At 65.8% G+C, this 218,023-nt stretch carries 239 protein-coding genes, 1 tRNA gene, 4 pseudogenes and 1 riboswitch (2 of these 245 only partly in view); of the genes and pseudogenes, 127 read left to right on the forward strand and 117 right to left on the reverse strand.

Features of this window, described 5'->3' with window-relative positions:
- Positions 1-335, forward strand: the end of a protein-coding gene (locus tag IED13_RS00500; protein ID WP_191123009.1) for a homocysteine S-methyltransferase family protein. It extends 577 nt beyond the left edge of the window; only the last 335 of its 912 coding nucleotides appear in the window; its start codon lies beyond the left edge, outside the window; the stop codon is at positions 333-335.
- 99 nt (positions 336-434) lie between these two features.
- Here IED13_RS00500 and IED13_RS00505 read toward each other — a convergent pair whose 3' ends face one another.
- The 4 genes and pseudogenes from IED13_RS00505 to IED13_RS29300 all read right to left on the reverse strand — a co-directional run.
- On the reverse strand, positions 435-974 hold the full coding sequence (locus tag IED13_RS00505) for a GNAT family N-acetyltransferase (protein ID WP_038361939.1): 540 nt from the start codon (positions 972-974) through the stop codon (positions 435-437).
- A 15-nt stretch (positions 975-989) separates the two neighbouring features.
- Positions 990-3,359 carry an Orn/Lys/Arg family decarboxylase gene (locus tag IED13_RS00510; protein ID WP_191123010.1) on the reverse strand — a complete coding sequence of 790 codons (2,370 nt, stop codon included), beginning with the start codon at positions 3,357-3,359 and terminating at the stop codon, positions 990-992.
- A 173-nt stretch (positions 3,360-3,532) separates the two neighbouring features.
- Positions 3,533-4,009 (reverse strand): MurR/RpiR family transcriptional regulator, encoded by a 477-nt coding sequence (locus IED13_RS28500; protein ID WP_210323445.1) that lies wholly within the window; start codon positions 4,007-4,009, stop codon positions 3,533-3,535.
- Positions 4,010-4,208: 199 nt separating this feature from the next.
- Positions 4,209-4,304 (reverse strand): annotated as a pseudogene (locus IED13_RS29300) (hypothetical protein); the annotation flags it as partial.
- A 234-nt stretch (positions 4,305-4,538) separates the two neighbouring features.
- On the opposite strand from IED13_RS29300, the gene IED13_RS00520 reads away from it, so the two are divergent.
- The 5 genes from IED13_RS00520 to IED13_RS00540 all read left to right on the forward strand — a co-directional run bounded on the left by IED13_RS00520 (position 4,539) and on the right by IED13_RS00540 (position 9,773).
- Positions 4,539-5,582 (forward strand): ABC transporter substrate-binding protein, encoded by a 1,044-nt coding sequence (locus tag IED13_RS00520; RefSeq protein WP_191123011.1) that lies wholly within the window; start codon positions 4,539-4,541, stop codon positions 5,580-5,582.
- 26 nt (positions 5,583-5,608) lie between these two features.
- Positions 5,609-6,466 (forward strand): ABC transporter permease, encoded by an 858-nt coding sequence (locus IED13_RS00525; protein WP_112764217.1) that lies wholly within the window; start codon positions 5,609-5,611, stop codon positions 6,464-6,466.
- Entirely contained in the window at positions 6,463-7,209 is a 747-nt protein-coding gene (locus tag IED13_RS00530) for an ABC transporter ATP-binding protein (protein WP_191123012.1), read from the forward strand. The genes IED13_RS00525 and IED13_RS00530 overlap by 4 nt, the downstream gene beginning before the upstream one ends.
- A 29-nt stretch (positions 7,210-7,238) precedes the next feature.
- Positions 7,239-8,588, forward strand: coding sequence for an LLM class flavin-dependent oxidoreductase (locus IED13_RS00535; RefSeq protein WP_191123013.1), 1,350 nt, complete (start codon positions 7,239-7,241; stop codon positions 8,586-8,588).
- Positions 8,589-8,744: 156 nt separating this feature from the next.
- A complete protein-coding gene (locus tag IED13_RS00540; protein ID WP_191123014.1) occupies positions 8,745-9,773 on the forward strand; it encodes an ABC transporter substrate-binding protein in 1,029 nt (342 codons plus the stop codon).
- Positions 9,774-9,796: 23 nt separating this feature from the next.
- On the opposite strand, the gene IED13_RS00545 is transcribed toward IED13_RS00540, so the two are convergent.
- The gene (locus IED13_RS00545; protein WP_191123015.1) at positions 9,797-10,921 is read right to left on the reverse strand and encodes a mandelate racemase/muconate lactonizing enzyme family protein; all 1,125 of its coding nucleotides are present in this window, start codon (positions 10,919-10,921) and stop codon (positions 9,797-9,799) included.
- 90 nt (positions 10,922-11,011) lie between these two features.
- Between IED13_RS00545 and IED13_RS00550 the strand changes: the two genes are divergently transcribed.
- The 7 genes from IED13_RS00550 to IED13_RS00580 all read left to right on the forward strand — a co-directional run bounded on the left by IED13_RS00550 (position 11,012) and on the right by IED13_RS00580 (position 17,543).
- A complete protein-coding gene (locus IED13_RS00550; protein WP_038362567.1) occupies positions 11,012-11,656 on the forward strand; it encodes a GntR family transcriptional regulator in 645 nt (214 codons plus the stop codon).
- Positions 11,653-12,582: an alpha/beta hydrolase gene (locus tag IED13_RS00555; protein WP_191123016.1), complete on the forward strand. Its 930-nt coding sequence runs from the start codon at positions 11,653-11,655 to the stop codon at positions 12,580-12,582. Before IED13_RS00550 ends, IED13_RS00555 begins: the two co-directional genes overlap by 4 nt.
- 22 nt (positions 12,583-12,604) lie before the next feature.
- Complete coding sequence (locus IED13_RS00560; protein ID WP_191123017.1) at positions 12,605-13,825, forward strand: ABC transporter substrate-binding protein; 1,221 nt, start codon at positions 12,605-12,607, stop codon at positions 13,823-13,825.
- A 67-nt stretch (positions 13,826-13,892) separates the two neighbouring features.
- Positions 13,893-14,792, forward strand: a complete 900-nt coding sequence (locus tag IED13_RS00565) for a carbohydrate ABC transporter permease (RefSeq protein WP_038361916.1) — start codon at positions 13,893-13,895, stop codon at positions 14,790-14,792.
- Positions 14,789-15,625: a carbohydrate ABC transporter permease gene (locus IED13_RS00570; RefSeq protein ID WP_038361913.1), complete on the forward strand. Its 837-nt coding sequence runs from the start codon at positions 14,789-14,791 to the stop codon at positions 15,623-15,625. The genes IED13_RS00565 and IED13_RS00570 overlap by 4 nt, the downstream gene beginning before the upstream one ends.
- Positions 15,622-16,524, forward strand: a complete 903-nt coding sequence (locus IED13_RS00575; RefSeq protein WP_191123018.1) for a sugar phosphate isomerase/epimerase family protein — start codon at positions 15,622-15,624, stop codon at positions 16,522-16,524. Before IED13_RS00570 ends, IED13_RS00575 begins: the two co-directional genes overlap by 4 nt.
- Positions 16,524-17,543 carry a Gfo/Idh/MocA family protein gene (locus tag IED13_RS00580; RefSeq protein WP_191123019.1) on the forward strand — a complete coding sequence of 340 codons (1,020 nt, stop codon included), beginning with the start codon at positions 16,524-16,526 and terminating at the stop codon, positions 17,541-17,543. Before IED13_RS00575 ends, IED13_RS00580 begins: the two co-directional genes overlap by 1 nt.
- A gap of 183 nt (positions 17,544-17,726) precedes the next feature.
- Here the strand turns inward: IED13_RS00580 and IED13_RS00585 are convergent, their stop codons facing one another.
- Together IED13_RS00585 and IED13_RS00590 are read right to left on the reverse strand one after the other, a co-directional pair.
- A complete protein-coding gene (locus IED13_RS00585) occupies positions 17,727-18,845 on the reverse strand; it encodes a ribonucleotide-diphosphate reductase subunit beta (RefSeq protein ID WP_191123020.1) in 1,119 nt (372 codons plus the stop codon).
- Between the two features lie 154 nt (positions 18,846-18,999).
- Positions 19,000-21,915 carry a ribonucleoside-diphosphate reductase subunit alpha gene (locus tag IED13_RS00590; RefSeq protein ID WP_191123021.1) on the reverse strand — a complete coding sequence of 972 codons (2,916 nt, stop codon included), beginning with the start codon at positions 21,913-21,915 and terminating at the stop codon, positions 19,000-19,002.
- 112 nt (positions 21,916-22,027) lie between these two features.
- Positions 22,028-22,228, reverse strand: a riboswitch (cobalamin riboswitch).
- 538 nt (positions 22,229-22,766) lie between these two features.
- Here IED13_RS00590 and IED13_RS00595 point away from each other — a divergent pair.
- The 3 genes from IED13_RS00595 to IED13_RS00605 all read left to right on the forward strand — a co-directional run bounded on the left by IED13_RS00595 (position 22,767) and on the right by IED13_RS00605 (position 23,846).
- Complete coding sequence (locus IED13_RS00595) at positions 22,767-22,976, forward strand: cold-shock protein (RefSeq protein ID WP_038361902.1); 210 nt, start codon at positions 22,767-22,769, stop codon at positions 22,974-22,976.
- Positions 22,977-23,115: 139 nt separating this feature from the next.
- Entirely contained in the window at positions 23,116-23,382 is a 267-nt protein-coding gene (gene rpsU / locus IED13_RS00600) for a 30S ribosomal protein S21 (protein WP_038361899.1), read from the forward strand.
- 194 nt (positions 23,383-23,576) lie between these two features.
- A complete protein-coding gene (locus tag IED13_RS00605; protein WP_038361897.1) occupies positions 23,577-23,846 on the forward strand; it encodes a hypothetical protein in 270 nt (89 codons plus the stop codon).
- 35 nt (positions 23,847-23,881) lie between these two features.
- On the opposite strand, the gene IED13_RS00610 is transcribed toward IED13_RS00605, so the two are convergent.
- Genes IED13_RS00610 through IED13_RS00625 form a run of 4 tightly spaced genes read right to left on the reverse strand, consistent with a single transcriptional unit; the run spans position 23,882 to position 29,023 of the window.
- Positions 23,882-24,499, reverse strand: a complete 618-nt coding sequence (locus tag IED13_RS00610; protein ID WP_248312397.1) for a sarcosine oxidase subunit gamma — start codon at positions 24,497-24,499, stop codon at positions 23,882-23,884.
- Positions 24,492-27,476: a sarcosine oxidase subunit alpha family protein gene (locus tag IED13_RS00615; protein WP_191123023.1), complete on the reverse strand. Its 2,985-nt coding sequence runs from the start codon at positions 27,474-27,476 to the stop codon at positions 24,492-24,494. The genes IED13_RS00610 and IED13_RS00615 overlap by 8 nt, the downstream gene beginning before the upstream one ends.
- Complete coding sequence (locus IED13_RS00620; protein WP_112764104.1) at positions 27,473-27,748, reverse strand: sarcosine oxidase subunit delta; 276 nt, start codon at positions 27,746-27,748, stop codon at positions 27,473-27,475. Before IED13_RS00620 ends, IED13_RS00615 begins: the two co-directional genes overlap by 4 nt.
- 24 nt (positions 27,749-27,772) lie before the next feature.
- Positions 27,773-29,023: a sarcosine oxidase subunit beta family protein gene (locus IED13_RS00625; protein ID WP_133561666.1), complete on the reverse strand. Its 1,251-nt coding sequence runs from the start codon at positions 29,021-29,023 to the stop codon at positions 27,773-27,775.
- A gap of 55 nt (positions 29,024-29,078) precedes the next feature.
- Between IED13_RS00625 and IED13_RS00630 the strand changes: the two genes are divergently transcribed.
- From IED13_RS00630 to IED13_RS00660, 7 genes are all read left to right on the forward strand, one after another.
- Positions 29,079-30,080, forward strand: a complete 1,002-nt coding sequence (locus IED13_RS00630) for a GlxA family transcriptional regulator (RefSeq protein ID WP_191123024.1) — start codon at positions 29,079-29,081, stop codon at positions 30,078-30,080.
- A gap of 88 nt (positions 30,081-30,168) precedes the next feature.
- Positions 30,169-30,990, forward strand: a complete 822-nt coding sequence (locus IED13_RS00635; protein WP_113253231.1) for a transporter substrate-binding domain-containing protein — start codon at positions 30,169-30,171, stop codon at positions 30,988-30,990.
- 116 nt (positions 30,991-31,106) lie between these two features.
- Entirely contained in the window at positions 31,107-31,847 is a 741-nt protein-coding gene (locus tag IED13_RS00640; RefSeq protein ID WP_191123025.1) for an amino acid ABC transporter permease, read from the forward strand.
- Positions 31,844-32,695: an amino acid ABC transporter permease gene (locus tag IED13_RS00645; protein WP_191123026.1), complete on the forward strand. Its 852-nt coding sequence runs from the start codon at positions 31,844-31,846 to the stop codon at positions 32,693-32,695. Before IED13_RS00640 ends, IED13_RS00645 begins: the two co-directional genes overlap by 4 nt.
- A 2-nt stretch (positions 32,696-32,697) precedes the next feature.
- On the forward strand, positions 32,698-33,450 hold the full coding sequence (locus IED13_RS00650; protein WP_038361875.1) for an amino acid ABC transporter ATP-binding protein: 753 nt from the start codon (positions 32,698-32,700) through the stop codon (positions 33,448-33,450).
- A gap of 81 nt (positions 33,451-33,531) precedes the next feature.
- A complete protein-coding gene (locus IED13_RS00655; protein WP_191123027.1) occupies positions 33,532-35,142 on the forward strand; it encodes an FAD-dependent oxidoreductase in 1,611 nt (536 codons plus the stop codon).
- Positions 35,143-35,147: 5 nt separating this feature from the next.
- The gene (locus IED13_RS00660; RefSeq protein WP_208112856.1) at positions 35,148-36,317 is read left to right on the forward strand and encodes an NAD(P)/FAD-dependent oxidoreductase; all 1,170 of its coding nucleotides are present in this window, start codon (positions 35,148-35,150) and stop codon (positions 36,315-36,317) included.
- Positions 36,318-36,371: 54 nt separating this feature from the next.
- Here IED13_RS00660 and IED13_RS00665 read toward each other — a convergent pair whose 3' ends face one another.
- Both IED13_RS00665 and IED13_RS00670 read right to left on the reverse strand, forming a co-directional pair.
- Positions 36,372-36,659 (reverse strand): hypothetical protein, encoded by a 288-nt coding sequence (locus IED13_RS00665; RefSeq protein WP_112764100.1) that lies wholly within the window; start codon positions 36,657-36,659, stop codon positions 36,372-36,374.
- Positions 36,660-36,667: 8 nt separating this feature from the next.
- The gene (locus IED13_RS00670) at positions 36,668-36,934 is read right to left on the reverse strand and encodes a hypothetical protein (protein WP_038361865.1); all 267 of its coding nucleotides are present in this window, start codon (positions 36,932-36,934) and stop codon (positions 36,668-36,670) included.
- Between the two features lie 251 nt (positions 36,935-37,185).
- Between IED13_RS00670 and IED13_RS00675 the strand changes: the two genes are divergently transcribed.
- Positions 37,186-37,374 (forward strand): hypothetical protein, encoded by a 189-nt coding sequence (locus IED13_RS00675; RefSeq protein ID WP_038362563.1) that lies wholly within the window; start codon positions 37,186-37,188, stop codon positions 37,372-37,374.
- A 42-nt stretch (positions 37,375-37,416) separates the two neighbouring features.
- On the opposite strand, the gene yacG is transcribed toward IED13_RS00675, so the two are convergent.
- The 3 genes from yacG to IED13_RS00690 all read right to left on the reverse strand — a co-directional run bounded on the left by yacG (position 37,417) and on the right by IED13_RS00690 (position 39,177).
- Entirely contained in the window at positions 37,417-37,620 is a 204-nt protein-coding gene (gene yacG, locus IED13_RS00680; protein WP_112764099.1) for a DNA gyrase inhibitor YacG, read from the reverse strand.
- A complete protein-coding gene (locus tag IED13_RS00685; RefSeq protein ID WP_191123028.1) occupies positions 37,613-38,434 on the reverse strand; it encodes an SDR family NAD(P)-dependent oxidoreductase in 822 nt (273 codons plus the stop codon). Before IED13_RS00685 ends, yacG begins: the two co-directional genes overlap by 8 nt.
- 134 nt (positions 38,435-38,568) lie before the next feature.
- Complete coding sequence (locus IED13_RS00690) at positions 38,569-39,177, reverse strand: Maf-like protein (RefSeq protein ID WP_112764098.1); 609 nt, start codon at positions 39,175-39,177, stop codon at positions 38,569-38,571.
- A gap of 320 nt (positions 39,178-39,497) precedes the next feature.
- Here IED13_RS00690 and IED13_RS00695 point away from each other — a divergent pair, with 320 nt between their 5' ends.
- Positions 39,498-39,881: a hypothetical protein gene (locus tag IED13_RS00695; protein ID WP_133561682.1), complete on the forward strand. Its 384-nt coding sequence runs from the start codon at positions 39,498-39,500 to the stop codon at positions 39,879-39,881.
- A gap of 27 nt (positions 39,882-39,908) precedes the next feature.
- Here the strand turns inward: IED13_RS00695 and IED13_RS00700 are convergent, their stop codons facing one another.
- The 4 genes from IED13_RS00700 to IED13_RS00715 all read right to left on the reverse strand — a co-directional run bounded on the left by IED13_RS00700 (position 39,909) and on the right by IED13_RS00715 (position 44,357).
- Positions 39,909-40,745, reverse strand: coding sequence for a CDP-alcohol phosphatidyltransferase family protein (locus IED13_RS00700; protein WP_038361838.1), 837 nt, complete (start codon positions 40,743-40,745; stop codon positions 39,909-39,911).
- Positions 40,746-40,931: 186 nt separating this feature from the next.
- A complete protein-coding gene (locus IED13_RS00705; protein ID WP_191123029.1) occupies positions 40,932-41,633 on the reverse strand; it encodes a phosphatidylserine decarboxylase in 702 nt (233 codons plus the stop codon).
- Positions 41,634-41,818: 185 nt separating this feature from the next.
- On the reverse strand, positions 41,819-42,310 hold the full coding sequence (locus IED13_RS00710; RefSeq protein WP_038361833.1) for a hypothetical protein: 492 nt from the start codon (positions 42,308-42,310) through the stop codon (positions 41,819-41,821).
- 133 nt (positions 42,311-42,443) lie between these two features.
- Positions 42,444-44,357 (reverse strand): ABCB family ABC transporter ATP-binding protein/permease, encoded by a 1,914-nt coding sequence (locus IED13_RS00715; RefSeq protein WP_191123030.1) that lies wholly within the window; start codon positions 44,355-44,357, stop codon positions 42,444-42,446.
- A gap of 212 nt (positions 44,358-44,569) precedes the next feature.
- Here IED13_RS00715 and IED13_RS00720 point away from each other — a divergent pair, with 212 nt between their 5' ends.
- Positions 44,570-44,914: a hypothetical protein gene (locus IED13_RS00720; RefSeq protein WP_191123031.1), complete on the forward strand. Its 345-nt coding sequence runs from the start codon at positions 44,570-44,572 to the stop codon at positions 44,912-44,914.
- 126 nt (positions 44,915-45,040) lie between these two features.
- On the opposite strand, the gene cimA is transcribed toward IED13_RS00720, so the two are convergent.
- Both cimA and cysS read right to left on the reverse strand, forming a co-directional pair.
- Positions 45,041-46,651 carry a citramalate synthase gene (cimA, locus tag IED13_RS00725; protein WP_191123032.1) on the reverse strand — a complete coding sequence of 537 codons (1,611 nt, stop codon included), beginning with the start codon at positions 46,649-46,651 and terminating at the stop codon, positions 45,041-45,043.
- 103 nt (positions 46,652-46,754) lie between these two features.
- Positions 46,755-48,236: a cysteine--tRNA ligase gene (cysS, locus tag IED13_RS00730; protein WP_191123033.1), complete on the reverse strand. Its 1,482-nt coding sequence runs from the start codon at positions 48,234-48,236 to the stop codon at positions 46,755-46,757.
- A gap of 313 nt (positions 48,237-48,549) precedes the next feature.
- Between cysS and IED13_RS00735 the strand changes: the two genes are divergently transcribed.
- Positions 48,550-48,879 (forward strand): hypothetical protein, encoded by a 330-nt coding sequence (locus tag IED13_RS00735; RefSeq protein WP_038361820.1) that lies wholly within the window; start codon positions 48,550-48,552, stop codon positions 48,877-48,879.
- A gap of 9 nt (positions 48,880-48,888) precedes the next feature.
- Here IED13_RS00735 and IED13_RS00740 read toward each other — a convergent pair whose 3' ends face one another.
- Positions 48,889-49,404 (reverse strand): CreA family protein, encoded by a 516-nt coding sequence (locus tag IED13_RS00740; RefSeq protein ID WP_248312398.1) that lies wholly within the window; start codon positions 49,402-49,404, stop codon positions 48,889-48,891.
- Positions 49,405-49,512: 108 nt separating this feature from the next.
- On the opposite strand from IED13_RS00740, the gene IED13_RS00745 reads away from it, so the two are divergent.
- Entirely contained in the window at positions 49,513-50,058 is a 546-nt protein-coding gene (locus tag IED13_RS00745; protein WP_210323447.1) for a GNAT family N-acetyltransferase, read from the forward strand.
- On the opposite strand, the gene IED13_RS00750 is transcribed toward IED13_RS00745, so the two are convergent.
- The 4 genes from IED13_RS00750 to IED13_RS00765 all read right to left on the reverse strand — a co-directional run bounded on the left by IED13_RS00750 (position 50,040) and on the right by IED13_RS00765 (position 52,629).
- On the reverse strand, positions 50,040-50,420 hold the full coding sequence (locus IED13_RS00750) for a lysozyme inhibitor LprI family protein (protein ID WP_191123035.1): 381 nt from the start codon (positions 50,418-50,420) through the stop codon (positions 50,040-50,042). The two genes, IED13_RS00745 and IED13_RS00750, sit on opposite strands and share 19 nt — an antisense overlap.
- A gap of 2 nt (positions 50,421-50,422) precedes the next feature.
- Positions 50,423-50,956: a hypothetical protein gene (locus IED13_RS00755; RefSeq protein WP_038361813.1), complete on the reverse strand. Its 534-nt coding sequence runs from the start codon at positions 50,954-50,956 to the stop codon at positions 50,423-50,425.
- 88 nt (positions 50,957-51,044) lie between these two features.
- Positions 51,045-51,626: a DinB family protein gene (locus IED13_RS00760; protein ID WP_191123036.1), complete on the reverse strand. Its 582-nt coding sequence runs from the start codon at positions 51,624-51,626 to the stop codon at positions 51,045-51,047.
- Positions 51,619-52,629: a fumarylacetoacetate hydrolase family protein gene (locus tag IED13_RS00765; RefSeq protein ID WP_191123037.1), complete on the reverse strand. Its 1,011-nt coding sequence runs from the start codon at positions 52,627-52,629 to the stop codon at positions 51,619-51,621. Before IED13_RS00765 ends, IED13_RS00760 begins: the two co-directional genes overlap by 8 nt.
- 74 nt (positions 52,630-52,703) lie before the next feature.
- Between IED13_RS00765 and IED13_RS00770 the strand changes: the two genes are divergently transcribed.
- The gene (locus tag IED13_RS00770; protein WP_038361808.1) at positions 52,704-53,789 is read left to right on the forward strand and encodes a TRAP transporter substrate-binding protein; all 1,086 of its coding nucleotides are present in this window, start codon (positions 52,704-52,706) and stop codon (positions 53,787-53,789) included.
- A 39-nt stretch (positions 53,790-53,828) separates the two neighbouring features.
- Here IED13_RS00770 and IED13_RS00775 read toward each other — a convergent pair whose 3' ends face one another.
- Positions 53,829-54,668, reverse strand: coding sequence for a CHAD domain-containing protein (locus tag IED13_RS00775; RefSeq protein ID WP_191123038.1), 840 nt, complete (start codon positions 54,666-54,668; stop codon positions 53,829-53,831).
- Positions 54,669-54,956: 288 nt separating this feature from the next.
- Between IED13_RS00775 and IED13_RS00780 the strand changes: the two genes are divergently transcribed.
- Positions 54,957-55,454: a MarR family winged helix-turn-helix transcriptional regulator gene (locus IED13_RS00780; RefSeq protein ID WP_038361803.1), complete on the forward strand. Its 498-nt coding sequence runs from the start codon at positions 54,957-54,959 to the stop codon at positions 55,452-55,454.
- A gap of 166 nt (positions 55,455-55,620) precedes the next feature.
- On the opposite strand, the gene IED13_RS00785 is transcribed toward IED13_RS00780, so the two are convergent.
- Positions 55,621-56,571: a phosphoribosylaminoimidazolesuccinocarboxamide synthase gene (locus IED13_RS00785; protein ID WP_191123039.1), complete on the reverse strand. Its 951-nt coding sequence runs from the start codon at positions 56,569-56,571 to the stop codon at positions 55,621-55,623.
- A 269-nt stretch (positions 56,572-56,840) separates the two neighbouring features.
- Here IED13_RS00785 and IED13_RS00790 point away from each other — a divergent pair, with 269 nt between their 5' ends.
- Both IED13_RS00790 and IED13_RS00795 read left to right on the forward strand, forming a co-directional pair.
- The gene (locus IED13_RS00790; protein ID WP_191123040.1) at positions 56,841-58,013 is read left to right on the forward strand and encodes a DUF2865 domain-containing protein; all 1,173 of its coding nucleotides are present in this window, start codon (positions 56,841-56,843) and stop codon (positions 58,011-58,013) included.
- Between the two features lie 193 nt (positions 58,014-58,206).
- Positions 58,207-59,535, forward strand: coding sequence for an MFS transporter (locus tag IED13_RS00795; protein ID WP_191123041.1), 1,329 nt, complete (start codon positions 58,207-58,209; stop codon positions 59,533-59,535).
- Positions 59,536-59,650: 115 nt separating this feature from the next.
- Here the strand turns inward: IED13_RS00795 and gltX are convergent, their stop codons facing one another.
- Positions 59,651-60,991 (reverse strand): glutamate--tRNA ligase, encoded by a 1,341-nt coding sequence (gene gltX / locus IED13_RS00800; protein WP_191123042.1) that lies wholly within the window; start codon positions 60,989-60,991, stop codon positions 59,651-59,653.
- Between the two features lie 160 nt (positions 60,992-61,151).
- Between gltX and IED13_RS00805 the strand changes: the two genes are divergently transcribed.
- Positions 61,152-61,979 carry an outer membrane protein gene (locus tag IED13_RS00805; RefSeq protein ID WP_112764081.1) on the forward strand — a complete coding sequence of 276 codons (828 nt, stop codon included), beginning with the start codon at positions 61,152-61,154 and terminating at the stop codon, positions 61,977-61,979.
- Positions 61,980-62,057: 78 nt separating this feature from the next.
- Here IED13_RS00805 and IED13_RS00810 read toward each other — a convergent pair whose 3' ends face one another.
- The 3 genes from IED13_RS00810 to IED13_RS00820 all read right to left on the reverse strand — a co-directional run bounded on the left by IED13_RS00810 (position 62,058) and on the right by IED13_RS00820 (position 66,465).
- Complete coding sequence (locus IED13_RS00810) at positions 62,058-63,443, reverse strand: class II 3-deoxy-7-phosphoheptulonate synthase (RefSeq protein ID WP_038361792.1); 1,386 nt, start codon at positions 63,441-63,443, stop codon at positions 62,058-62,060.
- 387 nt (positions 63,444-63,830) lie between these two features.
- Positions 63,831-65,201, reverse strand: coding sequence for a glutathione-disulfide reductase (gene gor / locus IED13_RS00815; RefSeq protein WP_112764079.1), 1,371 nt, complete (start codon positions 65,199-65,201; stop codon positions 63,831-63,833).
- On the reverse strand, positions 65,194-66,465 hold the full coding sequence (locus IED13_RS00820) for an O-antigen ligase family protein (protein ID WP_191123043.1): 1,272 nt from the start codon (positions 66,463-66,465) through the stop codon (positions 65,194-65,196). Before IED13_RS00820 ends, gor begins: the two co-directional genes overlap by 8 nt.
- A 244-nt stretch (positions 66,466-66,709) precedes the next feature.
- Here IED13_RS00820 and IED13_RS00825 point away from each other — a divergent pair, with 244 nt between their 5' ends.
- The 3 genes from IED13_RS00825 (at position 66,710) to IED13_RS00835 (ending at position 69,830) form a co-directional block, all read left to right on the forward strand.
- Positions 66,710-67,675 (forward strand): Bug family tripartite tricarboxylate transporter substrate binding protein, encoded by a 966-nt coding sequence (locus tag IED13_RS00825; RefSeq protein WP_038361787.1) that lies wholly within the window; start codon positions 66,710-66,712, stop codon positions 67,673-67,675.
- Between the two features lie 160 nt (positions 67,676-67,835).
- Positions 67,836-68,315 carry a tripartite tricarboxylate transporter TctB family protein gene (locus IED13_RS00830; protein WP_038362557.1) on the forward strand — a complete coding sequence of 160 codons (480 nt, stop codon included), beginning with the start codon at positions 67,836-67,838 and terminating at the stop codon, positions 68,313-68,315.
- A 15-nt stretch (positions 68,316-68,330) separates the two neighbouring features.
- Positions 68,331-69,830 (forward strand): tripartite tricarboxylate transporter permease, encoded by a 1,500-nt coding sequence (locus IED13_RS00835; RefSeq protein WP_038361784.1) that lies wholly within the window; start codon positions 68,331-68,333, stop codon positions 69,828-69,830.
- Here the strand turns inward: IED13_RS00835 and IED13_RS00840 are convergent.
- The 4 genes from IED13_RS00840 to IED13_RS00855 form a co-directional block, all read right to left on the reverse strand.
- The gene (locus tag IED13_RS00840) at positions 69,811-70,854 is read right to left on the reverse strand and encodes an SDR family oxidoreductase (RefSeq protein ID WP_191123044.1); all 1,044 of its coding nucleotides are present in this window, start codon (positions 70,852-70,854) and stop codon (positions 69,811-69,813) included. The genes IED13_RS00835 and IED13_RS00840 overlap by 20 nt on opposite strands.
- A gap of 160 nt (positions 70,855-71,014) precedes the next feature.
- A complete protein-coding gene (locus tag IED13_RS00845; protein ID WP_038361780.1) occupies positions 71,015-71,512 on the reverse strand; it encodes a DUF2059 domain-containing protein in 498 nt (165 codons plus the stop codon).
- A gap of 112 nt (positions 71,513-71,624) precedes the next feature.
- The gene (rpiA, locus tag IED13_RS00850; protein ID WP_191123045.1) at positions 71,625-72,326 is read right to left on the reverse strand and encodes a ribose-5-phosphate isomerase RpiA; all 702 of its coding nucleotides are present in this window, start codon (positions 72,324-72,326) and stop codon (positions 71,625-71,627) included.
- Positions 72,327-72,467: 141 nt separating this feature from the next.
- Positions 72,468-72,848, reverse strand: a complete 381-nt coding sequence (locus IED13_RS00855; protein WP_081925338.1) for a hypothetical protein — start codon at positions 72,846-72,848, stop codon at positions 72,468-72,470.
- Positions 72,849-73,034: 186 nt separating this feature from the next.
- Here IED13_RS00855 and gph point away from each other — a divergent pair, with 186 nt between their 5' ends.
- Both gph and IED13_RS00865 read left to right on the forward strand, forming a co-directional pair.
- On the forward strand, positions 73,035-73,724 hold the full coding sequence (gene gph / locus IED13_RS00860) for a phosphoglycolate phosphatase (RefSeq protein ID WP_142020410.1): 690 nt from the start codon (positions 73,035-73,037) through the stop codon (positions 73,722-73,724).
- Positions 73,725-73,876: 152 nt separating this feature from the next.
- Positions 73,877-73,951 (forward strand) — tRNA-Val (locus tag IED13_RS00865).
- A 1-nt stretch (position 73,952) separates the two neighbouring features.
- On the opposite strand, the gene IED13_RS00870 is transcribed toward IED13_RS00865, so the two are convergent.
- From IED13_RS00870 to IED13_RS00940, 15 genes and pseudogenes are all read right to left on the reverse strand, one after another.
- The gene (locus tag IED13_RS00870) at positions 73,953-74,306 is read right to left on the reverse strand and encodes a hypothetical protein (protein WP_191123046.1); all 354 of its coding nucleotides are present in this window, start codon (positions 74,304-74,306) and stop codon (positions 73,953-73,955) included.
- On the reverse strand, positions 74,306-74,449 hold the full coding sequence (locus tag IED13_RS29305; RefSeq protein WP_191123047.1) for a type II toxin -antitoxin system TacA 1-like antitoxin: 144 nt from the start codon (positions 74,447-74,449) through the stop codon (positions 74,306-74,308). Before IED13_RS29305 ends, IED13_RS00870 begins: the two co-directional genes overlap by 1 nt.
- Positions 74,450-74,484: 35 nt before the next feature.
- Positions 74,485-75,510, reverse strand: a complete 1,026-nt coding sequence (locus tag IED13_RS28510) for a tyrosine-type recombinase/integrase (RefSeq protein ID WP_210323448.1) — start codon at positions 75,508-75,510, stop codon at positions 74,485-74,487.
- Positions 75,511-75,524: 14 nt separating this feature from the next.
- Positions 75,525-75,692, reverse strand: a pseudogene (locus IED13_RS29310) (hypothetical protein); the annotation flags it as partial.
- Positions 75,689-76,108, reverse strand: coding sequence for a hypothetical protein (locus IED13_RS00885; protein ID WP_191123049.1), 420 nt, complete (start codon positions 76,106-76,108; stop codon positions 75,689-75,691). The gene IED13_RS00885 and the pseudogene IED13_RS29310, both read right to left, overlap by 4 nt.
- 400 nt (positions 76,109-76,508) lie before the next feature.
- On the reverse strand, positions 76,509-76,913 hold the full coding sequence (locus IED13_RS00890) for a hypothetical protein (protein WP_191123050.1): 405 nt from the start codon (positions 76,911-76,913) through the stop codon (positions 76,509-76,511).
- 2 nt (positions 76,914-76,915) lie between these two features.
- Positions 76,916-77,074 carry a hypothetical protein gene (locus IED13_RS00895; RefSeq protein ID WP_191123051.1) on the reverse strand — a complete coding sequence of 53 codons (159 nt, stop codon included), beginning with the start codon at positions 77,072-77,074 and terminating at the stop codon, positions 76,916-76,918.
- Entirely contained in the window at positions 77,071-77,361 is a 291-nt protein-coding gene (locus tag IED13_RS00900; protein WP_210323449.1) for a hypothetical protein, read from the reverse strand. Before IED13_RS00900 ends, IED13_RS00895 begins: the two co-directional genes overlap by 4 nt.
- Before the next feature lie 133 nt (positions 77,362-77,494).
- Complete coding sequence (locus IED13_RS00910) at positions 77,495-77,857, reverse strand: HNH endonuclease (protein ID WP_191123054.1); 363 nt, start codon at positions 77,855-77,857, stop codon at positions 77,495-77,497.
- On the reverse strand, positions 77,847-78,251 hold the full coding sequence (locus IED13_RS00915; protein ID WP_191123055.1) for a recombination protein NinB: 405 nt from the start codon (positions 78,249-78,251) through the stop codon (positions 77,847-77,849). Before IED13_RS00915 ends, IED13_RS00910 begins: the two co-directional genes overlap by 11 nt.
- Complete coding sequence (locus IED13_RS00920; RefSeq protein WP_191123056.1) at positions 78,251-78,886, reverse strand: lambda exonuclease family protein; 636 nt, start codon at positions 78,884-78,886, stop codon at positions 78,251-78,253. The genes IED13_RS00915 and IED13_RS00920 overlap by 1 nt, the downstream gene beginning before the upstream one ends.
- Positions 78,879-79,598, reverse strand: a complete 720-nt coding sequence (locus IED13_RS00925; RefSeq protein WP_191123057.1) for an ERF family protein — start codon at positions 79,596-79,598, stop codon at positions 78,879-78,881. Before IED13_RS00925 ends, IED13_RS00920 begins: the two co-directional genes overlap by 8 nt.
- A gap of 192 nt (positions 79,599-79,790) precedes the next feature.
- On the reverse strand, positions 79,791-80,030 hold the full coding sequence (locus IED13_RS00930) for a hypothetical protein (protein ID WP_191123058.1): 240 nt from the start codon (positions 80,028-80,030) through the stop codon (positions 79,791-79,793).
- The gene (locus tag IED13_RS00935) at positions 80,030-80,353 is read right to left on the reverse strand and encodes a hypothetical protein (protein WP_191123059.1); all 324 of its coding nucleotides are present in this window, start codon (positions 80,351-80,353) and stop codon (positions 80,030-80,032) included. Before IED13_RS00935 ends, IED13_RS00930 begins: the two co-directional genes overlap by 1 nt.
- Positions 80,353-81,129 carry a DUF7666 domain-containing protein gene (locus IED13_RS00940; protein WP_191123060.1) on the reverse strand — a complete coding sequence of 259 codons (777 nt, stop codon included), beginning with the start codon at positions 81,127-81,129 and terminating at the stop codon, positions 80,353-80,355. Before IED13_RS00940 ends, IED13_RS00935 begins: the two co-directional genes overlap by 1 nt.
- A 265-nt stretch (positions 81,130-81,394) precedes the next feature.
- On the opposite strand from IED13_RS00940, the gene IED13_RS29035 reads away from it, so the two are divergent.
- The gene (locus IED13_RS29035) at positions 81,395-81,529 is read left to right on the forward strand and encodes a hypothetical protein (RefSeq protein ID WP_260368261.1); all 135 of its coding nucleotides are present in this window, start codon (positions 81,395-81,397) and stop codon (positions 81,527-81,529) included.
- 137 nt (positions 81,530-81,666) lie between these two features.
- Here the strand turns inward: IED13_RS29035 and IED13_RS00950 are convergent, their stop codons facing one another.
- On the reverse strand, positions 81,667-82,569 hold the full coding sequence (locus tag IED13_RS00950; RefSeq protein ID WP_248312400.1) for a helix-turn-helix domain-containing protein: 903 nt from the start codon (positions 82,567-82,569) through the stop codon (positions 81,667-81,669).
- Here IED13_RS00950 and IED13_RS00955 point away from each other — a divergent pair.
- The 24 genes and pseudogenes from IED13_RS00955 to IED13_RS01075 all read left to right on the forward strand — a co-directional run bounded on the left by IED13_RS00955 (position 82,474) and on the right by IED13_RS01075 (position 102,060).
- Positions 82,474-82,686: a transcriptional regulator gene (locus tag IED13_RS00955; protein WP_191123063.1), complete on the forward strand. Its 213-nt coding sequence runs from the start codon at positions 82,474-82,476 to the stop codon at positions 82,684-82,686. The genes IED13_RS00950 and IED13_RS00955 overlap by 96 nt on opposite strands.
- The gene (locus IED13_RS00960) at positions 82,683-82,952 is read left to right on the forward strand and encodes a GapR family DNA-binding domain-containing protein (protein WP_191123064.1); all 270 of its coding nucleotides are present in this window, start codon (positions 82,683-82,685) and stop codon (positions 82,950-82,952) included. Before IED13_RS00955 ends, IED13_RS00960 begins: the two co-directional genes overlap by 4 nt.
- A gap of 650 nt (positions 82,953-83,602) precedes the next feature.
- Positions 83,603-84,016, forward strand: coding sequence for a hypothetical protein (locus tag IED13_RS00965; protein ID WP_191123065.1), 414 nt, complete (start codon positions 83,603-83,605; stop codon positions 84,014-84,016).
- Complete coding sequence (locus IED13_RS00970) at positions 84,017-84,673, forward strand: helix-turn-helix domain-containing protein (RefSeq protein WP_191123066.1); 657 nt, start codon at positions 84,017-84,019, stop codon at positions 84,671-84,673.
- Positions 84,670-84,843, forward strand: a complete 174-nt coding sequence (locus tag IED13_RS00975; protein ID WP_191123067.1) for a hypothetical protein — start codon at positions 84,670-84,672, stop codon at positions 84,841-84,843. Before IED13_RS00970 ends, IED13_RS00975 begins: the two co-directional genes overlap by 4 nt.
- On the forward strand, positions 84,840-85,184 hold the full coding sequence (locus IED13_RS00980) for a DUF1064 domain-containing protein (protein ID WP_191123068.1): 345 nt from the start codon (positions 84,840-84,842) through the stop codon (positions 85,182-85,184). The genes IED13_RS00975 and IED13_RS00980 overlap by 4 nt, the downstream gene beginning before the upstream one ends.
- Entirely contained in the window at positions 85,184-85,921 is a 738-nt protein-coding gene (locus IED13_RS00985) for a Rha family transcriptional regulator (RefSeq protein ID WP_191123069.1), read from the forward strand. Before IED13_RS00980 ends, IED13_RS00985 begins: the two co-directional genes overlap by 1 nt.
- The gene (locus tag IED13_RS00990) at positions 85,918-86,802 is read left to right on the forward strand and encodes a hypothetical protein (RefSeq protein ID WP_191123070.1); all 885 of its coding nucleotides are present in this window, start codon (positions 85,918-85,920) and stop codon (positions 86,800-86,802) included. Before IED13_RS00985 ends, IED13_RS00990 begins: the two co-directional genes overlap by 4 nt.
- Positions 86,799-87,032 (forward strand): hypothetical protein, encoded by a 234-nt coding sequence (locus IED13_RS00995; protein ID WP_191123071.1) that lies wholly within the window; start codon positions 86,799-86,801, stop codon positions 87,030-87,032. The genes IED13_RS00990 and IED13_RS00995 overlap by 4 nt, the downstream gene beginning before the upstream one ends.
- An 84-nt stretch (positions 87,033-87,116) precedes the next feature.
- Positions 87,117-87,569 carry a hypothetical protein gene (locus IED13_RS01000; RefSeq protein WP_191123072.1) on the forward strand — a complete coding sequence of 151 codons (453 nt, stop codon included), beginning with the start codon at positions 87,117-87,119 and terminating at the stop codon, positions 87,567-87,569.
- A gap of 265 nt (positions 87,570-87,834) precedes the next feature.
- The gene (locus IED13_RS01005) at positions 87,835-88,197 is read left to right on the forward strand and encodes a DUF5681 domain-containing protein (RefSeq protein WP_191123073.1); all 363 of its coding nucleotides are present in this window, start codon (positions 87,835-87,837) and stop codon (positions 88,195-88,197) included.
- Positions 88,091-89,544: pseudogene (locus tag IED13_RS29040) on the forward strand (terminase large subunit domain-containing protein). Before IED13_RS01005 ends, IED13_RS29040 begins: the two are co-directional and overlap by 107 nt.
- Complete coding sequence (locus IED13_RS01020; protein WP_191123076.1) at positions 89,541-91,730, forward strand: portal protein; 2,190 nt, start codon at positions 89,541-89,543, stop codon at positions 91,728-91,730. The pseudogene IED13_RS29040 and the gene IED13_RS01020 overlap by 4 nt, the downstream one beginning before the upstream one ends.
- Positions 91,731-91,819: 89 nt before the next feature.
- Positions 91,820-92,686, forward strand: a complete 867-nt coding sequence (locus IED13_RS01025) for a hypothetical protein (RefSeq protein ID WP_191123077.1) — start codon at positions 91,820-91,822, stop codon at positions 92,684-92,686.
- Positions 92,687-92,711: 25 nt separating this feature from the next.
- A complete protein-coding gene (locus tag IED13_RS01030; protein WP_191123078.1) occupies positions 92,712-93,950 on the forward strand; it encodes a P22 phage major capsid protein family protein in 1,239 nt (412 codons plus the stop codon).
- Between the two features lie 63 nt (positions 93,951-94,013).
- Positions 94,014-94,205, forward strand: a complete 192-nt coding sequence (locus tag IED13_RS01035; RefSeq protein ID WP_191123079.1) for a hypothetical protein — start codon at positions 94,014-94,016, stop codon at positions 94,203-94,205.
- 3 nt (positions 94,206-94,208) lie between these two features.
- Positions 94,209-94,592, forward strand: coding sequence for a hypothetical protein (locus tag IED13_RS01040; protein ID WP_191123080.1), 384 nt, complete (start codon positions 94,209-94,211; stop codon positions 94,590-94,592).
- A complete protein-coding gene (locus IED13_RS01045; RefSeq protein ID WP_191123081.1) occupies positions 94,592-95,968 on the forward strand; it encodes a hypothetical protein in 1,377 nt (458 codons plus the stop codon). Before IED13_RS01040 ends, IED13_RS01045 begins: the two co-directional genes overlap by 1 nt.
- On the forward strand, positions 95,968-96,594 hold the full coding sequence (locus IED13_RS01050) for a hypothetical protein (protein WP_191123082.1): 627 nt from the start codon (positions 95,968-95,970) through the stop codon (positions 96,592-96,594). The genes IED13_RS01045 and IED13_RS01050 overlap by 1 nt, the downstream gene beginning before the upstream one ends.
- Complete coding sequence (locus tag IED13_RS01055; protein WP_191123083.1) at positions 96,594-96,890, forward strand: hypothetical protein; 297 nt, start codon at positions 96,594-96,596, stop codon at positions 96,888-96,890. Before IED13_RS01050 ends, IED13_RS01055 begins: the two co-directional genes overlap by 1 nt.
- Positions 96,890-97,513 carry a hypothetical protein gene (locus IED13_RS01060; RefSeq protein WP_191123084.1) on the forward strand — a complete coding sequence of 208 codons (624 nt, stop codon included), beginning with the start codon at positions 96,890-96,892 and terminating at the stop codon, positions 97,511-97,513. Before IED13_RS01055 ends, IED13_RS01060 begins: the two co-directional genes overlap by 1 nt.
- An 18-nt stretch (positions 97,514-97,531) precedes the next feature.
- Positions 97,532-98,275 (forward strand): hypothetical protein, encoded by a 744-nt coding sequence (locus IED13_RS01065; protein ID WP_191123085.1) that lies wholly within the window; start codon positions 97,532-97,534, stop codon positions 98,273-98,275.
- Between the two features lie 3 nt (positions 98,276-98,278).
- Entirely contained in the window at positions 98,279-99,964 is a 1,686-nt protein-coding gene (locus IED13_RS01070) for a hypothetical protein (RefSeq protein WP_191123086.1), read from the forward strand.
- The gene (locus IED13_RS01075) at positions 99,964-102,060 is read left to right on the forward strand and encodes a hypothetical protein (protein ID WP_191123087.1); all 2,097 of its coding nucleotides are present in this window, start codon (positions 99,964-99,966) and stop codon (positions 102,058-102,060) included. Before IED13_RS01070 ends, IED13_RS01075 begins: the two co-directional genes overlap by 1 nt.
- A gap of 342 nt (positions 102,061-102,402) precedes the next feature.
- Here IED13_RS01075 and IED13_RS01080 read toward each other — a convergent pair whose 3' ends face one another.
- On the reverse strand, positions 102,403-102,621 hold the full coding sequence (locus tag IED13_RS01080) for a hypothetical protein (protein ID WP_191123088.1): 219 nt from the start codon (positions 102,619-102,621) through the stop codon (positions 102,403-102,405).
- A gap of 129 nt (positions 102,622-102,750) precedes the next feature.
- Between IED13_RS01080 and IED13_RS01085 the strand changes: the two genes are divergently transcribed.
- The 6 genes from IED13_RS01085 (at position 102,751) to IED13_RS01110 (ending at position 107,617) form a co-directional block, all read left to right on the forward strand.
- The gene (locus IED13_RS01085; protein ID WP_191123089.1) at positions 102,751-103,083 is read left to right on the forward strand and encodes a hypothetical protein; all 333 of its coding nucleotides are present in this window, start codon (positions 102,751-102,753) and stop codon (positions 103,081-103,083) included.
- Positions 103,083-105,077, forward strand: coding sequence for a hypothetical protein (locus tag IED13_RS01090; protein ID WP_191123090.1), 1,995 nt, complete (start codon positions 103,083-103,085; stop codon positions 105,075-105,077). The genes IED13_RS01085 and IED13_RS01090 overlap by 1 nt, the downstream gene beginning before the upstream one ends.
- A gap of 98 nt (positions 105,078-105,175) precedes the next feature.
- Entirely contained in the window at positions 105,176-106,144 is a 969-nt protein-coding gene (locus IED13_RS01095) for an acyltransferase family protein (protein WP_191123091.1), read from the forward strand.
- A 115-nt stretch (positions 106,145-106,259) separates the two neighbouring features.
- Positions 106,260-106,913 (forward strand): lysozyme, encoded by a 654-nt coding sequence (locus tag IED13_RS01100; protein ID WP_191123092.1) that lies wholly within the window; start codon positions 106,260-106,262, stop codon positions 106,911-106,913.
- Positions 106,910-107,155, forward strand: a complete 246-nt coding sequence (locus IED13_RS01105) for a hypothetical protein (RefSeq protein WP_191123093.1) — start codon at positions 106,910-106,912, stop codon at positions 107,153-107,155. The genes IED13_RS01100 and IED13_RS01105 overlap by 4 nt, the downstream gene beginning before the upstream one ends.
- Positions 107,156-107,278: 123 nt before the next feature.
- Positions 107,279-107,617 (forward strand): hypothetical protein, encoded by a 339-nt coding sequence (locus tag IED13_RS01110; RefSeq protein WP_210323451.1) that lies wholly within the window; start codon positions 107,279-107,281, stop codon positions 107,615-107,617.
- 162 nt (positions 107,618-107,779) lie between these two features.
- Here IED13_RS01110 and IED13_RS01115 read toward each other — a convergent pair whose 3' ends face one another.
- From IED13_RS01115 to IED13_RS01170, 12 genes are all read right to left on the reverse strand, one after another.
- Positions 107,780-108,073 carry a hypothetical protein gene (locus IED13_RS01115; protein WP_191123095.1) on the reverse strand — a complete coding sequence of 98 codons (294 nt, stop codon included), beginning with the start codon at positions 108,071-108,073 and terminating at the stop codon, positions 107,780-107,782.
- On the reverse strand, positions 108,070-108,264 hold the full coding sequence (locus IED13_RS01120) for a hypothetical protein (RefSeq protein WP_191123096.1): 195 nt from the start codon (positions 108,262-108,264) through the stop codon (positions 108,070-108,072). The genes IED13_RS01115 and IED13_RS01120 overlap by 4 nt, the downstream gene beginning before the upstream one ends.
- On the reverse strand, positions 108,254-108,472 hold the full coding sequence (locus IED13_RS01125) for a hypothetical protein (protein ID WP_191123097.1): 219 nt from the start codon (positions 108,470-108,472) through the stop codon (positions 108,254-108,256). The genes IED13_RS01120 and IED13_RS01125 overlap by 11 nt, the downstream gene beginning before the upstream one ends.
- A complete protein-coding gene (locus IED13_RS01130) occupies positions 108,465-108,758 on the reverse strand; it encodes a hypothetical protein (protein ID WP_191123098.1) in 294 nt (97 codons plus the stop codon). The genes IED13_RS01125 and IED13_RS01130 overlap by 8 nt, the downstream gene beginning before the upstream one ends.
- The gene (locus IED13_RS01135; RefSeq protein WP_191123099.1) at positions 108,751-108,963 is read right to left on the reverse strand and encodes a hypothetical protein; all 213 of its coding nucleotides are present in this window, start codon (positions 108,961-108,963) and stop codon (positions 108,751-108,753) included. The genes IED13_RS01130 and IED13_RS01135 overlap by 8 nt, the downstream gene beginning before the upstream one ends.
- A 462-nt stretch (positions 108,964-109,425) precedes the next feature.
- Positions 109,426-109,962, reverse strand: coding sequence for a hypothetical protein (locus IED13_RS01140; protein WP_191123100.1), 537 nt, complete (start codon positions 109,960-109,962; stop codon positions 109,426-109,428).
- Positions 109,959-110,447: a DUF1643 domain-containing protein gene (locus IED13_RS01145; protein ID WP_191123101.1), complete on the reverse strand. Its 489-nt coding sequence runs from the start codon at positions 110,445-110,447 to the stop codon at positions 109,959-109,961. The genes IED13_RS01140 and IED13_RS01145 overlap by 4 nt, the downstream gene beginning before the upstream one ends.
- Positions 110,444-110,893, reverse strand: a complete 450-nt coding sequence (locus IED13_RS01150) for a hypothetical protein (protein ID WP_191123102.1) — start codon at positions 110,891-110,893, stop codon at positions 110,444-110,446. The genes IED13_RS01145 and IED13_RS01150 overlap by 4 nt, the downstream gene beginning before the upstream one ends.
- A complete protein-coding gene (locus tag IED13_RS01155; protein WP_191123103.1) occupies positions 110,886-111,086 on the reverse strand; it encodes a hypothetical protein in 201 nt (66 codons plus the stop codon). Before IED13_RS01155 ends, IED13_RS01150 begins: the two co-directional genes overlap by 8 nt.
- Entirely contained in the window at positions 111,083-111,505 is a 423-nt protein-coding gene (locus IED13_RS01160; protein WP_191123104.1) for a hypothetical protein, read from the reverse strand. Before IED13_RS01160 ends, IED13_RS01155 begins: the two co-directional genes overlap by 4 nt.
- Positions 111,498-111,698, reverse strand: coding sequence for a hypothetical protein (locus IED13_RS01165; RefSeq protein ID WP_191123105.1), 201 nt, complete (start codon positions 111,696-111,698; stop codon positions 111,498-111,500). The genes IED13_RS01160 and IED13_RS01165 overlap by 8 nt, the downstream gene beginning before the upstream one ends.
- Positions 111,691-112,059: a hypothetical protein gene (locus IED13_RS01170; protein WP_191123106.1), complete on the reverse strand. Its 369-nt coding sequence runs from the start codon at positions 112,057-112,059 to the stop codon at positions 111,691-111,693. The genes IED13_RS01165 and IED13_RS01170 overlap by 8 nt, the downstream gene beginning before the upstream one ends.
- Before the next feature lie 422 nt (positions 112,060-112,481).
- On the opposite strand from IED13_RS01170, the gene petA reads away from it, so the two are divergent.
- Positions 112,482-113,129 (forward strand): ubiquinol-cytochrome c reductase iron-sulfur subunit, encoded by a 648-nt coding sequence (petA, locus tag IED13_RS01175; RefSeq protein WP_112764073.1) that lies wholly within the window; start codon positions 112,482-112,484, stop codon positions 113,127-113,129.
- Positions 113,130-113,165: 36 nt separating this feature from the next.
- On the opposite strand, the gene IED13_RS01180 is transcribed toward petA, so the two are convergent.
- Positions 113,166-114,242: a hypothetical protein gene (locus tag IED13_RS01180; RefSeq protein ID WP_191123107.1), complete on the reverse strand. Its 1,077-nt coding sequence runs from the start codon at positions 114,240-114,242 to the stop codon at positions 113,166-113,168.
- Positions 114,243-114,362: 120 nt separating this feature from the next.
- On the opposite strand from IED13_RS01180, the gene IED13_RS01185 reads away from it, so the two are divergent.
- Both IED13_RS01185 and IED13_RS01190 read left to right on the forward strand, forming a co-directional pair.
- On the forward strand, positions 114,363-115,295 hold the full coding sequence (locus tag IED13_RS01185) for a lytic transglycosylase domain-containing protein (RefSeq protein WP_404801872.1): 933 nt from the start codon (positions 114,363-114,365) through the stop codon (positions 115,293-115,295).
- A gap of 187 nt (positions 115,296-115,482) precedes the next feature.
- Positions 115,483-116,061, forward strand: a complete 579-nt coding sequence (locus IED13_RS01190; RefSeq protein ID WP_133561724.1) for a L,D-transpeptidase — start codon at positions 115,483-115,485, stop codon at positions 116,059-116,061.
- Positions 116,062-116,248: 187 nt separating this feature from the next.
- Here the strand turns inward: IED13_RS01190 and IED13_RS01195 are convergent, their stop codons facing one another.
- Positions 116,249-116,626: a winged helix-turn-helix transcriptional regulator gene (locus IED13_RS01195; RefSeq protein ID WP_404801873.1), complete on the reverse strand. Its 378-nt coding sequence runs from the start codon at positions 116,624-116,626 to the stop codon at positions 116,249-116,251.
- Positions 116,627-116,765: 139 nt separating this feature from the next.
- On the opposite strand from IED13_RS01195, the gene IED13_RS01200 reads away from it, so the two are divergent.
- Together IED13_RS01200 and IED13_RS01205 are read left to right on the forward strand one after the other, a co-directional pair.
- The gene (locus tag IED13_RS01200; protein ID WP_191123108.1) at positions 116,766-117,164 is read left to right on the forward strand and encodes a DoxX family protein; all 399 of its coding nucleotides are present in this window, start codon (positions 116,766-116,768) and stop codon (positions 117,162-117,164) included.
- Positions 117,161-117,559 (forward strand): MAPEG family protein, encoded by a 399-nt coding sequence (locus IED13_RS01205; RefSeq protein ID WP_260368256.1) that lies wholly within the window; start codon positions 117,161-117,163, stop codon positions 117,557-117,559. The genes IED13_RS01200 and IED13_RS01205 overlap by 4 nt, the downstream gene beginning before the upstream one ends.
- Positions 117,560-117,779: 220 nt before the next feature.
- On the opposite strand, the gene IED13_RS01210 is transcribed toward IED13_RS01205, so the two are convergent.
- From IED13_RS01210 to IED13_RS01220, 3 genes are all read right to left on the reverse strand, one after another.
- Entirely contained in the window at positions 117,780-118,580 is an 801-nt protein-coding gene (locus tag IED13_RS01210) for an endonuclease/exonuclease/phosphatase family protein (RefSeq protein ID WP_191123109.1), read from the reverse strand.
- A gap of 207 nt (positions 118,581-118,787) precedes the next feature.
- Positions 118,788-119,318: a 2'-5' RNA ligase family protein gene (locus tag IED13_RS01215; RefSeq protein WP_191123110.1), complete on the reverse strand. Its 531-nt coding sequence runs from the start codon at positions 119,316-119,318 to the stop codon at positions 118,788-118,790.
- An 86-nt stretch (positions 119,319-119,404) separates the two neighbouring features.
- The gene (locus tag IED13_RS01220; RefSeq protein ID WP_112764212.1) at positions 119,405-119,770 is read right to left on the reverse strand and encodes a gamma-butyrobetaine hydroxylase family protein; all 366 of its coding nucleotides are present in this window, start codon (positions 119,768-119,770) and stop codon (positions 119,405-119,407) included.
- A gap of 152 nt (positions 119,771-119,922) precedes the next feature.
- On the opposite strand from IED13_RS01220, the gene moaA reads away from it, so the two are divergent.
- The 4 genes from moaA (at position 119,923) to IED13_RS01240 (ending at position 123,845) form a co-directional block, all read left to right on the forward strand.
- Positions 119,923-120,936: a GTP 3',8-cyclase MoaA gene (gene moaA / locus IED13_RS01225; RefSeq protein WP_191123300.1), complete on the forward strand. Its 1,014-nt coding sequence runs from the start codon at positions 119,923-119,925 to the stop codon at positions 120,934-120,936.
- Between the two features lie 93 nt (positions 120,937-121,029).
- Positions 121,030-121,608 carry a hypothetical protein gene (locus IED13_RS01230; RefSeq protein WP_038361760.1) on the forward strand — a complete coding sequence of 193 codons (579 nt, stop codon included), beginning with the start codon at positions 121,030-121,032 and terminating at the stop codon, positions 121,606-121,608.
- Positions 121,598-123,070 (forward strand): hypothetical protein, encoded by a 1,473-nt coding sequence (locus IED13_RS01235; RefSeq protein ID WP_191123111.1) that lies wholly within the window; start codon positions 121,598-121,600, stop codon positions 123,068-123,070. The genes IED13_RS01230 and IED13_RS01235 overlap by 11 nt, the downstream gene beginning before the upstream one ends.
- A 10-nt stretch (positions 123,071-123,080) precedes the next feature.
- Entirely contained in the window at positions 123,081-123,845 is a 765-nt protein-coding gene (locus tag IED13_RS01240; protein ID WP_113253200.1) for a hypothetical protein, read from the forward strand.
- Here the strand turns inward: IED13_RS01240 and IED13_RS01245 are convergent, their stop codons facing one another.
- Positions 123,846-125,603, reverse strand: a complete 1,758-nt coding sequence (locus IED13_RS01245; protein ID WP_162720153.1) for a methyl-accepting chemotaxis protein — start codon at positions 125,601-125,603, stop codon at positions 123,846-123,848.
- 161 nt (positions 125,604-125,764) lie between these two features.
- On the opposite strand from IED13_RS01245, the gene solA reads away from it, so the two are divergent.
- Together solA and IED13_RS01255 are read left to right on the forward strand one after the other, a co-directional pair.
- The gene (solA, locus tag IED13_RS01250) at positions 125,765-126,904 is read left to right on the forward strand and encodes an N-methyl-L-tryptophan oxidase (RefSeq protein WP_191123112.1); all 1,140 of its coding nucleotides are present in this window, start codon (positions 125,765-125,767) and stop codon (positions 126,902-126,904) included.
- 23 nt (positions 126,905-126,927) lie between these two features.
- Positions 126,928-127,860 carry a DMT family transporter gene (locus IED13_RS01255; RefSeq protein WP_191123113.1) on the forward strand — a complete coding sequence of 311 codons (933 nt, stop codon included), beginning with the start codon at positions 126,928-126,930 and terminating at the stop codon, positions 127,858-127,860.
- Positions 127,861-127,935: 75 nt separating this feature from the next.
- Here the strand turns inward: IED13_RS01255 and IED13_RS01260 are convergent, their stop codons facing one another.
- Positions 127,936-128,802: an NAD(P)-dependent oxidoreductase gene (locus IED13_RS01260; protein WP_113253198.1), complete on the reverse strand. Its 867-nt coding sequence runs from the start codon at positions 128,800-128,802 to the stop codon at positions 127,936-127,938.
- A 138-nt stretch (positions 128,803-128,940) separates the two neighbouring features.
- Between IED13_RS01260 and map the strand changes: the two genes are divergently transcribed.
- A complete protein-coding gene (map, locus tag IED13_RS01265; RefSeq protein WP_191123114.1) occupies positions 128,941-129,693 on the forward strand; it encodes a type I methionyl aminopeptidase in 753 nt (250 codons plus the stop codon).
- A 16-nt stretch (positions 129,694-129,709) separates the two neighbouring features.
- Here map and IED13_RS01270 read toward each other — a convergent pair whose 3' ends face one another.
- The 4 genes from IED13_RS01270 to IED13_RS01285 form a co-directional block, all read right to left on the reverse strand.
- Positions 129,710-130,426 (reverse strand): ABC transporter permease, encoded by a 717-nt coding sequence (locus tag IED13_RS01270; protein ID WP_038361746.1) that lies wholly within the window; start codon positions 130,424-130,426, stop codon positions 129,710-129,712.
- A complete protein-coding gene (locus IED13_RS01275; RefSeq protein WP_113253316.1) occupies positions 130,423-131,151 on the reverse strand; it encodes an ABC transporter permease in 729 nt (242 codons plus the stop codon). Before IED13_RS01275 ends, IED13_RS01270 begins: the two co-directional genes overlap by 4 nt.
- 74 nt (positions 131,152-131,225) lie before the next feature.
- Complete coding sequence (locus IED13_RS01280; RefSeq protein WP_191123115.1) at positions 131,226-131,999, reverse strand: transporter substrate-binding domain-containing protein; 774 nt, start codon at positions 131,997-131,999, stop codon at positions 131,226-131,228.
- Positions 132,000-132,202: 203 nt separating this feature from the next.
- Positions 132,203-133,417 (reverse strand): MFS transporter, encoded by a 1,215-nt coding sequence (locus tag IED13_RS01285; RefSeq protein ID WP_038361739.1) that lies wholly within the window; start codon positions 133,415-133,417, stop codon positions 132,203-132,205.
- A 200-nt stretch (positions 133,418-133,617) separates the two neighbouring features.
- On the opposite strand from IED13_RS01285, the gene IED13_RS01290 reads away from it, so the two are divergent.
- Entirely contained in the window at positions 133,618-134,295 is a 678-nt protein-coding gene (locus IED13_RS01290; RefSeq protein ID WP_191123116.1) for a spermidine synthase, read from the forward strand.
- Positions 134,296-134,301: 6 nt separating this feature from the next.
- Here the strand turns inward: IED13_RS01290 and IED13_RS01295 are convergent, their stop codons facing one another.
- The 3 genes from IED13_RS01295 to IED13_RS01305 are packed head-to-tail and all read right to left on the reverse strand — an operon-like array spanning position 134,302 to position 136,680.
- The gene (locus IED13_RS01295) at positions 134,302-135,078 is read right to left on the reverse strand and encodes a hypothetical protein (RefSeq protein WP_162737834.1); all 777 of its coding nucleotides are present in this window, start codon (positions 135,076-135,078) and stop codon (positions 134,302-134,304) included.
- A complete protein-coding gene (speB, locus tag IED13_RS01300) occupies positions 135,078-136,130 on the reverse strand; it encodes an agmatinase (RefSeq protein WP_112764060.1) in 1,053 nt (350 codons plus the stop codon). The genes IED13_RS01295 and speB overlap by 1 nt, the downstream gene beginning before the upstream one ends.
- Before the next feature lie 37 nt (positions 136,131-136,167).
- Positions 136,168-136,680, reverse strand: coding sequence for a GNAT family N-acetyltransferase (locus IED13_RS01305; protein WP_038361732.1), 513 nt, complete (start codon positions 136,678-136,680; stop codon positions 136,168-136,170).
- Between the two features lie 223 nt (positions 136,681-136,903).
- Here IED13_RS01305 and IED13_RS01310 point away from each other — a divergent pair, with 223 nt between their 5' ends.
- The gene (locus tag IED13_RS01310; RefSeq protein WP_038361730.1) at positions 136,904-137,989 is read left to right on the forward strand and encodes a TRAP transporter substrate-binding protein; all 1,086 of its coding nucleotides are present in this window, start codon (positions 136,904-136,906) and stop codon (positions 137,987-137,989) included.
- A gap of 165 nt (positions 137,990-138,154) precedes the next feature.
- Complete coding sequence (locus tag IED13_RS01315; RefSeq protein ID WP_185747793.1) at positions 138,155-138,538, forward strand: porin; 384 nt, start codon at positions 138,155-138,157, stop codon at positions 138,536-138,538.
- 20 nt (positions 138,539-138,558) lie between these two features.
- Here the strand turns inward: IED13_RS01315 and IED13_RS01320 are convergent, their stop codons facing one another.
- From IED13_RS01320 to IED13_RS01340, 5 genes are all read right to left on the reverse strand, one after another.
- Positions 138,559-139,185 (reverse strand): uracil-DNA glycosylase family protein, encoded by a 627-nt coding sequence (locus IED13_RS01320; protein ID WP_191123117.1) that lies wholly within the window; start codon positions 139,183-139,185, stop codon positions 138,559-138,561.
- A complete protein-coding gene (locus tag IED13_RS01325; protein WP_191123118.1) occupies positions 139,182-139,748 on the reverse strand; it encodes a hypothetical protein in 567 nt (188 codons plus the stop codon). The genes IED13_RS01320 and IED13_RS01325 overlap by 4 nt, the downstream gene beginning before the upstream one ends.
- The gene (locus tag IED13_RS01330; RefSeq protein WP_191123119.1) at positions 139,745-140,212 is read right to left on the reverse strand and encodes a hypothetical protein; all 468 of its coding nucleotides are present in this window, start codon (positions 140,210-140,212) and stop codon (positions 139,745-139,747) included. The genes IED13_RS01325 and IED13_RS01330 overlap by 4 nt, the downstream gene beginning before the upstream one ends.
- Positions 140,212-140,823: a glutathione S-transferase family protein gene (locus tag IED13_RS01335; RefSeq protein ID WP_038361721.1), complete on the reverse strand. Its 612-nt coding sequence runs from the start codon at positions 140,821-140,823 to the stop codon at positions 140,212-140,214. Before IED13_RS01335 ends, IED13_RS01330 begins: the two co-directional genes overlap by 1 nt.
- A 120-nt stretch (positions 140,824-140,943) precedes the next feature.
- On the reverse strand, positions 140,944-141,495 hold the full coding sequence (locus IED13_RS01340) for a thermonuclease family protein (RefSeq protein WP_113253190.1): 552 nt from the start codon (positions 141,493-141,495) through the stop codon (positions 140,944-140,946).
- Between the two features lie 85 nt (positions 141,496-141,580).
- On the opposite strand from IED13_RS01340, the gene IED13_RS01345 reads away from it, so the two are divergent.
- On the forward strand, positions 141,581-143,104 hold the full coding sequence (locus IED13_RS01345; protein ID WP_038361719.1) for a sensor histidine kinase: 1,524 nt from the start codon (positions 141,581-141,583) through the stop codon (positions 143,102-143,104).
- Positions 143,105-143,209: 105 nt separating this feature from the next.
- The gene (locus tag IED13_RS01350) at positions 143,210-144,328 is read left to right on the forward strand and encodes a D-alanine--D-alanine ligase family protein (RefSeq protein ID WP_191123120.1); all 1,119 of its coding nucleotides are present in this window, start codon (positions 143,210-143,212) and stop codon (positions 144,326-144,328) included.
- A gap of 21 nt (positions 144,329-144,349) precedes the next feature.
- Here IED13_RS01350 and IED13_RS01355 read toward each other — a convergent pair whose 3' ends face one another.
- The gene (locus tag IED13_RS01355) at positions 144,350-144,952 is read right to left on the reverse strand and encodes an NAD(P)H-dependent oxidoreductase (RefSeq protein ID WP_191123121.1); all 603 of its coding nucleotides are present in this window, start codon (positions 144,950-144,952) and stop codon (positions 144,350-144,352) included.
- A gap of 75 nt (positions 144,953-145,027) precedes the next feature.
- Between IED13_RS01355 and IED13_RS01360 the strand changes: the two genes are divergently transcribed.
- Entirely contained in the window at positions 145,028-145,675 is a 648-nt protein-coding gene (locus IED13_RS01360) for a TetR/AcrR family transcriptional regulator (RefSeq protein ID WP_191123122.1), read from the forward strand.
- Positions 145,676-145,730: 55 nt separating this feature from the next.
- Here IED13_RS01360 and cobT read toward each other — a convergent pair whose 3' ends face one another.
- Positions 145,731-146,750, reverse strand: a complete 1,020-nt coding sequence (gene cobT, locus IED13_RS01365) for a nicotinate-nucleotide--dimethylbenzimidazole phosphoribosyltransferase (protein ID WP_112765130.1) — start codon at positions 146,748-146,750, stop codon at positions 145,731-145,733.
- Positions 146,751-146,864: 114 nt separating this feature from the next.
- Between cobT and IED13_RS01370 the strand changes: the two genes are divergently transcribed.
- Positions 146,865-147,719 carry an adenosylcobinamide-GDP ribazoletransferase gene (locus tag IED13_RS01370; protein ID WP_248312402.1) on the forward strand — a complete coding sequence of 285 codons (855 nt, stop codon included), beginning with the start codon at positions 146,865-146,867 and terminating at the stop codon, positions 147,717-147,719.
- Positions 147,716-147,958 (forward strand): DUF1289 domain-containing protein, encoded by a 243-nt coding sequence (locus IED13_RS01375; RefSeq protein ID WP_191123123.1) that lies wholly within the window; start codon positions 147,716-147,718, stop codon positions 147,956-147,958. Before IED13_RS01370 ends, IED13_RS01375 begins: the two co-directional genes overlap by 4 nt.
- Positions 147,959-148,032: 74 nt before the next feature.
- On the opposite strand, the gene IED13_RS01380 is transcribed toward IED13_RS01375, so the two are convergent.
- The 5 genes from IED13_RS01380 to IED13_RS01400 all read right to left on the reverse strand — a co-directional run bounded on the left by IED13_RS01380 (position 148,033) and on the right by IED13_RS01400 (position 151,271).
- Positions 148,033-148,512 carry a GNAT family N-acetyltransferase gene (locus tag IED13_RS01380; RefSeq protein ID WP_191123124.1) on the reverse strand — a complete coding sequence of 160 codons (480 nt, stop codon included), beginning with the start codon at positions 148,510-148,512 and terminating at the stop codon, positions 148,033-148,035.
- A gap of 19 nt (positions 148,513-148,531) precedes the next feature.
- Positions 148,532-149,365: a sulfite exporter TauE/SafE family protein gene (locus tag IED13_RS01385; protein ID WP_113253186.1), complete on the reverse strand. Its 834-nt coding sequence runs from the start codon at positions 149,363-149,365 to the stop codon at positions 148,532-148,534.
- Positions 149,366-149,492: 127 nt separating this feature from the next.
- Positions 149,493-150,206: a DUF1428 domain-containing protein gene (locus IED13_RS01390; RefSeq protein ID WP_142020384.1), complete on the reverse strand. Its 714-nt coding sequence runs from the start codon at positions 150,204-150,206 to the stop codon at positions 149,493-149,495.
- Between the two features lie 266 nt (positions 150,207-150,472).
- A complete protein-coding gene (locus IED13_RS01395) occupies positions 150,473-150,877 on the reverse strand; it encodes an SRPBCC family protein (RefSeq protein WP_248312403.1) in 405 nt (134 codons plus the stop codon).
- 49 nt (positions 150,878-150,926) lie between these two features.
- Complete coding sequence (locus IED13_RS01400; protein WP_112765132.1) at positions 150,927-151,271, reverse strand: ArsR/SmtB family transcription factor; 345 nt, start codon at positions 151,269-151,271, stop codon at positions 150,927-150,929.
- 1,128 nt (positions 151,272-152,399) lie between these two features.
- On the opposite strand from IED13_RS01400, the gene IED13_RS01405 reads away from it, so the two are divergent.
- The 14 genes from IED13_RS01405 (at position 152,400) to IED13_RS01470 (ending at position 167,593) form a co-directional block, all read left to right on the forward strand.
- The gene (locus IED13_RS01405; protein WP_191123126.1) at positions 152,400-153,491 is read left to right on the forward strand and encodes a LacI family DNA-binding transcriptional regulator; all 1,092 of its coding nucleotides are present in this window, start codon (positions 152,400-152,402) and stop codon (positions 153,489-153,491) included.
- 66 nt (positions 153,492-153,557) lie between these two features.
- Entirely contained in the window at positions 153,558-154,433 is an 876-nt protein-coding gene (locus IED13_RS01410; protein WP_191123127.1) for a carbohydrate ABC transporter permease, read from the forward strand.
- Entirely contained in the window at positions 154,423-155,256 is an 834-nt protein-coding gene (locus tag IED13_RS01415) for a carbohydrate ABC transporter permease (RefSeq protein ID WP_142020380.1), read from the forward strand. The genes IED13_RS01410 and IED13_RS01415 overlap by 11 nt, the downstream gene beginning before the upstream one ends.
- Before the next feature lie 25 nt (positions 155,257-155,281).
- A complete protein-coding gene (locus IED13_RS01420) occupies positions 155,282-156,577 on the forward strand; it encodes an ABC transporter substrate-binding protein (RefSeq protein WP_191123128.1) in 1,296 nt (431 codons plus the stop codon).
- Positions 156,578-156,651: 74 nt separating this feature from the next.
- A complete protein-coding gene (locus IED13_RS01425; protein WP_191123129.1) occupies positions 156,652-158,091 on the forward strand; it encodes an FAD-dependent oxidoreductase in 1,440 nt (479 codons plus the stop codon).
- Position 158,092: 1 nt separating this feature from the next.
- Positions 158,093-159,745, forward strand: coding sequence for an FGGY-family carbohydrate kinase (locus IED13_RS01430; protein WP_191123130.1), 1,653 nt, complete (start codon positions 158,093-158,095; stop codon positions 159,743-159,745).
- On the forward strand, positions 159,742-160,470 hold the full coding sequence (locus IED13_RS01435; protein WP_142020376.1) for an SDR family oxidoreductase: 729 nt from the start codon (positions 159,742-159,744) through the stop codon (positions 160,468-160,470). Before IED13_RS01430 ends, IED13_RS01435 begins: the two co-directional genes overlap by 4 nt.
- A 155-nt stretch (positions 160,471-160,625) precedes the next feature.
- On the forward strand, positions 160,626-161,447 hold the full coding sequence (locus tag IED13_RS01440) for a metallophosphoesterase family protein (RefSeq protein ID WP_191123131.1): 822 nt from the start codon (positions 160,626-160,628) through the stop codon (positions 161,445-161,447).
- 80 nt (positions 161,448-161,527) lie between these two features.
- The gene (locus tag IED13_RS01445) at positions 161,528-162,715 is read left to right on the forward strand and encodes an ABC transporter ATP-binding protein (protein WP_142020374.1); all 1,188 of its coding nucleotides are present in this window, start codon (positions 161,528-161,530) and stop codon (positions 162,713-162,715) included.
- 2 nt (positions 162,716-162,717) lie between these two features.
- Positions 162,718-163,641: a carbohydrate ABC transporter permease gene (locus IED13_RS01450; protein WP_191123132.1), complete on the forward strand. Its 924-nt coding sequence runs from the start codon at positions 162,718-162,720 to the stop codon at positions 163,639-163,641.
- 110 nt (positions 163,642-163,751) lie between these two features.
- On the forward strand, positions 163,752-164,516 hold the full coding sequence (locus tag IED13_RS01455) for a carbohydrate ABC transporter permease (RefSeq protein ID WP_377848896.1): 765 nt from the start codon (positions 163,752-163,754) through the stop codon (positions 164,514-164,516).
- 86 nt (positions 164,517-164,602) lie between these two features.
- Complete coding sequence (locus IED13_RS01460; protein ID WP_191123134.1) at positions 164,603-165,874, forward strand: ABC transporter substrate-binding protein; 1,272 nt, start codon at positions 164,603-164,605, stop codon at positions 165,872-165,874.
- Positions 165,875-165,962: 88 nt separating this feature from the next.
- Positions 165,963-166,805 carry a phosphodiesterase gene (locus IED13_RS01465; protein ID WP_191123135.1) on the forward strand — a complete coding sequence of 281 codons (843 nt, stop codon included), beginning with the start codon at positions 165,963-165,965 and terminating at the stop codon, positions 166,803-166,805.
- Positions 166,802-167,593: an inositol monophosphatase family protein gene (locus IED13_RS01470; RefSeq protein ID WP_191123136.1), complete on the forward strand. Its 792-nt coding sequence runs from the start codon at positions 166,802-166,804 to the stop codon at positions 167,591-167,593. The genes IED13_RS01465 and IED13_RS01470 overlap by 4 nt, the downstream gene beginning before the upstream one ends.
- Positions 167,594-167,603: 10 nt before the next feature.
- Here IED13_RS01470 and IED13_RS01475 read toward each other — a convergent pair whose 3' ends face one another.
- Positions 167,604-168,554 carry a sugar-binding transcriptional regulator gene (locus IED13_RS01475; protein WP_191123137.1) on the reverse strand — a complete coding sequence of 317 codons (951 nt, stop codon included), beginning with the start codon at positions 168,552-168,554 and terminating at the stop codon, positions 167,604-167,606.
- Positions 168,555-168,749: 195 nt separating this feature from the next.
- On the opposite strand from IED13_RS01475, the gene IED13_RS01480 reads away from it, so the two are divergent.
- From IED13_RS01480 to IED13_RS01515, 8 genes are all read left to right on the forward strand, one after another.
- Positions 168,750-169,790 (forward strand): zinc-dependent alcohol dehydrogenase, encoded by a 1,041-nt coding sequence (locus IED13_RS01480; protein WP_112765147.1) that lies wholly within the window; start codon positions 168,750-168,752, stop codon positions 169,788-169,790.
- Between the two features lie 258 nt (positions 169,791-170,048).
- Positions 170,049-170,726, forward strand: a complete 678-nt coding sequence (locus IED13_RS01485) for an HAD family hydrolase (protein WP_113253168.1) — start codon at positions 170,049-170,051, stop codon at positions 170,724-170,726.
- A 7-nt stretch (positions 170,727-170,733) separates the two neighbouring features.
- On the forward strand, positions 170,734-171,681 hold the full coding sequence (locus IED13_RS01490; RefSeq protein WP_112765149.1) for a sugar-binding transcriptional regulator: 948 nt from the start codon (positions 170,734-170,736) through the stop codon (positions 171,679-171,681).
- A 158-nt stretch (positions 171,682-171,839) separates the two neighbouring features.
- Positions 171,840-173,153, forward strand: coding sequence for an extracellular solute-binding protein (locus IED13_RS01495; protein ID WP_191123138.1), 1,314 nt, complete (start codon positions 171,840-171,842; stop codon positions 173,151-173,153).
- Positions 173,137-174,144 (forward strand): ABC transporter permease subunit, encoded by a 1,008-nt coding sequence (locus IED13_RS01500; RefSeq protein WP_191123139.1) that lies wholly within the window; start codon positions 173,137-173,139, stop codon positions 174,142-174,144. The genes IED13_RS01495 and IED13_RS01500 overlap by 17 nt, the downstream gene beginning before the upstream one ends.
- 7 nt (positions 174,145-174,151) lie before the next feature.
- Positions 174,152-175,042 (forward strand): ABC transporter permease subunit, encoded by an 891-nt coding sequence (locus IED13_RS01505; protein ID WP_113253165.1) that lies wholly within the window; start codon positions 174,152-174,154, stop codon positions 175,040-175,042.
- Between the two features lie 30 nt (positions 175,043-175,072).
- Positions 175,073-175,813, forward strand: a complete 741-nt coding sequence (locus IED13_RS01510; RefSeq protein WP_191123140.1) for a glycerophosphodiester phosphodiesterase family protein — start codon at positions 175,073-175,075, stop codon at positions 175,811-175,813.
- Between the two features lie 2 nt (positions 175,814-175,815).
- Complete coding sequence (locus IED13_RS01515; protein WP_191123141.1) at positions 175,816-177,300, forward strand: mannitol dehydrogenase family protein; 1,485 nt, start codon at positions 175,816-175,818, stop codon at positions 177,298-177,300.
- Between the two features lie 10 nt (positions 177,301-177,310).
- Here IED13_RS01515 and IED13_RS01520 read toward each other — a convergent pair whose 3' ends face one another.
- From IED13_RS01520 to IED13_RS01545, 6 genes are read right to left on the reverse strand one after another with little or no spacing between them, the layout of a single operon-like run.
- Positions 177,311-177,565: a hypothetical protein gene (locus tag IED13_RS01520; protein WP_191123142.1), complete on the reverse strand. Its 255-nt coding sequence runs from the start codon at positions 177,563-177,565 to the stop codon at positions 177,311-177,313.
- A gap of 58 nt (positions 177,566-177,623) precedes the next feature.
- Entirely contained in the window at positions 177,624-178,556 is a 933-nt protein-coding gene (locus IED13_RS01525) for an N-carbamoyl-D-amino-acid hydrolase (protein WP_191123143.1), read from the reverse strand.
- Between the two features lie 25 nt (positions 178,557-178,581).
- Positions 178,582-179,247 (reverse strand): amino acid ABC transporter permease, encoded by a 666-nt coding sequence (locus IED13_RS01530; protein WP_191123144.1) that lies wholly within the window; start codon positions 179,245-179,247, stop codon positions 178,582-178,584.
- The gene (locus IED13_RS01535) at positions 179,247-179,921 is read right to left on the reverse strand and encodes an amino acid ABC transporter permease (protein WP_191123145.1); all 675 of its coding nucleotides are present in this window, start codon (positions 179,919-179,921) and stop codon (positions 179,247-179,249) included. Before IED13_RS01535 ends, IED13_RS01530 begins: the two co-directional genes overlap by 1 nt.
- Positions 179,922-179,925: 4 nt before the next feature.
- Positions 179,926-180,669: an amino acid ABC transporter ATP-binding protein gene (locus tag IED13_RS01540; RefSeq protein ID WP_191123146.1), complete on the reverse strand. Its 744-nt coding sequence runs from the start codon at positions 180,667-180,669 to the stop codon at positions 179,926-179,928.
- 38 nt (positions 180,670-180,707) lie between these two features.
- Positions 180,708-181,538, reverse strand: coding sequence for a transporter substrate-binding domain-containing protein (locus IED13_RS01545; protein ID WP_191123147.1), 831 nt, complete (start codon positions 181,536-181,538; stop codon positions 180,708-180,710).
- 137 nt (positions 181,539-181,675) lie between these two features.
- Here IED13_RS01545 and IED13_RS01550 point away from each other — a divergent pair, with 137 nt between their 5' ends.
- Complete coding sequence (locus tag IED13_RS01550) at positions 181,676-182,584, forward strand: LysR family transcriptional regulator (protein WP_248312404.1); 909 nt, start codon at positions 181,676-181,678, stop codon at positions 182,582-182,584.
- Positions 182,585-182,776: 192 nt separating this feature from the next.
- Here the strand turns inward: IED13_RS01550 and IED13_RS01555 are convergent, their stop codons facing one another.
- From IED13_RS01555 to IED13_RS01610, 12 genes are all read right to left on the reverse strand, one after another.
- Entirely contained in the window at positions 182,777-183,346 is a 570-nt protein-coding gene (locus tag IED13_RS01555; protein ID WP_191123148.1) for an autotransporter outer membrane beta-barrel domain-containing protein, read from the reverse strand.
- A gap of 64 nt (positions 183,347-183,410) precedes the next feature.
- Positions 183,411-184,595 carry an MFS transporter gene (locus tag IED13_RS01560; protein WP_318652211.1) on the reverse strand — a complete coding sequence of 395 codons (1,185 nt, stop codon included), beginning with the start codon at positions 184,593-184,595 and terminating at the stop codon, positions 183,411-183,413.
- 56 nt (positions 184,596-184,651) lie between these two features.
- Positions 184,652-185,638, reverse strand: a complete 987-nt coding sequence (locus tag IED13_RS01565) for an ABC transporter ATP-binding protein (protein WP_191123150.1) — start codon at positions 185,636-185,638, stop codon at positions 184,652-184,654.
- The gene (locus IED13_RS01570) at positions 185,631-186,635 is read right to left on the reverse strand and encodes an ABC transporter ATP-binding protein (protein WP_210323453.1); all 1,005 of its coding nucleotides are present in this window, start codon (positions 186,633-186,635) and stop codon (positions 185,631-185,633) included. The genes IED13_RS01565 and IED13_RS01570 overlap by 8 nt, the downstream gene beginning before the upstream one ends.
- A gap of 2 nt (positions 186,636-186,637) precedes the next feature.
- A complete protein-coding gene (locus IED13_RS01575; RefSeq protein WP_113252216.1) occupies positions 186,638-187,477 on the reverse strand; it encodes an ABC transporter permease in 840 nt (279 codons plus the stop codon).
- Positions 187,477-188,481: an ABC transporter permease gene (locus IED13_RS01580; protein ID WP_191123151.1), complete on the reverse strand. Its 1,005-nt coding sequence runs from the start codon at positions 188,479-188,481 to the stop codon at positions 187,477-187,479. Before IED13_RS01580 ends, IED13_RS01575 begins: the two co-directional genes overlap by 1 nt.
- Before the next feature lie 34 nt (positions 188,482-188,515).
- A complete protein-coding gene (locus IED13_RS01585) occupies positions 188,516-190,084 on the reverse strand; it encodes an ABC transporter substrate-binding protein (RefSeq protein WP_191123152.1) in 1,569 nt (522 codons plus the stop codon).
- A gap of 25 nt (positions 190,085-190,109) precedes the next feature.
- The gene (locus IED13_RS01590; protein WP_112763510.1) at positions 190,110-190,853 is read right to left on the reverse strand and encodes an SDR family NAD(P)-dependent oxidoreductase; all 744 of its coding nucleotides are present in this window, start codon (positions 190,851-190,853) and stop codon (positions 190,110-190,112) included.
- Positions 190,850-192,835, reverse strand: coding sequence for a hydantoinase B/oxoprolinase family protein (locus tag IED13_RS01595; RefSeq protein ID WP_191123153.1), 1,986 nt, complete (start codon positions 192,833-192,835; stop codon positions 190,850-190,852). Before IED13_RS01595 ends, IED13_RS01590 begins: the two co-directional genes overlap by 4 nt.
- Positions 192,835-194,880 carry a hydantoinase/oxoprolinase family protein gene (locus IED13_RS01600; protein WP_191123154.1) on the reverse strand — a complete coding sequence of 682 codons (2,046 nt, stop codon included), beginning with the start codon at positions 194,878-194,880 and terminating at the stop codon, positions 192,835-192,837. The genes IED13_RS01595 and IED13_RS01600 overlap by 1 nt, the downstream gene beginning before the upstream one ends.
- A gap of 3 nt (positions 194,881-194,883) precedes the next feature.
- The gene (locus IED13_RS01605) at positions 194,884-195,828 is read right to left on the reverse strand and encodes a polysaccharide deacetylase family protein (protein ID WP_191123155.1); all 945 of its coding nucleotides are present in this window, start codon (positions 195,826-195,828) and stop codon (positions 194,884-194,886) included.
- A 9-nt stretch (positions 195,829-195,837) separates the two neighbouring features.
- Entirely contained in the window at positions 195,838-196,599 is a 762-nt protein-coding gene (locus IED13_RS01610) for an SDR family NAD(P)-dependent oxidoreductase (RefSeq protein WP_191123156.1), read from the reverse strand.
- Positions 196,600-196,694: 95 nt separating this feature from the next.
- Between IED13_RS01610 and IED13_RS01615 the strand changes: the two genes are divergently transcribed.
- From IED13_RS01615 to IED13_RS29315, 3 genes and pseudogenes are all read left to right on the forward strand, one after another.
- A complete protein-coding gene (locus IED13_RS01615; RefSeq protein ID WP_038361658.1) occupies positions 196,695-197,483 on the forward strand; it encodes an IclR family transcriptional regulator in 789 nt (262 codons plus the stop codon).
- Positions 197,484-197,648: 165 nt separating this feature from the next.
- Complete coding sequence (locus IED13_RS01620) at positions 197,649-197,945, forward strand: YciI family protein (protein ID WP_038361656.1); 297 nt, start codon at positions 197,649-197,651, stop codon at positions 197,943-197,945.
- A 64-nt stretch (positions 197,946-198,009) separates the two neighbouring features.
- A pseudogene (locus IED13_RS29315) lies at positions 198,010-198,105 on the forward strand (SDR family NAD(P)-dependent oxidoreductase); the annotation flags it as partial.
- A 149-nt stretch (positions 198,106-198,254) separates the two neighbouring features.
- On the opposite strand, the gene IED13_RS01625 reads toward IED13_RS29315, so the two are convergent.
- The 4 genes from IED13_RS01625 to IED13_RS01640 all read right to left on the reverse strand — a co-directional run bounded on the left by IED13_RS01625 (position 198,255) and on the right by IED13_RS01640 (position 202,078).
- Positions 198,255-199,844 carry a copper resistance CopC/CopD family protein gene (locus IED13_RS01625; protein ID WP_191123157.1) on the reverse strand — a complete coding sequence of 530 codons (1,590 nt, stop codon included), beginning with the start codon at positions 199,842-199,844 and terminating at the stop codon, positions 198,255-198,257.
- 47 nt (positions 199,845-199,891) lie between these two features.
- A complete protein-coding gene (locus IED13_RS01630; RefSeq protein ID WP_191123158.1) occupies positions 199,892-200,404 on the reverse strand; it encodes a YcnI family copper-binding membrane protein in 513 nt (170 codons plus the stop codon).
- Positions 200,405-200,731: 327 nt separating this feature from the next.
- Positions 200,732-201,124, reverse strand: a complete 393-nt coding sequence (locus IED13_RS01635) for a hypothetical protein (RefSeq protein WP_191123159.1) — start codon at positions 201,122-201,124, stop codon at positions 200,732-200,734.
- 69 nt (positions 201,125-201,193) lie between these two features.
- Positions 201,194-202,078, reverse strand: a complete 885-nt coding sequence (locus IED13_RS01640) for a GNAT family N-acetyltransferase (RefSeq protein WP_191123160.1) — start codon at positions 202,076-202,078, stop codon at positions 201,194-201,196.
- A gap of 202 nt (positions 202,079-202,280) precedes the next feature.
- Between IED13_RS01640 and argE the strand changes: the two genes are divergently transcribed.
- The 7 genes from argE to IED13_RS01675 all read left to right on the forward strand — a co-directional run bounded on the left by argE (position 202,281) and on the right by IED13_RS01675 (position 210,076).
- Complete coding sequence (gene argE / locus IED13_RS01645) at positions 202,281-203,414, forward strand: acetylornithine deacetylase (protein ID WP_191123161.1); 1,134 nt, start codon at positions 202,281-202,283, stop codon at positions 203,412-203,414.
- A gap of 23 nt (positions 203,415-203,437) precedes the next feature.
- Entirely contained in the window at positions 203,438-204,361 is a 924-nt protein-coding gene (locus tag IED13_RS01650; protein WP_113252204.1) for a 2-hydroxyacid dehydrogenase, read from the forward strand.
- Between the two features lie 37 nt (positions 204,362-204,398).
- Complete coding sequence (locus IED13_RS01655; protein WP_113252203.1) at positions 204,399-204,755, forward strand: cupin domain-containing protein; 357 nt, start codon at positions 204,399-204,401, stop codon at positions 204,753-204,755.
- A 222-nt stretch (positions 204,756-204,977) separates the two neighbouring features.
- Entirely contained in the window at positions 204,978-206,441 is a 1,464-nt protein-coding gene (locus tag IED13_RS01660; RefSeq protein ID WP_191123162.1) for an aldehyde dehydrogenase family protein, read from the forward strand.
- A 12-nt stretch (positions 206,442-206,453) separates the two neighbouring features.
- The gene (locus IED13_RS01665) at positions 206,454-207,497 is read left to right on the forward strand and encodes a tartrate dehydrogenase (RefSeq protein WP_191123163.1); all 1,044 of its coding nucleotides are present in this window, start codon (positions 206,454-206,456) and stop codon (positions 207,495-207,497) included.
- Between the two features lie 20 nt (positions 207,498-207,517).
- A complete protein-coding gene (locus tag IED13_RS01670) occupies positions 207,518-208,972 on the forward strand; it encodes an NAD-dependent succinate-semialdehyde dehydrogenase (RefSeq protein WP_191123303.1) in 1,455 nt (484 codons plus the stop codon).
- An 84-nt stretch (positions 208,973-209,056) separates the two neighbouring features.
- Positions 209,057-210,076 (forward strand): amino acid ABC transporter substrate-binding protein, encoded by a 1,020-nt coding sequence (locus tag IED13_RS01675; RefSeq protein ID WP_113252199.1) that lies wholly within the window; start codon positions 209,057-209,059, stop codon positions 210,074-210,076.
- 291 nt (positions 210,077-210,367) lie between these two features.
- On the opposite strand, the gene IED13_RS01680 is transcribed toward IED13_RS01675, so the two are convergent.
- Positions 210,368-211,645, reverse strand: a complete 1,278-nt coding sequence (locus IED13_RS01680; RefSeq protein ID WP_191123164.1) for an NAD(P)/FAD-dependent oxidoreductase — start codon at positions 211,643-211,645, stop codon at positions 210,368-210,370.
- A gap of 13 nt (positions 211,646-211,658) precedes the next feature.
- Positions 211,659-212,327, reverse strand: a complete 669-nt coding sequence (locus IED13_RS01685) for a haloacid dehalogenase type II (protein ID WP_113252197.1) — start codon at positions 212,325-212,327, stop codon at positions 211,659-211,661.
- A gap of 321 nt (positions 212,328-212,648) precedes the next feature.
- Here IED13_RS01685 and IED13_RS01690 point away from each other — a divergent pair, with 321 nt between their 5' ends.
- From IED13_RS01690 to IED13_RS01710, 5 genes are all read left to right on the forward strand, one after another.
- Entirely contained in the window at positions 212,649-213,500 is an 852-nt protein-coding gene (locus IED13_RS01690) for a GNAT family N-acetyltransferase (protein WP_191123165.1), read from the forward strand.
- Between the two features lie 14 nt (positions 213,501-213,514).
- Positions 213,515-214,891, forward strand: coding sequence for an aspartate aminotransferase family protein (locus IED13_RS01695; RefSeq protein ID WP_038361626.1), 1,377 nt, complete (start codon positions 213,515-213,517; stop codon positions 214,889-214,891).
- Between the two features lie 278 nt (positions 214,892-215,169).
- Positions 215,170-215,886, forward strand: coding sequence for an HAD-IA family hydrolase (locus IED13_RS01700; RefSeq protein ID WP_191123166.1), 717 nt, complete (start codon positions 215,170-215,172; stop codon positions 215,884-215,886).
- 65 nt (positions 215,887-215,951) lie between these two features.
- Positions 215,952-217,565, forward strand: a complete 1,614-nt coding sequence (locus tag IED13_RS01705) for an ABC transporter substrate-binding protein (protein ID WP_038362526.1) — start codon at positions 215,952-215,954, stop codon at positions 217,563-217,565.
- Positions 217,566-217,654: 89 nt separating this feature from the next.
- A protein-coding gene (locus IED13_RS01710; protein ID WP_113252194.1) for an ABC transporter permease crosses the window boundary here: on the forward strand, positions 217,655-218,023 show its 5' portion. It continues 582 nt past the right edge of the window; 369 of the gene's 951 nt are visible here — the first part of the coding sequence; the start codon lies at positions 217,655-217,657; the stop codon falls past the right edge of the window.

Raw genomic sequence — 218,023 nt, forward strand, 5'->3', positions numbered from 1 at the left:
CCGAGGCCGTCGCGGCGGTCCGCGCTGCCGGCGCCGCCGCCGTGCTGTTCAATTGCAGCCAGCCGGAGGTGATGGGCCCGGCTGTCGCGCTCGCGCATGACGTTCTCGGAGAGAGTGGAATCCCGATCGGCGTCTACGCCAACGCCTTCCCCGAGAAGACCGGGGAAGCTGCGGCAAATGAGGGGCTGAGCGACCTGCGCGAGGATATCGTGCCGCTTCGCTACCGCGACTTCGGGCGGGACTGGCACCGCCGCGGCGCCCGGATCATCGGCGGGTGCTGCGGCATCGGACCGGATTCCATTTGCGAGATCCACCGCGCGTTCCGCGCCGATTGAGCTTCCATGCGGTGAGCGGTGTTCCACAGCACGCGCGACGCGGGAAATTCCCTACGGCTGCGCGAATGATGGCTTTCCGACCGAATTCGCGGACAGGGGCTACGGGATCGGCTGCGTGGCCCCTGCCCCGAGCGAGCGCTGCATCATGACGCTGTCGGCCCAGCGGCCATAGCGATAGGCGACGCCCGGCAACAGGCCGACCCGGGTGAAACCGAAGCGCTCGTGCAATGCCAGCGACGTGCTGTTCTCCGCGTCGATATAGCCGATCATCTGGCGGAAGCCGGCGGCGGCGCAGGCGTCGATCAGCGCCTGCATCAGCAGCCGCCCGATGCCATGCCCGAGATGCTCGTGGTGGACGTAGATCGAGTGCTTCACCGTGAAGCGGTAGGCCGGCCGCTTGCGGAACAGCACGACATAGGCGTAGCCCACGACCTCGCCACTGCGGGTCGCCACCAGATGCGGCAGCTTGCGGTTGCGCAGGTTCTTGCGCCGGTCGCGCAGATCGTCCGGCTGCGGGGTGCCGGTATCCTCGACACCGGCCTCGATGCCGTGGCGGATATGCCGGCGATAAATCGCCAGCATGGGCTCGACATCGTCGTCGCGCGAGGGGCGGATGATGACGGGGCGGTCGGTTTCCATGAATCGTCGCGATCCTCAGCCCTGCGCCTGCTCGCTGACGACATAGGTATGGAGCCGCACCTGCCCGGCGGCATCGACCTCGCGGTAGATGCCCTGGATCTCGACCTCGAAGCCGGGGAAGGCATTGAAGCAGGCTTCGAACATCTTGAGATAATCGATCATCGGCTTGGCCCGCTCGGTCAGCCGCTCGCCCGGCACGATGGTGGCGATGCCGGGCGGGTAGACGACGAAGGGCGTCGTCGCGATCCGCCCGGCGATGGCGTCGATGGGCAGATAGTCGACATCGTTGCGCGTCAGGCAGCGCGCCGCGTCATGCGGTGACATCGCCATCTCCGGCAGGTGCTCGGGCGAGAACTGTCGGCTCTGCAGCCCGCTGACGTCATGGTCGCGGAAGAAGCGATGCATATCGCCGCAGAGATCGCGCAGCCGCACGCCGCCATAGCGGCCGGGCCGGCGCCGGTAGAATTCCGGAATCGCGTCTTCCAGCAGGGCGTTGTCGTCATGCAGCTTCTTGAAGGCGACGAGCCCGCTGATCAGCGTGCCGGCCTTGCTGGCCTCGACGCCGGGCGTGAGCAGGAAAAGCAGCGAGTTCAGATCGTTCTTCTCGGCGACGATCCGATTCTCGCGCAGGAACTGCGCGACGATCGGCGCGGGGATGCCATGCTCGGCATAGGCGCCGGTCTCGCGGTCGAAGCCGGGGGTCAGCAAGGTCAGCTTGTTGGGGTCCGTCATCGCGAAGCCCGGCTCCATCTGCGTGAAGCCGTGCCAGCTCGCATCCGCCGCGAGCTGCCAATAGGCAGGGTTGCTGGCGAGCTGGTCGGTAGAGACCATCTCCCAGGCGACGTCGTGGACAGCCCCCTCGCGCGCGGCATCGGCGATGCTGACCCGGTCCGGCACGAAGGGCTCGAAGAACCAGCGCCGCTCGGGCCGGACCTCCTTCTCCTCGAATTCGCGTCGCACGGCCCGGATCTTCTTGCGCAGCTCGATGCCGAGCCGGATCGTATCGTCCCAAAGCACCTCGCCGGAGCGGCCCTTCATCATCTGCGCACCGACATCGAGCGAGGCGAACAGCGGATAGAAGGGCGAGGTCGAGGCGTATTGCATGAAGCTCTCATTGAAGCGTCGATGCTCGACCCGACGCTTCTGGCCCTTGATGTGCCTGTCCTTGATATGGATCTGCGAGGCCTGGCTGAAGCTCGCGAGCTGCTTGTGGGTCGATTGCGTCGCGATGATGCCGGGCGACTCCGGCCCCAGCCCCGTAAGCCCCATGGCGAAGCGACCGGCATAGAGCGGGTGGAACTTCATGAAGCCGGCCCAAGCCTCGTCGAAGAGGATGTACTCGCAGAGATGCCCGATCTTATCGAGGATCATCTGCGCGCTGTGGATCGTGCCGTCATAGGTGCATTGCTCGACCACGGCGACGCGGAACGGGCGCGGCTTCTTCCAGGCATCCGGGTCCTTGACCAGCGGATTGGTGCAGATGCGCTCGCGCAGCGCCTCCTCGTCGAAGCTCTCCCAGCGCATCGGGCCGATCAGCCCCCAGGCATTGCGCACTGTGGGGATGTAGACCGGAATGCCGCCGGCGATCAGCAGCGCGCCGTGATGGGCAGCCTTGTGGTTGTTGCGGTCGAACAGGACGAGGTCGCCATCGGTGACCAGCGCGGCGAGCGCGACCTTGTTCGAGGTCGAGGTGCCGTTGAGGACGAAGTAGGTCTTCTCCGCCCCGAAGATCTGGGCCGCCTCCTTCTGCGCCTTGAGTGCCGGACCTTCGTGGGTCAGGAGGTCGCCGAGATCGAGCACGGAATTGTCGAGATCGTCGCGGAAGACCGCCTCGCCGAGATGTTCCATGAACACCCGGCCGATCGGGCTGCGGCTGTAGAACACGCCGCCATTATGGCCCGGACAGGTCCAGAGATGGTTTCCCTCTTCGGCATAGTCGACGAGGGCGCCGAAAAACGGCGTCTTCAGCGTGTCGGCATATTGCTTCAGCCGGCTGATCAGGCTCTTGGCGATGAAGGGCGGGGTCTCCTCCGAAAGGAAGATATAGCCGTCGATGAAGTCGAGCACCTCGACCGGCACGTCCTCGAAGCGCTTGCGGCGGATCAGCAGGATGATGGGGAAGTCGAGGCCGCGCCGGCGCATCAGGTTGATCAGCGCGGCCGTCTTGCCCTCCAGCCCCTTCTTGCCCCAGTCGACCACCATGCAGCCGATGGCGGCATCGGTCTGGACCGCGATCTCGGCATCTTCGAGCTTTCGCGCCTTGACGACCTCGAAGCCCGATCGCTCGATCTCCTCGACGATCTGATGGAAGCGGATCCCTTCGAGATCCTCGGCATCGAAGTTCGGCGTTGCGAACAGGAAGGTGAAGCGCCTGAAATAGTCCATACCGGCTCCGCTGAGCATGAACCCGCAGCATTGGGTGAGTTTTACGACAATTCGGCGACTGCCGCTCCGGCCGAAGCCGCGGCGGGCGGGCGCCCCGCGGGCCGGAGAACGAGTTTCCAGGATGGGCGTCTCGATGCCGACAGAACAGTTTGCCGCAGGACCGATCCGGAAGGCTAGAACCGCTTGGTCGAGAGCACGTCGAAGGTCTTGCCGATCGTCGCGACGGCCTTGTCATAATCGGCCAGCGACAGGCAGGCGATCAGGGCGTCGATGATGGCGAGCTGGGCGATGCGGCTCGTCATCGCCTCGGTGCGGAACTGGGTCTCGCGCGCCATGGTGTTGAGGACGATGTCGGCATAGGCGAGCAGCGGCGATTTGCCGAAATTGGTGATGCAGATCGTCATCGCCCCGGCTTCTCGCGCGAGCCTGGTCGCGGTGACGGTCTCGTGCGTCGAGCCCGAATGCGAGATCGTGATCGTCGCGACATCGGGGCCGGTCAGCGAGGCACTGATCGCCTGCACATGCGAATCGACCACGACCTTGGATTCGACGCCGACGCGCAGGAGCCGGTAATTGGCGTCCTCCGCGATCGGGGCGGCGCTGCCGATGCCGTAGAGCTCGACGCGGCGCGCCTTGCGGATCGCCCGCAACAGCGCGCTCCATCGCCCCCCTGTCGAGCACCTTCATGGTGTCGTGCAGCGCCTGCAGATCGCTGCGGAAGACCTTCTCGATCACCGTCCCGGTGTCGTCCGCGCGGGCGAGATCCTCGTGGATGAACTGCACCGGCTGCACGAGATCGCGCGCCAATGCGATCTTGACCTGCTGGAAGCCGCGCGCGCCGAGCTGGCGGCAGAGCGAGATCACGCTGCCCTCGCTCGCCTCCGCCCGTTCGGCCACCTCCATGACCGACATGGCGGTCAGGTCATTGCTACGAGGCCCATTCATAGGGCGAACCCATGCGATGGGCCGCGCGCATCATGGTGGCGTCCGCCCGCAGACCCAGCATCAGGCTGAACGAGGCATTCCTTCCTGGAAGGCATCACGGAGTTGGAAGGTTCTTCGTCTTTGCGTTGTATCTTAAAAAGAACATTCGTTTGACTTAACAAACGATCCTTTTGCAAGATTTGGGGAGTCCGGCGCTGGTCGCCGACGACCGTGAATTTGCAGAAGGTGACGACCATGGCCGGCACGACGGGGCACTCCAAGCACTTCGAAGCGAGCCGCCGCGCGGTGCTGAAGGTGTCGCTGCTGCTGCCGTTCATTCCCTCTGCCGCTCGCGACGCAGCGGCTCAGGGGGCGCTTCCCCAGCAGATCCCCGCCGGGACGAAGCTGGTGGCGGCCGATCAGAACGAGGCGCTGCAGACGCTGATCCGCGCCTCGGGCGTGCAGGCGAAGCTCTCGAGCAACGTAACCTATGCCAATTTCCTCGGCGGTCCGGCGATCCTCGAAGCCTTCCGGGCCGGCGCGCTCGACCTCGCCACCGTCGGCAACACGCCGCCGATCCAGGCGCATGCCGCCGGCGAGAAGATCCCGATCATCGCCGCGCGCGTCTCCTCCGAGACCGATTACTTCCTGGCCGTGCGTCCCGGCCTGAAGATCGACAGCCTGGAGGAGCTGAAGGGCAAGAGCATCGCCTATGGCGAGGGCACCGGACGCCAGCCCTTCGTGCTGAATGCGCTCAAGCTCGCCGGTCTGACGCGCAAGGACGTCAAGCTCGTGCCGCTTCGGGCTGCCGACTTCCCCGATGCGGTCAGGACCGGCCAGGTCGATGTCGCGGCGCTCAACGAGCCGCATTTCTCGCGCTATCTCGCCGACTTTGCCGATCGCGGCGCCAGCGCGTTGCCGAAGGCGCAGAACGACCGGCTGCCCAGGAGCCTGACCTATCTCTACGCCAGTCAGAAGGCGCTGGACGACCCGGCCAAGGCGGCAGCGATCCGCGAATTCGTCGCCGGCTGGATCGATGCCAGCCGCTGGTCGCACCAGAACGTCGATGCCTGGGTCGAGGCCTACTACGTCAAGCGCCAGAACCTGAAACCGGCCGATGCCCGCAAGATCGTCGAGTCGGAAGGCGAGTTCCAGTTTCCGCTGCTGGCCAGCCTGATCGCGAAGCAGCAATCGCTGATCGACGTGATCCACGAGGCCGGCGACCTGCCGAAGCGACTCGATGCGCGCGAGGAATTCGACCTGCGCTTCGACGAGATCATCGCCGCCAAGACCAACTGACACCCTGGCCGAGACGGATGGACGCCATGAGTCTCATCACCTATGCCACCGGCTTCCAGCCCAGCGCGGAAACCGAAAGGCATCCTGTCGGAACGCAAGCAGCGCGGCCGCCGCAACTGGCGCCGTCGCGCCTGCCGCGGGGCGGCATCCTGTTCGGGCCGGTTGCATTGGTCGCGATCTGGGAACTCGCCTCGAGGATCGGCTGGCTCTCGCCGAAATTCCTGGCGGCGCCGTCGACGGCCGTCCTGACCGGCATCGAGCTCCTGAGCAACGGCACGCTGGCCGACCATTTCCTCGCCTCGGCCCAGCGGGCCTATCTCGGCCTCGGCATCGGCGTCGCGCTCGGTCTTGGGATGGCGCTCGCCGCCGGTCTCAGCCGCATCGGCGAAGCCTCGCTCGACGGGCTCGTCCAGATCAAGCGGGCCGTGCCGACGCTGGCGCTGATCCCGCTCGCCATTCTCTGGCTCGGCATCGGCGAGGCGATGAAGGTCGCGCTGATCGCCTCCAGCGTGCTCGTGCCAATCTACATCAACACCCATGCTGCGCTCACGGGCATCGATATCCGCCATGTCGAGCTTGCCCGCAGCGTCGGGTTGTCCCGCGGCGCCTTCCTGCGCGAGGTCGCGCTGCCCGGCGCCCTGCCCGGCTTCTTCACCGGCCTGAGGCTCGCCGTCACCACCTGCTGGACGGCGCTCGTCGTGCTCGAGCAGATCAACACCACCGAGGGCATCGGCTATCTGATGAACCGCGCCCGCGACTACGGCCAGACCGATGTCATCGTCGTCGGCCTTGCGATCTATGCCATCCTCGGCCTCGGCTCGGATTTCGCGGTCAGGTTCTGGGAGCGCCGGGCGCTGTCCTATCGCAAGGCGCTGGCGTCATGAACGCCTCGGCCCATCCGCTCCACCTGCCGCGGGGCCCTGCGCCTGCCGCCGTCAGCCTGCGCGGCGTCACGCGCCGCTTCTCCGGCCGGACCGTGCTGAACGAGGTTTCGCTCGACTTCGCACCGGGTGAGTTCGTCGCGCTGATCGGCAAGAGCGGCTCGGGCAAGAGCACATTGCTGCGCGCCCTGGCGGGTCTCGACGACGGCGTCGACGGCGAAGGCCGGATCAGCGTGCCGCAGGATCGCTCGGTCCTGTTTCAGGACTCCCGGCTGCTGCCCTGGAAGAACGCGCTGCAGAACGTCGTCTTCGGCCTGCGCAGGTCGGATGCGGACGAGCGCGGCCGCGCCGCGCTTGCCGATGTCGGGCTCGGCGGGCGCGAGGACGCCTGGCCGAATGCGCTCTCCGGCGGCGAACAGCAGCGGGTGGCACTGGCGCGTTCTCTGGTGCGTCAGCCGCGCCTGCTGCTGGCCGACGAGCCCTTCGGCGCACTCGATGCCCTGACGCGGATCAGGATGCATGAATTGCTCTTCCGCCTGATCCGCCAGCACCGGCCGACGGTCCTGCTGGTCACGCATGATGTCGACGAGGCGATCAAGCTCGCCGACCGCGTCCTGGTCATGGAGGCCGGCCGCATCGTCGTCGACCGCCCGGTTGCCCTGGCGCATCCGCGCCTCAAAGCCCCTCATTTCGAAGCCTTGCGCGGCGATCTGCTCGCGGCGCTCGGCGTCTCCGATGCCGTCTAGTGACCCACATCCGACAGGATCGATCCGCCATGGCACGCGAACTTCACCTCAACCTCTTCATCAACGGCCGCGGCCACCACGAAACGGCCTGGCGCCACCCCGCCTCGACGACGAAGGCGTTGAGCGATCTCTCCTACTACCGGGATCTCGCTCTTGCGGCAGAGGCGGCGAAGCTCGACTCGATCTTCTTCGCCGATCAGCTCGCGCTCGGCGACGAGCTCGCCCATGCCGCGCGCGGGGAGCTGGAGCCGGTCACGCTGCTCGGGGCTCTTGCGGCGTTGACAAGCCAGATCGGGCTGATCGCCACGGCATCGACCACTTATAACGAGCCCTACAACCTCGCCCGCCAGTTCGCCTCGCTGGACCATCTCAGCGGTGGCCGGATCGGCTGGAACATCGTGACCTCCTGGGCGCCGGGCGCCGCCGTCAATTTCGGCCAGGAGGCTCAGGTCGGCATCGACCAGCGCTATGCACGCGCCCACGACTTCGTCGAGGCCGTCTCCAAGCTCTGGGACAGCTGGGCGAGGGACGCCATCGTCGACGACCGCGACAGCGGCACCTATGCCCGCCCCGATCGCGTCCGGCGCGCCGCGCATCGCGGCAGCCATTTCAGCGTGGCAGGGGCGCTCAACATCCCGCGCTCGCCGCAAGGCCGCCCGGTCTTCGTTCAGGCCGGCGCGTCGAAGGACGGCCGCGCCTTCGCCGCGCGCTATGCCGAGGCGATCTTCACCGCGCATCTCACCAAGGACAGCGCGATCGAATTCTATGCCGACATCAAGACCCAGGCGCGGGCATTGGGGCGGGGCCCGGACCAGATCGTCATCCTGCCCGGCCTCAGTGCCGCGATCGGCTCGACCGAGGCAGAGGCGAAACGGGTCTGGGAAGAGCTGAATGAGCTCTCCCATCCGAGCGTCGGGCTCGCCAGGCTGTCGAGCCGCTTCGGCGGCCATGACTTCTCGCATCTCAAGCTCGACGACGTTCTGTCGGTGGAGGATTTTCCCGATCCGTCGCAGGTCCAGGCTTCGCGCAGCCGGGCGCAGTCGATCACCGCACTCGTCGCGCGCGAGCGGCCGACATTGCGCGGCCTGCTGCACAGCCTCGCCGGCGCGCGCGGCCACTTCACCGCGACCGGGACGCCGGAGCAGATCGCGGATATCATCGAGGACTGGTTCGTGTCCGGTGCGGCCGACGGCTTCAACGTCATGCCGCCGATCCTGCCGACGCAATTCGACATCTTTGCGAGCGAGGTCGTGCCGCTGCTGCGCAGGCGCGGGCTGTTCCGAAGCGAATATGGCGACGGGACGCTGCGCGACCGGCTGGGCCTCGACCCGGTTCAGAGCCAGTTCGACCCGGCCGAGCCGGTGAAGCGCTCCGCCTGAGCGGAGCCTCCGGCGGGAAGCCCGTTTCCGTATCGCACGCTCACGCGCTGTTTTCGTTCTCCCGCAGCCCCGCGATTTGGAAGCAATCACCTCCCATCCGGTGACATAACGCCGATGCGCGCTCTTATGTGAGGTCGCGCGGAGGCGGAGCCCGAGATGATCGATCGTAGAACCCTGCTTGCGCTGGCGGCCGGCTCCGTCGCCGGGATCCGGCCGGGCCTCGCCCAGAGCATGGCGCTGCGCATCGGCTACGTGCCGGTCATCGGGGCGAGCGCCCTGTTCGTCCTCGCCGGCGACGGATCGGCGCGCGATGCCGGCCTCGAGCTCAAGCTCACCAAGTTCGATTCCGGCCCGAATGCGATCCAAGCCTTTGCGTCCGGCACGATCGATATCCTGGTCATCGGCGTCGCGCCGGTTGCGGTCGCCCGCTCCCGCGGCCTCGACGCATCCGTGATCGCAGCCGCGGCGGTCGGCGGTACGGCCTTCGTGGCCGGCCCTGCCCTCGCCAAGGCTTTTGCCGAGAACGCCGACGATCCCGCGAAGGCCTTCGCGGCGTTCCGCGCCGCAACGGGCCGCAAGGCCAAGCTCGGCACGCTTCCGCCGGGCGGCGTGCCGACGGTCGCGCTTCACCATTGGCTCTGGACAATCGGCAAGGTCGAGCGGTCCGATGTCGAGATCGTCAATATGGGCATCGAGGTCGTTCAGCAGGCGATGCTGACCGGCGCCATCGACGGCGGCACGCTGCTCGAACCCTCGGCGACGCTGGTTTCCGAACGCGATCCGCGCATCAAGCGCATCGTCAACTCCCCGGACATGTTCCCGAACATTCCCGGCGTCGTCGTTGCCGCCTCGGGCGCCCTCGTCAAAAATCGCCCGGAGGTGGCGGAACGCTTCGTCGGGCTTTTCCATCAAGCGACCGAACGGATTCGCAAGGAGCCGGCCAAGGTCGCCCCGTTCGTGCTGGCCGTGCTTGGCGGCGACCTGGTCGCGGAATCGACGATCGCCAAGGCGCTCGTCTCGCCGGCCGTGAGCTTCGTCAACGACCCCGCCCAGATCCGCAAGGCGACCGAGGCGCTGCTCGCCTATCAGGTCGAGCTCGGCGATTTCTCTCAGGCACCGGCCCTGGACGGCTTGTTCAACCAGGCTCTCTACGAGCGTGGGGTGCGATCCTCACCAACCCGCTGAACGATCCGAGACCCTGATCCTGCTCAAGCATGGCTCGCCGGGGAGGTTTCGTCCCGCTCCCGGATGAAATCCATGTTGAGCTTGAGGCCCAGGCCCGGCAGGTCCGGCACATGCATATGGCCGTCGATCGGCAGCGGCGCGCCGTCGAAGACCTGTGCGGTGATGTCCTCGAACATCAGAAGGCGCTCGAGGAAGAGCGCGTTCGGCACGGCCGCGACGAGATGCAGATGGAGATTTTCCATGGCATGGGGGGCGAATTTGACGTTCCAGGCCTGGGTCAGGGCGGCGCATTTCAGCATCTCGGTATAGCCGCCGGCCCGCGCTCCATCGACCTGCACGATGTCCGCAGCGTCGTGCATGAGCAGGTCCCTGACGCCGAACTTGGTGTATTCGTGCTCGCCCGTCGCCAGCGGGATGTCGGTGCCGCGCTTGAAGCGGGCGAGCCCGGGAATGTCGTCGGCGAAGACCGGCTCCTCGAACAGGAAGATATCGTATTCGCGAATGCGGTTGGCGAGCTGCACCGCCGTTGCCGCATCGAAGGAATTATTCGCGTCGACCATGAGGTTGATGTCGGGGCCGACCGCTTCGCGGACCTTGCGGACGCGCTCGGCATCGCGCCTGGGATTGCGGCCGCCGTCGAAGCCGACCTTGAACTTCACGGTCGTGAAGCCGCGCGCGACCATGCCCTTGATCTCGTCAACGAGCTGGTCGTCGGAATAGGAGGTCCAGCCGCCGCTGGCATAGACCGGCACCTTGGTCCGGTCCCCGCCGAGCAGCTTGTAGACGGGCAGATCGACGATCTTGCCCTTGAGATCCCAGAGCGCGATGTCGACGGCGCTGAGGGCGCAATACATCAGCCCCTTGCGGCCGACGCCGCGCAGATAGTGGAAGAATTCCTGCCAGATCGCCTCGGTTTCGAGCGGGTCGCGGCCGATCAGCCTGGGCGTCATGTTGCGGTTGATCAGCTCGCAGGTCGCCTCGCCGCCGACCTCGTGATAGGTGACGCCGATCCCCTCCAGCCCCTGATCCGTCGTGATACGGACGATCACGAAGCCGATCGTCTCGACCTTGCGCGTCGCGTCCGCGAAGCCGCCGAGGACCGGGGCGGAGACGAGGTGGACGTCGATCTTCCGAATCCTGTGACGCATCGGCTTCCCTGCGGCAACACGCGTTGACATCATTATCGATAATGATATCGATATTCATATCGACAGACCTTGTCCAGCGAGGCGCTCGCCTTGATTCCGAAGCTCAGCCGCCCGTCCGATCTGGTCTATGGCATCGTCAAACGGCGGATCATCCTGAACGAATTGACGCCGGAGACGGTCCTGACCGAGCTCGGCCTCGCCCATGAGATCGGCTGCAGTCAGGGTCCGATCCGCGAGGCGCTGCTGCGCCTGCAGGAGGATGGGCTCGTCGTCCGCTCGGGGCGACGGACGATCGTGACCCGGCTGACGGAAGAGGAAGCCGACGAGATGCTGGCGCTGCGCCGCCGCATCGAGACGCGCGGCGCGCTGAAGGCGGCGCTGCATGCCGATGGACGGGCGCTCGACGACCTGCGCGGCATCCTGGCAGCGATGATGGAAGCCGCCGCGGAGGGCGACGAGTACCGCGTCATCGAGGCGGACAAGGATTTCCACCTCGCTTTGTTCCGGCTCTCCGGCCTCGATGCCCTCGGGCAGATCCTGGCACGCTGCATCATGCACTCGAACCGCTACAAGCTCTGGGCGCCGGAGCATCGCCGCCCGCTGATCGAGACGGCGCGACGCCACGACATTCTCTACGAGCGCCTCGCTGCAGGCGATGGAAGCGGGCTCGCCGCAGCGCTCGGCTCCCATATCGATACGATCGTCATTCAAGGCGGCGACGAGGTGGCCGCGTGAGCGCCTTCGTCGATCCGCAGATGGCTCGCATCCTCGCCGGTTTCGCGGCGGCGCAGGGCGTCGATTTCAAGACCCTGCCGATCGCAGAGGCCCGCGCCTCCGCCGATGCCGGCTCCATCGCCTGGAACGAAGGCGCGCCCGACCTACCGGCGCGCGATATCGCGGTGCGGATCGACGGCACTTCGCTGCGGGGGCGGCTCTATCACCCCAAGCCCGGAACCGCCCTGCCGGTCATCGTCTACGTTCATGGCGGCGGCTGGACCTTCGGCTCGGTCGACACCCATGACGGCACGATGCGGACCCTCGCGGCGGCGTCCGGCTGCGCCGTCTTCGGCTTCGACTATCGCCTCGCGCCGGAGCATCCCTACCCGATCCCGCTGGAGGATACGCTCGGCGCCATCGCCTTCGGGCTCAGCGGCGAACTCGGCTCCGATGTCGATGCGCGGCGCTGGGCGCTTGCCGGAGACTCGGCCGGTGCGACGCTTGCGCTTGCGGCCATGATCCATCGCCGCGATGCCGGGCTTGCCCTCCCCGCCACAGCCGCCCTGTTCTATGGCTGCTACGCCCCCGACTTCGAAACCGGCAGCCATGCGCGCTTCGGCGAGGGATACATCCTGACCACGGCGAATATGCGCTGGTACTGGCGCAACTACCTCGGCGCGGCCTTCGACGCCCCTCCGGCGCTCGCCGCGCCGCTGCATGCCGACCTCCGCGGATTGCCGCCGCTTTACCTGACAGTCGGCGGGCTCGACCCGCTGGTCGACGACACCATCCGTCTGGCGGATCGCCTTGCGGCAGCGGGCGTCGCCTTCCGCCACGACCATGTACCCGGCGTCATCCATGGCTGCCTGCGCATGAGCCGCAAGCTCGCTCCGGCGCAGGCCATGATCGACGCCGGAGCCGCCTACATCACCGAACGACTATAAAAAAATTCAGGGAGTGAACGTCATGGAACGCAGGACTTTCATGAAACTCGCGGGAGCGGCCGCGCTCTCCTTCGAGGCCGCCAGACCGGCCATTGCCCAAGGCAAGGCGACGGTGCGCTGGTGGTATCATTACGACAATCCGCAGAACACGCCGGCCAGCCTCGTCGCGAAGTTCGAGGCGGAAAACCCGGACATCAAGATCCAGGCCGAACCGATCCCCTGGGGCGGCGGCACCGACTATATCAACCGCATCTTCTCGGCCCTGGTCGCCGGCAACCAGCCCGACTGCGCCATGGTGCGCCTGTCCTATCTCTCGCGCTTCTCGCAGATGAAGGCGCTGGAGCCGCTCGACGGCTTCCTGGCCAGCTGGAAAGGCCGCAGCGACATTTCCGATGACGTCTGGACAATCAACCGCTCGCCCGACGGCAAGCAGTACTACATGCCGCTGCACTACGTGGTGATCTATCTCTACTACCGGCAGGACCTGCTTCAGCAGGCCGGGCTTCAGCCGCCCAAGAGCTTCGACGACTTCCTCACAGCCGCCAAGGCGCTGACCAAGGACGGCATCTACGGCTACGGGATGCGCGGCGGCGCCGGCTGCCACGACAATTGGGGGCCGTTCGTGCTGGGCGGCGGCGCCAGCTTCGACAAGGGCGGGATGGTCACGGAGAAGGCGCTCGCGGCCAATCGCTGGTTCGTCGACCTCGCCGTGAAGCACAAGGTCGCGCCGCCCTCGGCGCCGACCGACGCCTTCCGCCAAATCGTCGATGCCTTCAAGGCCGGTCGGACCGGGATGGCGATCCACCATATCGGCTCGGTCGCGGAGATCGTCGGGGCGCTCGGCGACAAGGTCTCTGCCGTGCCGGTGCCGCGCGGGCCGGATGGCCGCGGCTGGACCTATTTCGGCGACGAGTCCAACGCCATCTTCGCAGGCAGCAAGAACAAGGAGGCGGCCTTCCGCTGGATCAGCTTCCTGTCGAGCGCCGAGAACAATGCCGAGCAGGCCAAGCTCAGCGGCCAGCTGCCGATCACCATCTCGGATGCGAAGAGCTGGACCGTGCATCCCAAGCGCTTCGTCGAGGCGAGCGACGCCTCCCTGCCGATCGCAAAGCCCCTCCCCGACCATGTGAAGACGCCGGATTTCGTCGGCCGCGTCCTGCCCACCAACCTGCAGAGGGCGCTGACCGGCGGGATGAGTCCCGACGATCTCATGAAGGCGGTCGAGCAGACCTTCCACGGCTGAGGCCGGATCGCATCGCGCGGCGCCGGGCCAAACCCGGCGCCAGCCATCGATCTACAGGGACGAGGCCATGAACAAGACGACGGCGAGCAGCGCGATGCTTCGCGCGGCGACACCCTATGGTTTCCTGCTGCCGGCACTGTTGGTGACGGCGCTGGTCATCCTGTTTCCGGTCCTGCAGACGGCCTGGTACAGCCTGCACGACTACATTCTCTACGACCCCGACAATTTCCGCTTCGTCGGTTTGCGGAATTTCGCGACCGCACTCTCGGACGAGGTCTTCTGGATCGCGCTACTGAACTCGGCGATCTGGGTCGCGGGCATCGTGTCGCTCCAGCTTCTGCTCGGGCTCGGCGCGGCTCTGCTGCTCAACCAGAGCTTCTGGTGGCGCGGCATGGCGCGCGCGCTCGTCATCATCCCCTGGGCGTTGCCGAGCGTGATCATCGGCCTGATGTGGACCTGGATCTATGATTTCAATCTCGGCGTCTTCAACGACATCCTGCTGCGCCTCGGCCTGATCTCGGCCCCGCATCCCTGGCTCGCCCAGCCCTCCACGGCGCTGGCCTGCATCATGCTGGCGCTGGTCTGGCAGGGCTTTCCGTTCTTCACCGTCACCATCCTCGCGGGTTTGCAGACCGTGCCGGGAGAACTCTACGAGGCGGCCGAGATCGACGGCGCCAGCCCCTGGCGCCAGTTCGTCCACGTCACCCTGCCCTCGATCGCCGGCATCGTGACCACGGCCGTACTGCTGCGCATTATCTGGGTCGCCAATTCGCTCGACGTCATCCTGGTGATGACTGGCGGCGGGCCGGGCTATGCCACGCATACGCTACCGCTCTACGCCTTCCTGCGCGCCTATACCGGCATGGAATTCGGCTATGCCGCCTCGCTCTCGCTGATGCTGACGGCGATCCTGCTCGGCATCGTCTGGCTCTATGTCCGCCGCCAGGCCGGGGAGATGGAGCGATGATCCGGCGCCGTTCCTTCGCCCGCAATCTGATCCAGGTCGAAATCCCCGTCCTGCTGGTGCTCGCCTTCGCGCTGGCACCGTTCGTCTGGATGCTGCTGACCTCGATCAAGCCGAATGCGGACCTCTCGCAGTTCCCGGTGCGCTACCTGCCGAGCAGCACGACCTTCGAGCACTATCAAACACTGATCCAGCGCACGAGCTTCCCGGTCAACCTGCTGAACAGCCTCGTCATCGCCTGCGGTGCCGTCGTGCTGGGGTTGGCGGCCAGCGTGCCGGCCGCCTATTCGTTCTCGCGCTTCCGGTTCCGCGGCCGGCGCATGCTGATGACCGGCTTCCTCGTCATCAACATGTTCCCGATCGTGCTGCTGATTATCCCGCTCTTCGTGCTGATGCGGACGCTCGGGCTGATCGACACCTTCATCGGCGTCATCATCGGCCATTCGACCTTCTCGATCCCGTTCTCGATCTGGATGCTGGTCAGCTATTTCAACGCGATTCCGAAAGATCTCGACGAAGCCGCGACGATCGACGGGGCCTCGCGCCTGCAGACGATCCGGCTGGTGGTGCTGCCGCTGGTGATGCCCGGCATCGTCACCACCGCGATCTACGTCTTCATCACCTCGTGGAACGAATATCTGTTCGCGATGATGCTGTCGGGCGAGACGGTCAGGCCGGTGACCGTCGCGCTGCAATTGTTCATCGGCGAATTCACGGTGCAGTGGGGCGTCCTCACCGCGGGCGGCACGATCATCGCTTTGCCCGTCACCATCCTTTTCCTTTTTGTGCAGAAGCGCCTCGTCGGCGGCCTGACGGCAGGAGCAGTCAAATCATGACCAATGCGATCGGGGTGATCTCGATGTTCTATGCGCGCCCCTTCGGGCGCGAGCATTTCCCGACCTTCCGGCGCATGAAGCAGGCCGGGGCCGATGTGGTCGAACTGCTGGTGCCGGAGCCGGGCGAGCTCGACCTTGCCGAGACGAAGGCCGCCGCCACCGATGCCGGCCTCTCGATCGTGCTGGCGGCGCGGGTGAACCTGACCCGCGATCTCGCCAGCGCCGACCCGGCCGCGCATGCAGCCGGCATCGCCTATCTCGAGCAATGCGTCGACATCGCTGCCGCGTTGGGGGCGGGTATCGTCGGCGGGCCGCTCTATGGCGCGCCGCTCGTCTTCGCCGGCCGGGCGCCGCAGCCGGTCGAGCCGGCCGAGCGCCGCCGGCGGGTCAATGCCGTCGTACGCGGGCTGACGCAGGCCGCGAAACGCGCCGCCGACAAGGGCGTCGTCCTCGGCGTCGAGCCCCTGAACCGGTTCGAGACCGACATGTGCAACACCTGCCGCCATGCGCTGGATTATGTCGAGGCCGTCGCCTCGCCTGCCGTCGGCGTGATGCTCGACACCTTCCACATGAACATGGAGGAATACGATCTCGCCGCCTCGATCCGGCTGGCGGGATCGCGGCTCGTGCATTTCCAGGCGAACGAGAACAATCGCGGCTTCGTCGGCTCGGGCCATATCGACTGGCCTGCCGTCGCCCGCGCCCTCGCGGCCTCCGGCTATCAGGGCCCGATCGTGCTGGAGCCGTTCCGGCGCGACGACGAGGCGGCAGGCGTGACGCTGGCGCAATGGCGCGCGCCCACCCGGAACGAGGATGCGGAGCTCAAGGCCAGCATCGACTATCTCAAGGCGACGCTCGCCTTCGCCGACCGGCTCGCGACGACGAAGGGAATTGCGTGATGACATCCCCCTTGCGCCTCGGCTGGATCGGTTGCGGCACCCATGCCAACGAGATGCTGCTGCCGCAGGTCACGCGGCACGACGTCGTCCTGCAGGCGATCTGCGACATCTCGCCCGACAACCTCGCCTCCACCGGCCGGCGCTACGGTGTCGCGCCCGAGAACCAACTGAGCGACTGGCACGCCCTGCTCGCCCGCTCCGACATCGACGCGGTTGGCCTCGCCATGGGGCCGCGGCAGCATCATGAGGTCGGTCTCGCCGCGATCGCGCGGGGATTGCCGCTCTTCATCGAGAAGCCGCCGGCCGCAACCTCGCGGCAAGCGCAGGAACTGGCGGATGCCGCCAAGGCCCGGGGCGTTCCGGTCGTCGTCGGTTTCATGAAGCGGTATTCCACCGCCAATCGCATCGCGGCCAATGTCATCCACACCCCGGAATTCGGGGAAACCGCGAGCTTCCTCGGCCAGTACATGACGGCGCCGACCTACTTCGCGGGGGATGTCGACTATACCGGCTTCTATCTGCATCACTGCGTGCATTATTTCGACCTGATCCCCCATCTGATGGGCGAGGTCGCGACAGTCGGCGCACGCCGGCACGAGCTGGAACCCGGCAAGCTGCTGCTCCATGTCGATTTCCGCTTCCGCAACGGCGGCATCGGCACGCTCGTCATGGGGACGCATCAGTCGCGCGGCACGCCGATGGAATGGTGGCAGGTGATGGGCGACCATCGCCGCGTCGAGGTCCGCAACCTGCATGAGGTTCGCTATTTCCGCAGCCCCCCCTTCAAGGTGTCGCGCCCCGACGCCAGCCTTGTCGACGGCGAAGATACGCTGGTCTGGGAGCCCAATTTCACCGTCGCTGCCAACGAGGACCACAAGGGCTATCACGCGATCCTCGGCGATTTCGTGCGGGCGGCGCGCGGCGAGACACTGGACTTTCCCGATGCGGCGGCGGGCGCACGGGCGCTCGCCCTCCTCGAACAGGCCATCGCTTCCGCCGAAACCGATGCGCATCGGTGATCGATGCCCGGACATGAAGGGGCAATGTCCGGGGCCGACAGCTCTCCATCGCTAGGCTCAGGGCCGAATCATTTGGCCTGAGATGCGATTCACGGTGTCCGGAAAGAGCCGTGATAGGTCATTCGTTTCTGCCTGCCAGGGGTCGATGACCGGCGCGTGGTGAGCGGTATCCCTGTCACCGGCTCACTCCCAGCTCAGCGCGCCGCCATTCTGGTATTCGATGACGCGGGTCTCGAAGAAGTTCTTCTCCTTCTTCAGGTCCATCGCCTCGCTCATCCAGGGGAACGGGTTCTCGGTCTCGCCGAAGACCGGCGGCAGGCCGAGCTGAGCGCAGCGGCGGTTGGCGATGAAGTGCATGTACTGCTCGCAGAGCGCCGCGTTCAGGCCGAGGAAGCCCCTCGGCATGGTGTCGCGGCCATAGGCGGCTTCAAGCTCGGCCGCATCGCGGATCATGCCGCTGACCTCGTCCTGGAAGGCCTTGGTCCAGAGATGCGGGTTCTCGATCTTGATCTGGTTGATCACGTCGATGCCGAAGTTCAGATGGATCGACTCGTCGCGCAGGATGTACTGGTACTGCTCGGCGATGCCGACCATCTTGTTGCGCCGGCCGAGCGACAGGATCTGCGCGAAGCCGGTGTAGAACCACATGCCCTCGAAGATCACGTAGAAGGTGATCAGGTCGCGCAGCAGCGCCTGGTCGTTTTCCGGCGTTCCCGTTTTGAAGTCCGGGTCCTCGATGTTCTGCGTATGCTTCAGCGCCCAGGCCGCCTTGTCGGTGATCGAGGGCACCTCGCGATACATGTTGAACAACTCGCCCTCGTCGAGCCCGAGGCTCTCAACGATGTACTGGAAGGTGTGGGTGTGGATCGCCTCCTCGAAGGCCTGGCGCAGCAGGTACTGCCGGCATTCCGGGTTGGTCAGGTGTCGGTAGATCGCCAGCACGATGTTGTTGGCGACGAGAGATTCGGACGCCGCGAAGAAGCCGAGATTGCGCTTGAGCATGCGCCGCTCGTCCTCGCTGAGCCCGTCCTTCGACTTCCACAGGGCGATGTCGGCTTGCATCGAGACCTCGGTCGGCATCCAGTGGTTGTTGCAGCCGGAAAGGTATTTCTCCCAGGCCCATTTGTACTTGAGCGGCAGGAGCTGGTTCACGTCGGCGCGCGCATTGATCATGCGCTTCTCGTCGACCGTGACGCGGCTGCCATTGCGATCGATCGTGCCGAGGCCGGTGGCGTCGGCGGCGGGAGGAGGGTTTGTCAGGATGGCCGGGGTCGAGGGCTTGGTGTCGGACCAGTCGAGCATGAGGTGTTCCGTTCTGAAATGAAGGGGCGTCATGCTCGGGCTTGACCCGAGCATCTCATGCCGAAGGAGGCCTTAGTGCCTTATCCTGCCGGAGATTCTCGGGTCTGCGCTTCGCTTCGCCCGAGAATGACGCGAGAGGTGGAATGACGGCGGGTTACTGGCAGGCTTCGCAGGTCGGATCGTCGATCGAGCAGGCGTTGGGGACGGCCATGCCGTTCTCCAGCGGGATATCGACGATGATCGGCGCGGCGGCCTTGGCTGCGACCGGCACGGTGGCCGAGACCGCATTGAGCTTGCCGTCCGTGCCCTTCAGCGTCGATTTCTCGACATGGGTCGCCGACAACGCCCGCAGGTAGTAGGTCGTCTTGAGGCCCAGCCGCCAGGCCAGGCGATAGGCCTCGTCGAGCTTCCGGCCCGAGGGCTGCGCCATGTAGAGGTTCAGCGACTGGCCCTGATCGATCCATTTCTGCCGGCGCGCCGCCGCCCTGATCAGCCATTCCGTCGGAATCTCGAAGGAGGTGGCATAGAGCGCCTTGAGATCGGCCGGGACGCGATCGATCCCACTGACCTTGCCGTCGTAGTATTTGAGATCCGAGACCATCACCTCGTCCCAGAGCCCCCTCGCCTTCAGGTCATGAACGAGCCCGGCATTCACCACGGTGAAGTCGCCCGACATGTTCGCCTTAACGTAGAGCTGGCTGTAGCTCGGCTCGATCGACTGCGAGACGCCGACGATGTTGGAGATCGTCGCGGTCGGCGCGATCGCCATGGTGTTGGAGTTGCGCATGCCGGTCGTGACGACCCGCTCGCGCAGGCCCTCCCAGTCCAGCGTCGAGGAGCGGTCGAGTTCGACATCGCCGTCGCGGGCGTCCGAGAGGATGTCGAGCGAGTCGATCGGCAGGATGCCCTTCGACCAGAGCGAACCCTCGAAGCTCGGATAGCGCCCGCGCTCGGCGGCGAGATCGACCGAGGCCTGGATCGCATGGAAGCTGATCACTTCCATCGACGTATCGGCGAAGGCGACGGCGCCTTCCGAGGCCGCCGGCAGACGCAGTGTCTGGAGCGCGTCCTGGAAACCCATCAGCCCCAAGCCCACCGGGCGATGGCGCAGGTTCGAGCGGCGTGCCTCGGGGATCGTGTAGAAATTGATGTCGACGACGTTGTCGAGCATGCGCATCGCGGTGGTCACGGTGCGGGCCAGGCGAGCCTGATCGAGCCCATCGGGCGTCACATGCGCCGCGAGGTTCACCGAGCCGAGATTGCAGACCGCGACCTCGTCGGCCGAGGTGTTGAGCGTGATCTCGGTGCAGAGGTTCGAGGAATGCACCACGCCGGCATGCTGCTGCGGCGAGCGCAGATTGCAGGCATCCTTGAAGGTAATCCAGGGATGGCCGGTTTCGAACAGCATGGTCAGCATGCGCCGCCAGAGGTCGAGCGCCTTCACCCGTTTGAAGACCTTGATCTGGCCAGCGGCTGCCTTCGCCTCATAAGCCTCGTAGGCCGTCTTGAATGGCTTGCCATAGAGATCGTGCAGGTCCGGAACCTCGTCCGGCGAGAACAGCGTCCAGTCGCCGCCGGCCTCGACGCGCTGCATGAACAGGTCGGGAATCCAGTTCGCCGTGTTCATGTCATGGGTGCGGCGGCGGTCGTCGCCGGTGTTCTTCCGGAGATCGAGGAACTCCTCGATATCGACATGCCAGGTCTCGAGATAGGCGCAGACCGCGCCCTTGCGCTTGCCGCCCTGATTGACGGCGATGGCCGTATCGTTCGCGACCTTCAGGAACGGCACCACGCCCTGGCTCTCGCCATTGGTGCCCTTGATATGGGCGCCGAGACCGCGCACCGGCGTCCAGTCATTGCCGAGGCCGCCCGAGTACTTGGCGAGCAGCGCATTGTCCTTCACCGCCTTGAAGATACCGTCGAGATCGTCAGCGACGGTGGTCAGGAAGCAGGAGGAGAGCTGCGGGCGCAGCGTCCCGGAATTGAACAGCGTGGGGGTCGAGGCCATGAAATCGAAGGATGAGAGCAGATCGTAGAATTCGATCGCCCTGCCCTCGCGATCGATCTCGCGGATGGCGAGACCCATGGCGACACGCATGAAGAAGGCCTGCGGCAGCTCGAAGCGGTTGCCCCGGACATGCAGGAAATAGCGGTCGTAAAGCGTCTGGAAGCCGAGATAGTCGAATTGCAGATCGCGCTCGGGCTTGAGTGCAGCGGCGATGCGGGCGATGTCGAAGCGGCCGAGCTCGGGGTCGATCAGCTCGTTCGCGATGCCGGTCTTGAGATAGGCATGGAAGTAGTCGGCATAAAGCACTGACATCTCTTCCTGCGTCGCCTGCTCTGCGCGGCCATGGACGAAGCTCAGTGCCTCGCGACGGAGCTTGTCCAGCAGCAGGCGCGCGGAGACCTTGGCGTAGTTCGGCTCGCTCTCGATCAGCGTGCGGGCGGCAAGGATCGGCGCCAGTGCCAATTCGTCGAGCGAGATGCCGTCATAGAGATTGCGGCGCGCCTCGGTGAGGACCGGCTCGGCCGAGACGCCGTCGAGATCGGCACAAGCCTCGCGAACCACCTTGTCGAGGCGGCCGGCGTCGAGCGGGATAAGCGTCCCGTCGGCGAGCTTCATGTGCAGCAAGGGAGCTGCGGAGGCGACAGGCTTCGTCTCGGCAACCGCCCTCGCCCGCTCGCGCGCCCGCTCCTCGCGATAGAGCACATAGGCACGGGCGACCTTGTGGTGTTCGCCGCGCATCAGGGCGAGCTCGACCTGGTCCTGCACATCCTCGATATGGAAAGTGCGGCCGGTCGCAGCCCGGCGGGTCAGCCCCGCGACGACCTGCTCTGTCATCTCCGCGACGGCTTCGTGGATGCGGCGCGAAGCGGCGGCGTTCGATCCTTCGACGGCGAGGAACGCCTTGGTCAACGCCACGGTGATCTTCGAGGGATCGAACGGCGTCACCGCGCCGTTGCGGCGAATGATCTGGTAGCCGGGCTCGCTCGCAGCGAGCTTCGACAGTGTCGGCTCTGCGGCTGACGGAGCGGCGGCAGGCCGCTCGGCTTCAATGGAAAGAGACATCGGCATCAACCCCAAATGTTGGGGGCAAAGGCCAGAGCGGTTGCGTCGAGAAGGCGCGCGGCACCATAAGGCCGCGACCTGCCAAGCGCACCACCGGGACACCCCGCCCGAGGACGTATACGAGGTCGCGGCAGGTCTCCTGGCTCACGGGTCAGCGCTCTCGTCCCGTCTTCCCAAGGCCTTGCAGCCTCAGTGACTTATCGTGGACGTGAACTCGCCGCTTACAGTTGCGGGGGCAGCGCCGGTCTCTCACCGGCTTCCCTCTTAGCTCTCGATCTTGCGATTCGAGAGACCATCGACCACCAGATCTAGTAGCTAAAGGGCATCGCCTGTCAACAGGTCGTGACGCCGCCGTCCGGCGCCTGTGAAGATCGGGGATCACCGCGCGGCCTCCGGCCTACCCTGTTCGTGCTGTTCGGCAATGACGTCGGCTCTGCCTTCGCTTCGGCGAAACCGCGTCGAGCGATGCTTCGCGCCTCAAGCGCTAGCGCCCCTTCGCCGCCCGCCATGATCGACGCACGCCCCGTTCCCGAGCTTCGCGCAATTCGCGACCGCCACGAGCTGTCTGCGATGGCTGCCGAGCCGCCCCAGCGTATCGCGATAGCGCGTCTCAGGCCGGGTCACACGGTTGCTGTCGGTCGATTTGGCGCCCGGCTGATTTTCCGAAAATATTGCGAGATAAAACCTTCCATTTGACAATGTGTCTTATAAGTACCATGATAGAAACATCGATCTAGGCCGAACGAATTGGCCCCGCGCTTTCATCGCGCACTGCTGACGAACTTCCTGCTCAAATCGAAAAATGCGCTGCACCCGCGGCGCATGAACAATAGCCTTTACAGGAGGTCAGCATGGCCAGTGGCACAGTTAAGTGGTTCAACACCGACAAGGGTTTTGGTTTCATCCAGCCGGAAGACGGCGGCCAGGACGCCTTCGTCCATATCAGCGCCGTGGAGCGTGCCGGTCTGCGCACGCTGAAGGAAGGCCAGAAGGTCTCCTATGAGCTGGTGCAGGACAAGCGCTCCGGCAAGGTGTCTGCGGACAACCTGCAGGCCGAGTGAGCTAGACGCCATCCGGCGCGTCAATCGAGATCAGCGGCGACCGCGGATGTACCGGCGCCCGTTCGATTGAGCGGCGGATAGCCACGGAGGGGTCGGGATCAACCCGGCCCTTTTTGTTTGCATCAGAAGGGAAATTCGAATGCAGGTTCTCGTTCGCGACAACAACGTCGACCAGGCGCTTCGCGTCCTCAAGAAGAAGATGCAGCGTGAAGGCGTGTTTCGCGAGATGAAGGCGCGTCGCGCCTACGAGAAGCCGTCCGAGCGGCGAACCCGCGAGAAGGCCGAAGCCATCCGCCGCGCCCGCAAGGCAGCGCGCAAGCAGGCTCAGCGCGAAGGATTGCTGCCGATGCCGAAGCGCGTGGAACGGCCGGCACGGCCCGGGCAGGCCCCCGCGCAGGCACGATAGGCGAGGATTTGGGCTTGGGCTTCAATCCGCAGGATTTTGCCGATGGCCGGGCCTGCTCGCCAGGCCGAACCGGCGAGGATCGAAGCCGAGCCCCACGCAAGGTTCTGCCCGAAGCCGTTCGATCCATGCAGGAGCGTGCTGCCGGAAAACGCCGCTGACGCCCTGGCGTCCTGCGTTCGAGAAGGAGTTTGCCGATGTCGAGCAACAGAATTCCGCCGGAAGAGGCGCAATTGCGGGCCCAGAGCAGAGCGACGCTCGCAGCGCAACGCCGCGCCGAGGCCGAAACGGCCCTGGAAGCGTTGCGGGTGGAACAGATCGCCGTCCGCGAGCGCACCGCAAAACTGCGGGCCTTGCGGCTCGCCAAGGAGGCCGCCGACGCCGAGGCCGCCGCGGCGGTGCCGCCAGCCAAGACGCGAGCCAAGCCCGCCAAGACCGTTGTTCGGCGGAGAACCGCTTCTTCCTGATCTCCAACCGGAGGATGGCGCGCGAGGCGTTGCCGTCAGTCTTGGTCAGCAACCCGGCAGCCGAACTCGGCCGCCGCTGCGGTGAACCAGGACCAGAAGCTTCCTGCCATGCTGCGTGCGACCATGATCTCGAAGACGGGTCCGTCCGGCCCGTCGGCGAGGCGCCATAGCTGCACGCCGAGATAGGCCACGCTCGTCACGGCGGTCTCGCCGACGCCGAAGGCCGAAGGATGCAGGTCGAGCATCACGCCCTTTGCCAGCAGATCGCGGGTCCTGGGGCCCTGAAGCCGGAAGGCGGCGCGCGCATCGCTCTGATCGCTGATGGCGGCATGGGTCGCGAATTCATCGAGCAATGGCTGGAAGCCGTCGCGCGAAGCCGCGCGCAGCAGCCATTGGTCCGGCCCCGCCCAGATCGCGTCATGGGCCCCGCCCGATACGATCCTCGGCATCTCCGGCAACGCGATGCCGAGCCGGCCTTCGACGGCCCGCGACAGGGCCATCGCCGCACCCGGCCGGGCGATCAGGGTCGCCAGGCCGAAACCATCCAGCAGAGTCGCAACGACGCCGGTCTCGCCCTTCGCGCCGAAGGAGCCGGGTTGCGCGATGCCCGCCCAGGCGCTGCGCGGGCGCCATGAGGTCGCGATCTCAGCCATGGAGGCAGTTTCCTTCCGGATCGACGAAGACGGGCGAGCAGATCTCGACGACGATGTCGCCATTTCGGACGGGATCGTAAGCACGCACGCGCTCGCCGATGCGACCGGCGCCGTTCCGGATCAGGCCGAGGCCGATCCAGTGGTTCAGATGCGGCGAATGGGCAACCGAGGTCATGTAGCCCTCGTCGTTCTCCATCACCGCCGCCTTGCCGATGCCGATGAAGTGGGCGCCGGCCCGCAGGCGCTGGGAGGGATCGACCGGCTTGAAGCCGACGAAGGACGGCCGGTCCCGCTCGATCAGGGCCGGCCTGCCCGCCATCAGGCGGCCGATATAGTCCTTCTTCGAAGACATCATCTTGCCGAGGCCCAGATCGCGCGCCGTGGTCTGGCCGTTGAGCTCGTTGCCGGCGACATGGCCCTTCTCGATGCGCATCACCCCGAGCGCCTCGGTGCCATAGGGCGTGATGCCGAAGGGCTGGCCGGCCTGCATCAGGGCGCGCATCATCGCATCGCCATAGGCGGCCGGAACCGCCAGCTCATAGGCCAATTCGCCCGAGAAGGAGATCCGGAACAGCCGCGCCGGAATGCCTCCGCCGACCGTCACGGCGCGCGCCGCGAGATAAGGGAAGGCCTCGTTCGAGATGTCGTGCTCGTGATCGACGACGCCGCGCAGGGTTTCGCGCGCCTTAGGTCCCGCGATGGAAGCTTGTGCCCATTGCTCGGAGACCGAGACCATCCGGACATCGAGTTCCGGCCACAGCACCTGATGGCAGAACTCCAGATGCTGCATCACCTTGCCGGCATTCGCCGTCGTGGTCGTCATCAGGAAATGATGCTCGCCCAGACGCGAGGTGGTGCCGTCATCCATGACGAAGCCGTCCTCGCGCAGCATCAGGCCGTAGCGCGCCTTGCCGGCCGGCAAGGCCTTCCAGCCATTGATGTAGACGCGCTCCAGGAATTCGGCGGCGTCCGCCCCCTGGATGTCGATCTTGCCGAGCGTCGAGACGTCGCAGAGGCCGACGCTCGCGCGCACGGCCTTGACCTCGCGGTCGACCGTCGCCTGCCAGTCGTTTTCGCCGGGGCGCGGATAATACTGCGCCCGCAGCCATGGGCCGGCCTCGACGAAGACGGCGCCCTGCTCCCGCGACCAGTCATGGGTCGGCGCCAGCCGCACCGGCCTGAATTCCTTGCCGCGATGATGGCCCGCGAGCGCGCCGATCGCCACCGGCGTGTAGGGCGGCCGGAAGGTCGTGGTGCCCGTCTGCGGGATCGTCCTGCCCGTCTGCTCGGCCATGATGGCGAGACCGGAGAGGTTCGAGGTCTTGCCCTGGTCGGTCGCCATGCCGAGCGTGGTGTAGCGCTTGAGATGCTCGACCGGCCGGAAGCCCTCGCGCGCCGCGAGCTCGACATCCCTGTCGGTGACGTCGTTCTGGTAATCGACGAAAGCCTTGCCCTTCGTTCCCTTCACCCGCCAGAGCGGCTGCAGCCCGGTCGTCTCGGGATCGGTCGCAGGCACGGGTGCCGGCGGCGCAGGCGTCAGCCCCGCATCGGCGGCAGCCTCGCGGCCGAGCCGCGCGCCGTCCTCCAGCGCCTGAGCCAGGGCGAAATGCCCGGCCGCGCTCCCCGCGACCGCGAGGCCCGCCGGCAAGGTTCCCGGCACGAAGCATTGCAGGCCGTCGTCCCAGGCCGGCTTGCCGTTCTGGTGCGAGGTCAGATGCAGCGTCGGGTTCCAGCCGTTCGAGACGGCGAGCAGGTCGCAATCGACAGCCGTCGTCGCTCCGGAGGAATCGCGGATGGTGACGCTGCTGAGGTGCCGGCCGCCGCGCGTGCCTTCGATCGCACCGCCTGCGAACAGCCTTGCACCGAGCTTGTCGGCGAGCGCCTTGCGGGCGGGTTCTGACTCGCCGCGGGCATCGACGATGGCAGCGATGCGGCCACCGGCTGCGGCGATATCGCGTGCCGTGGCCCAGCCATCGTCCCCGGCCGTGAACAGCACCGCCTCGCGGCCCGGCAATGCACCGTAGCGGTTGACGTAGGTGCGCGCCGCTCCCGCCAGCATGACGCCCGGCGTATCATTGCCGGGGAAGACGATCGGCCGTTCCAGTGCGCCTGCGGCGAGGATCGCGCGCTTGGCATGGATGCGCCAGCCGCGCTGTCGCGGCTGATGCGGCGCCGGCTCGGGCAGGTGATCGCCGACGCGCTCGACCGCGCCATAGATGCCGTGGTCGTAGAGGCCGAAGACGGTGGTGCGCGGCATGATCCGCACTTCGGGCAGGCTCTCGAGCTCGATCAGCGTCGCCGCCAGCCATTCGGCCGCCGGCTTGCCATCGATCTCGCGCCTCTCGGCCAGCAGGCGCCCGCCGAGGCGAAAATCCTCGTCGCAGAGGATGACGCGGGCGCCGCTGCGCCCCGCTGCGAGCGCGGCGGAAAGGCCGGCCGGGCCGCCGCCGATCACCAGCACGTCGCAGAAGGCGAAGGCCTTCTCGTAATGGTCGGGATCTTCTAAGCCGGCCGCGCGGCCGAGGCCCGCCGCACGGCGGATCAGGGGCTCGTAGAGCTTTTCCCAGAAGGCCGCCGGCCACATGAAGGTCTTGTAGTAGAAGCCCGCGACCAGCGCCGGCGAGAGCAATCCGTTGATCGAGAGCAGATCGAAGGCGAGCGAGGGCCAGCGGTTCTGACTGGCCGCGTCGAGCCCGTCGAACAGCTCGACCACCGTGGCGCGCGTGTTCGGCTCGCGGCGGGCCCCGGAGCGCAACTCGACCAGCGCATTCGGTTCCTCCGGGCCGGCCGAGAGGATGCCGCGCGGGCGGTGATATTTGAAGGAGCGGCCGACGAGCCGCACGCCATTCGCCAGCAGCGCGGAAGCCAGCGTATCGCCGGCAAATCCGCGATAGGACCTGCCGTCGAAGCTGAAGCTCAGCGGCCGGCTGCGATCGACAAGGCCGCCGGAGGCGAGACGGAAGGGCTGCCCGCTCATGCCGCGGCTCCCGCCTTGCGCGCCCTGGCGGCCTCGACCGAGGCGATCGCGTGGGTGCGGGTGTCGCGGGTCACGACCAGCCAGGCATGGCAGCCGGCCCCGTGATACCAGAGCTCGCGGTGGCTGCCGGCCGGATTGTCACGCAGATAGACGTACTCGGTCATCGCCGCTTCCGTCGCTGCCATCCCGTCGGGTCGCTGCGGATCGGCCGCGCCGAGATAGCTGAATTCCTGGGCGTCGCGCGCGCCGCAATGGGGGCAGGTGATGCGCATCGGGGATCCTCGGGCAGCGCGCGGTCAGTGCAGATTGGGCTGGGCGCCGGCGCCCTTTTCGTCGATCAGGCGCCCGGTCGCGAAGCGATCGAGCCGATAGGCGCTCGCGACCGGGTGCGGCTCTCCCGTCGCGATCAGATGCGCGAAGCAGAAGCCGGAGGCCGGCGTCGCCTTGAAGCCGCCATAGCACCAGCCGGAATTGAGATAGAGCCCCTCGATCGGCGTCAGGTCGATGATCGGCGAGCCGTCCATCGACATGTCCATCACGCCGCCCCAATGGCGCAGCATCCGCACCCGGCCGAGCCCCGGCCAGAGCGCCATGGCCGATTCCATCACGTCCTCGATCACCGGCAGATTGCCGCGCTGGGCGTAGGAGTTGTAGCCGTCGATGTCCCCGCCGAAGACCAGCCCGCCCTTGTCGGACTGGCTGATGTAGAAATGCCCGGCGCCGAAGGTGACGACGCCGTCGATCAGCGGCTTCAGCCCCTCCGAGACGAAGGCCTGGAGCACATGGGTCTCGATCGGCAGGCGCAGGCCCGCCATCGCCGCCACCCGTGACGAATTGCCCGCGACGGCCATGGCGATCTTCTTCGCCCGGATCGGTCCCCGCGATGTCTCGACGCCGACGGCCCGCCCGCCGGCCATGGTGATGCCGGTAACCTCGCAGTTCTGGATCATGTCGACGCCGCGGCTGTCGGCGGCGCGCGCATAGCCCCAGGCGACGGCGTCATGCCGGGCCGAGCCGCCGCGGCGCTGCAGGAGCCCGCCCCGGATCGGGAAGCGGGCGTTGTCGTAGTCGAGATAGGGCAGCATCGCCCTTACCTGCTCGCTGCCAAGCAGTTCGGCATCGACCCCGGCGAGCCGCATCGCATTGCCGCGCCGGGCGAAGGCATCCCGCTGCGCGTCGGAATGAAAGAGGTTCAGGACACCGCGCTGGCTGACCATGGCGTTGTAGTTCAGGTCCTGCTCCAGCCCTTCCCAAAGCTTCATCGAGAGCTCGTAGAAGGGCGTGTTGCCGGGCAGCAGGTAATTCGAGCGGATGATCGTGGTGTTGCGGCCGACATTGCCGGAGCCGAGATAGCCCTTCTCCAGCACCGCGACATTGGTGATGCCGTGCCGGCTGGCGAGGTAATGCGCCGTCGCCAGGCCATGCCCGCCGCCGCCGATGATGACGACGTCGTATTCGGGCCTGGGCGCGGGATCGCGCCAGGCCGGGGTCCAGCCCTTGTGACCCTGAAGGGCCTGGGTGAGCAGCGAGAAGACGGAATAGCGCATCGAGGGGTCCGGGCGGTCTTGTCATCCGGAGATTGACCGACATAGGCTCCGCGACATGCTCGATAGCGACATCCGATTGCCCGTTAGCGACGACAGCGCACCGACCCATGTCGGCTTCCTGCTGATCCCGGATTTCGCGCTGCTGCCCTATGCCTCGGCGATCGAGCCGTTGCGTGCGGCCAACCGGCTCTCCGGCCATTCGCTCTACCGCTGGAGCCACATCTCGATCGACGGAACGCCCGCCCCGGCCTCGAACGGCGTCGCCATCGCACCGGACGCCAATATCGGTGCCGAGCTTCGGCTCGACTATCTTTTCGTCTGCGCCGGAGGAAATCCGGCTCTCTTCCACCATCAGCCGACCTTCTCCTGGCTCCGGCAGCAGGCCCGGCGCGGCGTGCGGATCGGCGGCGTTTCGGGGGGGCCCTATCTGCTGGCGCGGGCCAATCTGCTGAGCGGCTACCGGTTCACCATCCACTGGGAGCACGCGGCCGCGTTCCTGGAAGAATATCCCGACCTCGACCTGCGCCGCTCGCTTTACGAAATCGACCGCGACCGGCTGACCTGCAGCGGCGGCACCGCCCCGCTCGACATGATGCATGCCGTGATCGCCCGCGAGCATGGCAGCGAGCTTGCTTTGGCCGTCAGCGAATGGTTCCTGCAAACCCAGGTCCGGGAGGGCGCAGACCCCCAGCGCATGAAGCTGCGCGAGCGGCTCGGCATCGCGCATGCTCCGCTGCTGCGGGTCATCGGCCGCATGGAGCAGACGATCGAGAACCCCGAGCCCCGCGAAGCCCTCGCCCGGCTCGCCAATGTCTCGCTGCGCCAGCTCGAGCGCCTGTTCCGGCAACATCTCGGCCGTTCTCTCGGCGAGCACTACCTGGGGCTGCGCCTCGACCGCGCGCGCGACCTGCTGCGGCAGACCAGCCTTTCCGTCCTGGAAATCGCGCTCGCCTGCGGCTTCGCCAGCGCCAGCCATTTCTCCCGCAGCTATAGCGGGCGCTTCGGCTATCCGCCGCGATCCGAGAGACTGCCGCAGCACCCCATCGCTCGACGCTGAATGTCAAGAAAGCGTCGCATGGGGTCAATTCCACGCATCGATCCACCGGAAGTCTAGGGCTTCAAAAAAAGACAGGGGATCGCGACCGATGAAACGTTTGACCGCTCTGGCGCTCGCTGTAGCCGCCACGCTCGCCGCCATGCCCGCCCTCGCGCAGGACACGCTCGCCAAGATCAAGGAGAAGGGCGTCCTCACCGTCGGCGTCAAGAACGACTACAAGCCCTGGGGCTTCCTCGATCCGTCGGGCAAGATCGTCGGCCTCGAGATCGATCTCGCGCAGGAGGTCGCGGACAAGCTCGGCGTCAAGCTCGAGATGGTCCCCGTCATCGCCGCCAACCGCATCGAGTTCCTGCGCCAGGGCCGCATCGACATGATCCTGGCGACGCTCGGCGACACGGCCGAGCGACGCAAGCAGATCGGCATGATCGAGCCGAACTATTATGCCGGCGCCACCAATGTGCTCGCGCCCAAGAGCGCCGGGCTGAAGAAGTGGGAAGACCTCAAGGGCCGCAAGGTCTGCGCCGTGCAGGGCGCCTATTACAACCGCCGGGTCTCGCAGATGTATTCCCCGGACCTCGTCGTGTTCCCCTCGGTGCCGGACGGGCTCAACGCCCTGCAGGGCAACAACTGCGTCGCCTTCCTCTTCGACGACACGCTGATCGTCTCGACGCTGTCGGGCGGCGATCCGAAATGGGCCAATTACGAGATGCCGCTGACCTCCGAGGACCCGCAGCTCTGGGCGATCGGCGTGCGCCTCGACGATCTCGACGGCGGCTTCGGCAAGCTGCTCAAAGACATGTCGGTCGAGTGGCACAAGAGCGGCAAGCTGCTCGCGCTCGAGAGCAAATGGGGCATCAAGCAGAGCCCGTACCTGATCGAGACCAACAAGAAGCTGAAGGGCGGCGCGTAACCTCGGGCGTCATTCTCGGCTTGCGCCTGAGAATCTCATGACCAGAGGGCTCTGGTTTCCGAGATGGTCGGGTCAAGCCCGACCATGACGCACCAAGGCCGCCTGAGGTTTCGGACATGATTGCCGCCTTCTTCGAGCGCCTGAACGATGTTCATGGCCTCAATTTCTCGATCTTCTACGACGCTTTCGATCGCTCCCGCTTCCTGATCGGGTTGTGGACCACGAGCTATATCTGCGTCGTGTCCATCCTGGCCTCGCTCGCGATCGGACTTGTCGGTGTCTGGGTCGCCGGCAGCCATTCGCGGCTCGGTCGGCTTCTGGTGCGGGCTTACGTCCAGTTCTTCCGCAACACGCCGCCGCTGGTGCAGCTCTCCTTCTTCTACTTCGCCGTCGGCGGCCTGCTGCCCACCGTGTCGGACGGTTTCGGCGGGCAGTCCCCCTTCGTCAGCGGCACCGGCTGGGCCATCATCGCCTTCTCGCTCTTCGCCGGAGCGTTCAACGTGGAGATCTTCCGCGCCGGGATCGAAGCGGTGCCCGAAACCATGGTCGAGGCGGCGGAATCGCTCGGCTACACGCGCTTCCAGCTCTGGCGCCAGATCGTGCTGCCGCTGGCCTTCCGCATCTGCCTGCCGGCGCTGAACAACAACCTCGTCAATCTCGTGAAGACGACCACCCTCGCCTATGCGATCGGCGTGCCGGAACTGCTCTATGCGGCGTCGCAGATCTGGTCCGAGGTCTTCAACGTCCGTGAGATGATGAACGTGCTGCTGGTGACCTATGTGCTGCTGGTCGCCGTGCTGGTCTGGGTGATGCATCGCTGGGAGAAGGCCATGCGCATTCCGGGCTACATGCCATGAAGACCGGCGCCACCGACCTCCCCGTCCTGAAACCATTCCGCGCAGCGCCGATCGCATCGAGCGGGCTCGCCGCGCCGGCGATCCTGAGCTTCGGCGTCGTCGCCAGCATCGCGCTGCTCTTCGCCGCCTCCCTGGCTGTCGCCCAGGCCACCGGCCCAGCAACACGTGACGGGGCCTTCACCATCCTGCTGCGCTGGGCGCCGCTGATCTTCCAGGGCTTCCTGTTCAATCTGCTGATCAGCTTCCTCTCGATGGCGCTGGGCACGGCGGTCGGCGTGCTGTTCGGCATCTGGCAGGTCTCGCCCTCGGCGGCTCTGCGCAAGCCGGCCTGGGCCGCGACGCAGTTCTTCCGCAACGCGCCCTGGCTCGTCCTGCTGTTCTACGCGATGTTCCTGCTGCCCTTCGAGATCAGGCTCGGCCCGTTCACCATCGCCTTTCCGGCCTGGGTCAAGGCGATCATCGGGCTCGCGCTGCCGGTCGCGGCCAATGTCTCCGAGATCGTGCGCGGCGGCATCCGCTCGATTCCCTCCGGCCAATGGGAATCGGCCGAGGCGCTCGCCTTCACCCGCCGCCAGACGATGTGGATGATCATCCTGCCGCAGGCCTTCAAGCGGATGATCCCGCCCTGGATGAACCTCTACGCCATCCTGACCATGGCCACGACACTGATCTCGGTCGTCGGCATCCAGGACGGGCTGACGGTGACGCGCGCCGCCCTCGTCGCCGAGAGCCGGCCCGATCTGATGCTGCCGATGTACCTGCTGCTTCTGCTGATGTTCTTCGCCTATTGCTATCCGATCGCCCGGCTCACCATGGCGATCGAACGCCGCTTCAACGTGAAGGGATGACCATGGCTGCCAAGCATGAACTCGGCGAGCCGGTCGTCGTGGTCGAGGGCGTCGAAAAAGCCTTCGGCGCCTTCCCGGTGCTGAAGGACGTCAGCCTGACCATCCGCCGCGGTGAGACCGTCTGCATCATCGGCCCCTCAGGCTCGGGCAAGTCGACGCTGCTGCGCTGCATCAACGCGCTGGTGCCGATCAGCAAGGGCTCGATCACGGTCGCCGGCCGGCAGGTCAACGACCCCGCGCTCGACAAGCTGGCGCTGCGCCGCGATGTCGGCATCGTCTTCCAGCAGTACAATCTCTTCCCGCACAAGAGCGCGCTGCAGAACGTGATGATGGCGCCGGTCCATGTGCTGAAGCAGGACCGCGCCGAGGTCGAGGAGCGGGCCAGGCGCCTGCTCGCCAAGGTCGGCCTCTCGCACAAGCACGACGCCTATCCGGGCGAGCTCTCGGGCGGGCAGCAGCAGCGCGTCGCCATCGCCCGCTCGCTGGCGATGAACCCGAAGGTCATGCTGTTCGACGAAGTCACCGCCGCGCTCGACCCCGAGACCAAGAAGGAGGTGCTGGTCACCATCCGCGATCTCGCGGCGGAGGGCATGACCTGCATCCTCGTCACCCATGAGATGGGCTTCGCCCGCGAGGTCGCCGACCATGTCTATTTCACCGATGGCGGCGTGATCGTCGAGCACGCGCCGCCGGCCGAATTCTTCGGTGCGCCGCGCGAGACGCGCACCCGCGCTTTCCTTGAACAGGTTCTCTAACGCGGGGCCGATATCGCATTTTGGCCAGCCGCCACAGGCCATCGACCCAGGAATGAACGGCGTCATTCGAGAGGGGTATCCATGAACATCCCGGCCTCAGATCCCAAATCCGTCACCGGCAAGCCCCTGACCATCGACGAAAATGTCGATGTCCTCGTTGTCGGCGCCGGTCCGGCCGGCCTCGAAGCCGCGATCGGGGCGGCTGCGCGCGGGTTGGGCGTGCTGCTGGTCGACGAGAACCCCGTGCCGTTCAAGACGATGGGCGATGAGGTGCCGCTGCATTTCGGGCAGGGCATGGCGGCCAGCGCCCGCAATCGCAACGCCATGATGGAGGCATTCGTGGCCTCCGAACCGCGGATCGCGGAGGCTTTCGAGGCCGGCATCGATGTCCGCCTCGGCACCGCTTGCTGGGGGCTCTACGCCAATGGCCCGGCTCTCGGCTGGATGCCCGGCCTCGTCGCGGGCCTGGCCGATGAGGAGCGCAGCTTTCTCGTCCAGGCGCGGCACGTCATCCTCGCCTGCGGCCGGCGCGACATGGGGCTCGGCTTCCCCGGCTGGGAGAAGCCGGGGGTGATGGGCGCCACCGCCGCGCTTGCTCTGGCCACGCGCTACGGCGCGCTCGGCCCGCGCAAGCTCGTCGTCCTCGGTTCGGACACGGAAGCGCTGAGCACGGCGCTCGCCTTGCGGGAGGCCGGCGCGACCATCGCGGCTGTTGTCGAGCAGGCGCCCGAGATCGTTGGCGACGCGGCGCTGCTGGCCAGCCTGCGCGAGGGCGGAACCGAGATTCTGACCCGCCATGTCGTGCGCGAGGCAGCCGGCCGCGACGGTGTCGAGGCGGCATTGCTCGCAAAGCTCGACGAGGCCGGAAAGCCTTCGGCCGAGGAACGCAGCCTCGCCTGCGACGGCATCGTGCTCGCCGTCGGCACGACCGCGGTCATCGACCTGCTCGATGCCGCCGGCTGCAAGGTCGCGTTCCAGCCCGAACGTGGAGGCTATGCGCCGGTCCTCGATGCGAACCAGCGCTCCAACATCGCGAATGTCCATGCGGTCGGCGACTGCGCCGGCATCTGGGCCGCGAAGACCCGCGACCGCGCGATCGCCGAGGCTGAAGCCGCCTGCGCCGTCGCGGCCCTCGACGCGGAGGCGATCACAGCAACAGCCTCGCAACCGCCGGCGCCGGAATACGATATCAGCGCCTATCGCCTGGCCTGGGTCCGTGCGAGCGTCGTCGAGGCCCGCGCGGAGTTTCATGTCTGCCAATGCGAGGAGGTGACGGCCCGCGAGATTCTCGAGGTCCGGCCGCCGCGTTATCTGGACTGGCAGGACGAGCGCCGCAATGACCGCTCCCTCTCGACGCTGCTCGGCGACGGCCCGCCCAATCCCGACCAGGTCAAGCGCCTGACACGCGCCGGCATGGGCCCCTGCCAGGGTCGCCGCTGCCGCGAGCAGGTCGCGGCCCTGCTGGCGCTGGGCGCCGCGCAACCACTCTCGGCGATCCCCCTTGCCGGCTACCGGGCTCCGACTCGCCCGATGCCGTTGTCCATGACGCTATCCGTCCCGGAAGCGCCCGAGCAGGCCGAGCATTGGGACACCTGGTTCGGCATGCATGCGCAGTGGCAACCGTTCTGGGAGGTGCCGGAGCGCTACACCGTCGCGGGCAATGACGCGACCGGCCCCGTCGCGAGCGAGTGAGAGCCATGATGAACGAGATCAAGGGAGCTTCGGTCGTCATCGTCGGCGGCGGCGTCACCGGCCTCTCCGCCGGCTGGTGGCTGGCGCGCGATGGCGTCGATGTGCTGGTGCTGGAGAAGGGCCTGATCGGCTGGGAGGCTTCCGGCCGCAATGGCGGCGGCTGCTCGCACCACCACTCGCCGCTCTTTGCCGAGGAGCAGCGGCTCTGGCCGATCCTGGACGAGATGCTCGGCTATCCCACGGAGTTCCGGGGCGAGCGCATCCGCCTCGCCTCCAGCGAACACCAGATGGCGCTTTACGGCCGCGCCTTGCGCAATGCCGAGCGGCAGGGCTTCCAATCCGAGGTGCTCGACGTCAGGCAGGCCAAGGAGATGGTGCCGCTGGCGGGCGACACCATCGTCGGCGGCTACCACTACAAATTCGGCGGCCATGCCAACCCGCACCGCACGCTGCAGGGCTATGCCTGGGCGATGCAGGATCATGGCGGGCGTCTCCTGCAGCACACCACCGTCACCGGCTTCCGCAGCGAAGGCGGGCGCGTGACCGCCGTCGAGACCGACCGCGGCGTCATCGGCTGCGACAGCCTCGTGCTCGCCGCCGGCCCGCAGACCGGGCGGCTCTCGGCGATGCTCGGGCAGGAGGTGCCGGTGCAGTCGGCCCGCTGCGAGATGATCGTGACCGAGCCCTTGCCGTTGATGCCGCTCGGCGGTGTCGATGGCTGCGGCCTCTACGGGCGCCAGACGCTCCGCGGCAACCTCGCCTATGGCGGCGGCCCGCATGAATGGCTCGCACTCGCCGAGCAAGGCACGCCGGCCAAGCCGACCACGCCGCTGATGCTGCATATGGGCAAGCGCCTCGCCGAGCTTCTGCCCAAGGCGGCTCATGCCCGGATCATCCGTTCCTGGGCCGGTGTCATCGAGAACACGCCCGATGGCCGCCCCGTCATCGACCGGCTGGATTCGCAGGCGAATGTCGTGGTCGCGACATTGTCGAGCGTCGGGTTCGGCCTCTCACCGGCGAGCGGCCACGCCATCCGCGATCTGGTCGTCGACGGCGAATGCGGCTTCGCCGACATTTCGAGCTTCAAGCTGTCGCGCTTCGCCGCGCTGGAGCCGAACTGGAGGGAATTGCAGGGCTGGCAGGTGACGGCGGCAGCGGAAGTTCTGGCTGCGTGAGACAGTGCTGGCCGGAGCCTCAAGCGAGTGTCGAGCAGCGATCCCCGCCGGTCGTCATGAGAGCCTGCGGTCGTGGATGTCGTCGATCCTGTCGAGAGCGGCACGATGCTCGACGAGCAGTTCCTGAAGGGGCCCCATCGCCCTGAAGGCATGCAGGTCCTGCTCTTCCTCACCCTGTTGCTGCCAGGCCAGGATAGCGGCCTCGGCCAGGGCGACCTGCTCCTCGGAAAGGCCGTCGCGGGTCGATTCGCCGCGCTCCAGCGCGAGGCGCTCACCGATCCGGCGGCGCAACTCCTGCTCATAGGCGACGATCGCTGCAAGCTCGTCCGTATAGCGAGCCATTGCGGGCCTCAATGCACCGTCGCGATGTCGTCCTCGTCGGGATCGATCAGCTTGGCCAGGCCCAGCTGGCGGACCCCATCCATGAACTCGGCGAAGGCTTCGGCATCGGTGGCGAAGCTGTCCTGCCAGACCGTCGAGCCGCCCTCGGCATCGACCAGTTCGAGCGTCCAGCCCTCGGTCCCCTCGAGGCGATAGATCTCGACCTGCACGGTGATGCCATCATGCGTGATGGTCTGCGAGAGAGGCGAGCGGATGATCCCGGGAAAGTCGGCCATTCCTCAAAATAGCGCATCGTGATCGTCAGGAAACCCCCCAGCCTTGACGATGAACAACCATCCGCGCGCATTGCAGGACCTGTGTCGCTCAAAGCCGGATCGGTGACGTCCGGCACTGGACGCGAGCCGCGAAGCTGCGGGAGAATAATCACGCGGCTCGATGAAAAAACCGGGCGCCCACGTTGCCGGCGGTGCATGATCGTATCGTGCGGAACATGATCGTTCCGATGCAGGAAGCTATGGAGCCCCCCATGCCTGAGAATGCGACGCAGCAGGATCTGGATGCCCGGATCGCCATCGCCCGGCGCAACATTGCCGAATTGACCGAGCAGGCCACCGGCGCAGCCGGCGCTGCGGTGGAGGAAACCATCGCCAACCGGATCGCCGAGCAGCAGGATCTGCTCAACGAACTCCTGAAGCGACGCGAGGCTCTCGGGTAGAGCCTGCCTGCCGGCGCCGGTCCGCAGGCGCCGGCATATTCCTCACTCCTCCTTGTCGCGCGAGGGCGCGGCCTCGTCGCTCTGCTCGAGCGGCTCGCCGGGAATCACATAGCTGCCCTTGAGCCAGCGGCCGAGGTCGATATCGGCGCAGCGCGGCGAGCAGAAAGGACGATAGCGTTCCGCTGCCGGCTTGCCGCAGATCGGGCACGGCCGTTCGGCCGGCGGCTTCTTCTCGGTTTCAGCCATATTTAAGCGTAATGCCTCCGTCGACGACGAGCTCGATGCCCGTGACATAGCGCGCCTCGTCGCTGGCAAGGAAGAGCGCGGCGTGGGCGACATCCCAGGCCTCGCCCATATGGCCCATCGGCACCTGCGCTGCACGGGCGGCCCACATCGCCTCGATATCGCCGTCGCCATAGGCCTGCGCCAGCCCGGCGGAATGCTCGACCATCGGGGTCTTCATCAGCCCGGGCAGGATGGCGTTCACCCGGATTTTCTGTGGAGCATATTGCGCCGCCGTGGTGCGGGTGAGCTGGTTGAGGCCGGCCTTGGTGGTGGAATAGCTCGCATAGGGCACGCCGGTGTGGCGGATCGAGGCGATGGAGGAGATGTTGATGATCGAGCCGCCCTCGCCGGTCTCCTCGAACTGGCGCAGCATCACCGGAATCACGTGCTTCATCGCCAGGAAGGCGCCGGTGAGGTTGACGCGGAAGACGCGCTCCCAGGTCTCCTCGGGCAGGTCGACGACGCTGCCGACCTCGGCGATGCCGACATTGTTGTCGAGGATGTCGATGCGGCCATAGCGGCCGAGCGCGCGGCCGACGAGGTCGGCGACCTGGTCCGCCCTGGTGACGTCGGCCTGCACGGCGAAGGCCTGGCCGCCCTCGTTCTGTATGATGGCAGCGGTCTCCTCGGCGGCGTCGCGGTTGATGTCGGCGCAGATCACCTTGGCGCCCTCGCGGGCGAAAACCGTCGCGGTCGCCTTGCCGTTGCCCCAGCCCGGCCCGATCGACCCGGCCCCGGCCACGATCGCGACCTTGCCCCTGAGACGTCCCGTCATCCCTGCCTCCCGAAGGGTCCGCCCTGTTGGGACGGACCGATGCGATGTTGTCGCGCGCCTTGTCAGGCTGGCGCGCTGCGTGCGGGAGGATCAGGGCAATGGAGACGGGAGGCAACCCCCGCGAGCCGCGGAGATCAGGCCGCGTTCATCCAGCCGAAGCGGATCGGGAAGCCCTCGCCGCCCAACAGGTTCACCGTCTCGTAAAGCGGCAGGCCGACCACACCGGTATAGGAGCCGACGAGCTTGATGACGAAGGAGCCGGCAATGCCCTGGATGGCGTAGCCGCCCGCCTTGCCGCGCCATTCGCCGGAGGCGAGATAATGCTCGATATCCTCGGTCGACAGACGCTTGAAGCGCAGCCGCGTCTCGACGATCCGGTCCCGAATCGCGCCCGAGGGCGTGACCAGCGCCACGCCGGTATAGACGCGGTGGGCGCGTCCCGAGAGCAGGCGCAGGCAGGCGGCGGCCTCGTCGACGATCTCGGCCTTGGGCAGGATGCGCCGGCCGACGGCGACGACGGTGTCGGCCGCGACGATGTAGCAGCCTTCGAGATCGGCGCGCGCCTTTGCGCCCTCCCGCGCGGCTTCCGCCTTCTCGCGGGCGAGGCGGCGGGCGAGATCGCGCGGACGCTCGGACTTGTGGGGCGTCTCGTCGAGATCGGCCGGCAGCAGCGCGTCGGGCTTAAGGCCGGCCTGTTCGAGCAAAGCGAGCCGCCGGGGCGAGGCCGAGGCCAGCACCAGCATCGGCCGCCAGCCAGGTTGTTTGGGCGGGGAAAAGAAACTCAAGGGCGGCTCGGCCACATTCCGGTTTGCAGGACGGTCGGATGACGGTAACGGTCGGATGTCTCAGGCTTTAGAGTATTTCGGCGCGCTAATAAATCCGAAACCCTTGCGGCGATGCGCCGGCGGGTGGGTCGTCGTTTGCGCGCCATCCGCGATCTGCACAGATAACGGGCTGGACAGCTGGTATACCAGCCATTGCCAAGCGCCTCCGGCCGCGCCACACTACGCGCCCTTCATCGATGCTCCACCGCCTCTCGGCCCTATTCTCCGGAGTTCGCCTCATGCCAACATCGCGCAAGCCATTGCGCCCCGCCGCCCCGGCGGGGGTGGAGGCGCAGGCGCTCGCCACGCGCGTCCTGGCGATGCAGGCCGAAGCCGGGCTCACCATCGCCATGCGGATGCCGATCCTGATGAAGGGCGCTCTCGGCGATTCGTCGGGCCAGCGCGAGGCGACGAAGGCCGTGGTCGAGAAAGTGTCGGCGGTGGTGGAAAGCAGCTTCGCCGCGAGCTGCGCCGCCACGATGTTCTGGTGGGGCCTGGCGCTGAACCCGCTGGCGCAGATCGATCTGAGCGAGGCCGCCGCCAAGGTGGCGAACAGCACGCTGGAGCCTTTCGCCCGCCGCACCCGCGCCAACGCGGCCCGGCTGACCGGTCGGCGTCGTTAGAGCTATCAGCCTAGCAGATACTATCCGTCAGGCGGCGCTTTCCGGCGTCTCCTCCGGCAGGGTCGCTGACGCGGCATGCTCGCGCTCGAGCTTGCGGTAACGGGCGACGCTGAGCGGGATCAGCGCGAGATAGGCGACCACCACCAGCGTCAGCACCTCGAAGGTGTAGGCGAAGAGCAGCCCCGCGACCACCACGACCGCGACGAAGATCGGCAGCACCATGTCGCGCGGGATGCGCGCGCCCAGCGTCTTGCCCGCATAGCAGGGGATGCGCGAGATCGTCAGGAAGGCGATGAAGAGGATGTAGAGCCCGACGAAGGGCGCCCCGTATTCCTGCACCGGCACGCCGATCGCCTGCAAATAGACCGGCAGCATGGCGGTGATGGCGCCGGCCGGGGCCGGCATGCCGACGAAGAAGTTCTTCTGCCAGTCGGGCCGGTTGGGATCGTCGATCATCACGTTGAAGCGCGCGAGCCTGAGCGCCATGGCGCAGGCCAGCGTCAGCACGATGATCCAGCCGAAGGATTTCAGGTCGTGCAGGACGAAGATCCACAGCACATAGCCGGTGGCGACGCCAAAATTCACGAAATCCGAGAGCGAATCGAGCTCGGCGCCGAAGCGGGAGGTGCCCTTGAGCATGCGCGCGAGACGGCCGTCGATGCCGTCGAGCGCCGCCGCGATCAGGATGCAGATCGTCGCGGTCTCGAGTTTGCCCTCGACCACGAGGCGCATCGCCGTCAGGCCGAGGCAAAGCGCCAGCAGCGTGACGAGGTTCGGCGCGATCAGCCGGAACGGGATCGATTTGAAACGCGCGCGCTTCGGCTCGAGGCGCTCGGGCTCGAAGGGAGGAAAGAGGTCGCTCATGCGAGCCGAAATACGCGGTTTTGCAGGCGGAAGCTAGGCGGGGAGATAACGGCATCAACGGCGTCATGCTCGGGCCTGACCCGAGCATCTCGAACCGACGGGGCTCTGGAGTCTCCTGATCCCTTACCGCCTGGAGATTCTCGGGTCACCCTACGGGCGCCCGAGAATGACGCGGTTCACCGCCGGTCAGATTCCGCGGAACGTCCGCAGGATGGCCTCGTTGCCGGCAAGATCGGCCAGCACGGTCTCGCCGGCGATCGCCGTCTGCCCCTCGCCGACCAGCGGCACGACATGGGCAGGCAGATAGACGTCGACGCGCGAGCCGAAGCGGATGAGGCCGAAGCGCTCGCCGGTCGCCAGCACGTCGCCTTCCTTGACGAAGGGCACGATCCGCCGCGCGATCAATCCGGCGATCTGGACGACGGCGATGGTGCCGGCCTGCGTCTCGATCGCCAGCGCGTTGCGCTCGTTGTCATCGCTCGCCTTGTCGAGCTCGGCATTCAGGAAGAGGCCGGGCGTATAGGCCATCTTCAGGAGGCGGCCGGGCACGGGGCTGCGATTCACATGGCAGTCGAAGACGTTCATGAAGATCGAGACGCGGGTCATCGGCTCGGCCGGCAGGTCGAGTTCCGGCGGCGGCAGGGCCGTGGCGATCTGGCTGACGCGGCCGTCGGCCGGCGAGATCACCAGCCCTTCGCGCTGCGGCGTGATGCGGACGGGATCGCGGAAGAAATAGCAGATCCAGACGGTGACGATCGCGCCGATCCAGCCGAAGGGCGACCAGAGATTGGCGAGGATGATGGTCGCCACCAGCCCGATCGCGATGAAGACATAGCCCTCCTTGTGGATGGGTACGATCACCTTGCGGACGGAATCGACGAGGGACATGGAGAGTTCCGCTGTTCTTGGCGGCGCGAGGCACGCGGGAATGGGCTTGCCGCAGCGCTGGGAAGCCAGCGCGGGCGCTGCGCTGATTTAGGGCCTTCCCGCCGCGAGGGAAAGAGCGGAAGGCCGCGGCGCTCCGGCGCGGCCCCCTTCATCCCCGGAAAGACGAAATGCCGGGCGGCCCGGCCTCAATGCGCGGGGTGCCAGACCTGATTGAAGCGCCGCGCCGCCTGCCAGGTCAGCCAGGCGAAGACGACGAGCAGGATGCCCTGCGCGATGGCGAAGGGCGGCTCGGAGCCGGTCGGAGCGAGCGCATGCAGCGCCGGCAGCTTGAGGAAGAGCTGAGCGACCAGGACGAACATCAGAAGATAGAAGGCGAGCACGGCCGTGATCGCATAGATCCGCCGCCACGCTCCTTCGAGCATCTTCGCGTAAAGCGCGACGCCCGCCACGACGATCAGCACCAGCGAGATCGCGCCGACGATATGCGACGGGAGGATGCCGCTGACCGGAAAGGCGAAGCCCGTCGCGCTCGTGGCAAAGGCGGTCGAGAGGAAGATTCCGGTCCAGCCGGGTTTGGTGTGGCCCTTCAACAACCCCGCCGTCACCGGGAAGCCGGCGACGATGGCGATCAGGCTCAACCAGGTATGAAAGCCAACCAGTGTCGTCGGATCGAACATGACAGCCCCCAAGCCGCTCGATGCTGCTTCCCGAGGCGCATCATGACCGAAACCGGCCCGCGACGCCACTCCGCGCCGATGTCATCGGGGCCGATCGAAAGGAGAGCCTGCCGCGCCGGACCGGCCCACGCCGTCACTGCGCCAGCGTGACCCTGACGCTCTCGCCTTCTTCCTGCGTCGCGCGTTGGAGGGTCGCCTTGGCCTCGTCGACCTCGCGCTGGCGGTTCCACATCGCCGCATAGACGCCGTCCGCCGCGAGCAGGTCGCGGTGATGGCCGCGCTCGACGATGACGCCCTTGTCGAGCACGATGATCTCGTCCGCATTGACCACCGTGGAGAGCCGGTGCGCGATGACCAGCGTGGTGCGCCCCTCGCTCACCCGGTCGAGCGCGTCCTGGATCTCCTTCTCGGTGAAGGAATCGAGCGCCGAGGTCGCCTCGTCGAGGACGAGCACCGGCGGTCCCTTCAGGATGGTGCGGGCGATGGCGACGCGCTGCTTCTCGCCGCCGGAGAGCTTGAGGCCGCGCTCGCCGACGGAGGTGGCGTACCCCTCCGGCAAGGTGCGGATGAAGCGGTCGATCTGGGCGAGGCGGGCAGCGTCCTCGACCTCCTCCATCGTCGCCTCGGGGCGGCCGTAGCGGATGTTGTATTCGATGGTGTCGTTGAACAGCACCGTGTCCTGCGGGACCATGCCGATGGCGGCGCGCAGGCTCACCTGCTGGATATCGGCGATGGGCTGGCCGTCGATGAGGATGCGGCCCTTCTGCGGCTCGTAGAAACGGAAGAGCAGCCGCGAGATCGTCGATTTGCCGGCGCCGGAGGGGCCGACGATGGCGACGGTGCGGCCGGGCGGAACCTTGAAGGAAATGCCGCGCAGGATCGGCCGCTCCGGCACATAGGCGAAATGCACGTCGTCGAAGACGACCTCGCCGGCCGGCACCTGCAACGGCAGCGCGCCCGGCTTGTCCTGGATTTCCGGATCGCGGCCGATGAGGGAGAACATCTCGGCGATGTCGAGCGTCGCCTGCTTGATCTCGCGATAGACGGTGCCCATGAAGTTCAGCGGCAGATAGAGCTGGATCAACATGGAGTTGATCAGCACGAGATCGCCGACCGTGTTTGTGCCGGCCTGGAAGCCGCGCACCGCCATCAGCATCGACAGCGTCAGCCCGACGGCGAAGATCGTGGCCTGGCCGAAATTCAGCAAGGCGAGCGAGGTGTAGGACTTGATCGAGTTGCGCTCGTAGCGCGCCATCGCCACGTCGTAGCGTGCGGTCTCACGCGCCTCGGCGCCGAAATACTTCACCGTCTCGTAGTTCAGCAGCGAGTCGATCGCCTTGGAATTGGCGTCGGTATCGGATTCGTTCATCGCCGAGCGGATGGCGATACGCCACTCGGTCGCCTTGATCGTGTAGGTCATGTAGGCGACGACCATCACGACCAGCACCGCGACATAGCGCCAGTCGAACAGCGCGAGCAGCACGGCGATGATCAGCGCGACCTCGACGATGACCGGCACGAGCTGGTTGAGGCCGAGCCGGACCATCTCCTCGATGCCGTTGCGGCCCCGTTCCAGCACGCGCGTCAGCCCGCCCGTCTTGCGCTCGAGATGGAAGCGCAGCGAGAGATAATGCAGGTGCCCGAAGGTCTGGAGCGCCAGCGTGCGCACCGCATGCATGAAGACCGGGGCGAAGATCGCGTCGCGCATCTGCACGAAGGCCGAGGAGCCGACCCGCGCCAGACCGTAGAGCACCGTCAGCGCCAGCGGCGCGCCGACGAGCCAGGGCAGCCAGTTCTCGACGCTGGAATGGGTCTGGGCCAGCGCGTCGGTGATCCATTTGAAGCTGAAGGGCACGCCCATCAGGATCAGGCGCCCGATCAGCATCAGCGCGAAGGCCGCGACGACGCGCCCTCGCAGATCGGCCCTTTCCGCCGGCCAGAGATAGGGCCAGAGCGCACGGAAGGTGGCGATGAAGCCGGAGCCCGGCTTGATGACGACGGAACGAGCGAGGCTCGGCACCGGGGACGGCGCTGCGGGCACGGACATTTTCGAGCGATTCCAGTTTATGCGGCCCATATAGGCGCAATTCCGCGTCCATGCATGCAGCTTGTTGCAAGGGGGGCATTGCGCCTGGAGGCTGTTGCGAATCGGCAGAAGCGAGGCGCCCGCGTAAACTGGCGCCCCGGAGTTGCCTTGTTCTCGTCGAACGGGGAATGTCTCCTCGCGAAAGAGCGCTCAACGCTCTCAAATGGGGAGACATGACCATGGTATTCCGCAATCTTGCAGTGATCGGGCTGGGTTTAGGGGCTGCTCTCGGCCTCGCCCAGCCGGCCGCGGCGCAGGCCACGCGGCCGCATCCGCAGATCACCATCACCAATCAGCGCACGGTGCCCTTGAGCAATTTCGCGATCGCGACGGCGGGCGACCAGCCCCGGCTCGTGGCGAAGCTCGCCAAGCCGCTGGCGCCCGGCAAGAGCGTCGCGCTCAAGCTCAACAAGCCGCAGGGCTGCAGCTATACGGTGCAGGCGCAGTTCGACGACGAAGCCACGAGCGACGCCGACATGGATCTGTGCAAGGACCGCGTGATCCGTCTGACGGAGTGACCTCCCGGGGACCGTCATTCTCGGGCGAAGCGAAGTGCAGACCCGAGAATCTCCGGACGATGAGGTTCTAGAGCCTCCTCTCGCAAGAGATGCTCGGGTCAGGCCCGAGCATGACGGCGCAGGGCGTCACGCCGTCGCGCCGGCCCTGACCAGCTTGTAGGTGATCGAATCCACCAGCGCCTGGAACGAGGCGTCGATGATGTTCGCGCTGACGCCGACCGTGGTCCAGCGCTCGCCGGTTTCGTCGCCGGATTCGATCAGCACACGGGTGACGGCGTCCGTGCCGCCCTGGAAGACGCGGACCTTGTAATCCACCAGCCTGAGGCCGCCGATCAGCGACTGGTAGCGGCCGAGATCCTTGCGCAGCGCGAGATCGAGCGCGTTGACCGGTCCGAGCACGCTTTCGGCGACCGAGATCAGCACGTCGTCGCCGACCTTCACCTTGACGATCGCCTCGGAGAAGGTGACGAGCTCGCCCAGCGCGTTGTAGCGGCGCTCGACATTGGCCGTGAAGCGCTCGATCTCGAAATAGGCCGGGAGCTCGCCCAGAATGCGCTTGGCGAGCAGGAAGAAGGAGGCGTCGGCGCCCTCGAAGGCATAGCCCTGCGCCTCCTTGTCCTTGACCTCCTGCAGTACGCGGTTGAGCCGGGGATCGTCGCGGCCGAGCGTCAGGCCGATCCGTTCCAGCTCCGCCACGAGGTTCGATTTGCCACCCTGGTCGGAAATCAGCACCTTGCGGGTGTTGCCGACGGCCTCTGGCAGGACATGCTCATAGGTGCGCGGGTCCTTGAGCACGGCGGAGGCGTGGATGCCAGCCTTGGTGGCGAAGGCCGAGGCGCCGACGAAGGGCGCGTGGCGGTTCGGCGCGCGATTCAGCATCTCATCGAGGGCGCGCGAGACATGGGCGAGATCGGCGAGCTGGCTCTCGTCGATGCCGAGCGCGAAGCGCTCGCGATAGCGCTCCTTCAGCTTCAGCGCGCCGATCAGCGTGACGAGATTGGCATTGCCGCAGCGCTCGCCCAACCCGTTCAGCGTGCCCTGGATCTGGCGCACTCCGGCCTCGACCGCCGCCAGCGAATTGGCGACGGCGCAGCCGCAATCGTCATGGGCGTGGATGCCGAGATGGTCGCCCGGCACGACCTTGGCGACCTCGCGCACGATAGCCCCGATCTCGTCGGGCAGCGTGCCGCCATTGGTGTCGCAGAGCACGACCCAACGGGCACCGGCCTCATAGGCCGCGCGGGCGCAGGCGAGCGCATAATCGGGGTTGGCCTTGTAGCCGTCGAAGAAATGCTCGCAATCGAGCATCACCTCGCGGCCAGCGGCCCTCGCCGCCTCGACGCTCTCGCGGATACCGGCAAGGTTGTCCTCCAGCGAAATCTCGAGCGCGACATGGACATGGTAGTCCCAGGCCTTGGCGACGAAGACGATGGCATCGGCCTTCGCCGCCAGCAACGCGGCGATGCCGGGATCGTTGGCGGCCGAGCGCCCTGCCCGCTTGGTCATGCCGAAGGCGGCGAATTTCGCCTGCTTCGTCGCCTTCTCCTCGAAGAAGGCGGTGTCAAGCGGGTTGGCGCCGGGATAGCCGCCCTCGACATAATCGACGCCGAGCCGGTCGAGCAGGGCCGCGACGGCGCGCTTGTCGTCGAGCGAGAAGTCGACGCCGGTGGTCTGCGCGCCGTCGCGCAGCGTCGTGTCGAAGAGATGGATGCGGCAGCGTTCGGTGATCTGGCTCATCGCCCGCGCCTCAGCTTGAAGCGAACGACGCGCGGCACGACCATGGCCAGCATGACGAGCTTGATGGCGAGCGAGAGCGAGCCGGCAGGACGGATCTTCGGGCTCATCGCTTCACCTCCCAGGTGGTCGTCGGTTCGCCGGTGGCGGGGTCCTTGCCGTCCTTGAGCGCGATACCCATGGCGGTGAGTTCGTCGCGGATGCGATCGGATTCGGCGAAGTTTTTCGTGCGGCGGGCGTCGAGACGGGCGGCGATCAGGTGCTCGACCTCCGGCGCGACGGCAACAGGTTTTGCCAACTCTGGCAGCTTGATGCCGAGCAGATCGAGGCCCGCCAGTAGCGCCGGCAGATCATCGGACTTGCGGAGCGCGTGGAGCTCGGCCAGCACACGGGCGGTGTTGAGATCGTCGGCCAGCGCGTCGAGCAGTTCGACGGAAGGCTGGGAAGCTGCCACCCCCTGTGCGGCTCCCGCCCAGTCCTGCAGCGTCTTCTCCGCCTCCTCCAGCGCCTTCACCGTCCAGTCGATCGGCTGGCGGTAATGCGTCTTCAGCATCGCGAGGCGCAGCACCTCGCCCGGCCATTTGCGGCCGCCGAAGGTTTCCGTCGCCAGCAATTCGTTGATCGTGACGAAGTTGCCGAGGGATTTCGACATCTTCTCGCCCTCGACCTGCAGGAAGCCGTTATGCATCCAGATATTGGCCATGCGCGGCGCCCCCTCCCCGCCGCCGAAGGCGCAGCAGGACTGGGCGATCTCGTTCTCGTGGTGCGGGAAGACGAGGTCGATGCCGCCGCCATGGATATCGAAGACGTTCTTCGCCGGATCGTCGCATGACAAGCCGCCACCGAAGGGCGCGAGCAGCTTCGCCATCGACATGGCCGAGCATTCGATGTGCCAGCCCGGGCGGCCGGGACGGGTGATCCCCTCCGGCGCGCCGTTCGGCCAGAGCCAGCCGGGGTCGATACCCTCGCGGCTCGGCTTCCAGAGCACGAAATCCATCGGATCGCGCTTGTAAGGGGCCACATCGACGCGCGCGCCGGCGACCATCTCGTCGAGCGAGCGGCGGGCGAGCGAACCGTATTTCGGCGCCTTCGCCAGATGCGTCACCGCGGGGACGTGGAACAGCACATGCTCTTCGGCGACATAGGCGACGCCCCGCGCGATCAGCCGATGGATGATCGCCTGCATCTCCTCGATATGCTCGGTGGCGCGCGGCTCGCTCGTCGGGCGCAGATTGCCGAGCGCGTCGACATCATGATGGAACTGCGCCGTGGTGGTCGCGGTGACCTTCGCGATCGCCTCGTTCAGCGGCAGACCGGGGAAGTCGCGCGCCGCACGGGCGTTGATCTTGTCATCGACGTCGGTGAGGTTGCGGGCATAGGTGACGTGCTCGGGCCCATAGACGTGCCGCAAAAGCCGGTAGAGCACGTCGAAGACGATGACCGGGCGGGCATTGCCGATATGGGCGTAGTCGTAGACCGTCGGGCCGCAGACATACATGCGCACGTTCTGCGGATCGACCGGAGCGAAATCCTCCTTCGTCCGCGTCAGCGTGTTGTAGAGCCTCAGGGTCGGCGACATCGGGGGCAAATCCTGGAACGAACGAAACGACAGAAGACAAGAAACAGCCTGGCCGCTGGCCGGGGCGCTTTTGTCTGTTCGTTTTCAGGACGAGGACGTGAGCAGCCGGCCAGCGAAAGCTAGCGGCAAATAATGCAAGGGCTGTTGATGGCGGCTCGCGTCATGGGGAAAAGTGATTGCCTGTCCGCGCGCTTTCCGTCAAGAGGGCGCCCGACTTGCTGCGCCGCAACATCGCCGCCGCCATTCACGCAAATTTAACCGGCCGGAACCATCCTCCCGATTCTCGGGGTCTCCCGCCCGTCGCCCTCAGGAATCTCACCCCATGCGCCGCGCCGTGGCTTTCGTCGGACTGCTCGGGATCGCCGTCGCCGGCATCTCGCTCTCGATCATGCCGATGAGCCGCCCCGCCGCCGCCCCCAGCGAACAGCGCACCTTTCTGATCCCCGCCAGCGACGGCTACGGCGTCGCCGACTGCATCTCGACCCGGTCGGAATGCGGCAAGATCGTCGCCAATGCCTGGTGCGAATCGCAGGGCTTCGGCAAGGCCGTGACCTTCGGCATCGCCGACCGTGCCGATTTCACCGGCACGGTGACCAAGCCGACCCCGGCGGCAGCCGCCGAGCAGCCGCTCAGCATCACCTGCGGCGAATAATCCCCTCGCCTACCGGATCCAGTCGCTGCATTTCGGCGCCTCGCCGGTATTGCCCCAGGGCATGATCGGCACGGTCGAGGTCGAATTCTGCGGCGAGCCGTCGATGAGCTTGTCCGAATAGACCAGATAGACCAGCACGTTGCGCTTGGCGTCGCAGCCGCGCACGATCTGCATCTTCTTCCAGATCAGCGAGCGGCGCTCGCGGAAGACGACATCGCCCTGCTCGGCCTTCTCCTTGAACTTGATCGGCCCGATCTGCCGGCAGGCCAGCGAAACCTCCGAGACCTCCTCGGCCACACCGAACATGCCCTTGACGCCGCCCTTCTCCGGCACGGTGTAGTGGCAGGCCACGCCCTCGACGAGCGGATCGTCGACGCCGTAGACGGCGAGCTTGTCGTCCGGCGTCAGCGCCTTCCAGACTGTCGATTTCTTGAAGATCAGGTCTTCCTGCGCCATGGCCGGCGCCACGAACGCCCCGGACAGAGCAACGGCCAACGCAGCCAGGATCCAACGACGAAGCAACATTCCCATTCTCCCGGCGCGTTTCGGTTCGGCGCCCGGCAGGATATGGGAAGCCCCGCGCCGGCGCACCAGAGTTCTGCAGCCGCCCGCACATCAAAGCAAAGGCGACCGATGCTACCCGAGCTGGAAAGCGAGAGATTGTTGCTGCGGCCGCGCCGGCTCGACGATCTCGATGCCATCGCCCGGATGAACGCCGACCCGCAGGTGATGCGCCATATCGCGGCGGTCGACGACCCGGCGATGGGACGGGACGGCGTCGCCGCGCGCAGCTTCACCCATGTCGCACGCGGCCTCGGCTATTGGTCGGTCTTCGCCAAGATCGATCCGGCAGATTTCACCGGCTATGTCGGGTTGATTCCCGATGGCGATGCCGTGGACGTCGCCCAGTTGAGCTATCGGTTCGACACGCGGCATTGGGGCAAGGGCTATGCCCGGGAAGCGGCCGCCTGCCTGCTGCGCCATGGCTTCGAGGCCCTTGCCCTGCCGGAGATCCTCATTACCACCCATCCGGAGAATGCGGCGTCGCTGCGGCTTGCAGCCCGGCTGGGTTTCGAGCCGGCACCGACCCGGGCCGGGTTCCTGATCGGCACGCCACCTGTGGTCGCGACCCGGCTGCGCCTCGGGCGCCCCGAGCGGCGTCAGGGCCCGGCCTCATAGCGTTTCAGCGCCTCGGTACGCCGGGCGATGACCTCCGCGCGGCAGGCCGGAAAATGCAGGACCTGCCCTTCCCGCCCGAAATCGCCATTGCCGTAGAACCTGCAGGATTTCTCCTTGAAGGCGTTCCAGGCGCGCTGCTCCTCGAGCAGGTCCTTCTTCGTGTTCGGCTCGCTCGCCCCGTAGAGCCGTTTCCAGGTCGCGTTGAGCTTGGCGTCCTCGCGCGCGACCCATTCGCCGCCGCAGGCGCCCCAGGCCGGATTGGTGCCATCCGAATCGTCGATGCAGCGCTTGTAGACCTCGTCGGCCGCTGCCGGGGATGCGAGAGCGACGAGGATCGGCAGGAAGCGTAGCCAGCGCCGCATGGTCACGCCGCCAGCGGCTTGAAGACAAGATAGGCGGCAACCAGCGCGCCGATGATGCCGAGCGAGAAGAAGACCAGCTTCAGCCGCGTCATCCTGCTGGCGAAGGCGACATCGCCAGCCTCGACGCGGGGATATCTGTCGAGAAGACGGGCCACCGCCAGATTCTCGGCCACGTCGCAAAGGCCGCCGAGGAGCCAGCCGCCGCCGCAGAGCGCCGCGACCCACCAGGGCTGCCCGCGCATCGCGAGCCCCGCGATCAGGATGGCTCCGACGATGGCGTAGACGAAGGCGAAGGCGACGTCGGCGGGCAGCACCCGGTTGCGGTAGCGCGCCCGCGTCGTCTCGCCATAGAGCCCGAAGAGCTTCTCGACATCGGCGACGTTGTAGCCGTTCCAGTCGCTTTCCAGCATGCGCGGCACGCCCTGACGGTTCGACCAGAAGCCGACGAGCCAGAACAGCACCACGACGAGAAGCGGCCCCCAGACGAAGAAGGCCAGCGGGATCGCTGTGGAATAGAGCGGCACGGGGTCGATCATGGCGTCTCGGCTCTCGCGGCGGGCGGTGTTTCGCGGCGCAGGTTATCCGGCGTCTCGCCCGCCAACAAGCTGGAGCTGCGGGCGGGCGTCAGAGCAGCTCTTCGGGTGGGGCGAGATCGAGGCGGCGCAATTCGACGCGGGTCTGCTGCGAATCGTGGCGCAGGAAATATTCGTCGAGCTGCGGCGGCGCGACGGCGGTGCCGGCCAGCATGGCATGAGCCTGACCGCGATGATGGATCTGGTGCTGGAAGAGATGCGCCAGCAGATCGTCGACGCGCTCCTCGACCTGTCCGTGCTCGCCGCGGTCCGTCGTGACGGTGGTTGCGAGCATGTCGTCGCTCAAGCCGTCGCAGAAGGCGATCAGCCGCCGGTCTGCAGCGGCCTGGGCGGGGAGGAGCTGCGCCATGTCGAAGGGCCGGAAGCGCTCGAACACCAGCCGGCCGAGGCCGCCGCGTTCGAGCGCGTCGATATAATAGAGATCGACCATCAGATTGTGGTTCAGCGTCTCGTGCAGCGAGGGAAAGAAGCTCGTCCGCTGCGCCTTGAAATCCGCATCGCTGAGTTGCGCGCAGGCCGTGAGGAGCCGCCAGTTCGCCCAGGCGTTGTTATGGGCCATCTTGCGGCAATGGGCGGCGAGCGCCCCGCGCCGGCCGAAACCCGCCTCAGTCATGCGGCAGGACCTCCTGCTCGATGGCGCCGAAGATCGAATGGCCGTCGGCGTCCTTCATCTCGATGCGGACCGTATCGCCGAAACGCAGGAAGGACGTCTTCGGTTCGCCCTGGCGGAGCGTCTCGACCATGCGCTGCTCGGCGATGCAGGCATAGCCCACCCCGCCCTCGGCCACCGGCTTGCCCGGCCCGCCATCGGCATCGCGGTTCGAGACGGTGCCGGAGCCGATGATCGTGCCGGCCGAAAGCCGGCGCGTCGCCGCCGCATGGGCGATGAGCGTGCCGAAATCGAAGGTCATGTCGGTGCCGGCATCCGGCCTGCCGAAGGGCGCGCCGTTGAGCTGGGCCAGGAGCGGACGATGCAGCTTGCCGTCGCGCCAGGCCGAGCCGAGCGCGCCGGGCGTGACGGCGACCGGCGAGAAGGAGGTGGACGGCTTTGACTGAATGAATCCAAAGCCTTTCGCCAATTCGCTCGGAATCCGATTCCGCAGGCTCACGTCGTTTGCGAGCATGACGAGGCGGATGGCGGCGAGCGCCTGCTCGCGCGTCGCGCCCATCGGCACATCGCCCGTGATCACCGCGATCTCGGCCTCGAAATCGATGCCGTCCTCCTCGCTGCGGGCGTGGATCGGCGCGCGCGGGGCGAGCGGCGCATCGCTCCCGCCTTGGTACATCAGCGGGTCGGTCCAGAAATTTTCGGGCATGGCCGCGCCCCGCGCCTTCCGGGCGAGTTCGACGTGATTCACATAGGCCGAACCGTCGAGCCACTGGAAGGCGCGCGGCAACGGCGCGGCGCAATCATGCTCGTGGAAACGGAAGGACGGCACCGAGCCGTGCTCCAGCCCCTCGGCGAGGTCGGCGAGCCGGGGCGCGAGGCGCTCCCAATCGTCCAGCGCCGCCTGCAGGGTGGCGACGACCGGAAAGGCGTCGGTCGCACGCGTCAGGTCTGCGGAAACCACGACGAGGCGGCCTTCGCGGCCATGCGAGAGGGAGGCAAGCTTCATCTCTTTTCATTCCTTCCCGGACGCGCCAATAAAGACGCAACAAGCCTTGTGAACAGGCTCTGGGAGGAGACCATATGGAACGTCGCTCGTTTTTGAAAACGGGAGCGCTCGCCGCGGCCGCAACAGCCGTCGCCGCGCCCGCGATCGCGCAGTCCCAACCCCAGGTGAAATGGCGGCTGACCTCGAGCTTTCCGAAGTCGCTCGACACCATCTTCGGCACGGCGCAGCAATTCGCGAAATACGTCTCCGACGCCACCGACGGCCAATTCGAGATCCAGGTCTTCGCGCCGGGCGAGATCGTGCCCGGATTGCAGGCGCTCGACGCCGTCTCCTCCGGCACAGTCGAATGCGCGCATTCGCCGACCTATTACTATATCGGCAAGGACCCGACGCTGGGGCTCGGCACCGGCATCCCCTTCGGCCTCAACGCCCGCCAGCAGCATAGCTGGTGGTATTTCGGCGGCGGCGAGCAGATCGTGAACGGCGTGCTCGACCGCTTCAACGCCTATTCCATCCCCTGCGGCAACTCCGGCACCCAGATGGGCGGCTTCTTCCGCAACGAGCTCAAGGGCGTCGACGATCTCAAGGGGCTGAAATTCCGCATTGGCGGCATGGGCGGTGCCGTGCTGTCCAAGCTCGGCGTGGTGCCGACGCAGATCGCGCCGGGAGACGTCTACCCGGCGCTGGAGCGCGGCTCGATCGACGCGGCCGAGTTCGTCGGCCCCTATGACGACGAGAAGCTCGGCTTCATCCGCGTCGCCAAATATTACTACTACCCCGGCTGGTGGGAGGGCGGCGCCATGCTGCATCTGATCATCGGCAAGGAGGCTTGGGCCAAGCTGCCGAAGCCCTATCAGGCCATCGTCCAGCACGCCTGCGAGGCGGCGAACAACTGGATGCTGGCGAAATACGACTATGTGAATCCGGGCGGCCTGCGCCGGCTCGTCGCGCAGGGCGCGCAATTGCGGGCCTTCCCCCTGCCGGTGATGGAAGCGGCGCTGAAGGCGGCCGAGGAATACTACGCCGAGACCGGGGCCAAGAGCCCGGACTTCAAGAAGGGCTACGATTCGATGGTCGCCTTCCGCGGCGAGAACCTGCTCTGGTGGCAGATCGCGGAGCTCTCCTACGACTCGTTCATGAACCGGCTGAAGGCGCGCTGAGGCGCGCCGGCGCCATCCCCGCCCGTCGCCCGGAACGGATCAGCCGAAGCTGGTCCGCCTCGGCGGCCGGTGCTCCATCGCCTCGCGCAGATCGGCGCCGGCACGCCTGGGGCGGCGAGCGAGAAGGCGCTTAGCCAGTTTCGCCGCCTTGCGGCGCTGTTTGGCGATCTTGCGCGGGATCTCCTGCGCAAGCGCATCGACGCCATCCAGCGCTGGCCTTTCGGCGAGATGCGCACGGACCATGCCGAGGTCGATCGCATTGCCGAGCCGCGAGCGCAGGCGCTCCGCCGCCTTGGCCTGCTGCCCGAGCCCTGCCGGGTCGGCCGGCGCGAAGAAGCTGAGCTGATAGCTCAAATCGACGATCATGCTTCGCCACTCGTGCAGATGCTCCGCGTCCATCCGGCGTGGATCGCGGCGCCCATGGCGCCGTGCCAGCCGATAGCTGCGCCGGAAGGCCCGGACCAGAAAGTCGCCCGTCTCGTCCGACACGGACCAGCGCGCCATCTCGGCCGACAGGCGCCGGAGCTCGTCGCGGACGGCGTCTCCCTGCTCGGCCAGCAGCGCCACGGCTGCATCCTGCGCGTCGTCCTCGGAGGCATGGTCGGGACAGAGCGCACTGAGCACCTTGGCGACGACCGCCGTGTCGCGGGCGATGCCGAAGCCGCGGCGCAAGTCTCCGATAGCCCCGCGAACCGCTTTCCCCTCCTCGGCCAGCTCGGCGGGAGCAAGCTTCAGCAAAGCGCGCCACGCCTTCATCAGGCGGCGGAATTCATGAATCGTCCGTCCCGGATCGCCCTCCCGGCGATCGAGCACGGCCAGGGCACGGGCCGGAAACTCACGGCAGGAGCGCAGCCAGTGCCGGGCCCATCGCCGCGTCATCGACACCCTCGCATCCGGACCGATTCTCGAGATGCTCGCCATGCTGACCTGTTTCGCGCGTTTCCCCGACGGCAACGTATCCGAGCGGCAGACCGCAATTCTACCACGCCTCCGGCTCGGATCGCCGCGCGTTCGAGGCAGGAGCCGCGTTGCTCCTTCACCGGCGCGACCGACGCGGCCACCGCCACGCGACAGCATCGTCTTTCGACTGTATGGTTGTGGCCCTCTCCTGCTGATGGCAGCCGCACCGGCTCGCCGGCCTCTCCGGAACCAGCTACACAGCCGCCCATGTCAGAGAAAACCTCGCCCTCGCTCCAGGACCAGATGCTCCGGCTGGAGCGCTTCTTGCCCTATCGCCTGAATGTCGTCGGCACGCTGGGCGGCCGCGCGCTCGGCCGGATCTATGGCGAGCATTTCGGCATCGGCATCCCGGAATGGCGCGTGGTGGCGCAGCTCGGCGAGTTCGGCAAGCTGACCTCGCGCGACATCGGCGAGCTCGCCCAGATGCACAAGACCAAGGTCTCGCGCGCCGTCACCGAGCTGGAGAAGCGCGGCCTCGTCTCGCGCGCCGAGAACCGGCAGGACCGGCGCGAATCCTTCGTGACCCTGACGCCGGCCGGCAAGCGGATCTACGACCAGATCGTGCCGCTGGCGCTCGGCTTCGAGGCGCGCTGGATCGAAGGCATCGCGCCGGAGGAAATCAAGGTGTTCGAGCGCGTGCTCTCGACCCTGACCGAGCGCGGCCGCCTGCTCGCGGGGAATTATCGCGAGGAAGACGGGTCGTAAGGGCATCCCGGCCCCGTCACACATCGCGCCGTCATCCCGGACAAGCGGCGAAGCCGCGCAGATCCGGGATCCGTGCCGGAACGCCTCCGGCAAAGGCTCAAGCATGGATCCCGAGTCTCCCTTCGGTCGCCCGGGATGACCAGCATAAAATCCAGGCCGAAAACCCTCAGAAATACCGCGCGAGATTGCGCCTGATCCGCTCCTGCGGGTTCTCGCCCGCCGGTGGATAGGCGAAAGCCTGGCCGGTGATCGTCTCATAGGCGCGGACATAGACCGCCGAGGTCTGGTCGATCAGCTCCTGCGGGATCGGCGGCAGCTCCTCCTTGTAAGGGTCGCAGCGCGCCACCACCCAGTTGCGCACGAAATCCTTGTCGAAGGATTCGGGCTTGCCGCCGGAGGCGAAGCGTTCGGGATAGCTTTCGGCGAACCAGTAGCGGCTCGAATCCGGCGTATGGATCTCGTCGGCGAGCAGGATGTTGCCGTCGGCGTCGGTGCCGAACTCGTATTTCGTGTCGGCCAGGATGAGGCCGCGCTCGCTCGCGAGCTTCTGGCCGCGGGCGAAGAGCGCGAGCGCATAGCCGGAGACGGTGTCCCATTGCTTCTGCGTCAGGAGGCCGCTCCCGACGATCTGGCCGGCCGAAAGCGGCTCGTCATGGCCGCCGTCGAAGGCCTTGCTGGTCGGGGTGATGATCGGCTCCGCCAGCGCCTCGTTGTCGCGCAAGCCGTCCGGCAGCGTCATGCCGTACATCTCGCGCCGGCCCTGCTTGTACATGGTCAGGATCGAGGTGCCGGTCGTGCCGGCGAGATAGCCGCGCACCACCATCTCGACCGGCAGGATGTCGAGGCGCCGGCCGACGACGACATTCGGGTCAGGATATTCGAGGACATGGTTCGGGCAGATATCGGCGGTCTTCTCGAACCAGTAGCGCGCCGTCTGCGTCAGCACCTGCCCCTTCAGCGGGATCGAGGCGATGGCGCGGTCGAAGGCGGAGAGCCGGTCGGTCGAGATCAGGATACGGCGTTCATCCGGGAGATCGTAATTCTCGCGGACCTTGCCGCGATAATAGTTCGGCAGCTCCGGGATGACGGCTTCGTGAAGCGGCAGGAATTCGGACATGAGCGGCGCTGGCCTCGCGACGAAAGGAGCTGCCGACGCCGCAATCGCGGCGCCAGCCCCGCGCTTCTAGTCGAAGCGCGCGTTTTCCACCACCTGTCCGGCGCCCTTCGCCGCGGATTGCTGCGCGCGCCCGGATGTGGCATGCGAAAGCCGCGTCACCTCGGCCGACTCGGCGTCGGGAGACGCGGGGGCTCCATAGTTCCGTCGCGTTTGGCGGGTGTTGTTGGCAGGAGTTTGTGGCCCGACGGCCTGCTCCGACAGTGGATGACGTGACCCGACCTGCGATGATGCTGCGACTTTCCAGACGCTTCGGCATGGCCCTGCTGGCGCTGGCGGCTTTGAGCGGGACGGCAACCGCCCAGTCACCGTCCTGCGACGCATGGCGCGCCGAGCTTCAGAGCCTCCAGGGCCGCAGCGGCGGCGATCCGCGCGCTGCGCAGGCCGCCCAGCGCGTCGGCGCGCAGCTCGGCCAGTTGAGCGGCCAGTACCGCGCCATGGGGTGCGAGCGCGGTGGCGGCTTCCTCTTTTTCGGTGGCCAGGCGCCGCCGCAATGCGGCGGCATCCGTGCGCAGATGGGCCAGTTGCAGGCGCAGTACGAGGCGCTCCAGCAAAGGGCCCAGGGCGGCGCGCTCGAGCAGCGGCGCGCCCAGCTCGCGGCCGCGATCAGCAACAATTGCGGCGCGCGCCCGCGCGGCTTCTTCGACACGATCTTCGGGCGCGACCCGGGTCCCGGCCCCGGCGGCGTCGACTCGACCATCCCCGAGCTCGACCCCGAGCAGCCGGTGATCGAGCCGGAAAAGCCGCGCCTCGGCGGCGCCCAGACCGTCTGCGTGCGCAGCTGCGACGGCTATTTCTTCCCGCTCGCCAACAATAACGGCAATGCCGACGAGATGTGCCAGGCGCTCTGCCCCGGCAGCGAGACCACGGCCTTCGGCATGAGCGCGGGCGGCGACATCCAGAACGCGGCCTCGCGCTCGACCGGCCAGCCCTATTCGTCCCTGCCGAACGCCGGCAAATACACCCGCTCCTTCGATGCGACCTGCACCTGCCGCGGCCAGGGCCAGAGCTGGTCGGAGGCGCTGAAGAACGCCGAATACCTGCTCGACAAGCGCAAGGGCGACGTCATCGTCACCGAGCAGCGCGCGGCCGAGCTCTCGCGGCCGAAACCCGATCCCAAGCGGCGCAGCGCGCCCGAAGCGGTGAAGCCGACTCCGGCCGCTCTCCCGGACGCGCCGGACGAGAAGCCGATGCCGTCGGAGAACTCCCCGACCTCCGGCACCGAATCGGCCGGCGTCGGCCCCGACATCGTCGACGAGAAGACGCTCGACAAGGGCGACGGGCTGAAGAGCGAGTCGCGCAGCGTCACCGGCGAGCGCCGCACGGTGCGCATCGTGGCGCCGAACCTCGCGCCCAATCTGAGCCCGCAACTGGTCAAGCCCTGATCCGCATTAGTTCCATGCGCGGACGACAAATCGCGCAGCCGGGTATCGTCATGCTCGGCGCTGGACGCATGGGCGAGACCGTCGCATAAAGAGCGAACCTTGCCGCCCCTTCGGGAGGCCGCCAGACCGCATTCCGGCCCGTATCCCCGCGGGTCCTGCCTTCTGACGCTCCCACCAGCTTCAGAGGGCCTTCATGTCGGACGCCAGCACGACACAGCCGCACCACCCGCACCCGATCGAGCTCAGCGACGCCCGGCGCAGGATCAAGGCGATCTTCATCGGCTCCGTCGGCAATCTCGTCGAGTGGTATGATTTCTACGCCTATACCGCCTTCGCGCTGTATTTCGCGCCGCATTTCTTCCCCTCGACCGACCCGGTGGTGCAGCAGCTCAACGCCGCGACGCTCTTTGCGGCAGGCTTCATCGTGCGCCCCGTCGGCGGCTGGCTGTTCGGCCATCTCGCGGACCGCTATGGCCGGCGCCTGTCGCTGATGCTCTCGGTGGTGATGATGTGCTTCGGCTCGCTGATCATCGCCTTTACCCCGACCTATCAGACGATCGGCTTCGCCGCGCCTGCCCTGCTCGCCCTCGCCCGCATCATCGAGGGCCTGAGCCTCGGCGGCGAATACGGGGCGAGCGCGACCTATCTCACCGAGATCGCCGACCCCGAGCATCGCGGCTTCTATTCGAGCTTCCAGTATGTGACGCTGATCGGCGGCCAGCTCACCGCCATCCTGGTGCTGCTGCTGCTCCAGAACGTCTTCCTGACGCATGAGCAGCTCGTCGCCTGGGGCTGGCGCATCCCCTTCATCATCGGGGCCGTCCTTGCCGTCACCGCCATGTTCATGCGGCGGCATATGCAGGAGACCGAGGCCTTCGAAGCCGCCAAGGGCACGATGAAGCGCGAAAGCTCGCTGCGTGGCCTGTTGAAATATCCGCGCGAGGTCGCGATCGTGGTCGGCCTCACCGCCGGCGGCACCGCCGCCTTCTACACCTTCACCACCTATATGCAGACCTTCGTGAAGCAGACGGTCGGCCTCTCCGACATCGTCACTACCTATGTCATCGCCGGCTCTCTGATCTTCGCCGCGATCCTGCAGCCCATCTATGGCGCGATCTCCGACCGGATCGGCCGCAAGCCGGTGCTGATGTTCTTCGGCATCGCCGGCACGCTGCTCACCGTGCCGATCCTGACCACGCTTTCCGGCACGAAATCCCCCTGGATCGCGTTCCTACTGATCTGCGGCGCCTGGATCTTCACCGCCGGCTACACCTCGATCAACGCGGTGGTGAAGGCCGAGCTGTTCCCGACCTCGGTGCGCGCCACCGGCGTCGCCGTGCCCTATGCGCTGACCGTCTCGATCTTCGGCGGCACGGCGCCGGCCATCGCCCTGTTCTTCAAGCAGCAGGGCCACGAGCAGTGGTTCTACTACTATCTCGCCGGCATCATCTTCCTCTCGTTCCTGGTCTACGCGCTGATGCGCGACACCAAGCACGCCTCGGCGATGCACCGGCACGAGTGAGGGGGCGGCTCTCTGCCGTCATGGTCGGGCCTGACCCGACCATCTCGGAAACCAGCGCCTATCCTGAACGAGATTCTCGGGTCCGCTGAGGCGGCCCGAGAATGACGGCGGTATATCAGGCGCTCTCGCCGGCCAGCCGCTTCAGCGCCTTCTCCCGCCCGATCAGCGGCAATAGGGCTGCCAGTTCCGGCCCATGGTCGAGGCCGGTCAGCGCCTGGCGCAGCGGCATGAACAGCCCCTTGCCCTTGGCGCCGGTGGCGGCGGAGACGGCCTGCGTCCAGCTCTTCCAGCTCGTGCCGTCGAAAGGCTCCGGCGGCAGCAGCTCGGCCGCTTTCGCCGCGAAAGCCGGATCGGCGATGACGGGCGTGATTGCCCCCGCCACGACCTGCCACCACAGCTTCGCCTCGTCGAATTTCGTCAGGTTGCCGCGCACGGCCAGCCAGAACGGCTCCCCGCCAGCGACGCCGATGGCCGCGAGCCGATCGGCGACCGCCGCGAAGGGCATCTGGTGCAGCGTGCGGGCGCTCAGCGCCTCGAGCTCGTGCTCGTCGAACTTGGCCGGGGCGCGTGAGACATGGGCGAGATCGACGAGACCGGCGAGCTCGTCGAGGCTCGCAACGGGACGCACCGCGTCGGAGGTCCCGACCAGCACGGCCAGCGCCGCGACGGCCAGCGCCTCGACGCCGGAGTCGCGCAGGCCCCGCAACGAGAGATGGCCGAGGCGCTTCGAGAGCCCCTCTCCGCTCGCCGTGGTCAGCAGGTTGTGGTGGCCGAAGACCGGCAGGCTCGCACCCAGCGCCTCGAAGATCTGCGCCTGAACCGCCGTGTTGGTGACATGATCCTCACCGCGGATGACATGGCTCACGCCGGTCTCAATATCGTCGACGACGGAGGGCAGCGTGTAGAGATAGCTGCCGTCCTCGCGCACCAGAACCGGGTCGGAGAGCGAGGCGCAGTCGACATGGGAGGGGCCGCGCACGAGGTCGTCCCACGCCACCTCGCGCGCCTCCAGCAGGAAGCGCCAATGGGGTTTACGCCCCTCCGCCTCGAAGGCCGCCTTCTGCTCGGCGGTGAGCTTCAGCGCGGCACGGTCGTAGATCGGCGGCAGGCCGCGGGCGAGCTGGCGCTTGCGGCGGCGGTCGAGCTCGTCGGGCGTCTCGTAGCAGGCATAGAGCCGGCCGGCAGCACGCAGGCGCTCCGCCACCGCGTCATAGATCGCCAGGCGTTGCGACTGCCAGATGACCTGATCGGGCACGATTCCGAGCCAGCCGAGATCCTCGGCGATGGCCTCGGCATATTCCGGTTTCGAGCGCGCGATGTCGGTGTCGTCGTAGCGCAGCAGGAAGCGGCCGTGATGGCGGCGGGCGAACAGCCAGTTGAACAGCGCCGGCCGGGCGTTTCCGATATGCAGATAGCCGGTGGGCGACGGCGCGAAGCGGACCAGAGACGTTGTCATGACGCGGCTTATGGCGCTTTTGGCCCCGGGCGACAATCGCTCGTCTGATAAGGCGCCTGCAACCTTAGGCTGTTAACCCGTTATTAGGGTTACCAAGGCATGAATCGCTCCCAGGCAGGGCAGAACGGAGCCAGACCGTACCGCTGCCGGGGAGATCAGGATGCGCCTCCGTTCCGTCACGCGCGTGGTCGGTTCCTTTGCACTTGCCGCGGGACTCGGCGCGCCGGCCTTCGCGGCCGATTATCCGGTGCTGCGCGGCTCGCAGATCGAGGACATGCCGCAGGCGCCGTCGCTCTCGGGCGGCTCCTATAATTGGTCAGGTTTCTATTTCGGTGGCTTCGGCGGCCTGTCTCAAACGCGTTTCCGCACCGACAAGGGCGTTCTGGACATCGCCAGAGGCGCATTCAACGGTGCTTCGGTCCTGAACGAACTCGACCCGGGCCAGCTCGTCCTGTCATCGGCCCGCACCGATCGTGGTTCGACCTTCGGCGCCTTCGTCGGTTATAATTTCGCATTCGGCGATGCGATCATCGGCTTCGAGGCGGAATATTCCCGCGTCGATCAGTCGACATCCGCCTCCACTCTGGAGGCGCGGCTCCTGAGTTCCGGTGCCATGGCCATCGCATCCGTCCAGGATGCCCGATTGAACGACTACTTCAATGCCCGCATTCGCCTGGGCTACGCCTATGGCATGTGGATGCCGTATTTCACCGCCGGCGCCGCGGTCGGCCGCTTCGATACCAACGTGGCCGTCGCCGCCGATTGGGCGAATAGCAGCGGAGCCAGCTACTATGGCTGGCCACGCGTGCTCGGCGGAGCGAAGAAGGATGTCTGGGGCTACGGCTACTCGGTCGGCGGCGGTCTCGAAGCCGCCTTGACTGAGAATCTCCTTGTCCGCGGCGAGTATCTGTTCAGCAGCTTCAATGACGTCGAAGGCGTGACGGTCAATGTCAACACCGCGCGCGTCGGTGCCGCCATCAAGTTCTGACGGCATCCTCCTGCCGCAACGAAAAAGGCCGGGACATCAGTCCCGGCCTTTTTCATTTTCGTCTGACGGAGAGGCGGCTTACTCCGCCGCCTCGACCTCGGGACGCGCCCGCCCGGCCCGCTCGCGCTTGACCAGCTCGGCGACGAGGAAGGCCAATTCCAGCGCCTGCTCGGCATTGAGGCGGGGATCGCAGACCGTGTGGTAGCGGTCGTTGAGATCCGCATCGGTCATACCGCGCGCACCACCGGTGCATTCGGTGACGTTCTTGCCGGTCATCTCCAGATGCAGGCCGCCGGCATGGCTGCCCTCGGCCTGATGGACGGCGAAGAAGTTCTTCACCTCGGTCATGATCAGGTCGAAGGGCCGCGTCTTGTAGCCGCTCGCCGCCTTGACCGTGTTGCCGTGCATCGGGTCGCAGGACCAGACGACGTTGCGCCCTTCCCGCTTGGTGGCACGCACCAGCGCGGGCAGGTTGTCGAAGACCTTGTCGGCGCCGAAGCGGCCGATCAGCGTCAGCCGGCCCGGCTGGTTCTGCGGATCGAGCACTTCGATCAGCTTGAGCAGACCGTCGACCGTGGTCGAGGGGCCGCATTTCAGGCCGATCGGGTTCTTGATGCCGCGGAAGAACTCGACATGGGCGTGGTCGAGCTGGCGCGTGCGGTCGCCGATCCAGACCATGTGGCCGGAGGTGTCGTACCACTCGCCGGTCGTCGAGTCGGTACGGGTCATCGCCTGCTCGTAGCCGAGCAGCAGCGCCTCGTGGCTGGTGTAGAAGTCGGTCGTGCGCATCTCCGGATGGGTCTCCGGGTCGATGCCGATGGCGCGCATGAAGTCGAGCGCCTCGGTGATGCGCTCGGCCACCTCCTGGTAGCGATGCGAGGACGGACTGTCCTTGACGAAGCCGAGCATCCAGCGATGCGCGTTGTCGAGATTGGCGTAGCCGCCCGTCGCGAAGGCGCGGATCAGGTTCAGCGTCGCGGCCGACTGCCTGTAGGCCTCGAGCTGGCGGCGCGGATCGGGGATGCGCGCCTCTTCCGTGAAGGCAATGTCATTGACGATGTCGCCCTTGTAGCTGGGAAGCTCGACATCGCCGATCTTCTCGTTCGGCGCCGAGCGCGGCTTGGCGAACTGCCCGGCGATGCGCCCGACCTTCACCACCGGCGAGCCGCCGGCAAAGGTCAGCACCACCGCCATCTGCAGGAACAGCCGGAAGAAGTCGCGGATGTTGTCGGCCGAGTGCTCGGCGAAGCTCTCGGCGCAGTCACCGCCCTGAAGAAGGAAGGCCTCGCCGGCCGCGACCTTGCCCAACGCCCGTTTGAGCTTGCGCGCCTCGCCTGCAAAAACGAGCGGCGGAAAGCCGGCGAGCTGCTGCTCGACCGCCTTCAAGGCTGCCTGGTCCGGATAATCCGGAATCTGCTGGGCGGGCTTGGCCCTCCAGCTCTCTGGCGTCCACCGCTCGGACATGGGACTACGTGCTCCTGATCTTTCGAAGATCGCGCATCATCAACCTCTTCATGGCGCGAAGGGGCGGCTATACACCCAAGCTCGCGGAATGGCCATCGTCTGGCGGCAGCCCCTGCAGCGGGCTGCCCGGCCGAGCGTCACACGCGATCGAAAAGCCGATTCCCCGCAACGGGATAGCAACGCCGGTTGCCATGCTGATTCAGGCGCTTCACAGGCTGATTCAACCGTGGCCGCAGAAACTCTACTGGCAGTGCTGTCCCAGAAACGCGCCTCATCCCGAACGGAGCGAAGCGGAGATCCGGGATCCATCGTCGAGCGCTGCGCCTTTCGATGGATCCCGGGGCAGGCCCGGGATGACGGCGTGGTTTCGCGAGACGATCGATAACCCTACCCCGCGCGCGGCGTACGCATCGTCACCAGTTCCTCGGCCGCGCTGGGATGCAGCGCGACGGTGCGGTCGAAATCCGCCTTGGTCGCGCCCATCGTCACCGCGATAGCGGTTGCCTGGATAATCTCGCCGGCGTCATGGCCGAGGATGTGGACGCCCAGCATCTTGTCGGTCTTCGCGTCGACGACGAGCTTCATGTAGATGCGCTCGTGCCGGCCGGAGATCGTCGCCTTCATCGGGCGGAAATTGGACTCGAAGACACGCAATTCATGGCCGGCGGCGAGAGCCTGCTCCTCGCTGAGACCGACCGTGCCAACCTCAGGCGTGGTGAAGACGGCCGAGGCGATGATCCCGTGATCGACCGTCCAGGGCTTGTTGCCGAAAACCGTGTCGGCGAAGGCATGGCCCTCGCGGATCGCGACCGGGGTCAGGTTCACCCTATTGGTGACGTCGCCGACCGCGTGGATCGACGGCACGCTGCTGGTCGAGGCGGCGTCCACGACGACCTCGCCGAGCGGTCCGAGCTCGGCTCCGACCTTTTCCAGCCCGAGCCCCTTCGTGTTGGGACGGCGCCCGGTCGCGACCAGAACGACATCGGCCTCGATCGGTGCGCCCGTCGCGCAATGGGCGCGGCGGCTGCCGTCCGGCAGTTCTTCGATGCGCTCGACGGTACAACCGAGGCGGAAGGTGATGCCGGCCTCCTTCAGCGCGTCGCGCAGGCGGGTGCGGATGTCCTCGTCGAAGCCGCGCAGGATGTTGTCGCCCCGGTGCAGGAGCGTCACCGCGACGCCGAGCCGGGCGAAAAGGCTGGCGAATTCGAGCGCGATATAGCCGCCACCGACGACGAGCATGCGCTTCGGCAGCACCGGCAGGTGGAAGACCTCGTTCGAGGAAATGCCGAGCTCGCCGCCGGGGATCGGCGGATCGAAGGAGGGCCAGCCGCCGGTTGCAACGAGGATGTGGCGGGCGCGGACCAGTTGCCCGCTCTTCTGCAGGCGGACCTCATGCGGTCCCTCGATGACGGCCCGCTCCTCACGGATTTCGGCCTTCGCGCCCTCGAGCCCCTTGCGATAGAGCCCGGACAGGCGCGTGACCTCGTTGGCCACGGCGTCGCGCAGCGTCGGCCAGTCGAAGGACGGCTTTGCGGGAAGCGTCCAGCCGAAGCCGGCCGCGTCCTCAAAATCCTCGGTGAAGCGGCTGGCATAGACGAAGAGCTTCTTCGGCACGCAGCCGCGGATGACGCAGGTGCCGCCGATCCGGTCTTCCTCCGCGATCATCACGCGGGCGCCATGGCCCGCCGCGATGCGCGCCGCACGCGTGCCGCCGGAGCCGGCCCCGATGACGAAGAGATCGACGTCGTACTCAGCCATGGTCTTCTCCTTGTCGCGCGGCCGCGCCCGGACCGAACCAGAGGATCCCGGCTCCCAGAACGGCAATCCACCAGCCTTGCCAGGCTCCGTGCCCGACGACCGAAATCGCAAAGGCAGCGGCGAAGAGCGCGAGGCGCGGCGCCATCTCCCGCGCCGGCAGCCGGCGCAATCGCGCCAGCAGAAGCAGGCCTGCCGCAAGCAGAATGCCCGCCCCGATCGCTCCGGTCTCGACCCATGCCTGCAACGGCATGTCGTGAGGGTGCCCCACGCCCAGGAGCACCCTATGCTCCGGCGCCACCTCGGCCGCCACCGGGTGCCGGTCCATGCTGGCCGAGGTGCCGAAGCCGGCGCCGGCGATCGGCCGTACCCGCACCACCTCGCCGAAACTCTGCCAGATATCGATACGAGCCTGCCCGGTCATGACAGCGAAACGGTTCAGGATCACCGAGGGTAGCCAGTTATGGGCGGCAAGGCCGAGAACCGGCGCCATCGCCATAGTCAGGACGAGCCCGATCGCGGCGGCCGTCAGCATCAGGCGCGGCCAGTAGGCCGACGCGACCCAGCAGACGAGGCAGACCGCAACGCCGAGCCGCGCCGAAGCGCTCTCCGAGCGCAGCGCCAATGCGGCCACGGTCAGTCCGAGCAGGACTGCCAGGATCCGGTCGGAGCGGCGCGCGGCCGGCATATGCCAGAGACCATGGATCGTGGGCACGGCGAGCACCAGCGCCGTGATGGCTGGGCGATTGAAGACGAAGCTCATCAGCTTGCCGATGCCGAGCTCGGCCCGCTGCGACAGCCCGGAGGCGAGCTCGACCATGGCCAGCAGACTGGCGAGGATGATCGCGACCGCAAGCGCGCGCAGCCATGCGGGCTGCGGCCTGAACCGGCCCGAAGCCGCAATCGCGAGCGCGAAGACCGCCGGCAGCACAAGCTCCGCCCAGGCCCGCAAGGAGGCTGCCGGCCTGTGGCTCCACAGGATCGAGAGAAGGGCCCAGGCGAGGAAGGCGGCCAGCGCCAGCCCCAGCGGGGTCGCGAGCAGGCTCCGCAAGCGCGCGACGACTTCGCCCGCCCGGCCCGCCGCGACAGCAGCGGCGATGAAGGTCATGGCGCCGAGGCCGAGCATCAGCGGCGCGGAGCGATTGGCGAGCCACATCGCCAGCGGCATCAGCACCATCAGCACCGAGCCGGCCGCCACGAGACGGGTGGAGAGAAGCGAGGAAGTCGAGACGGCTTCCTGGCCGACTGGAAGGCGGGGCTGGCTCATGGGCTGCGATTACGCGATCGGGCCGATCTTCGCCAGAGGCGCGACCGCAACCCGGGCCGTCGAAACCCGGCACCATGACGCCTGCAACGAAAGACGTAGAACTTCGGCAAAGGGGCCAGCTCACCCCGGAATCATATCATCCGATTATGTAATCAGGCGTAATTGACGCCCGGCGCGGCATGGTGCCACAGGGCAAAGGCAACCCTAAAAAACTCGCGGCAAAGCCGCACAGCGGAGGAAATCCATGCTGACATCGGTCCTCAAGCGCGGCGCCCTCGCGGCCGTGGCCCTCGCGGCGCTCTCGACGGCAGCCTTCGCCCAGGTGAGCGAGCTCAAGATCATGGCTCCGGCAGCTCCCGGCGGCGGCTGGGACGGCACCGCGCGCTCGATGCAGCAGGCGCTGACCGCGGCCGGCATCGTCAAGAGCGTGCAGGTCAACAACGTCACCGGCGCCGGCGGCACCATCGGCCTCTCCCAGCTCATCGGCGCGAAGGGCGACGGCCATCAGCTGATGGTCAACGGCTTCGTCATGGTCGGCGCGATCCTGCTCAACAAGTCGCCGGTCAACCTGACGCAGGTGACGCCGATCGCCCGCCTCACCGCCGAGGCCGAGGTCATCGTCGTGCCGACGGAGTCGCCGCTCAAGAGCGCCAAGGACCTGGCCGAGCGCCTGAAGGCCGACCCGGCCAAGGTGACCTGGGCCGGCGGCTCGGCCGGCGGCACCGACCACATCCTCGCCGCGCTGTTCGCGCAGGCGGTCGGAGCGGACGCCAAGAAGATCAACTACATCCCGTTCTCGGGCGGCGGCGAGGCACTGGCGGCCATGCTCGGCGGGCGCGTCACCGCCGGCGTCTCCGGCTATGGCGAGTTCGAGGGCCAGATCAAAGCCGGCAAGCTGCGCGTGCTCGCGGTCTCGTCGGGCAAGCGCCTCGAAAACGCGCCGGACGCCCCGACCCTCAAGGAACAGGGCATCGAGCTCGAGCTGCTGAACTGGCGCTCCGTCGTCGCTCCTCCCGGCCTCTCGGCCGAGCAGACCAAGGCTCTGACCGACACGGTCGAGAAGATGGTCAAGTCGAAGGAGTGGCAGGAGATCCTCAAGGCCCGAGGCTGGGACGATTCCTTCCTGGCCGGCGCCGCCTTCGACAGCTTCCTGAAAGGCGAGATCGAGCGCGTCTCCAAGGTGATGACCGAAGTCGGGCTGGTGAAGTAAACCGACCGGCACCGTCGATATCTCGGGGGGCCGGGCAACCGGCCCCTTTCTCAACGCCAGAAGCGCCTCCAACTCTTCTCCCGTCGCCTTGTCGCCGCGCGAACCGGAGCCGCTTCGCCCGACAATGCGCGAAGGCGCCAGCCTCCACCAGGGGAACGCCATGACGAACGAGACCCGCACGCAAGGCGCCGACAAGCCGGCCCTGATCGTGGGCGTGCTGCTGCTGATCGTCGCCGCCCTGATCGGCTATGACGCCTCGCAGCAGACCATCACGTCGAATTACGGCGTCGGCCCCACCGCCATGCCCTATGTCGTGGCTGCCGGATTGACCATTCTCGGGTTGGCGCATTTCGTCGTCGCCTTCCGCGAAGGGCTGCCGAAGCCCGATGCTGCCGACGGTACGGCCCTGCTCTGGATCGCGGGCGGGCTCATCTTCCTGATCGCCTGCATCGGGCTCGGCGGCGGCTTCGTCATCGCCATCGCGGTCGTCTTCGCCTGCACGGCGCGCGGCATGGGGCGGCGGGCGCTTGCCGTCGATGCCGCGATCGGCTTCGTGCTCGGCCTCGCGATCTTCCTCGTCTTCGCCAAGGTCCTGACGCTGATTTTGCCGGCGGGACCGCTCGAACAACTCTTCCTCTGAGGCGGGCCGGATACGATGGAAACGCTGCTTTCGCTTCTCCACGGCTTCACGGTCGCGCTCGAACCCTCGAAGCTGCTGTTCTGCCTGATCGGCGTCTTTCTCGGCACCGCGGTCGGCGTGCTGCCCGGCATCGGCCCGGCGCTGACGGTCGCGCTCCTGCTGCCGGTCACCTTCAAGCTTGACCCCGCCGGCTCGCTCATCATGTTCGCCGGCATCTATTACGGCGGCATGTATGGCGGCTCGACCACCGCGATCCTGCTCAATGCGCCGGGCGAGAGCGCCTCGCTGGCAACCGCGCTCGAAGGCTCGAAGATGGCCAAGGCGGGGCGCGGCGGCCCGGCGCTGGCGACGTCCGCCATCGGCTCCTTCGTCGCCGGCCTGATCGCGACAATCGGCCTCGCCTTCCTGGCGCCGTGGCTGGTCGAGGTCGCGGTGAAATTCGGCCCCTGGGACTATTTCGCGCTGATGATCGTCGCCTTCGTCACGGTGTCGGCGACCTTCGGCGACTCGCCGCTGCGCGGGCTGACCAGCCTGTTCATCGGCATCGCGCTCGGCCTCATCGGCATCGACAAGCTGACCGGGCAGGCCCGCCTGACCTTCGGCGTGCCGGAGCTGCTCAACGGCGTCGAGGTGACCACGCTGGCCGTCGGCCTGTTCGCGGTGGGCGAGGCTTTCTACGTCGCCTCCAAGCGCTCCCACGCTCCGGAGGAGATCATCCCGATCAAGGGCTCGCTCTGGATGACCAAGGAGGACTGGAAGCGCTCCTGGGCGCCGTGGTTGCGAGGCACCGCCTTCGGCTTCCCGATCGGCGCCCTGCCCGCCGGCGGCGCGGAGGTCCCGACCTTCCTCAGCTATTCGACCGAGAAGCGGCTCTGCAAATATCCCGACGAGTTCGGCAAGGGCGCGATCGAGGGCGTCGCGGGGCCGGAAGCCGCCAACAACGCCTCCGCCGCCGGCACGCTGGTACCGCTGCTGACGCTCGGCCTGCCGACCTCGGCGACCGCCGCGATCATGCTCGCCGGCTTCCAGCAATACGGACTCAACCCCGGCCCGCTCCTTTTCGCCGAGAAGCCGGACCTGGTCTGGGGCCTGATCGCCTCGCTGTTCATCGCCAACGTCATGCTGGTGATCCTGAACCTGCCCCTGATCGGGCTCTGGGTCAGGCTGCTGGCGATCCCGCAGCCCTGGCTCTATGCCGGCATCGTCGTCTTCGCGACGATGGGCACGCTCGCGGTCAACGGCTCGCCGGTCGAGCTCGCCATGCTCTTCATCTTCGGCTTCATCGGCTATCTGATGCGCCGCTACGACTATCCGGTCGCGCCGATGGTGGTCGGGCTCATCCTCGGGCCGATGGCGGAGCAGCAATTGCGACGCGCCCTGCAGATCAGCCTCGGCGACCCGATGATCCTGCTGGAGAACCCGATCTCGGCGACGCTGCTCGGCATCGCCGCGCTCGCCCTGATCGCACCCTTCGCGATGAAGGGGCTGAACCGGTTCAAGGCCTCGGAGGACTGACCAGGCCGAGCCTGAACAGGCTCTCCCCGGTCGCGACCAGCGCTTCCGCCGCCGGTCGCGGCTGCCAGCCGAGCATGGCGATCGCCTTGGCGCCCGTCGCGGTCTTCTTCCGTCCGAGCTCAGGCGTCGCAGCCTGACGGGCCGTCGCGCTGAAGCGGGCGACGAGGCGCACCAGCCAGTTCGGCAGCACGACGGTCGAGACGCGGTCTGCGCGCTGGCCGAGCCCCGCCTTCAGCGCCTCCGCGATGGCCCGCATCGTCATGAAGTCGCCGGCCGTGGCCAGGAAGCGCTCGCCGGCGGCGGCAGGGTCGGTCATCGCGCGCAGATGCAGCTCGGCGACATCGCGCACATCGACCACGCCGAACATGAGCTGCGGCACCGCGCGGAGCTTGCCCTCGAGCATGGTCCGGATCAGCACGATCGAGGCCGAGAGATCCGGCCCGAGCAGCGGGCCGAAGATGCCGACCGGGTTGACGACGGCGAGTTCCAGCCCCTGCCCTTCGCCGTCGACGAAATCCCAGGCGGCCTTCTCGGCCAGCGTCTTCGATTTCGGATAGGCGGCGAGCCCCGGTGCGGCGGGATCGGTCCAGTCGCGCTCGTCATAGGGGCGGTCGAGCGGGCGCCCATAGCCGATCGCGGCGAAGGACGAGGTCAGGACCACGCGCTTGATACCGGCGCGATGCGCGGCGCGCAGCACGCGCAGGGTGCCCTCGCGGGCCGGCCGGATCAGCTCGTCCTCGTCGGGGGGCGCCGCCGTCAGAAGCGGCGAAGCGACATGCAGCACATGGGAGCAGCCCGCGACGGCCGCGTCCCAGCCCGCATCGGCCGTCAGATCGGCAATCGCGACCTGAAGCCGCCCGTCGAGCTCGGCCCCCGTAGCGGCCAGGGTGGCCCGCAGGCCGGCCTCGCGCGCCGGCGAGCGCAGGGTCGTGCGGACATCGTAGCCGGCCTTCAGCAGAGCGAGGATGCAATGGCCGGCGAGAAAGCCGGAGCCGCCTGTCACGAGAACGGTCTGGCGGGTCATGCCGAGGCTTTCCATCGCAGGGAGGAAGGGCGGTCAAACACGCTGCGCTTCGCAGTCATGCAGGGACATAAACCCTCCGCCATCGAAGAAAAAAGGCCGGCGGATAATCCACCGGCCTTTCCGAATTCCTTGCAGTGCGGAGCCGCACCGCACGGCTGCGTCAGAGCGTATGACCGCGCTTGCGCATCTCCTGCGAGAAGCGGTCGAACAGGTAGTTGCTGGTCTGGACGCTCCAGGGCTCGAGCTCCTTGAAAAGCGCCTGCATCGCCTCGGAGCGCAGGCTGGTGTAGCGCTTGCCGACATCCGAGTTGAAGAAGGCCGAAACCGCCTTGAGATCGGCCTCGGTCATCTTGCTGGCGAAGATCGCGGCGGCGGTCTTCGTCATCTCCTCGGCGCGCCTGTCGGCCTCCGGCTTCAGCTCGGCGACGACGGCTTCCATGTCCTTCTTCGCTTCCGGCCTCGTCGCGATGAGCTGCTTCGCGCTCTCCTCGAACTCGCGGTAGATATTGTCGATATTCTGCGTGACGCCGGTCAGAGTCATGACCTCGCGGGCCGCCTGCAGATGGCTCGGCGCCAATGCCGGCGCCTGGGCGAAGGCGGGAGCGGCGCAGATGAGCGCCAGGCCCAGAAGCGCGCTGGCGAGAGAGTGGCGGATCATACGTTCAAAACCCCTTCGTCGTTGAGGAGCCGACCGGAGCCCGGCTGCGCCTCCGGACCCGCGGCCCGATCTCGTTCGCGCGTTCCTTAGCGTGGATCGCGTCGGAATGGAATCACTCGATCCGGCCGAGCAGCTTCAGCCCCTCAGCGCCGGCCAGGATGGCCCCCGCCGCGAGGCCGATGAACAGGCCGTGCTCGACCACGCCCGGAACCGTGTTGAGAGCCTGAGCCAATAATTCCGGCTGATCGATGGCGCCGAGATGAGCGTCGAGGATGAAATGACCGCCATCGGTCAGGAGCGTGCTTCCATCCGGGCGCAGGCGCAGCTTCAGTTCTCCGGCCGCGCCGGACGCCGTGATCGCGATCGCAACCGCCCGCCGCGTCGCCTCCAGCCCGAAGGGCACGACCTCGATCGGCAGGGGAAAGCGGCCGAGCCGCGGCACGAGCTTGCCGTCATCGGCGATGACGATCATCCGTGCCGAAGCCGCCGCGACGATCTTCTCGCGCAGCAACGCCGCGCCGCCGCCCTTGATCAGGCGCAGTTGCGGATCGACCTCGTCGGCGCCGTCGACCGTCAGGTCGAGTTCGGGCGTCTCGTCGAGGGTCGACATCGGGATGTTCAGGGAGAGAGCCTGGGCCTGCGTCGCCTCCGATGTCGCGACGCAGATGATTTCGAGCCCCTCGGCGACACGCCGGCCGAGCAGGTCGACGAAATGCTTGGCGGTCGAGCCCGTCCCGAGCCCCAGCCGCATGCCGGGCCGCACCAGATCGAGCGCGCGGGCGGCGGCCTGCTTCTTCAGTTCGTCGGCGTTCATCGTCCTGCCCGGGCGTCGGTTTGAGCGAGTGGTTGATTTGAGAAGGTCAGACCCATCCGCAACGGATGACGGCGCCCTCCTGCCGCGCCGGAGCGCGAGAGTCCAGCCCTTTAAAGTCCAGCCTTGCGGCCCGCCACTGCGCTATTTCGCCTGGGGCGTGCACACCGTCTTGTCGTCGAAGACGTAGCAGATGCTCATCTCGCCGGTGCGCAGGTTGACGCGGAAGATGCCGCCCTCCTTCTCGTGCCGGGAGGGCATCAGCCCGTATTCGCCCGGCGTCTGCGGCCCCGCCCCCTCGCCGGCCGGGAAGCAGATGGTGATGCCGACGCCGCCTTCCTTGAGCTGGAACTGGCAGGCGCCGACCTCCCCGGTCGCCCTCTCGATCCGGTAGACGCGGTTGAGATCGTTCTGCGGCGCCGGCGCGAACTCGAAATTGCCGGCGAAAGCGGGGCCGGCGACAACAAGCGACAGGAAGGACCAGCGCAGGGCGCGCGCGCCGCGCAGCGGCAGCTTCTCGACCATCTTCGACATCACAAGGTTCCCTGCCGCGCCGACCTGCGGCGAATCGAGCGCAGGATAGCATCTTGCCGGGCGGATTTGAGGTGGCGTCTGGCCGGGTTGCGCCCGACGCGCTTGCCAAGCCGGAGCGAAAAACCTTTAAGCGATCGCCATGCGGCCGGATCAATCGGCCTGAGGGAAAACGCGACCATGAGCCTCGCCCCCATCGTCGTCTTCGATCTCGACGGCACCCTGGCCGAGACGGCGCCCGACATCATGCGCACGCTCAACGTCATCCTCACGCAGGAGGGCCTGCCGGCCCTGCCCTACGAGCGGGCCCGCGAACTGGTCGGCGCCGGCGCCCGCGCGCTGATCGAGCGCGGCTTCAAGGTCTCGGGTCGCCCGCTCGACGCGGAGACGCTGGAGCGCCTCTTCCAGGACTTCCTGACGATCTACGCGCAGGACGTCGCCTCCAGCAGCCATCTCTTCGACGGCGTGCTCGGCGCGATGGACGCCCTGACCGGCGAAGGCTATGCGCTCGCCGTCTGCACCAACAAGCCGATCCTGCACACGCGGCTGATCCTCGACCATTTCGGCATCACCGACCGCTTCGCCTCGGTGGCGGGGCGCGACACCTTCCCCTTCTTCAAGCCCGATCCGCGCCATCTCACCCTGACGATCGAGGCGGCGAAGGGCGATCCGAAGCGAGCCGTGATGATCGGCGATTCGCGCACCGACATCGCAACCGCCCGCGCTGCCGGCATCCCGTCGATCTGCGTGCCCTTCGGCTATACCGACGTGCCGATCGAGACGCTGGAGCCGGATTTCATCATCCAGCATTTCGACGAGCTTCCCGCCGCCGTCGCGCGCGCCCTCGATCCGGTGGCGATCGCGTCCTGAGCGCAGAACCGTCCTTGACGGCACCGGGCGCGCCGACTAGGAGAGGCCCGTCCGGGCGATTAGCTCAGCGGTAGAGCACTCCCTTCACACGGGGGGGGTGACATCAATCGCTGCATCTGGTTACCTCCGGGCCGATGGTTCACATGAACCACGGGCGATTAGCTCAGCGGTAGAGCACTGCCTTCACACGGCAGGGGTCGCAGGTTCGAACCCTGCATCGCCCACCATTTATACGGCGTCGAATTTCCGCTTGAGGCGCTCGAACTCAGCGCGCTCCGTCGCATGCTTCGCCTCAAATTTCTTAATCTCGTCTAGGCGCTTGATCGCCTGCTCGCCCCGATAGTTCGGACGGATCAGGCTTGCGTGATGGTTTGGCGCGAACTCAAAAAGCTCAGCCCACCCATCGGGAGCGGAAAAGGCCTTACCCTTATCGCTCTTAAACTCGATCCAATTCCTAGACGTATCAACCCCAGTCATCTCCCACCGATGATTGATCTGGGTAATGTGCCCCGCCAGCAGCAATACTTGCGCCTCGGTCAGCTTATAGGGCCATTCCGGGCGCCTATCGTCAGCCGCAGTCATCACTTCACCTTCCTAGCCGCAGCCAGCGCAGCCGCGACCACAAACCGCGAGACCGGGTGCCCGGCACGGTCAGCTGCTGCCTGGATCAAAGCCTTCTCGGCCTCGGTCACTCGAATATAGAGGCGGTCTGATTTGCTATTCATCGTGCGCCCATTGTGCGCACGAGATGAGCGCGCCGTCAAGCGGTCTTTCGAGGTATTTTCGCAATGGAATCAAGTTCCAACAGGTCTGCGGCTTCGCGCAGGAACTGCGGAGAATACTTTGCGTAGACGCGTTCGGTGATGCGGCTATCCGAGTGGCCCAGGAACTGCGCGATTTCTTCCATCCGGCGGCCGCCTTCGGCCATCCAGACGGCTGCCGAGTGGCGCAGAACGTGCGGCGTGACGAACGTCAGGTCCGAGCGCTTGGCGGCGGCTGCGATACCCTTCTTGACCGAGCCGACCTTCTCGCCCGCCCATTCGATCACATAGTTGCCGATGGAGCCTTTCTTTGCCTCAGCAAGAGCGGCACGAAGGCTGCGATTCATCGGGACGGTGGGGCGATTCTTGCGCCTGTTTCCGCTCTCGGTCGAAAGGTCGATCAGGCCGCGCTCGAAATCCACCCGATTCCACGTCAGATCCAAGATGGCGGACGTGCGCGCTCCTGTTGTCATGGCGATGATGACGAATCGCCGCAGATGCGGATGCTCGCACTTGGAGAGAAAAAGGTTGAACTGGTCGCGCGTCAGAAAGTCGCGCTTTGGTGCCGGCTGGCGCGGACGCTTCACATAAGGTGCTTTGGCGATCAGCCCCTTCTTGACGGACCACGAAAACACAATCCGCAGATGGCCCAGCTCGGTCCAGATCGTTCCGTCCGACCTCCCCTGCCCTCGCCTGGCGGCGATGTGCTCGTCGATGAGCGCATCTTTGACTGCCTCCGGCGGCAGGTGGAAGAAGCGCTCTTTCAGCGCCTTCTCCTCATGGCCCATCGTCACCGCGACCGGCCGGCCTTCCGCATGCTTGCGATACGCCGCCCATAACATCCCGATGGTCTGCGGGGCGGCCTGAGTCGTCGCCCGTGTCTGCGCGACCTCAAAATCGACTAGGAGGCGGTTGGCCTCCGAACGGTCAGCCGTGCCAAGCGAGCGGCGTTGTCTGCCGAGCTTTTCATCAACCCATGTGACGGCGAACTTCCCTCGGTAGAGGCACAGGCGATACTCTGGCATTCGTATTCCTCCACAGCGTCCATCGAGATGCGAAGGAGCTTGCCCCCTACCCTAAAGGCGCGAAGCCGGCCTGCGGCAATCTGGTTTCGGATATGACGCTCTGAGCACTGCCAGCGTTCTGCCAGCATGGTTGGTGTCAACGGGCGTCGATCGACGACGCGTTCTGCGCTCTCCCCCCTCATGGCGTGGCCTTTGGGGCGGGGGGAATGCAGGCTCTGACGCGCTTGGCGAACCAATCGGCGGCGAGCAATTTAGCGCCATCCAACGTTGTCTTGGCGCCCACGAACCCATCGCAGAACATCACTGCGTACGTGTCGTGCGCCTTCCAGCTCTTCCATTCGATCGAGAATTTTCCGAAGGGAGTTTCGGCCAGCACATGGTCGTAGAAGCATGACTTGCCGTTCGGAGGGGCCGGTTCAGTCCAGACGAGTTCAGGCTGCCACGCCTCTGCCTGATAAGCGGTGATGGCGGCGCGGGCGATACGCGCTGCCTTGAGCCGCCGGATTGTTTCAGGAGAGGCAGAAACCAGTTCGATGGTATCGATCTCGCCTTCGATAGCCCTCGCCACCGCCTCGACGATCTTCTCATCATGAGTCATGGGCGGTCCTTTGAGTTGGCATCCGCGAGACCGGCTTTGCTGTCCTCCAGAGCCGAAAGGGCGCGCAGGCAGGCGGCTAGGAGAGCGCGGGCGGGGGACATAGCCTCAGCAAGAACCGCTCGGTCATCGCGCCAGCCCGCCGGCCAAACGTGGCCGTAGCACGGGCCTTTTCGACCCGTGGCGCTCCACTCCCACCCCGGCAGCTTCTGCCCGATCAGAGAGACGACGGCGTCCAATGATCCGGTATAGCGGGGCAGCCAGCTAGGGTTCGGGGCGGTGTGGGTAACGATGTGCTCTGCGCTGACGGATAGCCCGGTCGAAAGGAAATCGTAGATCGCTCCGTCAATGACGCGATCAGCCCCTTCCCCTTCCTCTACGCGCGAGATGAGTGAGGAGAGGGTCATGGGGTGAAGCCCGCTAGCTTGGCGATTGCTCGAAGAAGATCTGCATCCCGGATGCGGCTGATGTGCTGGCTTAGCCGATACGAATGCTCGCTGACCCACAGCGCATCCTCGACATCGTCGAGCCCGAACAGGTGAACAGGCGCTCCTTTAGGGTGCTTCTCGCCGCGACCCGACCAGCCTACGATCCATGATCGGCTTGTCTCTCCGATGACCTCGCGAGGCACGAAGAAATGGCGCGGATCAGGGCCGCTGTGCTGGCGTAGATAAACGCGGTTGTTCACGTCGTGGATGAACACGACGCAGCCGACGTAAATGTCGCTCCGGCGGCGGACCGCTTTGCCCGGCTCCAAGCTTCCCCAACGAGGCCATGCAGGCGCCTGAGTCTCGCGGATGCCACTCATAATCACCTTCCCTCCCCATCGACGTGCTCGTACAGGTCTGGCTCCGCCTTCCCTTCAGCCATGACGCGACGGACGATCCAGATCAGGGCCTCGATAGCGAGCCAGCCAACCACGCAGTAGAAGGCCGTAGCGGGCGTGATGAGAGGTTCGTGCCAGTTCATGCCGACACCTGCTCGGTCTTCGGCGTCAGCATCGCCTTGAAGATTTCGATCGAGGTCTTGCGCTCGACTACGGGGCGGTAAGCATAGGAGTGGTCACCCTGGTACCACTCATGATTGCCCGGCTGGTCCAGTTCGTCGAGGCAAAGCATGACTTCGCCGTCATCATCCGCCTCATAGACGCGGCTGACCGTGTAAACGCGCCCCTTCACGGGCTTTTCGAAGGGATAGCTTGCATGGTAGTGGCCATCATCCACACACACGACTTTCTGTCCGACGTAGAACATCACCGCACCATGATTTCGAGGAGCTGAACGGCGCCGTAGACGCCAAGCATGAAGAGGCAGAAGCACATCACCTTCAGAGCCTGGGTTCCAATCGGGTCTGACGGCCATGCTGTGGGCTGGGGGATGTAGAGGCGATTCAAGGCGTGATCCTCCGTGCAGGAAGGGGCCTGGCGAGAGGAGCCGACGCGCGCCGCTGCGGAGGCCGCTTGTCGAAGCCTCGGGATTGCAGAGAGCCGGCGGGCGTGTGCGTCCCGGTGTGGCGATCCTGACGGCGCCGCGCCTTCGCGATGTCGGTTGCATCGCCCTTCGTCTTCAGACGGTGGCACGGACGGCAGAGCGGGCGCAGGTTGTCGTCGCTATCGTCACCGCCGATTTCCAGCGGAATATGATGGTCCAGATCGTACCCGCGCTCGTCAGTTGGCTGGAAGCACATCTGACAGGTCTTGTTGAATCGCAGCCAGATAGCGCGTCGGGCGGTGTCGGAGCGCTTACGCCGCATGGCTGGCCTCCCGGTCGTCAGCAAAGACGACGCCGTGCTGCGCGCCGAACGCGAAAATCAGCTCGATGAGGTCGGTCATCTCCTGCTTCGTCAGATCCGACGACGAGCGGCCGATATTGACGAAGCCGGTTCCGTCCAGATTGGGGACCGCCCGCAGCTCACGCTTGAGGCCATCGAGGAAGATCAGCTTCCAGTCGTCGGGCTTGAGCGTCAGGCCATGCCACGGAACTTGCCGGGCGATGTCGGTCAACATGGCCCACATGCGATCGTTCTGCGGAAGGCTGCGCTTGCTGGCCTTGAACTCGCAGCGCGTGCCGGCAGGTGCCTTCATGACCCATGAGGCGGCACGGCTGCGAGCCATCGGGCTATCGAGGATGACGAGGGCGCGAGACATCACGCCGCCTCCTTGCGCTCATAGAGCGCCGTGAGGCTCGCTACCTTCGCGTCCAGTTCGACCAGGAACTTGCCGACTTCCTCCGCAAGCTCCGCAATCATCGCGTCGTTGCGCTCTTCGCGGCAGACGAACAGGCGCATGCTGTCCGGCATCCGAGGATCGTAGCTGACGAAGTCGCACCACAGTCGGCCTGTGCAGGCCATCTGCCATTGCATCTGCGTCTCGTATTTCGCCGGGATGCTCCGGCCCAACAGCGTGTCGATGTGCGTTGCTGTGTTCGGGCATTTGATCTCGACAAGCCCGTCCTCGCCCACGAGGCCGTCAGGGCTGGCGCCGCTGTCCGAAATGGTCGGGTGGGGAACGAACCCGACCTGAGTGACTTCGGCATCTGTCAGGAACTCGTACAGCGCACGCGCTTCCGGCTCCTTTTCGGTTCCCCATGCCATGGCCGCGTTGGTGTAGCGTTCGGCCGGCGCGCCAGTCAGGCGCTCAGCGATCAGTTCGGCCATGTAGTTGGCGCGGCTGGCGCCGTAGCCGGTCTTCGTCTTGGCGACGACATCAGCGACGCGGGAGGCCGTGACCTTGCCGACGCGGATCGCCAGCCATTCGGGGCTGCCCTGAACAAGCTCATCCACGGCGCTGCTCCTTGCGCTTGAGCATCGCCACGAGGCCATCGAACTTGTCAGCCGCGATGGACTCTATGTCGTCGGCGCGGACGTAGGTCAGCACGCCGCGCTGATCCGAGTTGGTCGCCTCGATCAGCTCACGTAGGAGCATCGCCTGCTCCTCGGTGATCGTCTGGACATCGGCCGCGCCAGCCTTCCGGCCGTCATCGTCTTCCGATGCGGCCAAGCCGAGCGCCTGAACCAGCGTGTAGCGCTGGAGGTAGGTCAGCGTGCTGCCGATGGCCTGGATTGCGTTCTTGTTGCCGGTGGCGTCAGCAGGGCCGGAAAGCGTCGTTTCCTCGCTGTGGCCGTCCTTGTGGGACAGGATGCAGGTGACGTTGATCCGATCCGTCTGCGTGGTGCGGAAACGGTAGGACAAGCCGAACTCGCTGATGATCGGGTCAACAGCCTTGGCGATGGCGGCAAAGTCCGCGTATCGCTTGCCGTTGTGGCCCTCGCGGTTCTTGAGCACCGGCTGAATGCCAGCTTTGGCGTCCGCCACGGCCTCGTCGAAAGCCTTGCGGGCCTGACTAGCCTCATAGCGCTCGCGGAGGCCCATGAGCTTTTCCAGCGTCTCGACGCTTGCGCCCCTCTCGACGGCGAGGCTCAGCATGTCAACCGGTGTCATAGCGACGGCGCGGGATGGCTGCTCGGTGTGGATGGTGAGGGCTGCTTCGGTCATGTCACTTCACTCCCAGCTCAGCGCGGAGGCGCGCATGGGTGGCTTCTCGGAGACGGCGGGAAAGGTCTTTGACCGGGCGATGGTGCTTGCGGGCTCGGTCAATGGCGTTGCGGAGTTGCTCAACCTGAGGGCCAAAGACCTTGCGGGCCTTCCAAGCTCGCCAGAGGATGAGAGCGCGGCGGACGAGGGTCGTCATGACGGCAGCCTCCGCATGTCGGCAGCGATCCAGTTGAGGACGCGCAAGCAGAGCGCCTTGCGCGCTGAGCACCCAAGCTTGTTGGCAGCGACGAGAGCGTGGCGGACCGAATGCCGGGCCGTGCTCAGCAGCAGGGAGCGAGACTTCGGCGCCTCATCGGCTGTCGGCAGACTGCGAAGATCGCACTGAGCCCAGCCGATCCAGGTGTTGAAGCTTTCGAGGGCGACCGCGTTCATCACGCCACCCTCGCGAAGATCGACCGATGATCCCGAGGCGCCGTGTAGGCGTAGCTCTGGCCATCGTCGGGGAGAGAGGCGGTGTAGGCTTCCTGAAGCTTCGCCTTTCCGGCGTCAGTCAGCGCCCATGCCGAGATGTAGTCGGAGATGCAGGTCGGGACGGCCACCGCATGGTCATCCGACACCAGCCGGCGGACGCTCTCGATCTTGAATCCGCGCAGCCCGTTCGATGCCTCGATCAGCAGCGGTTCGCAGATGCAGAACGCACCGTCGATGTGGAAGTCGTCGTGGCGGAAATCGAATTCGCGGTAGGGGGTGGCCATCACTCGACCTCCACCAGTTTCCCGCCCAGAGCGCGGTAGGCCGTGTTGGGCTTCAATCCGTCCTTGCCGATGCAGCCGGTAGCGAAGCCAACGCACTTACCGTCAATGAATTCAGCAAGGCTGACCCACGCGCCGTCAATGCCGCTCGCGGTTGTGCCGGGGCCGGCAGACGCGATGACCGCATCCCGGCCCGTCGAATTGATCCGGGCGGAGTCGCCGCTGCTGCCGATCTGGGCGTAGTCGCCGCTGCTGCCGATCTGGGCGTAGTCGCCGCTGCTGCCGATCTGGGCGGAGCAGCCGCTGCTGCCGATCCGGGCGTAGTAGCCGCTGCTGCCGATCTGGGCGGAGTAGCCGGCGGCATCCGCAGTTTTGCCCCTCGTCAGATCGACGATGCGTTCAACTGCCTTGCGGATGAATTCCGGCAGCGAGAGCTCCATCTTGATCGAGATGGAAGCCGAGGCGATCTTCGTACCCTTCTCCGTCTTCTCCTCGTCGGTCGCGCCGGTCTGTTCCGTGATGGCATAGCGCGTCAGACGGCCTTCATCGTCGATGATCGGGTAGAAGTCCCAGACATGGAGAGGGGCATCCATCGAGACGGCGTGGAAGCCGTTGCGGCAGGCCTTAACGTCGCCCTTCACTTCGTAGGTCTTGCCGACCTCGAACTGAAAGCCACGGCATTTGAACTCGTGGTCGAAGCCCTTGATCGAAGTGATTGCGGCTGCCTCCTTGGCGGGGGCCTCAACCTTGTCTGCCTGCTTCTTCGCCTTGGTGGCCATTGCCGCCGTCTCCTCTGTTCGTGAGGAGATAAAAGCATGGCTTACATTTTGATGCAAGCGAAAATGTAAGGGCAGCTTTCTTTTTTATGCGCCGCCGAATTTTGCTGATTCGCGACTCGACTCTTAACGCGCCGTCTGGCTAATTAAGAACATATCAAGAACTAAGGCAGGGCTGGCTATGAGTATGGGTTGGTCTGGGGAGGTTCCGCTTGCTGATATTCCGGCGCTTCAGATCCGCTGCGAGTGCTGCGGACACATCAAGCGGATGCAGGGACGCGACCTGCGCGCCATCGCGGCAAAGGGCATTCTAACGGTGCAGCAGCTCAAGCCGAAGCTGCGATGCTCGCAGTGCGATCAGCGGGATATGTATCTGCTGCCGATCCTGAGGGCGGCGGAGTAGCAACGCCTACCGCTCAAAAAGATCAGGGAAGCGAAGCTTAATCAGAGCCTCAATCTGCCTACTAATGGCTCTGAGCTGGTACGAGATCCCAACGAGGATTCCGAGGCCAATGGCCAGCATTATTTCAGTGGTGCTCATCAGGCATCCCCGCGCAATTCTTCATCGGGGATGACCCGCCACACCTTCTTGATCTCATGGCGTCCAAATTCGAGAATGCCACGAGGATTATATTGCTCCACTGTAATCTTGCGCGAGTCGATAGCCGTCAGAAGTTTGATGAAGGATTTGCCGGGCCGACCTTCCTCGGTCGGCTTCAGCTCGATCACCACATGGTCCTCGATAGCCGGCGGCCGGTCTTCGATATAGACGCGCACCCCGTGCTTGAAGCGAGGCCACATACTCGTGTTAGTCACGCGCAGAGCGTAGACATTCTTCCGATCCAGGATGCCAATCGGCCGCTTAACGCGGTCGATGACCTGGCCGTTCATCTCGAAAGCGGCATCATCCTCGCCATCGCCGCCCATCGTGACGCCTAGCTCCTCGATATCATGAGGGCCGGTAACTCGTGGCCGCCGAAACGGCCCTTGCTCATACTCGACGTTCGACTCAACCAGCCCTGTCGAGCCAACTGCGGGTGCGGTTACGGAATTATCCGCCTCCCCCTGTTCCTTCCAATTGAGGATGGAAGGCCCGAGGAGGTTGGCGAGAGCGAAGAGGTTGTCGGTGGAGGGGTACGTTTTGCCCGTCTCCCACTGATTGACGGCCGGGTGCTTGACCTTGAGCGCGTCGGCAACCTGCTGCTGGGTCATTCCAGCCGCCTTGCGCGCCCTTCTAAGGATGGCTTTGAACTCAATTTCCATGCAGCGCATGGTAAGCGGCGCTTTCACGGCTTCAATGAAAGTATCGCTTGCATCAAAATGTAAGTTAGTCTTATATTCGTCGCCATGACGGATATCGCACTCAGAAAAGCCATCGAAGCCGCTGGAGGGCCTGTCGCTCTTAGCCGGGAACTTGGTGTCTCGTCGCAGGCCATTGCTCAATGGAAGCAAGCGCCTCCGCTTCGCGTCATCGACATCGAGCGCATCACCGGCATCTCGCGACACGATCTGAGGCCCGACGTTTTCGGCGCCAAGCCCTCTGAAGGGAGGGCGGCATGAGCGATCAAGTCGTCACCCTGATCGAACGCATCCTTCGCACCCATGCGGAGGAAGACGAGATCAAAGCCGATCGCAAAGAAATCTATGCCGAGGCCGCCTCGCACGGCTTCGACAAGTCCGCGCTCGGGCTCGCCGTTCGCACGATCCGCCAGCGTGGCAAAGCTGAGACGCCGGCCGCCGTCGAGCGTCAGACGATCGCCGATGTGTACATCGAAGCCTTCGACGCCTCGCAGATACGTGTAGGTGCGCGTGAGGAGGCAGCCTAGATGCGCCATCACCTCATCATCCATCGCTTTGTCTCCGACGATGAGCCCGCATCCACCCGGATCCAGTTCCGAAAGGAATTCGATGTCGCGCTTGCCCGCAGGATGCTCCGTGAAGGCAACACTCTCTCCCAAATCGGAGAGGCGATGGACCGGCATCCCGCAAGCGTTCGGCCGGCTCAAAAAGCTCGGCCTTGGCTATCTGATCTCCGACCCGGTTCGGGTTGGCGAGGTCAGATCGAAAGGTCAGCTCAAGCGCTCTGCGGAGAAGGGTGCCTGACATGACCATCCTCGGCTTCTTCGTTTCTGTCTCTCTGGGCGCCTGCATCGGGGTCTTCATCGCCGGCCTTCTGGCTAATGCGAAGGACGACCCGGCATGACTGCCTATCGCTTCATGCTGATCTTCGCGGCCAGCCCTGCGGCGTTCTTCGCCATCCGCCTGCTGGAGCTACGCGGATGAGCATCACCCTTCCTCGCGTGGAGTTCCCCTCCCGTTCGCTGCGCGAGTGGCGGGGCGGCCTCATCAGCCGTCCCGCCTGCCTCTTCCATGCGATCCCGCAAGTCCGCCAAGACCCTCCGCGTGATCGTGTCCAGCCTCTCCATGGCTCTCCCCCTCTGACGTTCTCAGGATCGTCAGAACGGAACCCAAGGTCATGGAAGCCTCAGCCACCCGCTTGGAAATCTCACCCAAGGGCTCGGATATGCGTTTCGTAGATATTCAGTCCCGCGTCGCGGGCGTCTTCAGCTTTGTTGCCCCTGCTCGCCCCATCAAGGAAGCGATCCCGAAGGCGGCCAAATTCCTCGGTCTCGGGGAAAGGCGTGTCAGGGCGCTTCACGCGGGCGAAGCCCGGTCCATTGGCTTGGCCGACGACGAAGCTCTCTTCGAGGCCGAAGTCAAAATCTCAGAACACATGCTCACGAAGGAAATGCAGCGCCATGCCGACAGGTTGGAATACGCGGCGCTCCGGTACGCCGCCAAGTCTCCCGATGCGTATGGCGATCGCATTGCTCGATGGCGCGATCTGGTTCGTCGAGTGCGTCGTGTCTTTGATCGAGAGATTGCGTAAATGAGCCTCGTCCCCGCTCTCGCAGAGGCTCATGCAGCCCGCATCGAGCGCCTGAAGCGCATGGGGGCATTGCCCCTGCCTCAAGCTGTCGTGATTCCTACTGGGCCAAGCCGACTGGAGACCGGTGGGGTGCCTCATCTCGCCGGCCGTCGCCGCAATGGGATGCTTTGGGAAGAGCAGGAAATCGAAATCCTGCTGAGCATGGCGGCGGATCGGTTCTCGGCTCGCGCTATCGGGACGAAGCTCCGCCGGTCTTCCAATGCGGTCATGAGCAAGGCTCGCAGTCTTGGCGTTGTCCTTTACATGCGCCCGAGCCGAGAGTTCTTTTCGCCCGCCAGGGGCGAAGAGATCACGGCGCTCTACAAGCTTGTGGTCAACCAAGAGAAAAGCAATAAGACCCGAATTCGGGGCATCATCAACATGTGCGCCGACAAGTACGGCGTTCTCCCGACCGACATTCTTGGACAGGGGCGAAGCGAGGTCGTCGTGCTCGCGCGCCAGCAGGCGATTTGGCTCGCAGCCAATGAAACCGGCCTTAGCTTGATGGAGCTGGGGCGTCAGTTCATGCGCGACCACACCACCGTGATTCACTCTATCCGCCGCGAGAATGACCGTACCGGAAAGAACGTTCGCGGCCTCGGAGGGCGCAAGCGGTGAACATCATCTCCTTCGACCGCCTTCAGAAAGCCCGGCAGCAGAAAGCGCTCCGCGACGAGCAAGCTTTTATCGAAGCCTGCGAGCGAGAACTTGAGAGCCGGCCTCAGGACATGGCCGAACTGATCGAGCGAGCCAAGGCCCGCGCTCGTGACCGGGAGCGCGGTCAATGAACTTCGCAACCCGCGCTCTGGGCCGTCTCCCGGTCGGCACAATGAACAAGACCGAGGCGTCGTATGCGGCGTTCCTCGACACGCTCGTCGCCTGCAAGGATGTGCTCTGGTGGAAGTTCGAAGCCGCAAAGCTCCGGCTGGCTGACAACACGTTCTACAGCCCTGATTTCCTGGTCCTCAAGGCAGATGGCGCCCTCGAATGCCACGAGGTGAAAGGCCACTGGGAAGACGACGCACGGGTCAAGATCAAAGTCGCGGCCTCCATCTACCCCATGCAATTCATTGCCGTGCAGGCCCTTGCCAAGAGCAAGGGCGGCGGCTGGAAAGTTGAGAGGTTCTGATGGCGAATGAAGTCATCGAAGCCGTTCTCTCGGAGCTTGAGAGCGTCGGGATAAAGGGCCGCGTCGAAGTCGGGGGAAAGCATCATTGCGTCCTCTGGTCCGCGCCGAATGGCCCGCAAGAGAAGACAGTCTGCGCCAGCACGCCAGGGGATGTTCGGGCTGTTCTCAATCAGCGTGCCTATATCCGCCGCAAGCTGCGCGAATATGGCTTGCTTGGCGCGTCTGAGCCCGAGGAGCCGGTCATTTCCGGTTCGGCCTCTGTTGCTCTGCGGGAAGGCGTGGCCCGCTGCACGTCGCTCGATATCGCCAAGGACTTCGACAAGGAGCACAAGAACGTGCTTCGGGCGATCGACCAAGTGCGCCGCGATATCGGCCCCGAATTTGATCGGCTCAATTTTGAGCCGATCTCCTACATCGACGAAAAGGGCCGCAGCTACAGGGCTTTCAGCCTGACCCGAGACGGCTTCGTCATGGTCTGTATGGGCTTCACTGGCCCGGCGGCAGCAGCCTGGAAAGCCCGCTACATCGAAGCCTTCAATGCGATGGAGGCTGAACTTGCACGGCTCTCCGTTCCTGCAAACGAGGATGTCCGGGTAGCTCAGATCAAGGGTGATCTCGACGCGCTGACGGACCTTGTCCTTTCGCTACCGGCCCCGCGACAGATCAAACGTGGCCCTTGGGTCAACCCGGTCCATGTCTTTCGCCAGCGCCGCGCAGAGCGGAGGGCGCGAGCATGAGCCGATGGTTTCGCCATTACGCCGGCATGATGCGCGACGACAAGCTCGTGCGTGCCGCGCTAAAGTCCCGCCAGACGGTCGAGCGCGTCGTTTGGGTATGGGGCGCCATTCTCGAAAGCGCTGCGGAGATCGATGATGCAGGACGATACGAGATCGACGCCGCCGAGATCGCCTACTTTCTCCGAGCGGATGAGGCTGACATTCTCAGCATTCTGGAAAGCCTGGAGGGATTGGGCCGAATTCACGCGGGTTCTGTGGCAAAGTGGGGCGACCGTCAGTTTCAATCCGACCGCTCGGCTGAGCGCCAGAAACGTTACCGTGACAAGCGAGCATCGCGGAGTGACGAAGACGCTAACCCGTCGCGTGACGGTGGGGTGACGGTCGCGTCACGTCACAGTGACGCACCAGAAGCAGAGACAGATACAGATACAGAGGAAGAAACAAAAGATGCTGCTAGCGCAGCATCTAGCGCGGGCGCGCCTGTTTTGGATTTGCAAGAGGCAGAAAGGCGCTGCTGCGAGGCTGCGGCTTCCGATCGGCTGGGGTCATTCGCCCCGATAGCGGAGTTGCTTCATCGGCAAGCCGATCTTGACCGCGACATTCTCCCGGCCTTGCGAGCGCGGCCTGCCCCCAAGAACGGTATCCAGTCGTGGCGCTACTACGCCCCGATCATCTCGGAAGCCATGGCCAAGCGCGCACCGCCAGCCTCTGCAAGCGGGCTTCCTAAGGTCTTCATCGTCAAGGACACGCCCGAATGGGCTGAGCGTGTCGCTGCGGGCCACAAGCCGGGGATGACCACCCAGCATCCCCAAACAAAGGCCGAAGGCTGGTACTTCTCCGCCACCCAAAATCCCCCGAACAGCAGGAGCAACGCAGCATGAGCACCGGCAGCATCTTCAGAGATGGTCTCCATGGCGCCTACAGCACCGCTCCCCGCAATTGGGTGGACACCTTCGCTTGCAATTGCATCGGCCCGCGCAACGGTGAACCGCGCTGCCCCTGCGCCATGCGCAACGTCACCGAGCGTGATGGCCGCTGGATCGTGCCTGAGCAGGATCTTGGGCCGGTCGTCCGCCAAAAGCCCACCACCCCGAACGCGAGGGATGAATAGATGGCCAAAGCCGGTCGAAAGCGGAAGCAGGGCGTTCAGCGTACAGCCAGCGGCCAACCCAGCCGCGCAGGAAAGGATCCACGCATGACAGCGCTCGCCCAGCACCACCGCGCCGGCCGGCTTTCCGAATGGCGAGGGACGGCAGTGGGGCGACTTCTGGAAGATACCCCGGCTCTCAACCGGGGTTGCGTCACGAAGGAGCTTCACGAGGCAGCCAATCGCTTCGCCAAGGCATACGAAGGCTGGCGCTCTGCCATGTGCTCGCGCCGCCCTCTCGCGGTCGTCACTGGCGGGATTCCTGGCGAGGAAGACCAGGAACGCACCGCTAAGCTCATCGAGCGGTACGAGGCAGCGAACCGCGTCCTTCAGCAGCAGGGTCATGCAATTCGGCAAGCGACGCACGATCTCGTCTGTGACCACCACGAGGAGAGTTGGACGCCGCCTTTCCACATGGCCTATCATTGCGTAGAGGGCCTAAAGGCTCTCGCGGATCATTATGGGCTAGATTGGCGCGCTCCCGAGCGTCAGGCCGCTTGACAGAGAATCTTGCATCTGCGCATGATATAGACCATAGCGATTTGCGCCCGGTTCAGAGATGGCCGGGCGCTTTTGCATTCTAGGGGGCTCTGGGCCTGAGCAAGGCATAGCTGGTGCAATTGGCAGAGCGCTCTGCCACTGTTCCTGGCACGTGTCCGCCAACGGCGAGGTTCGATTCCCGCCACCCCTGCCAATTCCGCCCGGAGCCCGAAAGGCTGCCGGGCTTTTTCATGCGCCGCGCCTCTGAAAATACAGTGAGAATGCAGTGGCAGGTAAATCGAACCTCAAGCCATTCGAGCCAGGCCAGTCTGGTAACCCAGCAGGGAAGCCCAAAGGCTCGCGCAATAAGCTCGGGGAGGCCTTCATCCAGGCTCTCTACGAGGACTTCACCGAGCACGGGACAAGCGTGATCGAAACTGTCCGCGCCGAAAAGCCCGATCAGTACCTCAAGGTCGTCGCCTCAATCCTCCCGAAGGAGCTGAAGGTCACAACCGAAGTCGAGTTGAACGATGAGCAGCTTGATCAGCGCATCCGTCAGCTCGCCAGCATCCTTGAACTCGCCATTGGAGGCGAAGGCGGAGTTGGCGAAGCTGCTGGCGGAGAAGCAGCGCCGTCGCGATACAACTAAGCTCCAGCGCTATCGGCCCTACGCTAAGCAACGCGAATTCCACGCGGCCGGTGCAGTCCACCGAGAGCGCCTGTTCATGGCGGGCAACCAGCTCGGCAAGACCTATTCAGGGGCGGCAGAGGCTGCGATTCACTTGACGGGGGATTATCCCGTTTGGTGGCAGGGCCGGCGTTTCGATAGGCCGGTGCGCTTCTGGGCTGGTTCTGAGACTAACGAGGTCACGCGAGACGGCGCGCAGCGCTTGCTTGTAGGGGAGCCGAAGGACGAGGCGCAGTGGGGAACAGGGCTTATCCCGAAAGCCTCGCTGCTAGATTGGACGCGGCGCCAAGGCGTCCCCGACGCGCTCGACGGCGTCATGGTCCGCCATACGACAGGCGGCATCAGCATCCTCGGGTTCAAGTCCTACGACATGGGCCGTACGAAGTGGCAGGGCGAAACGCTCGACGGTGTGTGGTTCGACGAAGAGCCTCCGTCTGACATCTATTTCGAGGGCTTGACGCGCACGAATGCCACGAACGGCATGGTCTATCTGACCTTCACGCCGCTTAAAGGCATGTCGGATGTGGTCCATCAGTTCATCCAGGATTGCGGGCTGGAATGACCAGGCACATCACCCGTATGACGATCGAGGATGCGGAGCACTACACCCCAGAGCAGCGAGCGGCCATCATCGCGAGCTACCCGGCGCATGAGCGGGACGCGCGCACGAAGGGCATCCCAACGCTCGGCAGTGGTCGCGTGTTCCCGCTCTCCGACGACGACATATCCTGCGAGGCTCCGGAGGTTCAGCGCGCGTGGGTACTGATCGGCGGCGTGGACTTTGGGTGGGACCACCCGACCGCAGCGGCGAAGCTCGCATGGGATCGCGACGCGGACGTTGTCTATGTCATCGCCAGCTATCGGAAGCGTGAGGCAACGCCGATCATTCATGCGGCCGCGCTGAAGCCGTGGGGCGTGAAGCTCCCATGGGCATGGCCTCACGACGGGTTGCAGCATGACAAGGGCTCGGGTGAGCAGCTTGCTGAGCTTTATCGCAAGCAGGGCCTGAACATGCTCCCCGAGCGCGCGACGTTCGAGGACGGCACGAACGGCGTGGAAGCAGGGGTTCTCGACATGCTCGACCGTATGCAGACCGGTCGGCTCAAGGTCGCGAAGCACCTGACAGAATGGTTCGAAGAGTTCCGGCTGTATCACCGCAAGGATGGGAAGATCGTGAAAGAACGCGACGACCTTCTATCCGCTACGCGATACGCGCTGATGATGCTTCGGTTTGCTGAGGCCGTGCGAGAGCCGAAGGAGCGCAAGCTTCGCATCGGCGGCCGGCCCGGCGGGTGGATGGCGGCATGACGACGCTTCCGCAGGTCGATACCGACGACGACAAGCGCAAGGACGCCTCAGACGAAAGTAGCGAACTCGTTCGCGAGGGCCTGAAGCTTTACGACGATTGGCGCCTGCGCGAGCTGGCCAACATCGAAGCCGGTTACGACGATCTGGAGTTTCGCGCCGGCAACCAATGGCCGATCGATGTGCTTCAGCAGCGCGTTGCCGAGGGGCGCCCTTGTCAGACCATCAACCAGATGGGCCAATACGTCCGTCAGGTGACGGGCGACATGCGGCAGATGCGCCCTGCTATCAAGGTTGTGCCGATCGACGACAACGGCGATGAAGAACGCGCCGAAGCGATGGGCGGGGTGATCCGCTATATCGAGAACAGGTCCGACGCTCCGGGCGTCTATTTCCAAGGCGCTGACAGCCAGGTCACATGCGGCATCGGCGCTTGGCGTATCACGACCGAATACGCCAGCGACACGACGTTCAATCAGGAAATCCGCATTGCTCCGATCGAGGATGCAATTGCGGTCGTCTGGGATCTCGACGCTGTTCTTCCGACCAAGGAAGACGCGATGAAATGCCTCGTCCCGTTCGACATCTCGCGGGACAAGTTCAAGGCGATGTTCCCGAAGGCGATTGCCGAGGACTTTGCCCCCACCGGGTTGCTCGGCAGCCTTGGGCATCTCGATTGGTCCACGACCGAGACAGTTCGCATTGGCGAATACTGGTACAAGAAGGCCACGAAGAAAACGCTGGCCCTGATGCCTGACGGCGCGATCGAGGATTGCACCGACGATAAGGAGCGTGCTGCCGAACTGACCGCCCTGGGCGCTCGCATTGAGAAGCGAGACGGCTTCAAGGTCTACCGCTGCCTCATCACGGCAAGGGAAGTGCTGGAAGGCCCGACCGAATGGCAGGGCTCATATATCCCGATTGTTCCGGTCATTGGCGAGGAAATCCGCATCGGGCGCCGGCTCGTTCGCCATGGCGTGGTGCGCTTCGCCAAAGACCCGCAGCGCACCTACAACTACATGTCCTCTGCCGAGACGGAGGTCATCGCGCTTCAGCCGAAGGCGCCGTTCATCGGAACGGAGAAGAATTTCGAGCAATATCAGGATATTTGGGAGTCCGCGAACCGGACGAACCATCCGTATCTGCCGTATACACCGGACCCAGCGAACGGGAACCAAGCCCCGAGCCGTGTGGCCCCTGCTGTAGCCTCGCAGGGCATCACCGAGGGCATTGCGCGCGCCGCTCGCGATATTCAGGCTGTCATCGGCATCTACAACGCTTCCCTTGGCGCTGCCTCGAACGAGACGAGCGGCAAGGCTGTCATTGCTCGTCAGCGCGAGGGCGATACGGGGACGTTCGTTTATATCGACAACTGGTCGCGAGCGATCCGCTACACCGGCAAGATCCTCGTGGACCTGATCCCGAAGATCTACGACACCGCCCGCGTGCTGCGCATCGTCGGTGAGGACGGCAAGACCGAGACGATCGAGATCAATCAGGTTGGCGGCATGGATGCCGATGGCGTCACGCCTCTGATCTGGAACGATGTCACGACCGGCGCCTATGACGTGGCCCTTCAGATGGGTCCGAGCTACACGACGAAGCGCGAGGAAGCCCGCGACGGTATGCGTGAGCTGATCCAGGCGCAGCCAGCTCTGTTCCCTGCCATTGGCGATCTATACGTCAAGGCACAGGACTGGCCCATGGCGGATGACATCGCTGATCGTCTGCGAATGCTGGCACCCCCGCAGATCCGCGCTCAAATCGAGGCGGATTCCAAGAAGCCGATGCCACAGCCGCCGCCGGACCCGGCTCAGGTACAGGCGCAGCAGACGGAAATGGCGATCAAGCAGGCAGAGGTCGAGACCAAGCAGGCGCAGGCTCGCAAGGCCGTTGCCGACGCGGACAAGGCTGAGATCGAGTTGCAGCAGATGCAGATCGCGCCGCTTGTCGATGCGATGAAGCCCGAGCCGCAGCCGCAGCCGCAGCAACCAGACCACGGCCCGACGCTAGAGAACATGGCGACCGCCATTGTCGAGCTCCAGCATGCAGTAAGCCAGATCGTGCAGGCGATCAGCCAGCCGCCACCGCAAGAGATGCCAACCGATATGCCCCCGCAGGGCATTCCGATGGATCAGCAGCCGCCCCAACCGGGCGGCTTTTTTAATGGCGGACAGCCGCCGGCATAACCCTCTTCACGCAGGCGTTCGCATGACGCGGACGCCGCGATGATGACCGCAAGCCGCTCCTCTGGGGCGGCTTTTTTCTTGGGCAACACATGATCGAGGAAAATGAAACGGTCCTCACGGATGCCGATCTCGCGCGTTCGGACGACCCGAAGAAGAATGAAGCCGAAGCCGTCACCCCCGAGGCAGCCGAGGATCAATCCGCCGAAACCGAACAGGTTGAAGGCGAGGAGACCGAGGGAGCCGAGGACGAAGGTGGCGACAAGGACGATGAAGGCGAGCGACCGCGAAAGAAATCGCGCTCCGAACGCCTGAGGTCACAGCTAGAGCGTCTCAGGGCTGAAAATGCCGCGCTCCGTTCGGGATCGGCCGCAAGCGCCGTGGCGGATGGGGAAGGTATCGACGCCGAAGTGGTCAAGCGTATCGGCAAGCCTCCGAAAGAGGAGGATTTTGCTGGCGACTACTTCGCTTATGACGCCGCTCGGCAGGCCTATGAGGTCGATAAGCGTCTCACCACCCGGCAGGTGTCTGAAGCGATTCAGCAGCGGCAGGAAGGCGAGCGCACCCGCGTTGCGGAACTGATCGAAGACTATCAGGACCACTGCGCTGAAGCCGCAAAGGCGATGCCCGACTTCTTCAAGGTCGTGCAGGACCCTGGCTTCGTCACGTCCGACCTCGTCAAGCGCTTCATTCTCGACGCCGGGGATAAAGGCCCGCTCGTCGCCTATCACCTCGCCAAGAACCCCCGCCTGACCGCCCGCATCAATGCGCTCGGTCCGATCGATGCCGCCCGCGAAATGGGCCGCATCGAGGGGATGGTGTCACCGCCCAAGGCCCGCACCGCTACGAGCGCCAAGCCGCCCGTGCAGACGCCCAAAGGCTCTGCCGCGCCGCGAAACGCCAGCAGCGACCTCGATGCATGGCTCAGCAACACCTACGGGAACCCCAAACGAAGCTGAGCCTTCTTCCAGAAGGTAGCCAGTCATGGCCAATACCATTGTCACCCCGTCGATCTTCGCGGAAGCGGCGGTGAAGATCCTCGACAACGAACTCGTGATGGCCAACAAGGTCTTCCGTGCCTACGAAGGCGAGTTCGACAAGAACGTCAACGGCTATAAGGTCGGTCAGACGATCTCGATCCGCAAGCCGACTGACTTCACGGTTCGCTCGGGCTCCACTGCGTCCACTCAGGACATTGAGGAAGGTTCGACCAGCATCACCGTCAACCAGCAGAAGGGCGTGGACTTCAAGCTGTCCTCGACCGAACTGACGCTGCAAATCGGTGATCTTGCCGAGCGCGTTATCCGCCCCGCCATGGTTCAGCTCGCGAACCAGGTCGATGTGGACGTGATGTCTCTCTACAAGGACGTTCCCAACTGGGTCGGCACTCCCGGTCAGGTCGTGAACTCGTTCGCAGACTTCGCCGTCGCCCCGACCCGGATGGACCTCACGGCTGTCCCGCTGGACAACCGCACCGCCGTCCTGTCGCCCACTGACTACTGGGCAATGGCCGGCTCGCAGACCTCGCTGTTCGTCAACGGCATCGCTCAGCCTGCCTATCGCAAGGGCTCGATCGGTGAAATCGGCGGTCTGGACACCTACCAGGCGCAGAACATCCCGACGCACACCGTGGGTCCGCTGGGTGGCACCCCGCTGGTCAACGGCGGCTCGCAGAACGTCACCTACGCCTCCGTCAAGGATACGGGTCAGCAGACCCTTATCACTGACGGCTGGACGGCTGCGGCTGCGGCTCGCGTGGTCCAGGGTGACGTATTCACGATCGCTGGCGTTTACGACGTGAACCCGGTCACCAAGGCAACCCTGCCGCATCTGAAGATGTTCGTCGTCAAGGCGGCGGCATCCTCGGATGGCTCGGGCAATGCCACGCTGACCATCTCGCCCCCGATCATCACTTCGGGTGCGTTCCAGACCGTCTCCGCTGCGCCAGCCGATAACGCTGCCCTGACGTTCAACGGCACCGCTGCGACCGGCTACGCCCAGAACCTGGCGTTCCACAAGAACGCTTTCGCTCTGGCGATGGTCCCGATGGAGCTGCCGCCCGGTGCGGTCACCCCGACGCGCAAGTCCTACAAGGGACTGAGCGTCCGCGTGATCCCGTACTATGACGGCACCAACGACGTGTCGAACTGGCGTCTCGATATCCTCTACGGGATCAAGACGGTCGATCCGCGCCTTGCGGTTCGCTTCAACGGCACGCCGTAAGGCTCTCCATCACGACAACGGGGCGGTCCTTCGGGGCCGCCCTTTTCTTTTCGGAGGACGGCAATGACCAAGGAAGAGAAGACAACCCCGACCTGGGGTTACCACGAGACAGAACAGCCCCGCATTTTCGATCTGAAGGAAGGCGAGAGCCTGCCCAAGGGCTGGGAAGACACCCCGGCGGCTTTCGAGGAAGACGGCGACGACAAGCCCAAGCGGCGCGGCCGGCCTCCCAAGACTGATATCAGCGGCGATTGAGCTATGAGCTACAGCAAGGCCGATCTCATCGAGCAGGCGCTTGCTGAGGTTTACGCGCTCGCCAGCGGCCAGACCCCGAACGCCGACGATTCCGCAAGGGTCGAAAAGCGCGTCGCCGCCACCTTGGCGGCCCTGGCCAAGACGAATGCCTATTACATCCCCGACAGCGACGACATCGACGACAGCATTTTCAATGCCCTCGTTGAGTACATGGCGCAGGTCTGCCGGACCTCGTTCAACCTGCCGCGCGACAAGCAGGCGGAGCGAGACGCCGAAAACGAGCTTCGCCGTCTCGCTCGGATGGGAACGGGGACGGGTGGCCCGCTGCGCGTTGATTGCGCCCTGATCCCGAACCGGCGGCGCTTCTATTACGGGACATCGGACTGATGCCCGGCACGCCGTTTCCTGTCCCAAAAAGCTCGACGCCGGGCTCTAGACCAGGGGAAGGCGAAGGGCGGCTCTTCAACTGCTATAGCGTGACGGAGGGCGACCGCAGCTATGTGCGCCGGACGGCTGGGCTCGCGCAGCTCGTCGCCACGGGCAAGACGGGCATTCGCGGCCTGATCGATGTCAACGGCGTGCTGTACGTCGTCTTTACCGGCTCTGTTGTCACCGTCTCGGGCTCAACCGTCACCACGCTGACGGGCTCGATCCCCGGCAGCGATGGCGTGACGCTGGCGCGCAACAATAAGGTCACGGGTGGGGCCTCCACACCCGACATCGTCGCGGTGCGCGAGAGCGGCGGGGCTTATGTCCTCACCTCCAGCGCGGTCAGCACCTACCCCGATGCTGATCTGCCCGCGACCGTCAATTCCGTCACTTTCCTTGGCGGCTTCTTCATCTTCTCGATTGCGGACGGACGGATCTTCGCGTCCGAACTCAATTCGACTGACATCAATGCGCTGAGCTTCGCCACGGCTGAGGCTCGCTCCGATGGGCTGGTTCGCGTCATCGTACGCGGGAACATCCTTTACGCCATGGGCGGCACGACAGTTGAGCCGTGGTCGAACCAGGGCCTTTCGCCATTCCCGCTTCAGCGATCCCCGACCGTGCTTCAGGTCGGTTTGCTGACCACCATGGCCGTGGCTGGCATGGAGGACACATGGGGCGGCAACGGATATTTCGTCTCGTCAGACAAGCGGGTCATGACCCTTGCGGGTTATGAGACGGCACCGGTTTCGACGCCGGATGTCGAGCGCTTCATTGCTGCCTCTACGGTCTCCACGATCGAGGTGTCAGCCTTCATCTGGAAGGGGCGCTCCTTCATCGCGATCAACAGCGATCAGGGCTCTTGGGTTCTCGATGTCGCGGCCAATTCCTGGCACGAGCGCGGGAGTACAGGGTCCGATCGCTGGCGCGCGAAGTGGTCGATCTATTCCGGTAGCCAGTGGGTGTTCGGGGATCGCTTGAGCGGCGATCTGCTGGTCATGTCGGACACTCTGACGGAGAACGGCAGCGCGCTCGGGGGCTTCATCCAGACCGGGCCGCTCAAGGATTTCCCTGCGCGTGTCGCGGCGAAGCTGAGCGCCGATTTCACCGAGGCAGTCATCACGATCTATGTGAGCTGGTCGCATGATGGCGGCAAGACGTGGTCAACCGAGCTACAGCGCTCGATCACCGACGCTGAGAAGTGGCCTCCCAGCGTCTCGAATCTCGGGCTTTCGACGCACAACGGCATCATCGCGAAATTCAGGTGGGAAGGGCCGCAGGACTTCGCGTTCATGGGCGCGGTGGCTAATCGAGTTGTGACCGGGGGCGTCTGATGGCTGACGTTGACCCCGACTCGATCCCATTCATCCCGCCGGCCGATATCGTCCTCACGAAGCCGAACGACGGCAAGCCGACGACCGCGTTTCATGACTGGATCACGTCGCTCTGGTCGTGGATGAAGGTCAATGTCACCGATCTCACCACGAAGGTCACGACGCTCACGAATTCGCTCGGGGACACAGAGGCGACGGTAGAGGAACACAGTCAGGCGCTGACGGACGGGACGGGGGCCTACGGTTCCTTCATCACGTCGATCAACACCAAGTCCAACAACGCGACGGCCAGCGGGGAGATTTATTTCGCTGCGAAATCCGCCCCGACAGGGTCGGCAGCGGCCTATGGCATCTATCTGACGGCAGGGGACTACTACACCGGCCTTGAGATGCTGGCGACGAGCGGCGGCGGTTCTGCCATCGGCCTCACCGCCAGCCAGTTCATGTTCACCGACAGCGGCACGGCGCAGCAGGTTTTCGGCTATTCGGGCGGGGTCTTCTATTTCCAGGTTCCGATCGTGATCCAGTCCGGCACGAGCGGCGCGCGGCAGGTCATCACGAACGAGAACACCAAGATCTACGACAGCAGCAACGTCCTGCGCGTCGCTATCGGCGTGAACATCTGATGGCGGTCGGTCTCAAGACATGGGACGCGGCCGGAAATCTGATCATCGACACGGCAACCCGCATGTCGCGGGTCATCGGCATGACGGGTGTTTCGGCGGGGGCAACGGGATCGATCACCGATGCCGGCTTCGCCACCGGGGCGCCTTACTGCATCGCCCTGAGGGTGAGCGCAGGAACGCCAACGGGCATCGATAACTCGCTGGTGTCGCCGATCATCTCCTTCTCGGGGACGACGATGAGCTACAACGTCGCCAGCCCGGCCGGCGATCATTTGCTGATTTACGGCGTGTACTGATGGCAACCGGCATCAAGATCTACAACGATGCCGGGACGGTCCAGATCGACGAGAGCTATGCGAACCTCGTTCTCGTAGACAAGCAGACGATCACGATCTCCACGCCGGTCACGACGGCCTATGATTATACGTGCTCGGGCGATGTCGTCGCGGTGGCGGTCAAGGTCTACCCCGAAACGTTCATCACGAAGTCAGCCCAATTCACCGGGACGGGCTGGGTCTACCGCTTCCTGTTCTTCAACAATCCCGACACCACTGGTACCTGCACCTTTACCGTCTATGCCTTCGCAAAGCCGCCCGCCGCGACTGAAACGGTCGGACTGAAGGTTCTCAATGCCTCTGGAAGCCTCGTCTTTCACTCGCAGTTCAAGCCGTTGCGCATTATCGCCGTGAACAGCAATGCCGGTGGCTACACCGGGCCTGGCGGGCGTGATCTGGCCGCCATGTTCCTCACCATGTCGCTCTACAGCGTCGTGCTCTTCCCGAGCACTGTGTACGAGTCCGACACATTGCGCATCACCGGAAACGTGATCCAGCACAGCCGCATCCAGATCGGCACGCCAGCGATTGCCGGCATCAACACGACTGGCCTCTACGCCGCTGTCGATGTGACGAACTACTAAAACCTCAAGGACATTGCCATGGGTCTTTTCTCTGGGACGAGCGCCCGGAATGCGGGCATTTGGGCGTTTAACCAGGCTCAGGACGCCGCCAACAGGGGGCAGGGCATCCTCGATACGGCGCAGGGCAATGCCTTGGGCGCCCTCGGCCAGGGTTTTGGTCAGGCGCGAACCGATCTCAACACGAACTACAACGGTGCTATCGACCGGCTAAATCCGTGGGTGACGGCCGGCACAGGCGCGCTCGGGACGTACCAGGGCTCGCTAGGCCTCGGGGGGCAGGCTGAGCGCGACGCCGCCGTCTCGCAGTTCCAGAACTCGCCGGGCTATCAATACGCGGTCGATCAAGCCTCGGACGCGACGGCCCGCAAGGCTTCCGCGCTTGGTGCTCTGGGCTCTGGCAATACGATGGCCGCCATCGCTGACCGGGCGCAGAACATGCAGAACCAGGAGTATGGCGCCTGGCAGGACCGACTGAATGGGCTGAGCACGCAGGGCATGCAGGCGGCCGGCACGCAGGCTGGCCTACAGGGCCAGCTCGGCAGCTCTCTCGCCAATCTGGGCGCGCAACAGGGCAATGCGGAGGCCGGCATCTATACCGGCATGGCAGGGCTTGGCCTGAACAACCTCTGGAACGGCACGAACACCGGCATCGGGGCGGTGACCGGCGCGCAGAAACAGGCCCGAGACAACGTCAATACAGGATTGAATTTCGGCGTGAACCTGGCCGGCTCTGGCCTGAAGCTGCTTGGGCTGGGGGCGTAGGATATGGCAGCATATTCCTTCGACGGCGCGTTCGCGAACGTCAATTCAGCGATCGGGGACATCGGCAAGCGGTTGGAAGACCGTCGAACGACGGATGCACTGCTTCAGGCCTATGACCAATCGGCAGGGCTTGGAGGCCCGATTGCCCCGCAACCGCGACCCCTAGCGAACTTGGGGGCGTCTCCTGCGAACTATTTCACGCAGACGAGGTCAGCCGAAAGCTCTGGGAACGACGCCGCTCGCAACCCCGCTTCCAGCGCCACTGGCCGCTACCAGTTTCTGGGCGGCACTTGGGCCGGATTGATGAAGTCGAACCCGGAGCTTGGGCTTACGCCGGATGGCCGCACCGACCCGCAGCAGCAGGAACGGGCCATGCGCGCCTTCACGGCGCAGAATGCTCAAGCGCTGCAAGCCAAGGGCATCCAGCCGACAGACGGCAACCTCTACATGGCGCATTTTCTCGGTGCTGGAGCGGCCCCGAACTTCATCAGTGCGGTCCAGCAAGATCCGAGCGTCCCCGCCATGTCGCTCGTCACCCCGCAGGTCGCGGCAGCGAACAAGGGGGTATTCTTCAACCCGGACGGCACCCCCAAAAGCGCTGGAGAGGTCTATCAGCGTATGACTGGCCGGTTTGGCAACGGCGCGACTGCCATTGCCCAAGTTCAGGGTGGCGATGCGCGGGCCGATGTTCCCGCGCCCGGTGCCGTGCCGACCGAAGGAACGATGCCGCAGGCTGCTGCCCCAGCAAGCCCCCAGAATACCAACGGCCAGATGATCCGGGCTCTTCTAGCCAATCCCGGTACGCGGGCCGCTGGGCTTCAGCTTTGGCAGCAGGTCGCGACCGGGAAACAGTTCGGCTTTCAGGTCGTGGGGGATCAGCTCTATCGGACCGACCCTCGCACGGGGACTGTCGAACCGGTTGGAGTGTCAAAGCCGGTCACACCTGTCACCGTCAGCGAGGGCCAGACGCTTGTTGATCCACGGACGGGGCAAGTTGTCTACCAGGGGCAGGCGAAGGAAAAGAGCCCCGTCAGCGTTCCCGAGGGCGGGACTCTCGTAAATCCGCAGACGGGCGAAGTAGTTTACCAGGGCGCTGTCGGGAACAAGGCACGTCAGGACGTGGCCACGCGGGAGCAGATCGCGAACGAACAGGGCTACCAGGGGGAAGACCGCAAGTTCTTCATCGCGAACGGGAAGCTCCCGACCGCTGGCGAGAAGACCACGGAAGGTCAAGCGAACGCAGCTCTCTATGCTGACCGGATGAAGGCCGCCGATGAGATTCTGTCGAGGCCAGAAATCTCAGAGTCTTCGCTTTCACGCACCCAGCGCACACTTGCTGGCGTCCCGGTCTATGGCAACAGTCTTGTCTCGCCACAATTCCAGATGGCGGACCAGGCACAGCGGGACTTCATCAACGCAGTGCTGCGGCGTGAGTCAGGCGCGGCCATTTCCGAATCTGAATTCGACAACGCCCGAAAGCAGTATTTCGCACAGCCCGGAGACGGCAAGGATGTGCTGGCGCAGAAGGCGAGGAACCGACAGACCGCTATCCAAGGCATTGGGAATGCGGCCGGACCTACCTACGCTAAGCGCCAGATGCAGCAGCAGCCGCAATATCGGGAAGGCCAGCGCGCCAGCAACGGCCAGCAGACAATCGTTTTCCGCAATGGACAGTGGGTGCCTGAGTAATGGCTGAGCTTCCTGCTGGCTTCCAACTTCTCGACGAGCCCGCCAGCAACACCGGCAACGGACCCCTCGTCGTCACGGTCAGGCCGAACCAGAGGCCAAGCACGACGCCCGCACCGGACGCGCTGCCCGGCGGGTTCAAGCTTCTCGATGAGCCGCCGCCTCAGGCCGCCCCTGCTCCTGAAGTGTCGATGGGCCGTTCTGCGCTGCTCGGGGCGTTGCAGGGCGCAACCTTCAACTTCGGTGATGAGATCGCCAGCGGCATCAATGCCGGCATCGACTATGTGACTGGTCAGGCTCCTGACGGTATCGGGGCGGCTTATGATCAGCGCCTTGCTTCTGCCCGGCAGCAAATGCAGGAAGCCGAAAAGGCAAACCCCGGAACATTTCTCGCCGGGCAAGTCGGCGGCGGTATCGCCACTATTCCTTTCACCCCTGTTCGGGCTGGCGTCGCTGGTGGCCTCGCGACCGGCGCGGGGTATGGCGCTCTAGCCGGCGCTGGCGGCGGGGAAGGCGTTGGGAACCGTCTCATCGGGGCCGGCGTAGGAGCTGGTGTTGGCGGCGCGGTAGGGGCGGCTGTCCCAGCAGCGATCGGTGGCGCCCAGGCACTCTATGGAAAGGCTCGCGATGCTATTGGCTCTGCCACCGGAACAGTGCGCGGTGCGCTGAACGCGGACGCCGAAGCCACCCGCCGCGTGCAAGCTGCTTTGGCCCGAGACGCCGCAATCGGCGCTCCTGCCCTTGACGAAGCCGGGCTCGCAGCGGCACAGGCGGCCGGGCAGCCTGTCCGCGTCGCTGACATTGGCGGCGAAACCACACGCGCATTGGCCCGCTCAGCGGCTAATACCTCTCCAGAAGGCAGGCAGGCGCTTCAGGGCGCCACCGGTAATCGCTTTGAGACGCAGGGCAACAGGGCTGTTGAGTTCGTCCAGCGCCTCGTGGGCACGAATGGCGATGCCGGGGCGACGAGGGAGGCGCTGAAATCAGCGGCCCGCGCGGCTAATCGATCAGCCTATGGTCGAGCCTATGCGCAGGGCTCCGCGAACGTTTGGGACGACACGCTTGCTACCATAGCGCAGGCCCCTGCGGTTCAGGCAGAAATCCGAGATGCGACGCGGCGCAGCGCGAACAAGGCAGCGGCCGAAGGGCAGAGGCCAGTTAGCAACCCGTTCATCGTCGGAGAAGATGGCGCGCTGGCCATGAAGCCAGGTGTATCGCCATCCCTTCAATTCTGGGATGTCGTGAAGCAGGGGCTAGACGACCAGATCGAGAAGCTTCAGCGTGCCGGCGGCGGCGGGGAGATGAACGACCTCATCGCGCTTCGCAACGCGCTCCGCGATCATCTCGACGAGATCGTCCCAACCTATGCAGCGGCCCGCAAAGGCGCCGCCGCAGCATTCGGCGCAGAGGATGCACTTGAAGCCGGTGGCAAGTTCGTCACGTCGAGCATGTCGAACAATGATGCACGGCGGGCCATCGCTAAAATGTCAGAGCCTGAGCGCAAGATGTTCGCGGAAGGCTTTGCATCCAGTCTCATCGAGCAGATCAACCGCACTGGCGACCGCCGCAATCTCATCAATCAGATTTGGGGTACGGCACGCGCACGAGAGCGCATCGAGATCGCGCTAGGCAAGGACAAGGCGCGAGAACTGGAAGCGTTCGTGAACGTCGAGAGCGTCATGGACATGCTGCGCACCGCTGTTTCTGGGAACAGCACGACTGCGCGCCAGCTCGCGGAGATCGGGTTGGCCGGCGGCGGTGCCACCTACAGCATGGGCTCTGGCGACCCAAAGGCTATGACCTATGGGCTTCTGCTGGCTGGCCTTAGTCGTGGGCAGCGAGCGATTGACGCTCGTGTCGCCCAGCGAGTAGCCGAGATGCTGTTGTCAACCGATCCGAGCGCGGTCCAGAAGGCCGCCCGCACGGTAGCGAAGAACAAGACGCTACTGGAATCGATCAAGGGCGCGGGGGACTATCTGACGAAGGCTATCGGCCCTGCCGCCAATGAGAATGTGGCAAAGCCGCTGGAGCTGACAGTTCGTCCATATTGGAGCCCTTCAAGCCGAGCAGCCGAACAGGATGACGGCGAACGTCGCTAGGAATACCAAGGTAAGCTTCATGGCAGCGTATTCAGCCTGACGACATAAGTTGAGCTTTCACGTCCCCAATCACAGGAGCATAGCATGAACCAGGCAGCGCAAAACGCCATCGGAAGTCTCGGACTGGGGAACCGAAGTCTCTCTCAGCCGTCCCGCGAAGCCGTTATGGCAGATGTCCAGCGCCTCACGGGTAGCCCCTCATTCAATCTGGCCCGTCATGCAACAAGCCACGTGACCCAAGCTGCCGAGATTGCGAACAGCCTTCCCGAGGACGCGGACGAAGCGGCTGCGATTCTGGCGGATGCAGCCCGCTTTCACGCGGTGATCCGCGATCGGAAGGCGTCAGCCGTTTTCGCGAACGTTCTTAGCAAGGTGGCTGAGTAGCGTATCGACATGGAAAGCGCCCGGCAAAGATTCTGTCTTTTGCACAGCAGCGAGGTAGATGCTCTTCACTTGGTCGGCTGAAAGCACGCCGGCTTTTTGAAGCTCCTCCACAAGTGCCATTGCAATGGCAGCGCCAGCCCCGAGCTTCGCGGCGCCTTCGTCGTAGTGAATCGTCATCCCAGCCTCCCGTTTCCCCGATCCTGACCGCGACGCTATCCCGAGTCGATAGCATTTCGCGCCCGACTTTCTGGCTATTCCAGCCAAGCCCCGCCTCACCAGCGGGGCTTTTCTTTTAGGAGCCGCCTCATGGCAGCAGCCTACGAATGGACCGCATCGTGCACCGATGACGAGACGTACATCCGCACACTCACGCTCCTGAAGTCGGATGGCTCTCTGTTCGAGGTGGATGATTACGCCTTCGAATACAGCCTCAAGGGATGCGGCGCCGATCTGCTCCTCGATGAGACGGGCGGCATCTCCAAGAACGCCCTGACCGCAACCCTGACGATCTCGCCCGGCGTCGATGTTCGGCTCCAGCGCGGCACCTACAACCACGGCCTGCGCAAGCGGAACTTGGCGACCGGTCAAGTTGATCAGATCGCAGACGGCACGCTCACTGTGACGGAAGGCAATTTCTGATGGCGGACAAGCTCGTCCTTAAGCAGCAGAGCGCGCTGAAGCTGCGGTTCCAGGCAGGCGCAACCGGGCCTGCCGGAACGATTGCCATCGGCACTGTCGCGACCGGAGCGGCCGGCTCAAGCGTCATCATCACGAATACCGGAACGCCAGAGAACGCCGTCCTGAATATCACCATCCCTCGGGGTGATCAGGGCTACAAGGGATGGGCTCCCATCTTGGCTGTCGTGACAGACAGCGCCCGCCGTGTGTTGCAGATTTCAGATTGGGCCGGCGGCGAAGGAACGAAGCCGGCCGCTGGGTCGTACATCGGCGCGACTGGGCTTGTTCCCGATATCGCCAGCGCGGTCGATATTCGCGGTCCTCAGGGCGTTCAAGGGCCGCCCGTCTCCGATGGTGACAAGGGCGATATCACGGTCTCCAGTTCCGGCGCGGTTTGGACAATTGACGCTGACGCTGTCACGGATGCGAAAGTCGCTACACCAGCGACGCCGGCAGATGGCATCGACGGGAACAAGATCCGATATCAGGACGGGATCGACAGCTTCGCTCGACCGCTTGTTGTTCGTGACCGCGAATGGATGTGGATCACCGACACGGACCAGATCACCGGAAACGGAACGTCGGATGACACGACCGGTGTCAACAATGCCATCCAGAAGGCGTGCAGCGCCGGCAAGACGCTGCTGATCCCCGACAACATTGTGATTCGGTTGACTTCGCCTGTTGTCAACTACAACAACCTGCCGCTGAAAATCAGGGGCGGCAGCGTCGAGCTGAACGAAGGCATGAACTTTGGCGGCGTCAATACGCGCGGCCCCGGCTCGTGGTTTTTCCTAGATCATTCCGGTATCGGGTTTCACCTTTCGGGGCGTGCGAACGCTCCGCCTGTCGTTGGCAACACTTTTACCATTTTCAAAGGCATCGGAACTTTCCGCACGCAACCCACGCCGGGGGCCGGGTGGGCTCCGGCCGCTCATGATTACGATTTCAAGTTCACGCAGTGTTCCGGCGATATTGACGATTTGACGCTGCTCAATCCGACAAAGGGCTTGCTCTATGAGTCCGGGCGTGCCGGCCAGCTCAACATCGGCAAAATCCGTGGCCAGCCACTGACTGAAGGGCTTGTCGTCGGGGACGCGTACGATGTCATTCGCTGCGCGGACCTGCACTTCTGGCCGTTCTGGGCGAACGAAAGCAACGTCCTAGCCTATCAGCGCGCTAACGCGACCGGGATTATCCTCAACCGCTGCGATGGTCCGATGTTTGAGCGTGTGTTCACGTTCGGGTACCACCGAACCATCGCCATAGGCCAATTCCCTGGGAGTGGCCCCGACCGACCGGCCGGCACCACCTATCACGGTAGCTTCGGAACCGTGTACGCCGATCTTGGTGGTACCGGCATCTACGTCGATACGGCTGCCTCGGCGGCGACATTCGACGTGCAGCGATTGATCGCGGCGCAGGACTCTTCCGTTACGACGAATGTCCCTAGCGTTTATATCAGCGGCAGTTACGCGCGTATTTCAATTGACCACCTCATGACCGACAACGTGTGGGGCAGCCCGGTAATTATTGACGGAGCCAATAGCGAACTGCAAATCGCCCGCGCCGAACCGCGCGTTTACAACCGGGGGGTTGGCGGCTTTCCGGCAATCGTTGCTGCGGCGTCTGGTGCCATTATTCAGGTAGACCAAGTCATGCCCAACTGGTCGGGAAGTGGGGCGCCACTCGTTGGAGAAGCCGGGGGGGGCAAAGTCACGGGGCTCAGGAGTGTCGGAGTCGGTACGATTTTGAACGGCAGCTCCGCCGCGACCATCGCGCACAGCCTCGGAATTACGCCTCGCGGCGTGAACTTCACGCTGGTAGGCGCGGGCGCTCAGACTGCGGGGTCGTTCATCCCGCGCGTGGCAGCAATGGATGCAACAAATTTCAGCGTTGACGTTGGCGTAGCGGTTGGTGCCAACCGTGATTTCTGCTGGGAGGCGTTCTTTTGAACCGGGGCGGCCACCTGATCAGTGCAGCAGCCAGCAGACCAGATCTAGATAATTCAGGGACATTTGACGCTGACGGATAAGGCTAATAATAGCCGGCCATGGGACTTTTTCGGCTCCTGCTGGCGTTTTGCGTCCTCTACTCCCACGTCTTCGGACCGGTGGCAGGGTGGAACATCGGCGTCGTGGCCGTAATCTCGTTCTTCGTGATGAGCGGGTACGTCATGACCCTCCTCATCGCCAAGCATTATCAGGGGATAGAGGCGATTCCGAGCTTCTATCTCGACCGAACAGCCCGGCTCTTTCCGCAGTATCTGCTTTACCTCGCGATCACGTTGGTGGCTGTCGGCCTGCTACCGATCACGGACAACTTCGTCCAAGATCGTTCTCCGAGCGCCGTCCTGCTGAACGCGCTGATGCTGCCGGCCGGGTTCTATATGTTTTTCCTGGAGCGGGCGCTCTATATCCCACCGGCTTGGTCGCTCGGACTGGAGCTCTCGTTCTATCTGGTCTTCCCGTTCTATCTGCTGGGGAATCTAAAGGCTCGGACCGTCGCCGTGCTCGGGTCCGTCGCGGTCTTCGCTTTGGCGGTGAGCGGTTACATTAACAGCGATTGGTTCGGCTATCGCTTGTTGCCCGGTACGTTCTTCGTCTTCATCGCTGGTGCCTGCTTGGCGCGGCCGTCGATACTTTCCGGCCGGTATCCAGTAGCTGTCGTGCTGGGCTCGCTTTTTGTCTTCTGCGCCCTTGCTGCCTTCCGTGCAGATTGGTTCGCGCTACCGTACAACAAGGAGGTGCTTTTCGGGACCATGATCGGCGTCTCAGCCGTCGCAGCCCTTCGGAACACGAAATTCTCGGCAACTGACGAGCTTTTCGGAAGCCTCTCCTATGGCGTCTTCCTCAACCACTTCGTGATCATGTGGGTGCTCGATGTTGCTCATGTCTCGCGGCTCGCTGTCCCGGCTGTATCAGTTGCCGTGGCGTTCGCCAGCTACAAGTTTGTCGAGGAGCCGGCGCTGAAACTCCGCCAGAGACTGCGGGCCTCGCGTCTCTCCGCAAGGACCGCCTAACCGCTTCAGTTCCTCAATCCCGCTGATCGCTCGCCCGAAGTCGCTCAGAGCGCCAACATCCCACTTCAGACCAACCCGCCCTTCGAGGCGGGTTTTTTATTGCCGAGGTGCCAGCATGACACGACGCATCAGCCCTGAAGGGCTCGCTCTCATCAAGCAGTGGGAGGGCTGCAAGCTCACGGCCTATAAGGACGTGGCTGGGGTCTGGACCATCGGATACGGCTCGACCGGGCCGCATGTGACGGCCGGCCTGAAGATCAGCCAGGAAGAGGCTGACCAGCTTCTGCTTGCCGACCTTGACCGCTTCGAGCGCGCTGTTGAGCGGCTGGTGAAGGTGCCTCTGACCGATGGCCAGTTCGCGGCGCTCGTATCCTTCGCATTCAATGTGGGCGAGGGAGCTAAGGGCTTCGCCGGCTCTACGCTGCTGAAGAAGCTCAATGCGGGCGACTATGCCGCTGTGCCGAAGGAACTCATGAAGTGGGTGAATGCGGGCGGCAAAAAGGTCTCCGGTCTCGTCAACCGTCGCGCTGCTGAAGCCGGCCTCTGGGCCAAAGGCTCGTTCGTCTCCTCGAATACCGTTGAGGCTAAACCTGCGAAGCCCCCCGTTCTGACGATCGATAATGCGGTCAAGGTGGCGACGCCCGCCAGCGCGATCCTCCAGAACTTCACCAGCGGTCCGGCTCAAATCATCCTCGCAGTGGCCTTCGTGATCGGCGCCGCCTTTCTGCTCTGGAAGTTTGTCCTGAAGCAGCAGGAAGCCTCGGCATGATCTCCACCCTCTGGACCCGCTTCGCCGGGTATATCGCAGCCCTCGGGGCGCTCCTGGCTCTGATCGTAGGCGCCTTCCTGAAGGGGCGCTCTGACGGAAAGGCCATCATGGCGGAGGAGCAGGAGCGCCACCGCCGCGAAGCCATCGAAGCGAAAAGGAAGCTCGACAGTGAGATCGATAATTTGGCTCCTGCTGACGTTGACGCTCGCCTGCGCCAGTGGCTGCGCAAAGACAGTCGGTAATTTCTGCGACGTGTCGAGCCCCATCAGGCCTACCGCCCGTGCCGTTGCTGCGATGTCTGATCGCGAGAAGGCGGACATCCTCAAGCACAACGAGTATGGCGAGGAACGCTGCGGATGGCACCCGTGAACATGCGCGTCAATGACGATGGGAAGTTCTTCGGTCGCGTTGTGGCGGCCTTCGCGGGAGCTGTGCCTGTCCTCCTGTTCGGCGGCGTTCTCTGGTGGTCTGACGCCCGCAATGCCGACAAGCAATCTGCCGAATCCATCACGCGCATTGAAAAGCGAATGGACGCCGTCGAGGAAGCCCAGCGCAAGCAAGCTGAGCAGGCCGCCGCTGACCGCCAAAAGCTCGCAGAGCTGAACACCACCGTCCAGAGCATGAACAAGACTACCGACCGGATCGATAGACGGTTGGAGACGCTTTACGACCGCCTCGTTGGCGGTCCTGCATCGCGGCCCTGAGCCGCAACCCTCTCGCGAACCTCGCGAGGCGCGTCTGAGCCGATCACAGCCGGCGCGCTCAATATCGAACGGAGGATCTCCCAACTCCTGATTAGCCTCCTCGGAAACTATGGTCCTTGCCGCTCAGTCCTTCGGGGCTGGGCGGTCTTTTCGTCGTTCCAATCACCCGCCAAGCTCTTTCCCAGCTACGGCCGCCAGATGCTCGGAGAAACTGCCTCGATATTCGCGTATGACCCGCATCCCATGGCGAAATGTGATCAGGTCATACGGATAGGCTCTCTTGGCCGCTTCAAACGCAGCTTCAGCGCTGGCGAAGCACTTGCAGTATGCTGCCTGCTCCTTGATCGTGGTGCCATCGGGCCACCAGACATCGACGAGCCAGACTGCGTTGAACATCGTGAAGGCGGTTCCCATCGGCCATAGATTCACGATCCGTTCTTGTTTGTCGAGTCTCACTCTCCCTGCGCCTGGATGGCTGCAGCAGCCCGAAGGAACGGGCACCACCCCTGTGTCGGATCATGCAGCCAACAATGCGTGTGGTCGAGGTCGTCGCAGTCCTCGTCAAAATCGCGGCAGCGGTGCTTATCCGACATCGCGTCGTCGGCCGTCTCGCCCGGCACCGAGGCAGGGGATGTGTCAGCGCTCATCGCGGGGCTCCAAGGCGGCGCGGCCAGCTTCGGTCAGCCGGCAGATCGAATAATTCGGCTGAAAGCCCTTCTCCGCAGGCTCGATCAGCCCCATTGCGAGCAGCTTCTTCCCGACATCGCGACGAACGCCGCCAGCATGGTAGATGGAGGTTTCCTTTCCATCCCATTTTGCAAGGGCTGCAAGCTGGGCTTTCGTCAGCTTAGCCATGGTCGTTCTCCTTGGCGGGGTTTATTTCCGGGATCGCGAACCTCAATTTGCGCAGTTTGGCGAGATGCTTTTCAACCGACGCAATTTTGCTGCCGCGCATCTCCTCGGCACGCTTCAGGGCTTCGGCTGGGTCCGTGGTCCAGTGTTTGCCGTGGTAATACGACGGGAAGCCATTTTCCTGCCTGACCACGACCATGTCGGATGAAGCGTCCTTCTCGGCATCGGCGACGATGAGGCCGGTGCTGAGTGCATACTTCGTGATGATGACCTTGATCATCTCAGCCATCGTCCCGCTCTCCTGCACGTGCTTCATGAAGGGCTAGGCGGCCGCTTTCGGTCAGGGACCAACGGCGCGGCTTCATCAGCACCTCGACGAGTCCAAACCGGCGCATACGCTGGCGGATTTTGTCTTCCTCCCGATCGGCCGGCTTTAGTCGCCAACCGATGCTGACGCGTTGGAGGAAATCACGCTCGTTCGGATCAAGTTTCATCTTGGGTCGCCTCCTTCGGCATGGCGGGGCGGGAGGGGTCTTTTGAGTGCGCATCCGCGAGGCCGGCTTTCCGGTTTTCCAGAGCCGATAGAGCGGCATCAGCGCACGCAAGCCACGGCAGACGCGCGGCTTTAGCCATCGCGTCCCAATGCGGCGCGCCAGAACCTGGCCCGCGATTTGGATGCCGCGCCTCGTAAATCTTGCGAGCAAGCGCCCAGCGCTGCTTCACATCGTGGGCGATGTTAAAGATCGGGGGCCCTCCGGCTGGGGTGTCGGGCCGCATCCGCTTGAGATGTTTCCAAATCGTGCGGCGATCCACGCCTAAAGCGACTGCGCACTCAGAGCGCGTCGCACCCAGATTGTTGGCGTAGAAGCCACGGATGCGCCCTTGAAGTTCGGATGCCTGGTCCTCTCGATTGCTAAGTTCTGGCCGGACACTAGCGGATGCCACAAAAGATCCCATTATCCCTTCCTCCCCTCGGTCGCGGGCGCTAGGGCGGCGATAGACGCGCCAACGCTGAACGGAGCGGGCTCTTCGTCAAAGCCGAGGGCCTCTCGAACTGCCTTTTCGGCGCAGTCCAGAATTTCGGCGTCTGTAACCTGCCCAAACTCATTGATGTTATCGACGAGCATCTTTGCCGCTCGCAATGCGCGCTCCACCGTGGCGGGCGCGGGATGCGCGTAGAGGGGGTGGTGCTCCAACTCTGCGAATCTGCCCTCATGCGGGTTGACCATCGCGACCCGCCATCCGCCGCCAGGGTAGCGCCATCGCCAAGCCACCGCCTCATCCCTCGGGCTGGCGTCGCTGGCGAGGGAGGCGTCTTCGCGAAGTGGACTACCCATCAGGTCATGGCGCCTCATATAGTCCACCGCCGCATCGCGGATTTTGAGGCCCGGCGGCATGTTTCGGACCAGCAAGCGGATCAACATCGCCATGTCGTCCACCCGCACCCCGCTCGCGCTCGGAGCCGGCGCTGGGGCGTCGTTGGTCGTGGTCATGGGGCGCTCCACAGGGTCAGAGGGGTGTCGTAGGCGAGCATGAGCGTGTGCCGTGGCTGCCCGTCTTGCGCGACGCCGAAGCAGTGCAGTGGCTTGCCGGCGACTGCGGCTATCCGCACGATGTCACGCCAGCGCTCTCGGAGGGACCGAGGAAGCTTCGACAGCGGTCCCCATGCCGCTATCACAATGTCGGCTTCCTGCATCATCGCGAGGAGGTGGTTGTCGTTCCCCGGCCCGATGGGATCGGAACAGGACCGAAGCTCTCGGACATCGGTGGCGCGGTAGGCGAACTTGTTGCCCTTGATTAGCCTTCCCCAACCGCGCCGCGCGCCGAACCCGATGTCCTTGCGGATCGTCGCGTCGTTTGTGGTCGCGTCAGCGGTGCTGGGATTGACGCCAAGGACGGCGACGGCCGGGCCCGGCCTGCCAAGGTCGCGGTCTAGGCGAAGTCGGAACAGGCCGCATGGAGAGATGATCGCGCTCACATCCGATCCTCCGGCGCTGGGGCAGCGGTGAGGGCGGCGGCTGCGTCTTCGCCGGCATGTAGCCAGCCGAGAAGCTTGCACAGGAACGAGTAGAGCTCACCTTTGTGCCAAAGTTCGTCCTTGACCTTCTCGCCCGCCAGGAACGCGGACCCGGTCCAAGAAGCAAGCTCCTCGCGTTTTTCTCGCCAGCCGGCCGCGTCACCAAGCGCCTGACGAGCCGCCACCACTCCGCTAGCCGGCAAGGCTTCAGGGGATGGGGAGGCGGGCGGTTCGGGAGCCGCAGCGAGCATGGCCTTCCATGCCGGGACACCTGAAACGGCGCCGTGGCCGATAGAGACCATCTGCACGCCCGCGCAGATCATCTCAGGCGTCGGCTCGACAGGCACCAGCCTCCAGCCGGCCACCGTCCCCTGCGCGGCGGGGGTTGAGTGAGGGGTGTCAGCCATTGAAAATCCTCCAATCCTTGAAGTTTTCGGGCAGAGGAATGCGCGCAGCCTTGCAGGCATCGTAGAGCGGGCCATAGCCGCATTCGCCGGCTTCGATCTCGAACGCCCCGCAAGCGTCAATGCTCTCGATCAGGCGGATAAGGGCGTGCCGCAGCTCCTTCGCCCTTGCCGCAGAAGTCGGACGCTTCTTCATAGTCCCGCCTCCCTCTGTTCCGTCCCTGGATCTTTTTTTGTGGCATCCGCGAGGGCGGCAGGGCCGTTCTCCAACGCCCACTGCGCCAGCCATTCGAAACAGCGTCGGAACTCCTGCCAATCGGAGCACATGCGAAGATCGCCGGCCGGGCATTCGAGCCCCGTCAGTTCAAGCCTGTCAGCGAAGGCGCGCCCGTTTTCGATTGCGCCCATCGGGAAGCCTGCATCGGCGCTGCCAGGCTCTGGCCGGAGCCGCGCGGATGCCAGCTCCTGAGAAAGCCTTCCCCCCCTCTCTTCGGAGGCTTTGAGGTCGGCTAGGGCTTCGGCTGCGGAAGTGAGAACAGCAGCGCTCCGGGCGCTTTCGAATAGCGCCCATCGCCGCAGCTCCGACACCAGCTCTGTGTTTCGCCCCTCAGACATCGGAGGCCTCCTTGAGAGCGGCATCGATATGCGTAAGACTCTCCGCCAAAGAGACTTCGGCTACCGTTTCATTGCGATCAGGACCGCGTGCCGAAACGGTAATGACCGTATCGCTAGGTTCGATGTCGAACTGCTCGATCAGGATGCGGAGCCATTCCCGGGCAGATTTCAGTTGCTGCCGAAGCTCAGACATCGGAGGCCTCCCCGGTGGGGGTGGCTTTGGAGAGGGCGGCTTCCAAAAGGGCCATCTGGCCAAACGGGACCAACCAGACCATTTCGCCAGAATCGTCCTGAATGCCTACTGAGCGGCCGTTGCGGGCCTTGTAAGTGCTGGACCTGCTGGCGATGACATCTTTCGCCGCCTCGACCAAATCGGGCGCAGCGGCAGCTAGGTTCGCATTGGCAAACGCCTCTCCCTTCAGAGGGTAGGGCTTGCGGATATGGCCGTGCCAGCTCGTGCTAAGGACGCGGACGCCCTCGGCACTCTCCACATAGTACGTCGTGTCTGTGCGCTTGACCCGCCAAGGCCCCTTCGTATGTCCCCGCTCACCCATGGCGCGCGCTCCTCGGGGAGCCGAGCATAGGGAGCGCTCTTTGGTGAGACTGAACCGACAGAGGCGAACACAGGCGGAACAAAGTGCCGGTAAAGGCCCCTGCTCTATCCGTGCCTACCGTTGTTTTCCAACGGGTTCTGGCGGGAAGCCTCCCTTCACACGGGAGGGGTCACAGGTTCGATCCCTGTATCGCCCACCATTTCTTCCCGGATGTCCCCGCCTCGATTGCGTACTGCCCTGCAGGACGCCGCGCGGGCGCGCGTCATCGCGCTTGGGGAGAGGCTGGATGTCTCCGGAGCCGGCAGTCTGGATCGCCCCCGGCTCCCTTGTTTTCCGCCTGTGCCGCACCACCTCGAATCAAGGATCGCGCCGCCGGGTTTTCAGCAATCTCGCGACGCCGCTCCGTTCGATCGGAGGCGCCGATGCCCGAGCAAGCCGAAGTCGGATTCCATGGGGAGCAGTCCACCCGGCGGGAGTTTCTGTTCCTGGCCACGGCCGCCTTCGGCGTCGTCGGCGCGACCGCGGCATCCTGGCCCATCATCACCTCGCTGGAACCCTCCGCCGATGTGAGGGCAGCGGGCGTGCCGGTTTCCATCGACCTTTCGCAGATCCAGCCGGGTCAGCAGATCTCGTTCTTCTGGCAAGGAAAGCCGATTTTCGTCCTGCGTCGGACCGAGCAGGCTCTCGCCGAGCTGAAGAATCCGGGCCTGCTCGCCCGGCTCGGCGACCCCGACTCCGCGGTCAACCAGCAGCCGGGCTATGCCAGGAACTGGTGCCGGTCGAGCAAGCCCGAATTCATGGTTCTGATCGCCATCTGCACGCATCTGGGCTGCATACCGCTCCCCAAGCCCGATCTGGGCGATCCCACCATGGAAGCTTCCTGGCCGGGAGGCTATTTCTGCCCTTGCCACGGCTCGAAATACGATCTGGCAGGCCGGGTGTTTCGGGGCGTTCCCGCACCGTACAACCTTCCGGTTCCACCCCATCACTACGCCACCGACACGACGCTCGTGGTCGGCGAGAATCCGGCCGGCGACGACTTCTCGCTGTCGTCGATCGAGCAGCTGTAAGGGCGCGTCTCAGCCACCCGCGTTTTCCCCGAACCGCTATCGCGAGACCCGGGCGGCACCGTCGGGCAGCGGCTGGCCGCCTTTCGCGAGACCTGCGAGCTCTTCCTCGACGCGCTGCGCGATCGGCAGGCGGAAATGGAGCGCGTCCCAGTAATTCATATCCTGCGTCGTCACGGGGGAGATGTGGGCATAGTCCACCACGGTCGCGCCGTGACGCCGGGCCAGCCCCGCAATGGCGGTCTTGCAGGCGGCGTAACGCTGCCCCTCCGCGCTGTTCTCGCGCGGGAACGCCGCGACATGCGACGGCGGCAGGACCAGCATCAGGCGGGTCGATTTCGGGTAGGCCGAGATCGTCTCTTCCAGCCAATCGAGAGCCGGGAAGCGCCAGCCTATGCTCTCCGAGATCGGAACCGGCATCCGCGGCAAGGGCGCCAGATCGAGGGGCCGGCCGCCGTTGTTCTGATAGATATGGCTGCGGGCACGGGCGAGATCGTAGCTTTCTTCCGGCGGGGTGAAGACCCCATAGCCGTCGCCGCGCAGGCGCTCGGACGCCAGGCCGAAGCGATAGGCGAGCAGCCGGCCGGCAATCTCGAGATTGGTCAGGTTCATCAGCTTGAGCCAGTCGAACCAGCGCACCTCGCGCGAGAACCAGGCTGGCACCGGCCGCGGCGTGCGCCATTTCGACGGATCGGTCGCGTCGGCCTCGCACCAGTTCGCGTCGAGCCCCCAGATCAGCCAGCGCGGCGCGGCGGTGTGCTGGCGAAACAGGCGTGCGGCCTGCATCTGCTCCCAGGGCGTGGCGGCGTTCATGGCGAGATTGACGAAGCGGGCGCCGAGATCGTGCGACAGCGCCTGCGGGTCGATCAGCCGCATGGTCGAGGTGCCGACGACCGCCGCGTCGAAGGCCCCCGAGCGCACGAGCTGCGGGTACATGTAGCGCTGGTTGATATCCATGATCGGCCGGGCCGCCTGCCCGGCATGAACGCGCATGCCGAACGGGTCGAGCACCGCGACGAAGGCGAGCAGCAACCCGGCGAAGGCGAGCGCCGCCAGCAGGAACCACCGCGACCAGACAATCCAGGCCTTCGCCATCTCGGGCTGTTGCTCCGTCATCCGACCGCCATTCCGGCCGCCGCGTTGCGCGCCTCTTCGCACAGGCAGGCCCTCCCGGACAATCCGCAAGCGATGTCGCGGGCTGGCTGCGACGCGCCGGACATGCGAGAGAAGCCGGCCATGCCTCGGGATCCTCGCCGCCGCCTGCTCCGCCCGACCGGTTGCATCGCCGCCCTGCTCGTCGCGGCGATGGCAGCACTCGCGCCCGCGCCCGCCTTGCCCGAAGAGGTCGCCCTGCCCTCCTCCGGCATCGAGGACGCGCTGTGCCGGCTGATCGACGACGCGGCGCGGACCCACTCCGTACCGGCCGCCTTCCTGACGCGGCTGATCTTCCAGGAATCGAGCTTCCGGCCCGGCGTCACCAGCCCGGCCGGCGCGCAGGGCGTGGCGCAGTTCATGCCGGGCACGGCGCGCGAGCGCGGCCTCATCGATCCCTTCGACCCCGAGCAGGCCGTGCCGAAGGCGGCGCATTTCCTGGCGGAGCTGCGCGACCGCTTCGGCAATTGGGGGCTCGCCGCCGCAGCCTATAATGGCGGGCCAAACCGGGTCGCGGGCTGGCTTGCGGCGCGCAAGGCCAAGCAGAGCCGCTTCCTGCCCTTCGAGACGGAGAATTATGTCGTCGCCGTCACCGGCACCTCCGTCGAGAACTGGGCCGAGGATGCGGAGAACACCGCCAATGGCGACGGGCGCTCGCCGCCGCCGCTCCCGGCCACGCGCGACACGCAGACGGCCTGCGCGCCGACGCTGGTCGCGATCCGCCGCGCGCGTCCGGCCCTGCCGATGATCGCGGAAGCGCCCTTCGCGCCCTGGGGCGTGCAGCTCGCCGGCAATTTCTCGAAATCAAGGGCGCTCGCTTCCTTCCAGCGGGCCGGAGCGCGCCACCGCAGCATCATCGGCGATCTGCAGCCCATGGTGATCGGCACGCGCCTGCGCAGCCGCGGGACGCGCGCCTTCTACCGTGTCCGCCTGCCGGCCGCGACACGGGCCGCGGCGACGGCGCTGTGCCGGCGCATCCAGGCCGATCGGGGCGCCTGCGTCGTGTTGAGGAGCTGATTCGCGACCTTCACCGGTGCGCGATGTTGCAGACGCGCAACGCGGCAAAGCAAAGCTAACCCGCTCTCATCGATGTGATGGCGGCGCAATTGCACGGCCCAAATGAGTCTGACAGGACATTGAGGAGACGTTGACTTTTCCGTGTCAACTTCGTGCCCAGCGCCACCGACCGCCCGAGGTTCATCCGATGCTCCGCTCCACCCGTCTGGCCGTGCTTGCCGGCCTTGGCCTGCTCGCTCTGGGCACCGCTGCCCGAGCCGAAATCGACCCGCTGACGCGTCAGCCGCTGGTCACCTATGTCGATCCGGCGAAGGCCCAGGCCACCGCCATTCCGCGTGAAATCGTCAGCTACCCGACCAAGCAGCGGCCGGGCACGATCGTGGTCGATACCAACGAGCGCCGCCTCTATTACGTGCTGCCCGACGGCAAGGCCGTGCGCTACGGCGTCGGCGTCGGCCGCCCGGGCTTCGACTGGTCGGGCGCGCACGCCATCACGCGCAAGGCCGAATGGCCTGGCTGGACGCCGCCGGCCTCCATGCTGAAGCGCCGCCCCGACCTGCCGCGCCACATGGCCGGCGGCCCGGACAACCCGCTCGGCGCCCGCGCCCTCTATCTCGGCTCGACGCTCTACCGCATCCACGGCTCGAACGAGCCGGAGACGATCGGGCAGGCCGTCTCCTCGGGCTGCATCCGCATGCTGAACGACGACGTCATCGACCTCTACGAGCGTGCCAAGGTCGGCACCCGCGTCGTCGTGGCGCGCTGAGCCGCCGATCCGCGATCACGTGAAAAGGCCGGCGGCGACGCCGGCCTTTTTCATTTGCGCAGGCGCCGCCCTCATCCCGGCCAATGGCACGCCTCCGGATGGCTGCCCCTCGGGGATGAGGTGGCCCGAGAATAGGCGCTGTGTGTAAGGGCGAGGATAAGTTTGCGGCAAGGCTCGCTTTCGGCTCTTAGCGGTCTTTGCGCTTCCGGCCCGGCCCGGTTTTTCCGGGAACAGTTTTACCGTATTCCTCCCACCAGACCGCCAGCGCGGCCATCGTCGGGCCGAGCGCCAGCGCCTTTTCCGTAATCGCGTACTCCACCCGTGGCGGCACCTCGGCGAAGACCGTGCGCGTGACGAGTCCGTCCGCCTCCAGCTCGCGCAACTGGGCCGTCAGCATGTGCTGCGTGATCCCCGCGATGGCCTTCCGCAACTCGCCGAAGCGATGCATCCGCTGATGAAGGAGCCACATGATCTCCAGCTTCCACTTCCCGGACAGCATCGCGAAGGCGCGCCGCATCTCGTCCTGCATCGTGGAGACGTCTCGGCCCATGGTCATCTTTTCCATACTAGGCGTTCGTAATTCATCCTACTTGCTGAATTTCATATAGCCATCCATTTTCGATCTATCGACAAGCGGCCGTCGCTTCCGACCGCTCCTCCTCACTCCATCAGAACGCGCCGCCGCGTGCGGCGATCGAGAACGCATGTCCGCACAATTCATCTATTGGGTCAGCACCGCGCTCCTCGCGGCGCTCTACCTCTCTTCCGCCGCCCTCTACATGATCAAGGGTGCCTGGGTCCGGGAGACCATCCTGGGTCTTGGATACCCCGCCTATCTCGTTCGGTTCATGATCGTCGTGAAGGTGCTCGCGCCGATCGCGATCCTTTCCCGGTTCAACGTCCCGCTCAGCGATCTCGCCTATGCCGGCATCCTGTTCCACCTGATCCTGTCCGGCCTCGCCCATATCGGCGTCGGCAAGCCGAAAGGCGCCGTGCCTGCGGTGGTGGGCCTCGCGCTGCTAGCAGGATCATTCCTCACCCAGAACGCCGCCCGGGAGACGCCCTCTCCCTACGGTGGCCCCATCATCGACAGCCGGCAGTGACCACGATACCGTTCCTCTCGGTCACCACGGTCTTCGCGGCGCTGTTCCTGCTCGCGCTGGTCTGTCTCTCGGTGCCGGTCTCCGTCCGGCGAGCCCGCATCGGGGTGCTCGTCGGCGAAGGCGACGACGTCCTGCTACGCCGCCTCATCCGCGCGCACGGCAACTTCGTCGAATATGCCCCCCTCGGCCTGATCGGGCTTGGGCTCGTCGAGGCGGCCGCTGCACCCCTATGGCTCGTTATCTCGATCGGCAGCGCGCTTCTCGTCGGGAGGATCGCGCATGCGATCGGGATGTGGCGCGACACCGCCGAGCTTCGAGGAATCGGCATCGCGCTGACGCATCTAAGCGTCTTGGTTCTGGCCGGGACGTTGATCGCAAAGATTGTGTCGGGATAGCTCTCGGTTGGCAAAAGCCTGAGAGATACTTGTGTCCGCTTTCGACCCTAAGCAGACATCTCGGAAAGGCATCTTGCCGTCAGTCACGTGCCTCGTGCGGACATTGAGCCCACCCAGACCGGACGCCCTGCGCTCATGGGACAAATGATCGATCCTCGATCCTACGCGACCTCTCCGAGCGCTTGGTGGAGTGCGGGCGCCACGGCTTCGCCCAAGCCTGTCACACTGTCAGAACCAGGGGACAATGGTCCGAGACTTCGGGCTCGGCGACCACGGTGAAGTCCGTCACCTCCACGTGCCCGTTGACAAGCATATAATCGGCGAATTTTCCGGCTTTCGAATAGTGAGACGTGCGGGTGCTGCCGAACCCCCGTGCGGTGACGAGATCAGCCAAACCGATGCGGCCGAGGATCTCGAACGTTTGGCTCCCAGGATCGACGTTGAAGTCTCCACAGACGACGACAGGATCGCCTGGTTCCGCGATCTGCTGAACGAGTTCCGCCAGCCGGTTGGCTTGCGCGATCCTTTCGGGAGTATCGCCCTTTCCTCCGAGGTCGCGTAAGCCATGCATGTGGGCAACGCAGATGAACCGCGCCTTCTCGAAATCGAAAACCCGGACGACATGGGCGCTTCGGGACCTCGGGTGCTCGCCATAGCCATAAGGGGAGAAGGCTTTGTGGACGAAGCCTTGCACCTGTCCTGTGATCGGCAGCGTGCGGCGCACGAATGTTGCTAGGCCCCACTGTGACGGAATGGATGTCTCTCCATCCCAGAGCATCCCTTGCGCTGCCGGGCAGAAGATGGGCGTGTGGTCCGGGAGAGCCCGCGCAACATCGCGAAACATGTTCGCTCGTTGCGGGAGAATGTGGCTTCCGTCTCGATAGGTCAGCCACTCTTTCGTGGTCTCGGGGCTGTGCACCACCTCCTGCAGGCAGAGGATGTCGGGAGATGACGCCTCCAGATAGGCGATGAGCGGCGCATGGAGCTTCCCGCCCCAGCCGTTTAGACACATGATCTTCATCTATCAGCCTTGAGCCTCGACTGTTCCATGCCGGAGGGATTGTAGCGGCGGCAATGGTTCGGGATCGATAGCCTCGCGGCAAGTTGGATCACCTTGCGGCAAAAGCCGACCTTGTCGTCTTGCCCGAAAACGGAGGCTGGCGGCGCCGGGGCGAGGCGTCCGCTCCCGACCCAGCTCGGACGTTCCTGCGGGTTCTGTTCGGCTAGCTCAGAGCAGCTTCCGCAACTCGAAAGGAGCGATAGGTGGGAAGTAGATGCAGTCGAGAGCGTCGAAAATCACATCAAACACGCTGCTAGCTTCGCGGGCGAAGGCTAGCGCCGCGTCACGCCGATCATCCCTCACCCGCGTGCCTAGCGTGCAATGAGGTTTCCATGTCCCGGGCCGGTAGTGCGGACGACATGAGGCGGGGTGGATGGCTGCGTGGATTGCCTCGTGGATGTCCCGCAAGACTGCACTGAAACGGGGCGACGCCCATAGAACCATCGGCGGCCCATCAAAGCTGCAAATGGCATCAAAGGTCAGCGTGACCGGGCGCAGGTTTTTGCTGGCTTGATCGAGCGCGTCTCGAACCTCGGCCTCTCGCACCGTTTCATCATCGTAGATGGCCAGAGTGACGTGGGGCGGGTAGCCAAGGAGGGCCATTGAGGGATGGTCCTCGAACCGCTGAACATCATTCCACAGCGCGCGAACGCTGTCCGCGCTCGGATGATCGCTCCTAAGTGAAATAGCGAACCCCATACTTCGGCTCCCCCGCCAAATTTCTCACCAATCAAAGATCCGCTTCCGACCCAGAACTGTCTCTCCTCACGCCGCCTTCGCCACCCCTAGCGCCGCCTCTCCCGCGACAGCCCCTTCTCGGCCAGAGCGGCCTCATACGCCTTCATCTTCTCCCCGGCCTGCTCGCCGAGCTCGCGCAGATAGTCCCAGGCATAGATGCCGGTGTCGTGCATGTCGTCGAAGCCGAGCCTGACCGCATAGTGCCCGACAGGCTCGACACGCAGGATCTCGACCTCGGCCTTGCCGGGAACGATGGTCTTCTGGCTGGGATGATGGCCCTGGACCTCGGCCGAAGGGCTCTCGACGCGCAGCAGCTCGGCCGGCAGCGCGAAGCTCGCGCCGTCGTCGAAGGTGACGTGGAGGGTCCGGCGGTCCTTGGCGAGGCGGATCTCGGTCGGCCAGGATGACATGATCGTGCAGTTCCTCATCGCCATGCGCGGCAGCCATGCGCTTGACCTTCAGCGCATCGATGCCAATGTCTCGCTATAGCAATGTGAAGAAGCGTCCGCATCCAGCGCGGAGCGGCGCCGCATCCGGAGTTGAGGCAGACGTGCTGCTCGACGACATGAAACCGCTGACGCGGTCGCCCCTGGTCGATCCGTTCGGCCGCACGATTTCCTATCTGCGCATCTCGGTGACGGATCGCTGCGATTTTCGCTGTGTCTATTGCATGGCCGAGAACATGCAGTTCCTGCCCCGCAAGGAATTGCTGACGCTCGAGGAGCTCGACCGGATCGCCACCGCCTTCGTCGCCCGCGGCACGCGCAAGCTCAGGCTCACCGGCGGCGAGCCGCTGGTGCGCCGCGACATCATGAGCCTGTTCCGCTCGCTCTCGCGCCATCTCACCTCGGGCGCGCTCGACGAATTGACGCTGACCACCAATGGCTCGCTGCTGCACAAATATGCCGACGAGCTCGCCGGCTACGGGGTGCGGCGCATCAACGTCTCGCTCGACACGCTCGACGCCGACAAGTTCCGCGAGATCACCCGGCGCGGCGATCTCAGCGTGGTGCTCGCCGGCATCGAGGCGGCGCGCAAGGCCGGCATGCGGGTCAAGATCAATGCGGTCGCGCTCAAGGGCGTCAATGACGACGAGATCGAAGAGCTGATGCTCTGGTCGCACGGCCTCGGCATGGACCTCACCCTGATCGAGGTGATGCCGATGGGCGAGATCGAGGCCGGGCGCATCGATCAATACCTGCCGCTCTCGGTGGTGCGCGGGCGCCTGATGGACAAGTACTCCCTCGTCGACGATCCCTACCGCACCGGCGGGCCGGCGCGCTATGTCCGCGTCAAGGAGACCGGCGGGCTCGTCGGCTTCATCACGCCGCTGACGCATAATTTCTGCGAGAGCTGCAACCGCGTGCGCCTGACCTGCACCGGCACGCTCTATATGTGCCTGGGCCAGGAGGACGCCGCCGATCTGCGCGCCGCCGTGCGCGCGTCGAAGGACGACGCCCTGCTCTTCCGCACCATGGACGAAGCGATCGCGCGCAAGCCCAAGGGCCATGATTTCGTCATCGACCGCCGCCATGCGCGCCCCGCGGTCGGCCGCCATATGAGCGTGACCGGCGGCTGAGCAGGGCACGCCCCTGCCCTTCCCTTGACCGGCCGGGCGAATGCGGTAACCGTCGTGGCCATGGCGGGTCGGTTGCGTTCGATACTCAGGACAATGATGGGTCGGCTGCGGGCGGCCGGAAGCGCGCTTTACGAAGCCGCATGCCAGACGCATGCCGCGCGACTGGCGACCATGGCGGCGCGGCTGCGGCGCGAGACGCCACTCGTCGCCATCCTCATCGCCGCGATCCTGCTCTTCTGCCTCCATCTCGGCTGGGCGACCGGTCGCAGCGTCCATGCGGTGCTCTCGCCGGCATCCCCGACCGGAATCGGCGCCACGCTCGCCGGCCTCGTTGTCGGGCTCGCCGTGATCGAGCTTGCCGCCGCCTTCGCGATCACGCTGATGACCGCCGGGCTGCAGCTCGCCTACGACACCGGCCGGCATTGCATGCTCGCGCTCCTCGTCGTCGCCAGCGCCTTTGCCCTGCTCGGGCTGGGCTGGCGGCTCTGGGAAACGAGCCCCGCCGCCATCGCCGGCGCGATCCTGCCGGCGCTGGGGGCAGCCGGGCTCGTCGTGCTGACGCTCTGGTTCGAGCGCGCCTATCTGCGGCCGGCCTATCCCGGCTTCCGTGACTTCTGGGTGGATGTCGTCGATGCCCGCCATTTCCTGATGCGGTCCGCCCATGGCGAATGAGAACGGCAGCGGCGAGCCCCATCGGCGCGAGGCCATCGCGCCGATCACGGCGCATCATCTCGCGGAATCCGTGAAGGCCGGCCATCACGGCGCCAGCGACGCGGTCGAGAACCAGCCGCCGGCCCATGCGACGATGCTGTCGCAGACCGAGCAGACGCTGGTCGCGCGGGCCCGCGAGCATTTCAACGCGATCCGGCAGGAGGCGGCAGCGAGCCTCAACGCGCTCCAGGCCGAGATCGCGAGCCGGCGCGAATTGTTCACCCAGCAGCGCTTCGAGGGCCGCGTGCGCAGCATCGAGGCTGCGATGCGCGCGATGCTGAACAAGCATGGCAGCGAGTTGGAGCAGCGCGTCTACGACGCGCTCAGGGCCAAGCGCGAATACGCCTTCTTCAATTACGAGAACAAGCGCCGCGCCGACCCCAAGCTCGACAAATGGCAGTTCATCCTGTTCTTCCTGGTCGTGCCGCTGGTGATCGAGAGCCTGCTCAACGGCAATTTCTTCGCCGAGGCCAGCGATTTCGGCCTCGTCGGCGGCGCGGCGACGGCGGTCATCATCTCGGCGCTCAACATCGCGCTCGGCTTCTTCATGGGGGTGGGGCCGGCGCGCTACTGCCAGCATGTGAAGAGCTCGCATCTGTTCTGGGCGCTGCCGGCCTATGCCGGGATGATCGCGCTGATCGTGCTGTTCAACCTCGCCGTCGGCCATTATCGGGAGATGCTGATCGCCAATCCCGATGCGCGCTCCTTCCAGGTGATGCCGCGCATGCTGGAGAACCCGTTCGCGATCTACGACCTCAAATCGGTCGCGCTCGTCATCATCGGCTGCATCGTCGCCTTCGTCTCGGCGACCAAGGGCTATTCGGCCTTCGGCAGCTATCCCGGCCATGCCGCCGCCTACAAGCGCTGGCGCCAGCGCTGGAGCGCGGTCGAGGAAGAAAGGCGCCGGCTCGATGTCGAGTTGCTGCCGGAGATGGAGGCGCTCAGGACGCAGGTCGACGGCTTCCGCGAGGAATGCCGCGACGAGCTCGGCAAGCTGCAATCCTTCAAGGCCAGGGCCGAGAAGGCGCGCGACCTCCACATCTCCCGCCTCGGGCAGCTTCGCGCCGCCAAGGACGCGGCGATGATGCAATATCGCGAGGCCAATCTGCGCGTTCGGACCGACCTGCCGCCGGCCTATTTCTCCCAATCGCTCAACCTTACCGAGATCGACCAGCCCGGCGAATTGCCGGAATACACCGCCGCGCGCCGACAGATCGAGGATTTCGAGCGGCAGCTCGGATCGATGCCGGCACTGATCGAGGCGACGCTGAAGGACCGGCTCGTGCTCCTGCGCGGCATCGACCTCGCCGGCGAGGTCGAGCAGGTCAAGCTGCGCGCGGCACAGGCCGGGCGCGAAGCCTTCGAGCGTGACGAGGCGGCGCAGAAGCAGGCGGCCGAGGAATTCGCCGCCATGCCGCGCTAGGTTTGCCGAGATGAAGACCGAGAACCTGGCGATCGTCGCCTCCCTCCTCGCCGGCGTCGCCCTCGTCGGCTTCTTCGCCGCCCCCTCCCTGCTGCGCGGGCCGCCGCGCGACCAGGAGACACTCTGCCCCAAGACCGGCCCGGTGGGGCAGACGCTGATCCTCGTCGACAAGACCGACCCGTGGAGCGAGGTCCAGGCCGGACGCCTCAAGACGCTGGTCAAGCAGATCGGCGATGAATTGCCGGCCGACCGGATGCTCTCGATCTATGTCTTCAACGACGTCTTCGAGCCCGGCTTCCCGGCGCTGATCTCGCTCTGCAATCCCGGCAAGACCGCGAGCGAGCTGATCGGCAACCCGCGCCGCGAATACGTCAAATGGGTCGAGAAGTTCGGCCGTCCGCTCGACGACGCGCTGAAGGTCCTGACCACGCCGGCAAAGGGCAACCAGTCTCCGATCGTCGAGGCGATCGGCGATGTCGTGGCCCGGCGGGAGAACCGGGTCGAGACCGGCGACCGCAAGCTCGTGCTGGTCTCCGACATGCTGCAGAATTCGGGCCAGTATACCGTCTTCGGCAATGGCGCAGGCGCGCGCGATCCCGAAAAGCTGCGGCAGCTCCTGGCGAAGGTCTGGCAGAGCTCGGGCGCCGCGAGCTGGGCGCTCAGCGTGCATCAGGTGCAGGGCCTCTACGAGCCCCAGCGCCTCGAACAGGCGGCCACGCTCTGGCAGCAGGCCTTCCGGAAGATGAACGTCGCCGTGAGCTGGGACCGGCTGTAGTCAGAGCCGGTAGGCCGTCCTGACCCCGCCCCAGTGGCGGCCGCGCACCCTGATGGGCGCGCCGATCTCGCTGAACGCTTCCAGCCCGCGGCCGAGATCCTGCAGCGAGCGCTGCACGAGGAAGGGGCGCACCGAACGGCCGAAACTGATGCCGACGCGGTCGTCATAGATGCGCCGGTTGCGGGCATAGGTCGCGTTCCAGCCCGGCTCGCCCCGGCGCGGCGGCAAGGAATGGGCGGCATTGTGGACCGGCACATAGCCGTTGCGGTCGCCGGCGACGGCGAAGGACAGGCGCGCATCGTCGGCGAGGATTTGCGCGAGAACCGGCGGGAGCACGGTTTCCAGCGCGGTCAGGCTCGGGCTCAGATACTGGCGCGGCTCGCTGTCCGCCACGGCGGTATAGCTGGCCTGGAACAGGTCGTCCTCGGTCAACAGGCCGCGATCCAGCGCGGTTTCCATCGCCGCGCCAACCTGCCGGGCAAAGTCCTGGGCGCGCTCGATCAGAGGCCGGTAGGAGCGCTCGATCTCCTCGATGGTCTGCGCCAGCGCGTCGTTGCCGGCGGCGGCCTCGGGCGCGAAGGCGATGTGGAGCCCGTTGTCGCTCACCCCCGTCATGCGGCACGGCAGCGGCGGCAGCCCCTCGATCGTAACGCTGCCGGATGCGCCCGACCAGTGACGCGCCTCCGGCGCATCGGCCAACAGGGCCCCGCCCCGGCCGAGATCGATGACCTCCCCGGCGATGTCGACGTCGCCGACCGAGAGCCAGGCGCGGCGCGCCGCCGGAAACCGGTCATGGCGGCGCCGATCGGCGAAGGCGGCGTGCCGCAGGGTCGGCTTGAACCGGCGCACCATGTTGCCGACGAGGCGGCCGCCGCGCTCGGTGGCGTGACGCACCCGCTCGCTATCCGCCACCGTCGCATGGGCGATGCGGTCGATCTCGTCGGCCTGCCTGGCCACGCCATCGACGAACAAGGCGGTCTCGCGCGCATTACGGGAGAGCTCGGCGGTCGTCGTCGCCTGCTGCTGCGAGGCATTGCCGATCAGACCTACGATCGGGTTGACCTCACGGACGATCTGGAGCGCGTCGTTGACGATCTCGGTCGAGCCCTGCGCGGCCTGCGTCAGGCGGTCGACCCGCGTGCGGATATGCTCGACCGCCTGGCTGACCTCGACCGAGAGCGACTTCACCTCATGAGCGACGACGCCGAAGCCGCGCCCGGCCTCCCCGGCACGCGCCGCCTCGATGGCCGCGTTCAATGCCAGCAGATTGGTCTGGCGCGCGATATCCGCGATCGAATCGACGATCCCGCGAATCTCCCCGGTCGCGACCGCCAGCCCGTCGAGCATGATCGTCGCCTCGCTGGCCCGCGACATGGCGGCGTCGAGCTTGCTGCGCACATTGGCAAGCGAGAGATCGACCTCCTCCGCCGCATCCGAAACCTGCTGGCTCGCGGCCGCGAGCGCCGAGGCGTTCTCATTGGCCGAAACCACCGCCAGGCGCATGCCGCCGGCGCTTGCAAGGATCGCCCGGGAATCGCGTTCGAAATCGGCCGAGAGCTGCCCGGCCTCGCCGAGTTCGCGGGTCAGCTTGCCCATCGCGGACAGGATCTCGCTCTCGATATCATCGACGGCCGCCGAAACGGTTTCGCCATCCGGCACGAAGACTGGCTTTTCGACTTCAGCGGCAGGCGCGACGGGAAGCGCGTCGTATCCGGCGATTTTACCAGCGCCGAACCAGCGCCGAATCCTGCCCGTCATGAGCCCCCCGATCTCACCCTGCGTCATGGGCAAGCTTATTGCGGGCGTCCGTTAACAAAGGCTTCTCGAAATAGCGGAGCGGCTCTGCCGGTCGCGCCATGGACCGGGTCGGCAAGCCCCTGTATGGCTTGGCTTTCCACCTCCCGGTCGAGCCAGAGCCCATGAGCCAGCAAAGCTATGACGTCATCGTCGCCGGCGTCGGCGCCATGGGGTCGGCCGCCTGCTGGCATCTCGCCCGCCGCGGCCTCAAGGTGCTCGGGCTCGAACGCTTCGACCTCGGCCATGCCATGGGCTCCTCGCACGGGCTGAGCCGGATCATCCGCGTCGCCTATTTCGAGGGCTCGCACTATGTGCCGATCGTGCGCCGGGCGCATGAGCTCTGGCGCGAGACGGGGGAGTTGGCGGGGCTGAAGCTGCTGCACATCACCGGCTCGCTCGATCTGGCGCCGGAAGGCGGCGGGCCGGTCGAATCCTCGCTGCAATCCTGCCTCGACCACGGCCTCAGCCATGAGGTGATCGACGCCGCCGAGGCGATGCGCCGCTTCCCCGGCTTCCAGCTGCCGGCCGGCCATCTCGGCCTGTGGCAGCCGGATGGCGGCTTCGTCGCCTCCGAAAAGGCGATCTACGCCCATGTCGGGCTGGCGCAGGCGCGTGGCGCCGAGATCCGCACCAACGAGCCGCTCATCGACTGGACGCCGACGGCGCAGGGCGGCGTGGTGGTGCGCACGGAGCGCGGCACCTACAGCGCCGGGCGGCTCGTCATCACCTCGGGCGGCTGGATCGCGGATGCGGTGCCGGCGCTGACCCGGAACGTCGCCACGGTGAAGCAGGCGATCGGCTGGTTCAGCACGCGCCGGCCGGAGCTGTTCCGGGAAGGCGCCTTCCCGGTCTTCATCCTGCATGTCGAGGAGGGCAGCTTCTACGGCTTCCCGCTCTACGAGCATCCCGGCTTCAAGCTCGGCGGGCCGCATTTCGGCCGCGAGCCGATGGACCCGCGCGATCAGGACCGGACACCGAGCGAGACGCAGGTCAGGCTCATCCGCGAATGCCTCGCACGCTATATCCCCGACGCTGCCGGCGAGCCGCTGACCCTGAAGGGCTGCGTCTACACCGTCTCGCCGGACGAGGACTTCATCATCGACACGGTGCCGGGCGTGCCGCAGGCCGTCTTCGCCTCAGCCTGCTCCGGCCACGGCTTCAAATTCGCCAGCGCCATCGGCGAGATCCTCGCCGATCTGTCGACGAGCGGCCATTCGCCCTTCGACCTCGTCCCCTTCTCGCTTTCCCGCTTCGACGCGTAAGCACATCCCGACAGGACAACGCCTTGGCCAGCGCAGCCGACAACCGCCGGGGCATCGCCTTCATGCTCGCGGCGGTGACGCTCTTCGTCTGTAACGACACGTTCATGAAGCTCGCGCGCGAGGTCTATCCGCCGGGACAGGCGCTGGCGTTGCGAGCCGCCTTCGCGCTGTTGATCGGCATCGCGCTGGTCTTCGCCGCCGGCGAAGGCGACCGCCTGACGATGGCGCTCAAGCCGCATGTGGTGCTGCGCGGCCTGCTGGAGGCCGGTGGCGCCCTGACCTTCAGCTGGTCGCTCGGGCTCCTCCCCCTCGCGACCATCACGACGATCAACATGGCGACTCCACTGATCATCGTGGCACTGGCCGTGGCACTGCGGATCGAGGCCGTCGGCTGGCGGCGCACGCTTGCGCTGCTCGTCGGCTTCGTCGGCGTTCTCATCGTCGTGCGGCCGGGGACCGATACCTTCAGCGCCGCGACCATCGTCGCCCTGATCAGCGTCCTGCTGACGGCTTGCCGTGACCTCACCACCCGCACGATCGGCGCGGAAGTGCCCTCGACCGTGGTGTCGCTGACCACGACGATCCTCGTCGGCCTTGTCGCCGCGGGCTACGGGCTGACGGAGATCTGGCAACCGCTCTGGCGCATCGAGCTCGTCTATCTGCTGCTGGCCGCGCTGCTGGTGACGCTGGGCACCTTCTGCATCATCTCGGCCTTCCGCCGCGCCGATGTCGGCGTGATCTCGCAGTATCGCTATGCGGCGGTCGTGCTGGCGGTCCTCAGCGGATATCTCGTCTGGGGTGATGTCCCGGACCTGATCGCCGTCCTCGGCATGTTCCTGATCGTGGCCAGCGGCCTCTACACGATGCATCGGCAGCGGGTGAAGCCGGATTCCAATCTCAAGATCGATCGCAAACAGGCGGTCGCGACCTCAGCGGATATGAAGACGGGCCCTTAGAGCAGGATGCGAAAAGTGGGAACCGGCTTTTCGCATCTTTCTCTAACTCTTTGATAAGATACGGATTATTTCCGCTCAATCCTCCAGCCGCGCGATCAGGCTGGAGGTGTCCCAGCGCCGGCCGCCGAGCTTCTGCACCTCGGCATAGAACTGGTCGACCAGCGCCGTGACCGGAAGCTGCGCGCCGTTGCGGCGGGCCTCGTCGAGCACGATGCCGAGATCCTTGCGCATCCAGTCGACGGCAAAGCCGAAGTCGAACTTGTTCTGGTTCATGGTCTTGCCGCGGTTCTCCATCTGCCAGGAGCCGGCGGCGCCCTTGGAGATCACCTCCAGCATCGTCTCGACATCCAGGCCCGCGCGCTTGGCGAAGTGGACGCCTTCCGACAGCGCCTGGACGAGGCCGGCGATGCAGATCTGGTTGACCATCTTGGTGAGCTGACCGGAACCGGCGGGGCCCATCAGCCGGCACATGCGGGCGAAGCTCGCGATGACCGGCTCGGCGCGGGCGTAAGCCTCGGGCTCGCCGCCGCACATCACCGTCAGCACGCCGTTCTCGGCACCGGCCTGGCCGCCGGAGACCGGGGCGTCGATGAAGGCGAAGCCGCCCTGCTTCGCGGCCTCGTCGAGCTCGCGCGCGACATTGGCCGAGGCGGTGGTGTGATCGACGAAGACTGCTCCCTTCTCCATGCCGGAGAAGGCGCCGTTCTCAGCCGTCGTCACCGAGCGCAAATCATCGTCATTGCCGACGCAGCAGAAGACGAACTCCTGGCCCTTTGCCGCATCGGCGGGGGTCGCGGCCGAAACACCGCCATGCTGGGCGACCCACGCTTGCGCCTTCGTCGGGTTGCGGTTGTAGACGGTGACCTCATGGCCCTTGGCCTTGAGATGGCCCGCCATGGGGTATCCCATCACGCCGAGACCGATGAACGCGACTTTGGCCATGAGCTGCTCCCGTTGTCCTTTTCCGAAGATCGTCACGCTTTAGCGCGCGGTTGCCGAGGCGGGAAGGCGGATGCGCGCCAGCCGCCCATGCGGCTTTTCCCGTTGCGGCCGGGCGGGCGGCAGCTTAGCTCAAGCTCCATGACCATTTCGAACGACGACGAACTGCAAGCGCTCAAGGAGATCGGCGCGATCGTGGCGCGTGCTCTCGCCGCCATGGGCAAGGCGCTGGAACCCGGCATGACCACCGCGGAACTCGACGCGATCGGCCGCGATGTCCTCGAACGGCAAGGCGCCCGGCCCGCTCCGGAATTCGCCTATGGCTTCCCCGGCGCCACCTGCATCAGCGTCAACGAGGAGATCGCCCATGGCATTCCCGGCGAGCGGCGCATCCTGGCCGGCGATCTCGTCAATATCGACGTCTCGGCGGAAAAGGACGGCTTCTTCGCCGATACCGGCGCGTCCTTCGCCGTGCCGCCTGTCAGGCCCAAGCTGGAGCGCCTGTGCCGCGACGGCCGGCGCGCGCTCTGGGCGGGCATCGGGCAGGTCGGCGCGGGCAAGCCGCTCGCCGGCATCGGCCAGGCGGTGGGGCGCTTCGCCGAGAAGAACGGCTATACGCTGGTGCGCAACCTGGCGAGCCATGGCTGCGGCCGCTCCCTCCATGAGGAGCCGACGGAGATCGCGACCTGGCCCGACCGGCGCGAGCGCCGGACCATGACGGACGGGCTCGTCTTCACCGTCGAGCCATTCCTGTCGCTGGGCGCCGATTGGGCGGAACAGGGCGACGGCGATCGCTGGACGCTCTACAGCGAGCCCTGCGCGCCCACCGTCCAGTACGAGCACACCGTCGTCGCGACCCCGCGCGGCGCCGTCGTCCTGACGCTGCCGGGCTGAGGACGGCTAAAAGTTCTCAACGCAGCGCCAGATGCCGGCTGAGCCTGAGCTCGATCCGATCCCAGACGCGCCGGATGATCTCGACCAGCGTCAGATAGATCAGCGCCGCATAGAGATAAATCGAGAGGTCGAAGGAGCGCGCGAAGGCGAGCCGCGTCGCGCCCATCAGGTCGAACAGCGTGACCAGCGAGGCGACGGCGCTGGACTTGATCATCACGATCAATTCGTTGCCGAGCGGGCGCAAGGCCAGGATCATCGCCTGCGGCAGGATGACGAGGCGCAAGGTCGCCCAGCGATGCAGGCCGAGCGAGGCGGCGCCCTCGAACTGACCGCGCGGAATCGACTGGATGGCGCCGCGCAGGATCTCCGCCTGATAGGCGGCCGTGTTCACCGTGAAGGTCAGGGCCGCGCAATAGAATGGATCGCGGAAGAACCACCACAGCCCGGTGTCCTGCCAGAAGAGGCGGAACTGACCGAGGCCGTAATAGACCAGGAAGAGCTGGCAGAGCAGCGGCGTGCCGCGGAAAAAGGTGGTGTAGCCGTTGACTGCCGCCTGCGCCCAGCGCGGCCCATAGAGCCGGGCGATGGCGAGGCCCAGCGCCATCACGAAACCGATCAGCACGGAGATCACCACCAGCTCGACCGTGATCCAGAGCCCGGACGCCATGCGACAGCCGTAGTTCTGCAAAACCTCGCTGCCGACGAGCCAGCCGGGGTATTCGCACCAGTTCATCGCGTCGCGCCCCCGAAGGCGGCGAAGCCGCGATTGGCGCGCCGCTCCATCCGGTCGACCACCCTGGCCGAGATCAGCGAGAAGAAGAGATAGATCAGGATCGCCGCGCCGAAGAACAGGAACGGCTCCTTGGTCACGACATTGGCGCGGGTGGTGATGAACATGATGTCCGGCAGGGTGATGACCGAGACGAGCGAGGTTTCCTTGAGCAGCACCATCCAGTTGTTGCCGAGCCCCGGCAGCGCGACTCGGATGAGCTGCGGCAGCACCACGAGGCGGAAGGCCTGCGCCTTGCTGAGGCCGAGCGCCGCGGCGGCTTCGCGCTGGCCCCTCTGGATCGAGTTCAAGGCGCCGACCCAGACCTCGCTGGAGAAGGCCGAGAGCACGACGCCCAGCGCGACCATGCCGGCGACGAAGGGCGGCATGCTGAACGAACCCGGCAGGCCCAGATACTGCCAGAGGTGCTGGAGCAGGAGCTGCACGCCGAAATAGATGATGTAGAGCGTCAACAGCTCGGGCACGCCCCGGAAGATCGTCGTGTAGAGCGTGGCCATGCCACGCAGCACGGCATTGTCGGAGCGCTTGCCGAGAGCGACGAGGAGACCCAGGGCAAGGCCGAAAGGCAGCGTCGCGAGCGCGATCGAGATGGTGATGCCGGCGCCCTGCAGAAGCGCCAGCCCCCAGCCACCATCGCCGAAGCCGAGCAGGGCGAGTTTATCGAGCATGTGGATGCCGGGGCTGGAGAACAGCAAGCCCGCCGGCCCGACCGGGCCGGCGGAAACGATTCACGAGGATCGGCTCACTCGTATTTGAACCACTTGTCCTCGAGCTTCTTGTGCGAGCCGTCGGCCATGGTCTCGGCAATCGCCTTGCTGATCATCTCCTTCAGGGCCACGTCGGATTTGCGCACCGCACCCGCGACACCGGGGCCATGGATGGCGTCGTCGCGCTTCACCTCGGCGATCTTGCGGCAGCAATCCTTGCCCTTGCCCTTGAGGAAATCGGCGAGCGCCAGCGCATCGGCGACGATGTAGTCGAGGCGGCCGTTGAGCAGGTCGAGATTGGCCTCTTCCTGCGTCGGATAGAGGCGGATGTCGGAATCCTTGTAGAACTTCTCGAGGAAGTTGGCATGGATGGTCGAGCCCTGCGCGCCGACCGACTTGCCCTTGAGGGCGGCCGGCGAGACATCGTCCGACTTGATGGTCTTCGGGCCGATCATCCAGATCGGCGTCTTGCTGTAGACCGCCGTGAAATCGACCTGCTTCTTGCGCTCGTCGGTCGCGTTCATGCCGGCAAAGATGACGTCGTACTTATTGGCCTGCAGTGCCGGGATGATGCCGTCCCAGTCCTGCACCACCCAGGTGCATTTCACCTTCATCTTCTCGCAGAGCAGGTTGCCGTAGTCGATCTCGAAGCCCTCGAGCTCCTTCTTCGCATTCAGGTTGTTGTAGGGCGGGTAGGCGCCCTCCGTACCGATGCGGATCTCCTTCCACTCCTTGGCCTGCGCCAGGGCGCCGGTGGCGCCCGCGACGGTGAGCGCTGCCGCGGCGATGAAACGAACGAAACTCTTCATGGTGCCTCCCGCAGGTTGAACGGCCGGGTGTTCCCTCTTCCCGGCCGCACCTTGTGCCTACAGATTGGGCGAAGTCTCACCGCAGCCGCAAGTGGGCAGACGCAGCTTTTCCAGGCGGCCCCGCCGAAATTTATCGCAGGGTAAACCGCTGATCCGATTGGGCAAAAAGCGCGAGGCCCGCAGGCCTGCTGCGAAAGTCGACCTCAGCGCCGGCGCGACAGGCGGTCGTCGAGCAGCGAAACGCCCCAGATCGCGATGCCCCCGAGCGCGAGCGCGGCGCCGACCCAGCCGGTCGAGGTCCAGCCATAGCCTGCGGCGATCGCCATGCCGCCGAGCCAGGGCCCGAGCGCATTGGCCGTGTTGAAGGCACTGTGGTTGAGGGCGGCGGCCAGCGTCTGCGCGTCCTCGGCCACATCCATCAATCGCGTCTGCAGCATCGCGCCGAGGCCGCCGCCGCTGCCGATCATGAAGACGACCAGCGAGACGGCCCAGATGTTGCCGGCGGCGAAGGGGAAGGCGGCGAGCCAGACCGCGCTCCAGAGCAGGAGCCCGCCGATCGAGGGCATCAATGCCCGGTCGGCAGCCCAGCCGGCGAAAAGCGTGCCGACGGTGAGGCCGACGCCGAAGACCGACAACACCACGGGAACGACGACGGGCGAGACCTGCGTCACCGCCATCAGGGTCGAGGCGACATAGGTGTAGACCGCGAAGAGGCCGCCGAAGCCGATGGCGCCGATGCCGAGCGTCAGCCAGACCTGCCGGCGCTTCAGCGCGCCGAGCTCTCGCAAGGGGCTCGCGCCCGGCTGCACGCTGTCGCGCGGCGCATAGAGGGCGACCAGGAGCACGGTCAGCAGCGCCAGCACCGCGACGATGCCAAAGCCGGTCCGCCAGCCCAGCGCCTGCCCCATCCAGCTCGCGACCGGCACGCCGAGAATCGTCGCGATGGTGAGCCCCAGCATGACCCGCGCTACGGATTGCGCCCGGCGATTGGGCGCCGAGAGCGAGGCCGCGACCAGCGCCGCCACGCCGAAATAGGCGCCGTGCGGCAGGCCGCTGAGGAACCGGAAGAACAGCATCCAATGGTAGCTCGGCGCGAGCGCGCTTAGGAGATTGCCGAGCGCGAAAAGGCCCATCAGCGCGATCAGCAGGGTGCGCCGCGGGATCCGCGCCGCCAGAACCGCGATCAGGGGCGCGCCGACGACCACGCCCAGCGCATAGATGCTGATGACATGCCCCGCCGTCGGCTCGTCGATGCCGAGCCCGGCCGCGAAATAGGGCAGCAGGCTCATCGAGGCGAATTCGGTCGTGCCGATGGCGAAACCGCCCATGGCGAGTGCGAACAGCACCAGCCCGGCCGGAGTGGCGGCCGTGACAGGCGCAGAAACATTCAGGCTGCGATCATTCGCGGCGAGAGACATAGCGAAGGCTTTCGGCAAAGGGAGCGCAGGCGCATGCTGCGCTGCAGCATCAGATAGCCATGTCTTGTGCGCTACAGCAACTGTCGAGATGGTCGAGAGCCATGACGGAGGCGCATATCGCCCGATGACGGCCCTGACGCCTCGCCAGCCGCGCCGTCCGGGCTATAAGGCTCCATCGTCATCCCGACCGCGAGAGCCTCATGCTGCCTTGGACCGTGCTCGACACCGCCGCTCTTCCCGACGGCAGCGGCACCTTGCGGCTGAAGCAGCGCGGCAGCGAGTTCTCGATCATGCTCGGCAGCAACGAGCTGATGAACAGCCGCCTCAGCGGCTCGGAGGAGGCGCTGGCGCGGCTCGTCTGCGAGCGTCTCGCGCCGCGGCCCCGCCCGTCCCTGCTCATCGGCGGGCTCGGCATGGGCTTCACCTTGCGGGCGGCGCTCGCCGCATTGCCGGGCGAGGCGACGGTCGAGGTCGCCGAGCTCATTCCCGCCGTCGCCGCCTGGGCGAAGGGGCCGATGGCGCCGGTCTTCGCGGGCTGCCTCGACGATCCGCGCGTCACGCTGACGGTCGATGACGTCATGGCGGTGATCGCGGCAGGGACAGCGCGCTATGACGGCATCCTGCTCGATGTCGACAACGGGCCGGAGGGGCTGACCGTCGCCGCCAATGACCGCCTCTACGGCGCAACCGGTCTCGGCATCGCCAAGGCGTCCTTACGGCCGGGCGGCGTGCTCGCGGTCTGGTCGTCGGGACCGGACCACGGCTTCACCCGCCGGCTGCGCGCGGCCGGCTTCGCGACCGAGGAGGTCACGGTGCGGGCGAGCCGCACCGGGCGCGGCGCGCGCCATGTGATCTGGCTCGCGACGCGCCCGGCGTAGAAGCCTTCACTCCAGGCGGCAGAGCCCGTTGCAGGGCGCGCTGGTCGCCGTCGCGATGAAGGCGCTGACGGCCTTCTCGGCAGCCGGCTTCAGGGAAGGCCGGGCGGCCTGCAGCGCGGTGACCAAAGCCGTGCGGTCCGGCGGGGCGATGCCGGCCACAATGCCCGCCGCGTTATCGGCCAGGCTGCGCGCGATCAGGGTCTGGTTGGCCTCGCGCAGCGCCGGATTGCGCAGCGCCAGAGCGACGCCGGTGATGATCTCCTGCAGGCCGAGCCGCATCTGGCGCAGCCCCTGGAAGCGGGCATCGGTCTTCTCGTCCTGCGACAGATTGGCACCGAAATTGTTGATCGCCTCCAGGGAGGCCGAGACCGCCTTCAGCAGGAAGGCATGCGAATGGGCGAGCTCGTCCTGATACTCGACCACGTTGCGGGCGGTATCCGGCGGCGTCTTGCCGGGAGCGGGCGAATACAGCGTGTAGGCCTGCAGGATCCGCGTCTGCTGCTGCACGATGTTGAGCAGAGCGGGGATGTCGGCCCCCGTATAGGGAGCCTTGCCGAGAATCGCGCTCTCGTTCCAGACATCCTCCAGCACCTTGCGGGCGACCGGATCAGAGAGCCGCGGCAGGCTCGTCTTGCCCGGCTCGACCCGCATCATGCTTTCGACGGCGGCCACGGACGCTTCGATATAGGCCGCACCATTGGCGGGCACTTCCGCACGGGCGGCGAAGCCGATCAGGCAAAGCCCGGCCACAGCGGAAAGCTGCGCCATCGAAGGTCGTTTCATCATGGTCTTCCTTTTCCAGCAGCGCGCGCTTCCGCGATCAGGCAGAGCTCGGTGAAGAGCACCTGCGCCGCGCACTGCGCCGTGTTGCTCGTGGCATCGTATTGCGGCGCGACCTCGACGACATCGGCCGCAACGATGTTTCGTCCCTTCAGCCCGCGCAGGATCGCCAGCGCCTCGCGCGGCGTCAGGCCGCCGACCTCCGGCGTGCCGGTGCCGGGCGCGAAGGCGGGATCGAGCGAATCGACGTCGAAGGAAACATAGGTAGGCCCGTCGCCGATGACGGCGAGCGCTCTGGCGATCACGGCCTCGATCCCGAGATCGTCGACTTCATTGGCGTGGATCACGGTCATGCCCGACTCATAGGAGAACTCCCAGAGATATTCGGCGCCGCCGCGGATGCCGATCTGGATCACGCGCTCGGGATCGAGCACGCCGTCGAGCACCGCCTGCCGGAAAGGGCCGCCATGGTGGAATTTCGAACCCTCATAGGGTCCCGACGTATCGCAATGGGCGTCGATATGGACCATGCCGACCGGGCGCTTGGCCCCCACGGCCTTCAGGATCGGATAGGTGATGGAATGGTCGCCGCCGACGGCAAGCGTGGAGACGCCGGCCTCGACGATGCTGCGGAAGGTCGCCTCGATGTCCTCATGGCAGCTTTCCAGCGAATAGCGCGAGCGGAAGGGCACATCGCCGATATCCGCCACCTTGACCATGCCCAGCGGCGCCGTGCCCAGCACATGGTCCATCGGCCCGATGCGCTCGACGGCCCTGACCGCGCGGGGCCCGAGCCGCGTGCCGGCCCGGTTGGTCACGCCCAGATCCATCGGCAGGCCGATGATCGCGACATCGAGGCCGCCGAGATCGGGCTTGCCCAGCGCATCCGGCCGGTACGGGGCGCCGATGAAGGTCGCGACATCGGCGAAAGGCCATTTGCGCCGGTCGCCCTGGAACTGGTCGGCAGCGACCTTGGCGAAGCGCGGATCATGGATATCGCCGCCGCCAGCCCCGGCATAGCGGGCCCTGAGCCGCCCGAGCTTGTCCTGATCCATGAGCCCCTCTCCCTTGCCGCCTGTCCGGTCCCGCCGCTCACCCGGCCGGGCGCTCGAGCATCGTGACCGTCGCGTCGTGATAGCAGGCCGAGCCGAAGGGCGTGTAGCCCAGTTTGGCGGCAACCCGCATCGATCCGAGATTTTCCGGCGCGATGATGCAGACGGTGCGCGACGCGCCGACGACGCGCCCGAACCAGTCATGGGACGCCAAGGCGGCCTCGGTCGCATAGCCCCTGCCCTGCGCCTCGCGCGTGAAGACCCAGCCCGCCTCGGGGAACGGGTCGAACCGCTCGCCGAGGCCGCGATGGGCCTGCATCAGCCCGGCCTCACCGACGAGACGGCCGCTCGCCTTCTCGACCACGGCGAAGAAGCCGTAGCCGAGCAAGGCCCAGTTGCCGGCGCTGCGCGTCAATCGCTGCCAGGCCTCCTCGCGCGACAGCGCCTTGCCGCCGATGAAGCGGACGACCTCGGGGTCCGAGCGCATGGCGTGAATGGGATCGAGATCCTCGCGGGAGGGCCGGCGCAGCAGCAATCGTTCCGTCTCGATCATCGCGCCCTTAAAGCAGCCGCGGCGCCCATGGCCAAGCCTTGAAAAACAGGGCCTCCCATGCCCTGTGCAGGCCGGACTTTAGCCGAAAGTCTCAGTCCCAACGGTTGAATCCCCTCGCGATTCATGCAGCGATTGCGTTAGAACCCCGGCGCATGTTCGGCATGTGTCGCCGTCGCGTCCACATAAGCTCGAAAAACCGAGTGCCTTCCGAGGAGATGTCCCCATGAAGCGTCGTCAGTTCATCCAGACCGCGGCAGCGGGTGCCGCGGCCACCGCCGTCGCCATGCCGGCGGTGGCGCAGTCCAATCCAGAGGTGAAGTGGCGTCTGGCCTCGTCCTTCCCGAAGTCGCTCGACACGATCTATGGCGGCGCCGAGGTCATGGCCAAGATGGTCTCCGACCTGACGGACGGAAAGTTCCAGATCCAGGTCTTTGCCGCGGGCGAGATCGTCCCGGCCCTGCAGGCGCTCGACGCGGTCAGCAACAACACCGTCGAGATGTGCCACACCGTCTCGTATTACTATGTCGGCAAGGATCCGACCTTCGCGATCGCTGCCTCGGTGCCGTTCGGCCTCAACGCCCGCCAGCAGAACGCCTGGCTGTTCCAGCATGGCGGCAACGAGCTGTTCAACGAATTCTACAAGAAGTTCAACGCCTACGGCCTGCCCTGCGGCAACACCGGCGCGCAGATGGGCGGCTGGTTCCGCAAGGAGATCAAGACGACGGCCGATCTGCAGGGCCTGAAGATGCGCATCGGCGGCATCGCCGGCTCCGTGCTGCAGAAGCTCGGCGTCGTGCCGCAGCAGCTCGGCGGCGGCGACATCTACCCGGCACTGGAAAAGGGCACCATCGACGGCGCCGAATGGGTCGGCCCCTATGACGACGAGAAGCTCGGCTTCGCCAAGGTCGCACCCTACTACTACTATCCGGGCTTCTGGGAGGGCGGGCCGACCGTCCACGCCTTCGTCAACCTGGAGAAGTGGAATTCGCTGCCGAAGACCTATCAGGCCGCGCTGACCGCCGCCTGCACCTATGCCAACACGCAAATGGCAGCGAAATACGACGTGGTGAACCCGCCGGCGCTGAAGCGCCTCGTGGCCGCCGGCACGCAGCTTCGCCCCTTCCCGCAGGACGTGATGGAAGCGAGCCTCAAGGCCTCGAACGAGCTCTACTCCGAAATCTCGGCCAAGAACCCGGACTTCAAGAAGGCGATCGAGGCGATGGCTGCCTTCCGCTCCGACCAGTATCTGTGGTGGCAGATCGCCGAACTCACCTTCGACGTCTTCCAGGTGCGCACCCGCGCCCGCTGAGCCTTCCGCCCGGGAGCCCTGCTCGCGACGTCAAAGCCCGGCTTCGGCCGGGCTTTTTCGTTTTCGTTCCGCTTCTTCCCACAGGGCGGGCGTGCCGTTACGATGATCTGCCACAACTGCGCCTTGCCGCGTCGTCATGATCGGTCGTCGCTTCGGGAATCAGCCATGCTCCGCTTCGCCACCTTCCTGCTTCTGGCTTCGCTGCCCGGCGCCGCCATGGCCCAGTCGATCGGCGAGGCCCTGCCCGGCCGGGCGCAGCCGCGCGAAGCCTTCAGCAAGGCCGCTCCGGCCCCTGCCAAGGGCGCCCGCCCCTGCCCCGAATATGGCGCGGGCTTCGTGCGGCTCGAAGGCTCGACCTTCTGCGTGCGGGTCGGCGGCGCGGTCAGGGCCGAATTCGGCAAGAGCTCGCGCAGCGGCTATGGCAGCCGCACCGACGGCATGGCCTATGTCGAAAGCCGCGGGCAGACCGCGCTCGGGCCGGTTCGCTCGGTGGTGAGCGTGCGCGGCAGCGTCGATCGCGGTCTCGATTCCGGTCCGTTCCGCTACTGAGCGGCCGCCTCGGCGCCGGCTCAGGCGACCAGCCGCGCGACCTCCCGTTGCAGCACCGGCACCAATTCGGCCTCGAACCAGGGGTTCAGCCGCAGCCAGGCATTGTTGCGCCAGGACGGGTGCGGCAGCGGCACGACACGCGGATGCACGGGCCGCGCCAGCAGCTCGCGCCAGTCTGCCACCGTCGCCGTGAGGCCACGCCCCTTCCCCTCGGCCAGATGCCAGTCCTGAGCATAGCGCCCGATGGCGAGGACGAGCTCGATGCGGGGCATCGCCGCGAAGACGCGCTCGCGCCAGGCCGGCGCGCATTCGCGCCGCGGCGGCAGGTCACCGCCCTTGGCGTCCTGCCCCGGGAAGCAATGGCCCATCGGCACGACCGCGACCCTGGCGGAATCGTAGAAGACCGTCTCGTCGATGCCGAGCCAGCGCCGTAGCCGCACGCCGGACGCATCGGTGAAGGGCCGCCCGCTGGCATGGACGCGCGTGCCCGGCGCCTGCCCGGCGATGCAGAGCCGCGCCGTCACTGATGCCTGAATGACCGGGCGCGGCTGATGCGGCAGCGGCGGCAGATAACGCGGCGCATCGCGGCAGATCCGGCAGGCCCGCAACTCGTGCAGGACCTCGTCCAGCGTCTCCTGCGCGCTCATCGGCCGGGGTGGCTCCGCGTTTCTCCGATCGGCGAAGTGGCTCCGGCTCCTTGCTTCATCGCATCGTCTTCATGCGAACCCGCTTCGTTCGATAATATGCTGGCGAGCTTCCCACGGCCGGGCGCCCGCGAAATCAGCCCGTCGCAGACCCAGTTCTCCGATTTTTTGACGAAGCCATGCGGATCGCCGGGTTCGATCCGCGCCAGACCGTTGATGCGTCCGCTCGGGCGGTTGCGGATGACGTAAAGCGCGCCGCTGGTCTCGATGGTGAAGCAATAGGTGCGGCGCTTGTCGACCGGGCCGTAATAATAGCAGACCGCGTCCTCCGTCGTGGTCCAGCAGGCATCCGTGTTCGGCACATGGCGATTATGGCCCAGCGCGCGGCCGTCCGCATGGTGATACTCGCTGAAGGGCAGGTTGCTGCCGGAATAAAGCCCCGTCACGGTATTGCCCTCGAAAGCCTGCCGGATCTGCGGGCCGGTGAGGCGCTCGGCCGCGCCGGCTGCGGCCGTGGCGGTGAGAGCCAGGACGAGGATCGCGCTCCGGACGGCCGATGCTGTCATCGCTGCGCCAGCCTCCGGCTCATCGGCGGGCCCGGCGCCCGCGAGATCAGACCGTCGCAATACCAGGGCTTGCCATTGTCGGTGTGGCCGCGCGGATTTCCGAGTTCGACCTTGGCGAGCGCATTGACCATGCCGTTGCCGCTGTTGCGCAGCACGTAGAGATCGCCGCTCATCTCGACGGTGAAGCAATGCACCGTGCGGTTTTCCGGCGGGCCGTAATAGTAGCAGACCTGATCGCGCTTGGTGATCCAGCAGGCGTCGGTGTTGGGCTGCCAGCCATTATGGCCGAGCGCGCGCCCGTCGGGCGCATGAAACTCGGTGAAGAAGCCGCCATTGGTGTAGCGGCCGGTGACGGTATTGCCCTCGAAGGCGCGCTGGATCTGCTCGCCCTTGAGGCGCTCGGCCGCATGGGCGGACGTCAGCAGTCCCGACAGGACGGCCAGAACGAAGGCCAGATACCGCATCACGCCTTCCAGCTCGGGCGAGCCGAGATGTCGCCATGCCAGCGGCGGATATGGACGAAATCCTCCGGCAGTCGAATCCGGGAGGGCTTCATGAAGTCGATGGCGATGCCGGCGGTGATGTCGGCGACCGTCAGCTCGTCGCCGCAGACGAAGGGGTTGGCAGCGAGCTGCAGCTCGAGCACCAGGAGATGGTCGTCGATCTGCTCGCGGTTGATCTCGGCCCATTCCGGAACCTGCGCCTCGAGCTCGGCCATGGAGGGATGGCTGTGGCGGAAGACGGCGGAGACGCTGCTGAACAGGCCGAGCTCGATCCTGCGGTTCCACATCTCGATCAGCGCCTGCTGCTTGGCCTCCCGGCCGAACAGCGGCGGATGCGGGTGAAGGCCCTCGATATAGCGGCAGATCGCGATGGTCTCGGCCAGCGCCGTGCCGTCGTCGAGCTGGAGGACGGGCAGGCGCTGCGCCGGGTTGATCCGCCTGAACGCCTCGGTCCTGTGCTCCTTCTTGGCGATGTCGACCGGGATGAGTTCCGGCAGCGGCACGCCCTTCTCCGCGAAGAAGATGCGGACCCGTCGCGGGTTCGGGGCGCGGCCGCCATCATAGAGCTTCATCAGATCGTCTCCGTCTCCGGCCGCACCGGATCACGGCCCGTGCCGGACGGTCAACCGTATCATAGCGCTTCTTGACGCGAGGATGGCGCCTGCTTCCTCGGCACCCTGGGTATCAGGCCCTCAGCGCGGATGGCTGCGCCGCCAGGCTTCCGGCTGCTCGAAGCGCAGGGCCCAGAGCCCGCGCCCGGCCGCGCGGGCCTGCGCTTCCTCGGCCTGATAGGCGCCGTAGGAAACCGCCTGCCCGTCGCGCACCATGGTGGCGTTGATGTCCTCGTCGCCCTGCCGGCAGCGAGCCAAGCCGCGGCCGTAACGGTCGCTCTTGCCGATCTCGCAGGTCGTCAGCCCCCGCGCCAGCAGGGCCTGCAAGGCTCGCCGCGCCTCGCGCCCGCAGGCGACGCCGCGCCCGCCGGCATCCGTGCAGCTCTGGCGGTATTCCGGTGCGTCCAGCCCTTCGAGCCGCAATTCCTCGCCGAGCAGGCGGATCGAATCGCCGTCGATCGCCTGCGCCGGGCCGGTGAGCACCCGCGCCGGCCCGAGACGGTACTGGAGGATCGCCCCCGCCAGCGCGAGAAAGCCCAGAATTCCGAGCGCGACGACGAGATCGGTCAGGCGCCCGACGCGGCGCCAGCCGAAAGGACCAGAACGAGATCGACCGAATCCGAAACGCGCCATCAGGAAGAGCTTAACGATTTGGTGTCCATGATGGCGAGCCTGCTGCGCAACCCGCGCCGCGGAACGAGGATGCGTACCCTTTGCCATGGCGGAAGTGACGGCCGAACAGGTGCAGCGCGGGCGCGGGCCGGACCCTGCCGCCGTCGCGCGCCGCAAGCTGCTCACGAGGGAGGTCAAGACCGTCCGCGAGCGGCTGACCTCCTCGTCCGGCCTCGAGCGCGCCTTCGACAACGAGCTCCTGCGCAGCTTCGCGCAATACCGGGTTTCCGGCTCCGTCGGCACGATGGTGCTCACGCTCGGCATCGCGGCCGCGGCCTGCCTGTGGCTGCCCGTCTACCTCGCCGCGTCCTGGAGCGCTTTCGTGCTGGCCAGCGCGCTCGTCATCGTCGGGCTGTCGCGCCGCTATCTCACCAAACGCCCGGAGGACATCCGCCCGGCGCGCTGGCGCCGCTGGTTCGCGCTGGCGGAAGGCTTCCACGGCCTGTGCTGGGCGGCGCTTCTCGTGCTCTTCGCGCAGATCGACGCTCCCGGCGCGAAAATCTTCGTGACCACCGCATTGCTGATCGTCAGCGCGCTGACGGTGATGCTCTCGGCCTCGATCCCGCTCGCGGTCTATGCGGGCCTGAGCCCGATCATCCTCGGCATCATGCTGTTCTTCTGGGACAAGCGCGACATCGACAGCGTCACCATGGCGCTGATGGCAGCCTCCGCGCAGCTCTTCTTCATCTTTCTCGCCAACCGCCTCTATGCCAGTTCGGTCGAGACCATCGGCTTCCGGGCCGAGAAGGATGCGCTGTTCGCGGAGCTGGAGACCGCCAACGCCAATTCGGACGAGGCGCGGCGCAAGGCCGAGGAGGCCAACCTCGCCAAATCCCGCTTCCTCGCCACGATGAGCCATGAGCTGCGCACCCCGCTCAACGCCATCCTCGGCTTTTCCGAGGTGATGAAGAACGAGATCTTCGGCGCCCATGCCAATGCCGCCTACAGGGAGTATTCGGGCGACATCCACGGCTCGGGCCAGCACCTCCTCAACCTGATCAACGAGATCCTCGACCTTTCCCGCATCGAGGCCGGCAAATACGAGCTGAACGAGGAGGCGATCTCCCTCATCGGCATCGTCGAGGATTGCCGCCACATGCTGGCGCTGCGCGCCAAGGCCAAGGGCCAGATGATCCGCGAATTCGCCGAACCCGACCTGCCGCGCGTCTGGGCCGATGAGCGGGCCATCCGGCAGGTGGTGCTCAACATCCTGTCGAACGCGATCAAGTTCACCCCGCAGGGCGGCGAGATCACCATGAAGATCGGCTGGACGGCCACCGGCGGGCAGTATGTCACGATCACCGACACCGGGCCGGGCATCCCCGAGAACGAGATCCCGATCGTGATGCAGAGCTTCGGGCGCGGCTCGCTCGCCATCAAGACGGCCGAGCAGGGCTCAGGCCTGGGCCTGCCGATCGTCAAGGGGCTGGTCGATCTGCATGGCGGCGGCTTCCTCCTCAGGTCGAAGCCGCGCGGCGGCACCGAGGTCACCATCACCCTGCCGGCCGAGCGGGTGATGGACGCCCTGCCCGCCCTGCCCGAGCCGAAGCCGAAACCGCGTGCGGCCTGAGCTCCGTCACCGGCCAAAGCTTCATCACAAAGCCATGATCGCCCGACAAGACCGCCATCCCTCCCGACGTCTCCCATCTCCGCCTCAGCACTGGATCACTGGACCATGAACGGCAAAATCCGCGTCGCGGTGCTCTATGGCGGCAAGTCGGGAGAGCATGAGGTCTCGCTCAAATCCGGGGCCTCCGTGGTGCGCCATCTCGACCGGGATCGCTTCGAGCTGATTCCGGTCAGCATCGACAAGCAGGGCCGCTGGCAGCGGCAGGATCCCAAGCGCCTGGCCGAGTGGAATGCGGAGAGCCTGCCGATCCACGCGGATGCGCCGGAAATCCGCCTCTCCGCCGATGGAACCGGCGGGCTGCAGGTCGCGGCGCTCGACGGCACCGCGGCAGATGGCGGCATCGACGTGGTGTTTCCGGTGATCCACGGCCCGCTCTGCGAGGACGGCGCGGTACAAGGCCTGCTGGAGCTTTCCGGCGCCGCCTATGTCGGCTCGGGCGTGCTCGCCTCCGCCATCGGCATGCACAAGGACATCGCCAAGCGGCTCGCCGCGCTCGCGGGGCTGCCGGTCGCGCCTTATGTGACGGTGGCCAGGCGCGAGTTCCAGCGCGATCCGGCGGCGGTCGGCACGGCGGCGCAGGCGAAGCTGACGCTGCCGGTCTTCATCAAGCCCTGCAATATGGGCTCCAGCGTCGGCGTCCATAAGGTGAAGCGCTGGGAGGATCTCGACGCCGCCCTCGTCGACGCCTTCCGCTACGATACGCGCGTCCTGATCGAGCAGGGCATCGACGCCCGCGAGGTCGAGGTCGCGGTGCTCGACGGCGACCCGCCCTTCGTCAGCGTGGCGAGCGAACTCAACGCCCACCCCAAGCACGAATTCTATTCCTACGAGGCCAAGTATATCGACCAGGACGGCGCGACCGTCGACCTGCCGGCGAAGCTCCAGCCGGCGCAGATGGAGCGCGTCCGGGAGCTGGCGAAAACGGCCTTCCTGGCGCTCGAATGCAGCGGGCTGGCGCGCGTCGACTTCTTCCTCGACCGGCAGAGTGGCGAATTCTACTTCAACGAGATCAACACCCTGCCCGGCTTCACCGCGATCAGCATGTACCCGAAGATGATGGAGGCTTCGGGCATGGCCTATCGCGACCTGATCACCCGGCTGATCGAGCTTGCGCTGGAGCGCCATGCCGAGCGCGCGGCGCTGAAAACGGATTACGATTCCTGATCCGGCGCCGGCCGAGCCTCGTCACGCCGCTACGGCGGCCGGCTGATCGAAGATGGCGCGGCCAATGCGCCCGGCCTCATCGATGACATTGGAAGCATCGTCGGGAGCGTTCGGCAGCAGCAGCTCCGAACGGCGCACCGGCGCGCCGCAATAGCCGAAGATGCCGTGGTCGATCTGCGTTCTCATCGCGCCAAAATAGCCATGGCGGGCATAGGTCCGCAGGTCGGCGCCGCCAATGGCGACAAGATGGATCGACAGGTGGCCCAGCTTCTTCACCACGCGGCCACCGGGCACCTCCTCGTAAGCCCAGCCATTGCTGAAGACGCGGTCGATCCAGCCTTTCAGCAAGCCGGGAAAAGACCACCAATAGACGGGATACACCAGGACGAGCGCATCGGCCCGGTCCAGGCGCGCCTGCTCGGCCAGAACGGCGGCATCTGCAGGCGCCTGCCTGAGATGGGCTGTGATGTCGCTCTCTTTGAAGCGGGGGTCGAAACCCTCGGCCGAAAGATCGGCGATCTCGCTGGAATGGCCGGTCTCGCCAATCCCATCGGCAATCCGCCTGGCCACGGCCTGCGCCAGCGATTGGGGCAAGGGATGAGAGACAACGATGAGGCTGTGCATGACCGATCTCCGAAAGCGATTGCGCATCCGCCATCGCGCTTATATACTTTTAGTAAGTTACCAATGGTATATTAAATGTCAACCTCCCTCCCACCTGCCCGCTCCGATGCGGGCCCCACCGCGATGCGGCAGCGGCTGACGCGCGACGAGCGCTACCGCCAATTGATCGACGTCGCCTGGCGCCTCGTGCGCCGAGACGGGACCGACGCGTTGAGCCTGGGCCGTCTGAGCGAAGAGGCCGGCGTGACCAAGCCTGTCGTCTACGATCATTTCGGCACGCGGGCGGGCCTCTTGGCGGCGCTTTACCGCGAATACGATCAACGCCAGACGGCGCTGATGGACGAGGCGCTCGCAAATAGCCCTCAGCTGCTCGACGCGCGCGCCGGCGTGATCGCCGCGTGCTACGTCGATTGCGTCCTCACTCAAGGGCGGGAGATTCCCGGCGTCACGGCTGCGCTTGCCGGCTCGCCGGAGCTCGACCAGCTCAAGCGCGGCTATAGCGCGATCTTCATCGGAAAGTGCCGAGCGGCGCTCCAGCCCTTCGCCGACATTCCGATCCCGGCCGCTGCGTTTTGGGGGATGCTCGGAGCAGCCGAGGCACTCTCGGGCGCTGCCGCGGCCAACGAGATTTCGCGAGAGGAAGCGCAGGCGGAACTGCTCGACGTCATTCTGACGACCGTCAGACGACACCGGACAGCGGGGGCCATCGCCACACGAGGGTGACCGGCAAGGCAGCGAGCCCTGACGGTGCGCTTCCCCCCGCTTAACTCAGCCGGCGTCAGTCCTTGCGCGCCACCTGCGCCTGTTCGAAGGTCGCCATGCCCGAATGGATCGCGGCGGCGGCCTTGACGAGGCCCGCTGCCAGCGCGGCGCCCGAGCCCTCGCCGAGGCGCATGTCGAGCGCCAGCAGCGGCACCTTGCCGAGCCGGGCCAGCACCTCGGCATGGGCGCCCTCGGTCGAGAGATGCCCGGCCAGGCAATGGTCGATGGCCGAGGGCTCGATGGCGTGCAGGATCGCGGCGGCAGCGGTGACGACATAGCCGTCGAGGATCACCGGGATGCGCTGCGAGCGCGCGGCGATGATAGCGCCACAGATCGCCGCGATCTCGCGCCCGCCGAGGCGGCGCAGCACTTCGAGCGGGTCCTTGAGATGGGCGCGGTGCAGGGCCAGGCCCTTCTCCACCGCCGCAACCTTGCGCTTGAAACCCTCATCGTCGATGCCGGTGCCGCGCCCGCACCAGCGGGCCACGTCGCCACCATAGAGCGCGGCATAGATCGCCGCCGCCGAGGTGGTGTTGCCGATGCCCATCTCGCCGAGGCAGAGCAGATCGGCGCCACCGGCCAGCGCCTCCATGCCGAACGCCATGGTCGCGACGCAGGCGCGCTCGTCGAGCGCGTCTCCTTGCGTGAAATCGCCGGTCGGCAGGTCGAGCGCGAGGTCGAAGACCTTGAAGCCGAGATCATAGGCCGCGCAGATCTGGTTGATCGCCGCGCCGCCGGCGGCGAAATTCTCCAGCATCTGGCGCGTCACCGCCTGGGGATAGGCCGAGACGCCCTGCGCCACCACGCCATGGTTGCCGGCAAAGACGCAGACCAGTGGGCGCCGCACCTCGGGCGGGGCCTTGCCCTGCCAGGCGGCGAGCCATTCGGCGATCTCCTCCATGCGGCCGAGGCTGCCGGCCGGCTTGGTGAGGTTGGCGTCGCGGGCGCGCACCGCATTCGCCGCCGCCATGTCGGGGCCGGGCATCGCGGCGATGAGCTCGCGGATATCGTCGAAGGGCAAACCGGAAGCGGACATGAGATCAAATCCATCACGCGGGAGCCGCAGCAGCGCATCGGCATGGCGGCAAGGTTGACGCTGCTGCTATAGGCTCGGCAGGTGGAAGACAATCGACGGGAGCGCGAAGCCGGCATGGCGGAAGCGGAAACCAGCGCGGAACCGATGCAGGACACCCCGCCGATCTGGCCGGGCTGGCTTGTGGCGACCGCGATCTGCATCCGCTTCTATTCGCGCCTGCCCGTGCCCCGGCTGCCGGGCGAAGGCGATCTGCACGGCATTCCCGATTTCAGGCTGGTGCCACGCGCCCTGCCCTTCGCGGCGCTGGCGATCGCGCTGCCGGCGGCGCTCGTCACCCTGATCGGGGGGCTTGCGGGCCTCAGCGGGATGGTCGTCGCGGCGCTCGCCCTGACGGCGCTGGCGCTGAGCACCGGCGCCTTCCATGAGGACGGGCTTGCCGACAGCGCCGACGGGCTGTTCGGCGGGCGTGACCGCGAGCACCGGCTGGAGATCATGAAGGACAGCCGCATCGGCTCCTATGGCGCGATGGCGCTGGGGCTGTCGCTGCTGCTGCGCGCGAGCCTGATCGCGGGGATACTCGACCATGCCGGCGCCTGGGGCACTGCGGCGGCGGTGCTCGTCGCAGCGCCGTGGTCACGCGCGGAAGGCCTGCTCCTGCTTGCGACCCAGCCTCCGGCGCGCAGCGGCGGCGCCTCGGCGGCGGTCGGCCAGCCCAGCCTCGCCACGGCGCGGATCGCGCTGGGCTTGAGCCTTATCGGGGCGACCGGAATCGCGCTTGCCGCGCATCTCCCGCTGGCCGGATTGCTGGCCGGCTTCGCGCTGGCGCATGCGGCGGCAGCGGTGTTGGCCCGGCTAGCACGCCGACTGATCGGCGGGCAGACCGGCGATATCGTCGGCGCCGTCCAGCAGCTTGCCGAGATCGCGATCTATCTCGGGCTTGCGCTCGCGCTGGGGTGGGCGGGGCGATGACCGGCGCCTCGACGCCCTGCATCAAGGTTTGCGTCATCGACCCGGCGAGCGGGCTCTGCGAGGGCTGCGGACGCAGGCTCGACGAAATCGCGCAGTGGTCGAGCCTCAGCGAGGCCGAGCGACTGGCGATCATGGCGGAATTGCCGGAGCGGCTGCGGGAGCGGGAGCCGGCGATTGAAGCTGAACGGCCGCAGTTCGTCATTGCGAGCGCAGCGAAGCAATCCAGGAGGACCGGGTGAGACGTTCAGCCCAATCCTCCTGGATTGCTTCGTCGCTTCACTCCTCGCAATGACGGGTGCGGCGCCGGGGGGAGCTATTCTGGCCCTGCCGCCACCGCCGCCAGCGCATCGCCGGTGAGCCTGTAGAAAACCTTCTTCCGCTGCGCGACTGCGCCAAGGCTCTCGTAGAAGCGCAGCAGGGCCGGATCGTCGGCGTCGGCGGTCCAGTCGAGGCGCCTGTGGCCGCGCTCCAGCGCCAGCGCCGCGAGAGCCTGCATCAGTGCGCGGCCGAGCCCTTTGCCGCGGGCGGCATCGGCAACATAGATTTCCTTCAGGAAGAAGCCGGATTTCAGCCCCGGGCCCGGATAGAGGTTGCAGGCCGAGGCGAAGCCCAGGATGGCCTCCCCCTTCACCGCGACGAGGATGTCCACGCCGGCCGGGAGAGCGGCGAGGTCGGCGCGTATCTCCGCCACCGGCGGGCACGGCACCCGGTAGTGCCCCTGCATCTCGACCATCAGCGCAGCCAGTGCCGGATGGTCGGCGGGTTGCAGCAGGCGGATCACCGGCTCGCTCATCCCCTCGCCTCGCGCCGCTTCAGTGGAGCAGGGACCAGATGAAGCGCCCGGCGACGACGAGCAGGAAGAGGCCGAAGGCCACCTCCAGCCGCCGCTTCGAGAGCCGGTGCGCCAGCCGGGCCCCGATCGGCGCCGTCCAGATCGAGGTCGGAATGAACAGGATCATGCCGAGCAGCGAGACGTAGCCGAGAGAGAACGGCGGCAGGATGTCCATCTTCGGCCAGCCGGCATAGATGAAGCCGAGCGCGCCGGGGATCGAGATCAGCACGCCGAGCCCCGATGAGGTCGCCACCGCCTGGTGGATCGGGCGGCCGTAGAAGGTCATGAACAGGCTGGAAAGCTGGCCGCCGCCGATGCCCATCAGCGAGGAGAGCACGCCGATGACGCCGCCATAAGCGACCATCAGCGGCTTGCCCGGCATCTCCTCGCCGAATTTCCAGCGATCCGCCGCGAAGAGCAGGCGGATGGCGGAGATCGTCGCGACCACGACGAAGACGATCTTGAAGAGATCGGCCGGCGCGTAGCGCGCGATATAACTGCCGACGAGGACGCCGAGCACCACCGGCACGGCCCAGACCTTGAGGATCGAGAGATCGACCAGCCCCTTGGCGCGGTGAGCGTTGAAGGAGCGGATCGAGGTCGGGATGATGACGGCGAGCGATGTGCCGACGCTGAGCGGCATCCGGACCTCCTCCGGCACGCCGATGACGCGGAAGACCTCGTAGAGCACCGGCACGATGACCGCGCCGCCGCCGACGCCGAAGACACCGGCGAGCAACCCCGTCACGGCCCCCGCCAGCACGAGCGAGACGGCGAGGAAGACGAGATCGCCGATGGGAATGCCTGCGAGCATGGAGAGGGTTCCGGTGGGCCAGCCCTTCCCCTCTCCGCGATTTCGTCAGCCGGGGCAAGGGCTTCCGGACAGCCCCGTCATGTGCTGCCCGGTGTCCTGGCCCTGGCGGCGGAGCGCTGCGCCGGGCTCAGGCGTCCAGCAAGGTGGTGAAACCGCCATAGACCATGCGCTGGCCGTCGAACGGCATAGGCATGCCGTTCATCCGCGCATCCTGCCTGATCTTGCCCCAGGCCTCGTCACGGGCGGCCTTGGTCGGCCATTCGACCCAGCCGAACACGACGGCCTCGCCGTCCTTTGCCTTCACCGCTCCCTTGAAATCCGTGACCTTGCCATCCGGCACGTCATCACCCCAGGCATCGACGACGCGACGCGCGCCGTGATCCGTGAACAGCGCGGAGAGCCCTGCCGCATAATCACGGAAATCCGCCTTGCGTTCCTGCGGCACGGCGATCAGCACGCCATCGACATAACCCGCCGCGCCGCCTTCGCCGTCATCGACGAGCGCGTCGAAGCCGCCCATGATCATGCGCTTGCCGTCAAAAGGCATCGACTGCCCCATCGACGCCATGCGCGGATCGCTCATCATCTTCGCATTGGCCGCGTCGCGCGTCTTCCGGTCGGGATACTCGAACCAGGAGAAGACCACGACCTCGTCGGGCGTCGCCTTCACGGCGCCCTTGAAGTCGGTGACCTTGCCGTCCGGCACCTCATCGCCCCAGGCCTCGACCATGCGGGTGACGCCGAACTCCTTGAAGAGCGGCAGCGCCTCCTTCGCATGCTTGCGGTAGACATCCTTGTTGGCGGCGGGAACCGCGACCACGAAACCTTCGACATAAGCCATCTGTGCATTCTCCTCTTGAATGGCGCCGGCCCATCCGGTGCCATATAGGTTGATATCAACTCAACTTCAGTATCGGTGGCACATTTGCGCCCGCCTCAACCGGAGCGGGAACCGACCGCTCGAGACGGGCGCAGCGCGGCACGCGACGGCTCGCGCGATACGCTCCTGTGTTCCATCGTCTCCTCTCCTCCGCTGGCGCCGGTTCGGCATCGGCGGCGGCGCTCCTCGCTGGCGCCGGATACGGATGAGCGAGGCTCGCCTTGACCTCAGGCGAAGAAGGCCTCCAGCTTGACCATCGAGCCCGTCCAGCCATGAGTGTGGCCGCGAACGGAGGCACCGTCGAACAGCTTCTCGTGCAACAGTGTCAGGATCGTGCCGTCGCCATCCGGCTTCAACGTAACCGTCACGCGCGAGACTCGTTCCGGCGTCGTCACCCAGGACCAGCTGAAGACGAGGCGCTCGTTCTCGACCACCTCGAGATAGCGGCCGGAGACCTCATGGCGCGTGCCATTATCCTCGAGCATGACGACCCGGTAGGCGCCGTCGACATGGGGATCGATCTCGGCCTCTTGCGCCACCACGTTTTCCGGCCCGAACCAGCGGACCAGCAATTCGGGATCGGTCCAGGCCTGGTAGACCTCCGCCGGGCTCGCATTCAGCCGGCGTTTCATCGTGAGGCTCGGTGTCACCGGCTGATGCATGCCTTCTCCCAGCCTCTCGTCAATCTCGCCCCTGGCGCCGCGCATCCAGCAGCGCGGCCAGAGCATCGAGCCGTTCGGTCCAGAACCTCTGATAGCGGGCGAGCCAGCTCATCGCTTCCTCCATCGGCCCGGCATTGAGATGGCAGGACACGGTGCGCCCCGCCTTGGTCCGCGTCAGCAACCCGGCGTCGGACAGGACGTCGAGATGCTTCATCACCGCCGGCAGCGAGACCGGAAAGGGCTTCGCCAGCTCACTGACCGACAGCCCATCCTCCTGCTCCAGCCGCGCCAGCAAGGCCCGGCGCGTCGGATCCGCCAGGGCAGAGAAGGTGCGGTCGAGCTGCGCATCCTGAAACTTAACCATTGAGTTAAGTGTAAGTCCATGACGAGGCCGCCGTCAAGATCCAGGCCGTTCGCATACGGCGCAGTGTGTGGGGAAAAGTGAAGTTTGCCGCAGTTTACGAAAGCGACCGCAATCTCACTGGTCACTGGTACGCACCCGGGATTTGTTCAACATAAAACTCCAGCGGGCCGACGAATGATCCGGAATGAGGCCGGCGGCTTATCTCAGGCGCAGAAAGTTTGGCACCTTGAAGCGCCAATGCGGCACCTAGAAGCAGATAGAATGGCACTGGGTCGCGAATGATCCGGTGCTTAATCGACCAGAATGGCCAGCGGATTCCTGCCGGCCGTTCTGATTCTGCACATCGAGATGAAGCGTCTGGGTCGTTCTGAACGCGACCTCATATCGCCCCCCCAACGTGGCAGGTTGAGTCTCGGCATGTCGGCGGATCGTTACGAGTACACGCCTGCGATTGGCCCCTTCCCGACCTTCGGAAGGTCTGCTTCCGAGCGATCCAATTCAAACATCGAACTTCGGCGTCTGCTGCCTACAGCGACATCGTCCAAATGCCATATGCCAACATCTCCTGACACTGAGCTTTGCCAGTCGGCCTGGCGGTATGTGAGCCGGGTTGGCCGGGGGCAGGCGCGACGGCGAAGGACAGAAGGCTAATCCGCCCGCCTCGCTGCTGCCCGGCTTGCCTGACGCCCCTGGCACCGCGGCGGCATCGTTCGACCGCGGGGGTAGCCGGCCGATGAATGTCGCCGGCGAAACCGCGACACCGAAGTCAGGGAGTTCGGCAGGGAACTCGGAAGGGCCAAATTCCAAGTGGAGATCGGAGATCACAAGGAGACGCATACAGCCCTTTCGTTATCGATCTGGCCGGTCGATAGGCCAACGACAATGTCGTCTCGCTCAATCTATCCCGAGAGCTTATTTTGTCGGACCGGCCATGGCTGAACTCAACGCGAAGCTTTTCAAAACTATGATCGGGCTTGGCGCTTCCGACTCTGTCGGTTCCGAACGGCTTCGGCGAGCCCCCCGCGTCGGTCGGGAGGAATTGGTTATGTCCTCGAGAACGCAGCGAACACTTGTGCAGCAAAGCGCGTCCTGTTAAACGTTTTTCTGTAAAACGTTTAACAGGACGCTATGGACGATCGACGGATCACGATCAGGGATGTCGCGGCACGCGCTGGTGTCTCGATTGCAACGGTCTCGAATGTGTTCAGCGGCAACAAGCCGGTGAACGCCGATCTGCGCGAGCGCGTGCTCAAGGCCGCGGACGAACTTGCCTATCAGGTCGATCGTGCCGCCTCGCAGCTCCGCTCCGGCCAGGCCAAGGTCGTCGGCGTGCTCGTGCCCGATCTCGACGACGTCTTCTTCACCTCGCTGGTGTCGCAGATCGAGGTGATGGCGCAGGCGGATGGCTACGACATCCTCGTCGCCAGTTCGCGCGATGATACCGGTCTTGAACAATCGCGCCTGCGCACCTTGCTGGCATGGCGCCCCTCCGGCCTGATCGTGGTGCCCTGCTCGGATGCGATGCCGCGTGGCCTCGCGGGAGAGATCGGGCGGCTTCCGATGGCCTTCGCCGACCGTGTTCCGCCCGAGGGCTCGGCCGTCGACACAGTGGCGATCGACAACCGCGAAGCCGGCGAGATTGCCGCCCGTCATCTGCTCGGCCTCGGCCACCGCGACATCGTCATTGCGGCCTCAAGCCTTGCCATCTCCCCGATCCGCGAGCGCGTTCGCGGGGCTTGCGAGCTGATCCGCAGGGCGGCGGGCGTCGAGGCGACGGTGGTCGAGCTTGGCTCTGTCGCCGAGCGGGGGGCGGAGCTGTTCCGGCACTGGCTGGAGCGGCACGCGCGGCCGAGCGCCGTCATCGCACTGACCAATGTCACGACGCTGAGCGCCCTGTCGGCGCTCGCGCGGCTCAGGATCGACGTTCCCGACCCCGTCTCGGTGATCGGCTTCGACGACTACCCCTGGATGAGCGCCCGCAAGACTGGGCTGACCGCGATCCGCCAGCCGGTCGCGGAGATCGCTGCAGCAGCCTGGCAGCGCCTGCGTGCGCGCATGGCGGGCGATGAGGCGCTGCCGCAGACCATCGTGCTGCAGACCAGCCTGCAAGTCCGCGATTCCGTGCGCGACCTGTCGCCCGGCGCCGCCGGCGAAAGGGACGCTCTCGACGCCGCGCCACGAACGGAGGAAGCGGCCGCAGCGCCCAAAGCCATTCACTGACGGACGCATAGCGTCCGCAATCACCGGGCCGACAGAGCCCGGAACGAAAGAAGTCCGGAGGAACGCGTGCAATTGCAAAGAACGGCACGGATACTGCCGCTGCTGGCGCCGGTGCATCTGCTCATCCTGAGCGTGATCGTGCTGCCGTCGCTCTATGTCGTATGGCTGAGCCTCAACACGTCGAGCTTCGGCCAGGCGCCGAGCTTCGTCGGCCTGCAGAATTACTGGCGCGTCCTGACCGATCCCGCCTTCCTCAGCGCGCTCTGGAACACCGTCGTCCTCGTCGTCGTAGCCGTGCATCTGGAGCTGGCGGTCGGCCTCGGCATGGCCCTGCTCTTCGCCAGCGGCCTGCCCTTCCGGCGCTTCCTGCTTGTCGCGGTGCTCGCGCCCTATGCGGTCAGCGAGGTCACAGCCGTCGTGATGTGGCGCTTCCTGTTCGATCCCGATGCCGGGCCGATCACGCTCGCCCTGCACGCGCTTGGCCTGCCCTCGCTCGACTGGTCGTTCGAGCCCTCGCACGCGATGATCCTGATCGGCCTTCTGACGATCTGGCTGCACCTGCCCTTCACCTTCGTCATCGTCTATGCGGCGCGGCTCGCCATCCCGGCCGAGCTCTACGAAGCCGCCCGGATCGACGGCGCGACGCGCTGGCAGGCCTTCCGCCGCGTGACTCTGCCCCTGCTCGGCCCGGCCATGCTGATCGCGCTGCTCTTCCGCTACATCTTCGCCTTCCGCCTGTTCTCGGAGGCGTGGTTGCTGACCAAGGGCGGGCCGGCCCGCTCGACCGAGGTCGTGGCGATCTACCTCTATCAGGAGGCCTTCAGCTTCAACGCGTTCGGCCCGGCCGCAGCAACCGCCTGGATTATGGTGCTGGCCTCGCTGCTGCTCGCCGGCGCCTATGTCTTCCTGCTCAGGCGCGGAGGTGTCGCCCATGCGCACTGAGCGGCTCCTGATTGGGCTGGGCAAGGCGCTCGCGGTCGTCGCGATCCTGTTCTGGTCGCTCTTCCCGATCCTGTTCATCGCCTTGTCGTCACTGAAGCCGGGGCAGGACATCTTCGCCGTGCCACCGAAATGGCTGTTCACCCCAACCTTCAAGCACTATGTCGAGCTCTGGCGCTCTTGGGGCGTGTTCTTCGAGGGGCTGCTCAACAGCCTGCTGATCACGGTCGGCGCGACGCTGCTCGCCATCATCGCCAGCGCCTGCGCCGGCTATGTCTATTCGCGCAATTCCGGCCGCTGGCTCGGCGCGAGCCTGCTCGGGCTCATCATCGTACGCCTGATCCCGCCGATCGTGGTGACGTTGCCGCTCTTCCCGATCGTGAACTGGCTGGGGCTCAGCGACACCCATCTCGTCCTGATCCTGCTCTACGCCACCTTCTTCGTCTCGCTGGGAACGGTGCTGATGCGCACCTTCATGGACCAGATCCCGCGCGAGCTGGACGAGGCGGCGTCGATAGACGGCGCCAGCCGCATGACCATTCTGCGCAAGGTCATTGCGCCGCTGGCGATGCCCGGCGTGCTCGCCGTCGCGGTCTTCGTGATCGTCTTCTCGTGGAACGAGTTCCTCTTCGCCTTCATCTTCACGGCGACGAAGGCGAAGACGGCCCCACTCGTGATCTCCGAGATGATCGGCTCCATCGACGGGGTCGACTGGGGGATTCTCTTCGCCGCCGCGACGGTGCAGCTCGTGCCCGTCCTCGTCTTCGTCGTCTTCATGAACCGCTACCTCGTGGCCGGCCTCACCGCCGGTTCGACGAAGGGATAGCCAACCAAAAAGAGGGAGGAAGAACATGTCGAACAAGCCTGAAACCAAGCTCACCCGCCGCGCCTTTGTTGCCGGCTCGGCCGGCGTCGCCGCCACGCTCGCAGTCGCTCCCGCGTTCGCCGCGGGCAAGACGCTGAACGTCCTCAGCCACAAGGTCCACCAGACTGTGCTCGGCAGCGGCGATGGCGACCTGATGGCCGGCTGGCGCAAGGCCAACGATGCCGAGATCGCCTTCACCACCTTCGACTCGAACCCGCTGCAGGACCGGCTCTTCCGCGAGGCCAGCCTGAAGGAGACCGAGTATGGCGTCGGCTATCTCATCGACAACCGGCCGACATCGCAGATCGCCGCCCTGTTCGAACCGCTCGGCCCCTATCAGGACAAGGACGCGATCGAGGATTTCGGCGATATCGCGTCCGGCCTCGTGCAGGGCATGACGGTCGACGGCAAGCTGATCGGCATCCCGGTCCGCCATGCGACGCAAGGCCTGTTCTACAACGAGGCGCTGCTGGAGGAGGCCGGCATCTCCGCCCCGCCGACGACTCTGGAAGAGCTGATCGAGCAGGCGAAGAAGACGACTTTCACTTCCAAGGCCGGCACGCCGGTGACCGGGATGGTGCTGGCGAGCGATCTCGCCGTCTTTCCCGTGATGTTCGCCCGCGCCTATGGCGGCGATTTCATTGGCCCCGATCTCAAGCTGGTGCCGAACCGCGAAGCGCTGGAGCAGGGGCTAGGCGCTCTGCGCGGCATGTTCGAAAGCGGCAGCCTGCCGCGCAGCTACGCCACGACCAAGAACGACGACCAGGTCACCTGGCTGCAGCAGGGCCGCGCCGCCTTCACCGTGCTGCCCTTCGCGCGGGGCGCGCAGCTCAACAATGCCGAGCAGAGCAAATTCCCGGGCAAGATCAAGGCGGTCCCCTTCCCCGGCTCAAAGGCGATCCAGGGCAAGATGCCGATGGCCTCGGTCGTCGAGGCCTGGGCGATGTCGATCCCGAAGAACGCGAAGGACAAGGCGCTGGCCTGGAGCTTCATCAAAGAGGTCTCCAGCAAGCGCGTGACGCTCGGCATGGCGTTGAACGGCAACGGCCCGGTGCGGGTCTCGACCTATGCCGACGAGAAGCTGAAGGCCGGCAATGCGCTCGCCGCCGTGGAAGCCAAGGTGCTGGCGACGGCGCGCGGCGCCTTCCCGCCTTTCCCGGAGGCTGCCCGCGCCCAGGCGACTTTCCTCGAGGAGGTTCAGCTCGCCGTCCTCGGCCGCAAACCGGTCAAGGACGCCGTCTCCGCCATCATCGAACGCGTCAAGCCGATGATGCCGGCCTGATCACTCTTCGACCTGCGGGGCGCACTGTTCCGCAGGCTTTCGCACACTTCGTGACACCTTGAAGGAAACTCGCCATGTCGACCGCCGCGACCCGCTTCATCGAGGAGCCGGCCCGCTCCATCCCCGTCTCCGCCGAATATGACGTCCTCGTCGTCGGCGGCGGCCCATCAGGCCTCACCGCCGCACTCGCTGCCGCCGAGGACGGCCTGCGGGTCGGGCTGATCGAGAGCCGCAGCTTCGTCGGCGGGAACATGACAATCGGCCTGCCGGTGCTCGGTTTCCTCGGCCAGAAGGGCAACCAGATCATCGACGGCCTGCCGCAGAAATTTATCGAGCGCCTGCGCCGGGAACGCCAGGGCGCGAGCGAGCATCGCCCCTGCCCGCTCCACATGGGCATCACGCTGGTCGAGCCCGAGGCGGTGAAAACGGTGGCGCTGGAGATGCTGACGGAAGCCGGCGTCGACGTGCTGTTCTACACCTTCTTCGCCGGAGCGCTGGTCGAGAACGACACGATCCGCGGCGTCATCACCGAGAGCAAGAGCGGTCGCACCGCCATTCTGGCGAAGGTCGTGATCGATTGCAGCGGCGATGCCGACGTCGCCTATAGCGCCGGCGTGCCGACCGAGAAGGGCAATGCCGAGGGCGGCATGCAGCCGCCGACATTGATGTTCTGCCTCGCCGGGGTCGATACCGATGCCTTGAGACTTTCCATCGCCAATGCCCCGCCGGCCGCGCGAACCTATCTCACCGATTTCATCCCGGCCGAGTATTTCGGCCAGAACCACCAGTTCATCGTCGTCGGCATGCGCGAGCTCATGGCCAAGGCCAAGGCCGAGCGCGGCCTCCAGATCCCGAACGAGCGCACGATCATCATCACCGGCCTGAAGAAGGGCGAGGTCTGGATCAACATGACCCGCGTCAAGGGCACGGACGGCACCGATGCCCGCAGCCTGACCAAGGGCGAGATCGAGGGCCGCGCCCAGATCGACGACATCGTCACCTATCTCGTCAATTACGTGCCGGGCTTCGAGAACGCCTATTTCACCAAGACGGCGCCCTTCCTCGGCATCCGCGAGACGCGCCGTATCCGCGGCCAATACGTAATGACGCAAGAGGACGTGCTGGCCTGCACCCATTTCGACGATGCGATCGCGGTCGCGAGCTATCCGATCGATATTCACCGCCCGTCAGACGATGGCTGCACGCTGATCTGGTGCGGCGACTGCTATGACATCCCGTATCGCTCGCTGGTGCCGCAGAAGATCGGCAACCTGCTCGTCGCCGGGCGCAGCATCTCCGCGACGCATGAGGCAATGGGCGCGATCCGCGTCATGGCGACCTGCATGGCGATGGGGGAGGCTGCCGGCCGCGCCGCCAAGATTTCCGTGCGCGGCAACCGGCCGCCGGCCGATATCGATGTCGGAGAACTGCGCCGCCAACAGCTTGAGCGTGGCGTCTATCTGCGCAACCCCGACGGCACGCGCGCCGGGCCGCCGAACCGCGCTGCGGCCTGACATGGCCGGGCATTTCATCGGCATCGATGTCGGCACCGGCAGCGTCCGGGCCGGCATCTTCGCTCCGAGTGGGCGCATGCTCGCGACCGCCAGGCGCGACATCGCGCTTTATCGCGACGGCCCCGACATCGCCGAGCAGTCGAGCGCGGATATCTGGCAGGCCGTCTGCGCCAGCGTGCGCGAGGCGTTGGCCGAGGCCAAGCTCGAGCCCGATGCCATCGCCGGTATCGGCTTCGATGCGACCTGCTCGCTGGTCGTGCTCGGGCCGGGCGGAAAACCGCTGCCGGTCGGCGCCCATGGCGATGCCGGCCGCGACATCATCGTCTGGATGGACCATCGCGCCATCGAGCAGGCCGAACGCATCAACGCGACGCGCCATCCGGTCCTCGCCTATGTCGGCGGCACGATCTCGCCGGAGATGGAAACGCCGAAACTGCTTTGGCTCAAGGAGAACCTGCCTGAGACCTATGATGCCGCCTGGCAGTTCTTCGACCTGCCGGATTTCCTGACCTGGCGCGCAACCGGCTCGCTCGCGCGCTCGACCTGCACGGTCACCTGCAAATGGACCTATCTCGCACATGAGGGGCGCTGGGACCCGAGCTATTTCCGCGGGGTCGGGCTCGACGACCTCGCCGATGACGGCTTCGCCCGGATCGGCATCGAAATCGTTCCGGGCGGCACGGCACTCGGCACCGGGCTCACCGAACAGGCCGCTGCCGAGCTCGGTCTGAAGCCCGGCACCGCCGTCGCCGCCGGACTGATCGATGCCCATGCCGGCGGTGTCGGCTCGGTCGGCGTACGCTCGCCGCACGGTTCGGCGCTGACCCGCATGGCCTATGTCTTCGGCACCTCGGCCTGCACCATGGCGAGCAGTGCCGAGCCGGTCTTTATCCCCGGCATCTGGGGCCCGTATTTCTCGGCGATGGCGCCAAGGCTCTGGCTCAGCGAGGGCGGGCAGTCGGGAGCCGGCGCGGCCATCGAGCAGCTCATCGGCTTCCACCCGGCAACGCCCGAGGCGCAACGTCTCGCCGAAGGCGAAGGGCTCTCCCTGCCCGACTGGCTCGCCGCTCAGGCGGTCCGGCATGCGGCCACGCCATCGAAAGCAGCCCTTCTCGCCGGCGAGATCATCGTCGTGCCCGACTTTCTCGGCAACCGTTCCCCCCATGCCGACCCGCAGGCGCGCGCCGTGATCGCCGGGCTCGGCATGGAACGCGACCTCGACGACCTCGTCGCGCTCTATGTCGCCGGCCTGACAGGGATCGGCTACGGCCTGCGCCAGATCATCGAAGCGAGCCGGGTCAAGGGCGCCACGATCGAGGCGATCGTGCTAAGCGGCGGCGCGGGACGCCATCCCCTGATCCGGCAATTGCTGGCCGATTGTTCCAAGTTACCACTGCTGGCGCCTGACGATGTCGACCCGGTCCTGCTCGGCTCCGCCATGCTCGCGGCCACAGCGGCGAAGACCTTCCCCAACCTTGGCGAGGCCATGACCCGGATGGCGCCGGGCGCCGCCGTCTTCACACCGGCTGGTGGCGAAATCGCTGATCTGCACGCTCGTCGCCTCGCCGCCTTCGAAACGCTGCAGGCGGCCGCCCGCACAGCCCGCGAGCTCATGCGGCCCGTGCGCCATCAAGCTCTGGAGACCTCGTCGTGACCCAAAACCTGACCGGAAAGACCGCCGCGATCACCGGCGCAGCCTCTGGGATCGGCCTCGCCTGCGCGAAAAGGCTTCTCGCGGCCGGCGCGCGCGTCGTGCTCGTCGATCGCGACGGCGAAGCCCTCGCACGGGCCTGCGCCTCGCTCGGGCCCGACGCGATCCCGCTGGTCGTCGACCTGACCGCCCCCGCCTCCGTTGCCGGCATGCTGCCGGCGATCCTCGACAAGGCCGGCCCGCTCGACATCTTCCATGCCAATGCCGGTTCCTATGTCGGCGGCCCGGTGAGCGAGGGCGATCCCGATGCCTGGGACCGGATGCTCAATCTCAACGTCAACGCGGTCTTTCGCAGCATCCATGCCGTGCTGCCGCATATGATCGAGCGCAAGACCGGAGACATTCTCGTCACCAGTTCGGTGGCCGGCGTCGTTCCGGTGATATGGGAGCCGGTCTACACCGCCTCGAAACATGCGGTTCAGGCCTTCGTCCACACGCTTCGCCGCCAGGTCATCCCGCACGGCCTGCGGGTCGGCGCCGTGTTGCCCGGGCCTGTCGTAACGGCGCTGATCGCGGACTGGCCGCAGGAGAAACTCGACGCCGAGCGCGCCCGTGGCGGCCTGATCGAGGCCGAAGAGGTGGCGGAAGCCGTGCATTTCATGCTGACCCGGCCCCGCAATGTCACGATCCGCGACCTCGTGATCCTGCCGCAAAGCACCGATCTCTAGCCGGAAACGGTCTTCGGTCGCAGCAGGCGAACAAGCACTTAAAATACAATTGTGTCATCAAACATTCATTTGTATTGTTCAAGGCAAAGCCGCTGCCCGGCGCTCGCGCCGGGATGAGACGGTCGCCCGATGAAGTGGCGAATTCCGGAGGGGACATGCAGCGTATCGTGCAGATTTCCGACACGCATCTGAGCCCGACCAAGCGGCATTTTGCCGATAATTGGGCTCCGCTGACCGAGTGGCTCGCCGCACAGGCGCCCGACCTCGTCATCCATACCGGCGACGTCACGGTCGATGGTGCGGATATCGACGAGGACATGCGCCATTGCCGCGCCCTGCTCGATACGCTGAGCGTGCCCGTGTTGAGCATCCCCGGCAATCACGATGTCGGCGAGGCCTATCACCCGCATCAGCCGGTGAACGAGGCCCGCCTCGCGCGCTGGCGCCAGCATCTCGGCGACGATTTCTGGGTCCATGACCTCAAAAATTGGCGATTGATCGGCCTCAATTCGATGCTGTTCGGCAGCGACGAGGCCGAGGAACGGCGCCAGCTCGACTGGCTCGACCGTCAGATCGCAGAGGCGCGGGGCCGCCGGCTCGGCTGGTTCCTGCACCGCCCGCTCTTTATCGAGACGCCCGATGAGGGCGACATGGGTTACTGGAGCGTGCCGCCGCGGCCGCGCGCGCATCTGCTCAACCTCATCAGCCGTCACGAGGTCGCCTTCGTCGCCAGCGGCCACCTGCACCGCGCGCATGACTTCACGATCGCCGGCACGCGCTACATCTGGGGGCCCTCATCCGGCTTCGTCGTCGGCCCCGAATTGCAGCCGGGCATGGCCGGTACGACGACGCTCGGTGCCGTCTCCTATGCGTTCGACGGACGGGATTTCTCCGCCGAGATCCACGAAATATCCGCGCTGAAGACGCTCTGGATCGACGACGTGATCCACGAGGTCTACCCGCCGCACGCCGCCTGAAACGCCTCCCCGGTCGCCAGCGGGCGCCGGGCCGAAACACGCCCAACGAAGAGCCCGCAGGGCCGCAGAAAGGCGAAGCCATGGCCAAGGTTACACTCTCCTCGATCGCCAAATCCTTTGGATCGACGAAGGTGCTGGGCGGCGTCGATCTCGATATCGCCGATGGCGAGTTCCTGACGCTGGTCGGCCCGTCCGGCTGCGGAAAGTCGACCCTGATCCGGATCATCGCCGGCCTCGAGCACCAGGATGGCGGCAGCGTCGCGATCGGTGGCAGCGGCGTCGATCATCTGCGCCCGCATGAGCGGCGCGTCGCCATGGTCTTCCAGTCCTATGCGCTCTACCCGCATATGAGCGTCGGCGCGAACATCGCCCTGCCCCTGACGATGTCGCGGCTCAAGCTCTGGCAGCGCCTGCCGCTACTGCGGCAGATCTCAGCCCAGCGCAGGACCGTGATGCGCGGCATCGAGGCCGATGTCGCGGCAGTGGCGACACAGCTCCAGCTTGACCATCTGCTCGCCCGCAAACCGGCCCAGCTTTCCGGCGGGCAGCGCCAGCGCGTCGCGCTCGGTCGCGCGATGGTGCGCAACCCCGACGTCTTCCTGATGGACGAGCCGCTCTCGAATCTCGACGCCAAGCTCCGCGTCCATATGCGGACGGAGCTGGCCGAGCTGCACAAGCGTCTCGGCGCGACCTTCATCTACGTCACGCACGATCAGGTCGAGGCGATGACGATGTCCGACCGCGTCGCCATGATGGATTCAGGCTCCGTGCTGCAACTCGGCACGCCCTCCCAGCTCTACGAGAAACCGGCCTCTCTGAAAGTCGCGCAATTCATCGGCAGCCCGGCGATCAACCTGCTGCCGGCGGCAGTCGCACAAGGCGGGCGCCTCGAACTCTTCGGCCGGCCCCTGGCGCTCGCCGTTCCACTCGCATCGGGGCAGACGGTGACGCTCGGCATCCGCTCCGAGGCGCTCTCGCTCGTCCAGGGCGAACCCGTTGGCAATGGCCGCGCCTGGTTCTCGGCCCGCCTGCGGCGCAAGGAGAATCTCGGCTCCGAATACATCCTGCATTTCGATCTCGCCGGGCGCGACGCCGCCGGCGTGACGATGCGCGCGACGCCGGCCGCAGCCGCCGGCGTGAACGAGGCCGCCGAGGTCACGCTCGGCTTCGACGAGGCTGCCGCCCATGTCTTCGCCGCCGATGGCGAGCGCATCGAGCCGCGCGGACAAGGCGCCGCAAGCGGCTCCGTCGTGCCGCTGAGGGCCTGAGCATGACGCTCGCCCTCCCCTCGACCGCCGGCTTCGCTCCCGCCACCCGCCGCAGGCTCTGGATCGAGCGTGTCACCGGGCTCGGCTTCGCCCTGCCAGCCTTCGTCCTGCTCCTGCTGACGATCCTGCTGCCGCTCGCCGTCCTGCTCTGGCTCAGCCTCACGAATTACGAGTTCGGCGGCGTCGACATGGACTGGGTCGGCCTCGCCAATTTCCAGAAAGCGCTGGCCGATCCGATCATCCGGCGCTCGCTCGTCAACACGCTGCTCTATGTCGCCATCGTCGTGCCCGGCGGCGTGTTCGGCGCCTTGCTGATCGCCGTGCTCGTGCACCGGCGCAAGCGCACGCGCTCCTTCTACGAGGTGGTCTATTTCCTGCCGGTGACCTCGACCCTGATCGCCATGGCGACGGTCTGGCAGTTCCTGCTCCATCCCTCGCTGGGGCCGGTCAACGGCCTGCTGAAATGGCTGGGTATCGGCCCGATCGCCTTCCTCAGCGAGCCCTCGACCGCGCTGGCGACGCTTGCCGTGATCGGCATCTGGCAGCTCATCGGCTTCAACATGATCCTGTTCCTGGCCGGGCTGACCGCGATCCCGCGCGATCTCTACGAGGCAGCCGATATCGATGGCTGCTCCAGCGGGATCGACCGCTTCCTGACCATCACCTGGCCGCTGCTCGGACCGACGACGATGTTCGTCCTGGTCACCACCATGATCACCGCCTTCAAGATCTTCGACACGGTGGCGGTGATGACGCGCGGCGGCCCGGTCGGGTCGACCGAGGTGCTGCTCTACAACATCTATCTCGAGGGCTTTCAGTATTTCCACACCGGCTATGCCGCGGCGCTGACCTTCATCTTCCTTGCCTTCATCCTCGTCTTCTCGGCCGTGCAGACCTTCGCCCTCGACAAGAAGGTGCACTATTGATGACCGATCTCGCGCTCCCCGACGCCCCGGTCACGCCCGCCCATTCGGTGCTGCGCCGTTTTCTCTCGCTTGTGCTGGTCCATGGCGTGCTGATCGCCGGCGCCATCTTCATGCTGGCGCCCTTCATCTGGATGCTGGTGACCTCGATCAAGCCGCCGGCCGAGATCTTCAACGCCGAGATCTCGCTCTGGCCGAAGCGGTTCTACGGCCTCGAGAATTACGGCTTCGCCATGGAGAAGGCGCCCCTGCTGCGCTTCGCGCTGAACGGCGTCATCCTCTGCGGCGGCATCCTGATCGTCCAGCTCCTCGTCGCGATACCCTGTGCCTATGCGCTGGCGAAGCTCGATTTTCCCGGCCGCAATGCGCTCTTCGTGCTGGTCCTGCTCGGCCTGTGCATCCCCGTGCAGGTGCCGGCCATGCCGCTCTATATCGCGCTCGCCCAGCTTGGGCTGCTCAACACCTATTTCTCGATGATGGTGCCGTTCTTCCTATCGGTCTTCGCCATCTTCCTGTTCCGCCAGTTCTTCCGCAGCTTTCCCGACGACATCATCAACGCCGCCCGGCTCGACGGGATGAGCGAATTCGAGATCGTCTGGCGCATCGTCACGCCGAGCGCCTGGCCGGCCATCGCCGCCTTCTCGGTGTTCTCCGCCGTAGCGCATTGGAACGACCTCTACTGGCCATTGATCGTCATCTCCGACGCCAAGCTCGCGCCACCGCCGCTCGGGATGATGTTCTTCGCCGATGCCGAGACCGGATCGAATTACGGCGCACTGACGGCCGCCGCGACGATCCTGACCGCGCCGCTCGTCATCGCCTTCCTCGTCGCGAGGCGCCGGTTCATCGACGGCATCACCATGACCGGGGTGAAGTAGCCGGCCGCACGGCCGCGCCCCCCAAAGTTCAGGCCTGAAGCAACTGCAACCCGACAGCCCCGCTGTCCATGCCAAGGAGATCACGCATGAAACCTCTCGGCAAAGCCCTTGCCGCGGCGGCTCTGGCCCTCGTCGCCTCGACGGCCGCGAAGGCAGAGCCAGTCACGCTCGACGTGCTCTACGCCTTCCCGGCTTTCGCCAAGTTCCACGAGCCGATCGCCGCGGAATTCATGAAGAAGCACCCGGACATCAAGATCAATTTCCGGGCGCCGGCTGCGAGCTATGACGAGGGCCATCAGGCGATGCTGCGGTCTTCGGTGACCAACCAGCTGCCGGATGTCTATTATTCCGGCTTCCACCTGCTCACCGAACTCGTCGAGACCCTCGACAAGCGCAAGCAGGTCGTCGATCTCGGTCCGCTGCTGAAGGCCGAGCCGGAAGCCTGGCGCAAGGCCAATTATTCCGAAGCGCTGCTCTCGCTCGGCCAGGTCAACGGCAAGCAGGTCGGCCTCGCCTTCAACGCCTCGACGCCGCTGATGTATTTCAACGCCGATCTGGTGAAGAAGGCCGGCGGCGATCCCGACAAGATGCCCGACAACTGGGCCGACACCGTCGCGCTCGCCAGGAAGATCCGCAGCGGCGACACCGCCGGCATGGCCTACAACATCCACGACTGGCCGGATGACTGGCTCTGGCGCGGCGTGATCCTGCAGGCCGGCCATTCGATGCTCTCGGCCGATGGCAAGAAGGTCGCTTTCGGCGGCGAGACCGGCGAGAAGACGCTGTCGCTGCTGCGCAGCTTCGTCACCGAAGGCGGCATGCCGCTGATCGACTGGGACCAGTCGCGCCAGCAGTTCATCGCCGGCAAGATCGGCATCTTCTTCGACACGCCGGCTCGCCTGCGCCAGGTCACCGACCTGATCGGAGACCGCTTCACGCTGAAGACCGCGCTCTTCCCGGTCGACGACAAGGCCAACGGCAAGCTGCCGACCGGCGGCAATGCCGCGCTGATCACTGCCAAGGACCCGGCCAAGCAGAAGGCAGCCTGGGAGTTCATCAAGTTCGTCACCGGACCGGAAGCCCAGAAGATCGTCGTTGAGACCGCCGGCTACATGCCAACCAATCTACGCGCCGGCGAAGATGCCTTCCTCGGCCCGTTCTACAAGGAGAACGCCAATTTCCGCACGATCAACGGCCAGGTCTCCCGCGCCGCGCCGTGGGAAGGCTATCCGGGTGGCAACTCGGTGCGCATCTGGCGCCAGCAGCGCGAGGTCGTCGCCGGCGTGATGCGTGGCGAGATCCAGCCCAAGGCCGGCATCGAGCGCATCGTCTCCGAGACCGAAGCCCTGATGAAGTGAGCGGCCGCGCTTCGGCGCCTGCCCATCGCCGCCCGGTCTTCACTCGACCGGGCGGTTCCCCTTTTCCAGACCGCCGGACGTCTCCCCGATGATCATCGCCCAGCTCAGCGACTTCCATGCCCGCCCGCACGGCAACCCCGCCTACGGCATCGTCGAGACCAATCCGGCGATCGAGCGGGCGGTCGACGAGATTCTGAAGCTGGAGCCGCGGCCCGATTGCGTGCTGGTCACCGGAGACCTCTCCGATTGCGGCCTGCCGGAGGAATACGGCATCGTCCGCGCGGCGCTGCGGCGCCTGCCGATGCCGATCTATGTCATCCCAGGCAACCATGACCGCCGCGACACCTTCGCCGCGGAATTGCGTCCCGATCACCCCTACCTGCCGCAGGCGGGCTTCCTGCATTATGTCATCGACGATTTTCCCGTCCGGCTGATCGGTCTCGACACCGTCGTCGCTGGCGAGGATGGCGGCGAGATCTGCGCCGTGCGCGAGGCCTGGCTCGCCGAGCAACTGGCGCAGGGACAGGGCAAGCCGACGGTGATCTTCATGCACCATCCGCCCTTCCCCGTCGGCGTCGACGGCATGGACATCATGCCCTGCAAGGTCTCGTCGGGCTTCGCCGAATTGATCGCTCGCCATCCCGAGATCGAACGCGTGCTCTGCGGCCATTATCACCGGCCGATCCAGCTGCGCTTCGCCGGCACCATCGGCTATGTCGTGCCCGGCACCGCCCATCAGGTCGCGCTCGACCTGAGACCGGGCACGGAGAACAGGTTTGTGATGGAGCCGCCTGCACTCGCCCTCCATGTCTGGAAGCCCGGCCTCGGGATGGTCAGCCATCTCCAGCCGATCGGCGACTATGGACCGCGCCGGGATTTCGTGCTCGATCCCGCCTATCCCGGAAAGCCGCAAACGGTGCCTGCCCAATGACCGAACCTCGCCTTCTCGCCCTGCTCGACCAGGCCGACGCCCTCGCCCGCCGGGCCGGCGAGGTTCTCGTGCAGATGCAGGGCGCCGAGCTCGGCGTCACCCGCAAGGAGCTGAACGACGTGGTCACGGCGGCCGATCTGGCCTCCGAACGCCTGGTCATCGACGGCCTGCGCGCCCTGACGCCCGAAGCGGCGATCCTCTCGGAAGAGGCCGGCTTCAGCGGCTCGGAAGCAGCGCCGCGCTGGATCATCGACCCGCTCGACGGCACGGTGAACTACGCCTCCGGCCTGCCCTGGTTCTCCGTCACCCTGGCCTATCAAGAGCAGGGCCGCACCGTGCTCGGCCTCACCCATGCCCCGCTCGTCGGGCTTTCCGCTCGCTTCGCCGAAGGCGGCATCGCGACCGTCGATGGCCGACCGGCGCGCGTCTCGGCCACGACACGCCTCAGCGACGCCGTCGTCTCGATCTGCCTGACCTCGCATTACAGCACCGAGGACGCGAACCGGACGAGCGATGTCATCCGGCGTCTCGCCGGCCTGTGCCGCGGCGTGCGTGTCATCGTCTCCGGCGGACTGGAGATGTCGCTGGTCGCGGCCGGGTGGCTCGATGCCTTCATCGGGCTCAAGGCCGATATCGTCTCGCATGCTGCAGCGATGCCATTGGTGCGGGCGGCCGGAGGGAAGGTGACGACCGTCGACGGCGTAGACTCGCTTGACGAGGACCTGGAGAAGGTCGTCACCAATGGACTGATCCACGAGGAACTGCTGCAGGCGATCCGCAGCCCCTGAGGCGTGGCCGTCAGGCCGGCGCCGCGCTCTGCAACACGGCGGCGGCCGCCTCCTCGTCCGTGATCAGCACCGAGGCCAGCTTCCCGCGCAGCGTGGCGGCGATGACCTCAGCCTTGTTGACCCCGCCAGAGGCGAGGATCACGGTCGGTATCCGGCGCAGGGCGTCGAGCGGGAGCGCGATGGCGCGGCGATTGATCGGATGCGCAATGTCCTGCCCGCTGCGATCGATGAACTGACCGAGCATGTCACCGACCGCGCCCGCTTCCGCGAGTTCCGCAACGCGGACATCGCCCGGCAGCCCGTAGCGCACCAACAGCGAGCGCTCGCTCAGATCGCCCGCGCTGAGGATCGCGACATCGGTCGCCCTGATCCGGGCGAAGGCCGCCTCGAACACGTCCTGCGCCAGGATGGTGTCGCGCGATTGCGGGGCGCCGGCATAGATCGGCGCCGCCAGATAATGGCATTCGGCCTGCCAGAGCCGGGCGAAACGGCTGGCGATCTCGAAGGTGTTGATCTCGATCCCGTAGGTCAGCCCGCCCATCATCGAGGTCACCGCGAGTTCGCGATACTGCCCGGCGCGGATATGGCGGATGATCTCCCTCAGCGTGCCGCCCCAGCCGACGCCGACAATACCGCTCGGCTTCTCCTCGACGATTCGCGAAACGAACTCGCCGGCGGCCTTCCCGATCTGCGCTGCGATCTGATCGGGATCGGCGGGGCTCGGCACCACGATCGCGTCCTTCAGGCCGAATTCCGCTATCAGCGCGCGCTCCAGCCGGACGCAGCTCTCCAGCCGGGAATTGATGGTAATGCTGACCAGCCCGTTGCTACGCGCCTCGACCAGGAGCCGATTGACGCGCAGGCGGGTCATCTTCAGCCGATCCGCGATCTCCGCCTGGGTCAGTCCTTCCATGTAATAGAGCCAGGCGGCTCGAACTTGCGTCTGCGGTTCCTCCGGCATGGCGGTATCCTGATGCATTGCGAGCTGCCTGCGGCATGCGCGGCGGCGGTCGGCAGAGTCTTCCAGGCTGGCTTACATCGCTTTCGCACTCTGCCACAACGCAGGGAGCCCCGACGGTTTCATGCTTGACGAAAACCAATGTAAATCACAAAATACATTTGCATAAGATCCTTCGCAAAACGAGTGGCGACCGTCATGTCCCGTGCCGTCTTCCTCCACGCCGCAGGCGATGCGCGCCTCGCGCCGTTCAATCTCCGCGAGGGAGCGGCGGGCGAAACCCTGCTCGATGTCGCCGCCGTCGGGCTCTGCGGCAGCGATCTGCACTACTACAAGGATGGCGGCATCGGCTCGGCCGTGATCGCGACGCCCTTCGTCCCCGGCCATGAATTCAGCGGCTGGCTGACGGAGGATTTGCCGGATCTCGGCCTTGCGCGCGGAGCGCTGGTCGCCGTCGATCCCAACCAGGCCTGCGGGCAGTGCGAGCATTGCCGGAGCGGGCATCCCAATCTCTGCCCCGAGGTCGTCTTCATCGGGGCTCCCCCGCATGACGGGGCGATGACAGAGCGAATCTGGGTGCCGAAATCGCAGATCGTGCCGGTGCCCGAGACCTTCTCGCCGAGCGATGCGGTGATGCTTGAGCCGCTCGGCGTCGCGATCCATGCGGTCGATCTCGCCAAGCCGCGCCTGCTCGAACGCGTGGCGCTGATCGGCTGCGGCCCGATCGGCCTCCTGATCCTGCAAGTGCTCCGCACGGCCGGCGTCGGCGAGATTCTCGCCTGCGATCCGCAGCCACATCGCCGCGAGTTGGCGCTGAAGCTCGGCGCCAGCAAGGCCGGCGCTGATGTCACCGACATCGCCGAATGGACGAAGGGCGAGGGCCTGCCACTGGTGATCGAGGCGACGAACGCTCCCGAGGGTTTCCGCGATGCCATCCGCGCCGCCCGCATCGGCGGCCGTGTCGTGCTGGTCGGCATCCCCGACGGCGACAGCTACGTGATCCCGGCCGCGGAAGCCCGCAGGCGCGGGCTCAACATCAAGTTCTCGCGCCGGATGGGCCATGTCTATCCGCGCGCGATCGAATTGGTGGCGCTCGGCAAGGTCGATGTCGAGGCCGTGGTCAGCCATCGCTTCCCCCTCGCCGAGGGGCCGGCCGCCTTCCGCCGCCATGCCGCCAACGAAGCCGGCATGGTCAAAAGCATGATCTATCCCGGCCGTCTGCCCGATGAACACCGCTGAGCCGGCGCCACAGGCCGTGATGTGCACTTCACTAGCATCGATCTCGGGACGATCCGAGGCGGCATTGCTCAATGAGCTCGGCCCGCAGGTGGAGCGCCCGTTGCCGCTGCCCTTCCCCGCCCCATCTGTCGGGCGAGCAGGCCTCGCAACGGCACGCCGGTGAGGTCGGCCGCACGCTGCACTGATCGGGACCGGGTTTGACAGGAGATCGGTCGAATGCTCTTCATGTGAGCATTCGTTCAAATTGACTGTTGTCCGATGCCCCAGACAATCTCGCCTTTCGACCTCGTCATCCTCGATTGCGACGGCGTGCTCGTCGATAGCGAGGTCATCAGTTGCCGGACCCTGGTCGATATTCTCTCGCCGTTCGATCCGAGCTATGATCTGGAGACGGTCATGCGCCGCTATCTCGGACGGCCGTCTTACGCAGTCATCCAGGATTACGAGAGAATGACCGGCCGCCCGGCCTCGGTCGACTTCATGCGGAACTGGCGGGCGCAGCTCTTCGCCGCGTTCAGCAGCGAACTCCAGCCTGTCGAGGGCGTCCGCAGCGCCGTCGAAGCCTTCGGCAGCGATTACTGTGTCGCCTCGTCCAGCGACGCGGAGCGCATCGAGATCTGCCTTCGAAAGACGGATATCTGGGATCTCTTCGAGGGGCGGATCTTCAGCACGACGCGCGTGCGACACGGCAAGCCGGCCCCTGACCTGTTTCTGCTGGCGGCCAGCGAGCGCGGCGTGGCGCCCGAGCGCTGCCTGGTGATCGAGGACAGCGTCAGCGGCGTGATGGCCGCGAAATCCGCGGGGATGACGGCGTATGGCCTCGCCGCCGGCAGCCATTTCGCGATACTGGACCAGCGACAGGCGCTTCTGGCGGCGGGAGCCGACCGCCTCTTCGAATCCTGGCAAGAACTCGCACTTGCGCCGGTGGCGCACTGAGGATTCGATGGCCGACAACGACAGCAACCGCCTCGAGGACGCCGCCCGCGCCGGCTGGCTCTACTACATCGCCGGCCGCACGCAGGACGATATCGCGCAGATCCTGAACATCTCGCGCCCGGCGGCGCAACGCCTCGTCTCGCTGTGCCGCAGCGAGGGGCTGATCAGCTTCCGGATGAACCATCCGATCAGCGCCTGCATGGACCTCGCCGCAAGGCTGCGCGACCGCTTCGAGCTCTTGCATTGCGACGTCGCCCCTTCCGATGGCTCGCCGGAAACGGGCGCGGCCGGCGTCGCCGCGCTCGGCGGCGTCCTCATCGAGCGCTGGCTGCGCTCGCGCAAATCGCTGGTCATGGCACTCGGCACCGGCCGCTCGATGCGAGCCAGCATCGAGCGCGTTCCCTCGATGTCCTGCCCCTTGCACCGGCTGGTTTCGCTGGTCGGCACCATCTCGCCGGACGGGTCGGCAAGCCCCTTCGACACACTGGTCAAGCTCGCGGAAATCACCAAGGCGCAGCATTTCCCGATGCCGCTGCCACTTTATGTCTCGAGTCCCGAGGAGCGCGCCCAGCTCATCGAAATCGAGTCGATCCGGCGCATCCGCGCCATCGCCGGCGAGGCCGATCTCTGGGTCATGGGCATCAGCCAGATCGGCGAGGACGCCGTGCTCTACCGCGACGGATTCATGACCCGCGGCGAATTGCTCGAGATGGTCCGCCACGGCGCCGTCGGCGAGGTGACCGGCTGGGTCTTCGACGCCGAAGGCCGCTTTCTCGATCGCGGCACCAATCTGCGCGTGACCAGCGTGCCGCCGGAGCCGGGCAGCGCCCGCCTGCGCATCTGCATCGGCCAGGGCCCGGCCAAGGTCGCGCCGCTGCGCGCGGCGCTGAGCGGGACAATCGTCAACGGCCTCGTCACCGACGAAGACACCGCCCGCGCCCTCCTCACGGACTGACCCCTCCCTCATCGGACGGCCCATTACCCGCGCGCGGGCAAGGCCTCGCGCACGGCTGTCATCCGCCCGTCACCAACGGTTGACATAACGAGCCAGTGTGCGAGCATATGCTTCAATAAAGAGCATATGCTCACCAAAAACGACGAGGGAGGCTTTAGATGCGATCTTTCTATGGTGCGTTGGCGGGTGCAGGCGCTCTGCTGTTGGCTGGGCTCGGCTCCGCGCAGGCAGCAACGGAAATCGAGTTCTGGCACGCAATGAGCGGCGCGCTCGGCGAGCGCGTCGACGAGCTGGTCAAGAAGTTCAACGACTCGCAGAAGGACTACGTCGTCAAGGCGATCGGCAAGGGCACCTATGACGAGGTCCTGAACGGCACGATCGCGGCCTATCGTGCCAAGCGCCAGCCCGAGATCGTGCAGTCGAACGAGCGTTCCTTCCTGACGATGGTCAATTCCGGCGCCATCCTCCCGACCAGCGAATTGATGGCGCAGCAGGGCCATCCCATCGATACCGCGAAATTCATCGCGCCGGTGGTCAGCTATTACGCGATCGACGGCAAGCTTCAGGCGATGCCGTTCAACTCCTCGACGCCGATCCTGTTCTACAACCGCGACCACTTCAAAGCCGCCGGCTTCGACAAGCCCGGCGCGACCTGGCAGGAACTCGAGCCGCAGCTCGACGCGATCAAGGCCAAGGGCGTGTCGAAATGCGCGATGGTGCTTCCCGGCGACTATGAGTGGAGCTTCCTCGAGAACTACAGCGCCGTGAACGACATCCCGTATGCGACCAAGCGCAACGGCATGGACGGCCTCGACACCAGCTTCGTCTTCAACAAGGGCAAGCTCGTCGGCCAGGTCGAGCGGATGAAGCGCCTCGTCTCGACCGGTGTGATGCAGCTCGCCGGCCAGGGCATCATCCCGATCCAGCTCTTCACCTCCGGCGAATGCTCGACCATCATCGCCTCGACCGCCTCGCATGCCGCCGTCGTCGCAGCCGCGAAGTTCGACTGGAGCGCGGCCGAATTGCCTTATGAACAGGGCGTCACCCCGAAGAACAGCGTCATCGGCGGCGCCGCGCTCTGGACCCTGAAGGGCCATACGCCGGAGAAGTACAAGGCGATCGCCGCCTTCTACGATTTCCTCGCCAGGACCGACACGCAGGTCTGGTGGCATCAGGCGACGGGCTATGTCCCGGTCACGACCGCCGCCTATGACGCTGCCAAGGCTGAGGGCTACTACCAGAAGAACCCGACGCGCGAGATCGCCGTGCTCCAGTTGATGCGTGGCACGCCGAGCGACAATTCGCTCGGCTTCCGCATCGGCAACAGCAACCAGATCAACGTCGCGATCATGGAAGAGGTCTCGGCCGCCTTCCTCGGCCGGAAGCCGGTGCAGCAGGCGCTCGACGATGCGGTGTCTCGCGGCAACGAGTCGCTGCGCCGCTACGAGCAGCTCAATGCTGGCAAGAAATAAGGCGGCCGGCCTTCCGGTGGCAGCTGGCGGGGGCAGTTTGCGCCTCCGCTCGCCGCTGCGGCGCCTTCTCGTGAAGGGCGCCGGCGATGGGAAGACCGAAAGCGGGCTGAAGCGCGCGCATTTCCGCGAATGGCGCCTGCCCTTCTGGCTGCTGGCGCCGCAGCTCTTCATCCTGCTGCTGTTCTTCTTCATCCCCTCGATCAGGGCGCTGATCCAGGCCTTCCAGTTGACCGATCCTTTCGGCGCCACGACGCAATGGGTCGGCTTCCAGAATTTCGAGCGGCTGTTCCGCAGCGGCGTCTACTGGTCCTCGGCGCAGGTGACGCTGATCTTCACCCTCGCGCAGAACGTGCTGACCCTGTCGGTAGCGCTGCTGCTCGCCTTCGCCTCGAACCATATCCTGCGCGGGCGCGGCGCCTACCGCACCGTGCTGCTGCTGCCCTATGCCATCGCGCCGGCGATCGCCGGCATCATGCTCGCCTTCCTGTTCAATCCCCGTGTCGGCCCCGTCGCCCATATGCTGCAGGGGCTGGGTCTCGACTGGGACCCGAACCGCAACTCCTGGCATGCGCTGGCGCTGGTCGTGATGGCGGCTTCGTGGAAGCACATCTGCTACAACTACATCTTCCTCGTCGCAGCGCTGATGTCGGTGCCCCAGTCGATCCTCGAATCCGCCTATCTCGATGGTGCGGGGCCGATCCAGCGCTTTCTGCGCATCTCGCTGCCGATGATCGCGCCGACGCTGTTCTTCCTGATCGTCATCAACTTCGTCTACGGGCTGTTCGAGACCTTCGCCATCGTCGACGCGACCACGCGCGGCGGCCCGGCCGGCGCCACCTCGATCCTCGTCTACAAGGTTTACCAGGACGGGTTCGTCACGCTCGATCTCGGCTCGTCGGCAGCGCAATCCGTGGTGCTGATGGCGCTCGCGCTGTTCCTGACCTTCGCGCAGTTCCGCTTCGTGGAGCGCCGCGTGAACTACAGCGTCTAGGCCCGCGATGAACGAGCGCACCCCCGTCATCGATGCTCTCTGCCACCTGATCCTGCTGGTGGGCGCCGCGCTCGTCTGCCTGCCGATCTATTTCGTCTTCGTCACCGGCTCGCTCTCGCAGCAGGAGATCATGCGCGTGCCGATGTCCTGGCTGCCCGGCAGCCAGTTTCTGGCGAACATGCAGACGGTGCTGAGCAATGCCAATTTCGGCCGATTGCTGCTCAACTCCTTCATCATCGCCATCGGTATCACCGTGGGGAAGCTCGCGGTCTCGGTCATCGCGGCCTTCGCCGTCACCTATTTCCGCTTCCCCTTCCGGATGACGGCCTTCTGGCTGATCTTCATGTCGCTGATGCTGCCGATCGAGGTGCGCATCGTGCCGACCTATGAATCCGCGGCGAATGTCGCGCTGCCGCTCAACATCCTCGGCTCCTGGCTCGGCATCAAGGCGCTGGTCGATCTCGACTGGAACCTGGTCAACACCTATTCCGGCCTGATCCTGCCGCTGATTGCGTCTGCGACCGCGACCTTCCTGTTCCGCCAGTTCTTCCTCACCATCCCCGACGAGCTCTGCGAGGCCGCGCGCATCGACGGCGCCACGCCCTGGCAGTTCTTCCGACTGATCCTGCTGCCACTGTCGCGCTCGAACATCGTGGCGCTGGCGATCATCCTCTTCCTGATGGGCTGGAACCAGTATCTCTGGCCGCTGCTGCTCACCACCGAGCCGGCCATGGCCAATGCCGTGATCGGCCTGAAGAAGCTGATGCCGCAAGGCGACTCGCTGCCGACCTGGCATCTCCTGATGAATGCGGCCTTCCTGACGATGCTGCCGCCGACCCTCGTCATCCTCATCCTCCAACGCTGGTTCGTGAAGGGGCTGGTGGATAGCGGCAAATAAACCGCCCACGGGCAAGCAAGGCTTTTCGACATGCGGATCATCGGTCATCGCGGCGCGCGCAACATCTGGGCGGAGAACAGCCTGAGCGGCTTCCGCAATGTCTGCGGCTTGGGCGTTGATGCCGTCGAACTCGACGTCCACCTGTCGAACGACGGCGAGATCATGGTGATCCACGATCCGCTGCTCGACCGCACCACCGACCATAAGGGCCCGGTCGCGCATCTCTCGCGCGCCGCGCTCGCGAAGGTGATGCTCGACGACACGCTGGGCGAGACGATCCCGACCCTGCCGGAGGTGCTCGATGTCTTCGGCCCGACGGGGATCGAGCTCGAGATCGAGATGAAGATGGACGCCTACGGCAATCCTTATCCCGGCCTGCTCGACAAGGTCATCGCGCTGGTCGAGGCTCGCAAGATGGCCGCGCGCGTGGTGCTGACCTGCTTCGTTCCGGAGGTGATCGAGGAGATCCGGGCGAAGGCGCCGCATATGCGCCGGCTCGCCTCGGTCGACCGCCGCTCCTGCGAGGCCTTCGGCGGCGTCGATCACACCTTGCGGCGTTTCGTCGATCTCGGCTGCATCATCGCCGTCGAGCAATCGCTGCTGCGGCTGACCGTCGATCGCGCCGCCAGCATCGTCGGCCGCGACAAGCTTGGCGCCTGGGTGCCGAATACCGTGCGCGAGCTTGATTTCTGGCTCGGTCAACCGATCTCGCAGATCACCAGCGACCGCCCCGATCTCGCCCTGCAATTGCGCGCTGCAAGGAAGGGTTGAGCATGGCGGTGCGCCTGTCCCGCGCGACGCTCGGGCAGCTCCGCCCGGCGGTCGGTATCCCCGGCTACCGACCGGAAGAGCTGAGCCCGGGCATCGTCCATATCGGCGTCGGCAATTTCCACCGCGCGCATCAAGCAGCCTATCTCGACGAATTGTTCGAGCGTGAGCGCGACCGTGACTGGGCGGTGGTGGGCACCGGCGTGCGGGAGAGCGATGCCGCGATGGGCCGCGATCTTGCCGCGCAGGATTTCCTGACCACGGTGGTGACGCAAGAGGCCGAGCGCTCGCAGGCGCGCGTTACCGGCGCGATGATCGATTTCGTGCCGCCCGGCGACAGCGCCGCGATCATCGAGCGCCTCGTCAATCCCCGCACGCGGATCGTCTCGCTGACCGTCACCGAGGGCGGGTATTACATCGATCCGGCGACGCAAGCCTTCGATCCCGGCCATCCCGATATCGTGGCCGATGCCGCCGATCGCCTCGCTTCTCCGAAGACCGCTTTCGGCCTGATCGCCGCCGGGCTGCTGAAGCGTCGCGCCGCCGGCCTGCAGCCTTTTACGGTGATGTCCTGCGACAACCTGCCGGGCAACGGCCATGTCACGGCCGACGCCGTTACCGGTCTTGTCGATCTCATCGATCGCGTCGACACACTCTGGATTCGGGAAAACGTCGCCTTTCCCGACAGCATGGTCGACCGCATCACGCCCGCCACCTCGGAGCGCGAACGCCAGTCATTGCGCGACGATTTCGGCATCGCGGACAGCCGCCCGGTCTTCTGCGAGGGTTTCCGGCAATGGGTGCTGGAAGATCACTTCCCGGCCGGGCGCCCGCGTCTTGAGGACGTCGGTGTCCAGTTCGTCGCCGATGTCGCGCCCTTCGAACTGATGAAGATCCGCATCCTCAATGGCGGCCACGCGGCGATCGCCTATCCCGCGGGCCTGCTCGACATCCATTTCGTCCACGAGGCGATGCAGGACGCCCAGATCGCCCGCTTTCTCTCGGCCTTGCTCGACGACGAGGTCATTCCGGTCGTGCCGCCAGTCCCTGATACCGATCTGGCCGGCTACAAACGGACCATCGAGCGGCGCTTCGCCAATCCCAGGATCGGCGACACGATCCGCCGGCTCTGCCTGGACGGCTCCAACCGCCAGCCGAAATTCATCCTGCCGACGCTGCGCGATGCCTTGCGCGCGGGCACACCCATCGACGGGCTTGCGCTCGTCAGCGCTCTCTGGTGCCGCTACTGCTATGGCGAAACCGAAAGCGGGCAAGCCATTGGGCCCAATGACCCGGAGTGGTCGCGGCTCAACCAGCAGGCGCAACAAGCCAGATCCGCACCGGAAACCTGGCTGCAGATGCGAGATATCTATGGAAATCTGCCGGACGATCGGCGCTTCCGGAAGGCGTTCTGCCGGGCGCTGCAGAGAATCTGGCAGGCGGGAACACGTGCGAGCATCGATGACTATCTTGCATCGCGCAGCCCCTGATGGCCGAAGTTCAGGCGCACGCTCCAACCTCCGGTCCGAAGTCTGCATTCCGATCGAATCCGGAAGTCTGAACGCACCTGTCCCGGCGCAGCGGCAGGGGCACGGCCTCGACATGCTCCTGTGTTTCGACGCCGAAGGGACCTTCAGCCAGCGTCTCGCAGACGATTTCGGGACCGCCCGTGCGCGCGAAAGCCGCCAGCGCCTGGCGCAGCCCGTCGGCGGCAGCCTCGTTCGAACTCGGATTGATGACGAGGATGCGGATCATGGTCTTTCTCCCCGAAAGGCTGCGCCCTCGGCGGCCGGGCGTCCGTTCGATGCAGCGCTCACGCCTCCGGCGGCGGCACTGCACCGGTGCGGCTCGTGATGAGCCCATAATGCTCGATGCGGCGATGGCGGGCGAAATCGAAGATGGTCGATTTGCCGAAGGCCGTCTCATCGAGATCGCAGGCGTGCACCAGCAATTCGTCTCCCTCGGTCTTGGCCTCGGCGACGATCTCGCCATTGGGGTCGACGATCAGCGAGCCGCCGATCATGTGATGGCCGTCCTCGTCGCCGGCCTTGGCGACCGCGACCACCCAGGTGGCATTCTGATAGGCGCCGGCCTGGACGCTGAGGCGGTTGTGGAAGAGGCGCTTTTCAGGGCCCTCGGCCCCGCGCTGCGAATTCACCGATGGCGTGTTGTAGCCAATCAGCACCATCTCGACGCCCTGGAGGCCCATGACGCGATAGGTCTCGGGCCAGCGCCGGTCGTTGCAGATCGCCATGCCGAGCACGCCGCCGAGCGTGCGCCAGACGGGGAAGCCGAGATCGCCCGGCTCGAAATAGCGCTTTTCCAAGTGCTGGTGCGTGCGCTCGGGGTCGTATTCGGCGTGTCCGGGCAAATGGATCTTGCGGTATTTGCCGACGATGGCGCCGCTCTTGTCGGTGAGAATGCTGGTGTTGAAATGATGCCCGTCCGGCGTCTTCTCGGCATAGCCAAAGGAAATCGCGATGCCGTGTTCGCGCGCCCGGTCGAACAGGGCTTGCGTCGCTGGGCCGGGCATCGCGTCCTCGAACCAGATGTCGGCCTCGGCGCGGTCCTCGTGATACCAGCGCGGAAAGAAGGTCGTCAGCGCGAGCTCGGGATAGACAACCAGATCGGCGCCCTTCTCCTTGGCTTCGTCGAGCAGAGCGATCATGCGGGCGATCACGGCTTGGCGGCTGTCAGCCTTCTGGATCGGGCCCATCTGGGCGGCGGCGACGGTGAGCATGCGCATGGCGCGTCCTTTCAGTGATGGCCGCTCAGCGGGCGGCGGCGTGTTCGAGGCGGCTGACGAGCCTCACCGCCGGCCAGAGCAGCGCGAAATAGATCAGCGCGGCCAGCACGATCGGCGAGGCGTTGAAGGTGAGAGAACGGGCCATGTCGGCCGAGTAGAGCATCTCCTGCAGCGAGACGACGCTGGCGAGCGAGGTGAGCTTCACCACCTCGACCGTGTTCGAGACGAGGTCCGGCAGCACGTTGCGCAGGCCCTGCGGCAGGATGACCCAAGTGAAAGCCTGGTCCGCCCTCAGGCCGGTCGAGCGTGCCGCCTCCCACTGCCCGGCGGGGACGCTCTCAATGCCCGCGCGGATGATTTCGCCGTAATAGGCGGCGTTGTTGAGGAAGAAGGCAATCACGACCGCCGTAAGCGGCGAGATGCGCAGGCCGAGAAAAGGCAGCCCCGAATAGACGAGGATCAGCACCACGAGCGGGGGTAAGGCACGCATCAGGTCGACGAGCAGCGTCACCGAAACCCGCAGGACGCGAACCGTGGATCGGCTGGCCAACGCCACCAGCACGCCGCCGATGAGGCCCATCGGGATGACGATCAGGCAGATGAGTAGCGTGGTCTTCAAGCCCTGCAGCACCAGCGGCAGGGCCTTGCCCATAATGTCGAGATTGAAGAACTGCTGGAGGAGTACGTCCATTACTGGCGCCTCCAGGCGAAGCGGCTCTCGATCAGCCGACCGAGGCCGATGATCGGGATGAAGAGCAAGAGATAGGCGAAGGCGCCCATCAGCAGCGGCGTCGCATTGCCCGAGAAGGAGACCGCCGTCGTCGCCTGGTTGATGATCTCCGGCACGCCGATCACCGTTCCCAGTGCGGTGTTCTTGGTGATGGCGATGGTGCGGTTGGTCAACGGCGCCACGGCGAGGCGCAGCGCCTGCGGCAGGACGACGTAGAGAAGTGTCTGGGTCTCGGTCAGCCCGGTCGAGCGGGCGGCCTCGCGCTGGCCGCGTTTCACTGCGATCAGCCCGGCCCAGACGATCTCCTCGGCAAAGGCGGCCAGCACCAGCGAGAGCACGAGCCAGAGCACTGCGAAGCTCGGCAATTCGATGCCGATATTGGGCAGGCCGAAGAAGATCAGCAGCACGAGCACGAGCGGGGGCACCGCGCGGAAGAGATCCACGAAGAGCATCAGCGGCCAGGCGAACCAGCGGCCGGCCCGCCAGCGCACCATTGCGAGTGCCAGGCCGAGCAGCAGGCCCGTCACGACGACGAGTGCCGCGATCTCGATCGTCACCACCAGCCCGCTCAGGATCGCCGGCCAGCTGGCGGCGATCAGCTTGGCGTTCAGGAAGCTGTCGAGGAAGCGATCCATGGCGCTATCGGGCCACCTCGGAGACGAAGGCGCGGGTGCGCTCGTGCCGGGGCGCGCCGAAGATCTGCTCGGGCGGGCCCTGCTCGACGATGACGCCGCCATCCATGAAGACGACGCGGTCGGCCGCCTCGCGGGCGAAACGCATCTCGTGGCTGACGACGAGCATGGTCATGCCGGCGGCGCGCATGTCGCGCATCGCCTGCAGCACCGAGCCGACGAGTTCGGGGTCGAGCGCCGAGGTCGGCTCGTCGAACAGCATCAGCCCGGGCTCGAGCGCCGAGGCGCGGGCAATGGCGACACGCTGCTGCTGGCCGCCGGAGAGTTCGCCCGGGTAGGAAGCGGCCTTATGCGCGAGGCCGACGCCCTCCAGCGCGGCCATGCCGATGCGCTCCGCCTCGGCGCGGGGCTTCTTCAGAACCTTGCGCAGCGCCAGCGTGACGTTCCCCAGCGCGGTCATGTGCGGGTAGAGGTTGAAGGACTGGAAGACCATGCCCATGCGCCGGCGCAGCGCGTTGATGTCGATCCTGTCTGCCAGCACCTCCTGCCCGTCGAACCAGATCGAGCCGCCGCTGGGCTCCTCCAGGCGGTTGCAGCAGCGCAGCAGCGTGCTCTTGCCCGAGCCGGAGGGGCCGATGAGGAAGACGAGTTCGCCGGGCGAGACGGCAAGGTCGATGCCCTTCAGCACCTCGATCGTGCCGAAGCTCTTGTGCAGGCCGCGGATGTCGAGCAGCGGATGCGGCGGGCGCATGGCGCCGGTTCCGCCGGCCAACAGTTCGCTCGCCTCGCTCACTTGCAGGCGGGGGTATGGGCCGTCGCGTCGTAGCCCGGCATGTCGGGCACGCCATATCCCGGGAAGGGGGTGACGGCGGCCGAGCCCGCGGCCGGCTTGGTGCCGAACCACTTCTCGTGCAGCGCGGCCATGGTGCCGTTCGTCTTCAGGCACTCGATCGCCTGATCGAGCTCGTTGCGCAGCGATGCGGAATCCTTGCGCAGCGCGACGGCCCAGACCAGCCCGGTCGAATAGGTATAGGAGAGCTGGATCTGCGGATTGCTCTTGGCGGCCCATTGGATGACGGTGTTGCCGGCCACATTGGCGTAGGCACGGCCCGAAATCACCGCCTGGACGGCATCGGTCTGCGTGCCGAACGACTCGACCTTCCAGCCGATCTTCTCCTCCAGGCCGCGCGCCCAGCTGTCGTAGGCCGAACCCTTGTTGACCGAGATCACCTTGCCCCTCAGCTCTTCGAGCGCGGTGATCGGCGGCGCGCCCTTCTTCGTGATGAACTGGAAGTCGGTATTGAGATAACCTTCGGTGAAGAGCAGGCTTTCGGCGCGCTCCTTGCTGACCGTCACCGGCGCGACGATGAAGTCGTAGGTGCCGGCCTGCAGGGCCGGGATCAGCCCGGAAAACTGGGCGGCATCGACCGTCACCGTCTTGCCGAGCTGCTTGCCGATAGCCTCGGCCAGATCGACGTTGAAGCCCTCGATGCCGCCGGAGAGCTTGGGCATGGCGTGGGGCGCGAACGTGCCATCGACGGCGGTCTTCAATGTCGTCTGCGCCATCGCGGCGGGGGCGAGCAGCAAGGTCAGGCCGATGGTGGCGATTCTGGCGAGCATGGCGCGCTCCTGGGAACGGGAAACCGCAGGATAGTCAGCGCCGGAAAGCCGCCACAATATCAGATCTAGAAAAATCACTAGGCCCTCTATCAATCCAATTTATACTGCCTGCGATCTGCCCAGCGGAGCCGGCCGACATGCTGAATTTGCGGCAACTCGAGATCTTTCGGGAAGTCATTCGCTGCCAAACGACAGTGGCGGCGGCGCAGGGGCTGGCCTTGTCGCAGCCGGCGGTGAGCACCGCGGTCAAGCAGATGGAACGGCAGCTCGGCTTCCAGCTGTTCCAGCGGCAGGGCAACCGGCTGATCCCGACGCCGGAAGCTCTCGAGATGTATCGCGACAGCGATCCCATCTTCTCGATGGTCCAGTCCTTCTCGCGCAAGGTCGCCGCGCTGCGCGACACGCGCAGCGGCTCGCTGCGGCTTCTCGCGACGCCCCCGATCGCCAATGCGCTGGTGCCACGCGCTTTGGCGCGCTTCGCCAGCCGCCGGCCGGAGCTGCATGTCGATTTCGACGTGCGCCGTACCGATGGCGTCATCGAAGGGCTGGAGAGCGGCGCAGCCGATCTCGGGGTCTCGCTGGAGCCCTATGCGAGGCCGGGCCTGGAGGCGGAGCTGATCGGTGCCGGCCAGATGGTCTGCGCCATGACGCCCGACCATCCGCTAACCGCCAAGAGCGAGATTTCTCCTGCCATGCTCTCCGGCCACCGGATGATCGGCTTCGAGCCGGGCGCGCGGCTCGGGCTGCTGCTGCAGCGGGATTTCTTCGCCGGTGCGCGCCCGCCCTGCCCGATCGAGGTGCGCTACAGCAACACGGCCTGCTTGCTGGCCGAGGCCGGGCTCGGCGTGGCGCTGGTCGATTCCTTCACCGCGATCAGCGGCAGCCGCTACCGGCTGGAAGTGCGGCCCCTCAGACCGCGTGTCTCGGTCGAGGCCTATGCGCTCTATCAGAAGGCCCGCGCGCCCAAACGGCTCGTCCGAGCCTTCATCGACGAGCTGAAGAAGGCGGTTCGCCCCGCCTTTTTGGAGACCAGCGAAGATCGCTGAAGTCGCAGAAGCGCGCGTTGCTCGGCTGGCCCGTGAGAAGCGTCGGCTCCGGACGGCCCACGGTCACGGCCGCCAGCCAGAGGCGATCCGCTTCTGACGCAGCACCGACAGAGCGCGAATGCGCCAGGAGCGGGAGCTCATCTGATGCCGCGAACCAGACATTGCGGCGGATGGCAGCACATGCTGGTGGCATCAGAACTTGACTGCGAGCCGGGCATTAAAGGCATGATCGGTCGCGCGCGACGCGAGTTGCCCGTCATAGGACAGCCCGATTTCGGCTTCTGGCGAGAGCTTCAGCGCGAGGCCGGTGCTGACGACCAGCGCGTCGCGGGCGATCGGAGCGCCTGCGATCGAGAACGGCGCGCCGCCGGAGAAGGCCTGGAGCGACACCGGGGTGGCGTCGCCCGCCGCGTGCCGCCAGCCGAGCGTGCCGTTTATCCGCGCGACGCTGCTGCCGAGATCGAAGCTCATCTGAGCGCGCAGGCCGAGCGTGGCGAAGGCGACGGCCGTGGTCTGCGCCCTGGCGGTAAGCGCTGCGACGCCGCCTGTCTCGGTGAAGCCAGCACTACGGAGATTGACATAGGCGAGATTGACGAAAGGCTCGATGGTGGCCCGCCCGAGGTCGAAACGATAGGCGAGCTCGCCGAAAGCCTGGAGGCTGCGGGCGTCGTAGTCGGAGCGCAGCTCCTCGCCGAAGCCGGAGAATACGGCGCTGCGCCGGATGTCCAGCTCATGCCAGGCATAGGTGACCCCGCCACTCAAGCGGAAACCCAGGCGACGACTCCTCGCCACATCGGTTATGTCGAAAATCGGCTCTTCAAGCCATTCAGCTTCGCTGAGACCTATCTTCCGTCATGGCCGCGGGGACGATGAGCGCGCACCCGACGCCTGAAAGCGCGCAGGCAAGGAAGCCGAGATCGAATCGGCCGGTCAGCGACAAGGCCATCGCGAACGCGGATGGCGCGACCACATAGCCGAGGAAGATGACCAGAGTAGCGGCGGCTGACGCTTCCCGAACGAGGCTTGGCGGGCAAGCCCGCGCAATTTCAGATAGCTGAACGCCATTCCAGCTCGACACCGTCACGCCGGCGATTGCCGCGAGGACGCAGTAGGTCTGGAAAGACCACTGTGGCGTCGCAAGCGCCAATGTCAGCGAGGTTGCGCCTGACGCCAACCCGATCACGCGCAACAGCAGCCGCGGGGTTCCAAGCCTGTCCGCGAGCCACCCAAGCAGAACGCGTCCAGCAACACTGGTCGCCTGCATCAAGGCGTAGAGCGCTCCGGCTGTCTCGAGGCTGTAGCCAAGTTGCGAGACCGCATACGTCATCAGATAGGCGAACCAGATCCCCTGCCCTATCGCCAGGCAGGCACCGGCTGCAGCCAATCGGAACAAACTCGAAGACGTCGTCAGGGTCCTGATCGGCGTGACCAGGTTGGCGATCGAGAGAATAACGCCGAGTCCGAACTTCAGGCCATGCTCTCGATCGCGATCAAGCCCGTCCCGCATCGGCTGGACGCTTGCGATGATGGCGAGCACGAACACTGCCGAAGCCAGGAGCGCGATGCGCCAGCCGTAGGCTGCGGCGAGCGGCGGCAACGCAAGCCCTGCCACCACTCCTCCGAGCGGCACCCCAGCCTGCTTGATCGAGAAGATCAGGCTGCGGCGGCCATGAGGCGCAGTGCGATGCAGAACGTCATTGCCCGCGGGCGAGGATGGTCCGTAGCCCACGCCGATCAGAAGCGCGGCGACACAGGCCGTCGTCGTCCAGCTCGGCAGAAAAAGCGCCAGCCCCAGGATTCCGATCAGAAGCCCGGCTTGGAGGGCTCGCACGGAACCGAGAGCTCGCATGTAAGGCGAGCCCAACGCCAGGAAAAGGATCGAGCCGAACGTGTTGAGACTGGCGAGGTAACCCACGACCGAGTCCGACCACCCTCGCTCAGTGGCCAATATTGGAGCGATCGTCGGAGGAATCCGACTGAGAAAGGCCGTTGCCATCTGGACTGCGACCATGGTCGCGAGGGCAAGCTGCCATGAAGGAGCGGCTTCTGCCCTTGGGAGACCTGGTTTCACGCGCTCAACTCACGCCACCGCAAGCAAGCGACGCCATGGCCGTCCTGATCGTCAAGATGTGGGTCGATTTCCGCACAATCTGAGATCGCGTACTGGCAACGCGTCCTGAACCGACATCCGCTCGGAACATTGGATGGATCGGGTGGCTCGCCTTGCAGGGAGAAATTCTCGGTCACGCGAGGCCCGCCGATGCGTGGCGCAGCCGAGAGGAGAGCTTGTGTATAGGGATGGCGGGGAGCGGCAAAGACGTCAGCGGTCTTCCCGATCTCCACGATCCTGCCAAGGTACATGACGATGACGCGGTCGCAGATCGACTGCACAACAGCGAGATCGTGGCTGATGAAGAGATAGGTCAGATCGAATTCCGATTTGAGGTCTCGGAACAGGCGCAGCACGGTCGCCTGTACTGAAACGTCCAGTCCCGAGGTGGGCTCGTCGAAGATGACCAGTTCCGGCCCGAGAACGAGAATTCGAGCCAGACCGACCCGTCGCTGTTGGCCGCCGCTGATTTCATGCGGATAGAGATCGAGATGCTCGACGGGCAGTCCGACCGCCTTGACGATCTCCCTGACCTTCTCCTCCCGCTTTTCTCTCGACCAGTCGGTGTGAATGATCAGTGGCTCGTGGAGCGAGCGGCGCAGCGTCCAGCGTGGGTCGAGGGAAGCGCCCGGATCCTGATAGACATATTGAAGGCGGGCACGGATTTTGGGAGCACGCTTCTGGCCCGGCGAGGCAATCCTTTCGCCCAGCATCCGGACTTCGCCCTCGCTCGGCTCGTGGATGCCCATGAGCGTCTTGCCAAGCGTGGACTTGCCGCAGCCGGATTCACCGACAATCCCCAGAATTTCGCCGGGCTCGACCGCGAAGGAGACATCGTCCAGCGCGCGCAGGCTGCCAACCTTCCGGTTCAGGAACCCTCGGACCGGGAAGTGCCGGGCCAGATTGTCGACTTCGAGAATGGGAGGATTACCGGTCTCAGACATGCGCAGCCTCCGCCTCGGCCGACCAGGGATGATGACACGCAACGGCGTGGCCATTGGGCTCTGCAATCAGCGCCGGCCTTGTTTCGTGGCAAACGTCCGTCGCGCGGGGGCAGCGGGGATTGAAGCGGCAACCGTTGGGGGCCTTGAGCGGGCTGGGAACCCCACCGGGAATTCCGACAGGGTCGCGCCCAGGCGCGGGCAGGCTATCGAGCAGCATGCGCGTATAGGGATGGCGGGGGTCGCCGAAGAATTGTTCGCGCGGCGCGATTTCCGCGGTCTGCCCGGCATACATGACCACCACGCGGTCGCAGATTTCCCAGGCCGCGCCAAGATCATGGGTCGTGAACAAGACGGACACCCCGCGTTCGACCGCCAGCCGCCGCAGCACCCCCAGAATCTGCGCCTGGACCGTCACGTCCAGAGCGGTCGTAGGCTCGTCGGCGATGATCATTCGAGGTTGAGGAAGGAGCGCCATGGCGATCATCACCCGCTGGCGCTGGCCGCCCGATAGCTGGTGGGGATACTTGTCCAGAATGGCCTTCGGCTGCGGCAACTGAACCGCATCGAGCATGGCAATGGCGCTTGCCTCGTCTGCCTTGCGCGAACGGCCAAAACTCCCTTTTCCGTCCCTGGGAGCTTTGAAGCGCATCAGGTCGTGGATCTGGGTGCCGATCCGAAACAGAGGGTTGAAGCTCGCAAAGGGGTCTTGCGGGACGAAGGTAACAACCCGGCCGCGTAGATGCTCGGCCGCCTTGCCGCCCGAGAGCATATCGACACCGTCCAGCCGGATGTACCCGCTGTTGATCTCTGTTTGGCCTTCGGGAAGCGTCCCCAGGATCGCACGGGCCAGCGTTGACTTGCCACAGCCGGACTCGCCGACCAGTCCGACGATTTCACCAGGCTTCACGCTGAGATCGATCCGATCGAGGACCTTGGCGAGCCCTTTTTCCGTTCGGAAGCCCAGAGACAGGGCCTGAATATCGAGGAGACTGCTCATGATCAGACGCTGCGCCGCGTACGCGGATCGAGGATGTCGCGCAGGCCGTCGCCAAAGAGATTGAAGCCCAGCACCGTCAGGAAGATCGCGATGCCCGGAGCGAGTGCGTACCACCACGCTTCGGGAAGGAATTCACGGCTTTCCGCAATCATCCGCCCCCATTCAGGAGTTGGAGGCGGAGCGCCAAGCCCCAGGAAGCCCAGCGTTGCCGCGGTCAGAATCGTCGCGCCCATGCCAATCGACGTCCGAACGATGATGGGCGAAGCGATGTTCGGCAGGATGTGCAAGACGATGACGCGCCAAGGCGATGCACCGAGCGCGACGGCGGACTCCACGAAGACCTCGTTGCGCATGGATCGCGTCTCGGCATAAACCAGCCGCGCCCAGAAGGGCCAATAGGTCAAAGAAAGCGCCAGAATGACGTTCTCGATCGATGGTCCGAGCGTTTGCGCGATCGCGATGGCCAGAACGATCTGAGGCACCGCCAGGAAGATCTCGGCAATCCGCATCAGCGCGTCGCTGACCCAATTCTGGTAGTAGCCGGCGATAAGACCGATCGGTACGCCGATGACGAGCGCCGAGCCGACGGCAATCCCCGCCAGCATCAGCGTGATCCGCGCGCCGAACAGTATCCGGCTGAAGATATCGCTGCCCATCCGGTCGGTGCCGAAAAGCGCGGTAGCCGACGGCGGTTGAAGCCGGTTCGCGATATGGAAATCGAAGACATCGTTCGGAAATGGAGCCAGCAGCGGCGCAAACATTGCAGCCAGCACAAGCAGGCCCAGCAAGCTCAACCCAATGAATGCCGCTTTATCTTTGGCGAAGCGTTTCAGGAGATCCATCAGGCCGCACCTCGCGGGTCGATCGCAGCCTGCAGCATGTCCACCAGCAGATTGATCAGGACGAAGAGTGCGCCCGTGCAGAGCGTAAAGCCCATCACAGCGTTGTAGTCGGACTGCAGGATCGAGCGCACGGCGTAGGCACCCAGGCCGGGCCAATCAAAGACCGTCTCGACGACGACCGCGCCGGCCAAGAGGATGCCAAAAATCAGTCCGAGCTGCGTGACAGTTGCCGTCAACGCCATGCGAAGCACGTATTTCCAGACGATCAGGCGGCGTGGCAGTCCCATCGCCGTCTGGTAGGCGACGGACGGCGAGTTGATCACGCCGATAACGCCGTTTCGGGTAAAGCGGACGACCGTGGCCGCCGCCGGCAAAGACAGGGTCAGTGTCGGCAAGACAATGTGCCTGAATGCGGAGCCGATCATCTCGCGATCGCCTTCGATCATTGCGTCCACCAGCATGAGCCCCGTCACCGGCTCAGGCGGAAATCCCTCGATGCGTCCCGAAAGCGGCAGCCATCCGAGTTTCATCGAGAAGAGGAACTGGAACTGCATCGCCAACCAGAAGGATGCCACCGCCAGGCCGGAAACCGTCACGACCCGAAGCAGGTGGTCGATCCATGAATTCCGGTGCAGGCCGCAAAGCACGCCCAAGGGGATGCCGATAAGGCCTGCGATCAGAACGGCAAAGATCGTCAGTTCCAGCGTCGCGGGAAGACGCGATGCCAGATCGTCGACGATGGGCTGCTGGGTAAAGAGACTGGTGCCGAGATTGCCCTGCGCGATGTCGCGCAGGTAGTTCGCGAACTGAACCGGCAATGGCTTGTCGAACCCGAAGCGCTCCCGCACCTGCTGGACCTGCGCAGCGGAAGCGTTCTCCCCCGCGGCCAAGACCGCTGGGTCGACAGGGATCACCCGCGACAGCACGAATACGATCGCGAGCAGCCCCACGAGGGTTGGCACGAACCAGAGCAATCGGTTCGCCACCATTGACAGCCAGTTCATGGCAACGCCTCCGGTTGGAAGAAGTCAGGACCGCTCAGCGCTTGAGAGATGCCCAGCGAATGTCCTGGCCGTTGCTGACCGGGGAGAAGCGGATGCCCTCGACCTTGCTCGAATAGGGTCCGTACCAACGCGTGTTATAAACGAAGATGCCGGCGGCATCGTCGTTCACCATCTGGGTCATTTCTTCGTAGAGCTTGCGCCGTTCGTCCTGGTCACTGGAGACAAGGGCACGGTCGAGCCGCTTATCGAATTCGGGATTGCTGTAGTACGAGAAGGTGCGCGTGCCGTGATAGCGCGTGCCATACAGCTCCCCGACCCAGTTATTGGGGTCGACATAGTAAGTGCTCTTCCATAGCGGCACGATATCGGCCTGGGTGTCGGCCTTGCGCATCCGGCTGGACACGACGGACCAGGGCGAAACCTCGACCACGACCTCGATGCCAATCTGGCGCAGGGTGCTCTGGAACAGCGTCGCCGCCTGCTCGGATTCGCTGAAGCCGGCAAGGGCGTTGATGGTGATCGGGCGCAGCGGCTCCGTCACCTTCTTCAGCTCCTCGCGGGCCTTTTCGAGATTGTAGCTGTAACCCTTGAGGCCGGCCGGCGTGCCCCAGATGTTGTTGGGATTGGGCCCCGGATTACGCGAGACCGAATCCTTCATGATGCTCTTGATGAAGCCATCGTAGTCGAATGCGTAGGCCAGCGCGCGGCGGAAGTTCGGATTGTTCATCGGCGGCTTGGTGCAGTTCAACGCCAGGATGAACACCCGCATCGATTCCTGCTCGATGATCTGAACGTTGCTCGACTGCCGGAGTCGCTGGATCTGATCGTAGGGAAGGTAGCCATCGGCGCCCTGGAAATCGCCGCGGATCAAGCCGAGCACGCGGGTGTTCGTCTCAAGGACGGTGCGGAATTCAAGGTCGTCGAAGGGCTGGCCGGTCCACCCCGCAAAATGTTCGGCGAAGCGGCGTGCGGTGAAGCCCACGGCCGGGTCATGCCGACGAAGAGCATAGGATCCGGAGCCCGCCTCGTTGCGCGTGAGCCAGGCCTCGCCCCAGTCCCCGTCCTTCTCATTGGCCTTCACCAGCGCGCTGTTGACCACGAGGATGTCGGGCACGGTGGTCAGGAAAATCGCGGATGGGCCATTCAGGTTGAAGACGACCGTGTGAGGATCGGGCGCCTGTGTCGATCCCGGCTTGACGCTGTCGAGGTACAGGCTGGCGGGGCCCTTCTTGAGGGCGAGGATGCGCTCGATCGAATAGACGACGTCGGCAGACGTCAGCGGTTTGCCATCGTGAAACTTAGCGTTCTGCCGCAGCTTGAACGTGTAGACCTTGCCGTCATCCGAGACGGTATGGCTCTCCGCCAGCCATGGGATCATCTTGGGAGGATTGTCGACCCAGCGGTAGAGCCCGTCGTAGAGATTGAAGCGCGAAGCGGCCCGGGCGGTATCGAAAATGGTATGCGGATCGAGGTTATCGTACGGGCTGTTGTTCGCGTAGACGAACTTGCCCCCGGCCTGTGCCAGAGCTCCCTCGATCGAGAGCGATGCGAGGGCGACCGATCCTGCAACCGCTTTAAGCGCGTCTCTCCGTGTCGTCGTCATGCCGTCCCTCCATTGATGTCGTGTTTCAAGGGCTGCCGGTCACCGAGACGACCTGGCCTGTGATGAAATCCGCATAGTCGGAGGCGAGGAACATGACCGTGTAGGCGATGTCCTGCGGCGTCCCCGGCCGACGCCGCGCCGTGTTGGCAATCATGTTCTCCTGCCGCTCGGCCGAATACGACTGCCACTGCCGCTCATAGTCCGGGCTCGTGCGCTGGAACCCTGGGGCAACCGCGTTGACCGTGACCCCGAACGGCCCGAGCTCCTGCCCGAGCTGGCGCGCCAGCCCGATCTCGCCGGCCTTGGCGGAGGCATAAGCCTGAATCCCTGTCAGCGAGGTGCGCAGCCCGGCACCGCTGGCGATCAGAACGATCCGCCCCTTGCCGCGCGCCTTCATGCCGGTGCAAACCGCCTGGGAGGACAGGAAGGCGCCCGTCAAATTGACGTCGAGCACAGCGCGCCAATCGGCCTCCTCGACATCCTCAAGTGCCTTCGCGCTCTGCCCGAGAACTCCGCCGGCCACGTAGACAAGGACGTCGGGTGCGCGCCCGCTGATCCCTTCGGCCTCAGCGACCCATCGGTTGACCGCCGCCTTGTCGAGCAGATCGAGCTGCGTCGCATGCGCCGGCAGGCCGGCCATCTCCTCCTTGAGCCGATCTGCCGCGAAAACATTCGCCCCCCTCGCCGCAAATTCCTCGACGATGCCACGGCCGATGCCGCGGGCCGCTCCGGCCACCAGCACGGTCTGGTCGATGAACTCGATATTCATGCCGCGTCCTCCAGCTGACGAGGCACGATCTGCGGATACTGTTCCAGAACACGGGCATAGGCCCGCTCCAACGCCGCAACCGGATCCTCCTTGGCGGCGGCATCGGCATTCACCGCCGCGAAGAGCTCATGCTTGACGAAGAAGCGCCACTCCACAGGAAGGGCAAACAAGTGCTGCGAAAGGCGGTCCCAAACGGCGTCCGACCAAACGCGCTCGAAACTCAGCCTCTCGGGATCGAAGGTCATGCCTTCTATGCTTTCCCGCGGCGCCGATCGCAGAGCCTTGGTGGCGGCCTCATCGATGACACCATCCTTGACCACGACGCCATAGGCTCTGGCGCCGCTCTCGGTGACCTTGCCCCCGAGAAAGTCCTTCAAAACCTCATGCTCGGGACGTTCGAAAGGATCACCCCAGCCACCTGCGCCTGCCGCCGAAATCGTCAGAACGTCTCCGGGGCCGCAGCGAACCACGTCGGTGTTCCCCAGGTCTTCCGGGTCCGTCTTGCCATTGACGCGAAGGAAGCCGCAGGTCGAGCCCGGCAGTCCGCCCTCAAGTCCCCAGCAGGAGAAGCGAACGCGGTCCCGGTTACGGGCGGTCACGACCGAGTTCGGCGTGAACATCTGGAATGTCATCTGAGCCGCAAGGCCGCCACGGTAGCGACCCGGACCGCCGGAATCCGGCACGAGCTCATAGCTCCTGACGCGGATAGGCACCTCCGCCTCGGTGATCTCGACGGGCGTGTTCTTCAGGAAGGAATTCGAACCATCCTGCCCATCCTCGAACGAACTTCCGCCTCCCCCACCTGTGATCGGGTTGATCGAGGCCATGGCCAGCCGGCCCGTACGACTGTCAGTGGTGCGCACGTTCAGAATACCGCCGCCGCCCGCCGGGCCGGCGGGCAGGCGATCAGGCATCGCGCGCGAGAAAGCTCCGATGACCATGCCTTGAATGCGTGCGCAGGTCAGGCTGCGCATGCCTGTGGCCGCCGGGTAGACCGGATTGACGACCGAGCCCACCGGCAGGATGCACTGAACCGGGCGCAGAAGCCCCATGTTGAGCGCGACCGTTCGATCGAGCGAATAGACGACGTAGTTGTAGCCCACGAGCGGCAGGATATGGCGCGGCAGACCGCCCGTCGGCATGTTCAGCGCCGATTGGAGCTGCGGGTCGCTGCCCATGAAGTCGAAGATCGCTTCGTCACCCCGAACCTTGACCGACAGCTTCAACCGGCATGGAACGCCGCCGGGGCTATCCTCGTCGATGTAATCGCTGAACTCGTAATCGCCGTCCTGCATCGAGGCGAATAGCTGGCGGGCCTGCCTCTCGGCCAGATCGAGCACGCCATAGGTCGCGGCACAGACAGTCTCGACGCCGAAGCGGGCGATCGCATCGCGGATCTTGCGCTCACCGGTCTTCAGCGAGGCGATCTGGGCCTTCAGGTCGCCCCAGTTCTGATCGGGCATTCGCACGTTGCGCAACATGATGCGCAGCACGCTCTCATTCATCACCCCAGCTTCGACGAGCTTCATGGGCGGAATTCGAATCCCCTCTTGCTGCACCTCGGTGAGCGCACGGGACAGCGAAGCCGGCACCGCACCGCCCATGTCGGTGTTGTGGATATGGCCCACAGCGAAGCAGACGAGCCGATCCTCATGGAACACCGGCATCCACAGATGGACGTCGGGAGCATGGGTGCAGACGTAGCCGGAATACGGGTCGTTGGTGATGCAGATGTCGCCAGGCTTGTAGTCCGCGATGGCGTCGATTGCGCCCTTATAGTCCAGGCCGATGAACCAGGTCGCGCCCAGGTCTTTCGGGCTGGCGAAGGTTTGCCCACAAGGCGTCGTCAGTCCGCTGGTAAAATCTTCCGTCTCCTTGACGAAGGCGGAATGCGCCGTCCGCAGAAGCGTGAATGCCATGCTCTCGGCCGCAGCCTCGAAATGGCTCTTCAGGATCTGCAGCGTGACAGGATCGAGCGCCATCAGATCGCACTCCGCTTCAGGATCAGATTGCCGAAGCCATCGACATGGCCCTCGAAACCGGGCGGGGCCCAGGTCGTTGTGTCGTCTTGCAAAATCACGGCCGGCCCGGCGAAGGACGAGCCCGGCGACATGTCGTTTCGCTCGAAGACACCGGCCTCGATCGTCGATCCTTGATGAATGACCGGAACCCGCTTCCTGGGCTGCACCTGCTGCAGCTTCAGCCCCTGTTCTGCGAACTTGGGCTTGGGTGTGATCCCTGCGATGACCACGCGGAGCGCGACGATTTGCACGTCTGCCGCATCGTCGGAGTGATCGTAGATTTCGGCGTGACGCTTATGAAAGGCCGCGGCAATGGCGGCATGGTCGCCGTCGACGATCCACGCCTCCTGCAGGGGCGTCTCGATCTCGTAGGATTGGCCACGGTACCGCATGTCGGCCGTGATCGAGAGCGTGGCCTCGCCGGCATAGCCCTGCCCTTCGAAGAGCCAGGCGCGAGCTTCTTTTGCGAGCTCGTTCATCGCCTGGCGCAAGCCGTCGAACGATCGTGGTCCAACATCGAGAAAGACCACGCGCACGAAATCCGAGCGCAGATCGGCAAGGAGGCCTCCAAGGGCGGCCAGCACACCTGGAGTTTGAGGGATGATGACTGACTGCATACCCATGGCATCGGCCAGGAGGCAGCCGAGCATGGGACCAGCGCCACCGAACGCCAGAAGCGCATAGCCGCTCGGCTCCTCGCCGACCTGCGAGAACAGCCGGCTGGTTTCGCGGTACATGTTGGCGACCGCGAGCTGGATGATTGCTTCAGCCGCGCGTTCCGAAGAGCGGTCGAGGCCTCTGGCGATTGGCTCGAGCGCCGCAAGCGCTCGGGATCGGTCGACGTTGACGGCGCCATATCCGAGCTCGCCGGCGCCGAGGACGCCGATGGTCGCGAAGGCATCGGTGATCGTCGCGCGCTCGCCACCGCGCCCATAGCAGGCCGGCCCAGGAGTGGATCCCGCGCTTTCGGGCCCGACGCGTAAAACGCCCAAAGCATCGACGGAGGCAATCGAGCCTCCGCCGGCTCCGATCGAGGACACCGATACCGTCGGAAGATAGATCGGATACTCCCCGACGAGTTCGCCTGAGCGGAAGTCGGGCATCCCGTCCTTGAGGAGCGCGACGTCGGCGCTTGTGCCACCGATGTCGAGGCTCATGACTCTGGAGAAGCCGGCCAGCTTGGCTGTGAAGCCTGCACCGATCACACCGGCAGCCGTGCCGGACAGCAGCATCTCGATGCTGCGCACCTTGCCGGCCGCGGCGGTCATGACGCCACCGTTCGACTTGGTGATCATCGGAGCGGGCACGACCCCCCGCTCGATCAGAGCATCCTCGAGGCGGCCGATGTAATGGGACACCCGAGGCTGCACCGAACCATGGATGCAGGCCGTGATGGTGCGCTCGTATTCCCGGACAATTGGCCAGATGTCGGCGGAGCAGAAAACCGGCAAGTCAGGTCGCAGGCGTTCGATCTCGGCTTTGACCAGCCGTTCATGCGCCGGGTTCTTGTAGCTGTGCAGCAAGGCGATCACGATCGCCTCGGCCCCGCTTGCTTCCAGTCGACCCAACACGGTGGCGATCGCAGCCGGATCCGGAACGACCTCTGCAACGCCATCCGCATTGATGCGCTCCGGCAGTGGAACCACGCGATCTCTCGGCACCAAGGGAGCCGGTCGGCGCGAGAACAGGTCATAAGGATCCGGGATCTTCAGGCGTGCGAGTTCCAGGACGTCGCGGAAGCCTTCAGTAACGACGAGTCCAAGCTTCGCGCCCTTGCCTTGAATGATGCTGTTCACGCCCACTGTGGAGCCATGGGTGAAGTAGCTGACCTGCGAAGGCGCGATGCCGAAGCGTTTCTCGATCTCATCCAGCCCCTGAAGGACCTCAGCCCCTGGAGCGTCCGGGCGCGACAGAACCTTGAGCGTCCGCAGATTCAGGGTCTCCTCGTCGAGCACGCTGAAATCGGTGAAGGTGCCGCCGATGTCGACGCCAATGCGATAGCCCATCCGTCAGCTCCGGCTGTTGGTGGCTGACGGGATCGGAGCGCCAAGACCGGCTTCATCAGCGCAATAGCGGCAAATCTCCTCGTGCGTCGCGAACCAGACGGAGCCCTTTGCTTTCGCCGCCCTGATCACTTCGTCGAGAATGAAAATCCGCGAGCGGTGCCCGATGATGTGCGGGTGCATCGTCAGCTGGAACAGCCCGCCTTCTTCCGCAGCGACGTCGAGCTCCCGCAGGAAGAGGTCAAGTACCATGGGCGGCCCGCTGTGAGGGCGCAGCCCCTTGAAGCGATCCATGCCGAAATAGACGGCGTCGTCCCGGATCCACTCCACCGGCAACTCCACGATCCCGGACGGCTGCCCCTCGTCGAGAAGCTCGTAGGGCTCGTCATCCGCCATCAATGAGGAATCGTAGAGCAACCCCATTTCGCGCACGATCTTCAGCGTCCACGGGCTGAAATCCCATGACGCGGTCCGCATGCCCTTCGGCTCCCGGCCAGTGAGCTTGGTCAAGGTGTCGCGGGCGCGCAGCGCCAGATCGCGCTCCGTATCGTAGTCGAGCACCGAGTTGAGCTCGTGGATCCAGCTATGGATCGCCACCTCATGTCCGGCATCCGCCACTGAACGGGCTTCCGGGTCATGCAAAAGCGCAGCGACGGCCGGCATGAAGAAGCTGGCCGGGACCGCGTGACGGGCAAGAGTAGCAAGGATACGCGGAATGCCGGAGCGATTGCCGTATTGCCCCTGACTCAGCTTCGAGTAAGAGCGCCCGCCCTCCCGGAGCTCGTTCGTCTCGTGATCGGAATCGAAGGACAGGGCGACGGCGAACTTGGCGCCATTCTTCCAAACGCCAGGCTTGAGCGACCGCCCTGCCCGGACATGGTTCACCACCTGCCGCCAGGTCTCCTCACTCCATGTCCAGGGCTTGGTGTCGGGAGGCAGCGTGACGTTCATCGGGTGCACTCAGCGATTGAACTGGAACCCATCCACCACGATGTCTTGGCCCGTGATGAAGCAGGGGTTCGAGGTTGCCAGGAAGGTGACGAGCTCTGCCACGTCATCGGGCTTGCCCATTCGCTTCAGCGCGATACCGGCATCGGCAATCGCGGGGCCGCGGGCTCGGGTCAGTGTGTTGCCGACTTCGGTCTCGATGATGCCGGGGCAGACGGCATTGATAAGGATCTCCGGGCCGAGCTCTTTGGCGAGAGCGCGGGTCATCCCGATGATCCCGGCCTTGGCAGCAGCATAAGCAAACCGGCTGACGGCGGCCGTCACACCACCAGAATGCGCATTCAGCGACGACATCGAGACGATGCGCCCAGCCCCCTGACGCTGCATGATCGGCGCGACAGCCTGGATATAGTTGAAGCAGCTCTTCAGATTGAGAGCGATCGTGTGGTCGAACTCGGCTTCAGTGATCTCGAAGATGCCCTTCGGCATCCCCTTGCCGGCATTGTTCACGAGGACGTCCACGCGGCCCCACTGCGCGACGACCTCCGAAACTATACGGCTCGCCTCTTCCTTGAAAATGACGTCCGACTGAAAAGCCAACGCACGACGACCGAGGGATCTTATCTCGTCAGCGGTGCGCTTTAGCTCGTCCGACAACAGATCAACAAGCACAACATCCAGTCCAGACCGCGCGAGAGACAGCGCGCAAGCGCGCCCGATACCTCGCGCGCCGCCCGTGACAATCGCCACGAGCGCGGCGTTGCTCGAATTCATGGCTCACCCTCTTTCAAGAGTGTTGATTTCCTCTTGATTAAGGGAGAGCCTATCGCCGGCAAATTGGTTCGCCAAGAGAGATTCGGTTCACGTCCATGAACACCGAGGTCAAGTCTGCGGCGCGCGTATTGGACCTGCTGGAATATCTTGCAGGCTGCTCCGAACCCGTGAAGCTCAAGGAGATCGTCGCGGCTCTGGGATTCCCGAAGAGCAGCGCTCATGCCCTGGCGCAGACCCTGGTCTCACGCGGCTACGCCATTCAGGACGCGACCGAGCGATACGTGCTTGTCCATGCCAGTCGCCATCAATCCGCCTCGCGCGCGCTCGAAGCCCGCCTTCTTTCGGCGGCGCACCCGATCATGGAACAGCTTCGTGACGAGACGGGCGAGACCGTGATGCTGGCGGTCTTAACCGCGAGAGGCGATTGCCGGCGCATAGCCAAATGCGTCAGCCGTCAGGCTGTACGCTACGACATCGAGCTTGACGGCCTCTCCGACTCGTACTGCTCGGCCACTGGCCGGGTCCTGCTGGCTCACTGGGATCCGGCTCTCACCGACGGATATTTTGCGCGGGCGAACCTCATCCCAAGGACACCCAAGACGGTTACCGACCCAGACGCGATCCGGGGAATGTTCGAGACGATCCGTGCGGAAGGCATCGCGGTTAGCGACGAAGAGCACGTCACCGGTTCGACGGGACTTGCCGCACCCATTTGGGGAAGAGAGGGCAAGGTGATAGCGGCGCTCAACCTTGGCGTTGTGACGCTGCGATATCACTCCCGCGCGAGCGAGCTTGCGGATCTACTCAAGGATGGCGCCAATCGCATAAGCGCACGCCTTGGCCATAAAGGTTATCCGGATCAACCGGTGCTGCCACCGTTATGAAATGTCGAACGTACCGGAGCATGTGGGATTGCGCAGCTGGCGCCCGCTAAGCAGGATCCTGAGCACGCCCATCGCCGCTGTCATCCCCGCCCACAAAAACGATCTGGCAGAAACGCCCCGAGTGCTTGAGCGGCTCGCCCTTTCCGATCACCAAGGAGTGCCCCTATGAAAGCCTATCTGACCAAGTGGATTCCGCCTCGTGCAGATTTCCTCCAGACCATAACCGATGACGAGAAGGCGCTGTTTAAGCAGCATGGCGACTGGCAAACTAAGCTGCGCGAAACCCGTCAGATCGTGGCGCACGGCCCCGTCGTCGATCCCGCCGGCCCTTATGGCGTCGCGTTGTGGGAGATCGAGGATGACGCCGACATCGCCGCGCTGACCGCTGAGGATCCGATCGTAAAGGCCGGGGTCGGCCATTACGAGCATTATTCGATGATGCAGATGCGTTCGCGCGGCTGACGCTCCGGCGAACGACTGCAACGTAAAAGCTACGTCACCATGGCTGTCGCCCTGATAACCCGGCATCGGCACTGTGCACGCACGCCGTCTAGCCGCCCGTGGCCACGATCTCGTCCTTGTTGCCCGAGCGACGGATCGGCTGAACGCATTGGCCAGCGAGAAAATGCCGACGGACTATAGCCTCAAATGCCGACAGACCCTCTGGAATGTCGAAAATTAAAATCAACGATATCAAAATCTTACAAAGGCGCGCACCGACAAACTTCGCATTTCCCACAGCAGCGCTGCACAGGCGCTGGGACGGCGAGTTCACGGCCGCAGGACGATGGCGTCCCCGATCCGGCGCATCTCGAAATCGGAGATCAGGATCTCCAGTTCGACGTGCCAGCGTCCCGGCACCGGCAGGCTGAAGGCCTCGGTCCGCCAGATGCCGTCCGGGCCGAGACGGGCGGGTCGTTCGATCGGCTCGATGCCGGCCGCGGGGTTGCTGAAGCTGAGGGTGAGTTCCCTGGCCGGGAGGGGCCCGAACTCACCGTCCATCAGCACGACCGTGACGGTGACCGGGCCCGCCCGGCCGGGCGTGACCGTGACGTCCGCCATCGCCGGCAAGGTGTGGATATGGACCGAGGCCGGCTGCGCCTGCACCATCGCCATGGCGCGCGGCGGCGGCGTGAAGCGCCAGAGCGCCACGATACCGAGGACAGCGACCAGCACCGCGAGCTCGACGGCGATGACACGCCCCATGGCGCGCCCCGCCGGGATGTCGCCGGCCTCCACGCGCCGCGTCAGCGACCAGCGATTGAAACCCGCCAAGGCGAAGGCGATCGCGGCCAGGGCGAGCTTGGCGAGAAGGACGCGCCCATAGGCCGTCGCGAGAAGCGCCGCCGGCCTCTCGACCTGCACGCAGGCGAGAACCAGCCCGCTGAGCAGCAAGGCCGCGACGATCCAGGCGATGCGGCCGGAAAACCGGCGCAGCACGCTCCTGCCGTTCTCACCGCGCAGAGCCAAGGCGAGCGGCAGCAGCGCTCCGACCCAAAGCGCGATCGCGCTCGCGTGCAGGAAGACGGCGGGGCGCATGAGCCATTGCGGCTGGGCCGCGCTGGCATGGCCGCTGCTTGCGAGAGCAAGCCCGACCAACAGGACAGATAAAAGGCCGGTGACGGCGGCGCGGACGCCGGGCTGCGACAAGCCGATGAGGGCGCACGCCAAGGCCATGGCCGCGATGAGGATTGTCCAGAGATAGCTGGTGGCCGCGGCCGCCCGCCAGACCGCCGGCTGGAAGACAGCCGCGATCGACGCACCGAGCGCGTCGAGCCCCTGCGCGCCGAGCGCGATGGGCAGGCAGACCAGGCCGAGCCCCATCATGGCGGCAGCGAAGCGGCGGGCCCCGCCGGCAAGCGGCCCGATCCAGGCCCGGCTCGCAGCCGCACCACACCCCAGGAACAGGCCGAGATAGAGCCCGAAGCGGCTGAGCCAGACCAGCGTGCGAACGCCGGAATCAGCCTGCTCGCCGAGATCCGGCGCGGCGCCGCTCGGGGCGCCGATCGAGAACACCACCGATCCTCCGACCGGATGCCCGTCCTCCGACACCACGCGCCAGCTCAGCACATGGGTGCCGCCCGGAAGCGCGGCAGGCGCCTCGATCATGACCGTCCTGTCCTTCAGAACGAAGCGCCCGAGGTTGCGGGCGGTGCCGTCCGGGCCGATCAGCCGCAGCGCCAGCGGCGAGACGGGCTCGCTGAAGACGAGCTCGATCTGCTTCGGAGCCGCCGCCAGCACGCTGCCGTCGGGCGGCGTCGCGTTGTTCAAGGCCGCATGCGCCAGCGCCCGACCCGGCGCTCCGGCGCAGGCCAGCAGGACGAGGATCGGCAGCAGGGATCGCAGGAGCCGGGTCATCATGGGCTTATCCTTGCGGCGGAGCGCCGGGCGCTCCGCCGCCGCTATCATTATTTGCCGGGGATGAGCTTCACGCCGGGAGCCGGGAATTTGTAGTCGTCCGCCGACTTGCCGGCTTCGGGGATCTCGATCCAGCGCTCGACGGCCCCGCCCTCGCATTCCTGGACGACCGGCACGTAGAGCGTGGCATCGGCCTTCAGATCCTTGGCGAGATAGCCGCGCAGGACGAATTCGTCATAGAATTCGTCAGGTAGCTTGCCGCCGCTCCAGACCACTTCCTTGACGCCCTCCGAGGTCGGCGTGCCGTAGTAGTCATAGGGCTTCGCATAGCTGCCCTTGACCGTTTCCAGCGTCCAGCCGGCTTTCGGCATCGGCTTCACCGCGATGACGCCTTCCGGGATCTGGACGCGAACCTTCGTGGTCGCCGCACCCTTGCAGCCATGCGGAACGCGCAGCACCGCCTTGTAGGTCGAGCCGACCGGGGCGGATTGGTTTTCCAGCGTGATATGAGCGAGCGCCGGCCCGGCGGCGAGCAGGCCCGCGACGGCGAGAAGATATTTCATGACATGTATCCTTGATGGTTGAGGCCGCCCTGGCGGCCGGGTTGCGGCAGGCACGCGGCTTGCCGGATCGGAAAAATCGGAAGCGACGGAGATTCGGGGGCAGCATCGCGCCAACCCTTCGGCCGGGCCGCAGCCCGCCCGGCGACGTGTCGCGCCAAAGCGTGCGCGCCGGTCGCGAAGCAGCCCGCGAGGCGAAGCAGAGGGTGGGATGGGATGACGCCCGAATCCGCGCCGTCACGGCGTCGGGTCGGGCGGAAGGCGCGTCACGACGTCCGGCGGCAGGTTGACATCAGCCGTCGCGGACGCGGGAGAGCGCCGGACGGCGGCTCAGGCGCGGACGGGAGGAGCGCGCGGATTGCCGGGCGAATGATCAGCGAGGAAACCGACGGGCCGGTCGAGCCTGCGGATGAAGGCGACCTGATCGGCCGGCCGCTGCGTGAGGAGCGCGAATGCGGGCTGGACCGGATCGGCCCCGGCGAGCATCGGGCAGCCGGCCGTGCAACAGCTCATGCCGGCATGGGCTTGCGACTTGTCGTGATCGCCACCGGCCGGAGCGTCCCCGCTCGGCAAGCAATGGGTCAGGACAAGGGTACGATCGAGCGAGAGCGCATTGGCATAGGCGCCGGCCGCAAAACCGGCGAGCAGTGCCTGGAGCACGAGCAGATAGGCCGCGAACAGCGCGACCCAGCTTCTGACCCGTGATCCATTGCGTCGGTTCAAGGCATCGACCTCCGCCCCCTCGATAGCACCGTCGCGCATGGCGTCAAACGGCCTTGCGGTCGCACCGCATCAGCCGAGCGCCTGGCTCGCGAGCGCCATGCGGCGCGGCCCGTGCGGATCGAGCGGGGCATAGGGCGCCCGGCCCAACCCCATCGAGGTGACGCTGTCGTAAATCTGCATGCCGCTGGCGACGATAAAATCGACGAAGGCCGTGTGGCTGGCAGGCGTGTCGACCCTCAGGAAGCTGCCGGCATGGTGTTCGACGAAGGGCTGGCAGACGGCGATCGCGTCCTCCTGGACAGAGGCGATCACCGGGCCGATGACGCGCTCGCGCCCGAAGCGGCGACAGAGCGCGAAGGCGACGACCTCGTCGTTGCGGACGAGCACCTGCCCCTTCGAGACCGGCAGGATGCGCCGGAACACGGCGGACCGGTCGCACCCCGTCGCCGCCCGGTCGAGGCTCAACAGGCTTTCACGGTCTTCGGCCCGCATGGCGCGAACCGTTCCTTCGACCCGGACAGGAGGCGGGCTGCCGACGGCCTGCCCCTGGCATTGCAGGATCTTCTGCTCATGGCCGTAGCCCATGGAACGGTAGAGCCGCCGGGCCGCATGCGTGGCGGTGAGGCCGAAGGCCGAACCCGGGTTCAGCTCATGCGCCCGTTCCATCAGCCAGCGGCCGGCGCCGTGCTCCTGCAGGCGTGGCGAGGTGATCAGCATGCCGACCATGGTGAAGCCGGCGCCGTAGCGCTGCCACATCACCGTCCCGACCACGCGCCCGATCTCATCGACCGCCGCGATGCCCTGCCCGAGATCGAGCAGCACGCGCCAGTCGCTATCGCGATGCGGCCAGCCGACGGCGACCGAAAGCGCGTGAAGCTGCGCGACGTCGATCTCCCCGATGTCCCGCAGGGTGATCTTGAAGGCATCGAGATGCAGTTGGGCGATCGTCTCCAAAATCGCAGCCTCCGGCACTTGCACGACCGGGCCCTCGGGCACGACGGTCGAGCACCGATCGTTTCTAACGCAATCGCGCCACAGGAAGCACCGTTCTTTGCCCGCGATTCGGCATAGATGACCGCCCCGCAGCGCAGAACAGACGCGACCGCCGCGCCGACCGCCCTACCCTGCCGGAACCATAACCACTCCGGAGCAGCGCGTGACGCCGGAAGACATCCTGACGGAGCTGATCCGCTTTCCCTCGATCGTCGGGCGCCCCAACGCGGCCATCGCCGGCTGGATCGCGGACTATCTCGCCCGTTTCGGCGTCACGGCGCAGATCCTGCCGGGCCCGGAGGGCGACCGGGCCAATCTCTTCGCCACGATCGGCCCGCGCGACGTGCCGGGACTTATTCTTTCCGGCCATATGGACGTCGTGCCGGCGGAGGAACCGCAATGGAGTTCCGACCCGTTCCTGCTGCGGGCCGAGGGCGACAAGCTGTTCGGCCGCGGCACCAGCGACATGAAGGGCTTCCTCGCCGCCGCGCTCGCGATCGTGCCTGCGCTCGCCGGCATGAAGCTGGCACGGCCGGTCCATATCGCCTTTTCCTATGACGAGGAGGCGGGCTGCCGCGGCGTGCCGCATCTCATCGCGCGGCTGCCTTCGCTCTGCGCGCTGCCGGAGGCTGCGGTCATCGGCGAGCCGAGCGGGATGAGGCCGATCCTCGCCCATAAGGGCAAGGCGGCGGCACGCGTCGAGATTCACGGCCGCTCCGGCCATTCCTCACGCCCCGAGCTCGGCCTCAACGCCATCCATGCGATGGGCGCCGTGATCGCGGCGGCCGAAAAGACCGCCTCCGCTCTGCAGGCGGGGCCTCTCGACGCGGTGTTCGAGCCGCCCTACTCCACCTTGCAGATCGGCACGGTTCGCGGTGGCGAGGCGCTCAACATCATCCCGGATCGCTGCCGGATCGAGATCGAGGCGCGCGCCATCGCCGGCGTCTCGCCTGCGGCATTGCTCGAACCGGTGCGGGCGGCTCTCGCCGGCCTCGAGGCGCGTGGATTCGCCACCGACTGGCAAGAGATCGCCAGCTATCCGGCACTGTCGCTCGCGGCGCAGGCGCCGATCGCCAGGATGCTGGCGGAGGTGACCGGCACCGAGCCTCTCCCGGCCGTCAGCTACGGCACGGAAGCCGGGCTCTATCAGGCGGCAGGCATCGACGCGATCATCTGCGGCCCCGGCGACATCGCCCGGGCCCACAGGCCCGACGAATACATCACGCGCGGCGAGCTCGCCGATTGCGCGCGGCTGCTCGAACGGCTTTGCACCGCATTCACACGGCCCGGCCGCTGACATCTCTTTCCCCGGAGACTGCCTTGACCTTCCTGTTCAACTCAACCGAGGAGCGTGCGCAGGTGTTCGCCGCGCGCTTCGCCGAGGCGCTGCCGGAGATCCGCTTCATCCGCAGCAACGAAGCCTATGATCCGGCCGAAATCCGCTATCTCATCACCTGGACCGCGCCCGACGATCTCGCCCGCTTCACCAATCTGGAGGTTCTCTTCTCCATTGGGGCCGGCATCGACCAGATGAAGACGGAAGGGCTGGCGCCCCATGTCCTGGTGGTGCGAATGGTCGAGGAAGGCATCACCAAGATGATGCAGGAATACGTCACGCTCGGCGTGCTCGCCCTGCATCGGCAATGGCCGCTCTATCTCGCCCAGCAAAAGCAGGCGCTCTGGCAGCCGCATGAACTCACCCCGGCAACGGCGCGCCGCGTCGGCGTGCTCGGCCTCGGCATGATGGGCACGGCCGTGATCGAACGCCTCAAGCCCTTCGGCTTCCCGATCTCGGGCTGGAGCCGCTCGCCGCGATCGATCGACGGCCTGCGGTGCTTCCATGGCGAGGACGGTCTCTCCGCCATGCTGGCCGAGACCGACATTCTGATCTGCCTGCTGCCGCTGACGCCGCAGACGACCGGCATCCTCGATGCCAAGCTGTTCGCGAAGCTCCCGGCAGGCGCCGGGCTCGTCCATGTCGGACGCGGCCAGCATCTCGACCATGAGGCCCTGCTCGACGCGCTCGACAGCGGCCGGCTCTCGGGCGCCGTGCTCGACGTCACCGAGCCCGAACCGCTGCCGGCCGGACATCGGTTCTGGAACCACCCCAAGGTGCTTCTGACGCCGCATATCGCCAGCAAGGTCGAGCCCGAGCCCGCGGCCAAGGCGGTGATCGAGAACATTCGCCGCCACCGCTCCGGCCTGCCGCCGCTCGGCCTCGTCGACCGCAGCCGCGGCTACTGACCCGTTTCCCTTTCCCCACCCAGCAAAAGGCAGACCCATGTCGCTCCTCGTCAAGCTCGACCTTGCCCCCACCAGCGAGCCCACCAAGCGCTCCAAATGTCCGCCGGATCGCCTGCTCGCGGGCGACCCCGACTACACGACCTGGGCGCAGGACGCGTCGCGCGACGGCACGGTGAACACCGGTGTCTGGGAGGCCACGCCCGGCACGAACCGCTCGATCAAGGGCGAGACCTTCGAATATTGCTACATCCTCGAAGGCGTGGTGGAGCTGACGGAGGAAGGCAAGGAGCCGCGCCTCTTCAAGGCCGGCGACAGCTTCGTGATGAAGCCGGGCTATGTCGGCGTCTGGAAGACGATCGAGACCGTCCGGAAGATCTACGTCGTCGTCGGCTGACTCCGGATCGCCGCACGTCCCGAGCGGCACGAAGCGGCGATCCATCTCATGGGCCCGTCTCTTCGGGCCGTCTGTTGGGCCCGCTGCTCCAGCCGCCGAAGAATCCGCCGTCCCGGTCCGCGCAAACGGGATTTCCCGTCGCGCCGGGGCGGCGTCCCAGCGTCACCTGCGGGCGCAGGGGCGCTAGGCTTCGCCGCTGCCCCGTTTTCGGAGACCGCCCTCGTGTCGCTGAGCTTCGACCCCGCCACCATCGACCTGCCGCGCGCCCATTTCATCGGCGGCGAGCGTGTGCCCGCGACGGGCGGGATCGCGCTGCACCGCCCCTCGGACGGCGTGGCCTTCGCCGATTGCCCCGTTGCGGAGGCCGATCTGGTCGACCGCGCGGTCGAGGCCGCCAAGCGCGCGCTGAAGACGAGCGGCTGGGGCATTGTGCGCCCGCGCGAACGCGTCAACGCGCTTCACCGCTGGGCCGATCTGATCGAGGCCGAAGCGGTGACGCTCGCCCGGATGGAGGCCGTGGCCTCGACCCGCCCGATCGCCGAGCTCTTGAAGTTCGACATCCCGATCACCGTCGAGCAGATCCGCTTCTTTGCCGAATTCGCCGACAAGGAAGGCGGCGACCTCGTGCCGACCGCCGCCGACAGCGTCGGCCTGATCGCAACCGAGCCCTATGGCGTGGTCGGCGCGATCACGCCATGGAACTTCCCGATCTCGATGGCCGCCTGGAAGCTCGGCCCCGCGCTCGCCGCCGGCAATGCCGTGGTGCTGAAGCCCTCCGAGATGACGCCCTTCGCGACGCTCTATCTGGCGGAGCTGTCGGTCCGCGCGGGGATGCCGGCCGGGCTGATCAACATCGTGCTCGGCGACGGGCGCACGACCGGCGCCGCCATCACCGGCCATCCCGGCATCGCCAAGGTCAGCTTCACCGGCTCGACCGGCGCGGGTGCCGCGATCATGGAGAACATCGCCCGCACCGGCATCAAGCCGATGACGCTGGAGCTCGGCGGCAAGAGCCCGCAGGTGGTCTTCGCCGATGCCGATATCGCGCTCGCCGCCGGCGCCGTGGCGCGCGGCATCCTCGCCAATGGCGGGCAGGCCTGCGTCGCGGGCTCGCGCCTCGTCGTCGAGGAGAGCGTGGCCGAGGAGGTCGTCGGGCTGATCCTCAAGCAGATGAGTGAGATCAAGCCCGGCCCGACCTGGGACGAGGCCAGCGCCTATTCGCCGATCATCTCCGAGCGCCAGATCGGCCGCATGGCCGGCATCGTCGATGCCGCCGTCGCGCGCGGCGCCCGGTGCAGGACCGGCGGCTCGCGCCTCGACCGCGAGGGCTATTTCTACGCGCCGACCCTGCTCGAAGGGCTCGAGGCGAATTCGCCGGCCATCACCGAAGAGATCTTCGGCCCGGTGCTGACGGTGCAGACCTTCCGCGACGAGGAGGAGGCGATGGCGCTCGCCGACCATCCGACCTACGGACTCTGCGCCGGGCTCTACACCCGCGACCTGTCGCGCGGCCTGCGGCTGAGCAGCCGGCTGCAGGCCGGCACCGTCTGGGTCAACCGCTATGGCCGCTCGCGCGACCACATCCTGCCGACCGGCGGCTACAAGCAGTCCGGCCTCGGCAAGGATCTCGGCCGGGAAGCCTATTGCGCGAACCGGAAATCCAAGAGCGTCCTGATTGCCGTCTGAGGAGACCATCCCGTGAAATCATACAAGATCGCCCTGATCCCGGGCGACGGCATCGGCACCGCCGTGACCGAGGCGACCTGGGAGGTGCTCGGCAAGGCGGCACGCGGCGCCGGCTTTTCGCTGGAAGGCACGAGCTTCCCCTGGTCCTGCGACTTCTACGAGAAGACCGGCCTGATGATGCCGGCCGACGGCATCGAGACGCTGCGCGGCTACGACGCGATCCTGCTCGGCGCTGTCGGCTGGCCGAAACGCGTGCCGGATTCGGTGTCGCTGCACGGGCTGCTGCTGCCGATCCGCAAGGCCTTCGTGCAATACGCCAATATCAGGCCGCACCGGCTGCTGCCGGGCGTCGAGGGGCCGTTGCGGGCGAGCGCCTTCGACATCCTCTGCATCCGCGAGAACACCGAGGGCGAGTATTCCGGCGCCGGCGGGCGGGTCCATAACGGCACCGCCGACGAGGTCGCGGTCGAGACCGCGATCTTCACCCGCAAGGGCGTCGAGCGCATCCTGCGCTTCGGCTTCGAACAGGCGCGCAAGCGCCGCGGCAAGCTCGCCTCCGTGACCAAGTCGAACGCGCAGAAATACTCGATGGTGTTCTGGGACGAGATCACCGCCCTGGTCGCGGCCGAATACCCCGATGTCGAGGTCGCGAACTACCATATCGACGCCATGGCGGCGCGGATGGTGATGGCGCCCGAGAGCCTCGACGTGGTCGTCGCCTCCAATCTCTTCGGCGACATCCTGACCGATCTCGGAGCCGCCATTCAGGGCGGGCTCGGCTATGCGGCCTCGGCCAACATCAATCCGGAGCGCAATGCGCCCTCGATGTTCGAGCCGGTGCACGGCTCCGCGCCGGACATCGCCCATCTCGGCATCGCCAACCCGATCGCGGCGATCTGGTCGGGCGCGATGATGCTGGAGCATCTCGGCGAGCCGGCTGCGGCCGCAGCCGTGATCAGCGCCATCGAAGCCGCCACCGCTCGCGGCATCGGCACGAAGCCGGGCGAGCACAAGACGAACGAGATCACCAGCGCCGTCCTCGCGGCGCTGGGCTGACAGGAGAGCACGACATGACCATCGAAGGCCTTCGCGATCCCGGCCTCGTGCGGGAAGCCTGCCTTGTCGGCGGCCAGTGGAACGGCGCGGCTTCGGGCCGCACGCTCGACGTCGTCGACCCCGCTACGCAAGCCGTGCTCGGCACGGTTCCGGATGCCGGCCAACCTGAGACTCGCGCCGCCATCGATGCCGCCGCGGCGGCCTTCGAAAGCTGGCGGGCCAAAACCCCGGCCGAGCGCGCCGCGCTGTTGGAAGCCTGGCATGCGCTGATGCTCGAGCATATCGAGGATCTGGCGCTGATCCTCACCTCCGAGCAGGGCAAGCCGCTGGCCGAATCGCGCGGCGAGATCCGCTACGGCGCCTCCTTCGTGAAATGGTTCGCGGAAGAAGCCCGCCGGATCTACGGCTCGACGATTCCCGCACCGACCGCCGACCGCCGCATCCTGGTGCTGAAGCAGCCGGTCGGCGTCTGCGGCATCGTCACGCCCTGGAACTTCCCGAACGCGATGATCACCCGCAAGGTCGCGCCGGCTCTCGCCGCCGGCTGCACCGTGGTGATCAAGCCCTCGGAGCTGACGCCCTATTCGGCGCTGGCGCTCGGCGTGCTGGCCGAGCGGGCCGGCATTCCGGCCGGCGTGATCAACATCGTCACCGGCATGCCGACCGAGATCGGCGCCGAGCTGACAGGCAATCTTGCGGTCCGCAAGATCTCCTTCACCGGCTCGACGCGCGTCGGCGCGCTGCTGATGAAGCAGGCCTCCGACAGCATCAAGCGGCTCAGCCTCGAACTGGGCGGGAACGCCCCCTTCATCGTCTTCGACGACGCCGATCTCGACATCGCCATCGACGGCGTTCTGGCCTCCAAGTTCCGCAATGGCGGCCAGACCTGCGTCTGCGCCAACCGCATCCTGGTTCAGGACGGCATCTACGACCGCTTCGCCGAGAAGCTGTCGGCCCGCGTCAATGCGATGAAGGTCGGCCCCGGCACCCAGGCGGGCATCGATATCGGCCCGATGATCAACGCCGCCGCGCTGGAGAAGATCGAGCGCCATGTCGAGGACGCGCTGTCGAAGGGCGCCAGGCGCCTCGCCAGCGCCGCCGACATGCCCAATGGCAAGCAATACGCCACGCCGACCGTGCTGGGCGAAGCGACGACCGAGATGCTGCTGGCGAGCGAGGAGACCTTCGGGCCGGTCGCGCCGCTCTTCCGCTTCCGCAGCGAGGAGGAGGCGCTCGCTATCGCCAACGGCACGCCGTTCGGGCTCGCCGCCTATTTCTTCACGCAGGACATCCGGCGCTCATGGCGCGTCGGCGAGGCGCTGGAGTTCGGCATGGTCGGCCTCAACACCGGCGCGATTTCGATGGAGGTCGCCCCCTTCGGCGGCGTCAAGCAGTCGGGCCTCGGCCGCGAGGGCTCGCAGCTCGGCATTGAAGAATATCTCGAGGTCAAGGCCTTCCATATCGGCGGGCTTTGACGGGCAGCAAGGCAAGCCACAGCAATTCCACGCCCAATTCAACCAGGTCAGCTTCGCAACGTTGACAAAACAAGGGGAACTACCGTGAAAACCATAACTTCCGCACTATTGGCGCTCACCTTGTCGGTGGCCATCGCGCCGGCCGAGGCCCAGACCACGACGCTCGCCACGGTGAAGAGCCGCGGCGACCTGATCTGCGGCGTCAGCCCCGGTCTCGCCGGCTTCGGAATTCCCGATGCGAAGGGCGAATGGGCCGGCCTCGACGTCGATCTGTGTCGCGCGATCTCGGCCGCGATCTTCAACGATCCGAAGAAGGTCAAGTTCACGCCGCTCTCCTCGAAGGACCGCTTCACCGCCCTCCAGAGCGGCGAGGTCGACGTGCTCTCGCGCACCTCGACCTGGACGATGTCGCGCGACACCACGCTCGGCCTGACCTTCGCCGGCGTGAACTATTACGATGGGCAGGCCTTCCTGGTGCAGAAGAAGCTCGGCATCGACACCGCCCGCAAGCTCGACGGCGCCTCGATCTGCCTGCAGCAGGGCACGACGACCGAACTCAACGTCGCCGACTATTTCCGCAAGAACAAGATCAAGTACGAGCCCGTCACCTTCGACAAGGGCGACGAGGCGATCAAGGCCTTCGAATCCGGCCGCTGCGATGCGTTGACCGACGATTCCTCCGCCCTTTACGCGCTGAAGCTGAAGCTGGTGAATCCGGCGGAAGCCGTCGTGCTGCCCGAGCTGATCTCGAAGGAGCCGCTCGGCCCGGTCGTGCGCAGCAGCGACCTGCAATGGTTCAACCTGGTGAAGTGGACGCTCGATGCCATGCTGAACGCCGAGGAGCTCGGCGTCACCAAGGCCAATGTCGACGAGATGCTGAAATCGGACAATCCCGAGATCCGCCGCCTGCTCGGCGCCGAGGGCAAGTTCGGCGAAGGCATCGGCCTGACCAACGACTGGGCCTACCGCATCGTCAAGCTCGTCGGGAACTACGGCGAATCCTTCGAGCGCAGCGTCGGCCAGGGCTCGGAGCTCAAGATCGCGCGCGGCAAGAACGCGCTCTGGACCGAAGGCGGCCTGCAATACGCCCCTCCGGTCCGGTGAAGAACGAGGGCGGCGGTCGAACCCGACCGCCGCCCGCAAAGGTCGGATGAGCTTTGCAGTGACGGCAAAAACGGCACGCCGCGGACCTGTCCGGGGCGTGCCGATCCTCATCCCGAAATGACGGCGGCGATCCGTCTCATGCCGAAGCTCACGGAAACGCAGGCCGTCCCGAACGCGGCACGGCGGAGACCCGGGACCAGCCGCATTTCGATGTAAAGTCGATGTGCTCGACCGGTGGGCCGATGCCCTGCGATCCATCTCCGGCCGGTGTCTGCCCGTGCGGCTCTGCGCTCACTGAATGCGGTCGAGCATCTTGTAGTAGAGGCCGACCAGCGGCAGGAACCAGGGCTTGCCGAAATGGCCCGGCACCGCCGGCCAGGACAGCCCCTTCAGCGGGTTGCGATCCGGCCGGCCGAGGATCGCGTCGGCCATGATCATGCCGAGATGGGTCGACATCTGCGCCCCGTGGCCGGAATAGCCCATTGCATACCAGACGCCATCCTCATAGCCGGCGCGCGGATAGCGATCCTTGGTCATGTCGACGAGGCCGCCCCAGCAATAGTCGATCTCGACATCGGCGAGTTGCGGGAAGATCCGGGCAAGGCTCTCCCTGAGGATGGCGCCGCTCTTGGCGTCGGAGGTCTGGTCCGACGTGGCGGAGAAGCGCGCCCGCCCGCCGAAGATCAGCCGATTGTCCGGCGCCAGGCGGAAGTAGTTGCCGATGTTGAGCGAGGTCACCGCGGTGCGATTGCCCGGCATGGTCATGGCGACCTCGGCCGCGCTCAAGGGCCGCGTCGCGATCAGGAACGAGCCGACGGCGACGATGCGCCGGCGGAACCAGGAGAAGGGACCGGCCGTATAGGCCCCGGTCGCCACCAGCACCTCCTTTGCCGAGACGCTGCCGCGCGGCGTCTCCAGCACATGCCGGCCGCCCTCCTGCCGTCGCTCCGTCACGGGCGCATGTTCATGGATGACGGCGCCGTGCCGTACCGCCGCCGTGGCGAGGCCGGCGACGAAGCGGCCCATATGCATCATCGCGCTCTTCTTGGAGAGCATCGCGCCATGGAAGGCGTCGGAGCCGATCTCGCCCTTGAGGTCGGCCCGGCTCAACATGGCGGTATCGGGATCGGCCTCGCGATGCAGCACCTCGAAATTCCGCGCGATCCCGGCGACATGCTCGGGCTTGGAGGCGAGCTTGAGCTTGCCGGCGCGCCGGAAGGCGCAGTCGATGCCCTCCTCCGCAGCGATGCGCTCGATCGTGTCGACGGAATCGTCGAAGGCGCGATAGAGGGCGACCGCGCGCTCGGTGCCCAGCGCCGATTTAGCGGCGATGAAGCTGTGGGCGAGGCCGTTGTTGAGATGGCCGCCATTGCGGCCCGAGGCGCCATAGCCGACGCTGTGCGCCTCCAGCACCACGACCTTCGCGCCGGCCATCGCGAGCTGGCGCGCGGCGGCGAGCCCGGTGAAGCCGCCGCCGATCACGGCGACGTCATAGCTGCCTTCGACCGGCCCCTCGACAGCGCCGGTGAAGGGCGCCGCCGTGTCGTGCCAATAGGATTTGAACTGCATCGGTCCCGCGCCTTCAGAGGCCGAAGACGCCCGGCAGCCCGCCGATGTCCTTGATCTCGACATAGCCGTAATAGGGGTTCGCCGGCTCGTGGCCGCGATTGACCCAGACCTTGTTCTTGATGCCGAGGTCATGCGCGGTCATCAGGTCGTAGCGGAACGAGGAGGAGACGTGGCAGACGTCCTCCGGGCCGCAACCCAGCATGTCGAACATGTATTCGAAGCCCTTCATGCGCGGCTTGTAGGATCGGGCCTGCTCGGCCGTGTAGACGGCATGGAAGGGGGCGCCGAGCCGGGCGACATTATGCGGAATCTGGTCATTCTGCGCGTTGGACAGGATGACGAGCGGGATTTCCTTCGCCACCTTGGCGAGGCCTGCCGGCACGTCCGGATGCGGGCCCCAGGTCGGCACCTGCTCGTAGATCCAGCGTGCATCCTCGGGGCGGAAGGCGACAGCATTGCGTCGGCAGGTCCGCTCCAGCGCGTTGTAGACGACTTCTTCATAGGGCTTCCAGTCGCCCAGGACCTCGTCGAGCCGGTAAGCCGAGAAATCCGTGATGAAGGTCCGCATCGCCGGCTCGTCCAGCTTTTCGCCGTAGAGCGCGCGCGCGGCCTTATCCATCGCGAAATAGATCAGCGTGCCGTGGCAGTCGAAGGTGACGAATTTGGGCCTGAAGGCGGTCATCTGCGGAAATCCCCTGTGGCGAAACGGTTGCGTCCGTCAGCGAGGATCATAGCCGGGGCCAGAACGGCGCGAGCACCGCATTGCCTGCGGCAGGAAGCACAAACTGCCGTCCGTCCATGAGACCATGGCAGAGAGTTCCGCCTGCATCATCTTGCCGGTCGACGTCGCTTCCCGATTGCCGGCGCTTCGCCACCCGTCGTGGCATTCCATGCGGTCGGCGCGCATTCCCACGGCCGAAGATATCGTGCTGGGCCGTTCCTCGGGAGCAACTGCGCCGGCACACCGCCTATCCATGATGCAGAGGATACGAAGCGAAGCATCATGGACCAGAAAACGATCGATCTCGTCGCCTTCGACGAACGCCATCTCGACGGCGCCGTTCTGCTCTCGCGCGAGGCGGGCTGGCCCCATCGGCGCGAGGATTGGGCGATGCTCCTGGCCCTCAGCCACGGTTTCGTCGCGCTCCAGGGTGATGCCGTGGTCGGCACCGCGATGCTGACGCCGTTCGGGGACGATGACGCGACCGTCAACACGGTGATCGTCGCAGCCAATATGCGTGGACGGGGCCTCGGCCGGAAGCTGATGGGAGCCGTCCTGCAAGCCTGCGGCACCCGCGAATGCCGCCTCACCGCGACCGCGGACGGCCTGCCTCTCTATGAAAAACTCGGCTTCGTCGCGACCCATGAGATCCGCCAGCATCAGGGCATACCCACGCCGCTGCCGGCTGATACGGCGAACGAAGCCATGGAGCTGGAGTGGGTCGGTGCGGAGACCTTCCCCACGATCGCCGCACTCGACCTGGAGGCGCTGGGGATGGATCGCCGTCCTTTGCTCAGGCTCCTGGCGGAGGCCGGGCGAATGGTGGTCCTGCGCGAAGCCGGCCGGATCGTCGGCTATGCCGCGCTGCGCCCGTTCGGCCGCGGCGAGGTGATCGGCCCGGTCGTCGCGAAGACCCTGAAAGAGGCGCAGAGCCTCATGAGCTTCCTGATCGCCAGCCGGCCGGGCGCCTTCCTGCGCGTCGATACCGCCGAGTGGCGGGAGCTTTCGCCATGGCTTTCCGCGCGGGGCCTCGTGGGCGTCGGCGGCGGCATCGTCATGGACCGCAACGCGACTGGCCGGCAGCCGTCCGGACCCGCCAAACCCTTCGCCCTGGCCAGCCAGGCGCTCGGATAAACTGGAGAACCGCCATGTTGAGCAATTCGCTGATCGAGCTCGATCGTGACCACTGGATCCACCCTGTCGCGTCCTATCGCGGCCATGAGAAGGCGGGCGTGCGGGTTCTGCGCTCCGCGAAGGGCGCGACGATCACCGACGCCGAAGGCCGTCAGCTCATCGACGGCTTCGCCGGGCTGTGGTGCGTCAATGCCGGCTACGGGCAGGAGAGCATCGTCGAAGCCGCGGCGAACCAGATGCGCGAGCTCGCCTATGCCACGGGATATTTCGGCCTGGGCTCCGAACCGGCGATCAGGCTCGCGGCCGAGCTCGCCGAGCGTGCGCCGGGCGACCTCAAGCGCGTCTACTTCACGCTCGGCGGCTCGGACGCGGTCGACAGCACGGTGCGCTTCATCCGCTACTACCAGCAGGCGCGCGGCAAGCCGCAGAAGGACCAGTTCATCTCGATCGAGCAGGGCTATCACGGCTCCTCGACCGTCGGCGCCGGCCTCACCGCCCTGCCCGCCTTCCATGCCGGCTTCGGCGTGCCTTATGACTGGCAGCACAAAATTCCGTCGCACTATACCTATCGCAATCCCGTCGGCTCCGATCCGGCCGCCGTCATCGCCGCCTCGCTCGCGGCACTGAAGGCCAAGGTCGACGAAGTCGGGGGAGCCGAACGCGTCGCCGCCTTCTATTGCGAGCCGATCCAGGGCTCGGGCGGCGTCCTCGTGCCGCCGCCGGGTTGGGTCAAGGCGATGCGCGACCTCTGCGCTGAGCTCGACATCCTGTTCGTCGCCGACGAGGTCATCACCGGCTTCGGCCGCACCGGCCCGCTCTTCGCCTGCGAGGACGAGGGCATCGTCCCGGACCTGATGACGACTGCCAAGGGGCTCACCTCCGGCTATGTGCCGATGGGCGCGGTGCTGATGTCGCAGAAGGTCTATGACGTGATCGCCGACGGCTCCGGCGCCGCGGCGGTCGGCCATGGCTATACCTATTCGGCCCATCCGGTCAGTGCGGCGGTGGGGCTCGAAGTGCTGCGGCTCTATGAAAACGGCCTGCTGGAGAACGGCCGCAAGGCCGGCGCGCGGCTGATGGCGGGGCTGGAGAGCCTGAGCGACCATCCGCTCGTCGGCGAGGTCCGCGGCCGCGGCATGCTGGCGGCCGTCGAGCTGGTGACCGACAAGGCGAAGAAGACGCCGCTGCCGGCCGCCTCGGCGCCAGCCCAGCGCGTCTTCGACCGCGCCTGGAACAACGGCCTCGTCATCCGGGCCTTCGGCAACGGCGTGCTGGGCTATGCGCCGCCGCTGTGCTGCACCGAGGCCGAGATCGACGCCATCGTGGAGCGGACCCGCAAGACCCTCGACGAGACGCTGGCCGACCCGGATGTGCGCGCCGCGATGGCGTGAACGCCGGCCTCCAGGGCATCGGGGAGGATGGGATCCATCCTCTCTTTTGCCCCAAGGGAAGCCGATATTCCGCAGCAGCGGCGAATTCGGAATTTTGTGCCGTCCGGTTTTCGACATTCGGTGAATCCGGCGAGCCGTCTGTGGGAGACTGGGTCGAGGCCGCCGCAGATGCGGCCGGGGAACAGGGCACGACCGCCGCGGAAGCCCGCAAGGCGGACTGAAACGATGCGGCGGCGCCGAAGCATCGGCGCCTGCGCGGCAAGCGACGCGGAGAGACGATGACGAAGAGCTTTAGCGATTTCCGCTACATGACGTTCGATGTCGTGGGCACGTTGATCGATTTCGAGGGCGGCCTCGTCGACACGCTGGCGGCCATCGCCCGCGAGGCCGGCGTCGCCTTCGACGGGGAACAGGCGCTGAACCTCTACCGCTCCGCCCGCTACATGCCGGATGTGCAGCATTTTCCGGACGATCTCGTCCGCGTCTACGGCGTGATCGCGCCGAAGCTCGGCCTGCCGGCCGGTGAGAGCCATGGCCGGCGCCTGCGCGATGCCGTGAAGGACTGGCGGCCCTTCCCCGACAGCGCCGCCGCGCTCGCCCGGCTGGCGAAACGCTACAAGCTCATCGCCATGACGAACGCCCAGCGCTGGGCCTTCGAGCATTTCGCCCGCGCGCTCGGCAATCCGTTCTACGCCGGCTTCACCGTCGATGACACCGGCACGGAAAAGCCCGATCCGCGCTTCTTCGAGCAGGTCTTCGCCTTCGTCGAGACGGATGGCGGCTCGCGCGACCAGATCCTGCACGTCGCGCAAAGCCAGTATCACGACATCGGCATCTCGCGCCGGCTCGGCCTGACCAATTGCTGGATCCAGCGCCGCCACGCCCAGCCCGGCTATGGCGGCACGATCGAGCCCGAGAACTTCACCGAGCCCGACTTCCATTTCACCTCGATGGCCGGGCTCGCCGACGCCGTCGAGTCCAGCCTGGCCGCCTGAAGACGCCGGGATCGAAGAAAAGCCGGCACCAAAACGCCGGCACCAACCGAAACAGGGGAATGACGATGACCGACAAGATCACGCCCAACTGGACGAGCGCCGACGACGTCTTCGTCGAGAACGCGATCCGCCGCGGCGCAAGCCGCCGCGATCTCCTGCAGATGCTGATGGCCGGCGGCCTGGCCGCTTCCGCCGGCAGCCTCGTACTGGCGCGCGCCACCTCCGCGCTCGCGGCGACGCCCGTCAAGGGCGGCAACCTGAAGGCGGCCGGCTGGTCCTCCTCGACCGCCGATACGCTCGACCCGGCGAAGGCCTCGCTCTCGACGGACTATGTCCGCTGCTGCGCCTTCTACAACCGCCTGACCTTCCTGGACGGGGACGGCAAGCTGCAGATGGAGCTCGCCGAGAAATTCGAGACCAAGGACGCCAAGGTCTGGACCGTCACGCTCAAGAAGGGCGTCACCTTCCATGACGGCAAGCCGCTGACCTCCGCCGACGTCATCTATTCGCTGAAGCGCCATCTCGACCCGGCCGTCGGCTCGAAATCGGCCGCGCTGGCCAAGCAGATGACCGGCTTCACGGCCGTCGACCCGCTCACCGTCGAGATCACGCTCGCGGCGCCCAATGGCGACCTGCCGACCATCCTGTCGACGCACCATTTCATGATCATCGCCGACGGCACGACGAACTTCGCCAAGGCGAACGGCACCGGCGCCTTCGTCTGCGAGAACTTCGAGCCCGGCGTGCGCTCGATCGCGGTCAGGAACAAGAACTACTTCAAGTCCGGCGGCGCGAACCTCGACTCCTTCGAGTTCTTCGCGATCACCGACGACACCGCGCGCGTCAATGCGCTGCTCTCGGGCGACATCCACCTCGCCGCGGCGATCAATCCGCGCTCGATGCGCCTGGTCGAGAGCCAGCCGAATGTCGTGCTGTCGAAGACCACGACCGGCAACTACACGAACCTCAACATGCGGCTGGACATGGCGCCTGGCGACAAGGCGGGTTTCGTCGAAGGCATGAAGTATCTGCTCAATCGCGAGCAGATCCAGAAGTCGGCGCTTCGCGGCCTCGCCGAGATCGCCAATGACCAGCCTGTTCCGCCGATGAACGTCTATCACAACAAGGACTTGAAGCCGAAGGCGTTCGATCCCGAGCGGGCCAAGTCCCTCTTCCAGAAGGCCGGCGTCCTCGGCCAGTCGATCCCGATCGTCGCCTCGGATGCCGCCGGCTCCTCGGTCGACATGGCCGTGCTCGTCCAGCAGGCCGGCAACGCGATCGGCATGAAGTTCGACATCCAGCGTGTGCCCTCGGACGGCTATTGGTCGAACTACTGGCTGAAGGCCCCGGTCCATTTCGGCAACATCAACCCGCGGCCGACGCCGGACATCCTGTTCTCGCTGCTCTATGCCTCCACGGCGCCGTGGAACGAGAGCCAGTACAAGTCGGAGAAGTTCGACAGGATGCTGCTAGAGGCGCGCGGCTCGCTCGACGAAGCCAAGCGCAAGCAGATCTATGGCGAGATGCAGGTGATGGTCGCCGACGAGGCCGGCACCGCGATCCCGGTCTACATCTCGAATGTCGACGCGATCTCGAACAAGCTGAAGGGTCTGCTCGCGAACCCGCTCGGCGGCATGATGGGCTACGCCTTCGCCGAATACGTCTGGCTCGAAGGCTAAAGCCCCGCTTCTCCCGCGGGTCGGGCGCGTGCGTCCGGCCCGCATTTCGTGTCACACTCCGCTCGGAGGTGTCAGCTGCGGGAGCGTCGATGAACCTTCACCTGTTGTCCCTGCTGGGCGGACGGCTGCTCGTCGCGCTGCTGACGCTGCTGATCGTCTCCTTCGTAGTGTTCTGCGCCACCCAGATCCTGCCCGGCGACGTGGCGGAGGTGCTGCTCGGCCAGGCCGCGACGCCCGAGGCCGTAGCGGGCTTGCGCGCGGCGATGCACCTGAACGATCCGGCGATCCTGCGCTTCTTCCGCTGGCTCGGCGGCATGCTGACGGGCGATCTCGGCATCTCTTATGCCAATAACCGGCCGATCGCGGAGCTCGTCGCCGGGCGCCTGGGCAACTCGCTCCAGCTCGCGGCGGCGACCGCGCTGTTTTCGGTGCCGATCGCGCTCGCACTCGGCATCACC

The organism is Allobosea spartocytisi, from assembly GCF_014764685.1.
Classification (GTDB): Bacteria; Pseudomonadota; Alphaproteobacteria; order Rhizobiales; family Beijerinckiaceae; genus Allobosea; species Allobosea spartocytisi.

Bases quoted from the DNA above. Each gene is read 5' to 3' on its own strand.
- IED13_RS01575 (WP_113252216.1), bottom strand. From the start codon at position 187,477: ATGGATCTCCTGAAACGCTTCGCCAAAGATAAAGCGGCATTCATTGGG.
- IED13_RS00670 (WP_038361865.1), bottom strand. From the start codon at position 36,934: ATGGCCGACTTTCCCGGGATCATCCGCTCGCCTCTCTCGCAGACCATC.
- IED13_RS01075 (WP_191123087.1), top strand. From the start codon at position 99,964: ATGGCTGAGCTTCCTGCTGGCTTCCAACTTCTCGACGAGCCCGCCAGC.
- IED13_RS01465 (WP_191123135.1), top strand. From the start codon at position 165,963: ATGATCATCGCCCAGCTCAGCGACTTCCATGCCCGCCCGCACGGCAAC.
- IED13_RS00995 (WP_191123071.1), top strand. From the start codon at position 86,799: ATGAGCACCGGCAGCATCTTCAGAGATGGTCTCCATGGCGCCTACAGC.
- IED13_RS00575 (WP_191123018.1), top strand. From the start codon at position 15,622: ATGACCAATGCGATCGGGGTGATCTCGATGTTCTATGCGCGCCCCTTC.
- IED13_RS01345 (WP_038361719.1), top strand. From the start codon at position 141,581: ATGGCGGAAGTGACGGCCGAACAGGTGCAGCGCGGGCGCGGGCCGGAC.
- IED13_RS01060 (WP_191123084.1), top strand. From the start codon at position 96,890: ATGGCAACCGGCATCAAGATCTACAACGATGCCGGGACGGTCCAGATC.
- IED13_RS00590 (WP_191123021.1), bottom strand. From the start codon at position 21,915: ATGTCTCTTTCCATTGAAGCCGAGCGGCCTGCCGCCGCTCCGTCAGCC.
- IED13_RS00985 (WP_191123069.1), top strand. From the start codon at position 85,184: ATGGCGAATGAAGTCATCGAAGCCGTTCTCTCGGAGCTTGAGAGCGTC.
- IED13_RS01570 (WP_210323453.1), bottom strand. From the start codon at position 186,635: ATGAGCAGTCTCCTCGATATTCAGGCCCTGTCTCTGGGCTTCCGAACG.
- IED13_RS01685 (WP_113252197.1), bottom strand. From the start codon at position 212,327: ATGACCGCCTTCAGGCCCAAATTCGTCACCTTCGACTGCCACGGCACG.
- IED13_RS00765 (WP_191123037.1), bottom strand. From the start codon at position 52,629: ATGAAGCTTGCCTCCCTCTCGCATGGCCGCGAAGGCCGCCTCGTCGTG.
- IED13_RS29305 (WP_191123047.1), bottom strand. From the start codon at position 74,449: ATGAATAGCAAATCAGACCGCCTCTATATTCGAGTGACCGAGGCCGAG.
- IED13_RS00610 (WP_248312397.1), bottom strand. From the start codon at position 24,499: ATGGCTGAGATCGCGACCTCATGGCGCCCGCGCAGCGCCTGGGCGGGC.
- IED13_RS00645 (WP_191123026.1), top strand. From the start codon at position 31,844: ATGAAGACCGGCGCCACCGACCTCCCCGTCCTGAAACCATTCCGCGCA.
- IED13_RS01405 (WP_191123126.1), top strand. From the start codon at position 152,400: ATGGACGATCGACGGATCACGATCAGGGATGTCGCGGCACGCGCTGGT.
- IED13_RS00650 (WP_038361875.1), top strand. From the start codon at position 32,698: ATGGCTGCCAAGCATGAACTCGGCGAGCCGGTCGTCGTGGTCGAGGGC.
- IED13_RS00845 (WP_038361780.1), bottom strand. From the start codon at position 71,512: ATGATCCGCCACTCTCTCGCCAGCGCGCTTCTGGGCCTGGCGCTCATC.
- IED13_RS01495 (WP_191123138.1), top strand. From the start codon at position 171,840: ATGCGATCTTTCTATGGTGCGTTGGCGGGTGCAGGCGCTCTGCTGTTG.
- IED13_RS01415 (WP_142020380.1), top strand. From the start codon at position 154,423: ATGCGCACTGAGCGGCTCCTGATTGGGCTGGGCAAGGCGCTCGCGGTC.
- IED13_RS01610 (WP_191123156.1), bottom strand. From the start codon at position 196,599: ATGAATTCGAGCAACGCCGCGCTCGTGGCGATTGTCACGGGCGGCGCG.
- IED13_RS01480 (WP_112765147.1), top strand. From the start codon at position 168,750: ATGTCCCGTGCCGTCTTCCTCCACGCCGCAGGCGATGCGCGCCTCGCG.
- IED13_RS00655 (WP_191123027.1), top strand. From the start codon at position 33,532: ATGAACATCCCGGCCTCAGATCCCAAATCCGTCACCGGCAAGCCCCTG.
- IED13_RS01605 (WP_191123155.1), bottom strand. From the start codon at position 195,828: ATGAACGTCACGCTGCCTCCCGACACCAAGCCCTGGACATGGAGTGAG.
- IED13_RS00520 (WP_191123011.1), top strand. From the start codon at position 4,539: ATGGCCGGCACGACGGGGCACTCCAAGCACTTCGAAGCGAGCCGCCGC.
- IED13_RS01395 (WP_248312403.1), bottom strand. From the start codon at position 150,877: ATGAAACGCCGGCTGAATGCGAGCCCGGCGGAGGTCTACCAGGCCTGG.
- IED13_RS00890 (WP_191123050.1), bottom strand. From the start codon at position 76,913: ATGAGTGGCATCCGCGAGACTCAGGCGCCTGCATGGCCTCGTTGGGGA.
- solA (WP_191123112.1), top strand. From the start codon at position 125,765: ATGAGCCAGCAAAGCTATGACGTCATCGTCGCCGGCGTCGGCGCCATG.
- IED13_RS00820 (WP_191123043.1), bottom strand. From the start codon at position 66,465: ATGAGCCAGCCCCGCCTTCCAGTCGGCCAGGAAGCCGTCTCGACTTCC.
- IED13_RS01150 (WP_191123102.1), bottom strand. From the start codon at position 110,893: ATGGCTGACACCCCTCACTCAACCCCCGCCGCGCAGGGGACGGTGGCC.
- IED13_RS01135 (WP_191123099.1), bottom strand. From the start codon at position 108,963: ATGAAACTTGATCCGAACGAGCGTGATTTCCTCCAACGCGTCAGCATC.
- IED13_RS00965 (WP_191123065.1), top strand. From the start codon at position 83,603: ATGGAAGCCTCAGCCACCCGCTTGGAAATCTCACCCAAGGGCTCGGAT.
- IED13_RS01320 (WP_191123117.1), bottom strand. From the start codon at position 139,185: ATGAGCGCGCAGGAGACGCTGGACGAGGTCCTGCACGAGTTGCGGGCC.
- IED13_RS01195 (WP_404801873.1), bottom strand. From the start codon at position 116,626: ATGGAAAAGATGACCATGGGCCGAGACGTCTCCACGATGCAGGACGAG.
- IED13_RS01470 (WP_191123136.1), top strand. From the start codon at position 166,802: ATGACCGAACCTCGCCTTCTCGCCCTGCTCGACCAGGCCGACGCCCTC.
- cobT (WP_112765130.1), bottom strand. From the start codon at position 146,750: ATGTCCGCTTCCGGTTTGCCCTTCGACGATATCCGCGAGCTCATCGCC.
- map (WP_191123114.1), top strand. From the start codon at position 128,941: ATGACCATTTCGAACGACGACGAACTGCAAGCGCTCAAGGAGATCGGC.
- IED13_RS00895 (WP_191123051.1), bottom strand. From the start codon at position 77,074: ATGAACTGGCACGAACCTCTCATCACGCCCGCTACGGCCTTCTACTGC.
- IED13_RS00760 (WP_191123036.1), bottom strand. From the start codon at position 51,626: ATGACTGAGGCGGGTTTCGGCCGGCGCGGGGCGCTCGCCGCCCATTGC.
- IED13_RS01330 (WP_191123119.1), bottom strand. From the start codon at position 140,212: ATGCGGTATCTGGCCTTCGTTCTGGCCGTCCTGTCGGGACTGCTGACG.
- IED13_RS01545 (WP_191123147.1), bottom strand. From the start codon at position 181,538: ATGCTCGCCAGAATCGCCACCATCGGCCTGACCTTGCTGCTCGCCCCC.
- IED13_RS01040 (WP_191123080.1), top strand. From the start codon at position 94,209: ATGAGCTACAGCAAGGCCGATCTCATCGAGCAGGCGCTTGCTGAGGTT.
- IED13_RS00720 (WP_191123031.1), top strand. From the start codon at position 44,570: ATGACCATGGTATTCCGCAATCTTGCAGTGATCGGGCTGGGTTTAGGG.
- IED13_RS00870 (WP_191123046.1), bottom strand. From the start codon at position 74,306: ATGACTGCGGCTGACGATAGGCGCCCGGAATGGCCCTATAAGCTGACC.
- IED13_RS01535 (WP_191123145.1), bottom strand. From the start codon at position 179,921: ATGGATCGCTTCCTCGACAGCTTCCTGAACGCCAAGCTGATCGCCGCC.
- IED13_RS01420 (WP_191123128.1), top strand. From the start codon at position 155,282: ATGTCGAACAAGCCTGAAACCAAGCTCACCCGCCGCGCCTTTGTTGCC.
- IED13_RS01245 (WP_162720153.1), bottom strand. From the start codon at position 125,603: ATGACGGGCAGGATTCGGCGCTGGTTCGGCGCTGGTAAAATCGCCGGA.
- IED13_RS00675 (WP_038362563.1), top strand. From the start codon at position 37,186: ATGCCTGAGAATGCGACGCAGCAGGATCTGGATGCCCGGATCGCCATC.
- IED13_RS01390 (WP_142020384.1), bottom strand. From the start codon at position 150,206: ATGGCTTATGTCGAAGGTTTCGTGGTCGCGGTTCCCGCCGCCAACAAG.
- IED13_RS01100 (WP_191123092.1), top strand. From the start codon at position 106,260: ATGACACGACGCATCAGCCCTGAAGGGCTCGCTCTCATCAAGCAGTGG.
- yacG (WP_112764099.1), bottom strand. From the start codon at position 37,620: ATGGCTGAAACCGAGAAGAAGCCGCCGGCCGAACGGCCGTGCCCGATC.
- IED13_RS01490 (WP_112765149.1), top strand. From the start codon at position 170,734: ATGGCCGACAACGACAGCAACCGCCTCGAGGACGCCGCCCGCGCCGGC.
- IED13_RS01460 (WP_191123134.1), top strand. From the start codon at position 164,603: ATGAAACCTCTCGGCAAAGCCCTTGCCGCGGCGGCTCTGGCCCTCGTC.
- moaA (WP_191123300.1), top strand. From the start codon at position 119,923: ATGAAACCGCTGACGCGGTCGCCCCTGGTCGATCCGTTCGGCCGCACG.
- IED13_RS01475 (WP_191123137.1), bottom strand. From the start codon at position 168,554: ATGCCGGAGGAACCGCAGACGCAAGTTCGAGCCGCCTGGCTCTATTAC.
- IED13_RS01350 (WP_191123120.1), top strand. From the start codon at position 143,210: ATGAACGGCAAAATCCGCGTCGCGGTGCTCTATGGCGGCAAGTCGGGA.
- IED13_RS00990 (WP_191123070.1), top strand. From the start codon at position 85,918: ATGAGCCGATGGTTTCGCCATTACGCCGGCATGATGCGCGACGACAAG.
- IED13_RS01105 (WP_191123093.1), top strand. From the start codon at position 106,910: ATGATCTCCACCCTCTGGACCCGCTTCGCCGGGTATATCGCAGCCCTC.
- speB (WP_112764060.1), bottom strand. From the start codon at position 136,130: ATGGATCAGGACAAGCTCGGGCGGCTCAGGGCCCGCTATGCCGGGGCT.
- IED13_RS01185 (WP_404801872.1), top strand. From the start codon at position 114,363: ATGCCTCGGGATCCTCGCCGCCGCCTGCTCCGCCCGACCGGTTGCATC.
- IED13_RS01655 (WP_113252203.1), top strand. From the start codon at position 204,399: ATGTCGCTCCTCGTCAAGCTCGACCTTGCCCCCACCAGCGAGCCCACC.
- IED13_RS00940 (WP_191123060.1), bottom strand. From the start codon at position 81,129: ATGGCCACCAAGGCGAAGAAGCAGGCAGACAAGGTTGAGGCCCCCGCC.
- IED13_RS00735 (WP_038361820.1), top strand. From the start codon at position 48,550: ATGCGCCGCGCCGTGGCTTTCGTCGGACTGCTCGGGATCGCCGTCGCC.
- IED13_RS00640 (WP_191123025.1), top strand. From the start codon at position 31,107: ATGATTGCCGCCTTCTTCGAGCGCCTGAACGATGTTCATGGCCTCAAT.
- gph (WP_142020410.1), top strand. From the start codon at position 73,035: ATGAGCCTCGCCCCCATCGTCGTCTTCGATCTCGACGGCACCCTGGCC.
- IED13_RS29035 (WP_260368261.1), top strand. From the start codon at position 81,395: ATGCAGGGACGCGACCTGCGCGCCATCGCGGCAAAGGGCATTCTAACG.
- IED13_RS01235 (WP_191123111.1), top strand. From the start codon at position 121,598: ATGGCGAATGAGAACGGCAGCGGCGAGCCCCATCGGCGCGAGGCCATC.
- IED13_RS00825 (WP_038361787.1), top strand. From the start codon at position 66,710: ATGCTGACATCGGTCCTCAAGCGCGGCGCCCTCGCGGCCGTGGCCCTC.
- IED13_RS01690 (WP_191123165.1), top strand. From the start codon at position 212,649: ATGGACCAGAAAACGATCGATCTCGTCGCCTTCGACGAACGCCATCTC.
- petA (WP_112764073.1), top strand. From the start codon at position 112,482: ATGCCCGAGCAAGCCGAAGTCGGATTCCATGGGGAGCAGTCCACCCGG.
- IED13_RS01230 (WP_038361760.1), top strand. From the start codon at position 121,030: ATGATGGGTCGGCTGCGGGCGGCCGGAAGCGCGCTTTACGAAGCCGCA.
- IED13_RS01065 (WP_191123085.1), top strand. From the start codon at position 97,532: ATGGGTCTTTTCTCTGGGACGAGCGCCCGGAATGCGGGCATTTGGGCG.
- IED13_RS01270 (WP_038361746.1), bottom strand. From the start codon at position 130,426: ATGAACTGGTGCGAATACCCCGGCTGGCTCGTCGGCAGCGAGGTTTTG.
- IED13_RS01525 (WP_191123143.1), bottom strand. From the start codon at position 178,556: ATGCGCATGCTCACCGTCGCCGCCGCCCAGATGGGCCCGATCCAGAAG.
- IED13_RS01400 (WP_112765132.1), bottom strand. From the start codon at position 151,271: ATGGTTAAGTTTCAGGATGCGCAGCTCGACCGCACCTTCTCTGCCCTG.
- IED13_RS01055 (WP_191123083.1), top strand. From the start codon at position 96,594: ATGGCGGTCGGTCTCAAGACATGGGACGCGGCCGGAAATCTGATCATC.
- IED13_RS01295 (WP_162737834.1), bottom strand. From the start codon at position 135,078: ATGAAACGACCTTCGATGGCGCAGCTTTCCGCTGTGGCCGGGCTTTGC.
- IED13_RS01695 (WP_038361626.1), top strand. From the start codon at position 213,515: ATGTTGAGCAATTCGCTGATCGAGCTCGATCGTGACCACTGGATCCAC.
- IED13_RS28510 (WP_210323448.1), bottom strand. From the start codon at position 75,510: ATGCCAGAGTATCGCCTGTGCCTCTACCGAGGGAAGTTCGCCGTCACA.
- IED13_RS01290 (WP_191123116.1), top strand. From the start codon at position 133,618: ATGCTGCCTTGGACCGTGCTCGACACCGCCGCTCTTCCCGACGGCAGC.
- IED13_RS00665 (WP_112764100.1), bottom strand. From the start codon at position 36,659: ATGGCTCGCTATACGGACGAGCTTGCAGCGATCGTCGCCTATGAGCAG.
- IED13_RS00620 (WP_112764104.1), bottom strand. From the start codon at position 27,748: ATGCGCATCACCTGCCCCCATTGCGGCGCGCGCGACGCCCAGGAATTC.
- IED13_RS01520 (WP_191123142.1), bottom strand. From the start codon at position 177,565: ATGATCCGCATCCTCGTCATCAATCCGAGTTCGAACGAGGCTGCCGCC.
- IED13_RS01125 (WP_191123097.1), bottom strand. From the start codon at position 108,472: ATGGCTAAGCTGACGAAAGCCCAGCTTGCAGCCCTTGCAAAATGGGAT.
- IED13_RS01705 (WP_038362526.1), top strand. From the start codon at position 215,952: ATGACCGACAAGATCACGCCCAACTGGACGAGCGCCGACGACGTCTTC.
- IED13_RS01325 (WP_191123118.1), bottom strand. From the start codon at position 139,748: ATGACAGCATCGGCCGTCCGGAGCGCGATCCTCGTCCTGGCTCTCACC.
- IED13_RS01585 (WP_191123152.1), bottom strand. From the start codon at position 190,084: ATGACGACGACACGGAGAGACGCGCTTAAAGCGGTTGCAGGATCGGTC.
- IED13_RS01530 (WP_191123144.1), bottom strand. From the start codon at position 179,247: ATGGACGTACTCCTCCAGCAGTTCTTCAATCTCGACATTATGGGCAAG.
- IED13_RS01615 (WP_038361658.1), top strand. From the start codon at position 196,695: ATGAACACCGAGGTCAAGTCTGCGGCGCGCGTATTGGACCTGCTGGAA.
- IED13_RS01500 (WP_191123139.1), top strand. From the start codon at position 173,137: ATGCTGGCAAGAAATAAGGCGGCCGGCCTTCCGGTGGCAGCTGGCGGG.
- IED13_RS01305 (WP_038361732.1), bottom strand. From the start codon at position 136,680: ATGATCGAGACGGAACGATTGCTGCTGCGCCGGCCCTCCCGCGAGGAT.
- IED13_RS00755 (WP_038361813.1), bottom strand. From the start codon at position 50,956: ATGATCGACCCCGTGCCGCTCTATTCCACAGCGATCCCGCTGGCCTTC.
- IED13_RS01565 (WP_191123150.1), bottom strand. From the start codon at position 185,638: ATGTCTGAGACCGGTAATCCTCCCATTCTCGAAGTCGACAATCTGGCC.
- IED13_RS00570 (WP_038361913.1), top strand. From the start codon at position 14,789: ATGATCCGGCGCCGTTCCTTCGCCCGCAATCTGATCCAGGTCGAAATC.
- IED13_RS00525 (WP_112764217.1), top strand. From the start codon at position 5,609: ATGAGTCTCATCACCTATGCCACCGGCTTCCAGCCCAGCGCGGAAACC.
- IED13_RS01155 (WP_191123103.1), bottom strand. From the start codon at position 111,086: ATGAAGAAGCGTCCGACTTCTGCGGCAAGGGCGAAGGAGCTGCGGCAC.
- cimA (WP_191123032.1), bottom strand. From the start codon at position 46,651: ATGAGCCAGATCACCGAACGCTGCCGCATCCATCTCTTCGACACGACG.
- IED13_RS01425 (WP_191123129.1), top strand. From the start codon at position 156,652: ATGTCGACCGCCGCGACCCGCTTCATCGAGGAGCCGGCCCGCTCCATC.
- IED13_RS00615 (WP_191123023.1), bottom strand. From the start codon at position 27,476: ATGAGCGGGCAGCCCTTCCGTCTCGCCTCCGGCGGCCTTGTCGATCGC.
- IED13_RS01090 (WP_191123090.1), top strand. From the start codon at position 103,083: ATGGCGGACAAGCTCGTCCTTAAGCAGCAGAGCGCGCTGAAGCTGCGG.
- IED13_RS01070 (WP_191123086.1), top strand. From the start codon at position 98,279: ATGGCAGCATATTCCTTCGACGGCGCGTTCGCGAACGTCAATTCAGCG.
- IED13_RS00980 (WP_191123068.1), top strand. From the start codon at position 84,840: ATGAACTTCGCAACCCGCGCTCTGGGCCGTCTCCCGGTCGGCACAATG.
- IED13_RS01215 (WP_191123110.1), bottom strand. From the start codon at position 119,318: ATGGGGTTCGCTATTTCACTTAGGAGCGATCATCCGAGCGCGGACAGC.
- IED13_RS01600 (WP_191123154.1), bottom strand. From the start codon at position 194,880: ATGGGCTATCGCATTGGCGTCGACATCGGCGGCACCTTCACCGATTTC.
- IED13_RS00710 (WP_038361833.1), bottom strand. From the start codon at position 42,310: ATGTTCGATCCGACGACACTGGTTGGCTTTCATACCTGGTTGAGCCTG.
- IED13_RS01505 (WP_113253165.1), top strand. From the start codon at position 174,152: ATGAACGAGCGCACCCCCGTCATCGATGCTCTCTGCCACCTGATCCTG.
- IED13_RS01590 (WP_112763510.1), bottom strand. From the start codon at position 190,853: ATGAATATCGAGTTCATCGACCAGACCGTGCTGGTGGCCGGAGCGGCC.
- IED13_RS01160 (WP_191123104.1), bottom strand. From the start codon at position 111,505: ATGTCTGAGGGGCGAAACACAGAGCTGGTGTCGGAGCTGCGGCGATGG.
- IED13_RS00580 (WP_191123019.1), top strand. From the start codon at position 16,524: ATGACATCCCCCTTGCGCCTCGGCTGGATCGGTTGCGGCACCCATGCC.
- IED13_RS00930 (WP_191123058.1), bottom strand. From the start codon at position 80,030: ATGAACGCGGTCGCCCTCGAAAGCTTCAACACCTGGATCGGCTGGGCT.
- IED13_RS00595 (WP_038361902.1), top strand. From the start codon at position 22,767: ATGGCCAGTGGCACAGTTAAGTGGTTCAACACCGACAAGGGTTTTGGT.
- IED13_RS01445 (WP_142020374.1), top strand. From the start codon at position 161,528: ATGGCCAAGGTTACACTCTCCTCGATCGCCAAATCCTTTGGATCGACG.
- rpiA (WP_191123045.1), bottom strand. From the start codon at position 72,326: ATGAACGCCGACGAACTGAAGAAGCAGGCCGCCGCCCGCGCGCTCGAT.
- IED13_RS00625 (WP_133561666.1), bottom strand. From the start codon at position 29,023: ATGCGCTATTCCGTCTTCTCGCTGCTCACCCAGGCCCTTCAGGGTCAC.
- IED13_RS01210 (WP_191123109.1), bottom strand. From the start codon at position 118,580: ATGAAGATCATGTGTCTAAACGGCTGGGGCGGGAAGCTCCATGCGCCG.
- IED13_RS00805 (WP_112764081.1), top strand. From the start codon at position 61,152: ATGCGCCTCCGTTCCGTCACGCGCGTGGTCGGTTCCTTTGCACTTGCC.
- IED13_RS01080 (WP_191123088.1), bottom strand. From the start codon at position 102,621: ATGACGATTCACTACGACGAAGGCGCCGCGAAGCTCGGGGCTGGCGCT.
- IED13_RS00925 (WP_191123057.1), bottom strand. From the start codon at position 79,598: ATGACCGAAGCAGCCCTCACCATCCACACCGAGCAGCCATCCCGCGCC.
- IED13_RS00795 (WP_191123041.1), top strand. From the start codon at position 58,207: ATGTCGGACGCCAGCACGACACAGCCGCACCACCCGCACCCGATCGAG.
- IED13_RS01430 (WP_191123130.1), top strand. From the start codon at position 158,093: ATGGCCGGGCATTTCATCGGCATCGATGTCGGCACCGGCAGCGTCCGG.
- IED13_RS00530 (WP_191123012.1), top strand. From the start codon at position 6,463: ATGAACGCCTCGGCCCATCCGCTCCACCTGCCGCGGGGCCCTGCGCCT.
- IED13_RS01165 (WP_191123105.1), bottom strand. From the start codon at position 111,698: ATGTCTGAGCTTCGGCAGCAACTGAAATCTGCCCGGGAATGGCTCCGC.
- IED13_RS01045 (WP_191123081.1), top strand. From the start codon at position 94,592: ATGCCCGGCACGCCGTTTCCTGTCCCAAAAAGCTCGACGCCGGGCTCT.
- IED13_RS01335 (WP_038361721.1), bottom strand. From the start codon at position 140,823: ATGAAGCTCTATGATGGCGGCCGCGCCCCGAACCCGCGACGGGTCCGC.
- IED13_RS01540 (WP_191123146.1), bottom strand. From the start codon at position 180,669: ATGCGCCCGCCGCATCCGCTGCTCGACATCCGCGGCCTGCACAAGAGC.
- gor (WP_112764079.1), bottom strand. From the start codon at position 65,201: ATGGCTGAGTACGACGTCGATCTCTTCGTCATCGGGGCCGGCTCCGGC.
- IED13_RS01625 (WP_191123157.1), bottom strand. From the start codon at position 199,844: ATGATGACCCGGCTCCTGCGATCCCTGCTGCCGATCCTCGTCCTGCTG.
- IED13_RS01200 (WP_191123108.1), top strand. From the start codon at position 116,766: ATGTCCGCACAATTCATCTATTGGGTCAGCACCGCGCTCCTCGCGGCG.
- IED13_RS00545 (WP_191123015.1), bottom strand. From the start codon at position 10,921: ATGCGTCACAGGATTCGGAAGATCGACGTCCACCTCGTCTCCGCCCCG.
- IED13_RS01170 (WP_191123106.1), bottom strand. From the start codon at position 112,059: ATGGGTGAGCGGGGACATACGAAGGGGCCTTGGCGGGTCAAGCGCACA.
- IED13_RS01560 (WP_318652211.1), bottom strand. From the start codon at position 184,595: ATGGTCGCAGTCCAGATGGCAACGGCCTTTCTCAGTCGGATTCCTCCG.
- IED13_RS01385 (WP_113253186.1), bottom strand. From the start codon at position 149,365: ATGCTCGCAGGCATTCCCATCGGCGATCTCGTCTTCCTCGCCGTCTCG.
- IED13_RS01240 (WP_113253200.1), top strand. From the start codon at position 123,081: ATGAAGACCGAGAACCTGGCGATCGTCGCCTCCCTCCTCGCCGGCGTC.
- IED13_RS00785 (WP_191123039.1), bottom strand. From the start codon at position 56,571: ATGTCCGAATTCCTGCCGCTTCACGAAGCCGTCATCCCGGAGCTGCCG.
- IED13_RS00955 (WP_191123063.1), top strand. From the start codon at position 82,474: ATGACGGATATCGCACTCAGAAAAGCCATCGAAGCCGCTGGAGGGCCT.
- IED13_RS01340 (WP_113253190.1), bottom strand. From the start codon at position 141,495: ATGGCGCGTTTCGGATTCGGTCGATCTCGTTCTGGTCCTTTCGGCTGG.
- IED13_RS01620 (WP_038361656.1), top strand. From the start codon at position 197,649: ATGAAAGCCTATCTGACCAAGTGGATTCCGCCTCGTGCAGATTTCCTC.
- IED13_RS01375 (WP_191123123.1), top strand. From the start codon at position 147,716: ATGACCGGCGCCTCGACGCCCTGCATCAAGGTTTGCGTCATCGACCCG.
- IED13_RS01120 (WP_191123096.1), bottom strand. From the start codon at position 108,264: ATGAGCGCTGACACATCCCCTGCCTCGGTGCCGGGCGAGACGGCCGAC.
- IED13_RS01310 (WP_038361730.1), top strand. From the start codon at position 136,904: ATGAAGCGTCGTCAGTTCATCCAGACCGCGGCAGCGGGTGCCGCGGCC.
- IED13_RS01085 (WP_191123089.1), top strand. From the start codon at position 102,751: ATGGCAGCAGCCTACGAATGGACCGCATCGTGCACCGATGACGAGACG.
- IED13_RS00700 (WP_038361838.1), bottom strand. From the start codon at position 40,745: ATGAGCGACCTCTTTCCTCCCTTCGAGCCCGAGCGCCTCGAGCCGAAG.
- IED13_RS00685 (WP_191123028.1), bottom strand. From the start codon at position 38,434: ATGACGGGACGTCTCAGGGGCAAGGTCGCGATCGTGGCCGGGGCCGGG.
- IED13_RS01130 (WP_191123098.1), bottom strand. From the start codon at position 108,758: ATGGCTGAGATGATCAAGGTCATCATCACGAAGTATGCACTCAGCACC.
- IED13_RS00745 (WP_210323447.1), top strand. From the start codon at position 49,513: ATGCTACCCGAGCTGGAAAGCGAGAGATTGTTGCTGCGGCCGCGCCGG.
- IED13_RS01285 (WP_038361739.1), bottom strand. From the start codon at position 133,417: ATGTCTCTCGCCGCGAATGATCGCAGCCTGAATGTTTCTGCGCCTGTC.
- IED13_RS00510 (WP_191123010.1), bottom strand. From the start codon at position 3,359: ATGGACTATTTCAGGCGCTTCACCTTCCTGTTCGCAACGCCGAACTTC.
- IED13_RS00830 (WP_038362557.1), top strand. From the start codon at position 67,836: ATGACGAACGAGACCCGCACGCAAGGCGCCGACAAGCCGGCCCTGATC.
- IED13_RS00535 (WP_191123013.1), top strand. From the start codon at position 7,239: ATGGCACGCGAACTTCACCTCAACCTCTTCATCAACGGCCGCGGCCAC.
- IED13_RS00775 (WP_191123038.1), bottom strand. From the start codon at position 54,668: ATGACGCGGCGATGGGCCCGGCACTGGCTGCGCTCCTGCCGTGAGTTT.
- IED13_RS00715 (WP_191123030.1), bottom strand. From the start codon at position 44,357: ATGTCCGTGCCCGCAGCGCCGTCCCCGGTGCCGAGCCTCGCTCGTTCC.
- IED13_RS01485 (WP_113253168.1), top strand. From the start codon at position 170,049: ATGCCCCAGACAATCTCGCCTTTCGACCTCGTCATCCTCGATTGCGAC.
- IED13_RS01370 (WP_248312402.1), top strand. From the start codon at position 146,865: ATGGCGGAAGCGGAAACCAGCGCGGAACCGATGCAGGACACCCCGCCG.
- IED13_RS00970 (WP_191123066.1), top strand. From the start codon at position 84,017: ATGAGCCTCGTCCCCGCTCTCGCAGAGGCTCATGCAGCCCGCATCGAG.
- IED13_RS00810 (WP_038361792.1), bottom strand. From the start codon at position 63,443: ATGTCCGAGCGGTGGACGCCAGAGAGCTGGAGGGCCAAGCCCGCCCAG.
- IED13_RS00695 (WP_133561682.1), top strand. From the start codon at position 39,498: ATGCCAACATCGCGCAAGCCATTGCGCCCCGCCGCCCCGGCGGGGGTG.
- IED13_RS00635 (WP_113253231.1), top strand. From the start codon at position 30,169: ATGAAACGTTTGACCGCTCTGGCGCTCGCTGTAGCCGCCACGCTCGCC.
- IED13_RS00935 (WP_191123059.1), bottom strand. From the start codon at position 80,353: ATGGCCACCCCCTACCGCGAATTCGATTTCCGCCACGACGACTTCCAC.
- IED13_RS00560 (WP_191123017.1), top strand. From the start codon at position 12,605: ATGGAACGCAGGACTTTCATGAAACTCGCGGGAGCGGCCGCGCTCTCC.
- IED13_RS01360 (WP_191123122.1), top strand. From the start codon at position 145,028: ATGTCAACCTCCCTCCCACCTGCCCGCTCCGATGCGGGCCCCACCGCG.
- IED13_RS01025 (WP_191123077.1), top strand. From the start codon at position 91,820: ATGATCGAGGAAAATGAAACGGTCCTCACGGATGCCGATCTCGCGCGT.
- IED13_RS01680 (WP_191123164.1), bottom strand. From the start codon at position 211,645: ATGCAGTTCAAATCCTATTGGCACGACACGGCGGCGCCCTTCACCGGC.
- IED13_RS01450 (WP_191123132.1), top strand. From the start codon at position 162,718: ATGACGCTCGCCCTCCCCTCGACCGCCGGCTTCGCTCCCGCCACCCGC.
- IED13_RS00770 (WP_038361808.1), top strand. From the start codon at position 52,704: ATGGAACGTCGCTCGTTTTTGAAAACGGGAGCGCTCGCCGCGGCCGCA.
- IED13_RS00705 (WP_191123029.1), bottom strand. From the start codon at position 41,633: ATGTCCCTCGTCGATTCCGTCCGCAAGGTGATCGTACCCATCCACAAG.
- IED13_RS01260 (WP_113253198.1), bottom strand. From the start codon at position 128,802: ATGGCCAAAGTCGCGTTCATCGGTCTCGGCGTGATGGGATACCCCATG.
- IED13_RS00605 (WP_038361897.1), top strand. From the start codon at position 23,577: ATGTCGAGCAACAGAATTCCGCCGGAAGAGGCGCAATTGCGGGCCCAG.
- IED13_RS00690 (WP_112764098.1), bottom strand. From the start codon at position 39,177: ATGCTGGTGCTGGCCTCGGCCTCGCCCCGGCGGCTCGCTTTGCTCGAA.
- IED13_RS00780 (WP_038361803.1), top strand. From the start codon at position 54,957: ATGTCAGAGAAAACCTCGCCCTCGCTCCAGGACCAGATGCTCCGGCTG.
- IED13_RS01190 (WP_133561724.1), top strand. From the start codon at position 115,483: ATGCTCCGCTCCACCCGTCTGGCCGTGCTTGCCGGCCTTGGCCTGCTC.
- IED13_RS00540 (WP_191123014.1), top strand. From the start codon at position 8,745: ATGATCGATCGTAGAACCCTGCTTGCGCTGGCGGCCGGCTCCGTCGCC.
- IED13_RS00750 (WP_191123035.1), bottom strand. From the start codon at position 50,420: ATGCGGCGCTGGCTACGCTTCCTGCCGATCCTCGTCGCTCTCGCATCC.
- IED13_RS01035 (WP_191123079.1), top strand. From the start codon at position 94,014: ATGACCAAGGAAGAGAAGACAACCCCGACCTGGGGTTACCACGAGACA.
- IED13_RS01140 (WP_191123100.1), bottom strand. From the start codon at position 109,962: ATGACCACGACCAACGACGCCCCAGCGCCGGCTCCGAGCGCGAGCGGG.
- IED13_RS00915 (WP_191123055.1), bottom strand. From the start codon at position 78,251: ATGTCTCGCGCCCTCGTCATCCTCGATAGCCCGATGGCTCGCAGCCGT.
- IED13_RS01050 (WP_191123082.1), top strand. From the start codon at position 95,968: ATGGCTGACGTTGACCCCGACTCGATCCCATTCATCCCGCCGGCCGAT.
- IED13_RS01595 (WP_191123153.1), bottom strand. From the start codon at position 192,835: ATGGCGCTCGATCCTGTCACGCTGCAGATCCTGAAGAGCCATTTCGAG.
- IED13_RS01315 (WP_185747793.1), top strand. From the start codon at position 138,155: ATGCTCCGCTTCGCCACCTTCCTGCTTCTGGCTTCGCTGCCCGGCGCC.
- IED13_RS00855 (WP_081925338.1), bottom strand. From the start codon at position 72,848: ATGGTCGAGAAGCTGCCGCTGCGCGGCGCGCGCGCCCTGCGCTGGTCC.
- IED13_RS01180 (WP_191123107.1), bottom strand. From the start codon at position 114,242: ATGACGGAGCAACAGCCCGAGATGGCGAAGGCCTGGATTGTCTGGTCG.
- IED13_RS01000 (WP_191123072.1), top strand. From the start codon at position 87,117: ATGACAGCGCTCGCCCAGCACCACCGCGCCGGCCGGCTTTCCGAATGG.
- IED13_RS01550 (WP_248312404.1), top strand. From the start codon at position 181,676: ATGCTGAATTTGCGGCAACTCGAGATCTTTCGGGAAGTCATTCGCTGC.
- IED13_RS00660 (WP_208112856.1), top strand. From the start codon at position 35,148: ATGATGAACGAGATCAAGGGAGCTTCGGTCGTCATCGTCGGCGGCGGC.
- IED13_RS00740 (WP_248312398.1), bottom strand. From the start codon at position 49,404: ATGTTGCTTCGTCGTTGGATCCTGGCTGCGTTGGCCGTTGCTCTGTCC.
- IED13_RS01440 (WP_191123131.1), top strand. From the start codon at position 160,626: ATGCAGCGTATCGTGCAGATTTCCGACACGCATCTGAGCCCGACCAAG.
- IED13_RS00565 (WP_038361916.1), top strand. From the start codon at position 13,893: ATGAACAAGACGACGGCGAGCAGCGCGATGCTTCGCGCGGCGACACCC.
- gltX (WP_191123042.1), bottom strand. From the start codon at position 60,991: ATGACAACGTCTCTGGTCCGCTTCGCGCCGTCGCCCACCGGCTATCTG.
- IED13_RS00835 (WP_038361784.1), top strand. From the start codon at position 68,331: ATGGAAACGCTGCTTTCGCTTCTCCACGGCTTCACGGTCGCGCTCGAA.
- IED13_RS01280 (WP_191123115.1), bottom strand. From the start codon at position 131,999: ATGAAGAGTTTCGTTCGTTTCATCGCCGCGGCAGCGCTCACCGTCGCG.
- IED13_RS01355 (WP_191123121.1), bottom strand. From the start codon at position 144,952: ATGCACAGCCTCATCGTTGTCTCTCATCCCTTGCCCCAATCGCTGGCG.
- IED13_RS01510 (WP_191123140.1), top strand. From the start codon at position 175,073: ATGCGGATCATCGGTCATCGCGGCGCGCGCAACATCTGGGCGGAGAAC.
- rpsU (WP_038361899.1), top strand. From the start codon at position 23,116: ATGCAGGTTCTCGTTCGCGACAACAACGTCGACCAGGCGCTTCGCGTC.
- IED13_RS00960 (WP_191123064.1), top strand. From the start codon at position 82,683: ATGAGCGATCAAGTCGTCACCCTGATCGAACGCATCCTTCGCACCCAT.
- IED13_RS00505 (WP_038361939.1), bottom strand. From the start codon at position 974: ATGGAAACCGACCGCCCCGTCATCATCCGCCCCTCGCGCGACGACGAT.
- IED13_RS01030 (WP_191123078.1), top strand. From the start codon at position 92,712: ATGGCCAATACCATTGTCACCCCGTCGATCTTCGCGGAAGCGGCGGTG.
- IED13_RS01455 (WP_377848896.1), top strand. From the start codon at position 163,752: ATGCTGGCGCCCTTCATCTGGATGCTGGTGACCTCGATCAAGCCGCCG.
- IED13_RS01020 (WP_191123076.1), top strand. From the start codon at position 89,541: ATGACGACGCTTCCGCAGGTCGATACCGACGACGACAAGCGCAAGGAC.
- IED13_RS01275 (WP_113253316.1), bottom strand. From the start codon at position 131,151: ATGCTCGATAAACTCGCCCTGCTCGGCTTCGGCGATGGTGGCTGGGGG.
- IED13_RS00885 (WP_191123049.1), bottom strand. From the start codon at position 76,108: ATGACTCATGATGAGAAGATCGTCGAGGCGGTGGCGAGGGCTATCGAA.
- IED13_RS00585 (WP_191123020.1), bottom strand. From the start codon at position 18,845: ATGCTCGACTGGTCCGACACCAAGCCCTCGACCCCGGCCATCCTGACA.
- IED13_RS01580 (WP_191123151.1), bottom strand. From the start codon at position 188,481: ATGAACTGGCTGTCAATGGTGGCGAACCGATTGCTCTGGTTCGTGCCA.
- IED13_RS01630 (WP_191123158.1), bottom strand. From the start codon at position 200,404: ATGAAATATCTTCTCGCCGTCGCGGGCCTGCTCGCCGCCGGGCCGGCG.
- IED13_RS01700 (WP_191123166.1), top strand. From the start codon at position 215,170: ATGACGAAGAGCTTTAGCGATTTCCGCTACATGACGTTCGATGTCGTG.
- IED13_RS01095 (WP_191123091.1), top strand. From the start codon at position 105,176: ATGGGACTTTTTCGGCTCCTGCTGGCGTTTTGCGTCCTCTACTCCCAC.
- IED13_RS01380 (WP_191123124.1), bottom strand. From the start codon at position 148,512: ATGAGCGAGCCGGTGATCCGCCTGCTGCAACCCGCCGACCATCCGGCA.
- IED13_RS00910 (WP_191123054.1), bottom strand. From the start codon at position 77,857: ATGCGGCGTAAGCGCTCCGACACCGCCCGACGCGCTATCTGGCTGCGA.
- IED13_RS00630 (WP_191123024.1), top strand. From the start codon at position 29,079: ATGCTCGATAGCGACATCCGATTGCCCGTTAGCGACGACAGCGCACCG.
- IED13_RS00840 (WP_191123044.1), bottom strand. From the start codon at position 70,854: ATGACCCGCCAGACCGTTCTCGTGACAGGCGGCTCCGGCTTTCTCGCC.
- IED13_RS01515 (WP_191123141.1), top strand. From the start codon at position 175,816: ATGGCGGTGCGCCTGTCCCGCGCGACGCTCGGGCAGCTCCGCCCGGCG.